General features: G+C 65.6%; 186 protein-coding genes and 3 pseudogenes (1 of these 189 running past the window's edge). 86 read left to right on the forward strand and 103 right to left on the reverse strand.

Features of this window, described 5'->3' with window-relative positions:
- Nucleotides 1-767: the beginning of a hemagglutinin repeat-containing protein gene (locus CAL22_RS11195; protein WP_244193841.1), read on the reverse strand. It extends 8146 nt beyond the left edge of the window; only the first 767 of its 8913 coding nucleotides appear in the window; the start codon lies at nt 765-767; its stop codon lies off the left edge, out of view.
- Nucleotides 768-1123: 356 nt separating this feature from the next.
- On the opposite strand from CAL22_RS11195, the gene CAL22_RS11200 reads away from it, so the two are divergent.
- Entirely contained in the window at nt 1124-2074 is a 951-nt protein-coding gene (locus CAL22_RS11200) for a DMT family transporter (protein WP_094813118.1), read from the forward strand.
- An 11-nt stretch (nt 2075-2085) separates the two neighbouring features.
- Here the strand turns inward: CAL22_RS11200 and CAL22_RS11205 are convergent, their stop codons facing one another.
- On the reverse strand, nt 2086-2766 hold the full coding sequence (locus CAL22_RS11205) for an ABC transporter ATP-binding protein (RefSeq protein WP_094813120.1): 681 nt from the start codon (nt 2764-2766) through the stop codon (nt 2086-2088).
- Here CAL22_RS11205 and CAL22_RS11210 point away from each other — a divergent pair.
- Nucleotides 2765-3424, forward strand: a complete 660-nt coding sequence (locus CAL22_RS11210) for an arylesterase (RefSeq protein ID WP_167383596.1) — start codon at nt 2765-2767, stop codon at nt 3422-3424. The genes CAL22_RS11205 and CAL22_RS11210 overlap by 2 nt on opposite strands.
- On the opposite strand, the gene CAL22_RS11215 is transcribed toward CAL22_RS11210, so the two are convergent.
- The gene (locus tag CAL22_RS11215; protein ID WP_094813122.1) at nt 3406-5361 is read right to left on the reverse strand and encodes a SurA N-terminal domain-containing protein; all 1956 of its coding nucleotides are present in this window, start codon (nt 5359-5361) and stop codon (nt 3406-3408) included. The genes CAL22_RS11210 and CAL22_RS11215 overlap by 19 nt on opposite strands.
- 273 nt (nt 5362-5634) lie before the next feature.
- Between CAL22_RS11215 and ugpQ the strand changes: the two genes are divergently transcribed.
- Together ugpQ and CAL22_RS11225 are read left to right on the forward strand one after the other, a co-directional pair.
- Nucleotides 5635-6384, forward strand: coding sequence for a glycerophosphodiester phosphodiesterase (gene ugpQ / locus CAL22_RS11220; RefSeq protein ID WP_094813124.1), 750 nt, complete (start codon nt 5635-5637; stop codon nt 6382-6384).
- Nucleotides 6385-6394: 10 nt separating this feature from the next.
- On the forward strand, nt 6395-7267 hold the full coding sequence (locus CAL22_RS11225; protein WP_094813126.1) for a 23S rRNA (adenine(2030)-N(6))-methyltransferase RlmJ: 873 nt from the start codon (nt 6395-6397) through the stop codon (nt 7265-7267).
- A gap of 10 nt (nt 7268-7277) precedes the next feature.
- Here the strand turns inward: CAL22_RS11225 and CAL22_RS11230 are convergent, their stop codons facing one another.
- The 3 genes from CAL22_RS11230 to CAL22_RS11240 all read right to left on the reverse strand — a co-directional run bounded on the left by CAL22_RS11230 (nt 7278) and on the right by CAL22_RS11240 (nt 9864).
- The gene (locus tag CAL22_RS11230; RefSeq protein ID WP_094813128.1) at nt 7278-8690 is read right to left on the reverse strand and encodes a dihydrolipoyl dehydrogenase; all 1413 of its coding nucleotides are present in this window, start codon (nt 8688-8690) and stop codon (nt 7278-7280) included.
- A gap of 108 nt (nt 8691-8798) precedes the next feature.
- Complete coding sequence (locus CAL22_RS11235) at nt 8799-9527, reverse strand: glutathione peroxidase (RefSeq protein ID WP_094813130.1); 729 nt, start codon at nt 9525-9527, stop codon at nt 8799-8801.
- A 136-nt stretch (nt 9528-9663) separates the two neighbouring features.
- Nucleotides 9664-9864, reverse strand: a complete 201-nt coding sequence (locus CAL22_RS11240; RefSeq protein WP_094813132.1) for a heavy-metal-associated domain-containing protein — start codon at nt 9862-9864, stop codon at nt 9664-9666.
- Between the two features lie 150 nt (nt 9865-10014).
- Between CAL22_RS11240 and CAL22_RS11245 the strand changes: the two genes are divergently transcribed.
- Complete coding sequence (locus tag CAL22_RS11245) at nt 10015-12288, forward strand: heavy metal translocating P-type ATPase (RefSeq protein WP_094813628.1); 2274 nt, start codon at nt 10015-10017, stop codon at nt 12286-12288.
- Nucleotides 12285-12680, forward strand: coding sequence for a Cu(I)-responsive transcriptional regulator (cueR, locus tag CAL22_RS11250; RefSeq protein ID WP_094813134.1), 396 nt, complete (start codon nt 12285-12287; stop codon nt 12678-12680). The genes CAL22_RS11245 and cueR overlap by 4 nt, the downstream gene beginning before the upstream one ends.
- Here cueR and rlmD read toward each other — a convergent pair.
- The 7 genes from rlmD to surE all read right to left on the reverse strand — a co-directional run bounded on the left by rlmD (nt 12677) and on the right by surE (nt 19157).
- Nucleotides 12677-14080 carry a 23S rRNA (uracil(1939)-C(5))-methyltransferase RlmD gene (gene rlmD, locus CAL22_RS11255; RefSeq protein WP_094813136.1) on the reverse strand — a complete coding sequence of 468 codons (1404 nt, stop codon included), beginning with the start codon at nt 14078-14080 and terminating at the stop codon, nt 12677-12679. The two genes, cueR and rlmD, sit on opposite strands and share 4 nt — an antisense overlap.
- 147 nt (nt 14081-14227) lie before the next feature.
- Nucleotides 14228-14980 carry a TorF family putative porin gene (locus CAL22_RS11260; RefSeq protein ID WP_094813630.1) on the reverse strand — a complete coding sequence of 251 codons (753 nt, stop codon included), beginning with the start codon at nt 14978-14980 and terminating at the stop codon, nt 14228-14230.
- A gap of 292 nt (nt 14981-15272) precedes the next feature.
- A complete protein-coding gene (locus tag CAL22_RS11265) occupies nt 15273-15839 on the reverse strand; it encodes a periplasmic heavy metal sensor (RefSeq protein WP_244193842.1) in 567 nt (188 codons plus the stop codon).
- Between the two features lie 117 nt (nt 15840-15956).
- Complete coding sequence (locus CAL22_RS11270) at nt 15957-16736, reverse strand: 3'-5' exonuclease (protein WP_094813138.1); 780 nt, start codon at nt 16734-16736, stop codon at nt 15957-15959.
- Nucleotides 16733-17599, reverse strand: coding sequence for a peptidoglycan DD-metalloendopeptidase family protein (locus tag CAL22_RS11275; RefSeq protein WP_094813140.1), 867 nt, complete (start codon nt 17597-17599; stop codon nt 16733-16735). Before CAL22_RS11275 ends, CAL22_RS11270 begins: the two co-directional genes overlap by 4 nt.
- A 17-nt stretch (nt 17600-17616) precedes the next feature.
- Nucleotides 17617-18414 (reverse strand): protein-L-isoaspartate(D-aspartate) O-methyltransferase, encoded by a 798-nt coding sequence (locus CAL22_RS11280; RefSeq protein WP_167383597.1) that lies wholly within the window; start codon nt 18412-18414, stop codon nt 17617-17619.
- On the reverse strand, nt 18399-19157 hold the full coding sequence (surE, locus tag CAL22_RS11285) for a 5'/3'-nucleotidase SurE (RefSeq protein WP_094813142.1): 759 nt from the start codon (nt 19155-19157) through the stop codon (nt 18399-18401). Before surE ends, CAL22_RS11280 begins: the two co-directional genes overlap by 16 nt.
- A gap of 163 nt (nt 19158-19320) precedes the next feature.
- Between surE and plsY the strand changes: the two genes are divergently transcribed.
- The gene (plsY, locus tag CAL22_RS11290; protein WP_094813144.1) at nt 19321-19959 is read left to right on the forward strand and encodes a glycerol-3-phosphate 1-O-acyltransferase PlsY; all 639 of its coding nucleotides are present in this window, start codon (nt 19321-19323) and stop codon (nt 19957-19959) included.
- Here the strand turns inward: plsY and CAL22_RS11295 are convergent.
- The 4 genes from CAL22_RS11295 to CAL22_RS11310 are packed head-to-tail and all read right to left on the reverse strand — an operon-like array spanning nt 19956 to nt 22943.
- A complete protein-coding gene (locus CAL22_RS11295) occupies nt 19956-20534 on the reverse strand; it encodes a DUF4286 family protein (RefSeq protein WP_094813146.1) in 579 nt (192 codons plus the stop codon). The two genes, plsY and CAL22_RS11295, sit on opposite strands and share 4 nt — an antisense overlap.
- 14 nt (nt 20535-20548) lie before the next feature.
- Nucleotides 20549-21082: a carboxymuconolactone decarboxylase family protein gene (locus CAL22_RS11300; protein ID WP_094813148.1), complete on the reverse strand. Its 534-nt coding sequence runs from the start codon at nt 21080-21082 to the stop codon at nt 20549-20551.
- 4 nt (nt 21083-21086) lie between these two features.
- Nucleotides 21087-22046: a Bug family tripartite tricarboxylate transporter substrate binding protein gene (locus CAL22_RS11305; RefSeq protein ID WP_094813150.1), complete on the reverse strand. Its 960-nt coding sequence runs from the start codon at nt 22044-22046 to the stop codon at nt 21087-21089.
- A 30-nt stretch (nt 22047-22076) separates the two neighbouring features.
- Nucleotides 22077-22943, reverse strand: a complete 867-nt coding sequence (locus tag CAL22_RS11310; protein WP_094813152.1) for an amidohydrolase family protein — start codon at nt 22941-22943, stop codon at nt 22077-22079.
- A 113-nt stretch (nt 22944-23056) separates the two neighbouring features.
- On the opposite strand from CAL22_RS11310, the gene CAL22_RS11315 reads away from it, so the two are divergent.
- Nucleotides 23057-23959 carry a LysR substrate-binding domain-containing protein gene (locus tag CAL22_RS11315; protein WP_094813154.1) on the forward strand — a complete coding sequence of 301 codons (903 nt, stop codon included), beginning with the start codon at nt 23057-23059 and terminating at the stop codon, nt 23957-23959.
- Nucleotide 23960: 1 nt separating this feature from the next.
- Here the strand turns inward: CAL22_RS11315 and tsaD are convergent, their stop codons facing one another.
- Nucleotides 23961-24998: a tRNA (adenosine(37)-N6)-threonylcarbamoyltransferase complex transferase subunit TsaD gene (tsaD, locus tag CAL22_RS11320; protein WP_094813156.1), complete on the reverse strand. Its 1038-nt coding sequence runs from the start codon at nt 24996-24998 to the stop codon at nt 23961-23963.
- A gap of 85 nt (nt 24999-25083) precedes the next feature.
- On the opposite strand from tsaD, the gene CAL22_RS11325 reads away from it, so the two are divergent.
- The 3 genes from CAL22_RS11325 (at nt 25084) to CAL22_RS11335 (ending at nt 28062) form a co-directional block, all read left to right on the forward strand.
- Complete coding sequence (locus CAL22_RS11325) at nt 25084-26376, forward strand: NCS2 family permease (protein WP_094813158.1); 1293 nt, start codon at nt 25084-25086, stop codon at nt 26374-26376.
- 177 nt (nt 26377-26553) lie between these two features.
- Nucleotides 26554-27570, forward strand: a complete 1017-nt coding sequence (locus CAL22_RS11330) for an LLM class flavin-dependent oxidoreductase (protein WP_094813160.1) — start codon at nt 26554-26556, stop codon at nt 27568-27570.
- A gap of 108 nt (nt 27571-27678) precedes the next feature.
- Nucleotides 27679-28062 (forward strand): thioredoxin family protein, encoded by a 384-nt coding sequence (locus CAL22_RS11335; protein WP_094813162.1) that lies wholly within the window; start codon nt 27679-27681, stop codon nt 28060-28062.
- Nucleotides 28063-28065: 3 nt separating this feature from the next.
- Here CAL22_RS11335 and CAL22_RS11340 read toward each other — a convergent pair whose 3' ends face one another.
- From CAL22_RS11340 to CAL22_RS11415, 16 genes are all read right to left on the reverse strand, one after another.
- Nucleotides 28066-28677, reverse strand: a complete 612-nt coding sequence (locus CAL22_RS11340; RefSeq protein ID WP_094813164.1) for an IMPACT family protein — start codon at nt 28675-28677, stop codon at nt 28066-28068.
- Nucleotides 28678-28700: 23 nt separating this feature from the next.
- Nucleotides 28701-29495, reverse strand: coding sequence for a transporter substrate-binding domain-containing protein (locus tag CAL22_RS11345; RefSeq protein WP_094813166.1), 795 nt, complete (start codon nt 29493-29495; stop codon nt 28701-28703).
- A gap of 4 nt (nt 29496-29499) precedes the next feature.
- Nucleotides 29500-30198 carry an ABC transporter permease gene (locus tag CAL22_RS11350; protein WP_432264301.1) on the reverse strand — a complete coding sequence of 233 codons (699 nt, stop codon included), beginning with the start codon at nt 30196-30198 and terminating at the stop codon, nt 29500-29502.
- A 65-nt stretch (nt 30199-30263) separates the two neighbouring features.
- A complete protein-coding gene (locus CAL22_RS11355) occupies nt 30264-31262 on the reverse strand; it encodes an ABC transporter substrate-binding protein (protein WP_094813170.1) in 999 nt (332 codons plus the stop codon).
- A gap of 51 nt (nt 31263-31313) precedes the next feature.
- Nucleotides 31314-32078, reverse strand: a complete 765-nt coding sequence (locus CAL22_RS11360; RefSeq protein WP_094813172.1) for an ABC transporter ATP-binding protein — start codon at nt 32076-32078, stop codon at nt 31314-31316.
- Nucleotides 32079-32250: 172 nt separating this feature from the next.
- The gene (locus CAL22_RS11365) at nt 32251-33855 is read right to left on the reverse strand and encodes an ABC-F family ATPase (protein ID WP_167383598.1); all 1605 of its coding nucleotides are present in this window, start codon (nt 33853-33855) and stop codon (nt 32251-32253) included.
- Between the two features lie 253 nt (nt 33856-34108).
- On the reverse strand, nt 34109-35104 hold the full coding sequence (locus CAL22_RS11370; RefSeq protein ID WP_094813176.1) for an LD-carboxypeptidase: 996 nt from the start codon (nt 35102-35104) through the stop codon (nt 34109-34111).
- Nucleotides 35101-35577 carry a tRNA adenosine(34) deaminase TadA gene (tadA, locus tag CAL22_RS11375; protein WP_094813178.1) on the reverse strand — a complete coding sequence of 159 codons (477 nt, stop codon included), beginning with the start codon at nt 35575-35577 and terminating at the stop codon, nt 35101-35103. Before tadA ends, CAL22_RS11370 begins: the two co-directional genes overlap by 4 nt.
- A gap of 4 nt (nt 35578-35581) precedes the next feature.
- Nucleotides 35582-36430, reverse strand: coding sequence for a haloacid dehalogenase-like hydrolase (locus CAL22_RS11380; RefSeq protein ID WP_094813180.1), 849 nt, complete (start codon nt 36428-36430; stop codon nt 35582-35584).
- A gap of 88 nt (nt 36431-36518) precedes the next feature.
- The gene (locus tag CAL22_RS11385; RefSeq protein WP_094813182.1) at nt 36519-37013 is read right to left on the reverse strand and encodes a hypothetical protein; all 495 of its coding nucleotides are present in this window, start codon (nt 37011-37013) and stop codon (nt 36519-36521) included.
- A gap of 139 nt (nt 37014-37152) precedes the next feature.
- Nucleotides 37153-37512 (reverse strand): monovalent cation/H(+) antiporter subunit G, encoded by a 360-nt coding sequence (mnhG, locus tag CAL22_RS11390; protein WP_094813184.1) that lies wholly within the window; start codon nt 37510-37512, stop codon nt 37153-37155.
- On the reverse strand, nt 37509-37790 hold the full coding sequence (locus CAL22_RS11395; protein WP_167383599.1) for a K+/H+ antiporter subunit F: 282 nt from the start codon (nt 37788-37790) through the stop codon (nt 37509-37511). The genes mnhG and CAL22_RS11395 overlap by 4 nt, the downstream gene beginning before the upstream one ends.
- Nucleotides 37790-38272, reverse strand: a complete 483-nt coding sequence (locus CAL22_RS11400) for a Na+/H+ antiporter subunit E (protein ID WP_094813186.1) — start codon at nt 38270-38272, stop codon at nt 37790-37792. Before CAL22_RS11400 ends, CAL22_RS11395 begins: the two co-directional genes overlap by 1 nt.
- Nucleotide 38273: 1 nt before the next feature.
- Nucleotides 38274-39902 (reverse strand): monovalent cation/H+ antiporter subunit D, encoded by a 1629-nt coding sequence (locus tag CAL22_RS11405; protein ID WP_094813188.1) that lies wholly within the window; start codon nt 39900-39902, stop codon nt 38274-38276.
- Nucleotides 39899-40243, reverse strand: a complete 345-nt coding sequence (locus CAL22_RS11410) for a Na+/H+ antiporter subunit C (RefSeq protein ID WP_005014186.1) — start codon at nt 40241-40243, stop codon at nt 39899-39901. Before CAL22_RS11410 ends, CAL22_RS11405 begins: the two co-directional genes overlap by 4 nt.
- Nucleotide 40244: 1 nt before the next feature.
- On the reverse strand, nt 40245-43208 hold the full coding sequence (locus tag CAL22_RS11415; protein WP_094813190.1) for a monovalent cation/H+ antiporter subunit A: 2964 nt from the start codon (nt 43206-43208) through the stop codon (nt 40245-40247).
- Nucleotides 43209-43651: 443 nt separating this feature from the next.
- On the opposite strand from CAL22_RS11415, the gene CAL22_RS11420 reads away from it, so the two are divergent.
- The gene (locus CAL22_RS11420; RefSeq protein WP_094813192.1) at nt 43652-44623 is read left to right on the forward strand and encodes a Bug family tripartite tricarboxylate transporter substrate binding protein; all 972 of its coding nucleotides are present in this window, start codon (nt 43652-43654) and stop codon (nt 44621-44623) included.
- Here CAL22_RS11420 and CAL22_RS11425 read toward each other — a convergent pair.
- Genes CAL22_RS11425 through CAL22_RS11435 form a run of 3 tightly spaced genes read right to left on the reverse strand, consistent with a single transcriptional unit; the run spans nt 44613 to nt 49716 of the window.
- Nucleotides 44613-47240 carry an AAA family ATPase gene (locus CAL22_RS11425; protein WP_094813194.1) on the reverse strand — a complete coding sequence of 876 codons (2628 nt, stop codon included), beginning with the start codon at nt 47238-47240 and terminating at the stop codon, nt 44613-44615. The two genes, CAL22_RS11420 and CAL22_RS11425, sit on opposite strands and share 11 nt — an antisense overlap.
- Nucleotides 47237-48364, reverse strand: coding sequence for a metallophosphoesterase family protein (locus CAL22_RS11430; protein ID WP_094813196.1), 1128 nt, complete (start codon nt 48362-48364; stop codon nt 47237-47239). The genes CAL22_RS11425 and CAL22_RS11430 overlap by 4 nt, the downstream gene beginning before the upstream one ends.
- A gap of 50 nt (nt 48365-48414) precedes the next feature.
- Complete coding sequence (locus tag CAL22_RS11435) at nt 48415-49716, reverse strand: D-amino acid dehydrogenase (RefSeq protein ID WP_094813198.1); 1302 nt, start codon at nt 49714-49716, stop codon at nt 48415-48417.
- A 138-nt stretch (nt 49717-49854) separates the two neighbouring features.
- On the opposite strand from CAL22_RS11435, the gene CAL22_RS11440 reads away from it, so the two are divergent.
- The 7 genes from CAL22_RS11440 to CAL22_RS11470 all read left to right on the forward strand — a co-directional run bounded on the left by CAL22_RS11440 (nt 49855) and on the right by CAL22_RS11470 (nt 56628).
- Nucleotides 49855-50322: a winged helix-turn-helix transcriptional regulator gene (locus CAL22_RS11440; protein ID WP_094813200.1), complete on the forward strand. Its 468-nt coding sequence runs from the start codon at nt 49855-49857 to the stop codon at nt 50320-50322.
- Nucleotides 50323-50392: 70 nt separating this feature from the next.
- A complete protein-coding gene (locus tag CAL22_RS11445; protein WP_094813202.1) occupies nt 50393-51043 on the forward strand; it encodes a DUF502 domain-containing protein in 651 nt (216 codons plus the stop codon).
- An 84-nt stretch (nt 51044-51127) separates the two neighbouring features.
- Entirely contained in the window at nt 51128-52267 is a 1140-nt protein-coding gene (locus CAL22_RS11450; protein WP_094813204.1) for a hypothetical protein, read from the forward strand.
- 17 nt (nt 52268-52284) lie between these two features.
- A complete protein-coding gene (locus CAL22_RS11455) occupies nt 52285-53586 on the forward strand; it encodes a UDP-N-acetylglucosamine 1-carboxyvinyltransferase (RefSeq protein ID WP_094813206.1) in 1302 nt (433 codons plus the stop codon).
- Between the two features lie 6 nt (nt 53587-53592).
- Entirely contained in the window at nt 53593-54138 is a 546-nt protein-coding gene (locus tag CAL22_RS11460; protein ID WP_094813208.1) for a nucleotidyltransferase family protein, read from the forward strand.
- 95 nt (nt 54139-54233) lie between these two features.
- Nucleotides 54234-55007, forward strand: a complete 774-nt coding sequence (locus CAL22_RS11465) for a DeoR/GlpR family DNA-binding transcription regulator (RefSeq protein ID WP_167383600.1) — start codon at nt 54234-54236, stop codon at nt 55005-55007.
- A gap of 16 nt (nt 55008-55023) precedes the next feature.
- Nucleotides 55024-56628: a glycerol-3-phosphate dehydrogenase/oxidase gene (locus CAL22_RS11470; protein WP_167383622.1), complete on the forward strand. Its 1605-nt coding sequence runs from the start codon at nt 55024-55026 to the stop codon at nt 56626-56628.
- A gap of 6 nt (nt 56629-56634) precedes the next feature.
- Here CAL22_RS11470 and CAL22_RS11475 read toward each other — a convergent pair whose 3' ends face one another.
- Both CAL22_RS11475 and CAL22_RS11480 read right to left on the reverse strand, forming a co-directional pair.
- Nucleotides 56635-57321, reverse strand: coding sequence for a type 1 glutamine amidotransferase domain-containing protein (locus CAL22_RS11475; protein WP_094813212.1), 687 nt, complete (start codon nt 57319-57321; stop codon nt 56635-56637).
- Nucleotides 57318-58358, reverse strand: coding sequence for an NADP-dependent oxidoreductase (locus CAL22_RS11480; protein ID WP_094813214.1), 1041 nt, complete (start codon nt 58356-58358; stop codon nt 57318-57320). Before CAL22_RS11480 ends, CAL22_RS11475 begins: the two co-directional genes overlap by 4 nt.
- 114 nt (nt 58359-58472) lie before the next feature.
- On the opposite strand from CAL22_RS11480, the gene CAL22_RS11485 reads away from it, so the two are divergent.
- The 8 genes from CAL22_RS11485 (at nt 58473) to CAL22_RS11520 (ending at nt 65526) form a co-directional block, all read left to right on the forward strand.
- Nucleotides 58473-59144: a TetR/AcrR family transcriptional regulator gene (locus tag CAL22_RS11485; RefSeq protein WP_094813216.1), complete on the forward strand. Its 672-nt coding sequence runs from the start codon at nt 58473-58475 to the stop codon at nt 59142-59144.
- Nucleotides 59141-60133: an HlyD family secretion protein gene (locus CAL22_RS11490; protein ID WP_094813218.1), complete on the forward strand. Its 993-nt coding sequence runs from the start codon at nt 59141-59143 to the stop codon at nt 60131-60133. Before CAL22_RS11485 ends, CAL22_RS11490 begins: the two co-directional genes overlap by 4 nt.
- The gene (locus CAL22_RS11495; RefSeq protein WP_094813220.1) at nt 60130-61068 is read left to right on the forward strand and encodes an ABC transporter ATP-binding protein; all 939 of its coding nucleotides are present in this window, start codon (nt 60130-60132) and stop codon (nt 61066-61068) included. The genes CAL22_RS11490 and CAL22_RS11495 overlap by 4 nt, the downstream gene beginning before the upstream one ends.
- Nucleotides 61065-62219, forward strand: a complete 1155-nt coding sequence (locus tag CAL22_RS11500; RefSeq protein WP_094813222.1) for an ABC transporter permease — start codon at nt 61065-61067, stop codon at nt 62217-62219. The genes CAL22_RS11495 and CAL22_RS11500 overlap by 4 nt, the downstream gene beginning before the upstream one ends.
- Nucleotides 62220-62222: 3 nt before the next feature.
- Nucleotides 62223-63677 (forward strand): efflux transporter outer membrane subunit, encoded by a 1455-nt coding sequence (locus CAL22_RS11505; protein WP_094813224.1) that lies wholly within the window; start codon nt 62223-62225, stop codon nt 63675-63677.
- Between the two features lie 30 nt (nt 63678-63707).
- A complete protein-coding gene (locus CAL22_RS11510; protein WP_094813226.1) occupies nt 63708-64190 on the forward strand; it encodes a YbaK/prolyl-tRNA synthetase associated domain-containing protein in 483 nt (160 codons plus the stop codon).
- 1 nt (nt 64191) lies between these two features.
- A complete protein-coding gene (locus CAL22_RS11515; RefSeq protein ID WP_143276962.1) occupies nt 64192-64965 on the forward strand; it encodes an NRDE family protein in 774 nt (257 codons plus the stop codon).
- A gap of 117 nt (nt 64966-65082) precedes the next feature.
- Nucleotides 65083-65526 carry a hypothetical protein gene (locus CAL22_RS11520; protein WP_094813228.1) on the forward strand — a complete coding sequence of 148 codons (444 nt, stop codon included), beginning with the start codon at nt 65083-65085 and terminating at the stop codon, nt 65524-65526.
- A 12-nt stretch (nt 65527-65538) separates the two neighbouring features.
- On the opposite strand, the gene CAL22_RS11525 is transcribed toward CAL22_RS11520, so the two are convergent.
- Nucleotides 65539-65916, reverse strand: a complete 378-nt coding sequence (locus CAL22_RS11525) for an MAPEG family protein (RefSeq protein ID WP_094813230.1) — start codon at nt 65914-65916, stop codon at nt 65539-65541.
- Between the two features lie 138 nt (nt 65917-66054).
- On the opposite strand from CAL22_RS11525, the gene CAL22_RS11530 reads away from it, so the two are divergent.
- On the forward strand, nt 66055-66870 hold the full coding sequence (locus CAL22_RS11530; RefSeq protein WP_094813232.1) for a CPBP family intramembrane glutamic endopeptidase: 816 nt from the start codon (nt 66055-66057) through the stop codon (nt 66868-66870).
- Here CAL22_RS11530 and arfB read toward each other — a convergent pair.
- Entirely contained in the window at nt 66867-67283 is a 417-nt protein-coding gene (gene arfB, locus CAL22_RS11535) for an alternative ribosome rescue aminoacyl-tRNA hydrolase ArfB (RefSeq protein WP_094813234.1), read from the reverse strand. The two genes, CAL22_RS11530 and arfB, sit on opposite strands and share 4 nt — an antisense overlap.
- Nucleotides 67284-67457: 174 nt before the next feature.
- Here arfB and queE point away from each other — a divergent pair, with 174 nt between their 5' ends.
- The 7 genes from queE to CAL22_RS11570 all read left to right on the forward strand — a co-directional run bounded on the left by queE (nt 67458) and on the right by CAL22_RS11570 (nt 73807).
- Nucleotides 67458-68090: a 7-carboxy-7-deazaguanine synthase gene (queE, locus tag CAL22_RS11540; RefSeq protein WP_094813236.1), complete on the forward strand. Its 633-nt coding sequence runs from the start codon at nt 67458-67460 to the stop codon at nt 68088-68090.
- 28 nt (nt 68091-68118) lie between these two features.
- Nucleotides 68119-68565 carry a 6-carboxytetrahydropterin synthase QueD gene (queD, locus tag CAL22_RS11545; RefSeq protein WP_094813238.1) on the forward strand — a complete coding sequence of 149 codons (447 nt, stop codon included), beginning with the start codon at nt 68119-68121 and terminating at the stop codon, nt 68563-68565.
- 126 nt (nt 68566-68691) lie between these two features.
- A complete protein-coding gene (locus tag CAL22_RS11550; protein WP_094813240.1) occupies nt 68692-69159 on the forward strand; it encodes a MarR family winged helix-turn-helix transcriptional regulator in 468 nt (155 codons plus the stop codon).
- On the forward strand, nt 69156-71207 hold the full coding sequence (locus CAL22_RS11555) for an FUSC family protein (protein ID WP_094813242.1): 2052 nt from the start codon (nt 69156-69158) through the stop codon (nt 71205-71207). The genes CAL22_RS11550 and CAL22_RS11555 overlap by 4 nt, the downstream gene beginning before the upstream one ends.
- A 6-nt stretch (nt 71208-71213) precedes the next feature.
- Entirely contained in the window at nt 71214-71426 is a 213-nt protein-coding gene (locus tag CAL22_RS11560) for a DUF1656 domain-containing protein (protein ID WP_094813244.1), read from the forward strand.
- Nucleotides 71427-71430: 4 nt separating this feature from the next.
- Nucleotides 71431-72327: an efflux RND transporter periplasmic adaptor subunit gene (locus CAL22_RS11565; RefSeq protein WP_094813246.1), complete on the forward strand. Its 897-nt coding sequence runs from the start codon at nt 71431-71433 to the stop codon at nt 72325-72327.
- A gap of 34 nt (nt 72328-72361) precedes the next feature.
- Complete coding sequence (locus tag CAL22_RS11570; RefSeq protein ID WP_094813248.1) at nt 72362-73807, forward strand: efflux transporter outer membrane subunit; 1446 nt, start codon at nt 72362-72364, stop codon at nt 73805-73807.
- Nucleotides 73808-73889: 82 nt separating this feature from the next.
- On the opposite strand, the gene ypfH is transcribed toward CAL22_RS11570, so the two are convergent.
- Both ypfH and CAL22_RS21435 read right to left on the reverse strand, forming a co-directional pair.
- A complete protein-coding gene (gene ypfH, locus CAL22_RS11575; protein ID WP_094813250.1) occupies nt 73890-74600 on the reverse strand; it encodes an esterase in 711 nt (236 codons plus the stop codon).
- Between the two features lie 56 nt (nt 74601-74656).
- The gene (locus CAL22_RS21435) at nt 74657-75703 is read right to left on the reverse strand and encodes a methyl-accepting chemotaxis protein (RefSeq protein WP_094813252.1); all 1047 of its coding nucleotides are present in this window, start codon (nt 75701-75703) and stop codon (nt 74657-74659) included.
- A 228-nt stretch (nt 75704-75931) separates the two neighbouring features.
- Here CAL22_RS21435 and imuA point away from each other — a divergent pair, with 228 nt between their 5' ends.
- The 3 genes from imuA to CAL22_RS11595 are packed head-to-tail and all read left to right on the forward strand — an operon-like array spanning nt 75932 to nt 81190.
- Nucleotides 75932-76639, forward strand: a complete 708-nt coding sequence (gene imuA, locus CAL22_RS11585; protein ID WP_094813254.1) for a translesion DNA synthesis-associated protein ImuA — start codon at nt 75932-75934, stop codon at nt 76637-76639.
- Nucleotides 76572-78023 (forward strand): Y-family DNA polymerase, encoded by a 1452-nt coding sequence (locus tag CAL22_RS11590; RefSeq protein WP_094813256.1) that lies wholly within the window; start codon nt 76572-76574, stop codon nt 78021-78023. The genes imuA and CAL22_RS11590 overlap by 68 nt, the downstream gene beginning before the upstream one ends.
- Nucleotides 78024-78031: 8 nt before the next feature.
- Nucleotides 78032-81190, forward strand: coding sequence for an error-prone DNA polymerase (locus CAL22_RS11595; RefSeq protein ID WP_094813258.1), 3159 nt, complete (start codon nt 78032-78034; stop codon nt 81188-81190).
- 17 nt (nt 81191-81207) lie between these two features.
- Here the strand turns inward: CAL22_RS11595 and CAL22_RS11600 are convergent, their stop codons facing one another.
- The 4 genes from CAL22_RS11600 to CAL22_RS11615 form a co-directional block, all read right to left on the reverse strand.
- On the reverse strand, nt 81208-81729 hold the full coding sequence (locus tag CAL22_RS11600; RefSeq protein WP_094813640.1) for a DNA-deoxyinosine glycosylase: 522 nt from the start codon (nt 81727-81729) through the stop codon (nt 81208-81210).
- Nucleotides 81719-82543, reverse strand: coding sequence for an ABC transporter permease (locus CAL22_RS11605; protein ID WP_094813260.1), 825 nt, complete (start codon nt 82541-82543; stop codon nt 81719-81721). Before CAL22_RS11605 ends, CAL22_RS11600 begins: the two co-directional genes overlap by 11 nt.
- A complete protein-coding gene (locus CAL22_RS11610; protein ID WP_094813262.1) occupies nt 82540-83175 on the reverse strand; it encodes an ABC transporter ATP-binding protein in 636 nt (211 codons plus the stop codon). The genes CAL22_RS11605 and CAL22_RS11610 overlap by 4 nt, the downstream gene beginning before the upstream one ends.
- A 70-nt stretch (nt 83176-83245) precedes the next feature.
- On the reverse strand, nt 83246-85102 hold the full coding sequence (locus CAL22_RS11615) for a phosphoenolpyruvate carboxykinase (GTP) (RefSeq protein WP_094813264.1): 1857 nt from the start codon (nt 85100-85102) through the stop codon (nt 83246-83248).
- A 299-nt stretch (nt 85103-85401) separates the two neighbouring features.
- On the opposite strand from CAL22_RS11615, the gene CAL22_RS11620 reads away from it, so the two are divergent.
- From CAL22_RS11620 to CAL22_RS11630, 3 genes are read left to right on the forward strand one after another with little or no spacing between them, the layout of a single operon-like run.
- Nucleotides 85402-86661: a Zn-dependent hydrolase gene (locus CAL22_RS11620; RefSeq protein ID WP_094813266.1), complete on the forward strand. Its 1260-nt coding sequence runs from the start codon at nt 85402-85404 to the stop codon at nt 86659-86661.
- Between the two features lie 4 nt (nt 86662-86665).
- Nucleotides 86666-87001: a thioredoxin family protein gene (locus CAL22_RS11625; RefSeq protein ID WP_094813268.1), complete on the forward strand. Its 336-nt coding sequence runs from the start codon at nt 86666-86668 to the stop codon at nt 86999-87001.
- A gap of 41 nt (nt 87002-87042) precedes the next feature.
- Nucleotides 87043-87927 carry a DMT family transporter gene (locus tag CAL22_RS11630; RefSeq protein WP_208621983.1) on the forward strand — a complete coding sequence of 295 codons (885 nt, stop codon included), beginning with the start codon at nt 87043-87045 and terminating at the stop codon, nt 87925-87927.
- Nucleotides 87928-87947: 20 nt separating this feature from the next.
- Here the strand turns inward: CAL22_RS11630 and CAL22_RS11635 are convergent.
- Nucleotides 87948-88646, reverse strand: a pseudogene (locus CAL22_RS11635) (GNAT family N-acetyltransferase); the annotation flags it as partial.
- 103 nt (nt 88647-88749) lie between these two features.
- Here CAL22_RS11635 and CAL22_RS11640 point away from each other — a divergent pair.
- Nucleotides 88750-90207, forward strand: a complete 1458-nt coding sequence (locus CAL22_RS11640) for a PLP-dependent aminotransferase family protein (RefSeq protein ID WP_094813274.1) — start codon at nt 88750-88752, stop codon at nt 90205-90207.
- On the opposite strand, the gene CAL22_RS11645 is transcribed toward CAL22_RS11640, so the two are convergent.
- Nucleotides 90204-90500, reverse strand: a complete 297-nt coding sequence (locus CAL22_RS11645) for a hypothetical protein (protein ID WP_094813276.1) — start codon at nt 90498-90500, stop codon at nt 90204-90206. The genes CAL22_RS11640 and CAL22_RS11645 overlap by 4 nt on opposite strands.
- A gap of 130 nt (nt 90501-90630) precedes the next feature.
- On the opposite strand from CAL22_RS11645, the gene gorA reads away from it, so the two are divergent.
- A complete protein-coding gene (gene gorA, locus CAL22_RS11650) occupies nt 90631-91989 on the forward strand; it encodes a glutathione-disulfide reductase (RefSeq protein ID WP_094813278.1) in 1359 nt (452 codons plus the stop codon).
- A 52-nt stretch (nt 91990-92041) separates the two neighbouring features.
- Here gorA and CAL22_RS11655 read toward each other — a convergent pair whose 3' ends face one another.
- Nucleotides 92042-92842, reverse strand: coding sequence for a DUF72 domain-containing protein (locus CAL22_RS11655; RefSeq protein WP_094813281.1), 801 nt, complete (start codon nt 92840-92842; stop codon nt 92042-92044).
- Nucleotides 92843-93012: 170 nt separating this feature from the next.
- On the opposite strand from CAL22_RS11655, the gene CAL22_RS11660 reads away from it, so the two are divergent.
- Nucleotides 93013-94131: a 3-deoxy-7-phosphoheptulonate synthase gene (locus tag CAL22_RS11660; RefSeq protein WP_094813282.1), complete on the forward strand. Its 1119-nt coding sequence runs from the start codon at nt 93013-93015 to the stop codon at nt 94129-94131.
- Nucleotides 94132-94203: 72 nt separating this feature from the next.
- A complete protein-coding gene (locus tag CAL22_RS11665) occupies nt 94204-94587 on the forward strand; it encodes an I78 family peptidase inhibitor (protein ID WP_094813284.1) in 384 nt (127 codons plus the stop codon).
- Between the two features lie 6 nt (nt 94588-94593).
- On the opposite strand, the gene CAL22_RS11670 is transcribed toward CAL22_RS11665, so the two are convergent.
- From CAL22_RS11670 to CAL22_RS11680, 3 genes are all read right to left on the reverse strand, one after another.
- Nucleotides 94594-95445 carry a hypothetical protein gene (locus tag CAL22_RS11670; RefSeq protein WP_094813286.1) on the reverse strand — a complete coding sequence of 284 codons (852 nt, stop codon included), beginning with the start codon at nt 95443-95445 and terminating at the stop codon, nt 94594-94596.
- Between the two features lie 20 nt (nt 95446-95465).
- Entirely contained in the window at nt 95466-96077 is a 612-nt protein-coding gene (locus tag CAL22_RS11675) for an LON peptidase substrate-binding domain-containing protein (RefSeq protein WP_094813288.1), read from the reverse strand.
- Nucleotides 96078-96307: 230 nt separating this feature from the next.
- Nucleotides 96308-97282 carry a GlxA family transcriptional regulator gene (locus CAL22_RS11680; RefSeq protein WP_208621962.1) on the reverse strand — a complete coding sequence of 325 codons (975 nt, stop codon included), beginning with the start codon at nt 97280-97282 and terminating at the stop codon, nt 96308-96310.
- A gap of 127 nt (nt 97283-97409) precedes the next feature.
- Between CAL22_RS11680 and CAL22_RS11685 the strand changes: the two genes are divergently transcribed.
- On the forward strand, nt 97410-97769 hold the full coding sequence (locus tag CAL22_RS11685; protein ID WP_094813644.1) for a DUF1428 domain-containing protein: 360 nt from the start codon (nt 97410-97412) through the stop codon (nt 97767-97769).
- Between the two features lie 53 nt (nt 97770-97822).
- On the opposite strand, the gene CAL22_RS11690 is transcribed toward CAL22_RS11685, so the two are convergent.
- Nucleotides 97823-98287, reverse strand: a complete 465-nt coding sequence (locus CAL22_RS11690; protein WP_094813290.1) for a GNAT family N-acetyltransferase — start codon at nt 98285-98287, stop codon at nt 97823-97825.
- Nucleotides 98288-98417: 130 nt separating this feature from the next.
- Here CAL22_RS11690 and CAL22_RS11695 point away from each other — a divergent pair, with 130 nt between their 5' ends.
- Both CAL22_RS11695 and CAL22_RS11700 read left to right on the forward strand, forming a co-directional pair.
- Nucleotides 98418-99578, forward strand: coding sequence for an MFS transporter (locus tag CAL22_RS11695; protein WP_094813292.1), 1161 nt, complete (start codon nt 98418-98420; stop codon nt 99576-99578).
- A gap of 108 nt (nt 99579-99686) precedes the next feature.
- A complete protein-coding gene (locus tag CAL22_RS11700; RefSeq protein ID WP_094813294.1) occupies nt 99687-100328 on the forward strand; it encodes a hypothetical protein in 642 nt (213 codons plus the stop codon).
- Between the two features lie 7 nt (nt 100329-100335).
- On the opposite strand, the gene CAL22_RS11705 is transcribed toward CAL22_RS11700, so the two are convergent.
- Nucleotides 100336-101259, reverse strand: a complete 924-nt coding sequence (locus CAL22_RS11705) for a ZIP family metal transporter (protein WP_094813296.1) — start codon at nt 101257-101259, stop codon at nt 100336-100338.
- 91 nt (nt 101260-101350) lie between these two features.
- Nucleotides 101351-102223, reverse strand: a complete 873-nt coding sequence (locus tag CAL22_RS11710; protein ID WP_094813298.1) for a phosphonopyruvate hydrolase — start codon at nt 102221-102223, stop codon at nt 101351-101353.
- A 179-nt stretch (nt 102224-102402) separates the two neighbouring features.
- Here CAL22_RS11710 and CAL22_RS11715 point away from each other — a divergent pair, with 179 nt between their 5' ends.
- The 3 genes from CAL22_RS11715 to CAL22_RS11725 are packed head-to-tail and all read left to right on the forward strand — an operon-like array spanning nt 102403 to nt 103715.
- On the forward strand, nt 102403-102582 hold the full coding sequence (locus CAL22_RS11715) for a DUF3008 family protein (RefSeq protein WP_094813300.1): 180 nt from the start codon (nt 102403-102405) through the stop codon (nt 102580-102582).
- A gap of 32 nt (nt 102583-102614) precedes the next feature.
- A complete protein-coding gene (locus tag CAL22_RS11720; protein WP_094813302.1) occupies nt 102615-103166 on the forward strand; it encodes a helix-turn-helix domain-containing protein in 552 nt (183 codons plus the stop codon).
- Between the two features lie 12 nt (nt 103167-103178).
- Nucleotides 103179-103715, forward strand: coding sequence for a GNAT family N-acetyltransferase (locus tag CAL22_RS11725; protein ID WP_094813304.1), 537 nt, complete (start codon nt 103179-103181; stop codon nt 103713-103715).
- Between the two features lie 6 nt (nt 103716-103721).
- Here CAL22_RS11725 and CAL22_RS11730 read toward each other — a convergent pair whose 3' ends face one another.
- Entirely contained in the window at nt 103722-104609 is an 888-nt protein-coding gene (locus tag CAL22_RS11730; RefSeq protein ID WP_094813306.1) for a LysR family transcriptional regulator, read from the reverse strand.
- Nucleotides 104610-104711: 102 nt separating this feature from the next.
- Here CAL22_RS11730 and CAL22_RS11735 point away from each other — a divergent pair, with 102 nt between their 5' ends.
- Nucleotides 104712-105914 carry an MFS transporter gene (locus CAL22_RS11735; RefSeq protein ID WP_094813308.1) on the forward strand — a complete coding sequence of 401 codons (1203 nt, stop codon included), beginning with the start codon at nt 104712-104714 and terminating at the stop codon, nt 105912-105914.
- Here CAL22_RS11735 and CAL22_RS11740 read toward each other — a convergent pair.
- The 5 genes from CAL22_RS11740 to CAL22_RS11760 form a co-directional block, all read right to left on the reverse strand.
- Nucleotides 105898-107133, reverse strand: coding sequence for a RhtX/FptX family siderophore transporter (locus tag CAL22_RS11740; RefSeq protein ID WP_094813310.1), 1236 nt, complete (start codon nt 107131-107133; stop codon nt 105898-105900). The genes CAL22_RS11735 and CAL22_RS11740 overlap by 17 nt on opposite strands.
- Nucleotides 107133-107543 (reverse strand): cupin domain-containing protein, encoded by a 411-nt coding sequence (locus CAL22_RS11745; RefSeq protein ID WP_094813312.1) that lies wholly within the window; start codon nt 107541-107543, stop codon nt 107133-107135. Before CAL22_RS11745 ends, CAL22_RS11740 begins: the two co-directional genes overlap by 1 nt.
- Before the next feature lie 4 nt (nt 107544-107547).
- Nucleotides 107548-109617, reverse strand: a complete 2070-nt coding sequence (locus tag CAL22_RS11750) for a TonB-dependent siderophore receptor (RefSeq protein WP_094813314.1) — start codon at nt 109615-109617, stop codon at nt 107548-107550.
- A 130-nt stretch (nt 109618-109747) separates the two neighbouring features.
- Complete coding sequence (locus CAL22_RS11755; protein ID WP_094813316.1) at nt 109748-110605, reverse strand: helix-turn-helix domain-containing protein; 858 nt, start codon at nt 110603-110605, stop codon at nt 109748-109750.
- Between the two features lie 23 nt (nt 110606-110628).
- Entirely contained in the window at nt 110629-111819 is a 1191-nt protein-coding gene (locus tag CAL22_RS11760; protein WP_094813318.1) for an MFS transporter, read from the reverse strand.
- 94 nt (nt 111820-111913) lie between these two features.
- Between CAL22_RS11760 and CAL22_RS11765 the strand changes: the two genes are divergently transcribed.
- Both CAL22_RS11765 and CAL22_RS11770 read left to right on the forward strand, forming a co-directional pair.
- The gene (locus CAL22_RS11765; RefSeq protein WP_094813320.1) at nt 111914-112744 is read left to right on the forward strand and encodes an AraC family transcriptional regulator; all 831 of its coding nucleotides are present in this window, start codon (nt 111914-111916) and stop codon (nt 112742-112744) included.
- A gap of 210 nt (nt 112745-112954) precedes the next feature.
- Nucleotides 112955-113566, forward strand: coding sequence for a superoxide dismutase (locus CAL22_RS11770; RefSeq protein ID WP_094813322.1), 612 nt, complete (start codon nt 112955-112957; stop codon nt 113564-113566).
- A 114-nt stretch (nt 113567-113680) separates the two neighbouring features.
- On the opposite strand, the gene CAL22_RS11775 is transcribed toward CAL22_RS11770, so the two are convergent.
- The 9 genes from CAL22_RS11775 to CAL22_RS11815 all read right to left on the reverse strand — a co-directional run bounded on the left by CAL22_RS11775 (nt 113681) and on the right by CAL22_RS11815 (nt 124078).
- Nucleotides 113681-114892, reverse strand: a complete 1212-nt coding sequence (locus CAL22_RS11775; RefSeq protein ID WP_094813324.1) for an MFS transporter — start codon at nt 114890-114892, stop codon at nt 113681-113683.
- Between the two features lie 230 nt (nt 114893-115122).
- Nucleotides 115123-116280 carry an iron-containing alcohol dehydrogenase gene (locus CAL22_RS11780; protein WP_094813326.1) on the reverse strand — a complete coding sequence of 386 codons (1158 nt, stop codon included), beginning with the start codon at nt 116278-116280 and terminating at the stop codon, nt 115123-115125.
- Between the two features lie 9 nt (nt 116281-116289).
- Complete coding sequence (locus tag CAL22_RS11785) at nt 116290-117732, reverse strand: aldehyde dehydrogenase family protein (protein ID WP_094813328.1); 1443 nt, start codon at nt 117730-117732, stop codon at nt 116290-116292.
- Nucleotides 117733-117767: 35 nt separating this feature from the next.
- On the reverse strand, nt 117768-118484 hold the full coding sequence (locus CAL22_RS11790; RefSeq protein WP_094813330.1) for an ABC transporter ATP-binding protein: 717 nt from the start codon (nt 118482-118484) through the stop codon (nt 117768-117770).
- Nucleotides 118484-120247, reverse strand: a complete 1764-nt coding sequence (locus tag CAL22_RS11795; RefSeq protein WP_094813332.1) for a branched-chain amino acid ABC transporter ATP-binding protein/permease — start codon at nt 120245-120247, stop codon at nt 118484-118486. Before CAL22_RS11795 ends, CAL22_RS11790 begins: the two co-directional genes overlap by 1 nt.
- Entirely contained in the window at nt 120244-121152 is a 909-nt protein-coding gene (locus CAL22_RS11800; protein ID WP_094813334.1) for a branched-chain amino acid ABC transporter permease, read from the reverse strand. Before CAL22_RS11800 ends, CAL22_RS11795 begins: the two co-directional genes overlap by 4 nt.
- A 10-nt stretch (nt 121153-121162) precedes the next feature.
- A complete protein-coding gene (locus CAL22_RS11805) occupies nt 121163-122344 on the reverse strand; it encodes an ABC transporter substrate-binding protein (protein WP_094813336.1) in 1182 nt (393 codons plus the stop codon).
- Nucleotides 122345-122402: 58 nt separating this feature from the next.
- On the reverse strand, nt 122403-122744 hold the full coding sequence (locus CAL22_RS11810; protein ID WP_094813338.1) for an AtuA-related protein: 342 nt from the start codon (nt 122742-122744) through the stop codon (nt 122403-122405).
- Nucleotides 122741-124078 (reverse strand): acyclic terpene utilization AtuA family protein, encoded by a 1338-nt coding sequence (locus CAL22_RS11815; protein ID WP_094813340.1) that lies wholly within the window; start codon nt 124076-124078, stop codon nt 122741-122743. The genes CAL22_RS11810 and CAL22_RS11815 overlap by 4 nt, the downstream gene beginning before the upstream one ends.
- Nucleotides 124079-124179: 101 nt before the next feature.
- On the opposite strand from CAL22_RS11815, the gene CAL22_RS11820 reads away from it, so the two are divergent.
- The 3 genes from CAL22_RS11820 (at nt 124180) to CAL22_RS11830 (ending at nt 127164) form a co-directional block, all read left to right on the forward strand.
- Nucleotides 124180-125082: a LysR family transcriptional regulator gene (locus CAL22_RS11820; RefSeq protein WP_094813342.1), complete on the forward strand. Its 903-nt coding sequence runs from the start codon at nt 124180-124182 to the stop codon at nt 125080-125082.
- 83 nt (nt 125083-125165) lie between these two features.
- Nucleotides 125166-126626: an AlkA N-terminal domain-containing protein gene (locus tag CAL22_RS11825; RefSeq protein WP_094813344.1), complete on the forward strand. Its 1461-nt coding sequence runs from the start codon at nt 125166-125168 to the stop codon at nt 126624-126626.
- 4 nt (nt 126627-126630) lie between these two features.
- Entirely contained in the window at nt 126631-127164 is a 534-nt protein-coding gene (locus tag CAL22_RS11830) for a methylated-DNA--[protein]-cysteine S-methyltransferase (RefSeq protein ID WP_094813346.1), read from the forward strand.
- A gap of 19 nt (nt 127165-127183) precedes the next feature.
- Here CAL22_RS11830 and CAL22_RS11835 read toward each other — a convergent pair whose 3' ends face one another.
- Nucleotides 127184-127774: a twin-arginine translocation pathway signal protein gene (locus CAL22_RS11835; RefSeq protein WP_094813348.1), complete on the reverse strand. Its 591-nt coding sequence runs from the start codon at nt 127772-127774 to the stop codon at nt 127184-127186.
- 445 nt (nt 127775-128219) lie between these two features.
- Between CAL22_RS11835 and CAL22_RS11840 the strand changes: the two genes are divergently transcribed.
- From CAL22_RS11840 to CAL22_RS11855, 4 genes are all read left to right on the forward strand, one after another.
- A complete protein-coding gene (locus CAL22_RS11840) occupies nt 128220-129206 on the forward strand; it encodes an AraC family transcriptional regulator (RefSeq protein WP_094813350.1) in 987 nt (328 codons plus the stop codon).
- Between the two features lie 141 nt (nt 129207-129347).
- Complete coding sequence (locus CAL22_RS11845; protein ID WP_094813352.1) at nt 129348-130172, forward strand: acid phosphatase; 825 nt, start codon at nt 129348-129350, stop codon at nt 130170-130172.
- 3 nt (nt 130173-130175) lie between these two features.
- Nucleotides 130176-130958, forward strand: a complete 783-nt coding sequence (locus CAL22_RS11850) for a hypothetical protein (RefSeq protein ID WP_094813354.1) — start codon at nt 130176-130178, stop codon at nt 130956-130958.
- Between the two features lie 75 nt (nt 130959-131033).
- Nucleotides 131034-131915 (forward strand): PhzF family phenazine biosynthesis protein, encoded by an 882-nt coding sequence (locus CAL22_RS11855; RefSeq protein ID WP_094813356.1) that lies wholly within the window; start codon nt 131034-131036, stop codon nt 131913-131915.
- Between the two features lie 31 nt (nt 131916-131946).
- On the opposite strand, the gene CAL22_RS11860 is transcribed toward CAL22_RS11855, so the two are convergent.
- From CAL22_RS11860 to CAL22_RS11915, 12 genes are all read right to left on the reverse strand, one after another.
- On the reverse strand, nt 131947-133086 hold the full coding sequence (locus CAL22_RS11860; RefSeq protein ID WP_208621964.1) for an NADH:flavin oxidoreductase/NADH oxidase: 1140 nt from the start codon (nt 133084-133086) through the stop codon (nt 131947-131949).
- A gap of 28 nt (nt 133087-133114) precedes the next feature.
- Nucleotides 133115-134206, reverse strand: coding sequence for an NADH:flavin oxidoreductase/NADH oxidase (locus tag CAL22_RS11865; RefSeq protein ID WP_094813358.1), 1092 nt, complete (start codon nt 134204-134206; stop codon nt 133115-133117).
- Between the two features lie 46 nt (nt 134207-134252).
- Nucleotides 134253-135302 (reverse strand): LacI family DNA-binding transcriptional regulator, encoded by a 1050-nt coding sequence (locus CAL22_RS11870; protein ID WP_094813360.1) that lies wholly within the window; start codon nt 135300-135302, stop codon nt 134253-134255.
- 61 nt (nt 135303-135363) lie between these two features.
- Nucleotides 135364-136203 carry an N-acyl homoserine lactonase family protein gene (locus CAL22_RS11875; RefSeq protein ID WP_094813362.1) on the reverse strand — a complete coding sequence of 280 codons (840 nt, stop codon included), beginning with the start codon at nt 136201-136203 and terminating at the stop codon, nt 135364-135366.
- Nucleotides 136200-136892, reverse strand: coding sequence for an ABC transporter ATP-binding protein (locus CAL22_RS11880; RefSeq protein ID WP_094813364.1), 693 nt, complete (start codon nt 136890-136892; stop codon nt 136200-136202). The genes CAL22_RS11875 and CAL22_RS11880 overlap by 4 nt, the downstream gene beginning before the upstream one ends.
- The gene (locus CAL22_RS11885) at nt 136885-137646 is read right to left on the reverse strand and encodes an ABC transporter ATP-binding protein (RefSeq protein WP_094813366.1); all 762 of its coding nucleotides are present in this window, start codon (nt 137644-137646) and stop codon (nt 136885-136887) included. The genes CAL22_RS11880 and CAL22_RS11885 overlap by 8 nt, the downstream gene beginning before the upstream one ends.
- Nucleotides 137643-138656 (reverse strand): branched-chain amino acid ABC transporter permease, encoded by a 1014-nt coding sequence (locus CAL22_RS11890; RefSeq protein WP_094813368.1) that lies wholly within the window; start codon nt 138654-138656, stop codon nt 137643-137645. The genes CAL22_RS11885 and CAL22_RS11890 overlap by 4 nt, the downstream gene beginning before the upstream one ends.
- A 4-nt stretch (nt 138657-138660) precedes the next feature.
- The gene (locus CAL22_RS11895) at nt 138661-139524 is read right to left on the reverse strand and encodes a branched-chain amino acid ABC transporter permease (protein ID WP_094813370.1); all 864 of its coding nucleotides are present in this window, start codon (nt 139522-139524) and stop codon (nt 138661-138663) included.
- Nucleotides 139525-139547: 23 nt separating this feature from the next.
- The gene (locus CAL22_RS11900; protein WP_208621966.1) at nt 139548-140717 is read right to left on the reverse strand and encodes an ABC transporter substrate-binding protein; all 1170 of its coding nucleotides are present in this window, start codon (nt 140715-140717) and stop codon (nt 139548-139550) included.
- A gap of 31 nt (nt 140718-140748) precedes the next feature.
- Nucleotides 140749-141912, reverse strand: a complete 1164-nt coding sequence (locus tag CAL22_RS11905) for an iron-containing alcohol dehydrogenase (RefSeq protein ID WP_244193845.1) — start codon at nt 141910-141912, stop codon at nt 140749-140751.
- Nucleotides 141913-142026: 114 nt separating this feature from the next.
- Entirely contained in the window at nt 142027-143475 is a 1449-nt protein-coding gene (locus CAL22_RS11910) for an aldehyde dehydrogenase family protein (protein WP_094813374.1), read from the reverse strand.
- Between the two features lie 227 nt (nt 143476-143702).
- A complete protein-coding gene (locus tag CAL22_RS11915) occupies nt 143703-144143 on the reverse strand; it encodes a winged helix-turn-helix transcriptional regulator (RefSeq protein WP_094813376.1) in 441 nt (146 codons plus the stop codon).
- Between CAL22_RS11915 and CAL22_RS11920 the strand changes: the two genes are divergently transcribed.
- Entirely contained in the window at nt 144142-144951 is an 810-nt protein-coding gene (locus CAL22_RS11920; protein ID WP_094813378.1) for an SDR family NAD(P)-dependent oxidoreductase, read from the forward strand. The two genes, CAL22_RS11915 and CAL22_RS11920, sit on opposite strands and share 2 nt — an antisense overlap.
- Nucleotides 144952-145107: 156 nt before the next feature.
- Nucleotides 145108-146004, forward strand: a complete 897-nt coding sequence (locus tag CAL22_RS11925; protein WP_094813380.1) for an oxidoreductase — start codon at nt 145108-145110, stop codon at nt 146002-146004.
- A gap of 275 nt (nt 146005-146279) precedes the next feature.
- Here CAL22_RS11925 and CAL22_RS11930 read toward each other — a convergent pair whose 3' ends face one another.
- The 7 genes and pseudogenes from CAL22_RS11930 to guaB all read right to left on the reverse strand — a co-directional run bounded on the left by CAL22_RS11930 (nt 146280) and on the right by guaB (nt 154091).
- Nucleotides 146280-147326 (reverse strand): RNA methyltransferase, encoded by a 1047-nt coding sequence (locus CAL22_RS11930; RefSeq protein ID WP_094813381.1) that lies wholly within the window; start codon nt 147324-147326, stop codon nt 146280-146282.
- A gap of 601 nt (nt 147327-147927) precedes the next feature.
- A complete protein-coding gene (locus CAL22_RS11935) occupies nt 147928-148869 on the reverse strand; it encodes a nucleotidyl transferase AbiEii/AbiGii toxin family protein (protein ID WP_094813383.1) in 942 nt (313 codons plus the stop codon).
- On the reverse strand, nt 148866-149603 hold the full coding sequence (locus CAL22_RS11940; protein ID WP_094813650.1) for a type IV toxin-antitoxin system AbiEi family antitoxin domain-containing protein: 738 nt from the start codon (nt 149601-149603) through the stop codon (nt 148866-148868). The genes CAL22_RS11935 and CAL22_RS11940 overlap by 4 nt, the downstream gene beginning before the upstream one ends.
- Nucleotides 149604-149733: 130 nt before the next feature.
- A pseudogene (locus tag CAL22_RS11945) lies at nt 149734-149901 on the reverse strand (DUF2274 domain-containing protein); the annotation flags it as partial.
- Nucleotides 149888-150217, reverse strand: a pseudogene (locus CAL22_RS21315) (S26 family signal peptidase); the annotation flags it as partial. The pseudogenes CAL22_RS11945 and CAL22_RS21315, both read right to left, overlap by 14 nt.
- Nucleotides 150218-150943: 726 nt before the next feature.
- Nucleotides 150944-152536, reverse strand: a complete 1593-nt coding sequence (guaA, locus tag CAL22_RS11960) for a glutamine-hydrolyzing GMP synthase (protein WP_094813387.1) — start codon at nt 152534-152536, stop codon at nt 150944-150946.
- A gap of 94 nt (nt 152537-152630) precedes the next feature.
- Complete coding sequence (gene guaB / locus CAL22_RS11965; protein WP_094813389.1) at nt 152631-154091, reverse strand: IMP dehydrogenase; 1461 nt, start codon at nt 154089-154091, stop codon at nt 152631-152633.
- A gap of 221 nt (nt 154092-154312) precedes the next feature.
- Between guaB and CAL22_RS11970 the strand changes: the two genes are divergently transcribed.
- The 15 genes from CAL22_RS11970 (at nt 154313) to CAL22_RS12040 (ending at nt 168230) form a co-directional block, all read left to right on the forward strand.
- Nucleotides 154313-154870, forward strand: coding sequence for a DUF2239 family protein (locus tag CAL22_RS11970; RefSeq protein WP_094813391.1), 558 nt, complete (start codon nt 154313-154315; stop codon nt 154868-154870).
- 146 nt (nt 154871-155016) lie between these two features.
- Complete coding sequence (locus tag CAL22_RS11975) at nt 155017-155601, forward strand: PadR family transcriptional regulator (RefSeq protein WP_094813393.1); 585 nt, start codon at nt 155017-155019, stop codon at nt 155599-155601.
- 33 nt (nt 155602-155634) lie between these two features.
- Entirely contained in the window at nt 155635-156438 is an 804-nt protein-coding gene (locus CAL22_RS11980; RefSeq protein ID WP_094813395.1) for a siderophore-interacting protein, read from the forward strand.
- A gap of 126 nt (nt 156439-156564) precedes the next feature.
- Nucleotides 156565-157530 carry a LysR family transcriptional regulator gene (locus CAL22_RS11985; RefSeq protein ID WP_094813397.1) on the forward strand — a complete coding sequence of 322 codons (966 nt, stop codon included), beginning with the start codon at nt 156565-156567 and terminating at the stop codon, nt 157528-157530.
- Nucleotides 157527-158984 carry an NAD(P)-binding domain-containing protein gene (locus CAL22_RS11990; protein WP_094813399.1) on the forward strand — a complete coding sequence of 486 codons (1458 nt, stop codon included), beginning with the start codon at nt 157527-157529 and terminating at the stop codon, nt 158982-158984. The genes CAL22_RS11985 and CAL22_RS11990 overlap by 4 nt, the downstream gene beginning before the upstream one ends.
- Entirely contained in the window at nt 158981-159955 is a 975-nt protein-coding gene (locus CAL22_RS11995) for an ABC transporter permease (protein WP_094813654.1), read from the forward strand. The genes CAL22_RS11990 and CAL22_RS11995 overlap by 4 nt, the downstream gene beginning before the upstream one ends.
- Nucleotides 159952-160857 (forward strand): ABC transporter permease, encoded by a 906-nt coding sequence (locus CAL22_RS12000; protein ID WP_094813401.1) that lies wholly within the window; start codon nt 159952-159954, stop codon nt 160855-160857. The genes CAL22_RS11995 and CAL22_RS12000 overlap by 4 nt, the downstream gene beginning before the upstream one ends.
- Entirely contained in the window at nt 160854-161852 is a 999-nt protein-coding gene (locus CAL22_RS12005; RefSeq protein WP_094813403.1) for an ABC transporter ATP-binding protein, read from the forward strand. Before CAL22_RS12000 ends, CAL22_RS12005 begins: the two co-directional genes overlap by 4 nt.
- A 5-nt stretch (nt 161853-161857) precedes the next feature.
- On the forward strand, nt 161858-162862 hold the full coding sequence (locus CAL22_RS12010; RefSeq protein ID WP_094813405.1) for an ABC transporter ATP-binding protein: 1005 nt from the start codon (nt 161858-161860) through the stop codon (nt 162860-162862).
- A gap of 30 nt (nt 162863-162892) precedes the next feature.
- Entirely contained in the window at nt 162893-164461 is a 1569-nt protein-coding gene (locus CAL22_RS12015; protein WP_094813407.1) for an ABC transporter substrate-binding protein, read from the forward strand.
- Nucleotides 164461-165768 carry an acyl-CoA thioester hydrolase/BAAT C-terminal domain-containing protein gene (locus tag CAL22_RS12020; RefSeq protein ID WP_094813409.1) on the forward strand — a complete coding sequence of 436 codons (1308 nt, stop codon included), beginning with the start codon at nt 164461-164463 and terminating at the stop codon, nt 165766-165768. The genes CAL22_RS12015 and CAL22_RS12020 overlap by 1 nt, the downstream gene beginning before the upstream one ends.
- Nucleotides 165765-166271 (forward strand): CMD domain protein, encoded by a 507-nt coding sequence (locus CAL22_RS12025; RefSeq protein WP_094813411.1) that lies wholly within the window; start codon nt 165765-165767, stop codon nt 166269-166271. Before CAL22_RS12020 ends, CAL22_RS12025 begins: the two co-directional genes overlap by 4 nt.
- Nucleotides 166268-166855 carry a peroxidase-related enzyme gene (locus tag CAL22_RS12030; RefSeq protein WP_094813413.1) on the forward strand — a complete coding sequence of 196 codons (588 nt, stop codon included), beginning with the start codon at nt 166268-166270 and terminating at the stop codon, nt 166853-166855. The genes CAL22_RS12025 and CAL22_RS12030 overlap by 4 nt, the downstream gene beginning before the upstream one ends.
- Before the next feature lie 87 nt (nt 166856-166942).
- Entirely contained in the window at nt 166943-167779 is an 837-nt protein-coding gene (locus CAL22_RS12035; protein WP_094813415.1) for a class I SAM-dependent methyltransferase, read from the forward strand.
- 10 nt (nt 167780-167789) lie between these two features.
- On the forward strand, nt 167790-168230 hold the full coding sequence (locus CAL22_RS12040; protein WP_244193846.1) for a lysozyme inhibitor LprI family protein: 441 nt from the start codon (nt 167790-167792) through the stop codon (nt 168228-168230).
- 8 nt (nt 168231-168238) lie between these two features.
- On the opposite strand, the gene CAL22_RS12045 is transcribed toward CAL22_RS12040, so the two are convergent.
- The 3 genes from CAL22_RS12045 to purL form a co-directional block, all read right to left on the reverse strand.
- Nucleotides 168239-168814: a DUF1415 domain-containing protein gene (locus tag CAL22_RS12045; protein WP_094813417.1), complete on the reverse strand. Its 576-nt coding sequence runs from the start codon at nt 168812-168814 to the stop codon at nt 168239-168241.
- 7 nt (nt 168815-168821) lie between these two features.
- Nucleotides 168822-170294 carry a M20 family metallopeptidase gene (locus CAL22_RS12050; protein WP_094813419.1) on the reverse strand — a complete coding sequence of 491 codons (1473 nt, stop codon included), beginning with the start codon at nt 170292-170294 and terminating at the stop codon, nt 168822-168824.
- A gap of 159 nt (nt 170295-170453) precedes the next feature.
- Nucleotides 170454-174503 (reverse strand): phosphoribosylformylglycinamidine synthase, encoded by a 4050-nt coding sequence (gene purL / locus CAL22_RS12055; protein ID WP_094813658.1) that lies wholly within the window; start codon nt 174501-174503, stop codon nt 170454-170456.
- Nucleotides 174504-174883: 380 nt separating this feature from the next.
- Between purL and CAL22_RS12060 the strand changes: the two genes are divergently transcribed.
- The 3 genes from CAL22_RS12060 to CAL22_RS12070 are packed head-to-tail and all read left to right on the forward strand — an operon-like array spanning nt 174884 to nt 177783.
- Nucleotides 174884-175417, forward strand: a complete 534-nt coding sequence (locus tag CAL22_RS12060) for a TRAP transporter small permease (protein WP_094813421.1) — start codon at nt 174884-174886, stop codon at nt 175415-175417.
- Nucleotides 175414-176712 carry a TRAP transporter large permease gene (locus CAL22_RS12065; protein WP_094813423.1) on the forward strand — a complete coding sequence of 433 codons (1299 nt, stop codon included), beginning with the start codon at nt 175414-175416 and terminating at the stop codon, nt 176710-176712. Before CAL22_RS12060 ends, CAL22_RS12065 begins: the two co-directional genes overlap by 4 nt.
- A 42-nt stretch (nt 176713-176754) precedes the next feature.
- The gene (locus CAL22_RS12070; RefSeq protein ID WP_094813425.1) at nt 176755-177783 is read left to right on the forward strand and encodes a DctP family TRAP transporter solute-binding subunit; all 1029 of its coding nucleotides are present in this window, start codon (nt 176755-176757) and stop codon (nt 177781-177783) included.
- 118 nt (nt 177784-177901) lie between these two features.
- On the opposite strand, the gene greB is transcribed toward CAL22_RS12070, so the two are convergent.
- The 8 genes from greB to CAL22_RS12110 form a co-directional block, all read right to left on the reverse strand.
- On the reverse strand, nt 177902-178462 hold the full coding sequence (gene greB, locus CAL22_RS12075) for a transcription elongation factor GreB (RefSeq protein WP_094813427.1): 561 nt from the start codon (nt 178460-178462) through the stop codon (nt 177902-177904).
- Between the two features lie 58 nt (nt 178463-178520).
- The gene (locus tag CAL22_RS12080; RefSeq protein ID WP_094813429.1) at nt 178521-179366 is read right to left on the reverse strand and encodes a 3',5'-nucleoside bisphosphate phosphatase; all 846 of its coding nucleotides are present in this window, start codon (nt 179364-179366) and stop codon (nt 178521-178523) included.
- Nucleotides 179367-179422: 56 nt separating this feature from the next.
- A complete protein-coding gene (locus tag CAL22_RS12085; RefSeq protein ID WP_094813431.1) occupies nt 179423-180292 on the reverse strand; it encodes an alpha/beta fold hydrolase in 870 nt (289 codons plus the stop codon).
- A gap of 86 nt (nt 180293-180378) precedes the next feature.
- Nucleotides 180379-181272, reverse strand: a complete 894-nt coding sequence (locus CAL22_RS12090) for a DMT family transporter (RefSeq protein WP_244193847.1) — start codon at nt 181270-181272, stop codon at nt 180379-180381.
- A 209-nt stretch (nt 181273-181481) separates the two neighbouring features.
- Nucleotides 181482-182723, reverse strand: a complete 1242-nt coding sequence (locus CAL22_RS12095; protein WP_094813435.1) for an O-antigen ligase family protein — start codon at nt 182721-182723, stop codon at nt 181482-181484.
- A 49-nt stretch (nt 182724-182772) separates the two neighbouring features.
- Nucleotides 182773-183768 carry a glycosyltransferase family 9 protein gene (locus CAL22_RS12100; RefSeq protein ID WP_094813437.1) on the reverse strand — a complete coding sequence of 332 codons (996 nt, stop codon included), beginning with the start codon at nt 183766-183768 and terminating at the stop codon, nt 182773-182775.
- Between the two features lie 454 nt (nt 183769-184222).
- The gene (locus CAL22_RS12105; RefSeq protein WP_348271680.1) at nt 184223-186559 is read right to left on the reverse strand and encodes a DNA internalization-related competence protein ComEC/Rec2; all 2337 of its coding nucleotides are present in this window, start codon (nt 186557-186559) and stop codon (nt 184223-184225) included.
- A gap of 306 nt (nt 186560-186865) precedes the next feature.
- Complete coding sequence (locus CAL22_RS12110) at nt 186866-187771, reverse strand: LysR family transcriptional regulator (protein WP_094813660.1); 906 nt, start codon at nt 187769-187771, stop codon at nt 186866-186868.
- A gap of 149 nt (nt 187772-187920) precedes the next feature.
- Between CAL22_RS12110 and CAL22_RS12115 the strand changes: the two genes are divergently transcribed.
- From CAL22_RS12115 to CAL22_RS12135, 5 genes are read left to right on the forward strand one after another with little or no spacing between them, the layout of a single operon-like run.
- The gene (locus tag CAL22_RS12115; RefSeq protein ID WP_143276964.1) at nt 187921-188877 is read left to right on the forward strand and encodes a tripartite tricarboxylate transporter substrate-binding protein; all 957 of its coding nucleotides are present in this window, start codon (nt 187921-187923) and stop codon (nt 188875-188877) included.
- Between the two features lie 18 nt (nt 188878-188895).
- Nucleotides 188896-189312, forward strand: a complete 417-nt coding sequence (locus tag CAL22_RS12120; protein ID WP_094813441.1) for a carboxymuconolactone decarboxylase family protein — start codon at nt 188896-188898, stop codon at nt 189310-189312.
- The gene (locus CAL22_RS12125; protein ID WP_094813443.1) at nt 189309-190235 is read left to right on the forward strand and encodes an NAD(P)-dependent oxidoreductase; all 927 of its coding nucleotides are present in this window, start codon (nt 189309-189311) and stop codon (nt 190233-190235) included. Before CAL22_RS12120 ends, CAL22_RS12125 begins: the two co-directional genes overlap by 4 nt.
- A 2-nt stretch (nt 190236-190237) precedes the next feature.
- The gene (locus CAL22_RS12130; RefSeq protein ID WP_244193848.1) at nt 190238-190564 is read left to right on the forward strand and encodes an EthD family reductase; all 327 of its coding nucleotides are present in this window, start codon (nt 190238-190240) and stop codon (nt 190562-190564) included.
- A gap of 2 nt (nt 190565-190566) precedes the next feature.
- A complete protein-coding gene (locus CAL22_RS12135; RefSeq protein ID WP_094813445.1) occupies nt 190567-191955 on the forward strand; it encodes an NAD-dependent succinate-semialdehyde dehydrogenase in 1389 nt (462 codons plus the stop codon).
- 282 nt (nt 191956-192237) lie between these two features.
- Here the strand turns inward: CAL22_RS12135 and CAL22_RS12140 are convergent.
- The coding region (locus CAL22_RS12140) for an autotransporter outer membrane beta-barrel domain-containing protein (protein ID WP_143276965.1) at nt 192238-193390 on the reverse strand (1153 nt) is incomplete at its 5' end.

A 193390-nucleotide genomic window follows, 5' to 3' on the forward strand; every position in this document is an offset into this window, starting at 1 on the left:
GTGCTGGTGCCAGCAATGGCCTTGATGTCGGGTTGCGCCGTGCCGGTGCCGCCGATGGGGCCGTCGATGCGTATGAGCTTGGCGATCAGATCGAAGGTTTGCAGGCCGTCGGTGTTGACCCCGCTTGCGCCGACGGTGAGATTGCCCTGGGTGACGCCCAGAGACACCACACCGTCGCGCACGGTGGGCACGCCGGTCGATAAGGTGAGGCTGTTGGTATTGATCGTGGCCAGTCCATTGACGCTGAGGCCATTGGGGTTGGCGATGATGAGATTGGCCTTGCCGCCATAGACCTCCAGCGTGCCATTGAGGCTGCTGCGCCCGGCGCCCGTGACCTCCGACAGGATGGTCGAGGCGAGTTGGCCGGTCAGATTGGGGTTGCGCGTGACCTGGCCGGCGATCTGAGAGCGGCCATCCTGTTTGCTGTTGTTGAACACCGCGCCCGGCGCCACGGTGTTGAACTGCTGGAATTTGTTGTGCGACAGACCGCGGGCATCGGGCGCGGCGATGTTGATGACCGGCACGCCATTGGCCGCGTTGTGTGACGTTGTGGTGCTGCCCGCCGCCGGCGTGACCTGAGCGGCGGCCTGCCCCGGCAAACCAAAGGCCAGGAACAAGGCCGACGACAGCAGACTCAGCCGGTAGGCGTCGGCCGGGCCGGTGCGTGCACGCACGCCTTTGCGGCGGCCAGCGGTCTTGATTTCGGAAACCGGGACATACATGCCCAGGACTTTGCTGAATACCAAGCGATAGAGAGAGGCGTTCACGGTGTATCTCTGCCAGCGATTGCTGTCCGCCATGCGCGTACCGGCGCCCGATGACGCTGGGCCGCTTGCGGACCAGGAACAAAAGATTAAGCAGATGATGCAGAGTGACTACGCGGCACAACACCTCATAGAGTCCTACTTGTGTGTAGGAGATTTCTTGTTCGTTGCAAGACTGTCGCACCGCCTCGCTACAACATAGGACCAATCCTTAGCTCACGGCCGGCCTATGAACACATCGACTAGGACCAATTAACCTACCGCGACGCCAAGCCGGCGGACGCGGAAAATCCTCACGCCGAAGGGCGTATGATGATCGCGTTTTCATGCCCGAAAACCCGTGGTTTCAGGAGAATCTCATGCAACAGGCCCGCGCCGGCCTGGGCTCGCCAACCGGCCTGCCGACCCCCCAGACGTCAAGCGGCCGTCCGCTGGTCGGGGTGTTATTGCTCATCCTCTCGTTATGGACGCTGTCCTGTCTGGACGCCAGCGGCAAGTGGGTGATGGTGGCCGGCGTGCCGCTGCTGATGCTGTGCTGGGTGCGTTACGTCGTGCATTTGGTCGTGGTGACGGCGTTGGTGGTGCCGCGCCGCGGCAGGCGCATCCTGCGCGCCAAACGGCCCCGGGACCAAGTGCTGCGCGGCGCGGCCATGTTTGGCGCCACCCTGATGTTTTTCACGACATTGCGCTATCTGCATCAGGCCGAGGCCACCGCGATCAACTTCCTGGCGCCCATGATCGTGCTATCGGTGGCGCCGTGGGTGCTGCGCGAGCCGCCCCGCCTGTCGCGCTGGGTGGCCTGCGGGGTGGCTTTTGTCGGCGTGCTGATCGTCATCCGGCCGGGTGGCGGCCTGGACCCCGTCGGGGTGATGTTCGGGCTGCTCACCGCGTTCTGCTTTGCGGCGCAGTTCATCCTCACGCGCCGCGTGGCCAGTGATGACGCCTACACCTCGCTCATCTGGAGCGGCCTGGTCGGCACGGTCTGCCTGACGGCGGCGCTGCCCTTCATCCTGCCGGCGGCCCTGCCGGTGCTGGCGCAACTGAGCCCGTTGAACTGGCTGATATTAATCTCGACGGGGCTCTCGGGCGCACTGGGGCATTTGCTGCAGATCGCGGCGTATCGCAACGCCTCGGCATCGACGCTGGCGCCTTTTGTCTATATGCAGATCGTCAGCGCGACCACCATGGGCTGGCTGCTGTGGGGACATTTTCCGGACCCGCTGACCTGGCTGGGCATCGCCATCATTTGTGGCAGCGGCATCGTGATCGGCATGCTGGAATGGCGCCGGGCCGCCCGGGCCCGGCGGTAGGCCGACAAGCGTCAGGCCGACAAACGCCCGGCAGCCAGCACCAACTGGCGATCGCAACGCGCCGCCAGGTCGGGATCGTGGGTCACCAACAGCAGCGTGGCGCCCTGCTCGCGTTGCAAGTCGAACATCAGGTCGATGACGGTCTGACCCGTCGCCGCATCCAGGCTGCCAGTCGGCTCGTCGGCAAACAGTAAAGCCGGACGCACGACGAAGGCCCGCGCCAGGGAGACGCGCTGCTGCTCGCCGCCGGACAGGGTGCGCGGGTAGTGATGCAGGCGCGCGCCCAGGCCCACGCGTTGCAGCATGGATTCGGCAGCCTTGCGGGTCGGCCCGCCGGCCTGGCCGGCCAGCTCCAGCGGCAACATGACGTTCTCCAGCGCGGTGAGATTGGGCAGCAACTGAAATGACTGAAAAACAAAACCCAGGTGCTGCGCCCGCAAGCGGGCCCGGCCATCCTCATCGAGTGCAAAGAGATCCTGCCCGGCAAGATGGACGCGGCCCGCGGAGGGAACATCCAGGCCTGCCAAGAGTCCGAGCAAGGTGGACTTACCCGATCCCGAGCTGCCCGTAATCGCCACGGCCTCGCCGGCGCGGACCGTAAAATCAAGATCAGCCAGTATGGTGAGTTCGCCCGTGGCGTCGGCCACGCGTTTGCCCAGACCAATCACCTCTATCGCGTTCCTGTTATCCATGCGCTCAATATTCCGTGTTTTGTCCGTCTCGCTCGTGCTGGCCGCCGTGCCGGCGGCAGGGGCCCAGACCGCCGCGCCCGCGGGCACCTCCCAGACCGTGCTGGTGGTGGGCGACAGCCTGGCCGCCGAATATGGCCTGACGCGCGGCTCCGGGTGGGTGCCGCTCATGGCCCGTCGCGTGTCTGAACGATACCCGAATTACGCGGTGGTCAACGCCAGCATCAGTGGCGATACCACCAGCGGCGGCAAGGCGCGCCTGCCTGCCCTGCTCAAACGCCATGCACCGGCCGTGGTGGTGCTGGAACTGGGCTCGAACGACGCGTTGCGCGGACTGGCCCTGACCATGACCGAGAGCAACCTGACCGCGATGACGCAAGCGGCCAAGGAGGCCGGCGCCAAGGTGCTGATCGTCGGCATGCAGATCCCGCCCAATTACGGCCGTGACTACACCGAGCGTTTTGCCCGCGTGTTCCAGACCGTGGCGCAGAAAGAAAAAACCGCCCTGGTGCCCTTTTTGATGGACGGCATGGCGACCAACCGCGATCTGTTTCAGGCCGATGGGATACACCCCAATGAAAAGGCCCAGCCGACGCTATTGGATAACGTCTGGCCGGGCCTGGAGCCGCTGCTGCGCGCGGATCAGCCTTCGGCCGGCTGATCGCCCTTGATGATGGGGGCCGCCGACGGCAGGATTTGCACCTTGTACGCCTCGCGCAGCATCTTGAGCACGGCCTGATCTTCGGCTTCGCCCCAGGCGCCGTTCAACTGGCGCGCGAGCATGGAGACGGCCTGCTCATCGGGCTGGCCGGCCTCGACCTTGTCCAGGCGAGCCACGACATAATCGCTGCCCGACGCCACGCCGGCGTAGCCCGGCAGCTTGGCGGCATCCATGCGCATGACGGCATCGACCAGATTGCGCGGCAGATTGCCCGGGTCTTGGCGCGAGATCGTCACCGGAGCGGCAAAGCCTTCGGTCTGGTCTTGGGCCTGCAGCGTCTTGAGGGCCTGCTCGCCCGCCTCGCGGGCGGCCTGGGCCGAATGCTCGTCGAGCAGGCGGGCACGGATGCTGTCCTTGACCTTATCCAGCGGCGGGATCTGCGACGGCTCGACCACGGCGACACGCAATGCCAACAGCGTATCGGGCGCGAGTTCGATAACGCCGGTGTTCTGCTTTTCGCGCAGGACATCGGCGGCAAAGAGCGCCTGACGCACGCGCGGGTTTTCGAGCAGCGCAGAATCCGGGCTGGCCGCCGCCGAGCCGGCGCCCGCGTGGTCGGCGGGCAGCAGGCCCGCACGCGTAATACCCGTTGCCGTGCGCAGTTTCAGCCCCAGGGCGTCGGCCGCCGGTTGCAGGCTGTCGCGCTGGTCATATACCGCACCTTGCAGCTTGGTGGCCATTTCGGCAAAGCGCGCAGAAGCCATTTGCTTGCGAATCTCAGCGGCAATCTGCGTCTTGACCTCTGCCAAGGGCTTGACCTGCGCCGGTTTGATATCCGTGACCTTCAGCACGTGAAAGCCAAAGGGGCTTTCGATCACGCCGGACACGGCATCCTTGGCCATGCCGCCAATGGCTTGCTGCAAGCTGGGCGGCACGGAATTCGCGGCGATCCAGCCCAGATCGCCACCTTGCGCGGCCGAGCCTGCATCCTGGGAGTCTTTCTTGGCCAGTTCAGCAAAGCCGGCCGGGTTGGCGGCAGCCTGACGGGCGATGTCTTCGGCCTTGGCCCGCGCGGCCTTGCGCGCGTCAGCCGAATCGCTGGCGGCGGAATTGATCAGAATGTGGCTGGCACGGCGCTGCTCAGGCGTGCCGAAGCGGCCTTTGTTCTGCTCGTAGTAGCTGGCGATGTCCTCATCCTTGACTTCGACGCCTTGCGTGGCGGCGGCTTCGTCCAGGACCAGGTACTGCGCCTGCACCTGCTCAGGCACGCGCAGCGATTCTTTATTGGCCTCGTACCAGGCCTGGATGTCCTGCGGCGTGACCGTCACTTTGGAGCGGTAATCGGCCGCGGCAAAGCTGCGCAGTTGAATGGTGCGCTTTTGCGTGAGCGCCTGTTCGATATCCTGCACCACGATCTGGGGCACGTGCGCCGACAGACCGACGGGCTCGAGCACGCGGGCCACGGCGAGGTCGCGGCGCAGACCGTTTTCGAAGGACGTGGGCGACAAGCCCTGGGCGGCAAGCACCTGGCGATAACGTTCGGGCGAGAAGCGGCCGTCGTCCTGGACTTGCGGAATGGCAGCGATGGTATTGCGCAGCGTTTCGTCCGACACCGAGAAGCGGTTATCGAGCGCGACCTGGGCCAGCAGACGCTGATCGATCAACTGATTGAGCAGTTGCTCGCGCATGGCGGGCGTATCGAGCACGGCCGGATCGAATTGCGTACCCAGGCGCTGGCGGAACTGCTCCAGCTGATTGCGGTGGGCGGCGTCGAACTCCGACTGTTTGATTCCCTGCCCCGCGACGGTAGCCAGTTCAGGTTCGCCGTTGACGAAACTGGTGTAGCCCTGCACGCCTACCAATGCGAAAGACGGCACGATCAGAAGCAGCAGGATCAACTGCATCCAACGCCGATGGGTGCGAATAAATTCAAACATGTATTTCCTGTTGCCAGATTGGCGCGGCCCCGTGCCAAGCCAAAACGCATAAAAAAAGGCGAAAACGATTCGCCCGGACGCTCGCCCGGACCCCGCAGCGGTGATTAGCGAAACCGTGCCGGGCCAGCCGCCGGAGTTTACCACCTCCGCAGCCCCTGCCCACCCCCTCCTTCACCAAGCCCCGTCCCCCGTTAGGGAGTATGCTTGCAAGCCGTGAAACCCCGCGTTTTACCCGATGTTTCCGACGCGTATTTCTTGCTTGAGGTCTTGCACATGACGCCCCCCCTGCCGGCCTGGCCCTATTCTCCTTATATCGCCCACCGCGGCGGCGGTCATCTGGCCCCCGAAAACACCCTGGCCGCCATGCATGTCGGCGCGGCCCACGGGTTTACGATGTTCGAGTTCGACGTCAAACTGAGCCGCGACAATGTCGCCATTCTGATGCACGACGACGACGTCGACCGCACCACGGACGGCCACGGGCCGGCCAAGGACAAATCCTACACAGAGCTTTCCCTGCTGGACGCCGGCAGTTGGCACTCGGCGGCGTTTGCCGGCGAACCAGTGGCCAGCTTCGCGGCGGTGGCGCGCTACACCCGCGCCAATGGCATCGCCTGCAACGTCGAGATCAAGCCCTGCCCCGGCCGCGAAGCCGAGACCGGCGCCGAAGTCGCCCGTCTTTGCGACGAGTACTGGCGCGGCGCCGCGGTGCCGCCGCTGTTGTCGTCGTTCGAGGAACCGGCCCTGGCCGAGGCTCAACGGGTCGCGCCGCATTTGCCGCGCGCGCTGCTGGTCGAGAAGGTGCCGGCCGATTGGCGTGAGCGCCTGGCGCGCTATGGCTGCGTGGCGCTGAACATCAACCAGAAAGACGCCACTGCGGCACTGATCGACGCGGTGCACGCGGCCGGCTACCGGATTGCCGCCTGGACGGTGAACGACCCGGCCCGCGCGTGCGAGTTGCTGGCCTGGGGCATGGACGCCATTTTTACCGACAAACTGGCCGATATCCGGCCGGCGGCGTAAAAGGGTCGTCGTGTTCAGCTATCGCCACGCCTTTCATGCCGGCAACCATGCCGACGTGCTCAAGCACGCCGTTCTCATTCACACGCTGGATTACTTCAATCGTAAAGACGCTCCCTACTGGGTGGTCGATACCCATGCCGGGGCGGGCCTATACGCCCTGGACAGCGATTGGGCCAGCAAGAACGCCGAGTTCGCCGACGGTATCGGACGCCTGTGGGATCGCCAGGACCTGCCCGAGATCCTGGCCGCCTACGTCGAGCAGGTCCGGGCGTACAACCCGTCAGGCGCGCTGCGCCATTACCCGGGCTCGCCCTGGCTGACGATGGACGCCTTGCGCGACCGCGACCGCCTGCGCCTGTTCGAAATGCACCCGACAGAGTCGGGCATTCTGGTCAATAACCTGGAGCAGCGAGACCGCGTGTCGTTGCGCCAGACCACGGTCTATTCCACCGATGGTTTCGAGGGCGTCAAGGCGCTGTTGCCCCCGCCCACCCGGCGAGGGATGGTGCTCATCGACCCCTCCTACGAAGACAAGCAGGATTACCGCCGCACGCTCACGGCCGTCAAGGAAGGGGTCAAGCGTTTTGCCACCGGTACCTACGCCGTGTGGTATCCGCTGGTGCAACGCCGCGAGGCCGGTGAGATGGCGCGCTTGCTCGAACGCCTGCCCGTCAAGAGTTGGCTGCACGCCACCCTGACCGTCAAGCGCCCGGCCAGCGATGGCTTCGGGCTGCACGGCAGCGGGATGTTTATCGTCAACCCGCCCTGGACCCTGGAGGCTGCCCTCAAGGACGCCATGCCCTACCTGGCGCGCGAACTGGCCCAGGACGACCGCACCGGATTCACGCTGCAATACGTGGAAAATCCGGGCAAGTTCGCCTGAGCCAGGCCGTTCAGGCCGCGCGCCGCGCGCCGGCCTGAACCCGCCGCGCCTGGGCATCGCGCAAGGCAGTGCGCAGGCCCTCTTCCACCACGGGATGGTAGAAAGGCATCTCCAGCATCTGGTCGATCGTCAGTTGCTGTTGCACGGCCCAGGCCAGGAGATGGCCGATATGCTCGGCGCTGGGCCCGATCATTTCGGCGCCGAGGAAGCGCCCCGACCCGATCTCGGCATACACATGCAGCAGGCCGCGGTTTTTGAGCATGACGCGCGAACGACCCTGATCGCCAAAGTCCACCTCACCCGTGACGAACTGCCCACTCGGCAGACGGGCGTGGGGGGTGCCCACGAGGGCGATCTGCGGGTCGGAGAACACCACGCCCAGCGAGGCGCGGCGCAGGCCTGGTTGCAGGTCGGGGTAGCGCGCCGCGTTCTCGCCGGCGATCCGGCCCTCATCGGCGGCTTCGTGCAACAGCGGCGCATCGGCGTTGGCGTCGCCCGCGATGAAGATGGCCGAATCGCCCGCCCGCATGGTCTGACGATCGAATGCCGGTACGCCGCGCGCGTCGAGTTCGAGCGTCGTGTTTTCCAGACCCAGTTTGTCGACGTTGGGCCGGCGGCCCGTGGCCACCAGGGCATACGCGAAGCGCTCGCGGCGCTCCGTATTGTCCAGCGCGATATAGCGGATCTCGACCTCATCGCCAACACGCTTGGTTTCCAGCACGCGCGCGTCGGGATCAAGGTAGAACTCGTCCTGGAAGATGCGGCGCGCGGCCTGGCGCACGGCGGGATCGCTGATCCCGCCCAGGCTGCCGCTCACGCCGAACACGCGCACTTTCACGCCCAGACGCGCCAGGGCCTGGCCCAGCTCCAAGCCGATCACGCCGGGCCCGAACACCGCCACGCTGGCGGGCAGCGTATCCCAGGCAAAGACGTCGTCGTTGACGACCAGCCGGTCACCCAGGTCCAGGAAGGGGCCCGGGATGGCCGGTCGCGAGCCCGTGGCGATGACCACACTGCCGGCGTGCACCTCGGTATGGTCATCCACGCGCAGCACGGTGTTGCTCACAAAGCGCGCATAGCCGTGCAGTTTGTCCTCGGCGGGAAGGTTTTCCACGCCTTGCAGCACAAAACCCACGAAACGGTCCCGTTCGCGTTTGACCCGGTCCATGACGGCAGTGCCGTCCACGCTGACCGTACCGGCCACGTGCACGCCGAAGGGCTCGGTGTGGCGGGCGGCGTGCGCCGCTTCGGCCGCGGCAATCAGCAACTTGGAGGGCATGCAACCCACGCGGGCGCAGGTCGTGCCATAAGGCCCGCCTTCGATGATGACGGCGCGTTTGCCGGCGGCGCGGGCCGCGCGATAGGCCGCCAGGCCGGCGGTGCCGGCGCCGACGACCGCGATGTCGGTATGCAGGGTTTTCATGTCTTTCCTTTGATCTGCAAGCGCACGTGCCCGCCGGCCACCGCGCAGGGCGGCCGGCGGGCACGTCGCAAGGGAGGGTAAAACACGGGGCCGCAGCCCCGCCGACGATCAGCGGAAGTGGGTCTTCAGATCGTCCAGACCACCAATGAGCTTGCCATTGATAAAGACCTGCGGGGCGGTGCCGCGGCCCGACACGGCGCCGATCACACGGCCGCGCACTTTGTGCTCGAGCGGGATCTCGATCGGGTCATAGCCCTTGGACTCGAGCAAGGCTTTAGCTTCGACGCAGAAGGGGCAACCGGGCTTGGAGAACACTACCACCTGATCCGGCTTCTTGGCCGAGGGAGCCAGGTAGGCCAGCATGGTGTCGGCATCCGACACCTCGAACGGGTCGCCGTCTTTTTCCGGCTCGATGAACATCTTCTTGACCACGCCGTCTTCGACCAGCATGGAATAGCGCCAGCTGCGCTTGCCAAAGCCCAGGTCGCTCTTGTCGACCAGCATGCCCATGCCTTCGGTGAATTGCCCATTGCCATCCGGCAAGAGGGTGATGTTGGCGGATTCCTGATCCTTGGCCCATTCGTTCATCACGAACGTATCGTTGACCGACACGCAGACGATCTCGTCGACGCCGTTGTCACGGAAGGTCTGGGCCAGCTCGTTGTAACGCGGCAAGTGGGTCGACGAACACGTGGGCGTGAACGCACCCGGCAGGGAGAACACCACGACGGTGCGATTCTTGAAGAGGTCATCGGTCGTGACCTTTTTCCAGGTGTTGTCGGCACGGACCGGGAAAGTCACATTGGGGACGCGTTGGCCTTCACGATTTTGCAGCATGTAGTTCTCCTGAGGTGTTGGGTAGGTGGTGACTGAGCACCACCGAAGGCTCCACTTTAAATATTTACTATCGATAAATCCAATTCAATTATTTAAATTGATCGATAGAAATTCCCAATCACCCAGGAGAGAACAATTATTGCTTCTTGGGATCATAGCCGGCTTGCCGGATTGCCGCTTCGGCTGCCGACGCGCTGTCTGCCGGGCTGACCGTGACGCGGTGCGCAGGCAGGTCGATCTCCACCTGGGCGCCAGGCACGGCACTCTGGACGGCCTGGGTGATGGTCTTGACGCAGTGGCCGCAAGTCATATCGGGGACGATGAAAGCAACACTCATATTCGACTCCTGTGGAAATGGCGGATTGCCATCATGAGACGCAGCATAAAGCTTCCCACTATGGGAAGGTCAAGCGTAAAATAGCGATTGACCTTCCCACCATGGGAAGGACCAGACTGGCGTCAACGCAGACTAATGGAATCGCCCATCATGACTTCATCCACGCTTGCTTCTGGCCATGTCGAACTCGCCATTGAGGGCATGAGCTGCGCGTCCTGCGTCAAGCGGGTCCAGAATGCGCTGGCGGCCGTGCCTGGCGTGACCCAGGCCAATGTCAATCTCGCCACCGAGACCGCTCAGGTCGAGCTTCAGGACGCGGATCCGCAAGCCCTGGTCGCCGCCGTGGCCCGGGTGGGCTATGAGGCGCGGCCCCTGACTGCCGATGACCACCATGCCGAGGCGCTGGCCGACCAGCGCGCCGCCGAAGCCCGCCAGTTAAAGCGCGCCTTTTGCTGGTCCCTCGCCTTGACGCTGCCCGTATTCATTCTGGAAATGGGCTCGCATCTGTTCGGCCCCATGCATCGCTGGGTGATGCACACCATAGGGCAGCAAACGAGCTGGATGCTGCAGTTCGTGCTCACCACCCTGGTGCTGCTCGGCCCAGGCCGGGCATTTTTCACCAAAGGGTTCGCGGCCCTGGCCCGGCGCGCGCCTGAGATGAATTCGCTGGTGGCGCTGGGATCGGGCGCGGCCTGGGCCTATTCGGTGGTCGCCCTTTTCGCGCCCCACTGGCTGCCCGAGGCGGCGCGCAACGTGTACTTCGAGGCCGCCGCCGTCATCGTCACCCTCATCCTGCTGGGCCGCATGCTCGAAGCACGCGCCAAGGGCAAGACCGGCGCGGCCATCCAACGCCTGATCGGACTGCAACCGCGTACCGCGCGTGTCCTGCGCGATGGCCAGACCGTCGACATCCCCATCGAAAGCGTGCGCACAGGCGATGTCGTTATGGTGCGTCCGGGCGAAAAAATCCCGGTCGACGGCGAGATCATCGAAGGCCACTCGTATGTGGATGAGTCGATGCTGACGGGCGAACCCTTGCCGGTGGAAAAGCAGGCGGGCGCCAAGGCCACCGGCGGCACGCTCAACACCTCGGGCAGCTTCAATCTGCGCGTCACGCACACCGGTGCGGACACCGTACTGGCCCGCATCATTCGCATGGTGGAAAACGCCCAGGGCGCCCGTCTGCCCATCCAGGCCCTGGTTGATCAAGTCACAGGCTGGTTCGTGCCGGCCGTCATGGCGGCGGCCACCCTCACCTTCCTGGCCTGGCTGATCTGGGGTCCCACGCCCGTCCTGAGCCATGCCCTGGTGGCCGCCGTGGCGGTCCTCATCATCGCCTGCCCCTGCGCCATGGGCTTGGCCACGCCGACGTCCATCATGGTCGGCACCGGCCGCGCCGCCGAACTGGGCGTGTTGTTTCGCCAGGGCGATGCGCTGCAGAGCCTGCGCGAGGTGCGGCTGGTGGCCTTCGACAAGACCGGCACACTGACGCTGGGCAAGCCCACGCTCACCGACATCCAGACCGCTGACGGCATGGAGCGTTCTACCGTGCTGGCCTGGCTGGCCGCGGTGCAAACCCATTCCGAGCACCCCATTGCCCACGCCATCGTCACCGCCGCGCAAGCGCAGGGCCTGAGCCTGCCGGCCGCCGACGGTTTTGAAGCCATCACCGGTGCGGGTGTGCGCGCCAACGTGCAAGGCCATGTCATTGTCTCCGGCGCGGCGCGGCTCATGCAGGCCGAAGGCGTGGATGTCTCGGGCTTTGGCGAACTGGCGCGCCAGTGGGGCGAGGCTGGCAAGACGCCCATTTATGTGGCCGCCGATGGCAAAGCCGTGGCCATGATGGGGATTGCGGATCCGATCAAACCCTCGGCCCGCCCCGCACTGGACGCCCTGCATCGGCTCGGGGTGCGCACCGCCATGATTACGGGCGACAACCCGCACACTGCCGCGGCCGTGGCGCGCGAGTTGGGTATCGACGAGGTCCATGCCGAAGTCCTGCCCGATGGCAAAGTGCAGGCTCTGGAAGCGTTGCGGACCGCGCACGGCAAGGTGGCTTTCGTGGGTGACGGCATCAACGATGCCCCGGCGCTGGCAGCCGCCGACGTCGGCATCGCCATTGGCAGCGGCACCGACGTGGCCATCGAGGCCGCGTCCGTCGTGCTGATGGCGGACGATTTGCGCGGCGTGCCCAACGCGGTGGCGATCAGCCAAGCCACCATGCGCAACATCCGCCAGAACCTGTTTTGGGCGTTTGCTTACAACGCTGCGCTCATTCCGGTGGCCGCCGGTGCGCTCTACCCGGCATTCGGTGTTTTGCTCTCGCCGATTTTCGCCGCAGGCGCCATGGCCTTGTCCAGCGTCTTCGTGCTGGGCAATGCCCTGCGACTCAAAACCTTACGTCCTATGGGAGACCAGGCATGAATATCGGCCAAGCTGCCGCGGCAACCGGCATTTCCGCCAAGATGATCCGCTATTACGAAAGCATAGGCCTGATCAATCCGGCCGCGCGCAACGAGGCGGGCTACCGGCGTTATGGCCCGGAGGACCTGCACACGCTGCGTTTTATCCGGCGCGCGCGCAATCTGGGGTTTTCCGTCGAACAGATGCATGAGTTGCTGGCGTTGTGGCGCGACCGCAGCCGCGCCAGCGCCGACGTCAAACGCATCGCCCTGCAACACGTGGCCGAGCTCGAACGCAAAGTCGCCGAGCTCAAGGAAATGGCCAATACGCTCAAGCATCTGGCGCGCCACTGCCATGGCGATGACAGGCCAGACTGTCCCATCATCGCCGACCTGAGCCTGACCAAGACTTAGGCGGCTTCGCTCTGCGCAGCAGCCAAAAGCGCGAGCTCGGCTTTCACGCGCGCCTGCTCCTGCGCCTGCAGCACTTGCTCTGCGGGCAAGGACTCGAACACCGCGATGGACTCGACGTGCCCGGTGTGCGGGAACATATTGATCACTCCGGCGGCCTTGAGCACATAGCCGCCTTCGTGAACCATGATGGACGCGTCGCGCGCCAGCGTACCCGGGTTACAGGAGACGTAGACGATGCGGCAGGGGCGCTCGGCAGGCGCGAGCAGCGCCAGCGCCTGCGCCACGGCTTGCGCGCCTTCGCGCGGCGGATCGATCAGCATGCGGTCGAAATAGCCCAGCCCGCGCAACCAGGAGACATCCACCTCGAAGAGATTGAGCGTGGCGAAACTCGTGGTGGCGGACAAACCATGCCGCAGCGCGGCCTCCATGGCGCGGTCGGTCAAGGCCTTGCTGCCTTCCACCCCGACCGCCTCGCGCCCCTGGGTCGCCAGCGGCAACGTGAAATTGCCCAGCCCGCAAAACAGATCGGCCACGCGGTCGGTCGGCTGGACATCCAGCAGGGTCAGGGCACGCGAAACCATGGCGCGGTTAATCGCGTGATTGACCTGCGTGAAGTCGGTCGGCCGGTAAGGCATGCGCAAGCCGAACTCGGGCATGGTGTACGCCAGCGCGTCCGCATGCGCGGGATCCAGGGCGTGCACGGTATCCGGGCCCTTGGGTTGCAGCCACCATTGCACCTCATGCCGCTGCGCGAATTCGCGCAGAATGGCGATGTCGTGATCGTTGAGCGGTTCGAGGTGACGCAGAACCAGCGCCGTGACGCCGTCACCCAGGGCGACTTCGATCTGCGGCATGCGGTCGGGATGCGACATCGAGGCGATCATCGCGCGCAGCGGCAGCAACAACGCGCTCACATGGGGCGGCAGGACGTGGCACTCACGCATGTCGGCGACGTAGCTGCTTTTGCGCTCATGAAATCCCACCAGCACACCGCCCTTTTTGGCCACCACACGCACCGACAGGCGGGCGCGATAGCGATAGCCCCAGGTGGGGCCATGCAGCGGCGGCAACACGCGTTGCGGCCGCAACTTGCCGACATGCCAGAACGTGTCTTCCAGCGCGCGCTGCTTGATGGCGACCTGAGAGGTGGGCTCCAGGTGCTGCATGACACAGCCGCCACAGACGCCGAAATGCGGGCAGCGCGGCTGCACCCGTTGCGCCGACGGTTTGAGCACCGTCTCGACGCGGGCGATTTCATAAGAGGGTTTTTTGCGCACGGTGGCGGCGCGCACGCGCTCGCCGGGCAACGCCCCCTCCACGAAGACCACTTTGCCATCGCGGCGGGCAATGCCCCGGGCTTCAAGGTCCAGGGACTCGATATTCAGAACTTCGTCGACCATCTCGCAAGCGTCCAGATTCTAAGGCAGCCGAGCATTGTAATAGAGAGGGCTTTTTCACTCCTACGGGCGCCGGTCAAAGCGCAAGCCCCGGATAGCAAAACGGGGCAGCCCCTCGCCGGAGCCGCCCCGTCCTTGACCCGCAAGCAATCAGAAAGTGCGTGCCACCGAAAACACGGCGCCAAGACGGCCCGAGGGGTGGCCATACTTGGTGGGCAGCCAGTTGTCCTTGCTGGCACCCACCGCGGCCAGGCCGAACACCCAGCCCTTGACGTCCTTGGTCACACCGACCTTGTAGTCCACATAATGGCCTAGCGAGTCGCCATTCATATTGACCTGGTTTTTGAGCTTTTGGTAGCCGAGGTGGCCCACCAGACCCCAACCATCGCCCAGATCGAAGTTGGCGGTGCCATCCAGGTACCACGTGCCTTTGCTGTCGGGCGTGCTGAAGAAGTCGCTGGGGGTGTAGGAATACTTCAACGAGTAGTTGCCATAGCTCACGCCCACATAAAGATCGGTGTTGTTGTAGTTACCGCCCTTGGGCGAACTGGAGCCCGGGTAGTAATAGTGCAAGGCCCCGACGTCCAGCCCCCAGCCGTTGCCGATGTCGCCTTTCCAGCCACCGTAGAAGTCCATCTCCAGGTTGCCGTCGGTGAACACGAAATTGGAAACGTTGGAGTTCCAGTTACCCAGGTAGAAGCCCGAGCTGTGGGTCAAATCGAAACCGACCTGAGCGGCGGGGCGAAAATCCGTCTGCGAATAGCCGCGGAAACGGTAGTCGCTGACAATGGCAGCATTTCCGCTCAGGGCAAAGCCTGCGCCCAGATCAGTGGGCTCGGCCAGAGCGGGAAAAGTGGTGAGAGCACTGATCGCCAAAGGCAGGGAAAGCAAGGTCTTCTTCATCATTCCTGGATCCTGATCGATTGAGGTGGGGCAGACGCCAGCGGCTAAACGTCCGTCCTGCCGACCGTGTGGTCTGACCGGCGCATCCTCACAGAAGCATTTTCCGTGCCAGGTTTTTGAAAGCCCCCTGCCCTATATCCGCCCCCCGGACGCGCACCACCACAGTGCACAACATAAATGGGGACGACATCCTGGCCTTGTCATGGTGAAAGCCGTCCGCGCACGCCCCAAAATGGAGCGCCCAAAGAAAAACCCGGCCATATGGCCGGGTGGATCAGGCTAGCGGGAAGGCTTATTGAGCGGCCGGCGCGGGTTGGGCCGGGCGGCCCGGGCGATGCTCGCCACGCTTGCCGTGATGTTCCTTCATCTTGGCGACGCGCTCTTTGACGATCTGCGTGACCTGCGTACGCTGAGCATCGTTCAGGCTATCCCATACCGCCAGCCACTGCGTGCGCAGCGCGGCTTCCTGGCCTTCGAACTGGGCGCGGCGCTTGTCGCCTTCCGCGGCCAGGGCATGGGGATCCAGTTTGCCGGCGTTGAGCTGAGCCTCGAGCAGTTCGTGCGGAGCGGGGCCCGATTGGCGGCGCGCCTCCATGGCTTGACGCGACGCGTCACGGGCTTTGTCGAACAGCGCCTGTTGCTTGGCATCGAGCTTGAGGGACTCGACCTGGGCCTTGGACAGCGGGCCCAGACCCGGAATCCACATGCCGTCGCGATCCATCATGGGGCCGCGCGGTTGCCCGGCTGCCGGCGGAGGCGGCGGCGCATCGGGGGCAGCGATCGCGGGCGTAACGGCCACTCCGGCGGCAATCGCCATGGCGAGGCTGGCAAGCGAAGTACGAATAGCGGATCGGGACATGTTTGAACTCCTGAATTGAAAGAAGGCAGGGTCATTGTGCGAGCCACTGGATTTCATTCAGGTTTCATGCGCGGCTGACTATGTTTCAGTCGATTGCTTGCCGGCAAACCGGCGCCGTCAGGCCGCGTCCCAGGCGGCCAGGTACTCTTTCCAGTGCGGGGCTTCGCTGGCGGCCAGCGTCTCGCGCACCAGAGCGATCTCGGCATCGTAGGCGGCATGGTCCAGCTCGCCACGCAGGAAGCGAAAGCGGCAATAGACCAGCCAGGTATTGACGACGTCGGTTTCGCAGTAGGCTCGCACGGCATCGGCCTGGCCTTGATTCCAGGCCTCCCAGACTTTGCTGCCATCCATGCCGAGCTTGCCGGGAAAGCCGCAAAGCTTGGCCAGCTCGTCGAGCGGGGCGTTGGCGCGGCCGTTGTACTTGGCCAGCACGTCCATGAGATCGAGGTGACGGGTGTGATAGCGGCTCAGGTAGTTGTTGTACTTGAAGTCGCGATCCTCGTCGCCCCAATCCCAGTAGCGGGGTGCGGGCACCCCATGGATGAGGCTGCGGTAATGCAGCACGGGAAGATCAAAGCCCGAACCATTCCAGCTGACGAGCTTGGGCGTGTAACGCTCGATGGTCTTGAAAAAGCCGGCCAGCAGCGCGGCTTCGGGATCATCGGGCTGGCCCAGCGTCTTGACCCGAAAGCCCTGGTCATCGCGAAAGACACAGCCGACCACCGCCACACGCTGCAGATGCAACGGCAGAAAATCATGGCCAACGGCTTCGCGGCGCGCCGCGAAAGCGCGCTCGGCGACGTCGAGATCGCTGACATCGGCGCCCCAACCATGCAGCCGGCGCAAGCCGGCGACATCAGGCAGGGTTTCGAGGTCGAAAACCAGGGTGGGTGTCATCGGGCAGGCAGATACTGCATGGGATCGACGGGCGTGCCCTGGCGCCGGATTTCGAAATGCAGCTTGGGCGCATTGGTGTCGGTTTGGCCCAACTCGGCGATTTTGGCGCCGCGCTTGACGTCCTGACCGGTCTTGACCAGCAGCGCGCGATTGTGCGCATAGGCGGTGATGAAGCCGTTCTGGTGATTGATGATGATCAGATTCCCCAGACCCCGCACACCATTGCCGCTGTACATGACCTTGCCATCGGCGGCGGCCACGACCGGATCACCTGGGTTGCCGGCGATGTCGATGCCCTTGCTGTTGGCGTTGAAGGCCTGCTGGATCTGCCCGGAGGAGGGCCAACCCCAGTTGATCACCCCGGCATCCGCGGCACGCGCCACCGGCTTGGTTTCGACCGGCGTGGGCGGCGGCGTGACGGGCGTGGCCGGCGTGGTGCCGCCGGAGTCGGTGCCCGTCGTGCCGGCGTCCGGCCCATCGAGCGGCTTGGCCGGAATCTTGCCGCCGGTAATCGGCTGCGGCTGCGCATTGCTGCTGCCGCCTGAAAGCTTGAGCACCTGCCCCACGTGGATCTGGTTGGGATCGGACAGATTGTTCAGGCGCTTGATGGTCTCGATGTCGGCGTTGTTGGCGCGCGCGATCTTGAACAAGGTGTCGCCTGGCTTGACGACGTAGCTGCCCGGCGTGACCGTGGCGCTCGAAGCCGGCTGATTGGTGAGGTCGACCACCGGGGCGCGCGTGCTCTTGCCGGCGCAACCCGCCAGGGCGATCAGACCCAGAACGCCAGCCCAACGCACGGGGCGGCGCATAATCATCTTATTCATGGAAAAAGTCCCGGTCAGTGACAACTGCCCGTTGAGCATACGAATCTCCTGTTTGCTCAAGATTGTATTCCTGGCTTTAAGGGAACGAACCGCACTGCCTCAAGCTCCGTGCGTTTCCAGCTTGCGGTGCCGGTTCGTTCGATGAGTACCAGCCGCTGACTGGTCGAGCCCTCGGGCGCGATCAATCGGCCGCCTGGCGCCAATTGGTTCAATAACGCCTGGGGAATGGCCAGGCCGGCGGCAGCCACAACAATAGCATCGAATGGCGCCACACCCGCAACGCCTTGCATGCCATCGCCATAGATCAGCCGCACACGTGTGGTGAGCTTTAACGCGCGCAGATTGGTGCGCGCCAATTCGTACAAGCCGCGGATGCGCTCGACGGCATGAACTTCGCGCACGAACTGCGCCAGCACGGCGGATTGATAACCGCAGCCCGCACCGACTTCCAGCACGCGCGTCGGCGTGCGCCCTTCGCAGACCGCGGCAATCATGCGCGCCACCACCCAGGGCTGAGAAATGGTCTGGGAGTGCCCGATGGGTAAGGCCGCGTCTTCGTAGGCGCGGCTGGCCAACGCCTCGTCGACGAACATGTGGCGCGGCACGACAGCCATCGCGTCAAGCACGCGGTCGTCGCTGATTCCCTGCTGGCGCAGGCGCTGCACCATGGCTTGACGCAAGCGGTCGGAATTCAGGCCCAGATTGGCGGGCCCGGCGGCCGGTTTGAGCGGTTGCGGGCGCTGCAGCGTGGCCGCCGAGATCCGGGTGTTGCTGTTGGCCGGGGTGTAGCCGGGCGCCAGGCCCTGGCGCGAATACCCGCCAGCGCCGTCCTTGGGGCCTACAGGCTTGCGCATAGGGGGCTCGCCCATTGGCCGACCAGATCGAGCTGGGCGTGTTGTGTCAGGTCCAGCCGCAGCGGCGTCAATGACACCGCCCCTTCGGCAATGGCGTGAAAGTCCGTGCCCGGGGTGGCGTCGGCAGCCAGGCCCACCGGCCCGATCCAATACACCGTATCGCCGTAAGGCGTGGTGGTGCGCACCACGGGTTCCGAAGGGTGGCGTTTGCCCAGCCGGGTGACGCGCAGGCCGCGCATGTCTTCGTAGGGCCGGCTGGGGATGTTGACATTGATCAGCACGGGAGCGGCCAGCGGCTCGGCGATCTGACGCTCGACCACGCGGCGCGCGGCGCGGGCGGCCGACTCGATATGCGCCCACCCCTTTTCCACCAGCGAGAAGGCGATGGCGGGTATGCCGAAGAGATAACCTTCGCTGGCCGCGGCCACGGTGCCCGAGTAGAGGGTGTCGTCGCCCATATTGGCGCCGTTATTGATGCCGGAGACGACCAGATCGGGCCGCGCGTCCATCAGGCCCGTCAGGGCGACGTGCACGCAATCGGAAGGCGTGCCATTAACATAGATGAAGCCGTTGGCGGCGGTGCGCACCGTCAGCGGACGGTTCAGTGTGAGCGAATTGGAGGCGCCGCTATGATTGGTTTCCGGGGCGACCACCGTCAGCTCGCCCAGGCCTGAGAGCGCGTCGACCAGCGCTTCCAGTCCGGGAGCGTTATAGCCATCGTCATTGGAAACCAGAATACGCATCACATCTCCGCAAGGCGGCCAACGGCCGACAGGTTGCGATTGTACAGTTAGAGCGATGACAATCGGCGCAAGACCGGGTGGACAGCCGTGGCCGGCGGGGTAGAATCGCCACCCACAACATTCGCGGCGCCCTGGCGCCGCCCATCAAAGGGATAGATACGCCATGGTTCTGACCGAGCCCACGCCGTTGTTTGCCGTACTTCTCATCGTGCTGGCCTATCTGATCGGCTCCATCCCTTTCGCGGTGGTCGTCAGCAAGCTGATGGGGCTGCAAGACCCGCGCAGCTACGGTTCCAAGAATCCGGGCGCCACCAACGTCCTGCGCACCGGCAACAAGCTTGCCGCCGCCCTGACCCTGCTGGGCGATGCGGCCAAAGGCTGGTTCGCCATCTGGCTGGCCGTCAAACTGGCCCCGGGTCTGTCACCCGTGGTGTACGCGCTGGTGATGCTGGCGGTGTTTCTGGGCCATCTCTATCCGGTGTTTCTGGGATTCAAGGGCGGCAAAGGCGTGGCCACGGCGCTGGGCGTGCTGTTCGCGGTCAGCCCCTGGCTGGCGCTGGCCACCGTGGCCACGTGGCTGATCGTGGCGGTGTTCTCGCGTTATTCGTCGCTGGCCGCGTTGGTCGCGGCCTTTTTCGCACCGGTGTATTACTTCTTCGGCGGTGGGATCGCCTGGACGATGAACGCCCCGACCGCCGTCGCACTGGTGGCCATCAGCGCCCTGCTCTTTTACCGCCACAGCGCCAATATCGACCGCTTGCTCAAGGGCAAGGAAAGCCGCATCGGCAGCAAGAAGGCCTAACCCGCCAGTTTGCGGAACATGGTGCGCCGGGTATTGCGAAAGGCCGGCCGCACCCGCGAGCTCCAGTCGCTGCCGCGCACCGCGAGCCAGGGTTCGCTGCCGAACGTCTCGGGCGTGACGAGCTCGTAAGCCGCATGGTAGCGGGGGCTGCCATCGTGGCAGCGCCAGCGGCGCGCCTGCACCGTGCCCGGCACCGACGCCAGACCGGGCAAATGTTCTTGCTCGTACCAGGCATTGAAATCGGCTTCCATCTCCGGCAGGACATCGGTCTCGACCACATAGTGCCAGCCGCTACCCTGCCCGTCCGAGCGCCCGGCCAGATCCGTGAGCAGGTCCAGCACGCGCGTCTGCGCGCCGGGATAGCGTTCGTCGACCAGGGCACGCATGGCCGCCAGGCCCTGCGGCGAGGCCGAACTGCAATAAACATAGGTGAATTCGGCCTGCGCATCGACGGCGACATGGATCTCCACGCGCGCCTGCGGGCAGGCGGCCAGCATATGGCCGCGCAGATCCTGCGCGGCGGCCTCATCGAGCGCCTGGCCCATGATGCGCAACAAAAGGGTTTGCATCGACATGTGTGTGCTCCCGATCAGTGGCCTACCCGCAGCGCGACCAGCAAGCGGGAAACCATGTTGTAGGCGGCCGCCGTGGCGGTCAGATCGAGCAGGCCCTGCTCGCTGAAGTGCGCGCGCAAGGGATCGAACACCGCATCGGGCACCTCGATATCGCGCGTCATGGCATCGGTATAGGCGAGCGCCTCGGCTTCGCCAGCCACCAGGCCCGGCACCGCCGCCGGCGCCGGATGGGCACGCAAGGCTTGCACGGTTTCCGGGCTCACCCCCGCGGCCAGCGCATGCGGGACATGGGCCTCGAACTCGTAGGGCGCGCGATTGAGGATGGCCACCCGCAGGATGACCAGCTCACGCAGCCGCGCCGGCAAGGAGTTGCGATTGCGCACCGCGCTGAGCATCGCCTCCCAGCCCTCGCAAATGGGCGCGCTATTGAGCAGCACCTGGTACAAGGGTGAAATTCGGCCGCGCGCAGCCTGAATGCGGGCCTCCAGCGGGGCCAGTTCGGCGCGGGACCCCGGCGCCACCGGCGCCAGGCGGGAAACTTCGCTCATATGATTACTCCGGTTTGATCTGTTTGCGCTCGATCAGCGAGGACCATTTCTGGCGGTCGGTCTGGATCAGGGCGGCAAAAGCCTCGGGCGTGGATGGCGCGGGCTCGGCGCCAAAGGCCTGCAGACGCTGGCGCGTGTTGCTGTCCTCCAGGGCGGTGCGCACGGCCTGGTTCAGTTTGGCCACGGTTTCGGGCGGGGTGGCGGCAGGCGCCAGCAGACCATACCAGTTGTTGGACTCGACCCCCGCGATGCCTTGCTCTGCCAGCGTGGGCACTTGCGGCAACAGCGGGTGGCGCGTGGGCGCGGCCACGCCCAGCGCCTTGAGTTTGCCACCCTGGATATGGCCGATCAGGCCCGGGACATCGCCAAAGAAGCCGGCGACCTGATTGCCCATCACGTCGTTGATGACGGGGGCCGCGCCCTTGTACGGCACATGCAGCACGTTGGCGTGGCTGGCATCGGAGAACATTTCGAGCGTCAGGTGCGGGATGCTGCCCACGCCGGAAGAGCCCACCGCCACGGATTGCGTGCCCGCCTTGGAGCGCTGCACGAAATCGGCCGCATCCTTGGCCGGATTGGCGGGATTGACCACAAAGACCGTCGCGTTGTTGACGACCAGCGAGACCGGCGCGAAATCGTCCTTGGGGTTATAGGGCAGATCCTTGTACAGCGCCGGGCTGATGGCGACCGCCCCCACACTGGTCAGGAAGAGCACCGACCCGTCGGCCGGCGCCTTGGCCACGAAAGCCGCGCCGATGTTGCCATTGGCGCCCGCCTTGTTCTCGACGATGACCTGGCGGCCCAGCTCCTTGCCCAAGCGCTCGGCCAGCACGCGGCCGACCAGATCGACCGGGCCCCCCGGCGGAAACGCCACGATCAGACGCACGGGTTGTTCGGCATGCGCGGGCACCATGCCCAGCGTAGCGCACAGCGCCAGGGCGCAGGCGAGAAAAGACTTTTTCATATTTGTCTCCGTTATAGGAATGAAATCAGGTCAGGCGAATTCGTACAACTGGGCTGGGTTATCGACAAGAATCCGGTGCCGCAGGGCGGCGTCGGGCACGGCGAGAAACAATGCGTCGACCACCTCGCCGTCATCGGGCATGTCGCCGCGCACATTCGGGTGAGGCCAGTCGCTGCCCCAGAGCAGACGCTGCGGCATGGCGTCGGCCAGCGCGCGCATGAAAGGCAGACCATCATGGAAGGGCCGTTTGCCCTGGCTGATGCGATCGATGCCGGAAATCTTGACCCAGGCGGCCGGTTCGGCAGCCAGGCTCAGCAGGCCGCGAAAGGCGGGATCGTCCAGCCCGCGCGCCGCTTGCACACGCCCCATGTGATCCACCACATAAGGCAGCGGCAGCCGCTTGAGCAAGGGCAGCAGGCCCGGCAGGCTGGCGCCGTCGACATGCAGGCACAGGTGCCAGCCCAGGGGAGCGATGCGGTCAGCCAACGCCAGCACGGTCGCCGCGTCGGGCGGCGTCCCCAGGTGAGGGACGAAGTTCAGGCGCGCGCCTCGCACGCCTGCTGCATGCATGGCCAGGAGCTCGGCCTGCGGAATATCCGGCGCGATGACGGCCACCCCGCGATAGCGACCTTGCGATTGCGCCAGGGCGTCGAGCAAGGCTCGATGGTCGGCGCCATGGCATGCCGCCTGCACCACGACAGCGTGCTTCACGCCGATATGGCGGTGCAAGGCCGCCAGACGCTCAAAGGGCGCATCCGGGGGCGTATAGCTGCGGCCCTCGGCATAAGGGAAACGCTCCGGCGGCCCGAAGACGTGGCAATGCGTGTCCCAAGCTCCCGGCGGCAAGGCCTGGCTGGGACGACGGGGATGTTCGAGCGGGGGCAGGCAATCCGGCATGGTGGGCCCAAGTAGCAAAGCAGGCATATTGCGCGCCCCAAGACCGCCTAACAACGCTATATCGATGATTTCAGTTATGCTTTTTATCTATACCTATATCCCGCCCCTCTCTGATGGACCTCAAACAGATCGAATATTTCGTCAACGTGGCCGAACGGCGCAGTTTTTCGCGCGCGGCCGAGGCCCTGGACGTGGCCCAGCCGACCCTCAGCCGCCAGGTGCGATTGCTGGAACTGGAGCTCGAGCAGCATCTGCTGTATCGCAATGGCCGGGGCGTGGAGCCCACCGAGGCCGGCCTGCGGTTTCTGGGCCACGCGCGCGGCCTGCTGGCGCTGGCGGCGCGGGCGCGCGAGGATCTGCGCGGTCTGCGCGCTTCGCCCAGCGGCAAAGTGGTGGTGGGCTTGCCCCCGCGCATCGCACGCGTGCTCACCCCGCCGCTGGTGGCGGCCTTCCATCAGGCGTTTCCACAAGCCGCCATCACCGTGGCCGAAGGGCTGTCGGCGCAGATGCGCGAATGGCTGCTTTCGGGCCGGGTGGATCTCGCCCTGCTCTACGACCCCCCTGCCACGCCGCAATTGGCCACGGAGCTGTTGCTGCGCGAAGAGCTCGTGCTGGTGGCGCCGCGCCTGCGCCAGCCGCCACTGCCCGAGCACATGCCGTTGACGGCGCTAAGCGATATCCCATTGATTCTGCCCAGCCTGCCCAACGCCATCCGCACGCTCGTCGAAGGCGTGTGCCGCCGGCATGGCGTGAGGCTGAATGTGGTGACCGAGGTCGATGCCGTGCAGACCATCGTCGAACTGGCTTCGCAAGGCCAGGCTTGCGCGATCCTGCCGCGGTCGGCCGTCCTGGACGACGGCGCGCTGGCCGTCTGCCACATCGAATCCAGCCTCATACGTAATCAACTGGTGCTGGCCACGCCGCGGCAGCGTCCGGCCACCCGGCTGGCCGAAGCCACGGCCCGGCTGCTGCGCGGCATGGATCTGCAGGCCTTTCTCTATCGGCAGCAAGCCTAGGTCAGGCCGCCCGCAGTTCGTCCAGATCCCAGCGCGGACGCACGGTGAAGGCGTGGTCGCCTTCTTTCAGGTCGACCAGACCTGCCTTGACGCGCTCGGCCGCGGCAAAGGCGATCATGGCGCCGTTATCGGTGCATAGCTCCAGCGGCGGGAAATAGGCCGTGGCTTTCATGCGCGGCAAGACCTCACCCAAGCGCTGACGCAGCAGCTTGTTGGCGCCGACGCCGCCGGCCACCACCAGACGGCGCAAACCGGTTTCCTTGAGCGCGCGAATGGACTTGGCTGCCAGCACCTCGATGATGGCCGCTTGCGTGGCCGCAGCCAGATCGGCGCGGGTCTGCTCGTCCAGCGCGCCCTGTTGCGTGGCGGCTTTTACGCGGGTGAGGACAGCGGTCTTCAGGCCGCTGAAGCTGAAATCCAGATCGCCGCTATGCAGCATGGGGCGCGGCAGATCGAAGCGGGCGGCATCCCCCTGCTCGGCCAGACGCGATAGCGCCGGCCCGCCGGGATAGCCCAGGCCCATCAGCTTGGCCGATTTGTCGAACGCCTCGCCCGCCGCATCGTCCAGCGTCTCGCCCAGGAGGGTGTAGCGCCCTACCCCGTCGACCCGCATGAGCTGAGTATGGCCGCCGGAGACGAGCAAGGCGACGAAGGGGAAGTCTGGCCGCGGGTCCGCCAGCAAGGGCGAGAGCAGATGGCCTTCGAGGTGATGAATGGGGATGGCGGGCAAGCCCAGCGACCAGGCCAGCGATTGCGCCACGCTGGCGCCCACCAGCAATGCGCCTGCCAGACCCGGGCCAGCGGTATAGGCGACCGCGCCAATGTCGCTGCGCTGCAGACCGGCGCGCTCCAGCACCTCACGCGTGAGGGGGACAATCCGGCGGATGTGGTCGCGCGAAGCGAGTTCCGGCACCACGCCGCCATACTCCTGGTGCATGGCGATTTGCGAGTGCAAGGCGTGGGCCAGCAGGCCGCGCTGGGTGCAAACGGCGGCCACGCCCGTTTCATCACAGGAGCTTTCAAAACCGAGAATAATCATGGCCCTGGAGTTTACACGGTGCCAAAATACGCCATGCGCGGGGAGGCCGCGTTTTTCTCAAATCCGCACGCTACCGGGAATAATAATGCTGGAGAAGCTTTTCAAACTGCGCGAGCATGGCACATCGGCCAAGACCGAGCTCATCGCCGGGCTGACGACCTTCCTGACGATGTCGTACATCATTTTCGTCAACCCCGACATCCTGTCCTCGACCGGGATGGATCGCAACGCGGTTTTCGTGGCCACCTGCCTGGCCGCGGCGCTCGGTTCGCTGATCATGGCGCTGGTGGCCAACTGGCCCATCGGCATGGCGCCAGGCATGGGCCTGAATGCGTTTTTCGCTTTTACCGTGGTCAAGACCATGGGCTACACCTGGGAGCAGGCCCTCGGGGCGGTGTTCATCTCGGGCGTCATTTTCCTGATCCTGACCATTTCCGGCATCCGCGCCTGGTTGATACGCGGCATTCCGCACTCGCTGCGCAGCGCGATTGCTGCCGGTATCGGCCTGTTTCTGGCGATCATCGCGCTGTCGAGCGCGGGCATCGTCGTGCCGCACCCGGTCACCAAGGTCACGCTGGGCGACCTGCGCGGCCACGCCCCGCTGTTCGCCATCCTGGGTTTTTTCATCATTGCGGTGCTCGATGCGCTGCGTGTGCGCGGCGCCATCCTGATCGGCATTCTGGTCGTGACGGTGCTGTCCATGGCGCTGGGATACAACGAATTCCGGGGTGTGTTCTCGCCGCCGCCCAGCCTGGCGCCGACCTTTATGAAGCTCGATGTGATGGGCGCGCTGCATAGCGGCCTGGTGCATGTGATTCTGGTGTTCGTGCTGGTGGAAGTGTTCGACGCCACCGGAACGCTCATGGGGGTGGCCAAGCGCGCGGGCCTGGTGCCCGAAGACCGCCCCAATCGCCTGGGCCGCGCCCTGTTCGCCGACAGCACCGCCATCGTGGCCGGGTCGGTCCTGGGCACCAGCAGCACCACGGCGTTTGTCGAAAGCGCCTCGGGCGTGCAGGCTGGAGGCCGCACCGGCATGACGGCGTTGGTCGTGGCGCTGCTGTTTCTGGCCGCCCTGTTCATTTCGCCGCTGGCCAGCTCCGTGCCGGCTTACGCCACCGCCCCTGCCCTGCTGTATGTGGCCGGGCTGATGATGCGCGAGCTGGTCGATATCGATTGGGATGATGTCTCCGAGGCGACCCCGGCGGCGCTGACCGCGCTGATCATGCCGTTTACTTATTCCATCGCCAACGGCCTGGCTTTCGGTTTCATCAGCTATGTCGTGCTCAAGGCCTTTACCGGGCGGATTCGCAGCGTGCATCCCGCGACCTGGCTGGTCGCGGCGCTATTCGTGATCCGTTACGCCTTTTTCCCCGATTAAACGGCGCCCGCCCCGGGCGAGCGCCCCGGGGCCAATCGGGTCGATACCCTCAGGCTATCGACCCGCCCGATAGCAAGGTTGCTCGGACCTTTGCTTGAAAAGGCCGATACACTCCTCATATAGACATTTGAATATTCATAGCGGGCGCGCTGCCGGCATGAAGACGGAGTGATATCCATGAGTGCATTGGCCAACATCCCTTTTTCGGTTCTCGATCTCGCCCCTATCGTGCAAGGCTGTACGCCGGCGGATGCGTTCCGCAACACGGTGGATCTGGCGCAGCACGTCGAGCGCCTGGGTTATCGGCGCTTCTGGCTGGCCGAGCACCACAACATCACCGGGGTCGCCAGCAGCGCCACGGCCGTGCTCATCGGTCTGGTGGCCAGCCAGACGCGCACGCTGCGCGTGGGTTCGGGCGGCATCATGCTGCCCAATCATGCGCCGCTCATCATCGCCGAACAGTTCGGCACGCTGGAAAGCTTGTATCCAGGCCGTATCGATCTGGGCCTGGGCCGCGCGCCCGGCAGCGACGGCGCTACCCAGCAGGCGCTGCGGCGCGGGCCGCGCAGTGGCCTGGAGTTTCCCGAGCTGGTGCAGGAACTGCGGGCTTACCTGGCCCCGGAGCGGCCGGGCCAGGCCGTGCGCGCGATTCCCGGCGCCGGGCTGGACGTCCCGATCTGGCTGCTCGGTTCGAGCGACTTCTCGGCCCGCATGGCCGCCGAACTGGGCCTGCCCTTTTCATTCGCGGGCCATTTCTCGCCCGAAGGCATGGCGGCCATGCGCTTGTATCGGCATCTGTTCAAGCCCTCGGCCACGCTCGCCCGCCCTTATTCCATGATCGGTGTGCCGGTCGTGGCCGCGCCCACCGATGAGGAAGCCCGCTTCCTGTCGACCACGCAGCAATTGAAGTTTCTGTCGCTCATCCGCGGCAATCGCCTGCCGCTACAGCCCCCGGTCGACACCATGGATGGGCATTGGAACGAATGGGAGCGTGCCGCGGTGGAGCAGAAGCTGGGCGCGGCCATCGTGGGCGGGCCCGATACGGTCAAGCGCAAGCTGGAGGACATCGTGGCCCGCACCGAGGCCGACGAAGTCATGATTGTCTCGGATTTCTACCGCCATGAAGACCGGCTGCGCTCTTACGAAATTGTGGCTGGGCTGAAGCAAGGCGACGGCCTGGGCCGCGCCGCCTGACACAACCGGCCGGGCCGCGCGCGCGGACCCGCGCTTGAATCGCGATCACCAATCGCGCAAACTGGGTGAAACCCGCCCCCAACGCCGGCACCCGGCAAGGACTACGCCATGAGCATCGTCGAACTCACCAAAGATTCTTTCCAAGACGCCATCACGCCGGATGGCACCCTCATCATTGACTTCTGGGCGCCGTGGTGCGGCCCGTGCCGCGGCTTTGCCCCCGTGTTCGAGCAAGCCGCCGAGAAGCACACCGATGTCACCTTCGCCAAGGTCAACACGGATGTCGAACAGGAGCTGGCCGGCGCGCTGGGCATCCGCTCGATTCCGACGCTGATGGTGTTCCGTGAAAAAGTGCTGCTGTTCTCGCAACCGGGCGCCCTGAGCGCCGGCCAGCTCGAAGAGCTGCTGGGCAAGGTCAAGGAAGTGGACATGGCCCAAGTGCATCGCGACATCGCCGAAGCCCAGGAAAAAGCTGAAGGCGACGAAGCCTGAGCGTTAAGCCTGTGCAGCCGCCTCGGGCGGCTGCAGCACTTCCCAACCGGATTGGCCGCGCGTGATATTGGCCACCACGCGCGCCAGGCCATCCTGCGCCACGGCGGGCATTTCCAGCACAAACGCCACGCCCGCTGCGTCGTAATCTTCGGCCAGGATCTGCGCCCCCGCCGCCGCAAGCCGCGCGCGCAGCACGGGCTGCTCGGCAAAGCCGCAGCGGCACCGGACCTGAACGGTGGGGATGATGTCCAGATACTGCCCGGCCCGCAGGCAGTTCGCGGCGCAGCCGCCATAGGCCCGCACCAGGCCGCCCGCCCCCAATTTGACGCCGCCGAACCAACGCACCACGAGTACCGCCACGCGATCCAGACCCTGCCCGTCTATGGCTTGCAGAATGGGGCGGCCGGCCGTGCCGCCGGGCTCGCCATCATCGTTGTAGCGGTATTCATTGCCGATACGGTAGGCCCAGCAGTTGTGGGTGGCCTCGGCCACGCTGAACGCCGCGAAAAAGGCCATGGCTTCGGCCACGCTATCCACGGGGGTGGCGTGCGCGGCAAAGCGGCTTTTCTTGATGTCTTCCTGGAAGGAACAGGCGGCGGCGAGAGTCTGCGGCATACGCCGCGATTGTAGCGCCCGGCTCAGCCGTGGCAGTCGGGCACTTCCTGATCCAGATAGACGTCGAAGGCGACGTCCCGCGCCCATTTGGCGCTCATGGCGGCCCAGGCGCCGGTCGCCTGCCAACTGCGCATCTCATTCTGCAGCCAGCGCGTGTCCGGCGCGGCCGCAACCCAACCCAGTTCGGCGCGCGGACCGTCCGGCGGCAAGGTCGAGGAGAACTTGCGCCATTCCGGAAAGCGCATCAGCGCCGCCCACACCGCGTCATCGATCAAGGCAATGTCGCACTGGCCCTCGCGCACCGCCACCAAGGCGTCGGAAGGAGCGCGATAAGGCTGGACCTGCGCATGATGCGCCTGGGCCAGGGCCTGCGCCCGTTGATTGGTTTGCGCCATGCAGACACGCATGCCTTCGGTCTGCGACCACCGGCGCAGCGGCGTATCGCTGCGGATGACGGCCTTGGGCTGCAGCGTGACGCGGGCGCTGACCCAACCCTGCTCCGGCGCGTCGTTGTCGGCACGTTCGGCCAGAACCACATCGGCCTTGCCTTCGGCCAGCGCCGCCTGGGCCTGCGCGGCGGGCACCTGCACCAAGACCAGGGGCAAGCCGAGCCGCGCGGCCAAGCGCGCAGCCGCGGGTTGCGCCAAGCCTTCGGGCGTACGCACTTTGGCGCCGGCCACGGGCGCGGCGGCTAGCGCCGGTATGCCCACCCGCAGCTCACCGCGCGCATGCGCCTGCGCGAACACCGGCTCCGCCTGCGCGGCCGGGCCGCATAGCGCAGCGGCTATCCAGAGCGACGACAGCCAGGCGCGTTTCATCGCATCAGACGTACTGATAGCGCAGCAGCCGGTGCTTGAGGTTCTCGAGCACGAACTGATCGATCAGCGCGGCCAGCACGGCAATCACCAGGATGTTGGTCATGACACCGGTCATATCGGCGATCTCGCCGGAATACGCCAGCGAACGCCCCAGGCCCTTGCCAAAGCCGATCAGCATTTCCGCCGAAATCAGCGCCCGCCAGGCGTTGCCGAACGCCAGTTGCGCGCCGGTGATGAGCTCGGGCATGACGGCCGGCAGATAGACGCGCTTGACCAGGCCCCAGGGCGAGGCGCCCATGACGCGCGCCGCGGAGACATGGACACGCTGCACCGATTCGGTGGCGTTCATGACGCTGAGCGCAGCCGGGAAGAAGGCCGACAGGGCCACCACCACGATGATGGGCGTACTGCCAAAGCCCATGACGATGAGAAAGAGCGGCACCCAGGCAATCGAGGGAATCGACTGCAGGATGACGATGGCGCTGCGCAGGACCTCGCGGAAGAAATAGAGCAAGGCCGCCACCAGCCCAAAGCCGATGCCGGCCACCAGCGCCAGGCCGTAGCCCGCGCCCAGCCGCGCCAAGGTGCCGAGCAGCGCTTGATGAAAGCTGCTCTTGCCTAGCTCTTCGTACAGGCGCGCCAATACCGTGGGCACGCCGGGCATCAGGAAGTCCGGCAGCACCCAGGCTGCCGTCTGCCACATCAACAAGATAAAGGCCACGCCAAGTACCCCGGCCAGGTACTTGCGCGCGCCCGTCACACGGGAGCTCAAAGTTTGCGCGCCTCTTGCCAGGACAGATCGACAATCGACGAGACATCGTAAGGCTTGCCATCACGCGTCTTGAGCGAACCTTGGGCCTGCAGAATATCGGCGATCTCCTGCATGCGCTTGGTGTCCTTGTCGGTCAGGGCTGGCGTGAACACTTGCGTGCGGATGGCTTCGCTGATGACGGTCTCACGCGGCAGCTCGCCACGCGCCAGCGTCTTGAGCGTAGGCTCGGCGATGAAATAGGAAGCGATGAGCTTGGACGCTTCGTCGGGTTTTTTCTGCAGCAGGTCGATGGCGGCCTTCTGGGCATCGAGCGCCTTCCAGACGTCATCCTTGCGCTTGGCCAGGACCTCTCCCGAGGTGATGACGACCATGCACGGGAACGGCCAGGATTGGCCCACTTCATAGATCTGCTTGACCGGCGCGATCAGTTGCGCGATGCGGTCATAGGGTTCGAAGAGGAAAGCCGCATCCACGCGCTTGCCCACCAGCGATTGCACCGCCACGGCCGGGCTCACACCCATTACGTTGACGTCGCCGTCGGCGAGCTTGCCTTCCTTGAGCACGACTCCCTTAAGCACGACGTCCGCGGTGCTGCCTTCGGCCTGCGAAGCCAGCGTCTTGCCCTTCAGGCCAGCGATATCCTTGATGCCGCTGTCGTCACGGACCAACAGCGAGTGGTAGCCCTGCTGCGCGCCGCCCACGACCTTCAGGTCCGCGCCCTTGGAAGCCCAGGCCACGGCATTGGTAAAGCCGAGCACGCCGATGTCGAGCTGCCCGCCGACGATGGCTTTGATCAGGTCGGTACCCGACTTGAACTCGATCAGCTCCGAATCCAGGCCGGCCTTCTGATAGTAGCCACCTTCCTGAGCGACGATGGCCTGCGCATCATCCATGACGCGCAGATAGCCGACGCGGAACTTTTCGGCCGCCATGGCCGGTGCGGCTGCCAGAAGCGTGGCCGCCAACGGCAGGGCCAACCATTGCTTGAACTTCATCTAGGTCTCCAGTATTGCGAACAAGGGCGCGCGCCAGGCGGGCCCGATAATTTATGCAGCTAGCACCTGGGAGCCGTGGTCATGTCCCACGGCAATGCCCAGCAGGCTCAGGATTTCACGCTTCTCGCCGGCAAGCTCAGCCAGGTCGTGGGTCTTGGCGCGATGGGCGAGATTGAACTCGCGCAACACGCGCGCCGGGCGCGGCGAGAAAACGACGATGCGGTCGGCCAGGAACAGCGCTTCATCGACATCATGCGTGACCAGCAGCACGGTCGGCTTTTCTTCGCGGATCAACTGGCGCAGCACATCCTGCAGGCTGAGGCGGGTCAGCGCGTCCAGCGCACCGAAAGGTTCATCCATCAGCAAGGTCTGCGGCTGGGCGATAAAGGCGCGGGCCAGCGCGGCGCGCTGACGCATGCCGCCGGAGACTTGATGGGGATAGTAGTGCTCGAAACCGGTGAGCCCGACGCGAGCCAGCCAGGCGTGCGCGCCGTCGCGCGCCTGGCGCTTGGGTGTTTTCTGGAACTCCAGGGCCAAGGCGACATTGTCGAGCAGCGTCAGCCAGGGATAGAGGGCGTGCTCCTGGAAGACCAGCGTGCGGCTGGGGTGCGGGCCGCCGACGGGCTGCCCATCGGCCAGGACCCGTCCTTGCGTGGCGGTCTCCAGACCGGCGGCCAGATGCAGCAAGGTGGACTTGCCGCAGCCGGAGGGCCCCACCAGAGCGACCAGTTCCCCGGTCTTGAATTCGCTGCTGAAGCCATCGACGACGTGAAGGTCGCCGTATTGCTTGTGAACGTGGTCGAAAGTCAGATTCATGAGCGTCTCAGCCGCCGGACGGCGGGTTGCTTCACAATCTAACAATTAGCCATATGATCTCAAACTATATTTATCGAATGTTTTAAGCACTAAAAGTTATATAAAAAAAGGCTGCCCCCTCGGCAGCCTTTTGACTCGCGCGCTCCTGGTGCGGCAGCGCAGCCGTTTACCCTCAGGCCTCGATACCGCGCGACGCCAAATAGTCTTCGTAGCCGCCACGATAATCGACGATCTCGCCCGAAGGCAGGATTTCGATGATGCGAGTGGCCAGACCGGAGACGAATTCGCGGTCGTGCGAGACAAAGATCAGGGTGCCCTGGAACTTCTCGAGCGCGAATTGCAGCGACTCGATCGATTCCATATCCAGGTGGTTGGTCGGTTCGTCGAGCAACAGCACGTTGTGCCGGCCCAGCATCAGCCGACCGAAGGTCATGCGGTTTTTCTCGCCGCCGGACAAGACCTTGGGTGCCTTGGGCAGATCATCGCTGGAGAACAGCAACCGGCCCAGCGCCGAACGGATGGCCTGATCGTCGTCGCCGGGTTGGCGGTAGTCGGACATCCAATCGAACAGGTTGATGTCGGTCTGTTGAAATTGATCGGAGACGTCCTGCGCCATATAGCCCATGTCGGCGTTTTCCGACCACTTGACCGAGCCGGAATCCGGCGCCAGATCCGTGGCCAGCAAACGCAGCAGCGTGGTTTTACCGACGCCGTTGGCGCCGATGATGGCGATTTTTTCACCGGCTTCGACCATGGCCGAGAAGTCACGGATGACCGGCGCGTCGTAGCTCTTGGACAGGTGTTCGATCGTCACCGCCTGGCGGTGCATGACCTTGTTCTGCTCGAAACGGATATACGGGTTCTGGCGCGACGAGGGCTTGACCTCAACCTGATCGGCCTTGATGCGGTCGATCTGTTTCAGGCGCGAGGTGGCCTGGCGCGACTTGGACTTATTGGCCGCGAAGCGGCGTACAAAATCCTGCAATTCGGTGATGCGCTCTTTGGCCTTGGCATTGTTGGCCGTCAGGCGCTCACGCGCCTGCGTCGAGGCCAACATGTAGTCGTCGTAATTGCCCGGGTAGATGCGGATATCACCGTAGTCCACGTCCGCCATGTGCGTGCACACCTGGTTCAGGAAGTGCCGATCATGGCTGATGATGATCATGGTGCTCTGGTAGCTATTGAGCACATTTTCCAGCCAACGGATGGTGTTGATATCCAGGTTGTTGGTCGGTTCGTCGAGCAGCAGGACGTCAGGATTGGAAAACAGCGCCTGCGCCAGCAGGACGCGCAGCTTCCAGCCCGGTGCGACTTCGCGCATCTGCAGGTTGTGCTGATCGACCGCGATTTCCAGGCCCAGCAACAACTCGCCGGCACGCGCCTCGGCCGTGTAGCCATCGTACTCGGCGAACTTGGCCTCCAGGTCGGCCGCGCGCATGTAGTCGTCTTCCGTGGCGTCGGCATTGGCGTAGATGGCATCGCGCTCGGACATGGCGGCCCACATCTCGGTGTGGCCCATCATGACGACATCCAGCACCCGCATGTTTTCGAAGGCGAACTGATCCTGGCGCAGTTTGCCCAGGCGCACGCCCGGCTCAAGCGAGACATTACCGGCGGAGGACTCGAGGTCTCCGCCAATGATCTTCATGAAGGTGGACTTGCCCGAGCCGTTGGCCCCAATGAGGCCATAACGATTGCCCTCGCCGAACTTGACGCTGACGTTCTCGAAAAGCGGCTTGGGACCAAACTGGATGGTGAGATTGGCGGTAGAGATCACGGTGTCTGAATATGCTGATACTGGCCGCAAGCGCCCGACGGTACCGGCGCCTAGCTGCGCGCCGGGTAGGTGTGTGCGCCCGATAAGATCGGCGGCAAAAGGCCGCGAGCCGGCCCGGCATGCAAAGCGAAGCGCAAAAGCCCCAAGCTCGTTGCCGGTGGAGTAAACCTGACAGTGTACCAAGCCCGGCCGATTTTCGCCCTGATCTGCCCTGGCGAGGGGGCAACAGGGCGATCGGCCTGGCCGGCGCGGATCAGTGGTGGTGCTCGTCGATCACCAGATGCGCCAGGCCGCGTTCGGTGGCGATGCCGACCTTCTGCCCGATGGGCAGTGTGGCCTTGAGATTGCCATGGCCATAAGGCAGCCCCGTGATCACCGGCACCTTGACCTCGCGGCGCAGCCACTTGATCACTTCGGGCAGGTCGTAGCCCTGATCGTGCTCGGCCAGCTTGTACTCGGTAAAAGTGCCCAGCACGATGGCCTTCTGCTTTTGCAACACCCCCGCCTGGGCCAGCTGCGCCAGCATGCGCTCGATGCGGTAGGGATGTTCGGAAACGTCTTCAATAAACAGGATGCCGCCGCGTACTTTGGGGAAATAGGGGGTGCCCAACAAGGACACCAGGGTGGCCAGGTTGCCACCCCACAGCACGCCACGGGCATCGACCGCATCGGCATCGGAGGTCTCGAAGCTGAGAATCTCCAGCTCGCCACGCATGATTTCGCCGAACAAGGCCCGCGTCAATTCGTCGGTGCGCTTGCCGCCAAAGTCGCGCACGGCCGTCGCGCCCGTGTAGCTGATGGCCCCGGTCTGCGCCAGCAGGGCCAGGTTGAAAGCCGTGAAATCGCTCATCCCGACAAAGCGCTTGCCACTGTCGGCCATGGCTTTCCAGTCGATATGCGGCAGCAGGCGCGACAGGCCATAGCCGCCGCGCGTGGCCATGACGATGGGCTGCTTCTGCGCTGCGGCGCGCGCCAGACCCGCGAGACGCTGCTTGTCGGTGCCGGCAAAGCGTTGATGCGTGGCCAGCGCGGCGCGATCGACTACGGTCTTGAAGCCTTCGGCGGCCAGACGCTCGCGCGCCAGCTCCACGGTCTGCGGATCGCGCACCGCCGAGGAGGGCGAGATCAGATAGATGCCGCTGGAGCGTGCCGGTTGGTGCGCGCAGGACGGCCCGCAGGCATGGTCGTGGGCGTGCTCGTGGGCGTGACCTTCGGGGTGGCCAGGGCGGGTGTTGGAGGGTTTCTTCATGCGGATTTTTCCTTGAGACGGCGTTCACGAAAGAACGTGCGCAGCAGGTCTGCGCAAGGCGGTGCAAGCACGCCTCCGGTTACCGTGGTGTGATGGTTGAGCTGCGCGACCGCGCCCACGTCGAGCACGCTGCCGCAGGCGCCGGTCTTGGGGTCTTGCGCGCCATACACCACGCGGGCGAGCCGCGCGTGCAACATGGCGCCAATACACATGACACAGGGTTCGAGCGTGACATAGAGCGTCAGGCCAGGCAGGCGGTAATTACCCAGATGCGCGCCGGCGGCGCGCAAGGCGACGACTTCGGCGTGCGCGGTGGGATCGGCGTCCATGATGGTGCGGTTATAGCCCGTGCCGATGACCTCGCCCGCGCCATTGACCACAACCGCCCCGACCGGCACCTCGCCTGCCGCATAGGCCAGGCGGGCCTGATCCAGCGCCTGCTGCATAAAGACTTCGTCGGCGAACGCCGTCATGCCGTCAACCACCGTAGGCCCGTGATTTCAGCGAGACGCTGCCCGCCAGGCCGGTGAGCGCGGCTTCGAGCAATTGATACAGCTCGGCTTCCTCGTCGTAGCGGGCGAAGTTGAGGTTGGACACCCTGCCCTGCTCCACAAAGCCCCAGGCACGGCTGCGTTTGTCGCGATGGTTGGGATCCCAGACGCCGAAGGCATAGCCGCCAGCGCGCCGGATAAGAGAAAAGCACGGGATGTCGGTATAGCCGTCGCCGACGAACACCATCTGATCCAGTGGCACCCGCAGGCGGTCCTGCGGTACCTTGCGGTTGACCTCGAAGGGCCGATTACGGTACTCCGGCCCGACCAGTCCCTTCTGGATATGAAAAAGATAGCGTGTCTTGTCGGTGAAGCTGACGATACGGCGCGGGAAACTGATGCCGCCCGCATCGTCGTAGATGAATTCCGATGCCCAGATGTCGGTGAACTCGCCCGCGATCGGCGTGGCACGCACGATATCGCCGATACCGCTGGAGATGAGGTAGAACTCGAGCTGGATACGCGGATGGGCGCTGCGCACGGCTTGGCGCAGGCGTTCAAACAGCGTGGACACCCCTTTGTGCAGCGGCAGGCGCGCGCCCCATTGCTGCAGGCGCTCGCGCGTGATGGCCCCATGCTCCCCTTGGCGGGAGAGTTCGATCATCCGATAGAGATAGGCGGGCACCGGGTCCCAATCCGCTTGCGAGAGCAGCGGATCGACTGAGTCTTTCCAGAAGGCGGCGGTATCGACGCCGATGCTTTCCAGGAAACCGGTCGTGCTGTCCGGCGCCAGCGTGTCGTCGAAGTCGAATACCAGGGCGATGACGTCGGACATTCGGGGTAGCTCAAGTGAGAGAGCCCCCATTTTGCCTGAATGCGGCCCGAAACGCTGCGGGACGGCCCTGGCCGTCCCGCATTTTGCGTCAGCGCATCGGCACGACGGCCGGCTGCAGACCCGAGGGGGTACCGGCAGGCGGCAAGTTGCTTTGGGTGGTCGATCCGGGGGTGCCCGCGGGCACCGGGATGACGGTTTCGCGCAGCACGCCGCCGCCCGCCACGCTGCCGCGCGTGGTGGTATTGGCCGGATCCGTCATCTGCGTGATGCAGTCCTGGCGCTGCTGCGCGGGCAAGGAGTCACAGCGGCGCGTCCGGTTCTGCTCGTGGCTGGTCGAGCCCGTGCTCAGCCGATTGCGCTTGGCCTCGTCACGCGCGGCGCCCGCTTCACGCAGGCAGGTCTTGCGGTCTTCGGCGCTTTGGCCGGCGTTGCAGCGGGCCACTTCGCGCTTATAAACGGCATCGGGCGTATTGGCCTCGGCGGCCTGCGCAGGGCTGACGGCCCACAGCGCCGCGGTCAGCGCGAGCAGCGAGCCGGCGGCCATATGCTGAGACACACGGCGAAGGGTTTGAGCTTGTTTCATCGTCTTCTCCTGTTTGGGTTCTAGGCCGGGGATGCGCCCCGGCGGACCAAAGCTGACAGCTGTAACACCTCTACCTTACGCAAATCCGGCCCGTCGAGCTTGCGCGAAATGTTACAGACCTGTCCAAGCGTAATGCCGCTCAGGGCTCGCTGCTGGCGCTCGTGCGCGGCACGTTGGGCCCGACTTCGGCATCGCGGTTGCGATAGACCGCCGCGCGCATCAGCATCATGCCGGTGACCGGCGAGGTGAGCACGAGCAGGATGATGATGACCACCTCATGGAACACCGGGCGCGATGCCAGGTAAGAAAACACCAGGATGGAAGACAGCAGCACGCTGCAGGCACCCAGCGTGTTGGCCAGCGTGGGCGCGTGGATGCGCGCGTAGAAATGCCCGAAGCGCAGCAGACCCACGGCGCCGGTCAGCGCCAGCAGGCCGCCTGCGATCAGCAGCAGGCTGGCCGGCACGGCGATCCACCACGGAATATCGCCGCCTATCATGGTTCGATGACCTCCCCGCGCAGCAGGAATTTCGCCATGGCCGTCGAGCCGACGAAGCCGAAGAGCGCGATGAGCAGCGCAATATCGAAATAGACGCCCGTGCCTTCGCGAATGCCGAAGACCAGCATGATGAGCATGCCCTGAATGTAGACCGCATCCAGCCCCAGCACCCGGTCCTGGGCGGTCGGGCCGCGCAGAATGCGGATCACGGCGCAGCCCAGGCCCACCGCGAAGCAGGTCAAGGCGAAGGAAGCCGATAAATAAAGAATCAGGCCCATTATTCGAATACCTCCATCAATGTGCGCTCGTAGCGTCCCTTGACCAGGGCCACCCATTCTTCCTCGTTTTGCAAGTCCAGCACGTGCAGCGTCAGCTCATTGTCGTCGGAGATCTCCACCACGACCGTGCCCGGCGTATAGGTGAGGATGCAGACGAGCATGGCCAGGCCGTGCGGGTCGCGCATGGACAAAGGAATGCGCATGAAACCGGGCGACATATTGGAATGGGGCCGCCAGATGAGCTGCGTCACTGCCCAGTTCGAGCGGATGATATCCAGCAGCACACGACAGAACAGCCCGGGCAGGAGGTAGAAGCGGCGGGGCCGCGCTTGCAGCGGACGCAGCCGCGTCGACGCCCACCCCAGCCACAACGCCAGCGCCGCGCCCAGCGCCGCCTGCCCCCAGGACAGGGACTCGTTGAGCACCAGCCAGAGCAGGAAAATACCCAGCGGCAGCAACGATTTACCGATGATGTCGCGCATCTCAGTGGTCCTCCCCGATCACGCGCACGGGCTGCTTGGACAGGACGGCGTCAATATAGGCCGCCGGCGTGTCCAGCGATTGCGCGGCGGCATCAAGATAGGCCGACACCGGGCCGGCGCCCGCGGTCAGGGCCACGCACAAGAGGATGAGCACCGCCACGGGCCCGGCCTCTATGACCCGCAAACGCGGCGTGGTGCGCTCCTCTCCGCTCCAGAACACGCGGATCCCGGTACGGCCCAGCGCCATCAGACCGGCCAGGCCGGACAGCAGCACCCCGGCCACCAGCAGCCAGGCGTCCAGCGGCGGCGCCGACGTGTTGGCGGCCGACACCGCCGAGGACAGCAGCGAAAACTTGGCCACGAAGCCCGACAGCGGCGGCAGGCCGGTAACCAGCAGCGCGCAGGCCGTGAACGCCAGCCCCAGGAACGCCATGGCGGCCGGAATCGCCACCCCGACCACATCGTCCGAACGATTCGGCGCGGCCGGATCGTCGAGGTCGAAGCTGTCCATGGTGACGGCCAGCACGTTCGCGCCAAAGCTGCGGGTCCGTTCGATGAGTTCAATGAGCAGAAAGAAGGCGCCGGTGGCCAGCACCGAACTGATCAGGTAGAACAGCGCCGGCCCTGTCAGGGTGACGCCGGGCATGCCCAGGGCGGTGAGCAGCGTGCCGGCCGACAGAATCACGCAATAGCCGGCGATCTTCTCCATTTGCTGCGAGGCCATGATGCCGATGCCGCCAAAGCACAAGGTGGCCAGCCCGACGGCGAACATCCAGTCCAGGCTGAAGGCCGAGGGCGCCCCCGTGGGCAGCAGCAAAGAGCCGATGCGCAACAGCGAATAGATGCCCACCTTGGTCATGATGGAGAACATGGCGGCCACCGGCGCGCAGGCGGACCCGTAGCCGCTGACCAGCCAGAAGTTCAGGGGCCACGCCCCCGCCTTGACCAGAAAGGCCACGCCGAGGATCGCCGCTCCCGCCTCGAACAGACTGCGATCGGCACCGGCCAGCGTGCCGGCGCGCACAGCCAGATCGGCCATATTGAGCGTACCGGTCACGCCATAGATGAGCGCGATGCTGATGAGCAGCAGAAACGACGCCACCAGATTGACCGCGATGTACTGCAGCCCGGCCTTGACCCGCGTGGCGCCCGAGCCGTGCAGCAGCAGCCCGTACGAGGCGGCCAGCAGGACTTCGAAGAACACGAACAGGTTGAACAGATCGCCCGTCAGAAAGGCACCGTTCAGGCCCATGAGCAGAAACTGGAACAAAGAGTGGAAATGCACCCCTGCACGGTCCCAGCGCGCCAGCGAATAGATGAGCGTGGCCAGACCCAGCGTGGCCGTGAGCGTGAGCATGACGGCCGACAGGCGGTCGACCACCAGGACAATGCCAAACGGCGCCGGCCAATCGCCGGGCAGATACACCCCGATGCCATTGGGCCAGATATCGTGGGCGCCCGAAGCCAGAAACAGCAAGGCGATGGCGCTGGCTAATTGCAGCAGGGTCGATACCACCGCGATGAAGGCGCGCTCGCGGCGGCGGGTGTCGGCCAGCAGCAGCATGAGGGCGCCCGCCAGCAGCGGCACCACGATGGGGTAGATGGGAAGATGTTGCTGCCAATCGATCAAGATTCAGGCTCCCGGCCGTCAACGTGGTCGGTGCCCGTCAGCCCGCGCGAGGCCAGCAGCACCACAAGAAACAAGGCCGTCGTCGCAAAGCCGATGACGATGGCGGTCAGGACCAGCGCCTGCGGCAGCGGGTCCGCGTAGACGCTGGGGTCGGGCGGCACCAGCGGATCGACCACCGGCGGCCGTCCCACTGTCAGCCGGCCCATGCCGAAGATGAACAGGTTGACGGCGTAGGAGATGAGCGACAGGCCCATGATGACCTGGAAGGTCCGCGGCCGCAGCAGCAGCCACACGCCCGAACCCACCAGCACGCCAATCGCGATTGCGTAGATCCATTCCATATCAGGCTCCCTTGATCACGGTGACGGCTTCGGCTTCGGCTTCGGCCTCGGCATCGGCTTCTGCCTGCGCCTGCGCTTCCGCGGCGAGCTTGCGCTGCGCCCGCAAGGATTGGTGAGCCAGCGCCACCAGCACGAGGACGGTGGCCCCAACCACCAGCATGTACACGCCGAGGTCGAACAACAGCACGCTCGACAGATGGATCTTGCCGATGAGCGGCACGTGGATGTCCCAGGCCAGCGCCGACAGGAAGGGCCGCAGCGCCAGCCAGGCCGACATCGCGGCAGCGCCGGCGGCCAGCAAGCCCAGCCCGACCCAGTGCTGCGGATTGAGCCGGCTGCGCGACTCCACCCAGTACACGCCGCCCACCATGTATTGCAGAATGACCGAGGTCGCCATGACCAGGCCGCCTACAAAGCCGCCGCCAGGCAGATTGTGGCCGCGCAGCAGGAGGTAGACCGAAACCAGTACGGCGATGGGAAGCAACAGCCGCACCAGCACCGCCGGAATCCGCATCGCCCCTTGCGGCAAGGGTGACTTGACATCGGGGCTAGGCGGCACCACGCCCGTGGTCAGGCCATCCTGCTCGCGTTGCTGGCGCGGCATCTCGATGCTTTCCTGAGCTGGGCGGAAACGGCGCAGCAAGGCGTACACCGTCAGGGCGACGATGCCGAGCACCGTGATTTCGCCCAGGGTATCGAAACCGCGGAAGTCCACCAGGATCACGTTGACGACGTTCGTGCCGCCCCCTTCGGGCAGCGCTTCTTCGACAAAGAAGGAGGAAATGGTTTCGCCCAGCGGACGCGTCAGCATGGCATAGGCGATGGCGCTCATGGAGATCCCGGCCAGCGCGGCCAGCCCCAGGTCACGCGCACGGCGCAGCCGGGCTTTCACGTCCGGCCGCACATCCTCGCCCTCTCCCACGATGCGCCGCGGCAGCCAGCGCAGCCCCAGCAGCAGCAGCACCACCGTGACGACCTCGACCGCCAGTTGCGTCAGGGCCAGGTCGGGGGCGGAAAACCACACGAATGTCAGGCAGGTCACCAGCCCGGCGCCGCCGGACAGCGTCAGCGAGGCCAGGCGGTGATACTTGGCCTGGTAGGCCGCGCCCAACGCGCAGGCGCCGCCGGCCAGCCAAAGCAGCAGGAAGGTAGGATCGGCGGGTGTGCGCGGCCCCTGCCCATCGAGCCAGGACGTCAGGCGCAGCGGCAGCCAGGCCACCAGCAGCGTGACGATGATGATGATCAGCATCTGCACCTGCAGGCGCGGCGAAGAGATGCGCCGCAGCACCCAGCGCGCCACGACCGCGCAGCCCTCGAACAGGTACTCGAAAGTGCGCCGTCCATCGAGGCGGTAGATGAAGGGCACGCGTCCCGGGTGCGCTGCCTGCTGGGCGCGCAGGCCGAGGTAAAGCAGCACGCCGGCGGTCATGGCCACCAGGCTCATGACCAGTGGCAGATTGAAACCGTGCCAGACCGCCAGACTGAACTCGGGCATATCGGGCCCCAGGATGCTGTGCGCGGCGATATCGAGCACCGGCCCGACCGTCAGGCCCGGCGCGACCCCGATCACCAGACAGAGCAGCACCAGCAAGGCGCTGGGCAGCAGCATCCAGCGCGGCGGTTCATGCGGCGCGCGCGGCAGATCGGTGGCCGGCGGGCCGAAAAAGACCTGCAAAATGAAGCGCAGCGAGTAGGTCACGCTGAAAGCGCCGGCAATGGTGGCCATCAGCGGCAGGCCGTATTCCAGGAAGCGATCGCCGGTGATGAAGGTCGTTTCGGCGAAGAACATTTCCTTGGACAGAAAGCCGTTGAGCAAGGGCACGCCCGCCATGGAGGCGGCCGCGACCATGGCCATGGTCGCCGTCAAAGGCATGGCGGAATACAGGCCGCTCAGGCGGCTGATGTCGCGGGTGCCGGTTTCGTGATCGACGATGCCCGCGGCCATAAAGAGCGACGCTTTGAAGATGGCATGGTTGACCATATGGAACACCGCCGCCACCAGCGCCAGCGGGCTGTTCAGGCCGAGCAGCAAGGTGATCAGGCCCAGATGGCTGATCGTGGAATAGGCCAGCACCCCTTTCATGTCTTGCTGGAAGATGGCCGCATAGGCGCCCAGCACCAGCGTACACAGCCCGGCACCGCCGATGAGCCAGAACCACTCATCGGTGCCCGCCAGCAAAGGCCAGAACCGCGCCAGCAGAAAGACCCCGGCCTTGACCATGGTTGCCGAGTGCAGATAGGCCGACACCGGGGTGGGCGCGGCCATGGCGTTGGGCAGCCAGAATTGAAACGGAAACTGCGCGCTTTTGGTCAGCGCGCCCAGCGCCACCAGCGCCAGGGCGGCCGGATACCAGGGATCGGCGCGCACCAGGTCTCCCGAGCGCAGCACCACGTCCATGTCGTAACTGCCCACGATATGCCCGAGCAGCAGCACCCCGCCCAGCAAACAGAGCCCGCCCGCGCCGGTGACCGTCAGCGCCATGCGCGCGCCGCGCCGGGCATCGGCGCGATGATGCCAATAGGCAATCAGCATGAAGGACGCCAGGCTGGTCATTTCCCAGAACATGACCAATTGGATGAGGTTGCCCGACAGCACCACGCCCAGCATGGCGGCCATGAAAGCCTGGAAAAACGAGAAAAACCGCGGCACCGGGTCTTTCGGGGACATGTAGTAGCGCGCGTAAAGCACCACCAGCGTGGCCATGCCCGACACAATGAAGGAGAACAGCCAGGCGTAGCCGTCCATGCGCAAGGCAAACTGCAGCCCCAATGCCGGCGCCCAGGGTATCTGGACCCGTATCACCTCGCCTGCCGCGATCTGAGGATACAGGCTGGCCACCAGCACGGTGGTCGCCAGCGCGACCAGCCCGGCCAGCCAGGCTTCCGCATTGCGGGCGTTGGCCGGCAACAGGGCGGCGCACAAGCTGCCAGCAAACGGCAGAGCGAGAATGAGTATTAGCGACATGGCGCTCCGGGAGAGGTCCGGCCCGTCTCTTGCCATGAGCGCAAGACGAGCTTGAAGCCTGATAGGCGATCGGAATACGCCCTGACCGATCCATACTACCGCTCGCCGTCGTCCTGAGCAGACAACATATCCCACCACTGCGGCGAGCGCACTGGGGTCATTACGGAAGGGGGTTCTGGCAAAACGGCCAGGAGACTCAGACGAAAAATATCAGATTCTTGTAAGTTACGCACCAATAACAGCGTTTACCACGATGATCATTGCACAATAATCGTGCAATCGCCGTATTTTGTTGCGTCGCAACATATGCCTTGTGCGGGTAAATCCGGCTATCTCCTGGCGCGCTTTTTGTGTGGAATGCCGCGCCCGGCTCACAAAGCCGCTGGCGTGTAACAACATAGCGGAAGGGGCAACCACCCGCCGCGCTGAGGAGATAAAACACTATGAAAATCCGCAATCTGCTGTGCGTGGCGCTGGGCGCTGCCGCTTTCACCTCCCAGGCCATGGCGGACTACCCTGACCGGCCGATCCGCCTGATCGTGCCTTTTGCCGCCGGCGGCACCACGGATATCGTGGCGCGCGTGGTCGCCGAAAGCCTGGGCCGCGAGCTCGGCCAGCCGGTGGTGGTCGAGAACAAAGGCGGCGGCGGTGGCGCGATCGGCGCCGAGGCGCTGGCCCGCTCCTCCTCCGACGGCTACACCCTGGGCATGGCCACCGTGAGCACCATGACCACCAATCCGGCCACCAACCCCAAGACGCCGTACGACCCGCTCAAGGACTTCACGCCCATCATCAACCTGGTCAATGTGCCCAATGTGCTGACGGTCAACCCCAAGGTGCCGGCGCAGAACCTGCAGGAATTCGTCGCGCTGCTCAAGGCCAATCCGGGCAAGTACAGCTACGCCTCGGCCGGCACCGGCGGGATCTCCCACCTCGATGGCGAACTATTCAAGTCCCTGACGGGCACGCCTGACTTTATCCACGTGCCTTACCGTGGCTCGGGCCCGGGCCTGAACGACACCCTCGCCGGACAGGTCAGCGCGCAATTCGACAACCTGCCCTCCTCCATGCCGCACATCCAGTCGGGCAAACTGCGCGCGCTGGCCGTGGCCTCGACCAAGCGCGTTCCCGGCATGGACAATGTGCCGACCTTTGCCGAAGCGGGCATGCCCGCCATGAACAACATGGCCTGGTACGGCCTGGTGGCCCCGGCAGGCGTATCGCCCGCCGTGGTCAAGCGGATTCATGATGCCGCCGCCCGCGCGCTGCAAGACCCGCGCACGGCCCAACGCCTGATCGACGGCGGTTCGCAGATCGACGGCGGCACGCCCGAGGCCTACGCGGCGCTCATCAAGCGTGAGCTCGAATTGCGCCAGAAGATCGCGCGCGAGCAGAAGATCCAGCTCACCGAGTAAAAGCGTCGAGCTGGCGCACCGGCACGCCCATGTCCTGCCACGCTTCGGCGTGGCAGGTAAAGAGCAGGATCTGGTGGCGCAATGCCGCGTCGAAGAGCGCGCGCTTGACCTGCTCGCGCCGCCGGTCATCGGCATGCACCAGGGCATCGTCGAGCACGAGCAAGGTTGGCCGCCCGGCCTGTTGCAGCAAGTCGGCATAGGCCAGCCGCGCCAGCAGGCCGAGTTGTTCGCGCGTGCCAAAGCTCAAGGCCGCCAAGGCATCCTCCTGGCCGGTGCGCGTCAACGCCGCCGGCAGCAGATGTTCGTCCAGGCGCAACTGCGCGCCGGGAAACACCAAGCCCAGATAGTGTGACAGACGCTCGGAGAGCGGTTGCAGCAACCGGCGGGTTGCCGTCTCGCGCTGTTCGTCGAGCAGCCGCCACAAAAGATCCAGCGCCGCGGCCCGGCGCGCGTAATCGTCGCGCAGCCGGCCCGCCCGCTGCCATTCGGCCTCGGTAGCGGCCAGCCGCTCGCCCAGGCCCTGCGCCCCAGCCTGCTCCAGCTTGCCTTGCAGTTGCAGCAGACGCGCATGCCGCTCCTGTTGCGCCTGACGCGCCAGCTCGGCCGACCGCGCAAAGCGCTCGGCGTCCTGCCGGACCTGTTCGGGCCGGTGCTCGGCCAGGGCGGCCTCGGCTTGCGCCACCTGGCGCCGGCAATCCTGTTGGCGCTGTTCGGCCTGGGCAAATTGCGCCGCCCGCGCCGCGCGCCGCGCCGCCTGCGCTTCGGCCTCGAAGGCGGCCTGACGGATGTCGGCCTGCTCGCGCAACAGGCTGGCACGGCCCTGCGCCTGAATCAGCGCCGTTTCGGCCTGCCGCGCCTGCGCCACGGCCGCCTGCACGGCGGCCTGACCGCGCTGCACCGCATCGGCGGCGGCCGCCAGGCGCGGCTGCAGGTCCTGTTCGCCGGTGTCCGGCAAGACTTGCGCCTGCAGGCGGTCGCGCGCCGCCGCGGCTTCGGCCGACTCGGCAATCAGCGCCTGCACGCCCTGCGGCGCCTGTGCCGCCAACGCGCCACGCGCCTGCGCCAGTTCGCGCTCGAGCTGCTCGGCCAAAGCCAGGCGGGCTTCGCCTTGCGCCAGCGTCTCCAGGCCCAGGGACTGCAGCCCCTTGGCCAGGCGCGTCTGGGCCTCGGCAAGTTCGCGTTGCAAGGTGGGCAAGTCGCGCCCGCCCGGTTGAATGGATAAGGTGCCCACGCCGGGTAAAGCGAGCTCGGTGGCCTCCGACAGGAAGACTTCCCCCTGCCCCTGCAAGCGCTGGCCGCCCAATTCGAGCACGACGCCCGGCTGCAGCGCATGGCGGATGCGCGTGGCGGCCAGCTCCTGACGCAGGCGCAAAGCCTCGCACTCCTGCGCGCTTTTACGCAGCGCCGCCATGGCGCCGGCGTCGATCCGCGCGGCCTGCCACTGCTTCTGCAGACGCTCGGCCTGGCCCGTTGCCGCCTGAGCCGCCGCGAGCGCCGCGTCCAGACGTGCCTGTTCGTTGATCAGCCGGCGCAAGGCCTCGCGCATCTCGGTCTGGCGGCGCGCTTCCTGCAGGGCTTCGAATGTGGTGCGCGCCTGTTGCAAGGCGGCTTCGGCCTGTTCACGTCCGTGCGCGCTGCGCGCGGCCCCTTCACCGGCCTGCTCCGCGGCCTGGGCCGCGGCCGTCGCATCGGCGCGCAATTGCGCCAGCGTCTCGGCATCCTGCTGGTCGCGCGCGAGCTGCTCGCGCAATGCCTGCGCCAGACGCTGCGCCTCGGCGGCATCGCGCCGCAGCCGCTCGAGCGCCTCTTCTTCGCGCGCCAAGGCCTGCAGGCGGTCCCGCGCCTGCCCGGCCTGCTGCTCCAGCGCCAGCCAGGGCGCGGTCCGCTCATTGTGCTCGTACTCCTGGCGCCAGACGGCCAGACGATCGACGTCGGCATCGAGTTCGGCCCGCTCGCGCAGCAAGGCCTCGCGCGCCTCGCCCAACCGCAAATAAGCCTCCTCGGCGGCCTTGTAAGCGCCTTTGGGCTTGCCGCCGCGCGCATCCAGCAGCGCGGCGCGCGCCTCCTGGACCTGGGCATGGAACCGATCGCCATCCTGGCTGGCCAGCTCGCCGGTGATGTGCGTGAGCGCTTCGCGCACCTGGCCCGCCGCGTGCAGGGCCGGCTCGGCGAGATCCTGGCCGCTGCCCTGCGCGATCCACAACAGCCCCGGCACGCCCGCGTGTTCGGGCTTGCTTTGACCGCGGCCAGGGATCTCGAATCCCAGCAAGCGCGCCAGCGCCTGCTCTGCCTCGTCGCCTTCCAGGCGTTGATCGTCGACGAGCAACTCGCACCGGGCCCGGTGCAGAAACTGCTTGCTCAACACATATTGATGACCGGCGTGCTCGAACGCCACGGTCACCGAGGGCCGCGCGCCGCTCAGCCCATAAGGGGCCAGGTCCGCCACCTTGCTGGTGCCATAGCGCTCCAGGAAAGCCGCGCGCAAAGCCAAGGCGTAAGTGGATTTGCCGGCCTCATTGGGCCCGGCGATGACGTTGAGCCCGGGATCGAGATTGTCCAGCGCCACAGGCTCGCGGAACTTGCGGAACTCCTGCAAAGCGATGCGGTGCAGTTTCATGCCGCGCCTCCCTCACGCGCCAGACGCATCAGAATGCGCATGGCTTCACGCGCCACCTGGGCGGATTGAGGATCGGCCTGCGGTTCGGCCTGCAGGGCGCGCAACCGGGCGGCGACCGCGCTGACATAGCCTCCGCCGTCCAATGCCGCGAAATCGGCTTCGTCAGGCTCGAGCGTGAGCCCATCCTGGTCCAGACGCAGGGCGCGCAACCGCGCCTGCGCCTGACCGATAGCCTGTGACAGACGCTCCCATGCAGCCAGCGACAGGCTGCCGCGCAAGCTCAGCCGCAGGACGTCCTCGGCCTGCAAGGTTTGCAGGCGCGCAGCCAGAACCTCGGCATCCGACTCCAGCGTGAGGTCGACCTCCCAGGCTTGCCAGCGGAAACGGCCGACTTTGATCTGCTCGACCTCGGCCGTGCCGTCCTGCAGGCGCACCTGCAGCGCATATCCCGGCTCGTTGCCGCGAAAGCGATCCGGCTCGGGCGTGCCCGCATACCAGCAGCGGGCGTCGATGCGCAGACATCCATGCCAGTCCCCCAGGGCCAGATAATCCAGGCGCGCCCGCTCGGCCCGATCCGGCGCGATGGGGTTGGCGGCATCGGCAGAGGCCGGCAGACGTCCGGCGACGCTGCCATGCGCCAGGCCGACGCGCGGCAGATCCGCCGGCGTTTCCAGGCTGTCGAAGACCCGCGTGACATCGTCATAGGTGTGGCGCTGTGTCAACGGCGCGGCCAACACGGCCAGGCCGGGCAGCGCGACCACACCGGGCTGCAGCACGAGGTGGACATTGGCGGGAATGCAGCCGAGCTGCTGCGCGCGGGTCCAGACGCTTTCGGCCAGCGCGGCATCGTGGTTGCCAGGGATCATCACCCAGGGCCCGGCGTAGGCGGCCAAGGCCCCGAAAAGGCGCCGGATCGTGCGATCCGACACCGCCTGGGTATCGAACACATCGCCGGCCACCAGGACGGCGTCGACGGCTCGCTCTTGCGCCACGGCGGCCAGACGGGCCACGGTCTCCAGCCGCGCTTCAGCCAGCACGGCGGCGTCGTCATCGTCGAACTGGCCGTATTGCCGGCCTATCTGCCAATCGGCGGTATGCAGGAAGGAAATCGGGCGGGAGCTCATGCCCGGATTGTGGCACAAGCCCCCCGCCAGGAGCGGGCCGTGACGGCCGCTCAGGCCCGGCTTTGCCCCAGGCGCAGATCCCCACCGGCGCGCAGCTTGCCCTGGTAGCGCGAGATCGCCAGATCGTCGGCGCGAATGGCGGGCTGGCGGCCCATGACGATATCGGCCATGAGCTTGCCTGACCCGCAGGACATGGTCCAGCCCAGCGTGCCGTGACCGGTATTCAGGAACAGATTGTCGTGGCGGGTGGCGCCGACGATGGGCGTGCTGTCGGGGGTCATGGGCCGCAAGCCGGTCCAGAACTCCGCCGCCGGCACATCGCCGCAGCCGGGGAAGAGATCCTGAACCACCATTTCGAGCGTGGCGCGGCGCTGCGGTTTGAGGCGCAGGTCAAAGCCGGCGAGCTCGGCCATGCCGCCGACGCGGATACGCTGGTCAAAGCGCGTGATGGCGATCTTGTAGGTCTCATCCAGGACCGTGGACACCGGTGCGGCCGCGGCATCGGTCATCGGGATCGTGAGCGAGTAGCCCTTGACCGGGTAGACGGGCAGATCCAGTCCCAACGGCGCGAGGAAGTCGCGGGTGTAACTGCCAAAGGCGGCGACATAGGCATCAGCGCGCAGCAGTTCGCCCCCTACTCGCACGCCGCTGATGCGGCCCTGCTCGAGCGCCATGCCATCGACCGCCTGATTGAAGCGGAACTGCACGCCCAGGCCCGCGGCCAGATCGGCCAGCGCACGGGTGAATCGGCGGCAGTCGCCGGTTTCATCGTTGGGCAGGCGCAAGCCGCCGGCCAGTTTGCCCAACGACCGCGCCAACGCCGGCTCGGCGGAGGGCAGGCGGTTGCGGTCAAGCAGTTCGTAGGGCACGCCGACTTCCTCCAGCACGGCCATGTCGCGCCGGGCGGCTTCCATCTGTGCATCGGTGCGAAACAGTTGCAGCGTGCCTTGCGTGCGCTGCTCGTACTGAATGCCGGTGTCCTGGCGCAGTTCGCGCAGGCAGTCGCGGCTGTACTCGGCCAGGCGCAGCATGCGTTCCTTGTTGACGGCATAACGGCCGGCCGTGCAGTTGGCCAGCATGGCCGCCATCCAGCGCCATTGCCAGAAGCTGCCGTCGACCCGCAAGGCCAGGGGCGCATGCTTCTGGAACATCCATTTGAGCGCCTTGAGCGGGATGCCCGGCGCGGCCCAGGGGGTGGAATAGCCCGGCGAGACCTGGCCGGCATTGGCGTAACTGGTCTCGTCGGCCGGCCCGGGCTGGCGATCCAGCACGGTGACCTGGGCGCCCTGGCGCGCCAGGTAATAGGCGGTCGTCGTGCCGATGACGCCACTGCCCAGGACGATGATATGCATAGCGATCCCCGAGATTCTGCTATTGGTGAGTTGATCCGGGTAGTCTAGGACCGCATAGGCAGTGAAATTCACTGAAAATTTCAGTGATGTATTAGAATTTCACTAGCGACGTTGATTTTCATGCCACCGGGGAGTGGAATGCGCGAACTGGATCGCACCGATCGAAAAATCCTCGATATTCTGCAACGCAATGGGCGTATTTCCATCACCGAACTGGCCGAGCAGGTCAGCCTGTCGGCCACGCCCTGCTCGGAGCGCGTCAAACGCCTGGAGCGCGACGGCGTGATCGCCGGCTATCATGCGCGCCTGAATCCGGCCGCGCTGGGTAAAACCCTGCTGGTTTTCCTGGAAATCCGGTTATCGGCCAAATCGGGGGACGTCTTCGACAAGGTCAAGCGGGAGTTGATGTACGTGCCGGAGGTCATGGAGTGCCATCTCGTTTCAGGCGATTTCGACTATCTGGTCAAGGCCAGGCTGACCGAAATGGCCGAATATCGCCGGCTGCTGGGCGAGATCCTCAAGCGGCTGCCTGCCTCGGCCGAATCGCACAGTTATGTCGTGATGGAAGAGATCAAAGAATCGCTGTATTTGCCGGTGGACCGCTGAAGCGTTTTGCCGGGCCGGCTTCGAGTACCATTGGCGCCTGATTGGACACCCGCTGTCCGGAGTTGATCACATGTCCCGACGACTATATCGCTATTTCTTTCTCGGCCTGATCACGGTCTTGCCGATCGCGCTCACGCTGTATCTGCTGTTTATTTTCCTGGCCTGGACGGAAGCGATCGCGCTGACCTTCCTGCGCCCTTTCATCGGTAACTTCTATATCCCCGGCCTGGGGCTGTTTCTGGGCATCCTGGCGATTCTCGCCATCGGCTTTCTGGTCTCCAAGGAAAGAGTGCAGCGCTTCGTGCTGTTTCTGGAGATCCCCTTCACCAACGTGCCGGTGGTCAAGAGTATCTATTCCTCGCTCAAGAGCTTTGCCGATTATTTTTCGTCCAGCGCCAAGGCGACGTCCCAGCAGGTGGTCGTGCTGCGCATGCCAGGCAATCCGCTCGAGGTGGTGGGCCTGATCACCCGCCGCGGCACCGACGATCTGCCCGAGGGGTTTCTGCCCGGCGAACGCGTGGCGGTCTACCTGCCGATGGGTTATATGATCGGCGGCTACACCGTCTTCGTGCCCACGGAATGGGTGACCCCCATCAATATGTCGGTGGAGGAAGCCATGCGCTCCTCGCTGATCGCGTGGATGGCGCGTTCGGAGCCGGCCAGCCAGATGCCTCCCATGCCGCCCGCCCCGCCGGCGCCGCCCACGGACCGGCCGGCCTGATTTATGCTGTAGCGCACGCGCGGCCATCCGGGCCGCGCCGACCAGGCCGGTTACCGCCGGCGTTTGCCATCAGGTGCTTTACCCATGCAGCCCAGTACCGCCCCCTGCGCCGCCGACCCAGGCGGCATCCGTATCCTTTCCTCCGGCCCCGACAGCCTGGCTGCCGCCCGGCAGTTCCTGCAGGCACGCGGACTGGATGGCCATGCGCTGGCCGAAGCCGGCGCGGACGGCGCGGTGCTCATCCGTGCGCGGGCCGATTTCGCCGCACGCCATCTGCCCGACGGCGACACGACGGGCCTGGTCGCAAGCCTGGGCCTGGACCCCAGCCAGGACGCCGATCTCGAACAGGAAATCGTGCTGGCGATGTTGGCCTGCCCGGTCGCCTTCCCCTTCCCCGATGTGGCCGAACTCGAAGCGGCGGTGCGCATTCGCCGCAACATCGTGCGCGCGGCCACCCGCAGCGCGCTGGCGTTCGACACCGAGCAGGCCGAACGACCCGCCGGTTACTGGACCTACGATGAGTCCACCGGTTTCACCATCTTGCCGGGACGCTCGCTCATCGAAGGACTGACCCTGGCCACGCAACCCGAGGTCTCGGGCCAGACGTACGCCTTTTCGTGCTATCGCGCCACCGAGTACGTCACCGTGCTGGGCATCGCCCAGGAATTGCAGCGCAGCAACCCGGAGCTGCATGACCGCCTGCAACGCCAGTGGGAAACCCGGGCCGTGATGTCGGGGCGCTTCCATGATGCCTTTCTGCGCGAGTATGGTTCGCTGGACGCCCCGCTGCCGCCGAGGTTTTATGTCCCGGGCGACCGCCTGTGGTTCCGCAACCCGGATGCACACTCGTCCAATGTGGAAGGCTATGAGGGCTCATGGGTCTTCTATCTGGGTTCGGGGCTGTTCAATAATTTCTGGAAGCGCGACCAGCCCTATACGCTGACGCACAAATGCCTGGAGATATTCCATTGGCGTGATGGTGCGCGCCTGAATGCCGAGGGCAAGCTCTTTATCGACGAAGACATCGTCGAGGCGCGTGTGGCCCAGACCGAAGCGGATCCCGCCGCGCGTCAGGCCGTGCTCGAACGGATGCTGCGCATCCGCGATCCGCAAGGCGTTTACGCCGAGGGCGGCTGCATCGACGCCACCCGCGAATGCGCGCGCTGGGTGCTGCCCGGCCACGCCGACATCGCCCTGCCCGAATTTCCGCAGGCCCCGGCCTGACTTTCTGCCCGAATACCATGTCTCATTTGATCGTCCACGGCGGCACCGCACTGCGCGGCCAGATCGTCCCCTCCGCCAACAAAAACGCCGTCCTGCCGATTCTCTGCGCCACGCTGCTGACCGACCAGCCGCTGCGCCTGATCGGTGTGCCCGAGATCACCGACGTCAAGAAAATCCTCGACATCTTTCGCCAGTTGGGCAGCGACGTGAAGGTGGACTTCAGCACCGGCGTGCTGGACCTGCATCACCGTGACACGGCCTTCGACCCGGCGCACCATCATCTGCCCGAGGAAATGCGTTCTTCCATCATGCTGGTGCCGCCCTTGCTGGCGCGCTTTGGCGTGGCGCGCCTGGAGAACGACGTCAAGGGCTGCACGCTGGGCGTGCGCGAAATCGATCCGCACGTCGAGGTGTTCGAGCGTTTCGGCGCCCGCATCGAACGCGCACCGCACTCCCTGCTGGTGCGCGCGGGCAGCCGGATGGCAGCCAATGACCACTGGCTGGACTACGCCTCGGTGACCACCACCGAGAACTTCGCGCTATGCGCCGCAGCCGCGCAAGGGGTGTCGACACTGGTCAACGCAGCGTCCGAACCGCACGTGCAGGAATTCTGCCGGTTTCTGGAAATGCTGGGCGTGCCCATCAGCGGCATCGGCACCTCGCATCTGCGCATCGAAGGCGGCAAGGCCCTTGGCGGCGGCGAGTTCCGCTTCGACGAAGACTTCCACGAGATCGCAACCTTTCTGGCGCTGGGCGCCATTACCGGCGGCGCCATTACCGTCAAAAACTCCGCGCCCGAGCAGTTTCCGCTCATCGATCGCACCTTTGCCAAGTTCGGGGTCGACGTCGAGCACCGCGATGGCTGGTCCCAGGCGCATTGTGACGGCCCGCTGCAGGTGCGCCGCCCCTTCACCCAGAACATCCTGACCAAAGTCGAAGCCGCGCCCTGGCCCTATCTGCCCGTGGACCTGCTGCCGATTTTCATCGCCCTGGGCGTGCGCGCGCAGGGCAGCGCCATGTTCTGGAACAAGGTCTATGACGGCGCCATGGGGTGGTCGGGCGAACTGTCCAAGTTCGGCGCGCATGTGTTTCTTTCGGACCCGCACCGGCTCATCACCTTCGGCGGCCTGCCGCTGACCCCGGCCAAAGTCGAAAGCCCCTACATCATCCGCGTGGCCATCGCGCTGTTGATGGTCGCCGCCAGTATCGAGGGCCGCTCGGAAATCACCAACGCCTTGCCGATCCGGCGCGCCCATCCGAATTTTGTCGAAAACCTGCGTTCGGTCGGCGCCCGCGTGGAGTGGACCGAAGGCGATTGACCGGCCATGCGCCACCGCCTGAGCGAGCTGCTGTATGCCGATACGCGGCGCATGGCGGTGCTGCGCCAGGTGCGCGCGCTCTGCCTGCCCGATGCCTGGATAGGCGCGGGCTTTGTCCGCAATGCGGTCTGGGACGCCATGGCCGGGCGCGCACCGGCCCTGCCCGACGATATCGACGTCATCTGGTTTGACGCCAGGCGCGCGGCGGCGCTGCGCGACCGCGTGCTCGAGCAGCGGCTTGCCCGTGTGGCGCCCGCGCTGATGTGGTCGGTCAAAAACCAAAGCCGCATGCATAGCCGCAACCAGGACCTGCCCTACACCAGTTGCCGGCATGCCATCGGCCATTGGCCGGAAACCGCCACGGCCGTCGCCGTGCGCCTGGACGCCGACGACCGGCTGGCGCTGCTCGCCCCCCTGGGCCTGGACGATCTGTTTGCCAGCATTCTGCGCCCGACGCCCGGCTTGGCCAACGCCAGACGCGATGTTTTCCTGCGCCGGTTGCAGCAAAAGCGCTGGCTGGAACGCTGGCCTTTTCTGCGCCTGGCCGACTGAGGCCCGGATTGCACGGCCCTGGCGCCGCCAAGCGAACATAATTCGTGCGCGAATAGGATTATGTAGTTTCGCTTTTGTTGTTTTATGATGGCACGATGACACTCAACCCCCGCCAAAGCGCGCTGCTCGAGCGCGTCAGATCCCAAGGATCGGCCTCGATCGACGAGTTGGCGCGTGCCTTCGACGTGACCTTGCAGACGGTGCGCCGCGATGTGAATCTGCTGGCCGAAGCCGGCATGCTGTCGAGATTTCACGGCGGCGTGCGCAGCGAAGCCTCGACCATCGAGAACATCGCCTACCGCCAACGCCAGGGGCTGCATGCCGAGGGCAAGCGGCGCATCGCCGAGGCCGTGGCGCGCGCCGTACCCGACGGCTGCTCATTGCTCATCAACATCGGCACCACCACCGAGGCGATTGCCCGGGCGCTGCTGCGCCACCGGGGGCTGCGCGTCATCACCAACAACCTGCATGTGGCCGACATCCTGTCGGACAACCCGGACTGCGAAGTCATCGTCGCCGGCGGCGTCGTGCGCCCGCGCGACCGCGGCATCACGGGCGAAGCCACGATTGAATTCATCCGGCAGTTCAAGGTCGACATCGGCCTGATCGGGATTTCCGGCATCGAGGCCGACGGCACCTTGCGCGACTATGATTTCCGCGAAGTGCGGGTGGCTCGAACCATCATCGAACAGTCGCGCGAAGTCTGGCTGGCGGCCGACAGCAGTAAGTTCCAGCGCCAGGCCATGGTCGAGTTGGCCCCGATCGCCCGGATCAGCCGTTTCTTCACCGATGCCGAACCCCAGGCGCCGCTGTCGCAGGCGCTGCGCGACGCCGGCGTGCGCTGCCATATTGCGGGCGATGCGTCCTGACCCCTATACCACCATCATGAACCCCAGCCCCTCCCCTCTCATGCCCACGCGCGCCGACCTTCTCGCCCGCCTGGAATCCTCCGAACCCTGGGACGTCATCGTCATCGGCGGCGGCGCCACCGGCCTGGGCACGGCGGTGGACGCGGCCTCGCGCGGATTCCGCACCCTGCTGGTCGAAGGCGCGGACTTCGCCAAAGGCACCTCCAGCAAGGCGACCAAGCTGGTGCATGGCGGCGTGCGTTATCTGGCCCAGGGCAACGTCAGCCTGGTGCGCGAGGCCCTGCACGAGCGCGGCCTGCTGGCACGCAACGCACCGCACCTCGCCTGGCCGCTGGGCTTCGTGGTGCCGGCCTACTCCCTGCTGGACCAGCCCTTTTACGGCGTGGGCCTGAAGCTCTACGACATGTTGGCCGGCAAGCTCAACCTGGCGCCCAGCCGCTGGCTTTCGGCCCGCGAAACCCTGACCCACGCCAGCACCCTGGCGCCCGCCGTCAAAGGGCAGCGCCTGCGCGGCGGGGTGCTTTATTACGACGGCCAGTTCGATGACGCCCGGCTCGCCACGGCACTCATGCGGACGCTGTTCGACCTGGGCGGCACCTCCGTCAACTATGTGAAGGTCACGGGTTTGACCCGGGATGCGCAAGGGCGCATCGACGGCGTGCAGACGCAGGACAGCATCGACGGCGGCCACTATACGGTGCACGGCAAATGCGTGGTCAACGCCACGGGCGTGTGGGTCGATGCGGTGCGCCGCATGGATGATCCCGCCGCGCAGACCATGGTCGCGCCCAGCCAGGGTGTGCATTTGACGCTGCCGCGCGAATTCCTGCCCGGCGACGAGGCCATCCTCGTGCCCAAGACCGATGACGGCCGGGTGTTGTTCATGGTGCCGTGGAACGGCCACACCATCGTGGGCACCACCGACACCGCGCGCACCGATCTGCCCAGCGACCCGCGTCCTTTGCCGGGCGAAGTGGACTTCATCCTCGAGACGGCGGCCCGCTATCTGACCCGCAAGCCCACGCGCGCCGATGTCACCAGCGTATGGGCCGGACTGCGCCCGCTGGTCAAGGCCACCGGCGAAGCATCCACCAAGTCTCTGTCGCGCGAGCACACCATCCTGGTGTCCAAGGCCGGCCTGATCACGGTCACGGGCGGCAAATGGACCACCTATCGCAGAATGGCCCAGGACGTGGTGGACACCGCCATCAGCAAGCAGTTGCTGCCGCAGGCGATGTGCCGCAGCGCCGAATTGCGCCTGCACGGCGCGCCCGCGCCCGATGCGCCGCTGCCTGCCGCGCAAGGCACGCCCGACAGTTATTACGGCACCGATCTGCCCGCCCTGCGCGCCCTGCCCGGCGCGGATCGCATGCTCGTCAAGGCCAGCGGCCTGACCGAGGCGCATGTGCGTTTTGCGGCCCGGCACGAGCTGGCTCAGACGGTGGAGGATGTTTTGGCCCGGCGCAACCGCGCCCTGTTCCTGGATGCCGCGGCCGCGCAACTGGCCGCGCCGGAGGTGGCCCGTGTGCTGGCCGAGGAGCTTGGCCGCGACGCGGCCTGGCAAGGCCGCACGCTGGCGGATTTCGACGCCGTCGCGGCGACCTTCCGCCTGCCGGAGTAAGGCCGCTCAGCCGCGGGCCAGCGCCGCCAGCAGTGCCTGCGCGGCGCCGGCCGACGAGGCCGGGTTCTGCCCGGTGATCAGCAGCCCGTCGCGCACGACGTGTTCGGCAAACGGCTGCGACGCGGCGCGATAGTCGGCGCCCAAACGCTTGAGTTCGTCTTCCACCAGAAACGGCACGACCTCGGTCAACTGCACCGCCGCCTCTTCGGCGTTGCTAAAGCCGGTCACCTGGCGTGCAGCCACCAACGGCGCGCCGCTCGAGGTCTTGGCGTGGCGCAACACCCCCGGCGCATGGCATACCGCCGCCACCGGCCTGCCCGCCGCCAGCATGGCTTCGATCAGATCCAGCGAGTCACGATTTTCGGCCAGATCCCACAGCGGCCCATGCCCGCCCGGATAGAACAAGGCATCGAAGTCGGCCGCACTGACCTGCGCCAGCGGACGGGTCGATGCCAGTTGTGCGCGCGCGGCCGGATCCTGGGCAAAGCGCCGCGTGGCCTCGGTCTGGGCGTCGGGCGCCTCGCTCGAGGGATCCAACGGCGGCTGGCCGCCGGCCGGCGAGGCCAGCGTGACCTGCGCGTCGGCATCGCGAAAGACGTAGTACGGCGCGGCGAACTCCTCGAGCCAGAAGCCCGTCGGGCGGCCCGTGTCGCCGAGGCGATCGTGCGACGTCAGCACCATGAGTATCTTCATGCCTCATCTCCCACACGCACGATCCGCTTGCCGGCGTTTTCGCCACGCAGCAGGCCGATCAATCCGCGGCTGGCGGACTCCAGGCCGTCGATCACGTCTTCGCGGTATTTGACCTGACCCTGCTCCAGCCAGCGGCCCATGACCTGCCGGAACGCCGCAAAGCCATCCGGATAGTCCTGCATGATGATGAATCCTTGCAGACGGATGCGTTTGCGCAGCACCGTGCCCATGAGCGCGGGCAGGCGATCGGGGCCGGGCGGCAGATCGGTGGCGTTATAGGCTGAAATCAATCCGCACACCGGCACGCGCGCGCGCGGATTGAGCCGCGCCAGCACGGCGTCGAAAACCTTGCCGCCCACGTTTTCAAAGTAGACATCGATGCCATCCGGCGTGACTTCAGCCAACATGGCGGCCAGCTCGGGACTGCGATGGTCCAGGCAGGCATCGAAGCGCAATTGCTGGACCGCATAACGGCATTTCTCCACGCCGCCGGCAATGCCCACCACGCGGCATCCTTTCAAGCGCGCGATCTGGCCAACCACGGAGCCCACCGCCCCCGTCGCCGCGGCCACCACGACAGTTTCGCCAGGCTGAGGCTGCCCGATATCGAGCAAGCCCATGTAACCCGTATAGCCCGGCATGCCCAGCACGCCCAGCGAATAGGAAGGATTGCGCGGCGCGTGGCCCAGGCTCAGCAGCCCCTGACCATCCGACAGCGCCCAATCCTGCCAGCCGCTTTGCGCCAGCACCCACTCGCCCACCGCATAATCGGGATGCTGGCTGGCCGCCACGCGGCATACCGTGCCGCCCACCATGACCTCGTCCAGCCCCACCGGTTTGGCATATGAAGGCGCGTCACTCATGCGGCCGCGCATATACGGGTCGAGCGACAGATAGACCGTGCGCAACAACACTTGGCCGGGCCCCACCTGCGGAACGGCTTCCGTCACCAGGCGGAAGTCGCTCTCCAGCGGTTCTCCCGTGGGACGGCGCGCGAGCAGGATACGGCGATTGACGGAGGCGGATTGCTGGGCCATGCGCGAACTCCTTGATGGGGTTCATCCCTTTTACACCAGGGCTGCGGCGGCGCACAAAAATCCTGTCACAGCCCGCCTCTTTTAATTAATTTATTCATTAATTAAAATCACCGCATGCTGACTTCCCAGGCCCCACAGCCCCCTCGCCGCCCGGGGCGCCCGCCCCGTCCGGATGCCCATGCCACGCGGGCGCTGCTGCTCGATACCGCAACGGCCCAGTTCGCCCAACACGGCGTGGCCGCCACGACGATCGCGCGCATCGCGCAGGCAGCCGGGGTCACGCCGGCCATGGTGCACTATTACTTCCGCAACCGCGACGCCTTGCTCGACACCCTGGTGGCCGAACGCCTGGTGCCGCTCATCGAGTATGTGTGGTCACCGCCCGGCAAGGCGCGTTCGCCGCGCGACATGGTGCGCGCCATCGTGGCACGCCTGATGGAATGCGCCGCCCAGCGGCCCTGGCTGCCGCCCCTGTGGATGCGCGAGGTCGTCAATGAGGGGGGCGAGCTGCGCGAGCGCGTGCTCAGCCATCTACCGACCGATCGGCTGCGCGCCTTCGCGCAGGAGCTGGCGCAGGCGCAGGCCCGAGGCCAGGTCCATGCCGGTATCGATCCCCGGCTCGTTTTTCTGTCCATCCTAGGCACCACGCTCTTGCCCCTGGCCACGGCCGGGGTCTGGCGCCGTGTCTGGGATCAAGAGCAAGCGCTGGATACCGCCGCCATCTCCGCTCACGCCTGCGCCCTCATCGAGCACGGGCTTTTTCCCTCCACTCGCCGACGCCCATGACCCAGTCCCCCCTCCCGCCCCTGACCCGGTTGGCCCGCTTGGCCGGCGTTGCGCTGGCCTGCGGCCTGATGGCCGCCTGCGGCCGCCAGACGCCGGCGCCCTTTCAGGGCTACGCCGAAGGCGATTTCGTCGCCGTGGCACCCACGCAGTCCGGCCGCCTGCTGAGCCTGGATGTCGAACGCGGCCAGCAAGTCGCGCAGGGCGGTCTGCTGTTCACCCTGGATCAGGATAAAGAAAACGCCGCCCGCGCCGAGGCCCAGGCGCGCCTGAGCGCCGCGCAGGCGCAACTGGCCGATACGGCCAGCGGCAAACGCCCGCCCGAAGTCGCCGTGGTGCGCTCTCAACTCGTGCGGGCGCAAGCCGAGCAAAGCCGCGCCGATGCACAATTGGCGCGCGACACCCGGCAGTATCAGGATGGCGGCATCTCCCGCCAGGAACTGGACAACAGCCGCGCCACGGCCAATGCCAATCGCGCCCAGGTGCGCGAGCTGCAGGCCCAATTGGAAGTCGCCGCGCTGCCCGCCCGCGATCAGCAGCGCCAGGCCCAACAAGCCGACGTGCAAGCGGCCGAGGCCACGCTGGCGCAGGCAGACTGGAGCCTGGCGCAGCGCCGGACGCAGTCCCCGGCCGCATCGCTGGTCTTCGACACCCTCTATCGCCCCGGCGAATGGGTCAATGCGGGCAGCCCGGTCGTGCGGCTGCTGCCCCCCGGCAACATCAAGCTGCGCTTTTTCGTACCGCAGGATCAAGTGGGACGCCTGCGCGTGGGCCAAGCGCTCAACGTCGCCTGCGACGGCTGCGGCGATCCGATTCCGGCGCGCATCAGTTATATCGCCACTCAGGCCGAGTACACCCCGCCGGTGATCTACAGCCGCGAAGTGCGCGGCAAGCTCGTATTCCTGGTCGAGGCACGCCCGGACGCGGCGCAGGCCACGCGCCTGCACCCCGGACAGCCGGTCGATGTGCGGCTGGACGAGACGGCGCCATGACGCAGCCGGATCCGGTCATCGATGTCCAGGGGCTGACCAAGCGCTTTGGCGACAAGCTCGTCGTCGATCAAGTATCGCTGCAGGTCGGCCGGGGCGAGATCTACGGTTTTCTCGGGCCCAACGGCAGCGGCAAAACCACCTGCATACGCATGATGTGCGGGCTGCTCACGCCCGATGCGGGCAGCGGCACATGCCTGGGTTACGACATTCTGCGCGACAGCAGCAGCATCAAACGTCATGTGGGCTATATGACGCAACGGTTTTCCTACTGGGAAGACCTCACCATTCGCGAGAACCTGGATTTCGTGGCGCGCATCTACGACATGCCGCAACGCCGCCAGGCCGTGGACCGTGCGCTGGAGCAACTGCGTCTGCAGGGGCGCGCCGATCAGCTTGCCGGCTCGCTGTCCGGCGGCTGGAAGCAGCGGCTGGCGCTGGCCGCCTGCCTGCTGCACGAGCCGCAATTGCTGCTGCTGGATGAGCCCACCGCCGGGGTTGACCCCACCGCCCGGCGCGATTTCTGGGAAGAACTGCACGCCCTGGCCGCGCAAGGCATCTCCGTACTGGTGAGCACGCATTACATGGACGAAGCCGAGCGGTGCCACAAGCTGGCCTATCTGGCCTACGGGCGCATGCTGGCCCAGGGTACGGCCGAGAGCATCACCGCCAGCCAGCACTTGCAGACCTGGGCCGTGCAAGGCGCCGATCTGGTTCCGCTGGGGCAGTGGCTGCGCGGGCAGCGCGGCGTGGCCCAGACCGTGGCGTTTGGCAATGCGCTGCACGTCAGCGGCGAGGTGGATGGCCCGCTGGAGGACACTTTGCGTCAGGCTGCACAAACGCGCGGCCTGACAATAGCGCGCGTGCCGACCAGCCTGGAAGACGTCTTCATTTACTTGATGAGCCGCGCCAGCGACAACTTCGGGAGTCAGCCATGAACGCGGCGAGCAGGCAGGGACGGTTGTTCTCCTGGACCCGCTGGTGGAGCATGGTGCTCAAGGAGTTTTTGCAGTTGCGCCGCGACCGCATCACTTTCGGCATGATCATCGTGTTGCCGCTGGTTCAACTGGCGCTGTTCGGCTATGCCATCAATACCGACCCCAAGCAACTGCCGACAGCCGTACTGGCCTCCGATCAAAGCGAATTTACCCGCAGCTATATCGCCGCCATGTCGGCCTCGGATTACTTCAAGATCGTCGAGACCCTGCCTGACGAGGCCAGCGCGCGCCAGGCCTTGGCGCGCGGCGAGGTGTTGTTCGTGGTTTCCATCCCGCCGGATTTCACCCGCAAGCTGCTGCGGGGAGAACGGCCCGCGCTCTTGATCGAGGCCGACGCCACCGACCCGCTGGCCACCGGCATGGCCATCGGCGCGGCAGCGCAACTGGCCGACAGCGTCACGCGCCACGACCTGACCGGCCCCTGGGCCCACCTGGCCGGCGGGCCGCCCGCCTTCGACGTGCAGGTGCATCGCCTCTATAACGAGGAACAGGTCTCGCAATACAACACCGTGCCCGGCCTGATCGGTATGGTGCTCACGCTCACCCTGGTGATGATTACCGGCCTGGCCATGACGCGCGAACGCGAGCGGGGCACGATGGAGAATCTGCTGGCCATGCCCGTCACGCCGCTGGAGGTGATGACGGGCAAGATCATGCCCTACATCGCCATCGGCCTGATTCAAGCCACGATCACCCTGGCTGCGGCCCGCTTTGTGTTCCACGTGCCCTTCGAGGGCAGCCTGCTGGCCGTCTACCTCACCACCCTGCTTTTCGTGGCGGCCAACCTCACGGTCGGCATCACCCTGTCATCGGTGGCGCAGAACCAATTGCAGGCCCTGCAACTGGCGATGTTCTACTTCCTGCCCAATCTGCTGCTCTCAGGCTTCATGTTTCCGTTCCTGGGCATGCCGGCCTGGGCGCAAGCCATCGGCAACGTGCTGCCGCTGACCTACTACAACCGGCTGATTCGCGGCATTCTGCTCAAAGGCAACGGCTGGATCGATCTGTGGCCCAGCATCTGGCCCTTGATCGTCTTCACCCTGGTGGTGATGGGCCTGGCCCTGCGCTTTTACCGCCGCACTCTGGACTGACCCATGCCTCATTACGCCAAGATCGCGACCCGACTGCCCTGGCTGTTGCTACTGCTGGCCGGGTGCGCCGTCGGCCCGGACTTTCAGCGCCCCGCGCCCGACGGCACGCCCCTGGCCGCGCCCGCCCAGGTGGGTCAGGGCAGCGAAATGCAACGCTTGCAGCCGGGCGCGGATGTGCCGGCACAATGGTGGCGGTTATTCGAATCGCCGGTGCTCGACGGCCTGGTGCGCCAAGCCTTGGCCGACAGCCCCACGCTGGCGCAGGCACGCGCCAAACTGACCCAGGCCCGCGAAGCGGCCAATGCCGAGGCAGGGTCGCGGCTATTGCCCGCCGTGGATGCCAAGCTGTCCGGCGTGCGCCAGCGGGTGGATCCTTCCTCGATGGGCATCGACATGCCCCAGCCCGACCCCTTCGCGCTCTACAACGCCTCTATCGCGGTGTCCTATACGCTGGACATCTGGGGCGCGGAGCGGCGCGCCGTCGAAGCGTCGCTTGCCGAGGCCGAACGCATGGCCTATGAATGGCAGGCGGCGCGCATGACGCTGGCCGCCAATGTCGTCACCACCGCCATCCGGCAGGCCGGGCAGCGCGAAGCGCTGCAGGCGGCCTCGGCCTTGGCCGAGGCGCAGCAGGCGCAATTGCAGATCGTGCGCAAGCGCCTGGACGCAGGCGCGGTGGCCGAACGGGAATGGCGCGCTCAGGCCGCGCTCGTGGCGCAGACCCAGGCCCAGTTACCGGCCTTGCGGCAGGAGCTGGCGCGCAGCACCCACCAGTTGGCGGTCTACCTGGGCCAGGATCCGGGCAACATGCCAGACACCGGCCTGACCCTGGCCAGCCTGAAGCTGCCGGCAGACATCCCGGTCAGCCTGCCCTCGGCGCTGGCGCGCCAGCGGCCCGACATCTTGGCCGCCGAAGCCGCGTGGCATCACGCCGCCGCCGAGGTGGGCGTGGCCACGGCCAACCTCTACCCGCGCCTGACGTTGACCGCCGGCTTTGGATCACAGCGCACGCACACCAACGATCTGAGCAACGGCATCAACATCTGGAACATCGGCCTGGGCCTGGCCCAACCGCTGTTCCGCGGCGGCGAACTGCGCGCCCGCAAGCGCGGCGCCCAAGCCGCCTATGAGGCCGCCGCGGCCGCTTATCGCGACACGGTGCTGCAGGGTTGGCAGCAGGTGGCCGACAGCCTGCGCGCCCTCGAGCATGACGCCGAGACGCTGACCCAGCAGCGCCAGGCCGAAGCGCAGACCGAAGCCGTCTATACCATCGCCAGCGGCCAATACCGTGTCGGCGGCATCAGCCAATTGAACTTGCTCGACGCGCAGCGCCAGCTGTTTGCCGCAAGGCGCGACCGCATACAGGCACAGACCGACCGCTACACCGATACCGCGGCGCTCATGCACGCCCTGGGCGGCGGGTGGTGGAACGAAGCGCCCCCCGAGCCCGGCGTATGATGAGGCCTGTTTCAGCCTTTGCACGCCGTCATGGACGTTTTTGAGCAACTGCAAGACCTGCTGACCCGGCATGGCGCGAGCTATCAACTGCTACGCCACCCGGCCGCGGGCAAGTCCGTCGAAGTCGCCGCGCTACGCGGCACCCAGGTCAGCCAGGGCGCCAAGGCGCTGGTCTGCCGCATCAAGTTAAGCTCCACGCAGCGCAAGCATGTGCTGGCGGTCTTCCCCGCCGATGCCCAGGCCGATCTGCAAGCCATTGCCCAGGTCACCGGCGGCAAAAAGGCCGCGCTCGCCTCGCAAGAACTGGCGCGCGAACTGACCGGTTGCGAGATCGGCGCCATCCCGCCGTTTTCGTTCAACCCCGAACTGCATCTGATCGTCGACCCCACGCTGCGCCAGCGCCACGAAGCAATCGTGTTCAATGCCGGGCGCCTGGATGCGTCCATTCTGCTGCGCACGGAAGATTATTTCCGCATCGCGCAGCCGGACATCGCCAGTTTCGTGCGCACTTGATATGTGCCTGGCCGTCATTGCCCTGAATCAGGTCGCCGGCATTCCGGTGCTCATCGCCGCCAACCGCGATGAGTTCCATGCCCGCCCCACCGCACCGGCGGCAGCCTGGCCTGGCGAGCCACGCGTTTATGCCGGACGCGACCTGCGAGCCGGCGGCACGTGGATGGGCACGGCCGACAACGGCCGTTACGCCGTCGTCACCAATTACCGCGAAGTCGGCCGGCAGATCGCCGAGGCGCCCTCGCGCGGCGCCCTGGTCGAGCGCTATCTGGCTGGCGGCATGGCCGCGCGCGATTATATTTTTGAGGTGGCGCGCCAGGGCGCGGCCTATAACGGCTTCAACCTCATCATCGGCGATGCGCAGGGCGCCTGGTATTACGGCAACCGGGATGCGGCCCCGCGCGCGCTGGACAACGGCATCCATGCCCTGTCCAACCATCTGCTGGACACCCCCTGGCCCAAACTGGTGCGTCTCAAATCCGCCGTGGCGCAGGTCCTTGCCCACGGCCCGCAACCGGACCTGCCCGCGCTATTCGCCGCCCTGGCGGACCGCACGGCGGCCGATGACGCCGCGCTGCCCCGGACCGGGCTGTCCCTGGCCCGCGAACGGCTCTTGAGCAGCCCCTTCATTGTCAGCCCCGACTATGGCACGCGGTGCTCCACCGTCATGCTATGGCGCGATAATGGGCAAGGCGAGTTGCATGAAAGGCGTTTCACGCCCGAGGCATGTCTGGCTGGCGAATCCGACCTGACATTCTCCCTGCGCGCGCCCTGACAGCACGGCAATCGAGCCGAACAGGCACTTGCCTGCCCGTGCGCGATCCCCTTCGGCGTGCAATCCGCACCGGGCATTCGGCCCGGCGGCGATTGCCTCATTTGAGGAGTACCCATCATGAAGCAACATGGCAAACAAGCATTGGCCGCGGCGCTGTTGACCGCCGGCCTGATGGCCGCCAGCGGCGCGGCGCTGGCTCAACCGTCGCCCGCCAATCTGCCGCAAGTCCAGCAGCAAGGCGACGTGCGGTTTCTGTCCGGGGGAATAGGCGAAGGCCAATCCGATGCCTTCAAGGCCGCGGCCAGCCAATACCGCCTGATGCTCACTTTTGCGCAACGCGCCGCCGGCGGCAGCGCGCAATACCTGGCCGACATCCCCGTCGAGATCAGCAATGCGCACCAACAGGTCGTCCTGAAAACCGTGGCGCAGGGCCCCTTCCTGCTAGCCAACCTGCCGGCGGGCAATTACACCGTCAAGGCCTCGTCCAATGGGCAGACCAAAACGCAGCAAGTCAACGTCGGCGCCTCGGGCACCGCGCGCGCGATTTTCGAATGGCAATGACGCCGGCCCGGCTCAGCGCGCGCCCGCAAACAGGATCAGGACATTGAGGATGAGCGCTGCCAGCCAGGCCAGCGAACGCAGGGTGCCGTGGCCGCCCACGTACAGGGCGAGATAGACCAGGCGCACCACGACCCAGGCGCCCATGAGCACCCCCAGGTGCTGCACGGGCGCCTGGTTGTAAAGCGCAAACAACACCGCGGCAAAGAAGAAAGGCAAGGCTTCGAAGCTATTGGCCTGAGCCGCGTTGGCGCGGCCCCGCCAACCCTGTTGCGCCTGCAGCCAGGGCCGCGGATCGCGATTATCGAACCCCCGCCCGCCAGCCTTGCTGGCGATCGCCGCCACCAGAGGCAGCAAGGCGGCGGCCAGCATCAACCAGGCAATGTGCGTCATGCGTCATCCTTTGCGCCGGCGCCATGCCGGCCAGTCCACACCTTACACCGCCGGCGCGGCCCGTGAAGGCTTTTTGCGTCGACACCGCCGGGGCTGGCGGCCTGCCTACAATGCCGGATTGCTCCGGACGACACCCGCATGACTGCCTGCCTGCCCTGGATTCTGATCTTTCCGGCCTATGCCCTGCTCTGGTGGCCGCCCGCCTACAAACCGGCAGCGGGGCTGATGCTGGCGGGCCTGGCGGGCGCGGCCTGGCAGCACTGGCTCGACCCGGCCGCGCTGCTTGCCTTTGGCCTGTTGCTGGTCAGCGCCGCGCTGCAGCACCGCCGCCGCAGCGCTTTGGCAGGCCACGCCCTGTTCATCCTGACCGCCTTGGCGCTGGCCCTGCATGCCCTGCCCGGCTTTCACAATCCCCTGGCCATCGACGCCGTGCTCAAGCCGGGCTCGGCGCCGCTGCGCATGTATCTCAATCTGGATAAGCCGCTGATCGCCTGGTGGGTGCTGCTCGTGATGGCGCCACCCCTGTTGCGTCAGGGCTGGCGGCCCAGCCTGCTCAGCGGCCTGAGCGCCGGCCTGGGTGCGGGCCTGGTGTGCCTGGGCACGGCCTGGATCTGCGGGGTCATCGAGTGGTCGCCCGGTTGGCCCGCCGCAGGCTGGCTGTGGTTGCTCAACAATGCCTTGCTGGTCACGCTGGCCGAGGAAGCGTTCTTCCGCGGGTATCTGCAGCGCCTTTTAAGCCGCCGCATGGGCGCCGCGGGCGCGTGCTGCGCCGCCGCGCTGCTGTTCGGTTTGGCGCATTACGCCGGCGGGCCCGCGCTGGTGGCACTGGCCACGGTCGCGGGGCTTTTCTATGGCTGGGCCTATCAGCGCGGCGGCCTGGCCGCCGCTGTCCTGGCGCATCTGTTGCTCAATACCGCCCACTTTCTCTTCTTCAGCTACCCGGCGCTGGCCTAGTCGTCGCCCACCCGGCTGCGCAGCCGCTTCACATCGCCTCGCTGCACCTTGCGCTGGACGCGGCGCCGCTGCGACGCCTTGGTCGGGCGCGTGGCCCGGCGCGTGGGATGCGTGAACAGCGCCTGGCGCAATAGCGCCAGCAGGCGCTCGACGGCATCGGCGCGATTCTTGTCCTGGCTGCGGTAAGCCTGCGCCTTGATCACCAACACGCCCTCCTTGGAAAGACGGCGGTCGGCCAGGCCCAGTATGGCCGCCTTGACGGGCTCGGGCAGCGACGAGGCGGGCACGTCAAAACGCAGATGCACCGCGCTGGAGACTTTGTTGACGTTCTGCCCGCCCGCGCCCTGGGCCCGGATCATGCCGAAATCCAGTTCGCGTTCGTCCAGGTAAAGAGAGTCCTGAATATGCAGCATCGATGTTGCGCCAGCCCGTTGAAAACAGAATTTAACCATGCCGGGACCGTCTGCCCTGGCCAGCCGCCGGCAGGGCGGGCCGCGACGCGGCGGCCTCGCCAAGCTGGCCGGGGCCACAAACGGTAAAATGGCGGTTTGCGTTTTCCCGGTTTGGGCGCTGGCCCCCGGATTCTCATGACTTACTCCGCCAAAGAAATCTTCAAGACGCTGCAGGGCGAAGGCGCCCAGGCCGGGCGAGCGGCGGTGTTTTGCCGTTTCTCGGGCTGCAATCTGTGGTCGGGTCGCGAGAGCGATCGCGCCACGGCCGCCTGTACTTTTTGCGATACCGATTTCGTCGGCACCAACGGCGAAGGCGGCGGCAAATTCCGCGATGCTCAGGCGCTGGCCGCCACACTGGCCCAGACCTGGGGGCCGCAGACGGCGGGCCGTTATGTCGTGTTTACCGGCGGCGAGCCATTGCTGCAGCTCGATGCGGCCCTGATCGACGCCGTCCATGCGCAAGGCTTTACCATCGCCATCGAAACCAATGGCACCCTGCCCGTGCCGGCCGGCGTGGACTGGATCTGCGTCAGTCCCAAGGGACGCGCGCCGGTCGTGCAAACGCGCGGACAGGAACTCAAGCTGGTGTTTCCGCAAGCCGATACGCCGCCCGAGGCCTTTGCCGATTTGGCGTTCGAACATTTTTTCCTGCAGCCCATGGACGGCCCGCAACGTCTGGCCAACACCGAAGCTGCGGTGCGTTATTGCATGGCCCACCCGCAATGGCGGCTGAGTGTGCAAACCCATAAATACATAGGCATTCCATGATTGTCCGATTCACGCGCGGGGGCCGCCCTTGATTTCCGTCACCCGCAGGCTGGAGTTCGATGCCGGCCACCGCATCCCCGATCACCGCAGCCAGTGCCGCAATCTGCACGGCCATCGTTACGTCCTGGAGTTGACCCTGACGGGCGACGTCGTGCAGACGCCCGGCCAATCCGATACCGGCATGGTGATGGATTTCTCTGACATCAAGCACATCGCCAAAACCCATGTGGTCGATGTCTGGGACCATGCTTTTCTGGTCTATGAGGGCGATACGGCCGTGCGCGATTTTCTGGCGACGCTGCCTGGCCACAAAACCGTCGTGCTGGACCGCATCCCGACGGCCGAAAACCTTGCCGCGGTCATCTTCGGCCTGCTCGCGCCGCATTATGACAACGCCTACGGCCACGCGCTGCGCCTGTCCCGGGTACGTTTGTTCGAGACGCCCAACTGCTGGGCCGACTGCGACGGCAAATAAGCTTCAAGCGCCCGCCGGGCGCTTTTTTCATGGCGGCGTCAGCTTTCCACCAATAGACGGAATCCATCAGAATTATTGCTATTTCCTATTTATTAGCTTCCTACTAAATAGGATACAATGTGATTCATGAATACGGATTCCCAACTCATGTCCATGACGGCCCACCTGATGGTGCTCTCGCGCGCTTATCGCAGCGCGGCGGACAAGGCGCTGGCCGACTTTGGCCTGTCGCAGGCCACCGCGTGGCCGGTCATCGTCACGGGCCGCATGGGTGATGGCGTGCGGCAAGGCGCGCTGGCCGAAGCCCTGGGCGTCGAAGGCCCCTCGCTGGTGCGCGTGCTCGATCATCTGGTGGCCGCCGGGCTGCTGGAACGCCGCGAAGACGCTCAGGACCGGCGCGCGAAAACCGTGCATCTGACACCGGCCGGCGAGGATCTGCGCGAACAGGTCGAAGGCGTGCTGGCACAGTTACGCCGCCAGATTTTCAAGGACGTGCCTCAGGCCGACCTCGACGTCTGCCTGCGCGTGTTCGAACAGCTCAAGACCGCCATGGGCCGGGAGTCGGCCGTGTCGCGGGAGGATTTCCCGCGATGAAACTGCCCAGCCTCGAAGAGGCTATGTTCTCGCTCAAATGTTTTGCCGGTGCGATGGCCGCGCTGTACCTGTCGTACAGCATCGGCCTGCCTCGCCCCTTCTGGGCCATGACGACTGCCTACGTCGTGTCGCAGCCCTGGTCGGGCGCGGTACGCTCCAAGGCCGTGTATCGGCTGGGCGGCACGTTCTTCGGTTCGGCCATGACGGTCTACACCGTGCCGCGCCTGGCCAACTACCCCGTGCTCATGACGCTTGCCATGGTGCTGTGGGTGGGATTTTGCCTCTATATCGCCGTGCTCGACCGCACGCCCCGGTCGTATCTGTTCATGCTGGCCGGCTACACCGCGGCCATGATCGGCTTTCCCAGCGTGACCGACCCGGCCACGGTGTTCGACACCGCGCTGGCCCGCGTTGAGGAGATCAGCCTGGGCATTATCTGCGCCACCCTGGCGCACAGCCTGGTTTTTCCGCGCGGCATCGCCCGCCCCCTGATGGGCAGGCTGGACGCCACCGTGCGCGATGCGCGCAGCTGGATACAGGAAGTCATCAAGCATGTGAGCGAACGCGACGAGAAGAAAGGCGCTCAGGACCGCCGCACGCTGGCCAATGACATTACCCAGCTGCGCCTGATGGCGACCCACGTCCCCTTTGATACGGGCAATATCCGCTGGACGGCCAATGCCCTGGCCTCCATGCAGGACCACATCATCGCCTTGACCCCGGCCGTTTCGGCCGTCGAGGACCGCCTGCAGGCGCTGGCTGCCGCCGGGCGCGAACTGCCCGCCCCCGTGAGCGCGGTCATGGACGAGATTTCAGCCTGGATGGACGACAGCGCCAATGCGCGCCGCGAACAGGCCGTCCACCTGCGCGCTGCGCTCACGCGCCTGGCGCCCGCCATCCAGGCGGACTCCGACTGGGACGACGCCCTGCTCACCAGTTTGTTGGTGCGCCTGCGCGAGCTGGTCGACACCTATGACGCCTGCCTGGCGCTGCGCCTGGATATCCGCGCCGGCCTCGAAGGCAAGCCCCGCACATCGGCGCGCCGCCTCACGCGCGGCCCGGCGCTGCACCGCGACCATGGGCTGGCACTGCTGTCGGCGCTGGCTGCCGGAGTGGCCATCTCGGTGTGCTGCCTGTTCTGGATCGGCACGGCCTGGAGCAATGGCGCCACGGCCGCGCTGATGGCCGCGATCTTCAGTTGCTTTTTTGCCGCGCAGGACAACCCCGTGCCCGGCATCATGCAGTTCCTGACTTATACGATTTACTCCATCCCGCTGTCGGCGCTGTACCTGCTGGGCATCATGCCAGCCGTGCATTCTTTCGAGATGCTGGCGCTGGCCCTGTTTCCGGTTGCGTTCGTCACCGGCGTCTTCCTGGCCCGGCCCACGTCGGTGGGCAAGGCCATGGCGGTGTTCTTCGGGCTGTCCGGCACCCTGGCGCTGCATGACACCAACACGGCCGACCTGGTGTCCTTTCTGGACACCACCCTGGCGCAGTGTATCGGCGTGGCGGTGGCGGCCATCATCGCGGCCATTTTCCGCACCGTCAGCGTCGAATGGAGCGCCCGCCGCCTGCAAAGCGCCAACTGGAAAGAACTCGCCACACTGGCCAGCGCGCAGCGCGTCATCGGCCGCCAGGCCTTCGCCGCCCGGCTGCTGGACCGCATCGGCCTGCTGCAACCCCGGCTGGCCATGACCCGGCGCCGCGACGACCAACTAGCCGATGACGCACTGAAAGATCTGCGCGTGGGCAAGGATATCGCCGAGCTGCAGCGCGCGCGGCGCCATCTGCCGGTGGCCGATGCCGCGATCCAGCCGGTGCTGCGCGGGCTGGCGGAGTGCTTCCGCGACCGCCTGGCCGGCCGCGTCGGCGAGCATCCCGACAGGTTGTTGACCTATATCGACCGCGCGCTGCAAAGCGTGTGCGCGACGCCCGACTCCGGTCAGGCCGCGCGCGAGCGGGCCGTTGTCGCGCTGGTTGGCATCCGGCGCGCGTTTTTCCCCGATGCCCAGGCTTACCGCCCCCTGATGACCGCTCAGGAGGGCTAGAAAAAAATGATAGGCGAATTCAATTTCTACGGTATTTATTTTCCCTGGCTGCTGGTGCTGGCTGTGCCGGCGCTATTGCTGAGCTGGGTATTGCGGCGCGTGCTCGGACGCCTGGGTTTTTACCGCCTGGTCTGGCATCCGGCCCTGTTCGATCTCGCGCTGGCCGTGGTGCTGCTGTATGGCGTCTACCTGATTTCCCCTTATTTCTTCCAGAGATAGCAGTATGAAACTCCCTAACTCGCTCCGTCCGGCCGCGCTTGGCAGATATGCCGTCACCGCGCTCGTCGTGCTCGCTGCGGTCTATGCCGGGTGGCAACTCTGGGTTCACTACGAAGTCGAACCCTGGACCCGCGACGGCCGCGTCAAGGCCTATGTCGTCCAGGTCGCTCCCGATGTGTCCGGCCTGGTGACTGCCGTGCCCGTGCACGACAACCAGGATGTCAAAGCCGGTGACACCCTGTTTGAGATCGATCGCGCCCGCTTCCAGCTCGCCCTGGATCAGGCCGAAGCCGCCGTGCGGGCCCAGCAGGTCGCCCGCGAGCAGGCCGCCCGCGACGTCAAGCGCAACCGCTCCCTGGGCCAGTTGGTCTCGGCCGAGACGCTGGAACAGAGCCAGACGCGCCTGCAGCAAAGCGAAGCCGCGCTGGCCCAGGCCGAGGTGCAACTAAACGTCGCGCGCCTGAACCTCGAACGCAGCCGCGTGCAGGCAGCCGTCGATGGCCGTGTCACCAACCTCGATCTGCGTGTGGGCTCCTACGCCAGCGCCGGGCGCGCCGTGATGGCCCTGGTCGACGCGCACTCTTTCTACGTGGAAGGCTATTTCGAAGAAACCAAGCTGCCCCACATCCGTGAAGGCGATCCGGTACTGGTGACCCTGATGGGCGAGTCGCGGCAGATCCATGGCCATGTCGAAAGCGTCGCCATGGGTATCGCCGACCGCGATCGCAGCACCAGCGCCAATCTGTTGCCCAACGTCAACCCCACCTTCAACTGGGTGCGGCTGGCACAGCGCATTCCGGTGCGCATCCGCATCGACGAGGTGCCGGATGGCGTGCGTCTGGTGGCCGGGCAGACCGCCACGGTTGCCATCGACACCGCGGCCATCGCCGCCAAACACTAAGCCGCTCCCAAGAACTCACCACCGAAGTCCCGCCATGAATATCCGTCCTCTCCTCCCGCTGACATTGGCGCTCGCGCTGGCGGGTTGCGGCGCCGTCGGCCCAGACTATCGCGTACCCGATGACGCGGTGGCCCAACGGCCTGCGGCGCAAGCGCCCTTTGCCGAGGCCGCGCCTTACCGGCAGCAAGCCCTGCCCGCGCACTGGTGGCGCCTGTATCAGGATCCCGTGCTGGATCGATTGATCGAGTCCGCGCTGTCGGCCAACACCGATCTGCGTGTGGCCGCCGCCAATCTCGAGCGTTCGCAGGCCATGACGCAGGAGGCCCGGGCGCAACAATCTCCCTCGGTGGGAGTGAACGCATCGCCCACCTTCGGCCACTCCTCCGGCGTGCAGCAATTGCAGCCCGATGTCCGTCCGCAGGACCGCTGGTCGTACTCGTCGGGCTTGAGCATTTCCTACCAGGTAGATCTGTTTGGCCAGATCCAGCGCGCCATCGAGGCCGCGCACGGCGATGAAGAGGCCGCCCAGGCGGCCTACGATGCCGCCCGCGTGACCGTGGTGGCCGAAACCGCGCGCGCCTACGCCGATCTGTGCTCGGCCGGCATGCAGCTGGCGTCGGCCAAGCACTCCGTGGATGTGCAGCGCCAGTCGGTGGACGCCGTGCAGCGCTTGCAGAACGCCGGCCGCGGCACGTCGCTGGACCTGTCGCGCGCGCGCGGGCAGCTCGAACAACTGCAGGCCAATCTGCCGCCATTCGCGGCCCAGCAACGCACGGCCTTCTATCGCCTGGCCGCCCTGACTGGCCGGGCGCCGACCGAAATGCCGCCGTCGCTGCTGCAGTGCGCCCAGCCGCCACGTCTGACGCAGACCATCCCGGTCGGTGACGGCGCGCAACTGCTGCGCCGCCGCCCCGACATCCGCCAGGCCGAACGTACGCTGGCGGCTGCCACCGCCCGCATCGGCGTGGCCACGGCCGACCTCTATCCCAAGATCTCATTGGGCCTGTCCGGTACTTCGGGCGGCCCGGCCGCGATCTTCGGCGACCGGGGCACGTTCAGTTGGGGTATCGGCCCGCTCATCACCTGGACGCTGCCCAATACGGGTGCGGTCCAAGCCCGTATCGCTGAATCCGAAGCATCGACCAAGGCCGCCTTGGCGCGCTTTGACGGCACCGTGCTCAACGCCTTGCGGGAAACCGAGAGCGCCCTCGTCACGTATGCGCGCCAGCTCGATCGCGACGCCGCGCTGGCCGCTGCCCGCGACCAGAGCGCCCTGGCCGCCAACCAGGCGCGGCAATTGTTCCAGCTGGGCAAGACCGACTACCTGACCGTGCTCGACGCCGAACGCACGCTGGCCAGCAATGAAAGCGCGCTGGCGGCATCGCAGGCCAGCCTCTCGACAGACCAGATCGCACTCTTTCTGGCGCTGGGCGGGGGTTGGGAATCGGATGATGCGGGCGCGTCCAAGCCGCAACCCTGAGAGCGGCCACAGGCGGCAAACAGGCGCCTGACCGCAAGCGATTGACGCCGGCGCGCCGCCCTATCGCAGGGCGGCCGGCGCCTCAGTGCACCGAGCTGCCTTCGGGCGGCGTCTGGTTCAGGCCGAGCGCGGCCTCCCAACTGCGCAAGGGCACGCAAGTCTGCAAACGCACGATGCCTTGCTGCACCAGCGCGGGGTGCAACTCGTGGCCGACGGAGCTGGCGATATCGATGGTGGCATCGCCGTGCAGCTCGGCCAGCCGCGCATGCGCCGCCTGGGCCAGCGCCACCGGCATGACCGGATCGGCCGCGCCGTGCAGGATATGAATGGTGGTGTATTGCGGCGGCGCCTTGGGCAACTGGGCGTAGCGGCCCGAAAACGCCAGCACGCGGCCGGCCAGCCCTTCATGGGCCTGCACGGCTTCCAGGGCCATGATGGCGCCTTGCGAAAACCCCGCCAGGGCGGTGTCCGATTGCAGCAGCCCCAGGCGCTGCTGCTGCTCCTGGATGTAGGCCACCAGCGGCGGCATCGCCGCCGCCACGCGCGCGGGCCGATTGTCCTCGGTGACGCCACGCACGGAAAACCATTGCCGCCCCACGCCGCCGCCATCAAAAGGCTCGGTGCCCGCCGGGATCAAGACGGCGGCTGTCGGAAACGCCTGGCGGATGGCCAGCGCCATGCTTTCCAGGCCGTCTGGAATGCCACCCACCCCGTGCAGCAGGATGAAGAGCTGCTTGGGCTCGATGCCCGCTTCGGGCAGCAGTTCGATGGCGGTATTGACGGTGGTCTTCATGATGTGAATCCGGAAAGGCTAGGGGTCAACCCCCATGATCGTCCATTCTAGCCCCCTTACTCGAACTCGCGGCGCGCACGCTGCGTGATGACGCCGTACCAGCCTAGCCCGGGGTAGGTTTCGTAACCGGGCGTCAATGCATAACCGACCATGCTGCGATCGGCGTTGTCATAAAAGCCGCGCGCCTGCCCATCATTGCGCAAGGGGCAACGCTCTTTGAGCAGGCCCTGCCCGTCCGAAGCCGCGATGACCCTGTCCTTGCTGTCGACCAGCATGCAGCGGGTGCGGCTCCACTCTTCTTCGCTCAGGCCGACCGAGCGCACGATGGCGTCGGCCTGCTGCGCCCAGTCAAAGAAGATGCCCAGCACGCCCAGGGGCTTGCCGTTGCGGTCGGCGCCGGCGCGCACTGCCGTGGCATAAGTGGCCACCTGGGCGTCGCCCAGCAGGCGCTCGCACTGAATGTCGAGCGCGGCGTAATCGCCTCCGCTGCCGGTGGCCATGCCGCGCCGGAACCACTCGGCGTGCGACACATCGGCCCCCATGACCTGCGGGTAGCGGCCGGGCCTGCCGCTGGCCACCACCCGCCCGCTGGCGTCGGCAACCCAGAGGTCGAGATAGACGGTATAGCTGTCCAGAATGACGCTGAGCCGTTCGCTGGCATGGCGCTCGCCCTGCCCCGAACTGAGCAGATCCACCAGCGATGAATCCGTGGCCCACCAGCGCACATCGCATGAGCGCTCGTAAAGATTGCGATCCATCGTCTCGATCATATTGGAGGCCAGATCGCTCAAGCGCCGGCCTTCATAACCGCGGATTTCCTGCAAGGTGTGCTCGCCGATGCGGATCAGATCGGCAATGGAGCCGGCCAGCTCCTGCTTCAGGGCATCGGCGATGCCGGTGATCTGCTCGGAGACGAATTGCACCTGATTGGCCACGACCGCGAAGCCGCGCCCCGCCTCGCCCGAGCGCGCCGCCTCGATGCGGGCATTGAGGGACAGGTATTTGGCCTGCTGGTTGATATCGACGATGCTGGATATTTTTTCGTTGGAGATTTTTTCCACGCGGCGCGAAAGCTCGACGATCTTCTCGGGAAGGTAAGCCATAGAGACGGCTCCTGGGCAGGTTGAGGGCAGCTGATACGTTCTGTAGCAAGCAGAAATCATGCCAAGCTCGGCGCCCCGCGGCGCGCCCCGGACGCCCTGCCTTGGACCGCTTTCCGGAGCGCATTGCCCCGTTTTGGGGCATCGGCGCAGCACCGATATGGTGCCAAATGGGTCACGGCTGTTCGGCTCGATTTACTGTATATTTATACAGTCATTGAAAGCACTGCCATGCCCTCGCCCGAACATATCCATCCCGCCCTCTGGCGGGCCACGCAGTTGGCCCGGGCCAGCGCACGCGTGGTGCCGACCGGCCACGGCGAGTTGTCCGCGCAACTGCCCGAAGGCGGCTGGCCCCTCGGCTGCCTGACCGAACTGCTCCTGCCGCATCCGGGCAGCGGCGAATTACGCCTTTTATCCGCGGCCATCACCGCCCGCGACGACACTCGTCCCGTCGCGCTGGTGCAACCGCCGTTCACACCGCATATCGCTGCCTGGCGGCAATGGCGGCTCGCGCCGGAGCGCTTGCTCTGGGTGGCGCCATCGCGGCCCGGCGATGCCTTGTGGGCCGCCGAACAAATCCTCAAGCACGCCAGTTGCACCGCCCTGCTTTGCTGGCTGCCCCAAGTCCGGCCCGAGTCCCTGCGGCGGCTGCACCTGGCCGCTCAGGCCAGTGACACCCTGTTTTTCGTGCTGCGTCCGGCCCGGGCCGCGCACAACGCCTCCCCCGCGCCGCTGCGGCTGGCCCTGGCGCCCGCGCCCAGCGGGCTGTCCATCCATATCCTCAAACGCCGCGGCCCGGTGTGCGAGACACCGATTTTTCTGCCCCTGGACGGCGCGCCCAACCGTCCGGCTCAAGTCTTTGCTCCTCATGCGACTCTGGATCGCCATCCATCTTCCTCATCTCTCTCTGGACAGCGCGCAAGCCCGGTGGCCTGAACCCGGCTACTGCTGCGCCATCCTCGAGCAGGAACGCATCGTCGCGCTCACGCCGGCGGCATGCCAGGCTGGGCTGGAGATCGGCATGCGGCGCGCCAGCGCCCTGGCCCTGGCCCCCGAAGCCGAGCTATTGCTGCGCGATCCGCAGGCCGAGACGCACCGCCTGCACGAAGCCGCGCTGGCATTGCTGCAATACACCCCGCAACTGGCCTTGCGCCTGCCCGACGCCCTGCTGCTGGATGTCGGCGCCAGCCTGCAACTGTTTGGCGGTCCCAGGGCGCTGGCGCAACGCATACGCGCCAGCCTGGCCGCCCTGGCCCTGCATGGCCGCTTGGGCATGGCGCCCACCGCCGAGGGCGCCTGGTTGCTGGCCCAAGGCGCCGCCGGTGGGGCCTTGCGGCTGGCCAGCCTGGCGCAACGGCTGGACAAGCTCCCCCTGGCGCTGCTGCCGCAAGCCCAACCTCAGGCGGCCTGGCTGCAAGGCCTGGGCTGCAACACGCTGAGCGATCTGCGCGCGCTGCCGCGCGGCGGCCTGCAGCGCCGCGCGGGGCCCGCCCTGCTGCAGGCACTGGATCGCGCCTATGGTCAGGCCGCCGAGGCCCACCGCTGGTTTGAGCCGCCGCCCGGTTTCGCCGCCCGCCTCGAACTCATGGATTACGTCGAACACAGCCCCGCGCTCATGGATGTGGCGGGCCGCCTGACCGAACAGCTCAGCGGCTGGCTGCATGCCTGCCGGCGTGCCGTGCGTGCCATCACGCTCACGCTCGAACACGAGCGCGGCCGCCGCGCCTGCCCGCCATCCATGCTGACGCTGTCCCTGGCCGAGCCGGTCTGGCACAGCCAGCATCTGCTCGGTTTGCTGCGTGAGCGCCTCGAACGTCTCGAACTGGCCGCGCCGGTCATCGCCGTGTCGCTGGCGGCCCATGAAACCGTCGAACCCGGCATGGCCAGCGCCACCCTGTTTCCCGAGCCTGGCGGCAATGCCGCCGACCACGCCCGCTTGCTCGACCTGCTGGCCGCGCGCCTGGGGCCGCAGGCCGTATTGCAGCCTGCGCCGCAGGCCGACCATCGGCCTGAAGTCGCCAACCATTGGCAACCCGCCCATCACCACACGCACGCGTCCGACAGCCAGCCGGCCGGCCCCCTGGACCGTCCCTTCTGGCTGGTCGAACCGGCGCGCGCCCTGGCCGAGCACGCGCACCGGCCGGTCTATCAGGGCCAGCCGTTGCGGCTGCTGCGCGGCCCCGAACGCATAGAAAGCGGCTGGTGGGACGCCACCCAGACTCAGCGGGATTACTTCGTGGCCGAAGACCAGGCCGGGGCCCGCTACTGGCTGTACCGCGAACATGGCCAGCACTGGTTTCTGCATGGACTGTACGCCTAGGACGCACCATGGCCACCGACCCCTTCGCCGCTGTCCTGCCCGCTTATGCCGAACTGGATTGCCTCTCGAATTTCAGCTTCCTGACGGGCGCCTCGCACCCCGAAGAACTGGTCGAGCGGGCCGCCAAGCTCGGGTATACGGCCTTGGCGCTGACCGACGAGTGCTCGCTGGCCGGCGTCGTGCGCGCCCATGTGCAAGCGGCCAAGCATCCTGATCTGCAGCTCATCATCGGCAGCCGCATGGCGCTGGACAATGGCAGCCACGCGCCCATCGAACTCGTGCTGCTGGCCCAGGACAAGGAAGGCTACGGCAATCTGGCCGAACTCATCACCCTGGGCCGCAGCCGCGCGGAGAAAGGCCGCTATTTGCTGCGCCCTGCCGATCTGGCCGCGCCGGCGGCGCACGGCCTTGCCGGCTGCCTGGCCATCCTCACCCCCGCCTATGGCCAGCCGCCCGCCGAAATGGCGGCCCAGGCGCAATGGCTGGGCCGCCATTTCCGGGGCCGGGCCTGGGTGGGCCTGTCGCAATTGCAACGCTCACGCGATGATCTGCACCGCGCCGCCGTGCAGCAGGCCGCGCAATCGGCCGGCCTGCCGCTGGTGGCCATCGGCCAGGTGCAGATGCATGTGCGCTCACGCAAACCCCTGCACGACACCCTGGCCGCGATCCGCAGCGGCCGCAGCGTGGCCCAGTGCGGCTATGACCTGACCACCAACGCCGAGCGCCATCTGCGTTCGCGGCTGCGCCTGGCGGGGCTTTTTCCGGCCGAGGCGCTGGCACAAACCCAGGTGATTGCGCAACGCTGCGATTTCTCGCTGGACGAAATCCGCTACGAGTATCCCGACGAAATCGTGCCTGCCGGCGAAACGCCCACGTCCTATCTGCGGCGGGCCGCCCACGCCGGCGCGGCCGAGCGTTTTCCGATGGGCATACCGGCCTCGGTCGGCACGCTGCTGGAGAAAGAGCTCGCGCTCATCGCCGAACTGCAATACGAAGCCTATTTCCTGACGGTGCACGACATCGTGCGCTTTGCGCGCGACCGCGGCATTCTGTGCCAGGGACGCGGCTCGGCGGCCAATTCGGCCGTCTGCTATTGCCTGGGCATCACCGCGGTGGACCCCAGCAACGGCAACGCGCTGTTCGAACGCTTCATCAGCAAAGAGCGCAATGAGCCGCCCGACATCGATGTGGATTTCGAGCACAACCGCCGCGAAGAAGTCATCCAGTACATCTATGGCAAATACGGCCGCGCGCGCGCGGCGCTGACCGCCGTGGTCATTTCGTACCGGCCCCGCAGTGTGCTGCGCGACACGGGCCGGGCGCTGGGCCTGGACCCGGCCATCATCGATGCGGTCGCACGCGCGCACCAATGGTGGGACGGCAAAAAGGAAATGCTGCGCACGCTCGGGCAATGCGGCCTGGATCCGGGCTCGCGTGTCGCGCGGCAATGGGCCATTCTGGCCGAGACACTGATGGGTTTTCCCCGCCATCTGTCGCAGCATCCCGGAGGATTTGTCATCTCACGCGGCAAGCTCTCACGCCTGGTGCCCATCGAAAACGCCGCCATGGAGGGCCGCAGCGTCGTGCAATGGGACAAGGACGATCTCGATGCCCTGAATCTGCTGAAGGTCGATGTGCTGGCCCTGGGCATGCTGTCCGTGCTGCGCCGGGCATTGGCCATGACAGGGCTGCGGCGGGGCCTGCCGCTGGCCTTGCATCAGATCCCGCAAGACGACACCCCTACCTACGACATGATCTGCCGCGCCGACACCGTGGGCACCTTTCAGATCGAATCGCGCGCGCAGATGAGCATGCTGCCCCGTCTTCGGCCACGCTGCTATTACGACCTGGTGGTGCAGGTCGCCATCGTGCGGCCAGGCCCCATCCAGGGCGGGATGGTTCATCCCTATCTGCGCCGCCGCCAAGGCAAGGAAGCCATCGTGTCGCCCGGCAAGGCCGTCGAAGAGGTGCTCAGGCGCACGATGGGCGTACCCATTTTCCAGGAGCAGGTCATGCAGATCGCCGTGGCCGCTGCCGGCTTCACGCCCGGCGAGGCCGATCAGCTACGCCGCTCCATGGCGGCATGGCGGCGCAAGGGCGGTGTGGACCGATTCCGCCTCAAGCTCATCAATGGCCTGGTGGCCAACCACTACAGCCCGGAGTTCGCCGAAGCGTTGTTTCGGCAGGTCGAAGGTTTTGGCGAGTATGGTTTCCCAGAAAGCCATGCCGCCAGCTTCGCGCAACTGGCCTATGCCAGCGCCTGGCTCAAATGCCACGAGCCCGAGGCATTTTTGGCCGCGCTGCTGAACTCCCAACCCATGGGTTTTTACGCGCCCGCGCAACTGGTGCAGGATGCGCGCCGGCATGGGGTGGTGGTGTTGCCGGTGGACATCACGCGAAGCGGCTGGGAGGCCGGCTTCGAAACACGGCCGGCGCAGCCCCGCCCGGCCGTGCGTCTGGGGCTGAATCAGGTCAAGGGCATCAAAGAGGCTGCCGCGCTGCGCATCGAGGCCGCCCGTGCCCAGCAGCCTTATACCGATGTCGCCGATCTCGGCCGGCGCGCCGCGCTCACCCGCCAGGAACTCGATGCCCTGGCCGCCGCCGATGCCTTGCACCCCCTGGCGGGCCACAGACGCCAGGCGCGCTGGCAGTCCGCGGTGGGCGTGCACCGCCGCGACCTGTTGCGCGATGCCCCGATTGAAGAAACCGAACGCCCCAGCCTGCCGGCGCCCAACGAGGGCCAGACAGTGGTGGCCGATTACGACAGCACCGGCCTGACTCTGCGCCGCCACCCCGTGGCCTTGCTGCGCGCCGAACTGACCGCACGCCGCTTCGAAACCGCCGAGAGACTCAACCTCTATCCGGACCGCCGGCTGGCGCGCGCCTGCGGCATCGTCACCGTGCGCCAGCGCCCCCAAACCGCCAATGGCACGATCTTCGTCACCATCGAGGACGAAACCGGGCCGGTCAATGTCGTGGTGCGCAATGAGCTCATCGAGCGCCAGCGCCGTGAACTCTTGGGCGCCGTTTTGTTGGGCGTCTACGGCACCTGGCAGAACATCGACGATGTGCGCAACCTGGTCGCGCAGCGGCTGGTCGATCTGTCGCCATTGTTGCGTCAGCTCGACGAAGACGGCCTGCAGACCCAAAGCCGCAACTTCCATTGATGCGGCGCCGGCCCGGCTCACGCCGGCGGCCGCAGCAACGCGCGCCAGGCTGCCAGCTTGGCGTCAAAGCTCAGCGCGGCATGCGCCGGGCTGGTCGAAGGCAAGGCCAGCACGCGCGGCTGCGCCCGGCCGGCCAGCGTGGGCACGACATGACGCTGATAGAGCTGCGCGGCTTTGGCGCCATTCAAACCGATGACCTCGATATGCGGATGCTGGTCGAAGAAACCGGCGAAGTCGTTGGCGACCACGCTGCCGCCCACAATGGCCGCATCCAGGCTGCCCGGGCGGACGCAGTCGGACAGCACATCCCAGAGGGCCACCCGCGCATCCTGCAGCGCCTGCAGCCTTGCGGCATAGCCAGCGGAAGAATCCACGCCGAACAAGGCCTGGGCGATGCGCCAGAAAGCATTGCGCGCGTGAGCGTAGTACTCGGCGCGCCCCAAGGAAACCGTGCCGGGCATGGTGCCCAGAATGAGGATGCGCGCATCGCTGCGCGCCACGGGCGCAAAGCCATGCACGCGGGCCGGATCAACGCCCATGCAGGCGGTCCAGACGCAGGCGGCCACGTGCGTCGGTCAGGCGGCGCAACGCCGACCAGGACACGCCCATCGCGGCCAGGCCACTGGCGCCGCACAGCAGAAACAGAATCAGGATCTGATACTTGACGGCCTCGACGGGGTCCATCCCCGCGATGATCTGCCCCGTCATGATGCCAGGCAGCGTGATGATGCCGGCGGCGGCCATCTGGTTGATCGCGGGCACCAGGCCGCGCCGCACCGATTCGCGCATGAGGGGCGCGAAGGCTTGCCGGGGCGTGGCGCCCAGCGCGATCCGCGCTTCGATCGCGCCCCGCTGCCGCCGCACCCCGCCCAGCATGCTGTCGAGCGCCAGGCTGCCGGCGTTCAGGACGCTGCCCAGCACAATGCCCACCAAGGCGATCAGGTAGCGCGGGTCATACCAGGGGTCGGGGCGCAAGGCCGTGCTCAGGATGAAGAGCGCCGTCACCGCCGTAGTGGTGATCACGGCCAGCGCGCCTATGCGCAGATTGCCCGCGGCGCTCAGCCGCTCGGCAGGCCTGGCCGCGACCTCGCGCGCGGCAAGCGCCATCATCACCAGGACCACACCGCTGGTCAGCCAGGGCGAGGCATAGGCAAAAACCACGCGCAATATGTGGCCGACCAGCAGCAATTGCACCACGGTGCGGATCGCCGCCCAGACGATGCTGCGCTCCATGCGCAGCCGCATGGTCAGGGAAATGACGGCGCTGAGCGCCACCAGCGATGCCGCGATGGCCAGATCGCTGGCCTGCAGCGTGAGCACCCCCTGCACCGTCGGTTGGGCCAGACTGTTCATTGCCGCTCCAGCCGGTGGTTGCGCACCAGATAGCACCGTGTGGCCAGCCGCCGTGCCTGCGCCGGGTTGTGGGTGACCATCAGGGCGGTCATGCCGGCGGCCAAGGTATGGCGGATGAGCGCTTCCACGCGGGCGGTGGCGCCTTCATCCAGGGAAGCCGTGGGCTCATCGAGCAGAATGACCGCAGGGCGATCGCGCAAGGCGCGCGCCAGGGCCAGGCGCTGACGCTCGCCGGTGGATAATTCAGTGATCTGCGCCTGCATGATGGCCGCGCGCAAGCCCAGTGCGTCGAACAGCCCGCTCAGGGCGGCGGCCTCGGCTGCCGCCCCGGTGAAATGCGCCGCCACGGCGTCGTCCCACCAACCCGCTTCGGCCTGGCAGTAGCGCACCTGACGGCGCCAGGCCGGGCCCGGCATGCTGCTGCGCGCCACGCCATCGAGCCAGATTTCACCCACCCCGGGATCGAGATCGGCGACCTGCCGCAACAACAGCGATTTGCCGGCGCCCGAGGCGCCCATGATGGCGACACACTCGCCCCGGGCCAGGTCCAGATCGGCAGGCACGAAGCCCGCCGCGGCCACGCCACGCAGGCAGAGATAACCGCCATCGGAAGGCGAAGCCGGAACGCTCATGAAACCACAACGCGGATGCGGGACATGAGCGGCATTATGCCGCCCTTGCCCCGCCACTAGCCAGCCGCGCTCAAGCCGCCAGGCGGCGCTCGATATCCGACTTGGTCTGCGACAACGCCGGCGGCAGGCCGCGAGCCAGTTGCGCGAACAACTCACCGTGCAGGCCCAGCTCTTCGTGCCAGGCCGCCCCGTCGACCGAGATCACCTGCTGGAACTGATCCGGCGTGAACTCCAGCCCCGTCCAGTCGATATCGCCGTAAGACGGCGAAATACCGAAGACCTGTTCCTGGCCTCCCGCCTCGCCGTCCAGACGGCCCAACATCCACTTGAGCACGCGCATGTTCTCACCGAAGCCCGGCCACACGAACTTGCCATCCGGGCCCTTGCGGAACCAGTTGACGCAATAGATGTGCGGCAGCTTGGCGCCGGCGTCGGACAGCCGTTGCCCCACACTGAGCCAATGGTTGAAATAGTCGGCCATGTTGTAGCCGCAGAACGGCAGCATGGCGAAAGGATCGCGCCGCACCACGCCCTGTTTGCCGGCCGCAGCGGCCGTCGTTTCCGAGCCCATCGTGGCCGCCATGTAGACGCCCTCGACCCAGTCACGCGCCTCGGTCACCAGCGGCACCGTGGTCGACCGGCGGCCGCCGAAAATGAAGGCGTCGATGGCCACCCCCTGCGGGTTCTCCCACTCGGGATCGATGGACGGGCATTGCGCGGCCGGCGCGGTGAAACGCGCATTGGGATGGGCGGCCTTGCGCCCGGTCTCGCGCGCAATCTCGGGCGTCCAGTCCTGGCCCTGCCAGTCGATCAGATGCGCCGGCGGCACATCGGTCATGCCTTCCCACCAGACGTCGCCGTCATCGGTCAGCGCCACGTTGGTGAAAATCACATTGGCCTTGAGCGTGGCCATGGCATTGAAGTTGGTCTTTTCGCTGGTGCCCGGGGCCACGCCGAAATACCCCGCCTCGGGATTGATGGCGCGCAGGCGGCCATCGGCGCCCGGTTTGATCCAGGCGATGTCGTCACCGATGGTGGTGACTTTCCAGCCATCCATCCCGGCCGGCGGAATCAGCATGGCGAAGTTGGTCTTGCCGCAGGCCGACGGAAAGGCCGCGGCCACGTGGTACTTGCGGCCCTTGGGCGTGGTCACGCCCAGGATCAGCATGTGCTCGGCCAGCCAGCCTTCGTCCCGGCCCATGGTCGAGGCGATGCGCAAGGCAAAGCATTTCTTGCCCAGCAGGGCATTGCCGCCATAACCGGATCCGAAGCTCCAGATCTCGCGCGTTTCAGGATAGTGAACGATGTATTTGACGGGATTGCACGGCCAGGCGACGTCGGCCTGGCCCGCGGCCAGCGGATGACCCACGCTGTGCACGCAAGGCACGAACTCGCCATCGGCGCCCAGCACGTCCCACACGGCACGGCCCATGCGGGTCATGATGCGCATGTTGACGGCCACATAAGGGCTGTCGGAGAGCTCCACCCCGATATGGGCGATGGGCGAACCCAGCGGCCCCATGGAAAACGGCACGACGTACAAGGTGCGGCCCCGCATGGCGCCTTCGAACAGGCCGTGCAAGGTGGCGCGCATCTCGGCCGGCGCAGCCCAGTTGTTGGTCGGGCCGGCATCCTCTTCGCGCGCCGAGCAGATGAACGTGCGGTCTTCAACGCGGGCCACATCCGACGGGTCGGAGCAGGCCAGATAAGAATTGGGGCGCTTCTCGGCATTCAGGCGGCGCATGGTGCCGGCCTGGACCATCTGCTCACACAGGCGGTCGTACTCTTCTTGCGAGCCATCACACCAGACCACGCGATCCGGTTGCGTCAGGGTCACCACGCTCTGCACCCAATCGATCAAGCGCGCGTGCTTGACATAGGCGGGAACGTTGAGCGGCGGCAGTTTGGCCTCGGCAGTTTGCGTCATACGGTAATTCTCCAGAATGGGGCGGAACATGCTGCGCGGCGCCGCTGCCGTCGCCGCGAAAAAACGTGGCCCGGCGGACCAGGTCCCCGGGCGATGGGGCCATCATACTTGGGAGTATGCGGCGCTACCAAGCAGCTTTGAAGGCCTTGTTGCTCGTCTTCGCACTCCATACCAGGGGTTTACCCCTATTCCCTCGCTCAGGCCGGTCGGGCCGGGCCGCGATCCGCCCCTGCGCGAAGGGCCGTGGCGGCTATGACATAATCGGCAGGCCCTTTTGGGCCCTGAATGCCTCCTTGCTTATGACGATCCCTGCCTTGCCTGCCCTTAACGCCGACCGCCTCTGGTCGCGCGTCGACACCCTTTCGCGCATGACCCTGCCCGGCCAGCCCTGGACGCGCCGCGCGTTCACGCCGCTGTTCGATCAGGCGCGCGCCTGGCTGCGGGCCGAATTCGAAGCCGCCGGCCTGACCTGCCGGATCGATGCCGCCGGCAATCTGGTGGGCCGCCTCGAAGGCCGCGATGCGGCGAAAAAGCCGCTGGTGACCGGCTCGCATTGCGACACCGTGCTCGAGGGCGGGCGCTTTGACGGCATCATCGGCGTGCTGGCTGGCATCGAGGTTGCCCATACGCTGAAAGACCATGGCCTGACGCTGGATCACCCCTTCGAAGTGATCGACTTCCTTTCCGAAGAACCCAGTGACTACGGTATTTCCTGTGTCGGCAGCCGCGCCATCAGCGGCCACCTGAGCGCCGAGATGCTGGCTGCGTGCAATCCCGAAGGCGAGACCCTGGCGCAAGGCATCCGCCGCGCGGGCGGCCGGCCGGAAGCACTGACCCGCGCCCTGCGCGGCCCAGGCGACACCGCGGCCTTCGTGGAGCTGCATATCGAGCAAGGGCCAGTCCTGGAGACACGCGGCCTGCCCATCGGCGTGGTCAGCAGTATTGTGGGCATCCGCCGCTCGCGCATCGTCGTTCAGGGCCAGCCCGACCACGCCGGCACCACACCCATGGATATCCGCCGCGACGCGCTGGTCGGCGCGGCGCGCATCATCGATGCCGCGCACCGCCGCGCCAGCGAACTGGCCGGCAACCCGCACTATGTGGTGGCCACCGTCGGCCGGCTCACGCTCACCCCCAACGCCGCCAACGCCGTGCCGGGCCGGGTCGAACTGACGCTGGAAGTTCGCAGCGACAGCAATGCCATCCTGGACCGCTTCACGCCCGACGTTCTGCAGGACGTCGCGGCCGGGCTGGCTGCCTTGCGCCTGACCCTGCAGGCCGAGCCGCTCTCCCGTGCCGAACCGACCGATTGCGCGCCTGTGGTCATGGAGGCCGTGCGTCGGGCCGCCGGCAGCCTGGGCTATGCCTGCATGACGCTGCCCAGCGGGGCGGGCCACGACGCCATGTATATGGCGCCTTCCGGTCCCATGGGGATGATTTTCATCCCCTGCCTGGGCGGCCGCAGCCATTGCCCCGAAGAATGGATCACGCCGGCGCAATTGCTCGACGGCACGCGCGTGCTCTATCAAACCCTGCTCGAACTCGACACACTCCCCTGATCCCATGGACCAGATCGATATCGACGACGGCACCGCCGACCGCCACCTGCTCGACGCTTCCGGCATCTCGCTGGTCGTTTTTCATAGCCTCAGCTGCGCGAACTGCCGCGTGGCGCGCGAGCGCCTGCCGGGGTTCGAGCTGCCCGCAGAACGCATTTTCTGGGTAGACGCCGGGCGCAATGGCGGCCTGGTCGAGCGCTACGAAGTCTTTCATCTGCCGGCCATTCATGTCGTGCGCGACGGCACCTACTATGGCCCGATCAGCGCGCAATTGGCCGATTGGGATCTGCGCCAGCAGATCGCCCAGGCGCTGGACAACCACCCGGCCGAGCTGCCGTGACGCCCACCCGCCGGCCGCTCGACGGCTTTGCCACCGGCACCATGCTGGCGCTCTGTCTGTGCTGGGCCACCCAGCAGATCGCCATCAAGGCGGTCGCCGCCGATATCGCGCCGCTTTTGCAGATCGGCCTGCGTTCGGCCTTCGCCGCCGTCGTGCTGGGCCTGGTGGTGCTGCGCACCCAAGGGGCCCGTTTCTGGCGTGACGGCAGCGTTCGCGCCGGATTGGGCGTGGGCGTGCTCTTTGCGCTGGAGTTCGTTTTCGTGGCGCTAGGTCTGCACTACACGACGGCCTCCCATATGGCCGTGTTTCTCTACACCTCGCCGATATTCGCCGCGCTGGGGCTGCATGCCTGGGTGCCGGGCGAGCGTCTCAAGCCGCTGCAATGGCTGGGTGTGGCGCTGGCTTTTGTCGGCATCGCCGTGGCGTTTCTGGGCAACCGCCCCGGCAGCGAGCAGGCGCCGAACGTGCTGCTGGGCGACTTGTTGGGCATTCTGGCCGGAGCGGCCTGGGGCATGACCACGGTCGGCATCCGCGCCAGCCGGCTCTCAGAGGCACCTGCCTCCAAGACCCTGTTCTACCAAATGGTATGTGCCGCGGTAGTGCTGCCTTTGCTGCACGGCCTGATGGGCGGGGCCGCGCCCACCTGGACCGCCCCCGCCCTTTACAGCCTGCTGTTCCAATGCGTGGTGGTCGCGCTTTTCAGTTACCTGGTGTGGTTCTGGCTGTTGCGCCGCTATCTGGCCACCCGCCTGTCGATGCTGTCTTTCCTCACCCCGCTGTTTGGCGTGGGGCTGGGCGTGGTCCTGCTCGATGAGCCGCTGGACGGCCATTTCGTCGCCGGCGCGGTGCTGGTGCTGGCGGGCATCCTGCTGGTGAGCGCCGCCGGTACGCTGCAAGCCTGGTGGCTGCGCCGCCAGGCCCGCTGAACGGCTCAGCCCGGCTCGCCGCGCAGGTCCTGCAGGCGGCGACGCTGGCGGCCCTGGGCGTCGAAATTTTCCGGCGCCAGCCAGCGCTCGAAGGCGGCCCGCCGCGACGGCCACTCCGAGTCGGTGACGGAAAACCAGGCGGTGTCGCGCGTGCGGCCCTTGTACACCACCGCCTGGCGGAATATCCCCTCAAACTGAAAGCCCAGGCGGGCGGCCGTCTGCTGCGACGGCGCATTCAGGTGGTCGCACTTCCACTCGTAACGCCGGTAGCCTAGCTCCTCGAACGCGCGCCGCATGAACAAAAATTGCGCCTCGGTGGAAATCGGCGTGCGCTTGAGCGCCGGCGAGAACGTCACGCTGCCGACTTCGATCACGCCATTGCCCGGATCGATACGCATATAGGCCAGCGTGCCGACGGCCCGGCCGCTGGCGCGATCGATGACGGCAAAATGCAGCGGATCCTCGCTACGCTCGGCCTGTTCGCAATAAGCGCGATAGCTCTGCTCCGAGTCAAACGGGCCGACGGTCAGGTAGGTCCAGTCACGGCCATCGGGCGCCGCGCTGTAGGCCGCGAACAGATCCGCCGCATGACGCCGGGCATCCAGCGGCTCCAGGCGGCAGAAGCGGCCTTCGAGGGCCGTGCGCGGCGGACGGGGCCGCGCGCTCCAGTCAGGCAAAGACTCGCCGACCGGTTGGTCGAAGGCATTGAGCAAGGCCATACAGATCTCCACGCAGCAAGGTTGGGAAGCCGTACTCTAGAACGATTCGTGGCATTATAGAAAGCACCAGCTAAAAGTATTTTCTTAGTGCCACCGGTTTGCCATGGAAGACACCCTCACCCGCCTCGTCCTGTTGGATGCGCCCTTGTCGCCGGGTGCCGTGCCCCTGCAGCGCCAACTGCTGCACCGCTTGAAAACGGCCATCCTGGAAGGACGCCTGGCCCCCGGCACCCGCCTGCCCGCCTCGCGCAGCCTGGCCGAAGCGCTGTCGATCTCGCGCAACACCGTCTCCATCGCCTATGAACATCTGGCTGCCGAAGGCTATGTGCAGGCCGATCGACAGGGCACGCGCGTGGCCACGCTCACGCGCCAGCGCCGGCCCGCCACGGCCGGCCAGTCCGCCGGCCCCGTGCGCGTGGCGCGCCGGCTGGAGCGTCTGGTGAGCACGCCGCGCGGCACCGGGCCTTACCTGGCCTTGCGGCCCGGCCAGCCCGCCCTGGCGCACTTTCCGGCCGCGGCCTGGCGCCGCGCGCTGGACCGCGCCATGCGCCATGGCGGCGGCGAGTCGCTGGCCTATGGCGAACCGGCCGGCGAACCCGGGCTGCGCGCCGCCATCGCGCGGTATCTGGGCGTGGCGCGGGGCGTGCATTGTCTGCCTGAGCAGGTGGTCATCACCGAGGGCACGCAGGAGGCGCTGGCGCTGAGCGTGCGCCTGCTGGCCGACCCGGGCGACATCGCCTGGGTGGAAGACCCGGGTTATCGCGGCGCGCGCACCGCGTTCTTTGCCGGCGACCTGGACGTGCGGCCCAAACCCGTGGATGCCGACGGCCTGCGCCTGAGCACGCAAGATTGGGCCGACGCGCCGCCACGCCTGATCTACCTGACGCCCTCGCACCAATATCCCACCGGCGGCGTGATGCCGGCGGCACGCCGCCTGGACCTGATTGCCCAGGCCCGGCAGCATCAGGCCTGGATCATCGAAGACGATTACGACAGTGAGTTCCGTCATCACGGCGAACCCATCGCGGCGATGCAGGGCATGGCGCCCCAGGCGCCCGTGCTCTATATCGGCAGCTTCAGCAAAACCATGTTCCCGTCGCTGCGTATCGGCTTCGTGGTCCTGCCCGAATGCCTGGTCGAGGCCACCCGCGTAGCCGTGGCCGAACTGCTGCGCGGCGGCCATCGCTATGAGCAACTGGCCCTGGCCGATTTCATCGAAAGCGGCGAGTTCAGCCGCCATCTGGGGCGCATGCGACGCCTGTACCGCGAACGTCAGCAGGCGCTGCGCGCCGCGCTCACCCGCAACCTGGATATCGAGCACACCGTAGAAGGCGGTCAGTGCGGTCTGCATCTGACGGTGCGCTTGCCCGCCGGCTATGACGACCGGCGCATCGCCAGCCTCGCCCCCGCGCACGGCATGCAGCCGCAGGCCCTGTCCAGCTTTGCGCTGGCCGCTTCAGACACCGGGCTGGTGCTGGGCTACGGCAACACCGCGGCCGATCTGTTCGATCCCTTGACGCGGCGCCTGGCCCGCCTGGCCGCTCAAGCCGGGCCCCGCTAACCGGTCAGGGCGCCCAATAGCAGCGCGCACAAGAGCAGCCAGAAAATACCGCTCAGGAAGGAGCGGCGCGCGAAAGCCTTGATCCCGGCCCAGAGCATCAGCAGGCCGATCAGCAATAACGCGAAATTCATGACATTCGGGCTCATGCCCAACGCCGCGGCCATGCCCGAGAAAAACTCGCCCAGCGCGCCGAAAAAGCCGCCGAACAACCAGCGCAGCGCCTCGGCCACCCATTTGATACCCTGCCCCAAGGCAGCGCCCGCACTGCCAAAAAACCCCGTTTCCGCTTGCATGACACCTCGACTGTCCCTTTTGCATGGTTATATCCCATTTGGACGGCGGGGCTTGATGCGGCCCGCCCCCGGAACGATGTTTAATAGCAGTCATCGTCGGTGGCAGCCGACCTCGCAATAAGGATTACTCATGGCTTTCGATTTCGACCTCTATGTCATCGGCGCGGGCTCGGGCGGCGTTCGGGCGGCACGGTTTGCCGCCGGGTTTGGCGCGCGCGTGGCGGTGGCGGAGAGCCGCTACCTGGGCGGCACCTGCGTCAACGTGGGGTGCGTGCCCAAGAAACTGCTCGTCTATGGCGCGCATTTCAGCGAAGAGTTCGAGCAGGCCAGCGGTTTTGGCTGGACGCCCGGCCACCCCGGGTTTGACTGGCACACCCTGATCCAGAACAAAAACCGCGAAATCGAACGCCTCAATGGCATTTACCGCAACCTGCTGGTCAATAGCGGCGTCACCCTGCACGAAGGGCACGCCCGCATCGTTGACCCGCACACGGTCGAAATCAACGGCCAGCGCCATAGCGCCGAACGCATCCTGATCGCCACCGGCGGCTGGCCCTTCGTGCCGGACATCCCCGGCAAGGAACTCGCCATCACGTCCAACGAGGCCTTCTTTCTGAAGAAACTGCCGCGCCGCGTGCTGGTGGTCGGCGGCGGCTATATCGCCGTCGAATTCGCATCCATCTTCAATGGTCTGGGCGCCGACACCACGCTGGCCTACCGGCGGGAGCTCTTTCTGCGCGGCTTCGACCAGAGCGTGCGCGAACATCTGCGCGACGAACTGCAGAAAAAAGGCATGACGCTGCGCTTTAACAGCGACATCGCCCGCATCGACAAGCTGCCCGACGGCACGCTGGCCGCGACCCTGCTCGACGGCACGGTGCTCGAAACCGATTGCGTGTTCTATGCGACCGGCCGCCGCGCCATGCTCGATAACCTGGGCCTGGAAAATACCGGCGTCAAACTCAACGAACAGGGTTATATCGAAGTCAATGACCTGTTCGAAACCAGCGAACCTTCGATTCTGGCGCTGGGCGATGTGATCGGCCGCGTGCCGCTCACGCCCGTGGCCCTGGCCGAAGGCATGGCCATCGCCCGCCGTCTCTTCCGCCCCGAAGAGTACCGCCCGGTGGACTACGACCTCATCCCCACCGCCGTGTTCAGCCTGCCCAATATCGGCACCGTCGGGCTGACCACCGAGCAAGCCCTCAAACGCGGGCACCGCGTCAAACGCTTCGAAAGCCGCTTCCGCCCCATGAAGCTCACGCTGACGGACGTGCAGGAGCGCACCCTGATGAAGCTGGTGGTCGATGCCGACACCGATCGGGTGCTGGGCTGCCACATGGTGGGTCCGGATGCCGGAGAGATCATGCAAGGGCTGGCCGTGGCCTTGAAAGCCGGCGCGACCAAACGCCTGTTCGACGAAACCATCGGCATCCACCCCACCGCCGCCGAAGAGTTCGTCACCATGCGCACGCCCGTGGCTGACTGAGGCGCCGCCCAGCCTGGCGCCTCGCCCGGGCCTGACCTCCCGGGCGCCGGCCTCAGGGCTGAGCGAGGCGGCGCAGAAACTCCCTGGCGCCGGCCGGGGCCAGGGCCTTGTGCCCGTTGATGAAAAACACATACACCTCGCGCGGCGCGCCTGTTCCGATGTCTGGCAGCCGGCGCGGCAAGTCCGGGCTGCGCCCCGCCGCCCACTGCCGTGCGCAGCGCGCCCACGCCGCGAGCACCGCCGGCGCATACCCATGGCGGAATCGCGGATCTGCCGCCATCAGGCGCACATAGATCAGATCGGCGCAGGTGCTGTCGGTGATGGACACGAATCGCGGGCTGTCGGTCAACACGGTGGCCACGCCGTGCGCGCGCGCCCGGCGCAGATAATCGTCGCAGTCGAAACTGGGATGCCGGGCGTCGAGCACATGGTGCAGGCGCTGCCCCTGCAGGCGCGCCGGCAAGAGACCGAAAAAGGCTTCGATGTCTGCCGGGTCATAGACTTTGCCCTCCGGCAGTTGCCACAACAAGGGCCCCAGGGCCGGGCCGAGACGGTCGATGCCGCTGTCCAGAAAGCGCCTGACCGAGTCACCGGCCTGGCTCAAGGCCTGGCGGTGAGTCGCGTAGCGCGGCGCCTTCAGGGCGAGTTTGAAGCCATCCGGCACCTGCGCGGCCCAGGCCGCGAAGGTCGAAGGCTTCTGGCTGCGGTAAAACGTCCCGTTGACCTCGATGGCGCTGAACTGCCGCGCGGCGAACGACAGCTCGCGCGCATGCGGCAGACCCGGCGGGTAAAACACCCCGTCGCGCCAGGGCGGATAGGTCCAACCGCCGATGCCGGCCCGGATGGCAGTCATGTGCGCTCCTTATCGATGCGCTCCATGGTAGCGGGCGGACGCCACAAGCATGTAAACGCCCGTAACACCCGACGCCAGGCCGGGGCGCGATGGGCCGCGCGCGGCGCCGGCGGCCGAGGTGCGATAATGGCCGTCTGACAAGGACCACCGCTTGCGCACGGAGAAACGCTTTGACCCGCATTGATGACGCCATGCATGACCGGGAAGCCGGCCAGGCCGACTCCACCCAGAACACGACCCGTAACGACGGCACGCGCATCGGCGCGGTGCGCCCGCTGATTTCCCCGGCCTTGCTGCTGGATGAGCTGCCCACCCCGGCGGCCGTCCAGGACCTGGTCGAGTCCAGCCGCAGTGACATCGCCGATGTGCTGCATGGCCGTGATGACCGCCTCATCGTCGTGGTGGGCCCCTGTTCCATTCATGATCATGACCAGGCCATGGCCTACGCCCGGCAGCTCAAAACGGCCGCCGATGCGCTCAAGGACGACCTGCTCATCGTCATGCGGGTGTATTTCGAGAAGCCGCGCACCACCGTCGGCTGGAAGGGTTTCATCAACGACCCGCGCCTGGATGGCAGCTTCCGCATCAACGAAGGCTTGCGCCGTGCGCGTTCGCTGCTGCTGGACATTTCCGGCCTGGGCCTGCCGATCGCCACCGAGTTTCTGGATTTGCTCAGCCCGCAGTTCATCGCCGATCTGATCGCCTGGGGCGCCATCGGGGCACGCACCACCGAGAGCCCCAGCCATCGCCAATTGGCTTCGGGCTTGAGCTGCCCGCTCGGCTTTAAAAATGGCACCGACGGTGGCGTACAGATCGCCGCCGACGCGATGGTGGCCGCCAGCGCCAGCCATGCTTTCATGGGCATGACCAAGATGGGCGTGGCCGCCATTTTCGAGACGCGCGGCAATATCGACACCCATGTCATCCTGCGCGGCGGCAAAAATGGCAGTAATTTCGATGCGGCCAGCGTGCAGGCCTGCTGCGACGTATTGCGCAAAGCCGGCCTGCGCGAGCAGGTCATGATCGATTGCTCGCACGCCAATTCGAACAAATCGCATGAGCGCCAGGTGGAAGTCGCGCGCGACATCGCCCAGCAGATCGCCGGCGGCGAGCAGCGCATCACCGGCTTGATGATAGAAAGCAATCTGCAGCCTGGCCGGCAGGACCTCAAACCCGGCGTGCCGCTGGCCCATGGCGTCTCCATCACCGATGCCTGCCTGGGCTGGACGCAGACCGTGCCGGTGCTGGATGACCTGGCCCGCGCCGTGCGCGAACGGCGCACCCGCTGAGGACAGCCGTGCCGGTTGGCGCGTACTCTACTATGATGGAAGTTTCGTCCGCTTCCCGTCCTAGGAGTACTAATGAACCGGAAACTGCTGACCCTCACCCTGGCCGCCAGCCTGGCCGCCCTGGCCGGCTGCGCCGCCCATCAAGGCGCCGCGCCCTCCTCTGAGACGAGCTCGTCCAGCTCGTCCAGCGCATCCAGCTCGACGTCGTCTTCCGTGCCGGAAAGCGCCACCGGCTCCATGCTGTCCAGCGGCAAGAGCTGCGATGCTCAGCCCACGCAAAACCTGGTCGGTCAGGCTTTCAGTGACTCGGCCAGCAGCAATGTGCTGTCGGGCAGCGGCTCGAGCACCGTACGCGTGCTCAAGCCCGGGCAGGTCATGACGCTGGAATACAACCCCAGCCGGGTCAACATCATCGTCGACGGCCAGGGCAAGATCAGCGCCATCCGCTGCGGCTGACCCCGCTCAGCCGGGCTCGCGGCGCGCCTCAGCCAGCGCCACCGTCAGGTGCATGACTTTTTTCTTCAGCGCGTCGCGCTCGTCGGTCAGGCGCTTGATGATCTCGCTCAGGCGCGCCACCTCGGCCGGATAGTCCTCGATCGCCGGGCTCTCCCACGGTGGCGGCGCATCGCTCCCCGTGGGGGCGGCGTCCTCCGCCGGTGTCTCGGCGGCCTTACGCAACTTGGCCTCATAGCGCGCCGCCTGCAATTCCATGCGCGCCTGGCGGGCGACTTCTCGCAGATTCTGCTTGCCGCCCTGGGCGGCCTGCTGCTGGCGCGTTTCGGGCAGGCTGGCCACGGCAGCGGCTGCATTGATGGAGATCTCCCCCGCGCGCACGGCCTTGACGATCTCGGGCACCGCGCGTTGCTCGATACGCTCGATCTGCGCCAGCGTATTGCTGCTGACCCGGGCTTCGCGCGCCAGCTCCTGGCGGCTGGGCACCGGGGCCTCGGGCGCGGTCTCGCCCGGTTCAGCGGGCTCGCGCGCCTGCAAGATCTGTTTTTTACGCAGAGCCAGGACTCCGCGCTGATAATCCGAAACACTGCGCCGGCCCAGATGGTTGTCTATCATCCACAGCCGCACATCGTCCATGGACTGAAACCGTTCGTTTTGCAGCGTGCGAAACTCGATGCCATGACGCTGGCAGATTTCAAAGCGGTTGTGCCCGTCGACCAGCACATTGCCCCAGAGCACGAGCGCATCGCGGCACCCCTCGGCCAGTATGCTGCGCTCCAGCGCGGTATATTCTTCGGCGGTGAGCGGGTCGATGTAGGCCCGCAGTTCTTCGTTGATCTCGATAGTCATGGCGCGAAGCATAACCGCTTGCGCCCCGGGCGCTAAAGCAGCCCGCGCGCGGCCAGCTCGCCGTTGACCTCGCGCAAGCGCGCCAGCGGATCGCGCAGCGCCAGCAGCCTGGCCTTGTCCGCGGCCGCCAGCGGCAGCAGCTCGCACCAGCGGTCGGCCACCCAAGCCGCCTCCTCCAGCCGGTAAGGCGCGGCCACCGGCATCTCGGCAGGGCCGTAGCCCTGCTGCTGCAGGCCGGCGATCAATCGGCCCAACGCGCTGACGGCCCCGCGCAAGGCGTCGGGCACGGCGACGACCGGATCAGCGGCGATGGCCTGGGTCTGGCCGGTCCACAAGCCATAACGGCCCCGCTCGCAGTCCGCGAGATCAAACCGCTCGCCGCCCCGGCAGCGCAACTCGTACAAGGCCGCCACGGGTTGCTGCCAGTGCTCGATCCGCGCCAGCGTCCCGACGGGCGCCAATACCTCGAGGCTATCCGGCTTGCGCACCTCTTGGCCGGCCAGCAGAATCACCACGCCAAAAGGCTGGCCGTCTTCCAGGCAGCGTTTGATCATGTCCAGATAACGGATCTCGAACACCCGCAGGTGCAGAACACCGTCAGGAAACAGGGCATTGCTCAGGGGAAACAGCGGTAGGCGGGCCATGCGGCTATCTTGGCACGAAACCTGCCTGCCGCGACAGACCCAGCCAGGATTGGTCGGAAAACGCAGGGCTTCACGCAAGCCCCGACATGAAATCGTACACATTGCTCAGGCAGCATGCGCCTGGCCTGGTCCTGGGTTCTCGCCGGTACCCACCGTCCATGGCTGGGCGCAACGTTGCCCGCCCCCGCAGCGCGGGCAGCCCTACCGGGCTTCACGCCCCAGGCATCCGCTCAACCGTAGCGATCGCGATAACTCAGTGGCGACATGCCGCAATGCTTGCTGAAGATGTCACGAAACGCCTTGGTATCGCTGTAGCCCACCTCGTACATCACTTCGGCCACACTCTTGCGCGTTTTCTCGAGCTGCTGCTTGGCGGCCTCGACGCGCACGCGTTGCTGATACTCCACCACGCTGTTGCCCGTGGCATGCCGGAAGCGCCGCTCCAGGGTCCGGCGGCCCACCGCATGGCGCACGGCCAGCCCCTCGACGGCCAGACGGGTGGCGTAATGCGTTTCGATATGTTCCTGTACGGCCAGCACCACCGCGTCGCCATGCGCTTTCTGGCCGGCAAAGACCATGAACGGCAATTGGCTTTGGCGGTCCCAATCGAGCTGAAACAGCTTGGCGCACCAGATCGCGATCTCGCGCCCGGCATGTCTTTCGATCAGATGCAGCACGAGGTGGGCCGCCGAGAACGCGCCGCCACTGGTGTAGAGCCCAGCCTCGGCCAGCACCACACGATCGCACACCCACGACACCTTGGGAAACAGCGCCGCATACGGATTTCGCATGGCCCAATGCACCACGGCGCGGCGGCCATCGAGCAAGCCCGCCGCCGCCGGCAAGGCCGCGCCCAGGCACAGATTGGCCAGTTCACCGCCGGCGCGGTAATGCGCGGCCAGCCAGCGGATGAGCGCGGTATTGGCCGTCAGGATCTGGCCCAGGCCGCGCGCATCGCTGACCATCAGCGGCGGCACGACCGCGATATCGACCGGACCGGCGCTGGCCAGGGTAGCGTCCACATGCACGCTGATGCGGCCGTCATCCAGCGTCATGGTGGGGTCGACGGCCAGCAGGCGTACTGAAAAGGCCGGCTCCTGGCCGTTGTCGCGCAAGCGCGCGTTGGCGGCCAGAAACCCCTGGCGCGCGGTCTCCAGCGAGGCGATATTGGCGCCGGCCGGCACCAGCAAGGCAATGCGTTTCATGGGGCAAGCATAGCGCGCCCGCCTGTCGTGATCCACCCGCCACAATGTCGCAAACCCCCTTGGCCGTGGCGGGCCCCGCGCCGCTACAGTGGACATGTCGCGCCTGCTGGCGCCCGAGGAGACAGTCATGCAAGCCTATGTGGACGGATATCTGCTGGCCATCCCCAGCGAAAAGCTAGAGCTTTACCGCAGCATGGCGGCCCACGCGGCCAAGATCTGGCGGGCGCATGGCGCCCTGGACTACCGCGAATGCGTCGGCGATGCCCTCGATCCGCAACACGGTATGCGCGACTTCCGCGACGTCGCGCAGGCCGGCGGCCAGGACACGGTGATATTCGCCTGGATCGTCTTCCCCAGCAAAAGTGAACGCGACCGCATCAACGCCGCCGTCATGGCCGACCCCCGGCTGATGGAGGTCTGCATCGAAGGCGTGTTCGATCCCAGGCGCACGGCGTGCGGGGGGTTCAGCACCCTGGTGCAGGCCTGATATCCCGGGCCGGCAACCATGCTGGCGTCGGCCCGCCCTGGCCCGGGAAAGGTTTAAGCCGGCGCTCGCTCCGCCGGCCGGCGGCGCATCAGGAACTCCTGGCCGCTGTCCTCGCAGATTTCGAACCCCAGCCGCTCATACAACCGCCGCGCAGGATTGCTCCGCAGCACCGACAAACGCACGGTTTCGCCGCCTCGATCGGCCCGTTCGAGTACGCCGCGCAGCAAGCGCGCGCCCAGGCCCTGCCCCTGACAGCGCGGCTCGACCTGAATCTGGTGCACATACCAGCCATGCTGATCACGGTGCACTTTGAGCAGCCCGACTGGCGCGCCCTGGACGAGCACGATGCGGGCGTCCTCCCAGTGATGACGGATGCGCCGCAGATGCGCGGCATCGTCGAAGTCGATGCCGTCTTGCCGCAAATGCGGCTCCATGGTGCGGCAACGCAAGGCCAGCAGAAAAGGCAGATCCGCCTCGACGGCGGGACGCAAAACGAAATCCGGCGCAACCGCAGACATGTGAACCCTGTATAAAAGCGCATCGCGCCCCGATGGTAGCGCCGCCGGCCTGCCCGCGCCAGCGACCGGCTTTGCAGTATGCTCTGACCCTGCCGCGCGCCTGGCCGCGGCGCCGCCGGAGTATGTTCAAGTGGGCCACCGACTGCGCTGGCTGCGCGCTTTCTATTTTCTGTACTACGGGCTGCAAGGCATCAGCATCCCGTTTCTGCCCTTATGGCTGGCCAACCAGGGGCTGGACAAGGACACGATCGGGCTCATCGTGGCCACCGCTTTTCTGCCCAAGATTCTCTCTGCTCCCGCCGTCGCGCATGCCGCCGATCTCAGCGGCAAACTCCGTCTGCTGATCACGCTGCCGCTGCTGGGCACCGCTTTGCTGTTTGCCTGCTACCCCTGGCAGCACTCACCGGGCTGGATGTTCTGGACCACGCTGGCGGTCAACCTGCTGCTGCCCGCGGTGCAGCCGGTGCTCGACCGCATCGCACTGGCCAGCAGCCGCGCCGGCCGCCCCCTCTACACGACGGTGCGGGTCTGGGGCTCGCTGGGTTTTGCCGCCCTGACGCTGGCCGGCGGCTACCTCATCGACCAGACCGGCCCGCTGACCATCATCGTCATGAGCGTGACCCTGGCGCTGGCCTGCGCACTCTGCCTGCGCGCCCTCGATGTCGGCGACGCGCCCCAGCGGCCCGCCCTTTCCGGGCCCCGCTGGCCCTTGATGCAGGTACTGCGCCAGCGGCCGGTCGTGCTGTGCATTCTGGCCGCCTCGCTCACCCAGGCCAGCAATGGCTTTCTGTACTCCTATGCCACCCTGTTCTGGACCGAGCACGGGCTATCCACCTCGGATATCGGCCTGCTGTGGACCGTCGGCGTCAGCGCCGAAGTGGTGTTCTTCTTTCTGGCCTTGCGCATCCTGCCCGTCGTCGGCCCGGAGCGCCTGATCTGGATCTCGGCGGCCATGACGGCCGTGCGCTGGATGGGGCTGGCCCTGTTTATCGACCTGCCCGTGCTGCTGGCTTTCCAGTTGCTGCAAGCCTTCACGCTGGGCGGCAACAACTCAGCCATCATGGCCTATATCTCGCGCCAGGTACCCGCGCATTGCCAGACCTCGGCCATCGCCCTCTACACCATGCTGTCCGGCGGCATTCTGATGTTTTTCAGCGTCAATGCCGCCCGCCTGGTCTATCCCCGGGTGCAATGGGGCGGTTTTGCCATGATGGCGGTATTCGCCCTGTGCGCGATTCCCATCGTGCTCTGGGCGGCGCGTCCCACCGCGGCACCAGGTGAAACCCCCTGAAATCCCGCTAATGTCTGGTCACATCCTGTACGAGCTGCCCGGGAGTAAATTAGCCATAGAGACGGCAGAACCGCCTTCGCGGCACATCCGGCCCTCAGGAGTCTTGTAATGAAATCGCGTTTGATGCGCCTGGCAGGCGCCACTGCCCTGGCAGCCACGATGGCGGCGGCCACCGCGCCCGCCCTGGCGGGCGGCCCCGGTTGGGGCGGCGGCTATTATGGCGGCCCCGGCGGCTACCATGGGGGCTATCGTGGAGGCCACTCCAGTGGCTGGTCGTCGGCCGACCGCTGGATCGTCGGCGGCGCCATCGGCCTGATCACGGCCGGCTTGCTGTTGTCGGCCAACTCGCAACCCAGCTATAGCTACGCGCCCACGGTGCAGATGGGCAGCAATGGCTACGCCTATATGTCACCGGGCTACGGCGTGGCGCTCACGCAAGCGCCCGTTTATGTTCCGCCGCCGGTCTATGTGCAGCCACCGGTGTACGCGCCGGCGCCCGTCTACGCGCCGCCGGTGTATGAACCGGCGGCCGCTCCGGCCATCGACCCGGCCGATCCGGCCTCGATCAACCTTGCGCCGGCCCCCGTGGCGCAGGCCAGCGCAGCCAGCGGCCATGCCGACTGCGCCCGATATGCCATGAACCAGAGCGGCTTCGACCCGGCCGGCGCCAGCCAATGGACCACCCAGATCATGGTGGACTCCTACAACCGCGCCTTGCAGACCTGCCGCGACCAGCATTGGGGCAGCTAGGCCGGCCTTAACCCAGCGCCGTGTCCAAAAACATCATCACCCCGAAACCTATCATCAAGCCGACAGTGGCAAAGGTCTCGTGGCCATTGCGGTGGGTTTCGGGGATGACTTCGTGCGATACGACGAAAATCATGGCGCCGGCCGCCAGGCCCATGCTGACCGGATAGGCCAGCGCATACCCGCTGGCCATGCCCACCCCGATCAGCGCGCCCAGGGGTTCCATCAAGCCTGAACCGATCGCGATCAACACGGCCTGCCGCCGCGTCAGGCCGATGGCCCGCAGCGCCACGGCCACGGCCAGGCCCTCGGGAATATCCTGAATGGCGATGGCCGACGTCAAGGGCAGCCCCACGCCCAGATCGCCATTGGACAGGCTGACCCCGACGGCCATGCCTTCGGGCAGGTTGTGCAGCACGATAGTCAGCACGAACAGCCATACGCCGTTGACGCGCGCGCTCTCGGGGCCGCGCAGCCCGCTTTGCGCGTGCATATGCGGCGTGAAGTAATCCAACCCCAGCATCAGCAGCACCCCCAGCGCCATGCCAAGCACCACCACGCCGGCCGCCGCCGGCCCGCTGCCGACCAGCGTCTGCGCCGCGTCCAGACCGGGCAGGATCAAGGAAAAGGCGCTGGCCGCGAGCATCATGCCGGCGGCAAAGCCCAGCATGCTGTCCTGCGCCCGGGGCGAAACCCGGCCAAACACCCCGGCAATCAGCGCACCCAGCGCCGTGGCGCAAAACCCCGCGAACCCTCCGGCCACCGCCAGCCCGACATGGCCGCGGTTACTGCCCGTGAAGGCCTCATAAATACTGCTGGCGCACAACCAGCCTACAACCAGGACACCCAGCATCAAGCCGCCGGTCACCAGGGGGTGGGACTGGGCCTGCGCGAGCCAGGCACTACGCAAACCGGCGGTCGTGGAACGGGGCATCGGCAATCTCTGACAACGGACGAGACGCAATCTTGCCAGACCTCGTCTGATATTGCTGCGTTTGCCGGCGAGATAGCTCGCGCCCCCGCCCTCAACGCAAGAAGCGCTGCTCCAGTTCGCGCATGCCGGCGTCGCCCTGCAACGCGATGATGTCATTGACGGCAGGCAGTTGCGCGTCGACGCCGGCAATGCCGCCGTCAGCGCGAATGCGGGCGAACACCTCGCGCATGGCGCCCACGGCGGCACGGATGGCGTGGTTGCCATAGATGACGATGCCCACTTTCTTCAGCGCCGCGATGTCGCTCTCGCGCAATTGCGGATAAGCCGTGGGCACCAGCACGAGCGGAGCGCTGCCATCCCAAGCCTGCACGAAGTCGAGAATCTCGTCGGGGGTTTTCTGTTTGGAATGGATGAGCACGGCATCGGCGCCGGCCTGGACGTAGGCGCGCGCGCGCCGCTGCGCTTCGGCCTGTCCCAGGCCGGCAATCAAGGCTTCGACGCGGGCGACGACCACGAGGTCGGGATCGCGCCGGGCCGCCACGGCCGCGGCAATTTTGCCCTGGAAGGTCTCGATGGCAAGCAGTTCCTGGCGACCTTGCTCGCGCAGACTGGTGTCCTTGGGAAAGTGCTTGTCTTCCATGACCACGGCCGATACGCCGGCAGCCTCGAACTGTGGCAGCACATAGGCGACGTTCACGGCATTGCCGAAACCGGTGTCGATATCGGCGATCACCGGCACGCTCACGCGCGCCGCGATGGCCCGCATCATCTCCACGTGCACCGACAACGACAGAATGCTGGCATCGGGCACGGCGTAACTGGCCGAAAGCTCGAAGCCGCTGCCCCATATCGCATCGAAGCCGGCCTGCTCGGCCAGCACGGCGGCCATGGGATTGTGGGCCGCCATGGCCGTCAGCAAACGGCCTTCCCGCAGTGCCTGGCGCAATACCTGGTGACGAGTCATGCAAGATCTCCGCATTGGACGCAGGCGGCCACTGTAAGCCTGGCCGTGCCGGGATGCAAACGCCGCCGTTGCATCCCGATACGCGGCGTCACGCCAGGGGCCGCATCAGCGGCGCTAGGATGGTTGTCAGGCCGTTGTGCTCGGCCTGCATGTTCGATGTCCCGATCAGGAGAACTGCCATGCCCGCGAAATCGAAAGCTCAGCAAATGGCCGCAGGCGCCGCCCTGGCGGCCAAACGGCACGAGGCACCCGTGAGCGCGCTCAAAGGCGCATCGCGCCAGATGTACGACACCATGACGCAAAAACAGCTCGAGGAATTCGCCCACACCAAGCAGCGGGGCAAACCCCGGCATACTTGACGAAATTCCATATTTGGGAAAAACTCTCAAATATGGAAAATTCTACGGAAGATCTCGATCACCAACTGGCGCAGCGCCTGAAGGCGCTGCGCACGGAACGGGGCTGGTCGCTCGATGAACTCGCCCGCCGCAGCCAGGTCAGCCGCGCCACCCTGTCGCGGCTCGAAAACGCCGAGGTCAGCCCTACCACCAGTGTGCTGGGCCGCCTGTGCGCGACGTTCGAACTCACCTTGTCGCGCCTGCTGCGCATGGCCGAGGAAGCGTTTCCCGCCCACGTTCCCCTGCCCCAGCAAGCCATCTGGCGCGACACGGGTTTTGTGCGCCGCTCGGTCTCGCCGCCGGCGCGCAATCTGGCCGGCGAAGTGCTGGCCTGCGAGCTGGCGCCCGGCACTTGCATCGACTACGACGCGCCACCGCGCCCCGGGCTCGAGCATCACCTGGTGTTGATGCAAGGCGACCTCGAGATGACGGTCGACGGGCGTCAACACCTCCTGGCGCCGGGCGATTGCCTGCGCTATCAATTGCACGGCGCCAGCCGCTTTCGCACCCATACGGGCGCGCATTACTTTCTCTTTCTCCTCTGAGCTCCCCCAACCATGACCACCCCCCAGACCTGGCGTATCCAAGCCCTGAGCGCCTCCGATGTCGATACCCATTTGCCGGCATTGGCCGACGTCCTGCAGGCCTGCGTGGCCAACGGCGCCAGCGTCAATTTTCTACTGCCTTACTCGCTGCCCGATGCCATGGCGTTCTGGCGCGACAAGGTCCGCCCCGGCGTGGACAGCGGCGGCCTGTATGTGCTGGCGGCGTGGCGCGGCGATGCGCTCGAGGGCACGGTGCAACTGGATCTGGACACCCCGCCCAACCAGCCTCATCGCGCCGAGGTACGTAAACTGCTGGTGCATCCGCGCGCGCGCCGCCTGGGCTTGGCCCGCGCGCTGATGCAGGAGGTCATGGCCGAGGCGGCGCGGCGCGAACGCCGTCTGCTGACGCTGGACACCGTCAGCGACAGCCCGGCTGAAGCCCTGTACCGCGGCCTGGGTTTCGATGTCGCCGGCCGCATTCCGGCTTACGCCATCGATCCGCACGGCCTGCGCGCCGAATCCACGACGCTGATGTACCGCCAGGCCTGACGACGGTTAACGCACGGCCTCGGCCAGATAATCGACAAACGATGCGATACGCGCCGAGATCGCCGTGTTGCGGTAGTACACCGCATTGATGGGCTGACGCTCATCCAGGGTGTGCCGGGCCAGAATCTGTTTGAGCCGGCCTTGCGCCCTGTCTTCCACCGACATGAAGTCCGACAGACAAACAATGCCCAGGCCTTGCAAGGCAAGATGGCGCAGCGTCTCGCCATTGGAGGCCCAGATCGTGGGGGTGATATAGCGCCGTTCGCCCTGCTCGTCGCGCAGCGGCCAGTAGTTCAGCGACTCCGGCTGGTTAAAGCCCAGCAGGCTGTGCCCGCTGGCCAGTTCGGCCGGATGGCGCGGCGTGCCGTGGCGGGCCAGGTATGCGGGGCTGGCCAGGATGCGCAGCCGGCCGCTGCCGATGGCGCGGCTGTGCAGCGTGGAGTCTTTGAGCCGGCCAATACGGATGGCCACGTCAGTGCGATGCTCCAGCAGGTCGATATAGCCTTCGCTACTGTTGAGCTCCAGCTCGACTTGCGGATAGCGCTCGCGATAACCCGGAATCAGCGGCACGATGACGTGCAGCATGAACGGCGTGGCCGCATCGACGCGCAACCGCCCCGAGGGCTGACCACGACGCACCGCCATGGCCTCTTCGGCGCCTTCGACCGACTCGACAATGGCACGCGCCTGCACCAGAAAGGCCCGGCCCTCTTCCGTCAGCTCGATACGGCGCGTCGTGCGATGCAGCAGCGTGGTTTGCAGCTTTTCTTCCAGGCGCCCCAGCGCACGGCTGGCGGCCGACACCGTCTGGCCCAGTTGTTGGCCCGCCGCCGTAAGGGAACCGCCATCGACGACGGCCAGAAACGCCTGAATCTCTTCCAGCGTGATTTTCATTGTTGATTTTTTATCAAAAGTCTTTCGCTTATAACCGTCTTTTTCCGCAAAAGTAAAGCAGGCACACTGCCGCCATCGTTTCATTCTCGCGGAAAAATCTTCATGAACTCCTCACAGCCGCCGGCGCAATCCGGCACCCAGGCGGCCTTGCCGCTACTGGCGCTGGCCGTCGGCGCCTTCGGCATCGGCACCACGGAATTCGGCCCCATGGGCCTGTTGCCCGTCATTGCCGATGGCGTAGGCGTATCGATTCCACGCGCCGGCATGCTGGTCAGCGCCTACGCCATCGGCGTGATGGTCGGCGCGCCCATCATGACGCTGGCCCTGGCCCGCTGGCCGCGCCGCCAGGCGCTGATCGCCTTGATGGCCATCTTCACCTTGGGCAATCTGCTGTCGGCGCTGGCCCCCGATTATCTGACCCTGCTATTGGCGCGCCTGGTCACCAGCCTGAATCATGGGGCGTTCTTCGGCCTGGGCTCGCTCGTGGCGGCCAGCCTCGTGCCGCGTCACCGCCAGGCCAGTGCGGTGGCCGCGATGTTCATGGGCCTGACGATTGCCAACATCGGCGGCGTGCCGGCGGCGACCTGGCTGGGGCAAACGCTGGGTTGGCGCTTGTCCTTCGCGGCCACCGCCGGTCTGGGTCTAGTCGCCATGCTGGGTCTGCGCCTTGCCCTGCCGGCGGGCCAGCGCGGCAGCCGGCTGAACATCAGCGCCGAGATCGCCGTCCTGACCCGGCCCGCCGTGCTGGCGGCTCTGGCCACCACGGTGCTGGGCGCGGGCGCGATGTTCACGCTTTACACCTATATCGCGCCCACTCTGGCCACCCTGACCGGCGCCTCGCCCGCCTTCATTACCGGGATGCTGGTGCTGATCGGCGTCGGGTTCTCGGTGGGCAATATCGCGGGCGGACGGCTGGCTGACCGCTCGCTCGATGGCAGCCTCGTGGTGTTTCTGACCTTGCTGATCGTGGTCATGCTGGCGTTCCCGTGGCTGGCGCAAACCCGCACCGGCGCGGCCCTGGCCTTGCTGGTCTGGGGGATTGCCACGTTTGCGGTAGTGCCTCCGCTGCAGATGCGCGTCATGCGGGCCGCGGCCGAAGCGCCCGGGCTCGCCTCTTCGGTCAATGTCGGGGCCTTCAACCTGGGCAATGCGTTGGGCGCGGCCGCCGGCGGCGCGGCCATTTCAGCCGGCCTGGGGTACGCCGCCGTCCCGATCGTCGGCGCGTTGATCGCCGCGGCCGGCCTGCTGCTGGTGCTCTCGCATATGCGGCGCACGCGCCGCGCGCTGCTCACTCAGGTTTGCTGACACGGGGCCGGCCCAGGCGGGCCGCATCGTCGCCGGGTGCGCCGAAGGCCGGCACGATGAGCAAAAGCACGAGCAGGGCAGCGCCTAGCCCCACGCCAAAGCCGCCCGCGTAGCCCAGATGAGCGGCCAGCCCTGTCATGCCGGCCGATGCCAGCACTTCTCCCAGATCCCGCGCGCTTTGCACCGCCGTCATGTCCGTACCGGCCTGCTCACCCTGGCGCGCAAAGCGCATCGCCAGCGTCATCAATGCCACTGAAGCGGCACCGGCACCGAATGACGCCAACGCCTGGGCGCCGAACGCCTCGACAGGCTGGGGCTGCCCGCCTGCCAGGGCTATCCAGCTCAAGGCCGCCAAGGCGCTGGCCGCCACGCCCAGGGCCAATGCCTTGCGCGGACCCAGCCGACCCGCCAGCCAAGCCCCACCGCCACAACCCAACAACAAGGTCACGCCGCCGCCCGCCATTCCGAGCCGCCCAATCGCCTCGGGTGCCCACCCGGCGTCGACCAGCATGAGCTTGGCCAAGCCATAGGGCGCGGCTGCGGCCATGGCCGACAGTGCAGCCGCCAGCACCAGCGGCCTGGCGCCCGGTCGCCTCAGAAAGCGCCGCAGCGCAGCGGATTCACGCCGGGCCAACGCCACCGGGGGCTCACGCCAAGTCGCCGTGAGCCACAGCCCGCAGGCCACCACCGCCGACAGGCACAGTACCGCGCCACGCTCGCCGGCATAGGCACCGAGCGCCAGGCATCCCGGCCCGCCGAGGAAAAATCCCACCATGGTGCCGCCAACCTGGATGGCGTTAGCGCGCGGCAGATCCTCACCCCGGCAATGCTCCGCTGTCAGGCCATCGGTGGCGATATCCTGTGTTGCACTGGCTAACGACGCCACGGCCATCAACAGCAGCCCCAGACCAACATCGCCCAAGCCCAGGCCCGCGAGGGCCAACAAGCAGACCAGCGCCAGCGACTGCATCGGCAGTATCCAGCTGCGTCGCCTGCCCCAGGCCCGGAACCAGCGGTTATCGACCTGCGAAGCCCAGAGAAACTTCAACACCCAGGGCAACCCCACCAAAGGCAACCAGGCCAGCACTTGCAGAGAGAGCCCGTCACGGCGCAGCAAGATCGGCAAAGCCTCCATCGCCAGGCCCAGGGGAATCCCTTGAGACAGATATAAAGCACCTATCATGACGAACAAACGTGAACGGGGCGACATAACAGCCATCAGAACTCCTGCTTGCGATACTCGCCGCCTTGGGCGGGAGTCATAAAAAAAATCCGGCTAGGGATGATTGGCTCTAACCTGTGCCACAGCCCACGGGGCATGAGTGCAGTTTTACCGGCGGGCAGATCCACTTGCCCGCCGCCCTGCGCCTCGTCACGCCAATGCACAATGACGTGCCCGGCCAAGACACACAGCAGCTCATCGCCTTCGGTATGGCGCTCCCATATGTCGCCGTGCACGCTGGCCGAATCGCGCGCCTCCTTCAGGCCGGCAAGCCAACCGACGCTCTGCGGCCGGCGGCGCGCGCAGCCCAGTGAGGCCACGCGGCCGTCGTGCGCGAAGAAAAAAAACTGGTCGAGACTGTCAAGAACCTGCGGAACCGGCAGCAAGGGCGGCGTGGCAGAAGACATGGCCTCAGTACTCGGCGCGCAGCGTCAGCATGGCGTTGCGCGGCTCGCCATAGCGGTTGTTCCAGCTCGTGCTCGACAGGCTTTGGTAATAGCGCCGGTCAAATAGATTGTTCAGATTGAGCGACGCGGTCAGATGCTTGTTCAGCCGCCAGCCCAGCCGCGCGTCGACCAGGGTGTAGCCGCCCTGCGCCAAGGTGGTGCCGCCCGACACCGTGGAAAAACCTGACTGCATGCGCAGGCCTGCCCCCAGCGACACGCGCCCCTCCCAGACTGTCGGCGTGTACTGGGTCCAAAGACGGAAGATGTGTTTGGGCGTAAAGCGTGCGAAGGGCTGGCCATCTGACACCGCATCCTCAAGGTACTTGCTCGTGTTGTAGGTATAGCCAGCGCTGAGCGTCCAGTTGGCACGGATGCGCCCGGTGGCTTCCAGCTCCACCCCACGGCTGCGTACTTTGCCGCCAGAAATGTAATAGCAGGCATTGCCGACGCAGGGCCATTGCGGATCCTGCTGCGCACGGTTTTTCTGATCAATCTGAAACAACGCCAACGACAGGCTCACGCCATCCAGATCGCCTTTAATACCCGCCTCGTAATTACTCCCGCGGATCGGGTTCAAGGGCTGGCCTTCGCGTGTGAGTTCGCTTTGCGGCTGGAAGACGTCGGTGTAGCTGGCGTACAAGGACCACCGGCGGTCGAGTTCAAAAACCAGGCCGCCATAGGGTGTGAACTCCGGATCGATGCGCTGCTGGGTGGTGGGGGCCGCCTGGTTCCACCAACTCATGCGCCCGCCGAGCACCAGCGTGAGCGGATCCGCCACCGAAAACCGGCTCATGGCATAGATGCCCTGTTGCTTGATACGGGTCTGACCGGGCGAGCGATAGGGTCCGGTAGCGGGCTCGGGTACGCTATGCGGGTCCCAGTCGAATACATCGACCGGCACATTCAGGGCAGGCGTGAACGACGCCGTGTATTGCTCGGTCGTCACGCGCTGCACGTTGCCGCCCACTACGAGCTCATGCTTGCGGCCAAACAGCTCCAGCGGTCCGGACAGATACGCATCCACACTGGTCTGGCTGTTGTCGAACTTGTATGCCCCGCCCATCAGGCGCGAGCCCAGCCCGCTCTGGCGATTGATCGCACCGTACGCGCCAGCGTATTTCAGATTGCTGTCCGCCTTCAGATAGTTCAGGCTGACTTTGCCCCGCCATCCGGCGCCGAACTGATGCTCCAGATCCGCGAACCAGCGTGTGGTGTCCCAATTGAAACGATCCCAATCCACGTCCAGATACGTCGACCTGGACAGACCGATGTCGCCACCATCGCTATAGCGCGGCACACCGGCCATGTTGGTCGTCGAACGGATGTGCTGGTACTGTACGCCGGCCGTCAACACGGTGGCTGCGCCAAGATCCACTTCCCCCACGCCATAAAACAGCGTTGACTGCTGGTCGGCCACATCATAGAAATAACCCCGGTCTTCGTGCGCCGCAACGAAGCGTCCACGCACATTGCCGCCTTCGTTCAAGGGTCCGCCGATATCCGCCTCGGCACGATAACGGTCCCAGGTGCCGGCTTGCACGCTGCCGTTGAACGCGAACTCGCGCTGCGGGCGCTTGCGCACCAGATTGACCGTGGCCGCCGGGTTACCCGAGCCATGCATCAAGCCATTGGCGCCGCGCAAAATCTCCACCCGCTCATAGACCGCCATGTCCTGCGGCGAAGCCGCGGTGTTGGCCATGAGCACCGGCACGCCGTCCTGCTCGAACGAATCGACCTTGAAACCGCGCGCATAGTAGGCGGTCGTGAGCAGTTGATAGGGCTGCACCGTGATACCGGTCGCGTGTTGCATGACCTCATCCAGCGTTTGCAGGTTCTGCTCGCGCATCTGTTCCTGGCCGATCACCGATACCGATTGAGGGATTTCACGCAGTGTCAGCGGCAGTTTTCCCAAGGTCACGGCTTCTGTGCTCTCGGCGCTGACGCTGACCGCAGACATTAGCGGGGCTTCCTGGGCTGCAGCGGGCAGGACCGACGTGATCGCCAACCATGCGCCCACCTGCCGCGCCCGAGGCATTGTCTTGTTGTTCAACACAGCTTTCCTCTTTCTATTAAATGAGAATAGTTCTCACCGAATTCTAGAAAGACGGGCGCCAAGGCATTGGCGATCTCGGAAGTTTTGCTGGCGATTGCGGAAGAAATTGGACTCAACGAGCCAGTGCGCTGGGCAATACCCCGTAGTGACGACAAAAAACCTTGGAGAAATGCGAGTCGGTGTAGCCGCAGGCATAGGCCACCTGGCTAACCGTCATAGCTCCTTCGGCCAGCAAAGCATGCGCCTGACGCATGCGGGCTTGACGCACAAAGGCGTAGACGCTGTAGCCAAACTGGCGCCGAAAACCGGTGGTGAGCTTGTTGACATTGATGCCGACCATCGCAGCCAGTGCAGGCAGGCTGGGCGGCTGATGCAGATGGGCCAGCAACTGCTCGCGCGCCTGATGCAGCCGCTCGCGATCGGCTGGCGACAGGCCGCTGACCGCGGGTGCTGGCAGCAATGCTGCCAGGGAAAGCGCCGCCAACTCGCCCGCCTTGGCCGACACATAGAGGTCGCGCAGTGCGTGAGGTACCGGGCAATCCAGCATTTGACGCGCCAATGCAAGCAGGGCCGGAGCGGCGGCCTGGTTGGTCTCTGCATAGCATTGCGCCCGCGCCCCCAAGCGATGTCCCAATTCGTCGGCGTCCAGACCGCAGCCGGCGACCAGCCCCTCCAGCGGCAGACGTAAAGACACAAAGCGCAGCCGTGCCTGGCTGCCGAACTCATGGTCCATAAAGCCCTGCTCGCGGCACAAGCTATGGTGCAGCACGGGGCCGCGCAGAGCCGTCAGAGGGCCGCCCGATACCTGATATCGCAGCTCGCCCTCGATCAACAGCACCAGCTTCCAGCCCGGTGACAGCGTTTCCTGCATGCGCTCGGCTCGCGCAAAGCTCAAGGAACCACCCGCGACCTGTAAAGCGGGCCTGGCGGCCGACATGGACCAATCCGGGGCTGTTGTACTCACGATCATCCACGCTCAATTGAGAGTGACTATTATTCTTGTTTTTGCGCCGAAGGCAAAACCGCCTCTCCCAACAGGCGCGCACGCCCCGCCAGCGCACCGAATAGAGCCATCGCCAGGCAAAGCACCACCCCGACATGCAAGGGCCACGTCCAGCCGTGCGACCAGGCATACGCCTTGCCCGCCAGCAAGGGCCCGCTGGCGGCCAGCAGGTAACCGAGACATTGCGCCATCCCCGACAGCGCGGCGGCGGTGGGGGCATTGGCCGCGCGCAAGCCCATGAACATCAAGGCCAGGATCAGGCCCGCCCCGGAGCCGGCGCCCAGGCAAACGGCCCACAGCGCGGCCAGCGCCGGCCAGCGCGCCAAACCGAACACGGCCAGGGCCATCAGCAAGCCGGCCCCGGCGGCCAGCAGCTTCTGATCCTTGCAGCGGGCCACCAGGGGCGCGAGCACCAGGCCGGGCAAGGCGCTGGCCAATTGCATGACGCCGTGCACGGAACCCGCCGCCGAGGCGGAATAGCCGGCCTCGGCCAGTACCGCCGGCAACCAGGCGACCGTGGCGTAGTACAGCGTCGAGTTCAGGCCCATGAACAGCGTGAGCTGCCAGGCCAGCGCGCTCCGCCAGACCGGCACGCTCAGGTGCGCGCCCGCTTGCACGCGGATCGCCGGCCCGGACAATTGCACACGCCAAGCCAGCATGGCGGCCACGGGTAGCACCAGCAGGGAGCCCAGCGCCCACTGCCACCCGCCGGCGCCGGCCAGGGGCACGGCGCTGGCCGAGGCCACCGCCGCCACCCCGCCCATGGCCAGGGCGCAGGCCGAGGTGACCAGCGCCACGCTGCCCGGAAAATCACGCTTGATGATGCTGGGCAGCAAGACGTTGCCCACTGCGATACCCATGCCGGCCAAGAGCGTGCCGGCGTAAAGCGCCGACAGAGCGCCAGCCGAGCGCAGCAGAATCCCGACGGCGATCACGGCCAGCGCGGCCAGCACGGTACGCTCCAGCCCCCGGGCCCGCGCAATGGCGGCCGCAAAGGGTGAAACCAGCCCGAACGCCAGCAAGGGCAAGGTCGTCAGCAGCCCCGCCTGCGCCGACGACAGGCTGAACTCGGTCTGCAGCCGGGATAGCACCGGCGCCACGGCGGTCACGGGCGCGCGCAGATTGGCGGCCACCAGCAAAAGGGCGGCTAACAGCCACAAGGTGCGAGATCGGTTCGACATTTAAGACTCTGAGCGGGAAAACCAGCAGCCTAACGTGGACCCTGCCCTCCTGGATTAAGCTATATAGCCAATAAATCGCTAAATTCGGCCAACCATGTTTACGGTTCCCGTTCGTACGGTACGGCTGGCGCATGCCTTGCGCGACGTCGATATGGACACGATACGCAGCCCGGCAGTGGGCATGCATGTCGAGGTCTCCGACATCCAGAGCGAGGTCGCCGTCCACCGGCATCGACAAGGCCAGCTCGTTCTGGCCTTGCGCGGCGCCGTGATCTGCGAGGTGGCCGACGCCTTGTGGATGGTGCCGCCGCATTGCGCCGTCTGGGTACCCGGCCTCATGCCCCACAGCATACGGGCCACGGCCAACGCCAGGCTGGCCTATCTGTTTGTGCAGCCCGGCGCGGCCGCCTTGCCCGCGCACTGTTGCACCTTGTCCATCACGCCTCTGGTACGCGAACTCGTGCTCGACATGGCCAACCAAGCCGCCGACTACGCCGCTAGCGGCCCGGAGCACCGTAAGGCCACCGTGCTGCTCGAAGAGCTGGCGCGTATGCCGATCGCCACCCTGCATCTGCCCGTGTCACAAGAACCGCGCATACGCCGCATCGCCCGCCGCCTGACCGAACACCCCGCTGACCGCCGCACCCTGGCGCAATGGGCCAGCTGGGTGGCCATGAGCGAACGCTCTCTGGCGCGCCTGGTGCAGACCGAAACCGGCTTGAGCTTCGGCCGCTGGCGCCAGCAGATCCATGTGATCGAGGCCTTGCGTCTGCTGGCCAGCGGCCGCAGCGTGCAGCAGGTCGCCGGTGCGCTGGGTTATGACTCGGTCACCGCTTTCATTACTATGTTCAAAAAATCCCTGGGCAAACCGCCGGCGCGCTACATTGCACAGATGAGTTCAGCCGGCGCGGAACATGACCACTGATCCTGTGCGCCAGCCTCGGGCATGGCGCCGGACGGCGAAGGGGGTCAAAAGCCCTGCCCCCGACAAGGACTTGCTTCGCCCTGGCTGTAAAAATACCTACCATTCGCCTCTGCTTCCAAGGATCTCGCACCATGTCCGCTCACCCTGCCCCCTCCTGTCCGGTGCGCCATGTCGGCGCCCCGAGTTTCCCCGGACAAGAAGGAGATCGAAATGGCTTATACCCTGCCTAGCCTGCCTTACGCTTACGATGCGCTCGAGCCGCACATCGACGCGCAGACCATGGAAATCCATTACACGCGGCATCACCAGACCTATATCAACAATCTGAACGCTGCCCTGCAGGCCAAGGATCTGCCCTTTCCTCCCATCGAGGAGCTGGTCGCCGGCATCGAAAAACTGCCGCAAGACGTCCGCGCCGCGGTACGCAACAACGGAGGCGGCCATGCCAATCACAGCCTGTTCTGGGAAGTGATGTCGCCCAAGGGCGGCGGCTTGCCGCAAGGCCGCCTGGCCGCGGCCATCGATGCCGATCTGGGGGGACTGGACAGCTTCAAGGAGCAGTTCACCAAGGCCGCGCTCACCCGCTTTGGCAGCGGCTGGGCCTGGTTGAGCGTGGGTCCGGACAAAAAGCTGGTGGTGCAAAGCAGCGCCAACCAGGACAGCCCCCTGATGGAAGGCAACACCCCCATCCTGGGCCTGGACGTGTGGGAACACGCGTACTACCTCAAGTATCAGAACCGCCGCCCGGACTACATCGCGGCTTTCTACGAGGTGGTCAACTGGCCTGAAGTCCAGCGCCGCTACGAAGCCGCCGTGGCGTAATGCCGGCCGGCACCGGGCCACGAGCCCGTGCCGGCACCGCAGCTCTCTGGCGCTGCCACGGCCCGCCAGAGAAGGCCGCGAGCAGGCGGCGGCCTGCCGCGACCGCCCCGGCGATCAGGCGCGCTTACGCATGTCGGCCAGGGCCCAGTAGTGCACCGCCAGCCCGGCCAGGGCCAGCAGCCCTCCCACCCACCCGGTGGACGACCATCCCAAGCCGGCATCGATACTCACCCCGCCCAGCCAGGCGCCCAGGGCATTGGCAACGTTGAAGGCCGAGTGATTCAGCGCCGCGGCCAGGGTCTGCGCATCGCCCGCGACATCCATCAGGCGTGTCTGCAATGTCGCCCCCAACGCCACCACGGTGCCGATCAACAACACATTGATCGAGCCCAGCACCGCACTGTGCGAGGTCAGGAAAAACGCCGTCAGCACGATCGCGGCCCAGATCAGCACATAACGGATGGTGAGTTCCATATTGCGATCGGCAAAGCGCGAGCCCAGCAGATTGCCGCTGACCATCCCCACACCGAACATCGCCAGCACCACCGGCACCCAGGCCTCGGGCATGTGCGCGACCTCGATCATGGTGGGTTTGATATAGCTGAAGACGGAGAAAATGCCGCCCGATCCGATAGCGCCTATGGCCAGCGTCAGGATGACCTGCTTGCGGCGCAAGGCATCCAGCTCGCGCAAGGGGCTGGCGGCCTTATTGCCCGGCGTGTAAGGCACCCAACGCCAGACCAGTAAGGCGGTCAGCAGGCCGATGGCTCCCACGATGGCGAACGCCGAGCGCCAACCCAGCCACTGCCCGATGGCCGCGGCCACGGGCACCCCCACCAGCGTGGCGATGGTCAGGCCTAGCAAGACCATCGCCACCGCCTGAGTCCGCCGGTACAAGGGCACCAGTCCGGCCGCCACCAGCGCGGCCACGCCGAAGTACGTGCCGTGCGGAAAACCGGTAAAAAAGCGCGCCAGCGCCATGGACGCAAAGCTGGGCGCGGCCGCGCTGACAAAATTTCCCAACGCAAAGGCCAGCATCAGGCCGATCAGAAAACTGCGCCGTGGCCATCGCGCGCCCAGCACGGCCAGCAACGGCGCACCGATCACCACCCCCAGCGCATAGATGCTGATCAGATGACCAGCCTGCGGAATGGAAATGCCGAGATCGCTGGCGGCATCTGGCAACAGGCCCATGATGACGAATTCGCCAGTGCCAATGCCAAAGCCGCCCACGCCCAGGGCAAACAGGGCGCGGCGGGTTTGTGCAGGGGAAAGTTCAGAAGACGGGACGGCAAGGTCATCGACGATGCCAGGGGAAGTGGTCATGGATACGGAGCTACTCAAAAACGGAAGACGGCCCGGCCCGATCGCGGGCAGGCCGCCATCATGTTAAGGCAAGGCGGCGTTTGACGCCCGCAGCCCCCCAGCGCGGCCGTCCCGTCGCTGCCAAGCTCCCCCCTTTCACCTCCCCTATGCCGGCAGCAAGACGCCGGTGGCAAGCCACGGGCGCGCGCGACGGGCCTTTGCGGCCTGCGCGCAACCCGCTCCGTGCCGTGTCAGAACGCGCGGCGAAACAAAGCGCGAAAGTCCGCTTCGGTCGTGTGGCGCGGATTCCAGCGGTTGTAGTCCGCCGCATAGCTGCGGCGCGCCAGTTCATCGAGCGAATCTTCCGTCACACCCGCATCGCGCAAGCGTTCCGGCACACCTAGATCCGTACACAATTCGCGTATCGCGTACACGGCCATACGCGCGGCTTCCAGTTGCGACACGCCACGGCAATCCACGCCAAGCAGAGCCGCCACGTCGGCATAACGCGCTGGATTGGCGATCAGGTTGAACTCGGCCACCGTGGGCAGGCACAAGGCATTGGCCAGACCGTGCGGGATATGAAACAACGCGCCCAGCGGCATCGCCATGCAATGGACATTTCCAAGCCCCGTGACGCCGAAGGACATGGCCGCCATCGAGGAGCCGCACAACATGTCCATGGCCGCCTGGGTATTGCGCCGATTGGCCACGAACTGACGCAAGCTGCCGATGATCAGCTTCATGGCGTGCAGATTGACGGCATCCGAGAAGGGATTGGCCAGCTTGGAAAGATAGGATTCGAAGGCATGCACGAAGGCGTCGATGCCCGCATGCGCGGCCACATGCGCCGGCATGGAGCTCACCGCCAGAGGGTCGAGCACCGCCACCTGGGCCGGGCTGAAGGCCGCATGGCGGATGGCCATCTTGACATTGCGCGCCGTGTCGGTGACCACGCAGGCGCCCGAGACCTCCGATCCCGTGCCGGCGGTCGTGGGCACGGCATACAGCGGCATGGGACGGGTACTGAACTTCTCGATGCCCTCATAGTCGGCGATCCTGCCGCCGTTGGTCATCAGGATGGCGACCGACTTGGCGACATCGATGGTGCTGCCGCCGCCGATGGCAATGATGGCCTGGGCTTCGTGGGCGCGGCACCGGTCGTGGGCGGCATGCACCGTGGTATCGCTGGGATCGGGCTCCACCTCGGCAAAGATCGCCAGCGCCAACTGCCGCTCACCCAGGCTGGCCGTGATGGCGCGTGTGATGTCGGCCTCGGCCAAGGCCGGGTCCACCACCAGAAACACGCGCTGCGCGCCGCCTGCGGCAACAATGGCGGGCAATTGCAGGTGGGCATCCACGCCGAAGACCAGACGGGTCGGGCAAGCAAAACTCGAGACTGTGTACATGGCGCTCACTTAGATTCGAATGCAGATATTCTTGACCTGGGTGTAGGACAGTAAAGCATCCAGGCCCTTCTCGCGACCGAACCCCGACTTGCGGTAGCCGCCAAAGGGCAATTCCACGCCGCCGCCGGCACCATAACAATTGATATACACCTGTCCGGCCTGCACGCGTTGCGCCAGACGGTGGGTCTGACCCACATCGCGCCCCCAGATGCCCGCCACCAGCCCGTACTCTGTGCCATTCGCGATGTCGACGGCTTCATCGAGATCATCGAAGGGCAGGAGCGTGAGCACCGGACCGAAAATCTCCTCCTGATGCACGCGCATCTGCGCGTGCGCGCCGTCGAGCAGCGTGGGCATCACGAAGTTGCCCGCGGCCAGATCGGCCCCGGCCACCGGCCGGCCGCCCACCACCACCTCGGCGCCTTCCTCGCGGCCGATCTCGATATACGCCTGCACCTTGCGCTGCTGGTCCCGGCTGACCAGCGCCCCGATGTCCGGATCGCTCAACCCGGGGCCAACCTGCAATTGCGCGGACAGCGCGCTCAGGTGCTCGCGCAGCGCGGCATGCGCGCCGCGTTGCACCAGAATGCGCGTGCCGGCCGAGCAGGTCTGGCCGGCATGCGGGAAGGCGGCCTTCAGCAGCAGGGGCGCTGCCGTCTCCAGGTCGGCGTCGGCCAACACGATATTGGGGGATTTGCCACCCAGTTCCAGCAGGACGGGGACGATGTTCTCGGCCGCCGCCTTCATCACACCCTTGCCCGTGGCGACCGAACCGGTGAACACCACCAGGCCCACGCCGGGATGCGAGGCCAATGCCGCCCCCGACTCCTGGCCCAACCCGGTGACCACGTTGAGCACGCCTGCGGGCAACCCTGCTTCATGGCAGATCCGGGTCAGCTCCAACACGCTCAGGCAGGCCAGCTCGGCCGGCTTCATCACCACGGTGTTGCCGGTGGCCAGCGCCGGCGCCAGGCCGCGCGCGGCGATCTGCAGCGGATAATTCCAGGGCACGATCTGCGCGGTCACGCCCAGCGGCTCGCGCACGGTGAAGTCGAAATACTCCGCCCCCAGGGGAATCGACGTCCCCAGCACTTTGTCGGCCACCCCGGCGTAATACTCGAAAAAGCGCGCCGCGGCCACCGCATCGGCGCGGGCCTGCTTGAGCGGTTTGCCCGTATCCTGGCTCTCGAGCCGGGCCAGCTGCTCCTGCTCCAGCGTAATGCGCCGGGCGATCTCCGCCAGCACCCGGGCGCGCTGCACGGGCGGGCAATCTGCCCAGGCGCGGAGCGCGCGGCGCGCGCTCTGCACGGCCGCATCGATTTCCCCGGCCTGACCGCGCGCGATCCGCGCCAGGGGCTGGCCGGTGGCAGGGTCCAGGACATCGAGCATCTCGCCCGATCGCGCCGGCCCCCACACGCCGTCGATAAAGCAACCATAGTGCGTCAGTGTCATGGCAAATCCTCGTTCATTGAAGTCAAGAAGCGGCCTCAGGCGGCAAACTCGCCGCCCAGATAGGCCTCGCGTATGCGTGGGTCGCGGCGCAACTCGCCGGCCGGGCCCTGCAGCGTCATCGTTCCGCCTTCGAGCACATAGGCCCGATCGGCGATGGCCAGCGCCTGGTTGGCCATCTGTTCGACCAGCAAAATCGTCGTGCCTGCCTCGCGCAGGCGTTTGAGCCCGCGAAAAATATCGGCTGTCACCAGCGGGGCCAATCCCAGCGAAGGCTCGTCCAGGATCAGCAGGCGCGGGTTGGACATCAGCGCCCGCGCGATGGCCAGCATCTGCTGCTCGCCCCCGCTGAGCGTGCCGGCGATCTGGTCACGCCTTTCGCGCAGCCGGGGGAACATCTCGAAGTAACCCTCGATCTGGCGCGCCACGCGGGGCTTGTCGCGGCGCAACAGGTAGCCTCCCAACAGCAGGTTTTCATGCACGGTCTGGTCGGTGAAGACCTGCCGCCCCTCGGGCGCCATCGCCAGGCCCGCCATCACCCGTTCTGGCGTGGACAGACCGCGCAGGTCGCGACCTGCGAAGCGCAGACCGCCCGCCGCCGGCACCAGCCCCATGACGCCGCGCAGCAGGCTGCTCTTGCCGGCGCCATTGGCGCCCAGCAATGCCACGATCTCGCCCTGCTCGATGTGCAAGGACACACCGCGCAATGCGCGCACCGGGCCATAGGCGATCGCCATCTCCTCGATATGCAGCATCAGTCCTCCACTCCCGTCTCGGTACCCAGATAGGCTTCGATCACACGCGGGTCGTGCTGAATCTGCCGGGGCGTGCCTTCGGCGATGACGACGCCGCGATCCAACACCACGATGTGATCCGAGATGTTCATCACCAGGCTCATGTCGTGCTCGACCATCAATACCGCCACACCCAAGCCCCCGATGCGGCGCACCAGTTGACCGAGTTCGCGCGTCTCCTGCGGATTCAGGCCGGCCGCCGGTTCGTCCAGCAACAACAGCGCCGGGCGGCTGGCCAAGGCGCGCGCCAGCTCCACGCGCCGCTGCAGGCCATAGGGCAGACTGCCGGCAATGGCGTAGGCATGCGCCGACAGCCCCGTGAACGCCAGGACCGCCATCGCCTCCTGGCGCGCCTGGCTTTCCGTCACGCCCTGCCCCAGGCGCGAATGCGCCCCGACCAGAACGTTATCCAGCACCGACATGGCCGCGAACAAGCGCAGATTCTGAAAGGTGCGCGCCACGCCGCCGGCCGACAGTTTGTGCGCGCCGGCATGCGTCATATCGCGGCCCTGCAGCAGCAAAGTGCCCGAGGTGGGCGGGATGACGCCCGTCAGGATATTGATCAGGGTGCTCTTGCCCGCCCCATTGGGCCCGATGAGCGCATGGATGCGGCGCGGCTCCAGCACCAGGTCGATGTCCTGGGCCGTCACCACGCCGCCGAAATTTTTGCAGATCCCCTTGAGCTGCAAGAGCGGCGCGCCCTCGTTCACTGCGCGGGCGGGCAGCTCCGCGACCTCGTGCACGGCCTGCGCCTGCGCGGCCGCAGGCACGCGCCAGCGGTCGAACAGCCCCACTAAGCCGCGCGGCATGAGGTAGAGGGCGAACAGCAGCATGGCGCCATAAACGAAATGCTGCGCGAAGGGCCATTGCGCCAGGAACACTTCGGCCAAGGTCAGCACGACCGCGCCGGCCAGCGGCCCGTAGATCGTGCCTGCGCCGCCCAGCAACACCAGCAACAGGATGAATACCGATAGATGGAAGGTGATGAAATCCGAGTTGAAGTACTGGTTCTGCTGCGCCACCAGCGCACCGGCCAGGCCGCACAGTGCGGCGGCCACGATGAAGGCCAGCGTCTTGTAGCGATAGACCGCGATACCGGAACAGGCTGCGGCAATCTCATCGAACTGCAGGGACAGCAATGCGCGGCCGAATCGCCCCTGCAAAGCGCGCCGCAACGCCAGATGCACCAACAGACTCAGGCCGAGCACCAGCCACACCCAGTGCCGCAGATCGAAGGGCGTGCCGGCCCATTCCAGCGGCGTAATACCGTAGATGCCTTGCGCCCCGCCAAAAACATCCGTCCACTCGGTGACGAGCTTCTCGACGACGATGCCAAAAGCCAGCGTCACCAGCGCAAGGCTGGGTCCCTTGACACGCAGCGAAGGCAAGGCGATCAACAACCCGACCAGGCCGGCCACCACGGGCGCGGCCAGCAAGGCCCAGGCCGGATGCCAGCCCCAACGCGTGGTCAACAAGGCCGCCGCATACGCGCCGGCCGCAAACAGGCCGGCCTGGCCGAGCGACTTCTGTCCAGCATAACCGGCCAGCACGTTCATGCCGGCCGCGCACAGATAGTAGACGCCACACATGAATAAGATGCGCAGGTAGAAGTCGTTATTCAATACCAGCGCCAGCACGGCCAGCAGGGCCGCAACCACGACCGCGCCGTGTTGCCGCAGCCGCGGCCTGGGCGCGGGCGGCGCCTGAGTGTGTGCAACGCTCATACTTTCTCCACCAGCGTCTTGCCGAACAGGCCGTTGGGAAAGGCAGCCAGCACCGCAATGACCACCACGAACACCACGATCTCGCGCCACTGCGCGCTCCACAACCCCGTGAACGACTCGGCCAGGCCGATCAGCATGCCGCCCAGCATGCAGCCGCGCAGATTGGTCAAGCCGCCCACGATGGCCGCCGAGAATCCCTTTAACGCGATCACCACCCCCATGAACAGGGACGCCGACACTATGGGGGCGATCAGCACACCGCTCAGCCCGGCCAAGGCCGAACTCACCACAAAGGTCAGCGCCATCACCCGGGTCACCCGGATGCCCATCAAGGCGGCGGCATCGCGATTCAGGGCCACGGCGCGCATGCTGCGTCCCAAGGACGTGCGATGCATGGCAACGTCCACTGCGCCAAGCAGGGCGAGCGCGAGCACCAGGACCACGATCTCCTGAGACCGGAACCCCACTCCTGCAACCCGGATGACCTCGTCGCCCAGCGGCGCGGCCACCATGCGTGCGCCCGGCCCCCAGAGCGACAAGGCGGCGCTTTGCATGATGATGCCAAAGCCGATCGTGCTCATGACCCACGACATGCCTGGCCGGCCGGCGAACGGCCGGATCGCCGCCAGGTAGAGGGGCAGACCCATGGCGCCCATCACCACCGTGGCGGCCAAGGCCGCCAGCACATAGGCCCATGGCGTAGTGGCCGGGTCGATGGCCAGCGCGCTGGCCACCAGACCGACCGCGGCCAGGCCCACGAAGGCGCCGACCGACACAAAATCGCCTTGCGCGAAATTCAGTGTGCGCGTGGTGGTGTAGGTCAAGCTGAATCCCAGGGCGATCAGGGCATAAATGCCGCCCATGGTCAGCCCGCCGATCAGGGCCTGGAGTATGGTCGTCGACATGCCCGAACCCTTACTTCTTGAAGTCGGCCGCGGTCATGCCGTCGAGCACCGGGTCCTTGAAATCCACGACGCTGCCGCCCTGCCAGCGCGACCAGTGATAGTCCTGCGCCTGCAAGCCCTCATGATTCTTGGCGGAGAACGGCTGCTGATACTGCTTCACCAGGCCGTCGACAGGCTGCTGCAGATTCTCCAGGGCCGCACGCACCGCTTCGCCGTCCAGGCTCTTGGCCTGCTCGGCGGCCGCCGCCCATACCAGCACCGTGTCATAAGCCTGGCTGGCGGCCCAGAACATCGAGGGGTTGGCCAGCTTGGGACCAATGCGCTCGAGCAAAGACTTGGCCGCCGGCGACTTGGCCTGGCTGGACGTGGTCAGAAATACCGGGCCTTCCATCAACTTATTGCCTGCGACCTGCGGAAATCCGCTGAAGGACGCCGCCCAGGTCGTCAGGACGCGGGGCATGTAGTCGATCTTTTCCATGCTGCGCACCAAATGGCCCAGGGGTGCGGCCTGCGCCCACACCACCAGCGTATCGACCCCGGCGGCCTTGGCCTTGCCCAGCTGCGAGGTCATATCCGTATCGCGCGCGTCGAACTTCTCGATCACCACCGGCTTGATGCCGTGCAGCGCGGCGATCTGCTCCATATCCTTCAGACCGGCCTGGCCGTAGCCCGTGGTCTCGACGAAGAAGCCGATTTTCTTGGCCTGCGGGCTCTTGGCCGCGTAAGCGATGAGCGCGGCGGCCTGATCGCGATCCACCATGGAGATGCGAAACAGATAGTTGGGGCTGTTGCCCGCCGGCTCGGTAATCGCCGTGCTCGAGGCGCTCGACACCAGCACCGGCATCTTCTTCTGATTGGCGATGTGCTTCCAGGCCAGCGCATTGCCGGAGTTGGTCGGCCCGAACACCACGGCCACTTTCTCGCGGTCGATCAGATCGGTCATGTTCTGGATGGATTTGGGCGGCTGGCCCAGATCATCACGCACCAGAAACTCCAGCTTGCGCCCCAGCACGCCGCCGCGCTTGTTGATGTCCTCGACGGCCGCGGCAATGCCCATCACGCCGATCTGGCCTGACTCGGCCGAGGGCGAGCCGGAAATATCGCCGTTGTAAGCGATCTTGATGTTCTGGGCTTGGGCCGAGCAAGCCACGACGGCGCTCGCCGCCAACAGCCAATGCTTGATGGTTCTCATATGTCTCCTCCGGTGGGTGGGTGAGCCGTACTTGGCGGCTTGTTGTGGGTACTACGTGTCAAACCGGCGCGGAGCCGGGCAGATCGATCTCCAGATCCAACAGATAGCCCGCCAGCGACTTGCCGTGCGAATCCAGATTGAGCGCGTCATTAACGCCCCCATCCAGGACCTCGTCGATGACGAAATTCATGGCCGCCAGTTGCGGCAACAGATAGCGGCGTACGGCGCCTGGCCCGCGGTGCGCGAACACGCGGCGCACGGCCTCCTCGGTCACCTGGGCCACCAGCGTGTCGTAATGACGCGGGTCAAAGGCAATGACGCTGATGTTGGAGCGATTGCCTTTGTCGCCGGTGCGGCCATGCGCGACCTCAAACAAATGGACCCGCTTGGCGGCCGTCATGCCAGCACCTCGTGGCTCGCGGTGATCAGACTGCGGTCGATATAGGCCGAGCGCGTCTCCAGGCGCCGGCGAACGGCGCTGCGCACCCCGCCGCCGCCCGCCGGGCCGCAGCAGTACAGGGCGTTGACCTCTCTGGCCAAGGTATCGGCCTGCGCGCGGTCGGCAAACTTGCCGGCCAGCCGCAGGCGCACATCGCGCGCACCGCTGTCAGCCAGGCCGCGCATCATGCACCCGCCATCGTCTGCCAGCAGGCTTTGCACGCCGATCAGATCCACCCGCAATGGCGTGTCCAGGCGGCGGCGGATCACGTCGGCGGCCAGCCTGGCGCGCGATTCGGCACGCGGGCCGCCATACGAAATTTCCGCCTCACCCAGCCAGCCGCCTTCATAGAACGCGCTCACTTTCAGTGTGTCCGGTCGCCGGTGGCCACGCACGCCGGCCAATGCCACGCGATTGGCCCCGAGGTCGGTGACGGTGGCGGCGCTGATATCGGCCGTCACGTCCGGGGTCAGGTAGGCCGCCGGATCATGCAGTTCATAAAGCAATTGTTCCGTGACCGTGCGGCGGTCGACGATCCCGCCCGTGTCGTCGGCCTTGCCAACGATGCAATGGCCGTCCGCCAGCACCTCGGCCACCGGGAATCCCAGATTCCACAACCCCGGCACGTCCTTGAAGCCCGGGTCGGCAAAATAGCCGCCGGTGACTTGCGAGCCACACTCCAGCAGGTGTCCTGCCATGGTGGCCGGACCGAGGCGGTCCCAGTCCGCCGGCGACCAGCCGTAATGCGCCATGGCGGGCCCGCACACGAGGGAAGGATCGGCCACGCGGCCGGTCACCACGATATCCGCGCCGTCGAGCAGGGCCGCCGCGATGGCCTCGCCGCCGAGATAGACATTGGCACTGACCAGGGCCGCGGGCCCGGCCAGGCCAGCCTGGCCGATCAGCGTCTGCGCATCTGCCCGCGCCAGCAAATCATCGCCGCGCACGATGGCCACGCGCGGGGCGCGCAGCCGCAGCGCCTTGGCCAGGCGCAGGATATGCCGCGCCGCGCCTTCCGGATTGGCCGCCCCGAAGTTGCTCACGATGGCGATGCGCTCGCGCAGGCACAGGTCCAGCACCGGGCGCAGCAAGGGCTCGAGCAGGGGCTCGTAGCCGGCCTGGGGGTCCTCGCGACGAGCCAATTGAGCCAGGGCCAGCGTGCGCTCGGCCAGCGTTTCCAGAATCAGGACACGGCGCCCTTGGCGCCGGGCCAGGGTGCGCACCACGGGCAAGGCCGCATCCAGGCGATCCCCCGAAAAACCTGCCCCACATCCGATCCAGAGCGGCGTCACCATGGTCTCTATCTAGTGTTGGAATGGCCGAATTGTGGGCGGCGACAACTCAGAAGTAAAATCGAAATTTCAAAACGATTAATCCAATAATCAAATTAATTGGCATGAACGTCTCCACCCGTCAGCTACGTGCCTTTGTCAGCGCCGCCGACCATCAGAATTTCACTCGGGCCGCGGCCGAGATCGGGCTGTCGCAACCCGCGTTCAGCGCCTTGATCAAATCGCTGGAAGAAGAGCTGGGCGCGCAGCTTTTCGTGCGCAACACGCGCAATATCGAACTCTCGCCCTTTGGCAAACTGTTCGAGTCGTTCGCACGGCGCTCGCTCAATGAAACCATCACGGCGCTGCAACACCTGCAGGATTACGCCGCGGGGCGCATCGGCACGGTCCAGGTCGCCGCCCTGCCCTCGGTCGCCGCGAGCTGGCTGCCTCCGGTGTTTCGGCAGTTCCGGGCTCAGTATCCTGGCGTGACGACCGTGCTGCGCGATGGCATGTCGCAGAACTGCGTGGAGTTGCTGGCCGCGGGCGAAATCGACTTCGCGATCGCCACCGTCGACCGGCATGCCGCCAAACTCGAACGCCAATTGCTGTGGCAGGATCAACTCCATCTGGTTTGCCCGCCCGATCATCCGCTGGCCAGGCAGCGCAAGCGCGTCACGCTCGAACAGATTGCGCGCTATCCCATCATCAACTTCGTCAGCCACAGCAGTGTGCGCCAGCACGTGGATGCGGCCTTTGGCCCTCACACCCTGAACACGGTGCTGGAAGTCGAACACCTGGCCACCGCCAGCGCCATGGTCGAAAGCGGCGTCGGCCTGACCATCGTGCCTTCGCTTACGCTCTACCAGTTCCGCCGGCCTTCGCTGGCGATTCTGCCGATTGAAGACAACAGCTTCAAACGCGAAGTCTTCATCCTCACGCGCAAGAACAAACTGCTCTCGCTGCCGGCCCGCGCCATGCGCGATATGGTGATCGCCCACGTGGCCGGCCTGCAGCGCGAGACATAAGGTCTGGCGGCGCTGCCGTGTCCGAAAATGGCGAGCAGCCCATCGCGGGCGGGTTTAGAGTAGCGGGCATGGACACGCCATCAATGCCTGAGGACGCCCGCCAGGCCTGCTACAACGCCCTGAAAGCCAAAGACACGCGCTTCGACGGGCGGTTCTTCGTGGCAGTCTCGTCAACCGGCATCTATTGCCGCCCGGTCTGCCCGGCCAGAGTCCCCAAGCTGGCGAACTGCCAATTCCACCCGACGGCGGCCGCGGCCGAACAGGCCGGCTACCGCCCCTGCCTGTTGTGCCGTCCGGAACTCGCTCCCGGTCTGGCGCGCATCGACGCATCGGCCTCGCTGGCGCGGCGCGCGGCGGCGCTCATGGACGACCATTGTGGCAGCGACACCGCGCTCGACGCCCTGGCCCGGCGCCTGGGCTGCAGCAGCCGCCACCTGCGCCGCGTGTTCATGGCCGAGTTTGGCGTCACGCCCGTCCAGTATCTGCAGACCCGCCGGCTCTTGTTGGCCAAGAACCTCCTTACCGACACCGGCCTGCCCGTGGTTGACGTGGCCATGGCGGCGGGCTTTGGCAGCCTCAGGCGTTTCAATGCGCTGTTCAAAACCCGTTATCGGCTCGCGCCCACGGGCTTGCGGCGGCGCAAGCGAGCCGAGCCCGCCGGGCAGATCCGCCTTCGTCAAAGCTACCGCCCGCCGTACCGATGGGAAGCCATCCTCGCCTTCCTGGCTTCCCGCGCCATCCCGGGCGTCGAACTCATCGACGGGGCGCGCTATGCACGCACCGTCGCGCTTGCCGGTCCCGACGGCCAACTGCATGCGGGTTGGATAAGCGTCAGCCATCTGCCTGCGAAACATGCCCTCGAGCTTCAGGCCTCGCTCTCCCTGCTGCCGGTGCTACCCCTCGTGCTGGCCCGCGTGCGTCATCTCTTTGACCTCGGCTGCGACCCGCATGCGGTGCACGAGGGGCTGCAGGACATGAATTCGCTTGCTGACGGCATTCAGAAGCTGGGCACGCGGCTACCTGGCAGCTTCGATCCCTTCGAGATGGCGGTGCGTGCCGTGCTGGGCCAACAGATCACCGTCGCTGCGGCCCGCACCCTGGCCAGCCGGATGGTCAGGCAGTTCGGCACGCCCGTGGCGACCGGTATCGCAGGCCTGAGTCATGTCTTCCCACCCCCCACGCGCCTGCTCGCGCTCGAAGGCGACATCGAAGCGCATCTGGGTCCGCTGGGCATTATCCGCACCCGAGCCCGCACCATCGGCGCGTTGGCGGCGGCGTTGGCCACGCAGGCGCTGGATTTCGGCCCTGGCGCCCAGCCCGAGGCCGAGGCGCAGAAACTGCTGGCACTGCCAGGCATCGGGCCCTGGACGGCGCAATACATCGCCATGCGCGCCATGGCCTGGCCGGATGCCTTCCTGCCCACGGATTACGGCGTCAAGAAAGCCCTCGCGCCGCGCACGCCGCGGCAAATGTCGGCGCTGGCGGAAAACTGGCGCCCCTGGCGCAGCTACGCCACCCTCAATCTCTGGAACGCCTTGCCCTGAAGCCATGATCTATTGCCACGACTACATCGCCCCCCTCGGCTCACTCCTGCTGGCCAGCGACGGCGATCGCCTCACCGGCCTGTGGATAGCCGGCCAGAAATATCACGGCGGCTCCGCAGCCATGACGCCCGCGCCCGACAGAGCCGAGTTCAGGCATGCCGCGCACTGGCTGGATGACTACTTTCGGGGCGCAAACCCGCCCCTGGCCGACCTGGCGCTGGCGCCCGCCGGTACGGCCTTCCAACAGCACGTCTGGAACATCCTGCTGGGCATTCCCTATGGGGCGACCATGACCTACGGCGACATCGCCCGCGAACTCGCCCGACAAAGCGGCAGGCCGGCCGTGGCCGCGCAGGCGGTGGGCGCCGCGGTGGGACGCAACCCGATCGCCATCATCATCCCCTGTCATCGCGTCGTGGGCAGCAATGGCAGCCTGACCGGCTACGCCGGCGGGCTGCAAAGAAAGCGGCAACTGCTCACGCTCGAGGGCGTGCCGACGGCCCATTTCTTCATCCCCAAGCAGTCCACCGCGCCTTGATGCTCAGGGCCGTCCGCCTTCAGGGCTTGCTCGGCGATATTTTGGACCCCTCCAGCCCCATGCCCGCCATCAGACCCTGACCGCCAAAGGGCACGGCGAATACGTCCTGCGTCAACGTGGTGGTGGACACACTGGAGGCAAACGACCGGTCCCATAGCACCACGCTCGGGCCGCTCCCCAACGCCCAGCCATCGCTCTTGTCCAGATACGCCAAAGATGTGTGGTTCATAAAGAACAGAGCGTACGAGAACATCTGCGCGCCGGCTTGCAGACCCAGCGACATGGCAGAAATATCGTAATAGCCCGCGACCTCCTTGCCTTTGAACAGCACCCCCTGACCGTGTTCGCCACCGATCAGAAACCCGGCCTTGTAGATCTTGGGAAACACCAGCACCGCCACGGCCTTTTCTCCCAGCTCCGCACTTCCCGGCGTACTGGCGTATAGATGCTGCAAGGCCTGACTGGCCTCATCCCGGATCTGCCTGGCGTCATCGGGCATCGCCACCGCAGCCGCAGGCCCCAGCGCCGCGAACGCCACCACGGCCGTCAACGAAAAGCGCGTCATTGCCTGGCGCACCCGCTCAAGGGCGATATGACTTGTCCTCAACATGAAACACCTCTGATCAGCTTAGTCTGCTGCGCCGTTCAGGGCAGCGCGCCGAAGTATTGAGATCGGCCCGGCGGGTGTCAAGAAAACGCCGCGCGGGATTGGCCAGAGGCCGGAAAAAACCACAACCACGACAAATTGACGCGCAAAGGCAAGCCCGGCGGCCCGCAAACCCCTAACCTCCTGCCGCCCTGGCGGCTTACACTAGCCGCGCAGATCCTGAGACTGAGCAGAAGCCCCGCCCATGACCAGAAGTCGGCCGGCGCGGCGATCTTGCGGCGCGATGGGGTCGCTCCCGCCGCATCGGCGTATCTCCCGGGTCACGGCCGGCCGGATAGGCGATTGCGGTTCGGCCGACGGATCTGCCGGCGCCGAAGCGGATGCCGGCGCGCAGGCCCCATGCTCCCGACCCAGCCCGACCCGCAGCTTTCACCGTCACTGCCCGACCATGTCCAGCGCCCAACCCTCCATCCTGCTCAGAAGCTTTCTGCAAATCGCGCCCTATCTGGCCAGCCGTGGCATCTCGCCGCTGGAGTTCTTTCAACGGGCGGGGATCTCGCCCAACATCTTCCAGACGCCCGACATCTGGCTGCCGCGCGCGCTGTGTTTTCGTATCGCCAATGAGATGGCGGCCATCGCACAAGACCCCTTTGGCGGCGCCCACGTGGGCCGGCTGATGGAGTTGCGCGCCCTGGGCCCCTGGGGCAAACACGTGCTGGCCGCCACCAACGTGGCCCAGGCCTGCGCCACGGCCGCCATGCGTTCGGCCCTGCTGCATCAGGGCGGCGAGATCCGCATCGTGACCGAAGGCCGCACGACCCGCCTCATCCACCGTTTTACGGCGCCGCTGGAGGAAGATCCCAGGCAGTTCACCCTGGGCACGCTGGCGGTTTTGCGCAAGGTGGCCCTGCTGGCAGGCGCGCCAGCGGCCGTGCGCGTGCACCTGAAAGCCTCCCGCTCCCGTGGCGACGAAGCCCTGGAGGAAAGCCTCGGACCCAACATCGAGACCGGCGCCGAGCACGACATGATCGAATTCGACCGTGACCTGCTGGATATCCCCTTGCGCGGCGTTCAGGACGACGCCCGCAAAGTCACCGAGGCCCTGAACTCCACCATCAGCACGGCCGGCCTGCTCATCGAACACATCGCTGACCAGGAAGAAATCAAACTCCAGGCCGTGGCCAAGCAGATCGGGCTTTCCGCCCGCACGCTGCAGCGGCGCCTCAAAAGCAACGGGGTCGATTTCGAAGCGTTGCGTGACGAGACACGCCGCAGCGAGGCGCTGCGGCTGCTGGGCCTGCGCCGCTACACCGCGACCGAAATCGCCTACATGGTGGGCTATAGCGACCCGGCCCATTTCACCCGCGCTTTCAAGCGCTGGACCGGCCAAGCCCCGTCGCGCTTTCTCGGCCTGGCCCGGGCTGAGCGGAACTGAGGGAGCTGACGCGGCTGCCCCGGGGCAGTTTGGCACCAAATGGCAAGCCCGGATGGCGCTTTTTTTGTAGCCTCTGCACGCGCGGTCCGGTGCGTGCTGTCTCCCCGCCCGCCGCCCTCCTCATCCGTCACATTCGCGACCATGCCATCACGCCTTAGATACACCCTGCTGATCTGCCTGAGCACCGGATTCGCCGCGCAAGCGCTAGCGGCCGACACGAACAGCGGCCTGCCTCCCGCGGTCAGCGACCCCCACTTCCAACTCGCGCCGGGCTACCTGAAGCAGGCGGATCTGCCCGACAGCCTCGTCTTGCTGGGACCGCCGCCGCAAACCGGCAGCCCCGCGCTGGCGCGTGACGAACAGGCCCGCCAGGCCACGCTGCCCCTACGCGGCACGGCGCGCTGGGAGCTGGCGCGACAGGATGCGGATTTGAGTTTCCCCCAGCCCGCCAAGAACTTCTCGTGCGCCATGGGCCTGCAGATCGACGCGAAAACGACGCCGCACATCTACACCCTGATGCAGCGCACGCTCACCGACGCCGGTCTGTCGACCTACGGCGTCAAGGACAAGTATCAACGCGTGCGGCCCTTTGTCGTCCACGACGAGGGCACCTGCCGGCCCGACCAGGAAGCCTTGCTGCGCAACGACGGCTCCTATCCTTCGGGCCACACGGCCGCCGGCTGGGCCTGGGCGCTCATCCTGGCCGAGATCCATCCCGAGCGCGCCAATACGCTCCTGAGCCGCGGCATGTCCTTTGGCCAAAGCCGCGTCATCTGCGATGCGCACTGGCAAAGCGATGTCGACGCCGGCCGCATCATGGGCGCTGCGACGGTAGCCCGCCTGCACGCCGACCCGGTGTTCCGCAAGGACCTCGAACTGGCGCGCAAGGAGGTCGTTGCCGCCATGGCCAAAGGCGCCCCCATGGAATGCAGCAGCGAAACCGCCGCCCTCTCCGAAAAGCCCTGAACCATGCGCCTTCGCCCCCTACTCTCGCTTCTGACCGCCATCCTGCTGCCGGGCGCCGCGCTTGCCGCCAACCCCGGCGCCGACAGCCCGGGCCCGTCTGCCCCCGGCGCCGACTCGGGCTGGACGTTCTCCTTCAGCCCTTACGCCTGGGCCTCCGGCATCAGCGGTACCTCCGGAAAGGCGCCGCTGCCCTATGCCGACGTCAAATCCAGCTTCAACGATATCTGGGACAACCTGGACATCGCCGTCATGGGTGCGTTTGACGCCAGAAAGGGCCGCTACAGCATTATCGGCGACCTGCTCTACGCCAAGACGTCGGTGACCGACCACAACGGCAATGGCATTCTGCGCAAAAACATCGACATCACGTCGGAGACCTTCTCCAGCATGGTAGGTGGCGGCTACAGCGTGCTGCAGGGCCCGCGGGGCAACCTCGACCTCGTGGCGGGCGCGCGGCTATGGTCGGTCAGCACCCGGTTGTCCATCGAAGGCGGATACCTCGACGGCCGGCGGGGACGCGGCAGCGCCACCTGGGTGGATGCCGTCGGCGGCCTGAAGGGCAGCTACCATCTCACCGACCGCACATACCTCACCGGCTGGGCGATGGTGGGCGGCGGCGAGGCCAGGCTGGATTGGGACCTCATGGCGGCGGTGGGCTATCAAGCCACCAAACAGGTGTCCGTCGCGCTGGGCTACCGCGCCCTGGGCGTGGACTACCGCCAGGGCGGCTTTGTCTACGACGTCGTGCAACGCGGCCCCATGCTGGGCATGACCTACCAATTCTGAGTAACGCAGGCCGGGCGCTGCGCGCGGCGCCCGGCCTGGCCGCATAATAGTGGCGGATTCTTTTTCCGGACCGCCATGCACACCGCTCCCACCCCGCCAGCCCGCCAAGACCTCGTACGAGGCTACCCCGTCGAACGCCTGGCCGCCTTCGCCTCGGGTGCGCAGGGCGGCAACCCCGCCGGCGTCGTCATCGCAGCGCAGCTTCCCGATGCCTCCACCATGCAGGCCATCGCGGCCGATATCGGCTACTCGGAGACGGCCTTTGCCGCGCCCGAAGGCGCCGTTTGGCGGGTTCGGTATTTCGCGCCGGAAATCGAAGTCCCCTTTTGCGGCCACGCGACCATCGCGCTGGGCGCAGCCCTGGCTGGCCGGCATGGCCAAGGCCGCTACGCCTTACAGATCAACCAGGGTCTGATCAGCGTCGAAAGCCACCCGCGCGACGGCCAACTCCAGGTCGCCCTGCAGTCTCCTGGGACCCGCAGCGGTCCAGCGCCTGAGGCCCTCGTATCCGCCGCCCTGCAACTCTTCGGTTATACCCCCGCCGACCTGGATCCGCGCCTGCCGCCCGCCCTGGCCGACGGCGGCGCGCATCATCTCATCCTCGCGCTGAACAGCCGCCAGCGCCTGGCGGCAATGCGCTATGACCAGGCCGCCGGCCGCGAACTGATGCTGGCCCAGGGCTTTGCCACCATCGCCCTCATCCACGCCGAGAACCCGCAACGCTTTCATGCCCGCAACCCCTTCGCCAGTGGCGGTGTCTACGAGGATCCGGCCACGGGCGCGGCCGCCGCCGCGCTGGGCGGCTATCTGCGCGATCAGCAGTGGCCGCACGGCGGCGCCATCGACATCCTCCAAGGCGAAGACATGGGCATGCCCTCCCATCTGCACGCACAGATCCCGCCCGAACCAGGAGCCAGCATCCGCGTGTCGGGCACGGTGCGGCCGCTGGGCGTGTAAAGCCTGCCGGCCCGCCTGGCCGCTGCCGGCTTCAGGAGGCTTCGAGTGCCTTTTTCCATTTGGACAACCACCAGCCATAGGGCTCCGGCCAGCGCGCAAATTCGGGATCCGCGCCGATCTCCTGGGCGTAGTGCTGCAGCCAGAAAGGGTTGAACAACAGCTGGCGGCCGATGGCCACCAGATCGGCTTTCCCCTCTCGCAACACCTGCTCGGCTTCGGCCCCATTGCGTATCATCCCCACCGCCATGGTGGGGACGTCCACCGTGCGACGGATCTCCTCGGCAAACGGCACTTGATAAAGCGGGCCGCGGGCAAGATTCGAGTTGGTCGCCCCGCGCAGCAAATTGCCCCCGGACGAACAATCGATCAGGTCAACACCAGCCTCTTTCAAGCGCCGCGCCAGAATCACGCTGTCGGCCATGGTCCAACCGCCCTCCACCCAATCCGTGGCGGAGATACGCGCGAAAATCGGCGTGTCCTGCGACAGGGCGGCCCGCATGTCTTGGGCGATTTCCAGCGGCAGCCGCATGCGATTCTCCAGCGACCCGCCGTAGGCGTCGGTGCGCCGATTGGCCAACGGTGTCAGAAAGCTCTGCAACAGATAACCGTGCGCCAAGTGCAGCTCGACGATGTCAAAGCCCGCCTTCTCCGCCAGCAGTGCCGTCTGCACGAACTCACGGCGCAACCGGGCGATGCGCTCCAGCGTCATGGCCTCGGGGGTCGGCCAGCCCTCGGAGAAGGCCAGATCCGCGGGGCCTTCGGGCTGCCAAAGCGCCTCGCCCCGCGCGATATCGGCCTCGGTGAGCGCGCCATTGCCCTGCCAGGCGCGCTGCGCGCTCGCCTTGCGGCCGCCGTGGTTGATCTGAATGGCCGCCTTGCTGCCAAAGCCATGGATCAGATCCGTCAGGCGCCGAAACGCCGGCACCTGTGCCTCGTCCCAGAGCCCAAGGCAGCCGTTGGAGATGCGGCCTCGACGACAGACGGCGGTCTGCTCGACCACGATCAGGCCCACGCCGCCCATGGCGAACTTGGCGTAGTGCGCAATATGAAAATCGTTCAAGGCGCCTTCGTCGGCGATGTACATGGCCATCGGCGACAGCGCCAGCCGATTGGGAAGGGTGACGCCGCGAAACGTGATCGGGCTGAGAAGCAAAGATTGGCTAGGCATCATGAACTCTCACGCAGGAAACAGCGCCTGATCAGCGCGGCAAATTACGCAAACTCGGGTGGCAACGCAGGTACGGATCCGCCACGCGCATCTCGCCTTTGAGCGTCAGGCCGGCATGCCAACTCCAGCGCGGATTGAACAGCATGCCGCGGCCAATCGCCACGAGGTCAGCCTGGTGCTCGGTCAGGACGCGGTTGGCGGTGGCGGGATCTGACAACATCCCCACGGCCATGACCGGTATGCCCGATTGCTCGCGCACCTGGGCCGCCGCCGGCGCCTGATAGGCCGGCCCCACCGCGATCTTCTGATCCGGAGAGATCCCGCCACTGGACACGGCGACGTAGTCGCAGCCCAGGGCCTTCAGGCGCTGGGCCAGAACCACGGACGAGGCCACATCCCAACCGCCATCGACCCAGTCGGTCACCGAGATGCGCACGCCCATGGGCTTATGCTGCGGCCAGGCCTGGCGCAGGCGGCGGAAGATCTCCAGCGGGTAACGCATCCGCCCTTCGAGGTCTCCGCCCCAGGCATCGCCGCGCGTGTTGCTCAAGGGAGACAGGAAAGTATTCAGGAAATAGCCGTGCGCGGCATGCAGTTCCACCAGATCGAAACCAGCCTGATCCGCACGCGCCAGCGCCGCCAGATAGCTTTGCGCAATACGCTCGAGTTCGGCGGCGTCAGGCACGATGGGCTGATCCCGCCCGGGATAAGGCGTGGGGCCTGCCCCCCAGAGCGGCCAGCCGCCTTCGGCCGCCGACAGGGCGGCGCCACCTTCCCAAGGCGGGGCCACCGAGGCCTTGCGTCCGGCATGCGCGAGCTGGATGCCCATGAAGCTGGATGTCGGCCGGCGCGCAAAGTCCACGATGCGGCGCAGCCCTGCCACCTGCGCGTCATCCCACAGCCCCAGGCAGGCGGGCGACACCCGGCCTTCCGGCACGACGGCCGTCGCCTCGACGATCACCAGCCCCGCGCCCGACAGCGACAGATTCCCGTAATGCACCAGGTGCCAATCCGTGGACTGGCCGTCGGCCGTGGCCGAGTACTGCGCCATAGGTGAGACGACGATACGATTCGGCAAGGTCAGCCCGCGCATGGCGTAGGGCTGAAACAGCAGGTCATTCATTTGTCTTCCTCTGCATCCTCTGATGCGTGTGATTCCTGGCGGTTCTTTACCAGACCGCCTTGCAGGATTGCCGCAATACCAACTCGGTCGGGATCTCTATCCGAACGGGTTTATCCGGCCGCGTGCGATTCTCGATCTGCTCCAGCAGATTGGCCGCCGCCATGCGGCCCAGGGCCAGGGCGTCGTAGCGCACGGCGGTGATCTGGGGCGACATTATCCGGGCGATATCGCTGTCATTGCCGCAGATCAGCGAGACATCGCCCGGAAACGTCTTGCCCAACAGCTGCAAGGCTTCCAGCACGCCGGGCAGCAGCCGCGCCCCCATGGATAGCAGCGCCGTGGGCGGATGTTTCAGATTCATCAGCCGCTGGGTCTGCGACAGCCCATAGTCGGCCGAGAACGAGTCCAGGCAGAACAAGGCCGGGTCGGGCTCCAGCCCGGCCGCCTTCAGCGCATCTTCCAGCGCGCGGACCCGGTCACGCGCCACGCGAGTGCCCCGCCCGCCCGTGATCAAGGCAATGCGCTTATGGCCCAGACCCAGCAAGTACTCCACGGCATGCCGGGTGCCGCGAAAATGGTCGGCCCCGATCGACACCGAATTCATGGGGATCTCGCGCTCCATCATGACGTGCGGGATATCCCAATTGGAGATTGCCGACAGGACGTCGCTGTTGTTCTCGTCCTGGATCGTCAAGATCATTCCATCGGCGCGGCGGCGCTTGAAGAAATCGATCAGGGCGATCTCACGCTCGGGAATCCCGTCACTGCTGGCAGTCACCAGCAAATAGCCCTTGGTGCTCAGGATCTCCTCCGCGCCCTTGGTCATGCTGGAATACAGGGAGTTACGGATGTCCGAGAAAATAAAGCCGACCATGCGTAGCGACGGGGTGCGCAGATTTTGCGCCGCGATATTCGGGCTCCACCCCAGTTCGTCGACGGCAGCCAGCACCTTCTGTGCAATATCCGCCCGCACGCCGGGCACGTTGTTGATGACCCGCGAAACGGATCCGATGGATACGCCGGCGCGCTCGGCCACCTCCTGAACCGTGACTCTCGTGGGGGTGGACGGCGATGCCGGCTTCTTGGTGCGCGCCATGTGAAAACTCCAATTCAGCGACTTGCTACATACCGAGCCGCGGCACCCTGTCGCAATGTCCTCATGCCTGGGCAGCTCGGGCCAGGGCCGGCTGAGAAATATCCCATACCCCTTCCACGCCGGCAACGGCCGGGAAACGCTGGCGCAGCTCCGGGTCATGCCCCGGAATCAGATGATCTGGCGTGGAAGCCAGCTTCTTGAGCAAGGCCAGGCCATTCATGTACTCCAGCACATTGACGACGACCGGATAGGGATTGGTCAGCAAACCATTGGCGTAAAAATGCATGGCGTCGGAGGCGAGAATCACCTGCCCACGCTCGGTGGCCACCTCGACGATCTGCAAACCCGGGGTATGCCCGCCCACAGGCCGGATCACGATCCCAGGCAGGATCTCTTCCACCTGTTCGGTAAAGGACACGCGACCGGCGTACAACGCGCGCAGCACGGTGCACACCTGGTCGATATCATAGGGGCGGCGCAGCGCATCGTGACACATCGCACAGCCCGTCGCATGCTGCATCTCTGTCTTGTGTACGTGGATCCGCGCGTTGGGAAACTTCTCCAGATTGCCGAGGTGATCCCAATGCATGTGCGTGACGATGACATCGGTCACCTGCTCGGCGGTGATCCCCAGACCCTTGAGCGCCTCGGTCGGGCAGCGCAGAAAATGGTGCCCTCGCCGGTCACAGGTCTGCTGGTCGCAGCCGCTGTCTATCAGCACCACCCTATCCTGGGAGATCGCCACCCAGACATAGAAATCCAGAGGCATGGGCACGTCATGGAAGTCCACCGCCGTCATGAAGTTATGCTGGGCCTTGCGATTGGCCGGACTGGAAGCGTAATGCACCGTCAGCAGGCGGTAGCGCACGTCGCCGCTTTGGTTCTCGTTGCTTGAACTCACAGATACTCCTCCTCAAGAGCTGATCCACGCAGCTCGTCTACCGTTCCCTGGCGCAGGATGTGACCCGTGCGCATGACGTACCCGCGCGTCGCCACCTTCAAGGCCGGCACGGCCATCTGCTCGGTCATCAGGACCGTCACGCCCTCGGCGCGAAAAGCCCGGATCGCGCGGCTGATCTGCTCGATCCACACCGGCGCCAGACCCAGAAAAGGCTCGTCCAGCAGCAACAACCTCGGCGAGGCGCTCATGGCACGCGCGATGGCCACCATCTGCTGCTGCCCGCCGCTCAGAAAACCGGCGTAATCATTGGCCCGTTCGCTGAGCATCGGAAAAAGATCGGCCAGCCTGTCATAGACGGCGGCCTGTTTGGCCCGGCCCAGGCGCGACGCGCCGGCCAGGACGTTGTCGCGCACCGTCATGGTCGGGAACACTCTGCGGCCCTCGGGCGAGTATCCCACCCCGTGGCCGGCACGCTCCGAAGGCGCCACGCGGCCCAGGTCCACGCCGTCGAGCAGGATGCTGCCGCCGCTGCAAGGCGCCATACCCACGATGGCGTTGATCAAACTGGACTTGCCCGCGCCGTTGGCGCCGACGAGGATGACGGTTTCGCCCTTGGGCACCGATACCGAGATACGATTAAGCGCGGTGATTCCACCATAGCGCACGGTGAGATTGCTGACTTCAAGCATGGGCCTGCTCCTGCTCGGTCGTGCCCAGATAGGCGGCGATCACATCCCGGCGCGCCAGCACCTCGGCGGGCGGGCCGTCGGCGATGAGTACCCCGCCGTCCAACACACACACACGCGGACAGAGCCGCTTGACCAGATTCATGTCGTGCTCGACCAGCAGCACGCAGCAACCCATCTCCTGCTGCGCCACGGCCACATAACGGTCGATGAAAAAGCGCTCCTCGGTTTCCAGGCCGGCAGCCGGCTCGTCGAGCAACAGAACGCGGGGATCGGTGGCCAGGGCCATGAGCAGGCCCAACATTTTCTGCATGCCGTAAGGCAGCGCATAGCTCACCGTCTCCATGCGTTCCTGCAGCCCGGCGGCGCGCAGCAGCGCCGAAAAATAGGGCGTATCCAGCGCCAGGCCCCGGCCGCTGAACAACTGGGCCCGTTCCAGGTTCTCGCGGATGGACGCCGATTTGAAGATCTTGGTCTGCTGAAACGACCTGACCAGCCCCAGGGCGCTGCGCGCATGAAAAAGCTTGCCGTCCATATCCTGCCCGGCATAGAGCACACGGCCGCTGGTCGGCGCGACCTGGCCGGACACCACATTGATCAGCGTGGTTTTACCCGCGCCGTTCGGGCCGATGACGCCCAGCACCTCGCCGGCGTTCAAACTCAGACTGACATTATTGAAGACACGATTGCCGCCGAACTGCTTGGATACGCCATCGACCTGCAAAATGGGGCCGGGCTGGGGGGATGCGGGATTCATACATACTCCTTCTTAGCCTGGCCCTTGGACTTGCCCGCCGCTTTGCGGCCAAACCAGCGGCTGCCGTACAACTGGATCAGACCGACCAGCCCGCCCTTGGCAAAGATCACGGCCAGCATCAACACGACGCCGAACAGGCCTTGCGAGATCTCGCCCTGCAGGCTGAACAGATCCGCTGCCCACACCAAAAACCCGGCGCCGAGCAGCGGCCCCAGAATGGAACTCTGCCCGCCCACGATGGCGTAAGCCACGTAGTTGACCGAGGACATCGCCGAGAACGAGGTCGGGTGCGCGGTCATGAGCATTTCCACCAAGGCGAACCCCGCCAGACCCGCAATGCCCGCCGCAAAACAAAAGCCGATGATTTTGTAGCGCGCAACGGGCAGGCCCACGCTTTGCGCCAGCACCTCGTCCTCGCGTATGGAATCGAACTGCGGCCGGAAATAGCATGTGATCGCGACCGTCAGCAAGGTAGCCAACAGCGCCAGGCCCGTGGCCAACAGCAAGACCGCATTATTGGACTCCACCGCGTGCGCGCCGCCGAATACCGTGACCGCCGGCAAGCCGGAGATGCCATTGGAGCCGCCCGTGAATCCGGGCGTCTCAAAGAGCACCAGGGGCATGATCTCGGCCAGCACAAACGTCACGAGCACGAAATACACCCCGCGCATGCGCAGCACGAGCAGGCCCAGGGGAATGGCCAGCAGAAACGGCAAGCCGAAGGCCGTGGCCGTCAGCGCGAACAGGTCCGTGACATCGTGGCGCGCGCTCAGAATGGCGGCGGCATAGCCGCCCACCGCCATGAAAGCCGGCACGGCGAAGAACATCAGATCCATGCGCAGCATGATGTAGACGCTGAGCGCCCCCATGGACGCAATCATGAAATGGGTCAGCACGGACACGGCGGCCGCATCGCTCAGCACAGCCGGCAGCACCAAGGCCGCGGCCATCACCAGCAAGGCCACGCCTTCGGGCTTTCCGATACGGTCTATCAATCGGTTTTTGCTCATGGCTTCAGGCCCGCCGCGTCGGTACACCCATGAGGCCGGTCGGCTTCACGAGCAAAACAATCAGAACAAGCACGAACAGCATCAATGCTCCCTTGGATCCCCCCAGATAGACCGCGGAGTACGCCTCGATCAAACCCACCAGAAAGGCGGCTATCGTCGCGCCGCTCAGGCTACCCAAGCCGCCCAGAATCACCACCAGAAAGGAGGCCGCCAGCACCGGATCGCCCACGTGCGGCGTCAGCGACAAGATGGGCGTGACCAGGGCACCGGTCATGCCGGCCAGGCCCGTGGCCAGCGCGAAGGCCAGCGGGAACATCAGCTTGGCGCGAATCCCCAGCGCCATCGCCACGGGCCGGTCTTCCGACAGCGCGCGCAGGCTGCGGCCAAAGTTCGTCCGGTACAACAGCCCGTAGGTCACGCCGATGGCCGCGAAACACACGCCGAACACGATCAGATTCGACAGCGGCAGATAGACGCCGCCAAAGTGCAGCACGTCGGTGACGGGGAAGGGAAAGAGCGGCGCGTCCGGACCGAAGACGACCACCACGGCCGTACAGATGACCAGATACAGCCCTAAGGTCAGGATCAGGGTCGCCAGATGGTTGTCGATCACCCGTTCGAGGAGCAAGAGTTCGAAAAGATAGCCCAGCGCCGCGGTGGCCAGCGCCGCGCACACGACTGCCAGCGGATAGGGCAATCCCCAGGACACACAAACGTATGCCGTATATCCGCCCAGCAGATAAAAGCCACCGTGTGCGAAGTTCACGACGCCCAGGATTCCGAATATCAATGTGAATCCTAGCGCCAGCAACGCGTACTGCGCGCCGAGCGCGAGCCCGATGAGGCCCGCTGAAATAAAGCTATCCACGATCTTGCCCCTCGTACGGCGTTTTAGTTGTCGACCGGAGCCTCAACCCGGATCACGGGCTGTTCCTTGCCGTCGCGAATCGTGCCCATGCCAAAGGGCAGAGACAGTTCTTGATTGATCTTGTACGTAGACTGGCCGATCCATTTGCCTGCGCCCAGGTTGGGGTCCACGACGTCGATCTTGCGCAGCGCCTCAGCCACCTTGTCCGCGTCGCGGTAGGTGCCCGCCTGCTGGATGGCCTGCACCAGCGCCCTGCCGCCCGCGACGAACAGATAGAAGAAGTTATTCTCCGGCGCATCGGCCTTGAGCAGCGTCTTATAGCTACCCTGCAGCTTGGTGACGTTCTCGTCGATGAAGACCGGCTCGAACCAATAGAAATCGCGCAGGACATCCATGCCGCCCGCCACGCGTGCGATTTCGGCCGTGCCGGGGCCGCCCAGGCGGCCGATCACGCCTTTGTAGCCTGCCTGGCGCAACTGCTTGACGAGAATGCCGGCATCGCCCGGCGGGGTCGACACCGTATCCACGGTATCCGGATTGCTGGCCATGATGCGCGTGACGATGGGCGCGAAATTGGTCGTGCCGCGCTGGTAGTACTCCAGCTTGGTGGGCACACCGTTTTTCTCATAGGCGGCCGCCACGACCTCGGCGACGTCGGTGCCGGCCTGGTCGTTCGGCGCGATGGTCAGCGCATTCTTGATGCCGAAGGTTTTCTTCGCGTGCTTGACCAGCGGATCGGCCCAGGCGGCCGGGCCCGGCCCGATATGGAACGTCAACGGCCATTTGGGGCCGATCGCATCGCGCGCATAACTGTCGCTCATCATGAGCATCTTGTTGCGCGTGGCGATGGGTTTCATGCCCGTGACTTCGGGCGAACCGATAGGCCCCAGAATGAACTTGACGCCCTGGCTGACAAAGTTGTTGGCCGCCGCGGCCGCGCCTTCGGCCGTGTACTTCGCGTCGATCGGCACGACTTTCAGTTGGCAAGTTTCATTGCCCACCTTCAAGCCGCCGGCGGCATTGACCTCGGCGGCCACGTAGTCGGCCGCTCCTTTGATGGCCAAGCCCCACTGCGTGGCCGCGCCGGACAGCGGGCCCGTGGCTCCCAGTTTGATTTCACAGTCGGCCGCGGCCAGAGCCGGGGCCGCCACCGCCGCGCATGCGGCAACAAAAGCAATCACATTCTTTTTCATGTTGTCTCCTCGGTGCTACTACGCAAAAAAATCAGAACGCCTCGGCAAAAAGCGCGCGGAAATCCGCCGTGCTCGTCGTGCGCGGATTCCAGCGGTTGTAATTGGCCTGGGTGCACAGTTCGGCCATCTCGTCGAACTTGTCTTCGGTCGCGCCGACATCGCGCAGCCGCGAAGGAATTCCCAGATCGCGGCACAAGGCCTCGATGGCCGCGACGGCGGCCAACGCGGCGTCCATTTCCGCCAGGCCGCGTACCGGCCGATCCATGGCCGCGGCCACCCGCGCGAACTTGCGCGGATTGGCGACCAGGTTGAAGCGCGCCACATGCGGCAGGCACACGGCATTGGACAGCCCGTGCGACAGATGCCAGTAGGCGCCCACGAAACGGGCCATGCAATGCACATTACCCAAGCCCGTCTGGCCGAAGGTAATGCCGGCCAGCGCCGAGCCGATGAGCATGTTCAGCCCGGCCTGCAGATTGTCCCGATTGGCCACAAACGGCCGGATATTGGCAGCCAGCAGCTCGATGGCCTCGATATTGATGGCGTCGGTCACCGGGTTGGACTGACGGGAAACATAGGATTCGAAGGCATGCACAAATGCGTCCATGCCCGAGTGCGCGGCCACGTGGGCCGGCAAAGTGCGCAAGGCCAGGGGATCCAGGATGGCAAAGCGCGCCGGATTCAGGGCCGCGTGGCGGATCGACATCTTCAGATTCTTGTCGGTATCCGTAATCACACATGAACCCGACACCTCCGAACCGGTGCCCGCCGTCGTGGGGATGGCGATGAGCGGCAGCGGCGGCGTGCTGAATTTCTCGATCCCTTCGTAATCGTGGATCCGCCCGCCATTGGTCGCGAGAATACCGACGGCTTTGGCCACGTCGATCGCGCTGCCCCCGCCGATGGCCAGCAAGGCCGTCGCCTGATGCTTCTGGCACTCGGCAAACGCCCGCTCCACCGTATTGGCGCTGGGATCGGGTTCGATATCGGAGTAATTGGCCAGCGCAATGCCCAAGCCATCCAGCAGCCGGCGGATATCGCCGTAGAACTCGCCCTTGAGCAGCGCGCCGTCGATGACCACGAACAAACGCTCACAGCCCTGCGCGCTGAGAATATCCGCCAGTTTGCGGTGCGAACCGATTCCCATATAGAGCCGGGTCGGGCAGAAGAACGTACTCATTTCGGATACAGCCATGGCGATTCCTTGCGGTAATGTCGCGACAGAGAGACTCAGAGGCGTGGCGCGCCGAACGAGGAGGCTCATGCGCGAGCGCGATGGCGCCTGCGCATGTCCTCGTTGCTGCCCGGCTCAGGGATTGAAGACGACCAGCCGTTCCTCGGTCATTTCACGAATGGCGTAGGCCGGCCCTTCCTTGCCGAATCCGCTGTCCTTCACGCCGCCAAACGGCATGACGTCAGCCCGGGCGCTGGAGGTCTCATTGATCTGCACCGTTCCGAAACGCAGCGTCTGTGCCGCGCGCAGCGCGCGATCGATATCCTGGGTAAAGACGCCGGCCGACAGCCCGTAGGGCGTGTTGTTCGCATCGCGCATGGCCGCCTCGAAATCCTCGAACGGACGTATGACCAACAAGGGCGCGAACGCCTCCTGGCACCAGACCTTGCCGCCATCCGGCGCCTGGGTCACGACCGCTGGCGTGATCACCGAACGCTGGCGCTGGCCGCCGCACAGGATCTTCGCGCCGCCTTGCTCGGCTTCCCGCAACCAGCTCTCGGCCCGGATGGCCGACGCCTCGCTGATCAACGGCCCCACCTTGGTGTCGGGGTCGCGCGGATCGCCTGCCCTGAGCGTGGCCGCAAAAGCCACCAGCCGCTCACTGGCCTGCGCGAGAATATCCTGGTGTACATACAGGCGTTGCACCGAGGTGCAGACCTGACCCGCCTTGCGCAGGCCCGCGTTGGCAATCTTGGGGATTGCCCGCTCCAGATCGGCGTCCGCGCACACGATGGTGCTGGCAATGCTGCCCAGCTCCATCTGCGTGCGGCGCAGCCCGGCGGCCTGCTGGATGATGCGGCCGACGCGCGTGCTGCCGGTAAAGGTGTAGAAGGCCACGTCCTGCTCCTCCAACAGCCAGCTCCCCACGCTATCGCCCTCGCCCTGCAACACCGCCAGAAACGCCGGCGGCATGCCTGCCTCCAGGAGCAGCTGGGCCAGCAAGGCGCCGGTCAGCGGCGTGAACGCGGAGGGTTTGAGCACGACGGAATTGCCCGCCGCATAGGCAGGCGCGACCTTATGCAGCACCGTATTCAGCGGCGCATTGAAGGGGGTGATCGCACAGACCACCCCTATGGGAAAGCGCTGCGTAAAACCCATGCGGCGATGCGCCCCGGGGCTCGCGCCAAACGGAATGACTTCGCCCACCAGGCGCAAGGCCTCGTCGGCCGACAAATCCAGGGTCACTGCGGCGCGATCGATTTCGCCGTTGGCGTCGACGATCGTAAAACCGGCTTCAGCCACCATCACATCGACGAAACGCTGCCGATAGGCCGGCATCAGCGCCGCCGCGCGGCGCAGCACCTGCGCGCGCTCGTATGGCGGCGGCGGGCCGCCGTCGACCGCGGCCTTGGCCACTCGCACCGCTTGCGCCACCTGGGCGCGCGTCGCCGCCGCCACCTGAGCGATGGGCCGCCCGCTGTACTTATCCTCGACCGTAAACAGCGGCCCGCCCTCCTGCCACTGGCCGTCGATCAATTGCCCGGTCGGCGGCAACGCCTCCACATGCAGCAACTCCGCACCCATTTGTCTCTTCCTAAATGAAACGTTATTTATAGTTATTCGCCGGTACTAATGGTATTTACCTAGTAGTAAATACAGTATCGATGAAATGATTCATGCGAAGAGTACAGGAAGATGACACCGGCGCGGTATACAGTTTTTATGAAGGGGGGTTCAAGTCCGGTGAAAGCCGCGCGATGATCCGGCCACTGCCCTGCCGGCAGCGTGCCCGATGCCACGCAGCGTTGTGGTTAACCCGATGACGCCGCTGCGCTCCCATGGCTTGCGGCAAACTGGCGGGCCGCCAGCAATACCGGCATCAGCGCCTCTCCCTTTGCGCTCAAGCGGTACTCCACACGCGGCGGCTTCAGCCCGAAATCGGCCCGCAAGATGAGTCCATCTGCCGCCAGCGCCCGCAACTGCTGCGTCAGCATCTTCTGCGAGATACCGGGGATATCCCGCAGCAACTGCGAGCTGCGCACCACGCCATCTGCATACAAGCGGAACAGAATAGGCAACTTCCATCGCCCGCTGATCAATCGCAACGTTTCGCCCACCAGCGCCACCGCGCCGTCCGGGCCCAGGCAATGCGACCGCTGCCCGTCGTCCCCAGGCACTTTTTGGTGCCTGCTTGCGGCGTGCGCAGGCGCTCCACTATCTTGCGAATCATCAGCAACAGCAGGAAGCACCATGGATCTGAAACTCAAAGGCAAGGTCGCTCTCGTGACCGGAAGCAGCAAAGGCATCGGCGCCGCCATCGCCGCCGGGCTTGCCCGCGAAGGCGCCACCGTCATCATTCACGGCCGCCAGGCCCCTGACGCGCAACGCGTCGCGCAGACCATTGTAGCGGCGGGCGGATGCGCCCATGCCGTTGCCGGCGACCTCACACGAGACGACGATGTCGCCCACCTGACCGCCCAGGCACGCAGCTTGGCCGGCGACATCAACATTCTCATCAATAATGCGGGCGGTTCGGGTCCGGGTGAAGACTGGACCAACGCCGCCCCGGCAACGTGGTCGGCCACGTATGACCGCAACGTGCTGTCCGCGTTGCGCGTCACCGCCCAATTGCTGCCCGCCATGCAGTCCCGCGCCTGGGGCCGCATCATTAACATCGCCAGCATGGCCGCCTTGATGCCGCCGGCCATCAACCCCGATTACGCCGCCGCCAAAGCCGCCATGCTGGCCATGACCGCCTCCCTGGCCAAAGCCGTCGCCGGGCACGGGATCACCGTCAACACCCTGTCCCCGGGCACCATCCACAGCGCCCGGCTGGAACAGCGATTTCGCGCAGCGGCGGCCAGCCATGGCCTTGATCCCCTGGCGCCCTGGAAACAGATCGAAGCCTGCGCCCTTCCCCACTTTGCGCACGTGCCCGTCGGCCGGGTCGGCACCTTGCAGGAAATCAGCGATGCCGTGTGTTTCCTGGCCAGCCCGCGCGCAGCCTATATCACCGGCTCCAACCTCCGCGTCGACGGCGGCATGCTCCCCACAGCCTGAGCAACCCATAGGCCAAAGGCAGAAGAAGGCGGCAAGGCCCGCCACGACGCGCTTGCCTGTCTCGCGTCACCACCGAGGTCATGGCCCCTGCCTTGCCGTCTGCTACATTGAATCGCCCCTCTCACCCTGACCTGGCGTCGACCGACGCATGATTCCATGAGTATCCAGCCCGCCACCCGTATCGCCATTGTCGGTCCAGGCGCCATCGGCACCACCGTGGCCGCCGCCTTGCACGAGATCGGCCGCACACCCCTGCTGTGCGGACGCACCGCGCGCGATCACCTGACACTTCTGGATGGTGACCGCATCATCGAGGTGCCCGGTCCCGTTCACACCCGCCCTGCCCCGGCCATACCCCCCTGCGACCTCATATTTCTGGCCGTCAAGGCCACGCAGACCGAAGCAGCCGCAGCCTGGCTCGCCGCACTTGCCGACGCGAACACCGTGATCTGTGTACTGCAAAATGGCATCGAACAGATCGCCACCCTCGCGCCGCTCAGCCCGTCAGCTCAACTGGTACCGGCCGTCGTGTGGTTCCCCGCTCAGAGCCAGCCCGATGGCGTCGTCCGCTTGCGTGGCAACGCACGCCTGAGCCTGCCCGACAGCGCGCCTGCCCGCCTCGTCGCCCGCACGCTTGAAGGCGCACAATGCGCCGTCGACCTCGCCCAGGATTTCCACGGCCTCGCCTGGCGCAAACTGATGCAAAACGCCGTCGGCGGCCTCATGGCCCTCGCCCAACGCCGTTGCGGCATGTTCGCCCGCCCCGACATCGCCGCACTGGCCAAAGCCTACCTCCAGGAGTGTCTGGCGGTGGCGCGTGCCGATGGCGCCCAACTCAGCGACGACGTCCCGCAAGACATCCTGCGCAACTTTCAAACCGCACCCGCGGACATGGGCACCTCCATCCTCGCTGACCGCCAGGCCAACCGGCCGCTTGAATGGGACATCCGCAATGGCGTCATCGCGCGCAAAGGCCGTGCGCACGGCGTCCCCACGCCCATCAGCGACATCCTCGTGCCCCTGCTGGCCGCAGCCAGCGACGGGCCGGGCTAAGGCAAGCCAACACCCCAAAGCCGCGCGGCGCGCCCTCGGCGGGCACCCTTGGCGACTGGCGGCGACCTTTGACATCCGCGCCTCGACCCGCCCAGGCAAACACGCCATCGGGCGAAGCCGATGGCGAGTTGGAAACGGGTCGTCATTATTCGGCGGGCAGCGGCCCCACCCGCCGCAATGCCTTGTCGGAAGTCATCGCAGCGATACGCCGCGCCTCACAAAGGGCCAGCAGAGCCAACTTGGCGGCTTGCCGCCCCGCCGCCAAGCCTGGCCTTTCAGGCCGTCAAGCGGCGCGGCCGCTTGAACTCCACCACCTGGCCAGCGCTCACCGCACGGGCGCGCAACTGGCCACAGCCCCCATCCACATCCTGGCCAGCACTATTGCGCACCTTGGCCAGCACGCCGCGGCTGTGCAGATAGCTGACGATCTCCCGGATGCGAGCAAAATCGGGGCGTTGATAATCATCGCCTTCCAGACTGTTGAACGGGATGACGTTGAGCAGGCCAAACTTGTTTTTCAACAGCCGAACGACTGCGTCGAGCTCATCATTGCCGTCGTTCACGCCCTTGAGCAGCGTCCACTGATACTGAATGGGGTAGCCCGTATCGCGAGCATATTGCTCGCCCAGTTCGACCAGCTCATCGGGCGCAATCCTGGGCGCACGCGGCAGCAAGTGCTCACGCAAATCCGCCTTGGTCGTATGCAGCGACAGCGCCAGAGCCGGTTTGATGGTCTGCTGCGGCAAAGCCTCGAACACCCGGCGGTCACCCACCGTCGAGAACACCAGATTCTTGTGGCCGATATTGCCCTGCGTACCCAACAAATGGATGGCCTCGAGCACATTATCGAGATTGTGGGCAGGCTCGCCCATACCCATGAAAACCACCTTTTTCACCGCCCGCTGACGGCGCGCCAGCACCACCTGGGCCAGGATCTCCATGCTGCTGATCTGCCTGATCAGCCCGCTCTTGCCGGTCATACAGAAACGGCAACCCACGGCACAGCCCACTTGCGTCGACACACAGAGCCCATCGCGCGGCAACAGCACGCTCTCCACCATCTGCCCATCCGCCAGCTCAACCAATAGCCGCGAACCGTCACTGCCGGCATGCTCCGAATGGATGCGAGCCAGCCCGTCGAGCTCCGCCGTCACCGCCGGCAAGGCCTGGCGCAAAGCAAGCGGCAGAAAATCGTCGGAATGCCGCCGCCGGGTGCCGGTATCGAGGGGCTGCCCGGCCAGCCAGACGCGCGTGACCCGGCCACGATGAACGGGCAAGGCATCCAGGCCAGCAAGGCGATGATCAAAGTCGGAATAACGCATGGGGAAGGAATTTTACCCTGCCACACCCTCGGTCCCCCGGCCGCACGGCGCCTCGAACGCTGGCGGCGCGATCCCTTGCCAGGAAGTGCGACAGATGCACAAGGCCAAAGCCGGCGTCTGAACGAGATGCGCGAGTCATCGACGCGCTCAATGCCAGGGTTAGCCGGCACGGCCGCCGCGGATTTGGCAAGTGCTATTCCCGACTGCGGCTCGACGGCTCCTGGTGGAATCAAAAGGCGGATTCATAGGGTGCGCGGCGACATGGGCTTAAACTCGCCTCGGCGCCACAAGAAGCGGCGATCAGAACGGCCTCGGCAGCCACGGGATCGAGCCACGGAGCCCAACTGCTGTTGGGCGCTGAATATCATGCGAGATGCGCTCGACGGCAGCCGACGGCTCAGAGCGCAGAACGTGAGCGACGAAGCCAATAGGGAATACCGCCATCGAGCGGTTCAATCGCTCTTATCGCAGCGAAGATCTTGATGCACCGAATCGCTTCCGCGTCGGTCCGCCTCATGAGCGCGTAGCAAGGCTGCGCCGCACACGCCTATTACTGACACATGAACTTTGCACGATCCTTGAAAAAACAGAATATGCACGCCTACCCTTCTCCGGCTGTCGGCGACGTGCCGGCGAAAAGTCGAGCGGCCAGCGTATCGGCCTGCTGGGCAAACTTCCTCGCATCGGTCTTCTCCAACTGCGCCAGGTTGTGTAGCTTCCAGCGGATGCCCGGCAGTTGTTCAAGGTGCGCAATAGCCAGCAGCGACCACTCCGGTCTACCAGCAACCAACGACAACAAGAAGCGTCGCTCATTGTCGTCCAAGCCCTCCTGGATTTCGCGCGCCATCCGTTCTCGCGCAGCGAGCAATGCATCGAGTGGCACCGGCTCGGTCGTCATGCCTTGAAAGTTGTGCGCGTAGTCGTGCCGGATGTCGCGCAGTGGTGGGAACAGCACTTCATGGATCGGCCGGTTGCTACTGGATAGATAAACCACGAAAGCGCGTCGGATACCGGGCGTGATGCCCTCGTGCGCAAAGAGTTGCATCACGTCGAACAGGTCGCGCGGGTGTTGCCGATCCAAGGCCGCTACCAGCTTGCCGCCGTATACGTCCTCCAGCGACACCACTGGAATCTCCAGGTCGGCCAGCAATCGGTCCCGCGCGGTCTGCGTGAGCGAAGCGCGGCGCACCGGCTGCACCGTACCGCGCATGACGAAGTTGACTTCCACCTTGACCTGGATCGCGCCGCGACGCACGAGGAGCTTCGTCTCCCCTGCCGCAGCCGCCGGCGCGTGCGTCTGGAACCCTCGCTTCCTCAACCGCTCGGCAGCCTGCCTGACAGCGTCGTTGATGCGCGCCAACGCCTCATCACGTGGTAGCGTGTGATCGGGAAAGACCAGATCGAGGTCCACCGACAGGCGCGGCATGTCGCGCACGAACAGATTGATCGCCGTACCGCCCTTCAGCGCGAAGGTGTCGTCCACAAACACCAGCGGCGCCACCTGCGTCAGCAGGCGCGCAGTATCGAGATAGATCTGATTCATGGCTTGAGTACCAGCAGGCCATCGGCCGATCGGGACACCCAGGGCCGGTCGCTGCCCGTTGGCAGCGTGGCCGGATCAAGCTTGGCAGCCCAGGGCAGCGAACTCTCGCGGCCGAGCTGCAGGCATAGCCGCACGGTCTTGACGCTCGAACAGCGTTGCAGCAATTCGCGCAGCACATCAACGCGCAGGTTGTAAGCGCTTTCGACGAGTTCGGCCGCTTCCCGCAAGGGCTGCCGAACACCGACTTCGCTCAACATCTCCAGCAATGCACGCTCCGGCGCCGACACCTGAGGCGCTCCGCTGCGCTTCTCGAACGGGCCGACGTGCAGCAAGGCGTCGGGATGCTCGTCGAACAAGCGCTTGCGGTGGTACTCGGCTGGAAAACGTTCGGTGAACCATTCCGGCAAATGCGCCGCCGTCCAGCCATACAGGTGCAGCACAGGCTGCTGCGACACGTACTGGCGCACACCGTACCAGTCCAGGGCCGACTTGCCGCCGACGTGCAAGCCCGCAACCTTGCGCTGCAACAGCAGCAGGCTGGGATGCAGAGCCAAAGTGTCGTTCGGACGACCATAGACACCGCGCGCCAGGCGTGTGAGCCATCCTGCGCGGACGTAGTGGACAGCCAAGTCTGCGGAAATGCCCAGCGCCGCCAAATCCTCAGAAATCAGCGGTGTTCCCGCTGCCAGCCGGGTATAAAGCGAATTTAGCTTACTTGAATTAGTCGTAGCCATACTACGATTTTTATAGCTTTTCCAAGCGAAAGTCAATTTGAAATAAACCTTCAAATCGTAGCCAAAATACGACAACATAAATCTATCCAAACTCTTAACCCTTATACGTAGCCCTGCGGGAACATGACCGAGTGGCATCGACCGACACGCCATGCACCTGCGCCTGCGCGTGCAGCGCGGCGTAGCGGTCGAAATCGGTTTTCAGGCTGGCCGGGCAGGACAAGGCCGGCTTAATGCCCTCGGTCTTGGGCAGCGGCCCCAGCCGCAGCTTCTTGATCGTGTGCTCAGCGGGTCGGATCAGTACCGAGCAGATTGTCGAGCAAGAGCGAAGACGTATCGGGCCGGATGATTCGGTTGCAGACGATATGAACGCGGTTCTGCGCGTGACTGACTGGGCGGAAAAGCCGGCTGTCGAACGACGCCGGATTGACCTCACTCAACAGGAACAGTTCATCCGACACAAGGCGGCAGCAACGCTGCAAGGAGGGCCGCGCTAGGCCCAGCCCATTGGCGGTCAGCACGGCGGGCTATGGCACACCGTCGATGCGTACCTGCCCGTAGACGATGCAAACGTGTCGCCGCGCGATCGCGCTCACAGGTTTGAACAGCGGCAAGGCCGGGCGACACGCCGGCGAACCGTCCTTCGTGACGTACAACTGACGAACCACCAGCGTCGAGGACGACACGCTTTCGTGCAATCCACAGCAGCAAGTCGGGCGTAGGCCCATATGCTCCGTCCATTACAGCTTTGCACTGCCTTCACCGCCAGCGCAACGCGCGTGCCTTGCGCATGTCCCGCCAATGTTGCCTCGCGGGTGCGTTCAGGAGGCACCCTGGCGAGGGCAGCAACCAACTTTTGGTAGGTCGTGCGAATAGCATCCAGCAATTCCTGTTTGTCTTGCGGCACTGCCACACCAAGCCCCTATAACGCTTCGGCGAACTTGCCGATGGAAAACGGCATTCTCGCGCTGTGACCGCCCTATGGCCAGTCGTGCCTGAAAGGTACTTGGCTGCCCCCACCCCGCCTGAACGAAGGAGGCGGCGTCGCGCTTGAGGATGCCCGACCGGGCGCGGCCACTGCCGTGACCGGATTTTTGACCACCGACCCCAAGGCGGAACGGCTTGGTGCCGGCACTGTTCGGACAGCCAAGTACCTTGGCCGAAACCAAGACGCTTGCTTCACGGAAGGGTAGTTCCAGCATCTCTGGCGATTGCCAGAAGTGAGAACGCGATGCGGCCTGAAGCTGCCCGACCGTGCAGCACCAAAACGAAAAAGCCCGCAATGAAGCGGGCTTATCGGCTGTTATGCCTTGCGTTGCTTGGCTAGGCCGGACGCGGGATCACTCCCACTCAATCGTCGCGGGCGGTTTGCTCGAGACGTCGTAGACCACGCGGTTGATGCCGCGCACTTCGTTGATGATACGGGAGGACACGCGTGCCAGCAGGGGGTGTGGCAGCGGTGCCCAGTCGGCGGTCATGAAGTCGAAGGTCTGGACGGCGCGCAGGGCGACGACGTACTCGTAGGTCCGGCCGTCACCCATGACGCCGACCGATTTGACCGGCAGGAAGACGGCGAAAGCCTGCGAGGTCAGTTCGTACCAGCTCAGGTCGCTGGCCGGGTCTTTGGTGTTGCGCAGTTCTTCGATGAAGATGGCATCGGCGCGGCGCAGGAGTTCGGCGTATTCGTGTTTGACTTCGCCGAGGATGCGCACGCCCAGGCCGGGGCCGGGGAAGGGATGGCGGTAGACCATCTGCGGCGGCAGGCCGAGGGCGACGCCAAGTTCGCGGACTTCGTCCTTGAAGAGTTCGCGCAGGGGCTCGAGCAGTTGCAGGTTGAGCGTATCCGGCAGGCCGCCGACGTTGTGGTGCGATTTGATCGCAGCCGCTTTGCCGGTTTTGGCGCCGGCCGATTCGATGACGTCGGGGTAGATGGTGCCCTGGGCCAGCCATTTGGCACCCTTGAGCTTGCCGGCTTCGACCTGGAAGACTTCGACGAATTCGCGGCCGATGATTTTGCGTTTGGCTTCGGGGTCGGCAACGCCGGCCAGTTTGCCCATGAACTGCTCGGTGGCATCGACGTGAATGATTTTCACGCCCATGTTCTCGGAGAAGGTCTGCATGACTTGCTGGCCTTCGTTCAGGCGCAGCAGGCCGTGGTCGACGAACACGCAGGTGAGTTTGTCGCCGATGGCACGGTGGATGAGCGCAGCCGCCACGGAAGAGTCCACGCCGCCGGACAGGCCGAGGATGACTTCATCGCTGCCGACCTGCTCGCGAATGCGTGCAACAGCCTCGGAGATGTAGTCGGGCATGTTCCAGTCGCCCTCGCAGCCGCAGATGTCGCGCACGAAGCGCGAGATCATGGCCTTGCCTTGCACCGTGTGGGTGACTTCGGGGTGGAATTGCACGGCGTAGTAGCCGCGCGCTTCGTCGGCCATGCCGGCGATGGGGCAAGACGGGGTCGACGCCATGAGGCTGAAGCCCGGCGGCAGTTCGGTGACTTTGTCGCCGTGGCTCATCCAGACTTTGAAGCGGTCTTGTCCGGCCTCATCCTGGAAGTCGGCCAGCCCGGCCAGCAGCTTGGTGCCGCCGTGCGCCGAGACTTCGGCGTAGCCGAACTCGCGGTGGTCGCTGAAGCTGACTTTGCCGCCGAGTTGCTGAGCCATGGCTTGCATGCCATAACAGATGCCCAGCACGGGCAGGCCCAGTTCGAAGACCGAAGCCGGCACGCGCATGGAGCCTTCTTCGTAGGCCGATGCGTGGCTGCCAGAGAGGATGATGCCCTTGAGCCCCTGGCTGGCCTGTTCGCGCACGAAGGCGTCGTCGACGTCGCCAGGATGGATTTCGGAATACACGCCGGCTTCGCGTACGCGGCGGGCGATCAATTGGGTGACTTGCGAACCGTAGTCCAGAATAAGGATGCGCTGATGCATGGTGACTCTGCCGGTTGGAAATAAAAGCGCACCGGCCAGAACGATTCAGGGTTCTGCCGGTGCGCGATGCATTACGGGATTGACGATCCGGGGATCAGTCGGCGCGATAGTTCGGCGCCTCCTTGGTGATCTGGACGTCGTGGACGTGCGACTCGCGCACACCCGCCGAGGTGATCTCGACGAATTGCGTTTTGGTACGCATATCGTCGATGGTGGCGCAGCCGCAATACCCCATGGAGGCGCGGATGCCGCCGACCAACTGATAAATAATGGCCAGCACGCTGCCCTTGTAAGGCACGCGGCCTTCGATGCCTTCGGGCACGAGCTTGTCGGCGTTGTTGGCCGGGTCCTGGAAGTAGCGGTCGGCCGAGCCGTCCGCCATCGCGCCCAGGCTGCCCATGCCACGATACGACTTGTACGAGCGGCCCTGGAAGAGCACGACTTCGCCAGGCGCTTCTTCGGTGCCGGCGAACATGCCGCCCATCATGCAGGAGAAGGCGCCGGCAGCCAGGGCCTTGGCGACGTCGCCCGAGTAGCGGATGCCGCCGTCGGCGATGAGGGGCACGCCCGTGCCTTCGAGTGCCTTGGCCACATCCGAAATGGCGGTGATCTGGGGCACGCCCACACCCGCCACGATACGGGTGGTGCAGATGGAGCCGGGGCCGATGCCGACCTTCACGCCATCGGCGCCCGCTTCAACCAAGGCCAGGGCCGCGGCCGCAGTGGCGATGTTGCCGCCGATGACTTCGACCTTGGGGAAATTCTGTTTGACCCAGCGCACGCGCTCGATCACACCGGAAGAATGACCGTGAGCGGTGTCGACGATGATGACGTCCACGCCGGCCGCCACGAGTTTCTCGACCCGCTCTTCGGTGCCGGCGCCCACGCCGACGGCCGCGCCCACGCGCAACTGGCCTTGGGCGTCCTTGCAGGCGAAGGGGTGCTCGGTGTTCTTGACGATGTCCTTGACCGTGGCCAGGCCGCGCAGCTCGAAACCGTCATTGACGATGAGCACGCGCTCCAGACGGTGCTTGTGCATCAGCGTCTGGGCTTCGTCCAGCGTGGCGCCTTCATGCATGGTGACCAGGCGGTCACGCGGGGTCATGACGTTGCGCAGCGGTTGATCCAGGCGGTCTTCGAAGCGCAGATCGCGGTTGGTGACGATGCCGACCAGCTTGCCGCCTTCGACCACGGGCAAGCCCGAGATGCCGTGTTGGCGCTGCAAGGCGATGGCGTCGCGGACTTTCATGTCCGGCGTGACGGTGACCGGGTCGATCACAATACCGAACTCATGCCGCTTGACGCGCGCGACCTCGCGGGCCTGCGCATCGGCGCTGAGGTTCTTGTGGATGATGCCGATGCCACCCTCTTGCGCCATGGCGATGGCCAGACGCGATTCAGTCACCGTGTCCATGGCGGCGGACACGAGCGGAATATTGATGGTGATGTTACGGGTAAGGCGGGTGCTGAGCGAAGTGTCGCGCGGCAACACTTCGGAATACGCAGGCACCAACAACACGTCGTCGAAGGTGAGCGCTTTTTGGACGAGACGCATGGGGAACTCCGGGCGCAAAGCAAGATTATACGCCGTTCAGCCACGGCGGCTAGGTGTTAGCCCTAGGTTTTTCCCGGTGTGTGGCGTGGACGTCAAGCGCCAGGCGTCGGATCCCGCATACCGTGCCTGTCGCCCTCGCACGACATTTATACCCGGGTGATATTGACAGTAAGCCGCGCGACTGGGCATACTGGCCTTGAGATTTCTACCCGGGTACATCCATGACGCAGCAATTCACCGCCTTTGATGGCACGCGCCGGGTCGCACAGGGAACCTTGACCGAAGTCGCCTTGGCCCTGCACGACCGACCTGCGGGTCAGGTGCTGGTTTTCGACAATCGCAATGGCCGCCAGACGGAGTTGGATCCCCGGCGGGTCGTGGCCGCACCGGCCTTGGCGCCGGTCACGCTGGCCGATCCCGCCCATGAGGGGGCCGAACTGGGCCGAGGGCGCGGCCGACCGCGCTTAGGTGTGGTAGCCAGAGAGGTGACGCTGCTGCCGCGTCATTGGGACTGGTTGGCCCGGCAGCCAGGCGGCGCCTCGGTGACCTTGCGCAAACTGGTCGAGGAGGCCCGCAAGCGCGATCAAGGCGTCAGCGACCGCCGCGAGCGTCAGGATGCGGCCTATCATTTTCTGCAGGCGGTGGCCGGCAACCTGCCCGCCTATGAAGAAGCCTTGCGCGCGCTCTATGCCGATGACCGTGCCGGGCTGGCCCACTGCATGCAGGACTGGCCCACGGACATCGTTGAGTACGCGCTCGCCTTGTACGACGGTAGCTAAAACGTCTCGCAGCCCCCCCGAACACGCCTTGCCGGCGTGTTTTTTTTTGCCTATGCCATTGACGCGGGGCGGCGCAATCTATATCTTATGATATATATCGTACGATATATCACCGATTTCATCCCTGCTTCATAGAGGAGGCCAGCATGCGCCACCCCCCTTCTTCACCGGGCAACGGCCGGGGCGGCCCGGGCGGAGCGGAGCTCACGCGCGGCCGCAAGGTCAGCGCCGAAGACCTGCAACTCATCCTGCTCGCCTTGCTAGAGCTCAACCCCAGCCATGGTTATGAGCTCATCAAAGCGGTGGGCGCGTTGAGCAATGCCTACTACACGCCCAGCCCTGGCATGGTCTATCCGGCACTGACCTATCTCGAAGAATTGGGGCACGTCACGGTAGAGCCGCAAGGCAGCAAAAAACGCTATCACCTGGCGCCGCAAGGCCTGGCATACCTGACGGCTCATCGCGCCCACGCCGAGCTGCTGCTCGAAAAACTGCGGCACATCGGCCGCAAAATGGAATGGATGCGTCAGGCCTGGAGCGCCGAGCCGCGCGAGACCGGGCCGCAGGGCGAGGATCTCGCCACCGGATGGTTGCCCGAATTCGTCGAAACCCGCCAGGCGCTGCGGCATGCACTGCTGCGCAAAAGCGGCGCCTCGCCCGCTGAACAACGCCGGGTAGCTGCCATTTTGCGGCGCGCCACCCAAGAGATCGAGAACACGCCCTGTTCCTGATTGACCCGCATTCGAATGACAAAGGAAGTTTCCATGACCAGCCCCCATCTGCGCGTCGAACGCGTGCGCCACACCCTGAAAATGCGCCAGCTCACCGTCAGCCGTGTCGAGCATCTGGCCGGCGGCCTGCTGGCGCGCATTACCTTCACGGGCGAAGACCTGCATGATTTTGTCTCCGCCTCCTTTGATGACCACGTCAAAGTGTTCTTCCCCGAACCCGGCCAGGCGCTCGCCTTGCCCGAGGTCGGTCCTGACGGCGTGCGCTTTGCGCCAGGGCAGCCGCGCCCCGCCGCGCGCGACTACACGCCGCGCCGCTTCGACCGCGACAGCGGCGAACTGGTGCTGGACTTTGTGCTGCATGGCGAAGGCCCCGCCGGAAGTTGGGCCGCCCAGGCGCAAGTGGGCCAGCAATTGGGCATCGGCGGGCCGCGCGGCTCCTTCGTGGTGCCGCTGGGCTTCGACTGGCATGTCCTGATCGGCGACGAAACCGCCCTGCCCGCCATCGCCCGCCGCCTCGAAGAGCTGCCAGACACCGCGCAAGCCCTGGTGCTGGTGGAAATCCCTTCCCTGGCCAATCAACTGCCCTTGCCTTCCAAAGCGCGCACGCAAGTGCGCTGGCTGGCGCGCGATGCGGGCGATCCCGGCCTGGCGCAAGCCGCCGCCGCATTGCAGTTGCCGCCCGGCGAAGGGTATGTGTGGGTCGCGGCCGAATCCGCCGTGGCCAAGGCCGTGCGCGCCAGTATGGTCGAGCGCCATGGCATCGACAAAAGCCGGATCCGTGCCGCCAGTTACTGGAAGCGCGGCGCGGCCGGCGTGCACGAATCGCACGACGACTGAGCATCGGTCTGCGCAGGCCTCGATACCCGGGTTATCACTAGCCCGGGTATTTGCTTATGCCCTTTAAGTATTTGTAGTGCGCATACTAGGCGCGCAAGAATTCGCTTAAAGCATAAAAGCAGGTTTATGGAATTACGCCAACTCGAGGCCTTTGCCGCTGTCATGAGCAGCGGCAGCATCACCGCTGCAGGCCGGCTGCTGGGCCGCTCTCAACCGTCCATCACCCGCTCCATTCAGGAGCTGGAGGCGGAGATCGGCTATGCCCTGTTCCTGCGCAGCGGCCCGCGCGTCACACCGACCGAGCAGGGTTTTCTGCTCTATGACGATGTGGCGCATGCGCTGTCGAGCCTGCGCCACATCCAGACCCGGGCGCACGACATTGCGCAGGGCAAACAGCAACCCCTGCGCCTGGCGGCCACATCGGCATTGGCGGCCGGGTTGTTGCCGCAAGCCATCGCGCGCGCCGAGGCCAGTCATGGCGTGCGCGCCATGCAGGTGCGCAGCGTCTCGCCAGAACAGGTGCTGCATGCGGTGTTGACCGGTTCGGCCCAACTCGGGCTGACCAGCTTGCCCCTGGAGCATCGCGGTCTCGATGTGCATTGGATCGGTCAGGCGGCCTGCGTGGTGGCCTTGCCCGAGACCGACCCGCTGGCGCGGCACAGCACGGTGCCGGTCGCCGCGCTGGCAGGACGCCGCTTTATTACCCTGGCCAATCCTTATCGGCTGCGCGGCCGTCTGGACCACGCGCTTTCCCAGGCGGCACCCGGTTTGATCGAAACGAATTCCTCCGTCAACGCGCTGGCTGCCGTGCGCGGCGGCCTGGGCGTGGCGATTCTTGAGCCGGTCTCGGCGCTGGGCCTGCCCGTGCAGGGCGTGGCCATCCGCGCCATCGACCAGGACATCCCTTTTTTCTTTGGCGTGGTCACGCCTCAGTCCACTCCCATCGCGCCTGCCGTCGCGGCCATGGCCGAGGTGCTGGCAGAGACCGCCGCCATGCTGCTGCCCGGCTTTGTCCGGCATGAGGCCAGCGCTCACGCCGGCCTGCTGCATAGCATCCACGGCAAAGACGATTTTTCGACGGACCCCTTATGAGTTTTTCTGTTGCCCACCCGCCCCTGGGGCTGACCGAGCTGGAGGCGCGGTTGCGCCAGGATCTGGCCTGGCTGGACCTGCCCGCCCGTCCCTGGGTGCCGGCCCGTCAGGCCGATGGCCAGCCCGTCCATGAAGCCATCATCATCGGCGCGGGGATGGCGGGTCTGGCCGCCTGTGCGGCCTTGAAGCAATTGGGCGTGCGCGCCCTTTGCCTGGACCGCTCGCCGCAAGGTTTCGAGGGCCCGTGGGCAACCACCGCGCGCATGCAGACGCTGCGCTCGCCCAAGCAGTTGACCGGACCCGCGCTGGGCTTGCCGGCGCTGACCTTCCGCGCCTGGTTCGAAGCCCAGCATGGCGCCACCGCGTGGGACGCCCTGGACAAGATTCCGCGCCTGCAGTGGATGGACTATCTGCGCTGGTACCGTCGCGTCCTCGATCTGGACGTGCGCAACGAACATCGCGTCACCGCGGTGCGGCCGCGCGCCGACGGCGTCGTGGAACTGGCGGTGGAAAGCCCGGCCGGCGCGCAACGGATGCTGGCGCGCCACCTCATCGTGGCTACCGGCCGCGATGGGCTCGGCGGCCCGGCGGTCCCCGCCTTCGCGCAGCGTTTGCCGCGCGCGTGCTGGGCGCACTCTTCCGACGCGATGGACTACGGCACGCTGGCAGGCAAACGCGTGGCGGTCATCGGAGCCGGCGCCTCGGCCATGGATAGCGCGGCCACCGCGCTGGAAGCCGGCGCGGCCTGTGTGGACCTGCTCATCCGCCGGGATGACATCCCCCGGGTCAACAAGGGCAAAGGCGCGGGCAATCCCGGGCTGACCCATGGCCATCTGACGCTGCCCGATGCGTGGAAATGGCGCTTTCGCCACTACATCAACAGCCAGCAGGTGCCGCCGCCGCGCGGCAGCACCCTGCGCGTGTCGCAACACGCCAATGCGCGATTCAACCTGGGTTGCCCCGTCATCGATGTGACGGCCGACGCGAGCGGCGTGCATCTGACCACGCCCAAAGGAATCTTCGACGCGGACTTCGTGATTTTCTCCACCGGCTTCAAGCTGGACTGGCAGGCCCGCCCCGAGTTCGCCGCCATCGCGCCGCACGTGCGCCTGTGGGGCGACCGCTATCAACCCGCCCCCGGCGATGCGGATCAAGAGCTGCAAGACTCACCCGATCTGGGCCCGGTCTTCGAGTTTCAGGAGAAGACGCCAGGCGCCTGCCCCGGGCTGACGCGCGTACATTGTTTTTGCTATCCGGCGGCCTTGTCGCATGGCAGCGTCTCGGGTGACATCCCCGCCGTCAGCGAGGGCGCGCGCCGCCTGGCTCAGGGCATCGCGGGCCAGTTCTACGCCGAGGATGTGGAACACCATTTCGCCAACATGCTGGCCTACGCCGAACCCGAGGTCTTCGGCGACGAATGGACGGTGGCGCCGCCCCCGGGGGCCCGCTCATGACGCTCTGGCTCTTACGCCGTCTGGCCCAGGCCGTCGTGGTGGTGCTGCTGATGACGCTCATCGTCTTTGTCGGCCTGCATGCCATCGGCAACCCCGTCGATATCCTGATCGGCCAGGATGTGGATCAGGTCGACCGCGCCCGCATCATCGCCGAACTGGGTCTGGACCAGCCGCTGTGGCGGCAGTATCTGGGGTTTCTGAACGGCGCGCTGCACGGCAACCTGGGCAATAGCTTTGTCTATAACATCCCGGCCGTGCAGCTGATTCTGCAACGCATGCCCGCCACGCTGGAACTGGCATTCGCCGCGTTGTTCCTGGCCGTGCTCGTCGGGGTGCCGCTGGGCCTGTACGCAGGCCTCTATCCCGACCACCCGCTGTCCAAGGCCATCATGACCGGCAGCATCGTCGGCTTTTCCTTGCCGACCTTCTGGGTCGGCTTGATGCTCATCATGGCCTTCAGTGTCTCGCTGGGCTGGCTGCCGGCCAGCGGCCGGGGCCAGACCGTGCAAGTCCTCGGCGCGCAATGGTCCTGGCTGACGGCCGACGGCCTGCGGCACCTTCTGTTGCCGGCGCTGAACCTGTCGCTGTTCAAGATGTCGCTGGTCATCCGCCTGACGCGGGCGGGCGTGCGGGAAGTCGTGCCGCAGGAGTTCGTCAAGTTCGCCCGCGCCAAGGGCTTGTCGCCGCTGCGCGTGGTGATCATGCACATCCTGCGCAACACCATGATCCCGCTGGTCACGGTATTGGGCCTGGAGCTGGGTTCGACCATTGCGTTTGCCGTGGTGACCGAAAGCATCTTCGCCTGGCCGGGCGCGGGCAAACTCATTCTGGACAGCATCAACGCGCTGGATCGCCCCGTCATCGTCTCCTACCTGGTGGTGGTGGTGTGCCTGTTCGTGATGCTCAATCTCATCGTGGATATTCTGTACAAGACGCTGGATCCGCGGGTGCGGCTGGAGGGTGCGCAATGAGCCAGACGCTCGCTCACGCCCTCAAGCGCGAATCGCCCTGGCGCCGCAACGCGGCCGAGTTCTTCGCTTCCAAGACCGCCGTGTTCGGGCTGGCCGTCACCGTGCTGCTTTTTCTGGCCGCGGCGCTGGCGCCCTGGATCACCCCGCAAAATCCTTACGACCTGCTGCAACTGGACGTGCTGGACGCCCGCCTGCCGCCCGGCTCGGCAAATGGCATGGATAGCTTCCACTATCTGTTGGGCACCGACGGCCAGGGACGCGATCTGTACTCGGCCATCCTGTATGGCTTGCGCATCAGCCTGATCGTGGGTGTGGGCTCGGCCCTCATTGCCGCTGTCATCGGCACGCTGCTGGGGCTGTTGGCGGCCTACGCCGGCGGCAAAACCGACGCCATCATCATGCGCCTGGTCGATCTGATCCTGTCGTTTCCCTCGATTCTGGTGGCCATGATGATCCTGGCTTACCTGGGCAAGGGGGTGGGCAATGTGGTGCTCACGCTGGTCATTCTGGAGTGGGCCTATTACGCCCGCACCGCGCGCGGCCAGGCCCTGGTGGAGCGCCGGCGCGAATATGTCGAGGCGGCGCGCTGCCTGGACATCCCCAACTGGCGCATCATGCTGCGCCACATCCTGCCCAATTGCCTGCCGCCGCTCATCGTCATCGGTACGCTACAAATCGCCCGCGCGATCACGCTCGAAGCCACGCTGAGCTTTCTCGGCTTGGGCGTGCCCGTCACCGAACCCTCGCTGGGGCTGTTGATCGCCAACGGCTTTCAGACCATGTTGTCGGGCCAGTACTGGATCAGCTTCTACCCTGGCATCGCGCTGCTGATCACCATTGTGGCGATCAATCTGGTGGGCGACCGCCTGCGCGATGTGCTCAACCCGAGGACGCACCGATGAGCGCCGCCACGCAATCCCTCGCGCCGGTCACGCTCGAAGTGCGCAATCTGCGCACGCAGTTTCAGACCCGCTCCGGCACGCTGCCGGCCGTCGACGACGTGTCTTTCCGGCTCGAGCGCGGCAAGATTCTCGGCCTGGTGGGCGAGTCAGGCTCGGGCAAGTCGGTTACCGGCTTTTCCATCATGGGACTGGTGGATCCGCCTGGCCGCGTGGTCGATGGCAGCATCCTCTTTCAGGGCCGGGATCTGACCCGACTGCGCCCGCGCGAACTGCGCCACCTGCAGGGCAATCGCATCGCGATGATCTTTCAGGATCCGATGATGACGCTCAACCCGGTGTTGCGCGTCGATGTCCAGATGATGGAGGCAGTGCGGGCCCACAGCCGGGTCAGCCGCGCCCAGGCGCGCGAGCGCGCCCGCGAGACCCTGGGCATGATGGGCATCCCCAGCCCGGAGGAACGGCTGCTGGCCTATCCGCACCAACTGTCCGGCGGCATGCGCCAGCGCGTGGCCATCGCCATCGCCATGCTGCATCGACCCGACCTCATCATCGCCGACGAACCCACCACGGCGCTGGACGTCACCATCCAGGCGCAAATCCTGTCCGAGGTGCAGAAACTCGCCCGTCAGCACGGCACCAGCCTGATCTGGATCACCCATGATCTGTCGGTGGTCGCCGGCCTGGCCGACGAAGTGGCCGTGATGTACGCCGGGCGCATCGTCGAGCATGGCCCGGTGGACGCGGTGCTCGACGCGCCCATGCACCCCTATACGGCAGGACTGATCAGCAGCCTGCCCAGCAACAATGTGCGCGGCCAGCGGCTGCGGCAGATTCCTGGCATGACCCCCAACCTGCTTGCCCTTCCCGAAGGCTGCGCCTTCGCTGCGCGCTGCGCGCGCGCCTCGGCGGCCTGTCATCAGCGCCCGCCGCTGTCCGCACCGCAGGCGCAGCGCCTGGTGCGTTGCTTTCATCCCCAACTGGGGGCTGCCGCATGAGCGCCATGGCCGATACCCCCTTGGTCGACCTGCGCGGCGTGAGCAAGCGCTTTGGCGAACGGCGCGAGACCCCGGTCTCGCGCGTCCTGCAGTCATTGGGCCTGAGCCAGCCGGCGGCAGTCACCCGCGCGGTCGATGATGTAGACCTGCTGGTGCGTCCCGGCGAGGTGGTGGGCCTGGTCGGCGAATCCGGCTGCGGCAAATCCACGCTGGGCCGCATTGCCGCTGGCCTGATGCCGCCCACCGAAGGCCAGGTACGCGTCAATGGCCGCCTGCCTGGCGAAATGAGCCCGCAGCAAGCGCAGCGCGCGCGCCTGAAAGTGCAGATGATTTTTCAGGATCCGTACGCCAGCCTGAATCCGCGTCTTCGGGTCGATGACATCGTGGGAGAAGCCGCTCGTATTCATGGCCTGGTCGATCGCGCCGGCTTTGACGACTACGTGAGCGAACAGTTACAGCGCGCCGGCCTGGATCCCGCCCTGCGCCAACGGTATCCGCATCAATTCTCCGGCGGACAGCGGCAGCGGATCGGCATTGCCCGCGCCCTGGCGGTCAAACCCGAAATGCTGGTCTGCGATGAGGCCGTGGCCGCGCTGGATGTTTCCATCCAGGCGCAGATCCTCAATCTGTTCATGGATCTGCGCGCCGAGCTCGACCTGACTTACCTTTTCATCAGCCACGATCTGGGCGTGGTCGAACATATCTCCGATCGCGTCGTCATCATGTATCTGGGCCGGGTGGTCGAATCCGCCCCGGTGGACGAGGTGTTTCGCCACGCCAATCACCCCTACACCCAGGCGCTGCTGGCGGAAATCCCGCGTCTGGACATGCGCCACAAAACCTTTACCGCCATCAAGGGTGAGATACCCAGCCCGCTGGCGCCGCCATCGGGCTGTCATTTCCATCCGCGCTGCCCTCACGTCATGCCGCGCTGCAAGACCGAAGCGCCGCAGCTCAAGGGTATCGCCATAAATCATCTGAGCGCCTGTCATCTCAATGACGGCAGCTAGCCTTCGACACTTTCATCAGGACTCCGCACCATGAAACGACTGATCTTGACCACTCTGGCAGCCGCCCTCGTCGGCGCTGCCGCTCCGGCGTCGGCCGAAACGCTGTCCATCGGTTTCGCCGATCCTTTGTCTTCGCTGGACCCGCAGCTGAACAATCACGCCGGCGACCGCTCCGTGGCGCTGCACTTCTGGGATCTGCTGGTCGAAAACAAATGGAACAAGCTGCAGCCTGGCCTGGCGCTGTCGTGGAAACCCCTGGACAGCACCACCTGGGAATTCAAACTGCGGCCCGACGTCAAATGGCAGGACGGCACGCCGTTTACGGCCGATGACCTGATCTACTCGTACACGCGTGCGCGCGCCGTGCCGGGCAGCGTGGCCACATACGCGGGCTATCTGCGCACGATCGAGTCCATGAGCGCGCCGGATCCGCTGACGTTCGTGGTCAAGACCAAGACGCCCAACCCCGATTTGCCGCTGAACCTGGCCTCGGTCCACGTGGTGAGCAAACACGTGGGCGAGAAGTCGACCACCGAGGACTACAACTCGGGCAAGGCCATGGTCGGCACCGGCCCCTACAAGTTTGTCTCCTACACTCCAGGAGACCGCGTCGTGATGGAGCGCAACGACGCCTACTGGGGCGGCAAGCAACCCTGGGACAAGATCAACTACCGTTACATCAACAACGCCGCCGCGCGCAGCGCCGCCTTGCTGGCCGGCGATGTGGACGTCATCGACAAGGTTTCGGTATCGGATCTCGACAAGCTCAAGCAGGCGCCGAACATCTCGGTCTATCCCTATGACGGCCTGCGCGTCATGCTGCTGCAACCGAATTTCAATCCGGCGCCCAGCCCCTACATCACCGACAACGCCGGCAAGCCGCTGGACAAAAATCCCTTGCTCGACGTGCGCGTGCGCCAGGCCATGAATCTGGCCATCAATCGCCCCGCCATCACCGATCGCATCCTGCAAGGGGCCGCCACCGAGGCCAATCAATGGATGCCCAAGGGCACCTTCGGCTACAACCCCGACATCAAGAACATTCCTTACGATGCCGCGCGGGCCAAGAAGCTGCTGGCCGAAGCCGGTTATCCCGATGGCTTCAAGCTGACGATGCACGTCCCCAACGACCGCTATCCGCAAGGCCCCGAAACGGCCCAGGCGGTGGCCCAGTTCTGGACCCGCATTGGCATCAAGACCCAGGTCGAAGTCGTGCCATGGGCCGTGTATTCGGGCCGCGCCAACAAGAACGAGTACGCGGTGAGCATGCTGGCCTGGGGCAATGGCACCGGCGAAGCCAGCTATGCCCTGGTGAACATTCTGGCGACCGTCTCGCCGCAAAAGGGCCTGGGCGCCTCCAACTGGGGCCACTACAGCAACCCCAAAGTGGACGCCGCGCTGGACGCCTCGACGTCGGAGTTCGACACCGCCAAGCGTGAAGCCATTCTGCGCGAATCGGCCACCCTCGTCGGCGACGATGTGGGCATCATCCCGCTCTATCACTACAAAAACATCTGGGCGGCACGCAAAGGGCTGAAGGTCGAACCCATGACCAGCGATCGCACCGCCGCGCAGATGGTCAGCAAGGACGCCAAGTAATGACGGCGCTCACCCTGTCTATCGAACCCGCCGACGCGCTCATCGATGTGCCCCGGCGCATCGTGGTGCGTGGCGCCCAGCCCGGCGCAGAGGTCAGCCTGAGCGCGACGACCTCGCGCGCCGGCGTGGCCTGGCGTGCCCAGGCCAGCTTCAGGGCCGACGCGCAAGGCACCGTGGATACCACTCGTGATGCCGCCACCGGCGGCAGCTATGAAGGGGTGTCGCCCATGGGGTTGATCTGGTCGCAAGTGCCCGAGGTGGCCGGGCGGCGCGAGACCTTCAATCAACCCGTCACCGATGCGCTGAACACCGAAGTCCAGGCCAGCAGCCAGGGCAGCAGCGCGACGGGCGGCTTCGTGCAGCGCCTGGCTGGTGCCGGCGTGACGCGGCGCGAGGTGCGTGCCGAGGGCCTGGTCGGGACGCTGTATCTCCCTGCTGGCGAAGGTCCGCATCCGGCCGTCATGATCCTGAACGGCTCGGGCGGCGGCATCAATGAGCCGCGCGCGGCGCTCTACGCTTCGCACGGCTATGCGGCCTTTGCCTTGGGCTACTTCAAGGCGCCGGGGCTGTCCGACTACATCTCCAACACGCCGCTGGAGTACTTCCAGCGCGGTTTGCAATGGTTGCGCCGCGAGGTCCGGCCCTTGCATGACTTCGTGGCCATCAGCGGCCAGTCCCGAGGCGGCGAACTGGTGCTCCTGCTGGGCGCCACCTTCCCCGAAGCGGTCTCCGCCGTCGTGGCCTATGTGCCAGGCGCGGTGGTGCACAGCGGCCAGAACGCCGCCGACCCCCAAGTCGGCCGCGAAGGCCCGACCTGGCTGCTGGATGGCAAGCCCCTGCCCCACGTTTGGGAGAACAACCGTACCGCCAGCTGGAAGCCGTTTGACGATGGCCCGGCGCCGCACCGGCACGAACGCGCCATCCTCACCGCGTTGCAGGATCCCGAGGCGGTCGCGCGCGCCCGGATCCCGGTCGAACGCATCCAGGGTCCGGTCATGATGCTCTCGGCCACCGACGACGGCTCCTGGCCCTCGTCGCTGTATTCGCGCATGGTGCGCGACCGGCTGGCCGAAACCGGCCACGCGCACGACGTGCGCTGGCTGGATTTCGAAAACGGCGGCCATTTGATCGTCTTCCCCTATGTGCCGACCACGCAGATGGTTTACGCGCACCCGGTCTCGGGCAAGATCAGCACCAGCGGCGGCAATCCGCGCGATAACGCGCGTGCGGACGAAGCCTCGTGGGCCGGCGTGCTGGCGTTTCTCCATGACGCCGTGGCCGCCAAAGCTCAAGGAGCCAAACAATGAGTACACAAGACCTCGTCGACCAGTTGGTCGGCCTTGCCGAGGGCGATGCGCTGCACGCCGTGCGCCACCAGCGCGAGAAAGTCGTGGCCGCCACCCAGGGCAGCCTGCAGGCCCTGTTCGACCCGGCGTTGCCGGGCCTGTCGCTGAGCGAGCGCCTGGCCGTCGCCGTGTACGCCTGCCGCCTCACCCCGGCGCCCGAGCTGGCGCAACACTACCTGCAGCGCCTTAAGGCCGAAGCCCCCGATGCCCCGTTCATCGCGGCGCTCGACCAGGGCCGCCCCGAGGCCGTCGACACGCCGCGGCTGGCTGCGATGCTCGCCTTCACGCGCAAGCTGATTGAGAACCCCGTCGAAGGCGACGAAGCCGCGCTTAAAACCCTGCCCGCGGCGGGCCTGTCCACTGCCGAGGTGGTGACGCTATCGCAACTGATCGCCTTTCTGTCGTATCAGGTGCGACTGGTGGCTGGCCTCAAAGCCATGAAATCGCTGGAGATCGCCGCATGACCCAAGCCATCAAAGCCCACGGCTTCACCAACGAAAGCCTGGAATGGAAGGCCTGGCTCGACACCGTCAACGTCGATCAGGCCACCCCGCAACAGATCGCCGTCCTCGAAGAAAGCCACCCCAAGGCCAAGACCTCCGACTACTACCTGTTTCTGATTCATCAGCCGGAAATCCTGCGCCAACGCTCGACGGCCTTCAACGCCATCATGTACGCCCCCGGCGGCTTGTCGCGCGCCGAGCGCGAGCTGGGCGCCACCGTGGTCTCGCGCATCAACGGCTGCGTGTACTGCGCGTCGGTGCATGCGCAGCGTTTCGAACAGCTCGCCAAGCGCAACGATGTGATCGCCCAGGTGTTCGACGATCCCCGCCAGGCCGGCACGACCGAGCGCGAGCGGGCCATCGCCGCGTTCTCGGTCAAGATCACCGAGCATCCTGCCGGGCTGCAGGCCGCCGACATCCAGGCGCTCAAGGACGTCGGCCTGTCCGAAGGAGAAATCCTGGATCTGGTGCATGCCGATGCGATTTTTGCCTGGGCCAACCGCCTGATGCTGAATCTGGGCGAGCCGGTTTTTCCGCAAGCCTGACGCCGGCCAGGAGGGGGGGGCGGGTCGCGGCTCGATGGTTTTCGGTAAACTGCGGGTTTGGTGGCCACGCCTCCCTCCGTTGTACCGATGTCCAAGACTTACGATATCCGTCCCGACCAGTCGGTCGAACTGCTCAAGGCGCTGCACATCCTGACCCGCGACGGCAAGATGAACCAGGACAGCCGGCGCAAGCTAAAGCAGGTCTACCACCTGTTCCAGTTCATCGAGCCCTTGCTGGCTGAGGTGAAGTCGCGTCGTGGCCGCGTCACGCTGGCCGACCACGGTGCTGGCAAGTCCTATCTGGGCTTCATCCTGTACGACCTGTACTTCAAGCAGTTGGCCGATGATTCGCATATCTACGGCATCGAAACGCGCGAAGCCCTGGTGCAAAGCTCGCAGGATCTGGCGCGCCGCGCCGGCTTCGAGGGCATGTCGTTTCTCAATCTGTCGGTGGCCGAATCCATCGTCTCGCCCCTGCTGCCGCCGACCATCGACGTGGTCACGGCACTGCATGCCTGCAATACGGCCACCGATGACGCCATCCGCTTCGCGCTGACCAAACGCGCCGACCACATCGTGCTGGTGCCCTGTTGCCAGGCGGAAGTGGCCGCGGCCCTGCGCCAGCACAAGGGCGCGGCCCTGGGCGATGCCATGGCCGAGCTCTGGCGCCATCCCTTGCATACGCGCGAGTTCGGCAGCCAGCTCACCAACGTCTTGCGCTGCCTGCAACTGGAGGCCCACGGCTACCAGGTCAGCGTCACCGAGCTGGTGGGCTGGGAGCACTCCATGAAAAACGAACTCATCATCGCGCAGCACAAGCCCGACCGTCCGCGCCGCAAGGCCGCTGAACGTCTCACCGAGATCCTGGATCGGGTGGGCCTGCCGCAGTTGCGCGAACGCTTCGCCCTTCCTGCCGACCTCTGATACCAACACCATGACCAAGCTGTTGCGTGCCGCCATGCCGCTGACCGCGGCCGCCCTCGCCTTGACGGCCTTGCCTGCCGGGGCCAATGACTGTGGAACCCCGCTGGCCGAACAGAGCTACCAGGCCCAGGTTTGCGCCCAGGCCGCGCTGGCCGAGCGCCAGGCCGCCATGTATACCCGCTATGAAGCCTTGCGCAAGCAACTGCCCGCAGACGAAGCCGAAAGCCTGGCCAGCGATCAGGCCAAATGGCTCAATTACATTGAAGCGGATTGCACGGTCTATGCCGATATGGCCGGGCGCGAAAACGACGCCTGGCGCCTGACCTGGGGCGAGATCGCGCTGGCTTCCTGCCGCGCCGACATGATCGCCGCGCGCGAGGAGAGGCTGGGCCAGTACCAGGCCCTCATCGCGCGCCGCAGCGCGCAACGCGCCTCCCTGCTCGCTCCCTGACCGCCCCGTCAGTGGCTGCGTTGAGCGGGCGCGTCGTCCATCAGGCGCTCCCAACCATCGTGGCCCAGCTCCCGCATGGTCTCGATATTCTTCTCGTAGATTTCGGCGGCATCCGGGAAGGCTTCCACCGCGCGATCGATGCTGTCTTCGCGCAGAAGATGCAAGATGGGATAAGGCGAACGGTTGGTGTAGTTCTCGATGTCGTCCGGATCGGTCTCGGCAAACTGAAACATGGGATGAAAGGTCGCGACCTGCAGGTCGCCCACCAGCCGCATGCGCTTTAGCAGCCGATCCGAGATCTCTTCGAAATCATTGAAGTCGTAGAAGTCGGGCAAGGCCTCGGGCAAGATCAACAACGTCGTGTCCACGCTCTCGGGGTCGGTCTCGGACAGCAACATGAGTTCGGCCTCGAGGTCCTGCAGCACGCCTTCGGCATCGGTGGCATCACTGACGGCATAACGCACCTGCCCCTTGACCTGCACCGCCTTGGCGAAGGGACAGAGATTCAGGCCGATCACGGCGCGGTCCACCCAGCGGCGAACCTCGTCGGCAACGGCCTGGGCCGCGGAAGATTGCAGAATCATGGAAACCTCAGGCCACGGGCATGGCGGCCATGGTCTGGGCCACGGCAGCGGTCAATTTCTTGCCGTAAGGCACGTGCAGGAATTCATTGGGGCCATGTGCGTTGGACTTGGGGCCCAGCACGCCGCACACCATAAACTGCGCCTTCGGAAAGCCCTTTTGCAACATGCTCATCAGCGGGATCGTGCCGCCCTGCCCGATGTAGCCGCAAGGCGCGCCGTAATAGTCCTGCGACGCCAGGTCCAGCGCCTGTGACAGCCACGCCGCCGAGGAAGGCGCATTCCAGCCCGTGGCTGCGCCCTCGTTGGCGTGAAAAATGACTTTGGCGTTATAGGGCGAGTCCGCCTCGAGCAGGGACTTGATTTCTTGCGAGGCCGCTACCGCGTCGATGAGCGGGGGCAGGCGCAGCGAAAGCTTGAAAGCCGTGCGTGGCCGCAGCACATTGCCCGCGCTGGACAGAGGCGGCAGACCTTCGGCGCCGGTCACCGACAGGGTCGGGCGCCAGGTGCGGTTGAGCAGCGCCTGTTCCGGGTCGGTGGTCATGGGCAGCACAAAGCCGGCCTCGGCCCCACAGCTCCAGGGGAAGCGGCGCCACACTTCGTCGCCCAGAATCTGCGCCGTCGCCTTGACCTGATCGATCCGGTCGGCGGGGATTTCGCAATGCAGGCTTTGCGGCAGCAGGCGGCCGGTGCCGCTATCTTCCAGGCGGTCGAGCAGGTGGCGCAGGATGCGGAAACTCGAGGGCACCACACCGCTGGAGTCGCCGGAATGGACGCCTTCGTCCAGAACCTGCACCTCCAGCGTGCCGGACACCATGCCGCGCAGGGAGGTCGTCATCCAGAGCTGGTCATAGTTGCCGGCGCCCGAGTCCAGACAGACCACGAGCGCCACACTGCCCAGGCGATCGCGCAGCGCGTCCACATAGGGCAGCAGGTCATAGCTGCCGGACTCCTCACAGGTCTCGACGATGCCCACGCAGCGCGGGCGCGGAATGCCCTGCTTGTCCAGCGCCATGATGGCCGTCAGCGAGGCGTAGACGGCATAACCATCGTCCGCGCCGCCCCGGCCATACAGCTTGCCGTCTTCGTACTTGGGGGTCCAGGGGCCCAGATCGGAGCGCCAGCCCGAGAACTCGGGCTGCTTGTCCAGGTGCCCGTAGAGCAGCACCGTGTCGCCGTTGTCTTTGCGTGTGGCGGGCACATCGAAAAAAATCACGGGCGTGCGGCCGGGCAGGCGCACCACCTCCAGCGTCATGCCGGCTACCTTTTGCGCCTCGACCCATTGCGCGGCGTCGCGCACCACGCGTTCGATGTAGGCGTTCTTTTCCCAGTCGGCGTCAAAAGCCGGGCTTTTGGCGGGAATGGCGATGTAATCGGTCAGCGCGGGGATGATTTCGGTATCCCACTTCTCATCGACGAAGGCCTGCAGGGCTTTCGGATCCAAAGTGGGAGGCAGGGCGTCGTCAGGGACACGGGCGTTCATGGGCGGTTCTCCTTCCAGGAGCAAGCGTAGCGCGAAAGCACTATTTTAAGCCGCAAACTCGTCCCCTGCTGCCGGTTCGCGGCAGACGGCGGGCGCAAGAAAAAACCGGGAAACGGCGGCAGGCCGTTTCCCGGTTCTTCGCAGCAGGCCAGGTGCTGATCAGCCCAGCCAGACCCGCGCATTGCGGAAAAAGCGCATCCACGGGGTGTAAGCGCCGCCGCTGTCCTTGTCGCCCCACTGCTGCGGCGCCCAGGACATCATGACGTTACGCGTCACGCGCTCGGGGTGCGGCATCAGCACGGTGAAGCGGCCATCGGCCGTGGTCACCGAGGTCAGGCCTTGCGGGCTGCCATTGGGATTGAAAGGATAGGCTTCGGTCGGCTTGCCGTGGTTGTCGATGTACCGTGCGGCGGCCAGCACGCGGCTGGCATCGCCCTGCTGCGAAAAGTCGGCATACCCTTCGCCATGCGCCACCGCCACCGGAATCCGCGCGCCTTCCATGCCTGCGAAGAAGATGGACGGCGAGGCCTGCACTTCGACCAGCGACAGCCGCGCTTCGTACTTCTCGGATTGGTTGCGCGTAAAACGCGGCCAGAACTCCGCGCCCGGGATCATGGGCGCCAGCGCGGCCATCATCTGGCAGCCATTGCACACACCCAGGGCAAAGGTATCCGGACGCGCAAAGTAAGCCGCGAACTGATCCGACAGCTTGCGATTGAAGCGGATGGTGCGCGCCCACCCTTCGCCAGCCCCCAACACGTCGCCGTAGCTGAAACCGCCCACGGCCACCAGACCTTGCATGCCGGCCAGATCGATACGGCCGGACAGCAGATCGGTCATGTGCACATCGACCGCCTCGAAACCCGAAGTATCGAAAGCCCAGGCCATTTCGACCTGGCTATTGCAGCCCTGCTCGCGCAAGATGGCCACGCGCGGACGCTTGCCGGTCGCGATGAACGGTGCGGCCACGTCGTCTTGCGGGTTGAACGCCACGCGCGGCGACAGGCCAGGATCGGTGGCGTCATTCCAGACGTCCAGTTCGGCCTGGGCGCAGGCCGGATTATCGCGGCGCGCCATGATGCGGTAGCTGACTTCGCTCCAGGCGCGGCCCAGCTCGGCGCGCGGCTGGCCCCAGATCTTCTTGCCGTCGCGGAAAAACTCGATCTCGTCGCCGCCGTTGAGCCCGCCAATGACATGCGAGTGCGCCGACAGACCCGCGCCGCGCAACACCTGCATGACCGCGTCGCGCTCCGAAGCAGGCACTTGAATCACCGCGCCAGCTTCCTCAGAGAACAGCGCCTTGAGCGTGAGCTCATCACGCTGCACGGCCACCTGCTCCGGGCGGATCTTGTAGTCGCCCCAATCGGCCGATTGCGGATCGAAAGTCAGCATATCGAGATTGATCGACACGCCGGTGCGCCCCGCAAACGCCATTTCGGTAAGGGTGGCGAACAGACCGCCGTCGGAACGGTCGTGATAGGCCAGGATCGTGCCCGCCTCGGCCAGCGTACGGATGGTCACGAAAAACGCCCGCAGATCCTGCGGCTGGTCGATATCCGGCACCGTCTCGCCGACCTGGTTATACACCTGCGCCAGGATGGAGCCCCCCATGCGGTGGCGCCCGCGGCCCAGGTCGATAAAGATCAGCACGCTGTCGCCCGCCTCGCCGCGCAATTGCGGCGTCAGGCTGGCGCGCACGTCGCCGACAGGCGAGAACGCCGTGACGATGAGCGAAACCGGGGCGACGACCTGACGCGCCTGGCCGTCCTCGTTCCAGGTCGTCTTCATGGACAGCGAGTCCTTGCCGACCGGGATGGACAAGCCCACGGCCTGGCACAGCTCGCTGACGGCGGATACGGTGTCGTACAGGGCGGCATCCTGCCCCGGCACACCGCAAGCGGCCATCCAGTTGGCCGACAGTTTGATGTCTTCCAGGCGCGCCACATCGGCCGAGGCCAGATTTGTCAGCGCTTCGGCCACCGCCATGCGGCCCGAGGCCGGCGCGTCCAGCATGGCCAGCGGCGTGCGCTCGCCCATGGACATCGCCTCACCGCGAAAGCCCTCGTAATCGGCCAGCGTCACGGCGGCATCGGCCACCGGAATCTGCCAGGGGCCGACCATCTGGTCGCGGCTGGACAAGCCGCCCACCGTGCGGTCACCGATGGTGATAAGGAAACTCTTGTTGGCCACCGTCGGATGGCGCAGCACGCGATAGGCGGCTTCGGTCAGATCGATGCCGGCCAGATCCAGCGGTGCCGACACCCCCGGCAGGCGCTGCACGTCGCGCGTCATGCGCGGCGGCTTGCCCAGGATGACGTCGATAGGCACATCCACCGGGCGGACTTCATCGGCGCCCTGCGCACGCACGGCATCCAGGCCCGGCAGGCCTTCGCCGTCGACCACGCGCAACTGGCGCTCTTCGGTGGCCACGCCCACGACCGCGAACGGGCAGCGCTCGCGCTGCGCGATGGCCTCAAAGCGCGCCAGATCCTGAGGCAGGATCGCCAGCACATAGCGTTCCTGCGACTCATTGCTCCAGATCTCGGCCGGCGACAGACCCGACTCTTCCACGGGCACGCGCTTCAGATCGAACGTGGCACCGCGCCCGGCATCATTGACCAGCTCGGGGAAGGCATTGGACAAACCGCCCGCGCCCACGTCATGAATCGCCAGGATGGGGTTGTCCGTGCCTTGCTGCCAGCACCGGTCGATGACTTCCTGAGCGCGGCGTTCCAGTTCGGGGTTGCCGCGCTGCACGCTGTCGAAATCCAGTTCGGCGGAATTGCTGCCCACGCTCATGCTCGAGGCCGCGCCGCCGCCCATCCCGATGCGGAAACCCGGGCCGCCCAATTGCACCAGCAAGGCGCCAGGCGGCAAAGGATCTTTATGGGTCAGCCCGGCGTCGATGCTGCCCAGGCCGCCCGCAATCATGATGGGCTTGTGGTAACCCCAGCGCGTGTCGCCCGCGGTCTGCTCGAAGCTGCGGAAATAGCCCAACAAATTGGGCCGGCCGAATTCGTTATTGAAGGCGGCGCCGCCAATAGGGCCGTCGATCATGATGGACAACGGCGTGGCGATGCGGTCCGGCAGACCATGGTGATCGGCCTCCCAGGGCTGCAGCGCATCATCGAAGCGCAGATGGGACACGGTAAAGCCCGTCAGGCCCGCCTTGGGCTTGGAACCGCGGCCGGTCGCGCCTTCATCGCGAATTTCGCCGCCCGCCCCGGTGGCCGCCCCCGGGAAGGGAGCAATCGCGGTGGGATGGTTGTGCGTCTCGACCTTCATGAGGGTGTGCATGACGGCATCACGGCGCACATAGCGCGCGGCATCGGCGCCTTCGCCTGCCACGCCAGGCACGCCGGCCTGGAAGCGCTGAGCCGGGCCGCCTTCCATGACGGCGGCGTTGTCCGAATAGGCCACGACCGTGCCTTGCGGCTGGGCTTTGTGCGTGGCGCGGATCATGCCAAACAGCGTGTTGGGCTGCGCCTGGCCATCGATGACCCAATCCGCGTTGAAAATCTTGTGCCGGCAGTGTTCGCTATTGGCCTGGGCGAACATCATCAACTCCACATCGGTGGGGTCGCGGTCCAGATCGCCGAAAGCCTTGGCGAGATACTCGATCTCGTCTTCGGACAGCGCCAGACCCAGGCTCTTGTTGGCCGCCTCGAGCGCCGCGCGGCCTTCTGCCTTGACGGCCACGGTGCGCATGGCTTTGCCGGCCAACGGCGTAAAGAGCGCCTGGCCATCGAAGTCGGCCTGCACGACCGTTTCCGTCATGCGGTCATGCAGGCAATCCGCCGCACGCGCCAGCATGTCGGCATCGAAAGATTTGCTGCCCAACAAACCCCGCTCGGGCGTCAGGGTGTAACGCACCCCGCGCTCGATGCGGCGCACGCTGTCCAGACCACAGTTGTGGGCAATGTCGGTGGCTTTGCTGGCCCAGGGCGAAATCGTGCCCAGACGGGGAATGACCAAAAGCGCCAGGCTCTTGGCCGCCGGCTCGCCGGCAACGGGCGTGCCGTAATCCAGCAGTTGAACAAGGTGAGTCTGCTGTTCGGCGGACAAGGCCTTGTCGGTTTGCACGAAATGTTCGTAGCGGGCGGATACGTCCGCCACCGGCAGACCGGCCTTTTTCAGTTGCGCGAGGAGCCGCTCACGGCGAAACGAGGACAGGACGGAGGAACCGGGCAGATGCTGGACAAGGGACACGATGCGGGCGCCGTAGGGAAGAAAGAGGATCAAAACATGATTTTACCTGCTCGGCGGGGGTAAACCCGGACCAAATCCCAAGTCAGCCCATTTAGGGCTTCCGAGCGTTGCGCCGCGCCTCGGTTACAAAATCATCCGCCCCCCGCGATGGCCCATGCTGCGCCGCAATGCCGCAAGCCAAAAGACGGCGCCCAAGGGGCCTGCCAGGTTGGTGAAATCCTGGATTCAGGCTCCCGTCAGCCTGATTTGCGGCGACGCAGCATGTTGTTCGCGGCCCGCACCGCGGGAAAACACGAAGACCTGCCTGGATATCCCGACGGTAGGATGCAGCCTCCCCTGTCCCTATCAGAGCTGTTCAACAGCCTTTTTTGCAGTTCGTGATGCAACGCCCCCAAGAAGAGCCACTCGAACCCATCATCCCTCCGGAAGTCGATCCCCCGGTCAAAGTGCCTCTGGCCATCGAAGATTGGCTGGCCGTGATTCTGCTGGCCGCCCTGGCCCTGATCACCTTCGGCAATGTCCTGGTCCGCTACCTGACCGATCAGTCATTCGCCTGGACCGAAGAAATCTCGGTGTTCCTGTTGATCGTGTTGACCATGGCCGGCGGCAGCCTGGCCTTTGTGCGCAATCATCACATCCGCATCGAGATCCTGGCCGACAACGGCTCGCCCAGGCGCCAACGTATTCTGGGCCTGATCTCCAACGCCTGTGTGCTGTTCTTCTTCGCGCTGCTGACGGTGCTGTCGACCCGCCTGGTGTACGACGAGTTTCGCTTCGAAGAAACCTCGCCCGCCATCGGCCTGCCGACCTGGTGGTACTCCATCTGGCTGCCCATCTTCTCGGCCGGCATCACCCTGCGCGTGCTGGGCTCGCTCATCCGGCTGGCGCGGCGGCGCCCGGAGGCCGGCCAATGATCGCCACGCTGCTGTTTGTGGTCTTCATCGGCCTGATGATCATCGGCGTACCGGTAGGCGTGGCCCTTGGCCTGGCCGGCACGCTGGCCATCGTGCTGTCCAACACCGATGTCACCTGGTTCGGCCTGCTGGCCGTGCCGCAGAATTTCTACGCCGGCCTGGCCAAGTATCCGCTGCTGGCCATCCCGATGTTCGTGCTGGTCGGCTCCATCTTCGACCGTTCGGGCGTGGCCAAGCGGCTGGTGGATTTCGCCATTTCCATTTTTGGCCGCGGCCCGGGCATGCTGCCCATGATCTCCATCTTCGTGGCGATGTTCCTGGGCGGCATCTCCGGCTCGGGGCCGGCCTGCGCGGCCGCCGTGGGCGCGGTCATGATCGCCGCCATGTCGCGCGCGGGTTATCCCAAGCCTTACTCCGCCGCCGTCGTGGCCGCCGGCGCGGCCACGGATATTCTCATCCCGCCTTCGGTCGCCTTCATCATTTACTCGGTTCTGGTGCCCGAGGCCTCGGTGCCGGCGCTCTTTGCCGCCGGCATGGTGCCCGGCATTCTGGCCGGCTTTGCGCTCATCGTCCCGGCTGTCTGGCTGGCGCGCAAGCACGGCATGGGCCAACTGGAAGCCAAACTGCCCCGTCCGCCCTTCTGGCAGAGCTTTCGTGACGCGCTCTGGGGCCTGGCCGCGCCCGTACTCATCCTGGGCGGAATGCGCCTGGGCTGGTTCACGCCCACCGAGGCGGCCGTGGTGGCCGTTTTCTATGGCCTGTTCGTCGGGATGTGCGTGCACCGCACGATCAAAATCCGCGACCTGTTCCCCATCCTGCGCGAAGCGGCCGAGTTATCCGCCGTCATCATGATGGTGGTCACCCTGGCGGGCATTTTCGCCTGGGCGTTGTCGACGCTAAGCGTCATCGACCCGATTACCCACGCCATCGTCAACTCCGGCCTGGGCGAGTACGGCGTGCTGGCTTTGCTGATCGTGCTGTTGATGACGGTGGGGATGTTCCTGGACGGCATCTCCATCTTCCTGATCTTCGTGCCGCTGTTGATGCCCATCGCCAACGCCTACGGCTGGGATCCCGTGTGGTTTGGCGTCATCCTCACCCTGAAGGTCGCGCTAGGCCAGTTCACCCCGCCGCTGGCCGTGAACCTCATGGTGTCCTGCCGGATTGCGCGCGTGCCCATGGAATCCACCGTGCCCTGGGTGATCTGGCTGCTGGCCGGCATGATGGTCGTACTCATTGCGGTGCTGGCCTATCCGCAACTGGCACTCTGGTTGCCGCATCGGCTGGGCTATTAGGCCTGGCCCCATAACAAAGCAAGCACAAACCGAGGAGACCCCATGAAACTATCCACCCTGTTGAGCGCGGCCGTGCTGGCTGCCACCACCCTGGCCCTGCCCCAGGCGCAGGCCCAGAACTACAAGCCGGAATACAAGCTCTCCATCGTGGTGGGCACCAGCTTTCCCTGGGGTCAGGGCGCGGAAATCTGGGCCAACCTGGTGCGCGAGCGCACCGACGGGCGCATCAATATCAAGGTCTACCCCGGCACCTCCCTCGTGCAGGGCGATCAGACGCGCGAGTTCACCGCCATCCGCCAAGGCGTGATCGACATGGCCGTGGGCTCGACCATCAATTGGTCACCGCAGGTCAAGCAGCTCAACCTGTTCTCGCTGCCCTTCCTGATGCCCGACTATGCCGCCATCGATGCGCTGGTGCAGGGAGAGGTGGGTAAGGAGATTTTCAAGTACATCGACAAGGCCGGCGTGGTGCCGCTGGCTTGGGGCGAGAACGGCTATCGCCAACTCTCGAACTCCAAGCATGTCATCAAGATGCCAGCCGACATGAAAGGCCTGAAACTGCGCGTCGTGGGCTCGCCGCTCTACATCGACACGTTCACCGCGCTGGGCGCCAATCCCACGCAGATGAGCTGGGCCGATGCGCAGCCGGCACTGGCCAGCGGCGCGGTCGATGGGCAGGAAAACCCTCTGTCGATTTATACCGGCTCCAAGCTCTACACTGTGGGCCAAAAGTACCTGACCCTCTGGAACTACGTGGCTGATCCGCTCATTTACGTGGTCAACCGCGACGTCTGGAATTCATGGAGCGAGAAAGACCGCGAGATCGTGCGCCAGGCCGCGCTGGACTCCGCCAAGCAAGAGATCGTCATTGCGCGCAAAGGCGTCACGCCGCAGGACCCCTCGCTGCTCAAGGAGATCGAAAGCCACGGCGTGACCATCACCACACTGGATGCCAGCCAGCACGCGGCCTTCGTGGACGCAACCAAGAGCGTCTATACCAAGTGGAAGAAACAGATCGGCGAGGATCTGGTCAATTTGGCTGAAAAGTCCATCGCCAACCGCAAGCAATAAGCAGCAGCCCAAGGGGAACGGTGGCTCCCGCCACCGACGCAAGGCAGGGGCGTCAATAATCCCTTCCAAACCACGGGCGCTGGCCACAAGCCAGCGCCCGTTTCTTTCGGTCGTCAGCTCAAGCTTGCAGGGGCGGATAACGGACCTCGAGAATGTCGAGTTCCTCCACCCCGCCAGGCGTGCGCAACACCACGGTGTCACCCTCGCGCGCCTTGATGAGCGCCCGCGCCACGGGCGAAATCCAGCTGATCTTGCCGGCCAGCGGCTCGGCCTCGTCCACGCCGACGATCCGCACGGTGTGCTCGGCGCCCGCTTTGTCGGCATAGACCACGGTCGCGCCGAAAAACACCTGATCGCGGTTAGGCTGCACGGAGGCGTCGACGACTTCGGCGATGTCCAGCCGTTTGGTCAGAAAGCGCATGCGCCGGTCAATCTCCCGCAAACGCTTTTTGCCGTAGAGATAATCGCCATTCTCGGAGCGGTCGCCGTTGGAGGCCGCCCAGGAGACAATCTGCACCACGCTGGGCCGCTCGACGGTCATCAAATGCGCCAACTCGTCGCGCAGCCGCGCATAGCCCTCTGGTGTCATGTAGTTGCGCATTCCGGCCGGCAACGCCTGCGCTTGGGGCAGATCGTCGTCATCGTCGCGGTCGGATTCTTTGACAAAAGCCTTGTTCATGGCAAACCAGTACGGATTCGGCGCCCGCAGGACGCCTGATCAAAATGCGAAAAGCGGCTCAGAGCCAGTCGTGCCAGACCGGCGTCAAGTCTTCCGGCAAGGCAGGCAGGCGTCCCAGATCGGCTTTGCTCTCGCGCACACTGTGGAAGTCCGAGCCGCGCGAGGCCAGAAAGCCATAGCGGCGCGCCACCCCGGCGTATTGCTCCGCCTCGTGCGCGGTGTGGCTGCCCGTCACGACCTCTATGCCCTCGCCGCCAAGCTGCAAGAACTCATCGAACAAGGCGGCAAACTGCAAAGGGGTGTATTTGTAGCGGCCCGGATGGGCGATCACCGCGCGCCCGCCCGCCCCGCGTATCCAACCCACGGCTTCGGCCAGGGTCGCCCACTGCATGGGCTCATGGCCAGGGCAATCGTCGCCCAGATACTTATTGAATACCGTCTGCACATCGGGGCAATAGCCCGCCTCGACCAGATAGCGCGCGAAATGGGTGCGGCTGATGAGCTCGGGATTGCCGGCAAAAGGCAAGGCCCCCTCATAAGCGCCCGGCATACCCAGGGCCGCGAGCCGCTCGCCAATGCGCCGCGCACGGCCGGCGCGCCCGGCGCGGGTATTGCGCAAACCTTCGACCAGGGCGCTGTTTTTATCGTCAAAACGCAGGCCCACGATATGCACGGTTTGGCCGGCCCAGGTCACGGAGATTTCCGCGCCCGTGAAATAACGCAGCCCGACCTCGGCCGCTGCGGCACGCGCCTCGTCGATGCCGCCCACTTCATCGTGATCGGTGAGCGCCCAGACATCGACGCCATTGGCGCGCGCACGGCGCGCCACCTCGGCGGGCGGCAACATGCCGTCAGAGACCGTGGAATGGCAGTGCAGATCGATATTCAGGCGGGCGCTATGCATGGGGCTATTGTAGGCGCAGCGTCATCCGCATGTAAGCACCCGCGCGCCCTGCCCTGTCAGCCCGCCAGCAGGAAATCGGCTACCGGCTGGATTTGATCGGCCGACATCAGGGTGGGCGCATGGCCCACCCCGGCAAAGACCACCTCCCGCGTGTGCAGGTTGCGCTGCCGCATCTCCTGGACCGTCGAGGCGCTGAGCAGATCCGACTCGGCGCCCCGCAAAACCAGAATCGGGCAATCCAGGCCCTCATACGCATGCCAGAGCAGGCGTTCGCCGGCCTCATACGCCTGCGGATTGGCCTGGGCCGCCAACGCCAGGGCGATATTCAAGTCATAACGCTTGATCCAATGGCTCCCGGCGCGCACATAACTGTGATCGGCCAGTTCGCGCCACTGCTCCTCGCTGTGCGGCCCGAAATTAGCGCAAGCCGCCTTGGTCGCCTCAACGGCCTGGTCAAAGGTGTTGAAAATCCCTGGCGCGCCGACGTTCTCGCATATCCGGTCCAGCGCCACACGCTGCAAGCGCGGGCCCACATCATTGAGGACCATGCGCTCGATGCTCAGCTCTTGCGATGCCGGCAGGCCCGCATGCGCTTGCGCCGCATGCGTTTGCCGCGCCAGGCTCAAGGCCCCGGCCAGACCCAGGCCGATCAAGCCGCCCATGGAGGTTCCCACCCAGGCCAGGCTTGCCGGCCGCAGGCGCGCCAGCAAAGTCATCATGTCCGACGCATACTGCGCAATCGTATAAAACATGGGATTGGTCAGCCAATCTGACTGCCCTCGCCCGACGACATCCGGACACACGACTCGGTAATGCCCCGAGAGGCGGCGCGCCAGATGGTCGAAGTCGCGCCCGTTGCGCGTCAGGCCATGCACGCAGAGCAGGACCCGCGCGTTGTCCGGATCACCCCACTCCCAATACGCCATGCGATGAAACCCAGCCGGGCTGACGCAGGTAACGGAGTCCAAACGCGGTTCTGACATGAAGGGCCTGTTTGCAAAGGGATTGTGCTTCATCTTACCCCCTGCGCGCGCGGCGCTGCCCAAAGACTGGTCAGCACGCCGCAAAGGATGCACAGGCCCGCGATCAGCAGCCCGGCATCCGGCCGCTCCCCTAGCAACAACTGCGAACTGAAAATGCCCACTACCGGCACGAACAGCAAGCCCAGGGAGGTCAGGCCGGAAGGCATCGCACGATTGACGGTGGTCAGCGCCCAATAAGCCACCGCGATGGCAAATACCCCGCCATAGACGAGCAGGGCCAGGTCCTGAGCGCTGACGACAAAACGTGGCGGCCCTTCGATGGCAAGCACCACGGGCAACAACAGCAACGTGGCCAAAAGCGCCTGCCAGAAGGTCAGCTCGAAAGGGGGAGTCACCCAGCGATGGGCGCGGATATAGACCATGCTGCCCGACCAGCACATGGCGCCCAGCAACAGCAAGCCATTGCCACGCCAGGCCCGCCCATCGGCCCAGTCGAAGTCCGCGGGCTGAAACAGCACCAACAGCCCCAGCAGCGCCATGGACGCGCCGAGCCATTGGGGCCAGGTGGGCCGCTCATGCAGCGTCAGCGCCGCCAGCGGCAGCACCCACAGCGGCGTGGTGTACGCCAACAGGACCGCGCGGCCCGCGCTCACCTGAGTCAGGCCGACACTTACCAAAGCGGAAAACGCCGTCATATGCAGCCCGCCGACCGCCAGGATCAACGGCCAGTCCCCGCGGCGCGGCCAGACTAGCCGCCCGCGCGCCAGGCACAATCCTCCCAACGCCAGCGTGCCCAGGGCCGATCGCAAGAGCACCACCCACAAAGGCGGCAGGTGTTCGAGCAGCATTTTGCCCAATGGCCAGTTCAGCCCCCAACAGAGAGCGATCAGCAAGAGCAGGGCAAAGGCGCGACGGCGGGTCATGAGGGACCGGGGGCAAGGGCGATGGCTCATTCTAGAAAGCCCGGCGCCGGCCCGGTCAGGCCAGCCATGCGCTTCGTCATAGAGCCAGTTGCCCGGCGCGACCGGCCCGCATCGGCAACCCGGCAGCGGGACGGCACAACACCGGGGATGTCCCGCGGATAGGCGCGCGCCCTGTGGCGGGGCCCGGCCCCATACCGCGAGCGCCAGCGCTAGCGGACCCGGATGGGATCCGGCGTCTTCTCGCGGGTCAGGGCGTACAGCACGACCAGCGTGATCGCGTAGATGGGGACGCTGCGCATATTGCGAAACATCATCTCCGTCACGCTGAACAGCGAATACCCCAGCGTGAAGAGCAGGCCGATGCGCGCGCCCACGCGCACCAGGGTGTCGGCGCTGCGCAAGCGCCTCCAGAAGACCGCTGCGGGGATGAAATAGAGCGCGCAAAAGCTCAGCAGCCCGATCAGGCCATAGCCCGCCAACGCCGCCAGAAAGTCATTATGCGGCTCGCCGTAGTCCGTCGCCACGCGCGCTGTCACGATGCCCTGCTGCTCGAAGCGGCCCAGCTCTTCGCGGAAGTTTGGCGCGCCCACGCCCACCAGCGGATGCTCCTTGAACATCAACCAGGACGCTTGCCACAACTGCATGCGGATTCCCGTCGACGTGTCGCGATCCTGCTGCTCGTAGCGCTGGAACTCCGACCAGAGCTCGCTCATCCGGCTGCTGCTGGAGTTCCAGGAGAACACCAGGCCGGCCAACATGAAAGCGGCCGCGCCGCCGACAAACGCCAACTTCATGCGCCGGCTCCAATGGCGGTTATCCAGCAGGATGACCAGCCCCAACACGGCAAACAGTATCCAGCTGCTGCGCGTCTCCGAGACCCACACGGCGTAAACCGACAGGGGCACGGCCAGCAGCTTGAGCGCCGCCTCCAGGCGCGGCCAAGGCGAGCACACCCAGGGCAGACACAGCGCGGAGGCAAAGCCGAAGAACAGCGTCAGGTCCGCAAAGGCCACCGCGTTGTATTTACCGCCAAACTCGGACACCGCCATGCGGCCCAGACCGGGCGACCAGACGATGGCGAGCAGCATGATAGAGCCCGCATAGGCACTGAAAATCAGTGACCACTGCACATTGCGCAACCATTCGCGGCGGGCGCGCAGCAGCATCCAGCCTATGGGCACGGCCAGGGCAAAGCGCAACAGTTTTTCGAACTCGGAAGAGCTCCAGACGTCATGGACGGCGTTGGTGATCAGCATCGCCGTCAGCGGCGAGAACAGCGCCACGGCCATGGGCGCCAGACTACGGAAATCGAAGGGCTCGCGCCGCGTCACGGCATTGACAGCCCAGGCGGTCAGGCCAAAAAAGGAGGTCACGTAGAGGATGGCCGGGCCGCCGTCGGCGCTGATCAGGGCCAAGGCGGGGACGAGCAGGGCCAACGCAGTGACCGCCATCAAAAAGCTTCTAGACAACACACCCTCACATGCTCACAAACTGACCAGTTCAAGCCTGGCGGAACGCGCTATCCGGTGACGACTGCCCCGAAGAGCCGGGCGTATTATTGCACTCCTGGACCAATCGTTTGAACGCCCGCATCACCTGCGAGGGCAGCAGCCACTGCCGCCACAGGCGATCGCGCCAGCGGCCGCCCGGAATATAGGACGGATACACAATGCGTGACGGTGCCCATGCGGGGCGCCAGGCCCGGGTGCGGGTGGGCCGGCCGGTCAGGGTCAAGGTGGGGATGCCGACATTCGAGGCCAAATGGCCAATTCCCGACTCGTTGCCGATGAACCAACCCGACTCATGAATGAAGCGCGCCACATCCAGCAAAGAGGGAGATTGCTGAATAGGCAGGCCCTGCGCTTCGAGGCAGCGCCAGTGCTCGCGCTCATGCGCGGCCAGGATGTAGTAAGGCTCGTAGCCCAAGCGCTGCAGGCGCCGGCCCAACTCAACGAAATGCGCCTGCGCCCAGCAGCGTTGCTCGCTGGTGGAACTGGGGTGAATCGCCACGCGCTTGGGATGCTGGCGATACTGCCAGTGCGCGGGCGGCTGCAAGCCGTTGGCCAGCGTACAGTGCGGCAGGCCGATCTCGTCACGGCAGAAATCGCGGATCTGCTCCAGCTTGACGAAGCCCCTACCCGTGATCACCACGTGCGCATCGTAATAAAAGTAGCCCTTGGCGTAGTCATGCAGGGGATAGGGCCAGCCGACATGCATCTGCACGGCACAGTCAAAATCCGCCAGCACTGCCTTGGCCTCGGTCTCATCCAGCGAAGGACGCACATCCAGACCGGCAAACGCCTCGCGCATGCCGTAGATGAAATCGCCAAACACCACCACCTCGCGGCCATTGCGCGCAAGGTTGTCGGCCATGGCCATCATCAATACGCTGTCGCCCAGACGCGGGGCCATCAACACGGCAATGCGCTTGGCCTGCCGGAGTTGCTCCAGATGAAGAGCTGCCTCATAGGCAGCGGTATCGGACCTTGGGGTCATGGTGTATCTATTCGTGCAAGAGGTTCAGAACGGGTTGCCCCCCGTTCGCGGCATTGGCGCCATCATCGATGCTCGAGGCTTGCACCTCAAGCTGCCTTGGAGACGATCTCAAACTCTGGGACGGGCACGAAGCCAACTCAAACCTCACAAAACGGTTGCCTTTTTAACACATGCCTATATCGCATTGCGCAATTTAAACCCGGGTTTTATTTGACGCTACAAAAACAGAACGATTTCCCGCCGGCGGGAGTCCCGCCGGCCTGCGGCGCGCTGGCCAATTGGGGTAGATCAGGCCTCTGTAACCCGCGCTTGGGCGCCAGCCAGATGCCAGATCGCCAAACGCAGGTCGCGCGTCGCCGGCTGCGCGGGCAGCACCTCGTCAACATCCCGCGTCATGGGAAGTCGGGCGCCGCCGCAGCCTCCGTGCACTCCCAGGCCCGGCCCAGCCTAAACATCATGGCGCCTGGGCCGCGGCAAACCCATCCCAGCGCACCTGCCGCCAGGCCGATACCCGCAATGTCTCGGCAGCCTCCACCACGATGGCGCCATCGCGGTCGGTGCGCCAGACCGTCGCGCCCGCGCGCTCCCAGCGCCTGACCGCGGCGGCGGCCGGATGACCAAAACGACTGAAGCGGCCAGCCTGAGCAATGACATGACGGGCCCGGGCAGCGGCCACCAGCGCGGGGCTGGACGAGGCGGCCGACCCGTGGTGCGGCGCCAGCACGACATCCACCGCAGGCAAGTCCGCCACCCAGGCCAACTCCTCCGCTGCGCCCACATCCCCCGGCAACAGGGCGCGATGGGTGCGGCCTTCGATTAACAAGACACAGCTGCGCGCATTGTTGCCTTTCGGCCAAAGCGCCCGCTGCGGCCCCGGATGCAGAAATCGCAGACGGACACCATCCATTTCCCAGGCCTGGCCCGCGCGGCATTCATGCTGCTGCCGCGGCAGCAGCACCCGCTCGGGCCGCATAGCGCCGTCGCGTTCACGCAAACGCCGCTCGCGCGCCAGCCAGGCGGGCAGCGCAAACGAAGACCATGACTGCGCCACCGGCAGGGCGGCCAACAGCGCGGGCATCCCTCCGGCGTGGTCCAGATCCGCGTGCGACACCACCAGATGATCCAGCGCACGGACACCGCGTGCACGCAAATAGGGCAGCACCACCCGCTCGCCGGCATCCCAGGAGCGGTAATGGCGCGGCCCGGTGTCATACACCAACACGTGATGCGCCGTCTCCAGCACCACTGCGGCGCCCTGCCCCACGTCCAAGGCGGTCAGCCGCCAATCCCCCGGCAGTGGCCGCTCGGGCCGCCACGTCAGCATCGGCAGCACACACAACCAGCCCACCCAGCGTGCCGGCCATCCCCAACCCTGCAATGCCCAGGCGACCCCGATCAGCGCCAGCAGCAACAGCCAGATCGGCGAGGCAGCCACGGGCAGCGTGGCCCAAGGCCAATCCGCCAACCACCGCAACGACGGCATCAGCACGGCAAGGCTACCGTGTGCCGTGGCTGCCAACAGCCCCGCCAGTTCCGCGCCCCAACGCCCCGGCCAGATCGCTCCCAGCCCCGCCAGCAAAGCCAGCGGCGTGACCAACAGACTGACCCAGGGGATTGCCACGGCGTTGGCCAGCGGCGACACCAAGGACACCTCTCCCACCCAGAACGCCAGCAGCGGCAACAGGCCCAGCGTCACGGCCATCTGGGTACGAAAAAAATCCACCACCACCGCCCGCGCACGCTCGGCCCAGCGGCCTTGCCGGGGCGTCAGCGCCACGCGCAGCAAGATCGCCACCGCCCCGAAAGACAGCCAGAACCCTGGCGTCGTAACCGCCCAGGGATCAAGCGCCACCACGGCCGTCGCGGCCAGCAGCAACACCACCGAGCGCCGCACCGGCAGGCGGACCTGCAACGCCCAGGCCACCACGGCCAACATGAAGAAGGTGCGCCGTGTCGGCACACTCCAGCCTGCCAGCAAACAATAGGCCAATGCCACAATCACCGCCGCCACGGCCGCGGCGCGCTGAGCCGCCCAGCGTTCAGCAAGCGGGTAGCCGCGCCAACGCAAACGCCGCCAGATCCCGCTCATCACACCGGCGGCCAGGCCCGAGAGCATCGTCACGTGCAAGCCGCTGATCGACACCAAATGGGTGATGCCTGTACGGTTGAAGACTTGCCAGTCTTCACGCCGCACCCCCTGCTGATCCCCCATGACCAGTGCGATGATGACCCCGGCATAGGGGCGCGGCCCCAACACTTCGGCCAGCCGCGACCGCAGATAGTGACGCGCGCGCTCCAGCAGGTAGCCGTGCGGCGGAGCGAGCAGGCGCGGCTGGCCGCGCACGGTTGCCGTGGCCCCCACCCCATCGGCGTACAGGCGCCGCTCGTAATGCGGGCCATGCGGATTGGCCGGCCCGTAGGGTCGGCGCAGCACCAAGGCCATGCGCCAACGTTGGCCCGGAATGAGCGCCGGTACCTGCCCGCCCGGCAGCGCCCGCCAGCTCACCCGAAGTTGCGACGGCACACCGGGCGGCCTGTCGTCGTCCAATTGCGCCGTGAACGTCCGACTGGCGGCGTCTCCCACCGCCAGACTAGCCACGGTCAGGGGCAAGACGAAGATCTGATTGTCATGCTCGGCCGGCAGCCCCCCCGCGCCCCAGGTCAGCGCGCGTCCCAGGGCCAGCCCTGCTGCCAGCAGCATCAACCCGCCCATCAAGGCTCGCTCACCGCCGAGCCACCGCCACATGACTGCACTCCCCAAAAAAAGGAGAGTCTGCACCGTGATGCTCACCGGCGGCCGCTGCGGTGTACGGCAATGTCACAGCGTAGTGTCATCAAGGCGGGAAGTACGCGACCGGGATGGCGCCCCAGGGGGCACTTGCCAACCACTGGATGAAAGCCCGGCCGTTTCCGCGCCGAGCGCACTACGCGGACCCAAGTCGGACCAAACAGAACACTGGTCAACGGCGATCGAGCCGAGCCATCGCGCTGGCTGGGGCACCTGCGCGGCCGATGAGGCTACCCCCAAATCACACGCCTTACTTGCTGCTGGGCTTCGGTTCGATCATCGTGCCGCACATCCTTGCTTCCCAGGCGCTCAAGGTTGGCTGCGGGTTTCTAAGAGCACCTCGATCAGATTGGCCGTGTGAGCGGGCAATTGCGGCAGAGTTTGAGTGCAGATGTGCAATTGCCTGTTTGCCCACCCATCTGTCAGGTGGATGATACGAATCTGCATATCCTTGGCGAACGACATGGCTGCGTCAAGAGGCATGAAACCGACCCCCAGCCTTGCCTCGACTAAACGCGACAGCACATAAAAACTCTTGACCTGAGTTCGCAGCCTTACAGGTTTCTCATACGACCTCGCCCCTCGCTCCAGAAGGCTCATTAATGCTGTATTGCTCTCCAGCCCAATGAGATCGTAATCGAGCAAGTCGCCCAAGCTGCATGCCTCGAAGCGCGCGTTGTGGTTGGAGTGAACGATGGCCACCAATTGGGAAGTTTTGTACGGAAGATAAGTGAGCCCGCCCTCCTCCGGCACCGTGGAAAATGTGACGGCAACATCGGCCAGCCCCAGTTGCACCGCGCCAACCGCTTCAAAGGAGTGCTTCTCTTCCAGTTGGAGACCGACCTCGGGATACAACTCACTATAGCGGCGAAGGTCATTAGGCAATTGCCTGCTCAGCGCGGACGCAACCGCGTGTATCCGCACGATGCCACGCACTCCCCGAGCGTGATCCTGCAGGTCGACATTCATCTGACCCACCTGGCGCAATAGGTGTCTTGCATGGAACACCATCGCTTCGCCTGCCGGCGTGGCAGCAACGCCCCGGGCTCCGCGAATCAAGAGCGGTGTTCCTATGCTTTCTTCCAGCAGCGCTAGTCTCCGACTGGCCGCCGACACCACCATGTTGGACATATCGGCGGCACGAGTAATGCTACCCGCCTCGACGGTATCGATGAACAAGACCAGCGTTCTCAGATCAGGAATCACGATAGGCATTTCTAGGATTATCCCCAAACAGGCGCCAACAGCTTTCTAATTTTTCGAAAAGCGCTTCGAGATTAACCGCGCCACACCAACTCGGACAATCGCATACTGGTCGCCAGAGCGGTAGCCATAACCGCCTAGATAAAACCAGGAGACCATATATGAGAACCGTCGCCCTAGCCGTTTTGCTTGCCGCCTCGACTGCCGCGACCGCCGCCTACCCAGAACGGCCAATCACGATGATCGTTCCCTTTGCAGCGGGCCAGTCAGCGGACATCTTCGCGCGCGCATTCGCCGCAGAACTGGGGAAAAAGCTCGGACAATCGATCGTGGTAGACAACAAGTCCGGGGCTGGCAGCAACCTTGGCATCGCCGCTGCAGCGCGCGCGAATGCAGATGGCTACACCCTCCTGATGGCGGGAAGCTCGATGGCTGTCAATCAGTCGCTCTACCCCAAGGATCGACTCGGCTATGAGCTTAAAAGGGATTTCACTCCCATCACCGGGATCTACACCGTACCGCTGATATTCGCCTCGAATCCTTCCTCAAAGATCGGTTCGCTTCAGCAGTATGCCGACAAAGCCAAGGCAGAGCCGGGAAAGCTGTCCTATGCCAGCGCTGGCGTAGGCGGCACCCAGCATCTGGCTGCGGCGATGCTCAATCGATCAATGCAAATCGATGTGCAACACGTTCCCTATCGTGGCAGCCCTGCCGCGCAAGCCGACGTTGTCGGTGGTCAGTTACCCATCATTGCCGACGCGGTTCCGGCGATTCTCCCCCTTATTCAGTCCAAGAAGCTAATACCGCTGGCGGTAACGACTTCCAAACGATTGGAGCAACTTCCAGACGTGCCCACCGTAGCCGAAGTGACCGGCCAGCCGTTCGAAGCGATCGGCTGGGGAATGCTGCTCACGCCAGCGGCAGTGCCCCAGGAAATCAAACTGAAGATCTCCCAGGCAAGCCAGGAAGTGCTGAACAGCCCCGGAATGGCGAAGTTCATGACAGAACGCGCCAGTGGGGTGCTGTCCCAGACTCCCGAGCAAGCGCAGCGCTTTCTTGATCAAGAAGTCGCAAAGTGGGCCGAGGCGGTGAATATCTCCGGTGCTACGCCGGAATAACTCAAGAGTAGGTGATACATGAGCCAATCGAAACGGCGGTACGACGAAACCGAAAAATTCAAGGCCGGCTTGCAGGTGCGCGAGGAGGTTCTTGGCAAAGAGAGAGTCAAACAAGCGCTTTGGGAAGCCGATGCATTCAATGCGCCCATGCAGCAGTTTGCCACCGAATTCTGCTGGGGAGCCGCTTGGTCCCGGACGGGGCTGACACGCAAGACACGCAGTCTACTGAACATCGGCATGCTGACCGCCCTGAATCGCCCCAAAGAACTCGAAACCCACGTACGAGGCGCGCTGGTCAATGGCTGCTCCGTAGAGGAAATCCAAGAGGCGCTCTTGCAAGCGGCCGTGTATGCCGGCGTTCCGGCGGGCATTGAAGGATTTCGGACTGCCACGCCGGTGATCTATGCGCACCTGAAAGAAAAGGCTGGGCAATGAACGAAACTCCTATCGGATTTATCGGCTTGGGAAGCATGGGAGCGCCGATCGCCAAGCGCCTCCTGGACGGAGGTTACGACCTCATTGTCTTCGACGTCTCCAAAGATAAGGTGGACGAGTACAAGGGACTAGGCGCTCAAGTGGCAACCAGCCCGAAAGACGTTGCGTCCCGCGCTGAAATCGTCATGGTCAGCTTGCCGACACCCGAGGTGGTCAAGCTGGTTGCGCTCGGTCAGGACGGGGTCATCAACGGAGATAAAGCTCGCATCTACGTCGACCTTTCCACGACTGGCCCAAAGGTGGCCCAAGAGGTCGGCGAGGCATTGGCAGCTCGCCGCATTGTCGCCATCGACTCCCCGGTCAGCGGCGGCGTCGGCGGTGCCATCGCCGGCACCCTTGCGCTGATGGTATCGGGCGAACCTGCCGCAGTGGAGCAGGTCATGCCGGTGCTCAAGGCATTTGGAAAGCCAGGCTTGGTAGGGACGGAAGTAGGCCAAGGCCATTGCCTCAAGCTGATCAACAACCTCATGTCAGCCACTCATCTTGCCATCACAGCTGAAGCAATGGTTCTGGGTGTTAAGGCAGGCCTGGATCCCGACGTGATGCTAGCGGTCATAAATACCGGCTCGGGACGCAACGCGGCTACCGAAGAGCGCTTTCCGAATCATGTGCTCAACCGGTCTTTCGACAATGGTTTTGCCAATGCGCTGATGCGCAAAGACGTGCGCCTTTGCCTGGACATGGCGGAGACATTGCAAGTGCCACTGTGGGTGGGCACGGCGGTGGACCGCCTATGGATGCAGACCGTGCTGCAGATCGGCGCGGACAAGAACAGCACCACTATCGTTCAGACACTGGAGCAATGGACGGGAGTGGAAGTTCGAGGCAAAGGTGCTCCCGCGAGGACCGCACAAAAGGCTTAGAGATGGCACACACACAATACATAAAACGCATCGGCTTGCTCAAGCGCCGCCCCGACATGACGATGGAGGCCTTCCACGCGCACTGGCTGGACGTGCATGCAGCGCTTTGCTTGAAGCTTCCTGGCTTGGAGAAATATGCCGTCAACTTCGTCGTCCGAGATGCCGACGACCCTCTTGGGTTCGACGGATTCAGCGAGCTATGGTTTAAAGACGAAGCAGCATTGCAGGCTGCGTTCGACAGCACCGAAGGGACATCACTGCTCGCCGACCTTCCGAATTTCATGAGCGAAATCAGGCCCCTGGTCGTGATTGAACACAGGAAGAAGTAAGCATGACCGCCCACGCGACACCCGCCGAAACACACTCGATCAACCCTGCCACCGGCGAGTTACTGGCTAAGTATCCCTACGTTACCGGCGAGGGTTTAGAGGCCGCGCTAACTCTCGCTCATGCCGGCTATCGTGCGTGGGCGCGTCATGAACCAGACGCCAGAGCCAAGTGCGTGGCCACCCTTGGACAACTGCTACGCAGAGATAAGCAATCCCTTGCACTGATGGCGACCAAGGAAATGGGCAAGCCCATCACGCAGGCCGTCGCTGAGATCGAGAAATGCGCGAACCTATGCGACTGGTATGCCGAGAACGGCCTCGCCATGCTTCGCGACCAACCAACCCTTATCGGCCCGGAGGCCTACGTATCCTATTTGCCGATTGGCTCGGTACTGGCCATCATGCCTTGGAACTTCCCCTATTGGCAGATTCTGAGGGGCGCAGTGCCGATTGTGCTGGCCGGCAATAGTTACATGCTCAAGCACGCTCCCAACGTCCAGGGTTGCGCTCTGGCATTGCTGGCCCTTTTCGCCCAGGCAGGGTTCCCCGATGGCGTTTTTTCCGTCATCAACGTGACCAATGACCTGGTTTCCAAGGCTATTGTGGATCGCAGAATTAACGCGGTCGCGGTTACCGGCAGTGTGCGCGCAGGTTCGGCGATCGCCGCTCAAGCTGGTGCTGCCTTAAAAAAGACATTGCTGGAGCTAGGAGGTTCTGATCCATTCGTCGTTCTTGCTGATGCGGATATCGACCGCGCCGTCGATGCCGCTGTGATAGGACGTTTCCAGAACTCCGGACAGATTTGCATTGCTGCCAAACGAATCATCCTTGAAACATCCATTGCGGCCGAGTTTACGGAGAAATTCGTTACCAAGGTTGCCGCACTCGAATTTGGTGATCCTCAGAATCCGGCCACCTACGTGGGCCCGATGGCAAGAGCCGACTTGCGCGATGAATTAGCGGACCAGGTTCTTAGGACAACTCAGCAAGGCGCAAAACTGCTTCTCGGCGGGAAGATTCCACAAGGCCCCGGCGCTTTCCATGAACCTACCGTGTTGACCAACGTCCAGCCCGGCATGGCCGCCTTCGTTGAGGAAACCTTTGGTCCCGTCGCAGCGCTGATTCACGCGAAGAACGAGGACGATGCTCTCAGGCTGGCCAACGACAGTGAATTTGGGCTTAGTGGGTCGCTCTGGACGCAAAGAAAAGAACTGGCCCGGAAGATGGCCCGGGGTCTCGAGACCGGCGGTGTATTCGTCAATGGTTTTTCGGTGTCCGATCCACGCATTCCGATAGGCGGCGTTAAGAACAGCGGATATGGTCGAGAGCTATCGCACTTCGGTGTGCATGAGTTTGTTAATGCACAAACCGTATGGTTTGATCGTACCTAGCGCGACGATGCCTAAGCGCCGTAGCTAGCAGTGCTCAATGCTGGCCTGGCCTGCAAGCAGGCGCTTTAGATCGCGGCCGCAGTCCCATCTGTTTATCCCAATCTGTTTATGGCGGGGTTGCCTTGGGCCGCGAGCCCAAGAACCCGAAAGCGTCAACAGGGTAAAGGCGAGCGCTGCGGCACAGTGCAAACGGCTTTTGTGCTGTGCCGCATCTCGCCCCGATGCCCTTACCTTGCGCCCGCCCTGCCCCTTACCAGCCCCCTTCAGCCTGGCTGCGTCTCGCTACCAGGTGTATTTCACACCGATGCGCCCGGCGTACTGGTGATAGTCCTGCGCGCCCCAACTGCCCGAGGCGCTGACCCAGCCCGTCCAGCCTTTGGTGAAGTCGGCATGCACGCCCACCTTCAATTCATACCTGTCCTTGGGATACAAATCCCCGACCGGCAACTGGCTGAACGAGATCGAGCTGTCCACGCTGCTATGCCACCAGTTCGCGGTCGCAAACGGCTGCACCTTACGGTTGTTGCCCAGGTCAAACGTCGTGTAGGTCCGCACGCCCAGCCGCGTGATCGTGCCGTTCGCATCAGCCCGGTCCACTCGCGTGCCGTTGTCTTCCTGGATGCTGTCCGTGCTGGAGTCGACGTAAATCACCTGCGCCTGCGGCTCCAGCTTCCAATCTCCCCGCAGCTGGAACGCATAACCGGCTTCCGCGGACACCGCCCAGGCCGACGCGTCGTAGTCGACGCGCGGCAGCTCGCTTCCCTGCACCCGGTTGTTGAACCAGCCGTACTGGAACCAGGTATCTACATAAGCGCCCAGCTTGGTCTCATCGTTCTGGAACCACGTGCCGTACAACCCCGTGCTATAGCCGTTGACGCGGCCCTTTGCCCGGTACGGATTGCCGTCGGCGCGGGCGGTGCTATCGGCCGTGCCCACGCCGAACATGACGCCCAGGTGCAGGCGGTCGCTGTCCGAGAAGAGCTTCCACTGTGCAAGATCCCCGCCGCCTTGCAACAGGAACAGGTCCGTGCTGACCTTGAAGTTGCCATCGCGGCTGTGGGTGCCCTCCCATTTGCCCACGGCGCGCATCCACACGGCCTTGCGCTTGCCGTCCTGATCGGCAAACGCTTGCGATTCGATGAACTGAGGTTCTCCCAACCGATCGTGCATGCTCTGAATGAACATCTCCCCTACCAGGCGCTGGTTGGCCAGGTAGGCCGCGACCTCCGGGCGATACAGAGGGTCGGGATCCGGCGTCGGCCCGGGAGGCGTGGGCGGCGTGGGCGGATCGGGCTCTTTCTCCGACCGCAAGTACCAGCTCTCGTCCGTGCTCGATCCGTCGGTTCCCCGGAAGAGCCGGTACTCATAAGGGCCCGCCACCACGCGGCCGGTCAAGGAAAACGCGGAGGCTTGGGTGGTAGCGCCGTTAATCGCG

Source organism: Bordetella genomosp. 12 (assembly GCF_002261355.1).
In the GTDB taxonomy this organism is placed as follows: domain Bacteria; phylum Pseudomonadota; class Gammaproteobacteria; order Burkholderiales; family Burkholderiaceae_B; genus Bordetella.

Excerpts from the sequence above, each read along its gene's own strand:
- CAL22_RS11200 (WP_094813118.1), top strand. The coding sequence starts at position 1,124 with ATGCAACAGGCCCGCGCCGGCCTGGGCTCGCCAACCGGCCTGCCGACC.
- CAL22_RS11210 (WP_167383596.1), top strand. The coding sequence starts at position 2,765 with ATGCGCTCAATATTCCGTGTTTTGTCCGTCTCGCTCGTGCTGGCCGCC.
- CAL22_RS11205 (WP_094813120.1), bottom strand. The coding sequence starts at position 2,766 with ATGGATAACAGGAACGCGATAGAGGTGATTGGTCTGGGCAAACGCGTG.
- CAL22_RS11215 (WP_094813122.1), bottom strand. The coding sequence starts at position 5,361 with ATGTTTGAATTTATTCGCACCCATCGGCGTTGGATGCAGTTGATCCTG.
- ugpQ (WP_094813124.1), top strand. The coding sequence starts at position 5,635 with ATGACGCCCCCCCTGCCGGCCTGGCCCTATTCTCCTTATATCGCCCAC.
- CAL22_RS11230 (WP_094813128.1), bottom strand. The coding sequence starts at position 8,690 with ATGAAAACCCTGCATACCGACATCGCGGTCGTCGGCGCCGGCACCGCC.
- CAL22_RS11235 (WP_094813130.1), bottom strand. The coding sequence starts at position 9,527 with ATGCTGCAAAATCGTGAAGGCCAACGCGTCCCCAATGTGACTTTCCCG.
- CAL22_RS11240 (WP_094813132.1), bottom strand. The coding sequence starts at position 9,864 with ATGAGTGTTGCTTTCATCGTCCCCGATATGACTTGCGGCCACTGCGTC.
- CAL22_RS11245 (WP_094813628.1), top strand. The coding sequence starts at position 10,015 with ATGACTTCATCCACGCTTGCTTCTGGCCATGTCGAACTCGCCATTGAG.
- cueR (WP_094813134.1), top strand. The coding sequence starts at position 12,285 with ATGAATATCGGCCAAGCTGCCGCGGCAACCGGCATTTCCGCCAAGATG.
- rlmD (WP_094813136.1), bottom strand. The coding sequence starts at position 14,080 with ATGGTCGACGAAGTTCTGAATATCGAGTCCCTGGACCTTGAAGCCCGG.
- CAL22_RS11260 (WP_094813630.1), bottom strand. The coding sequence starts at position 14,980 with ATGAAGAAGACCTTGCTTTCCCTGCCTTTGGCGATCAGTGCTCTCACC.
- CAL22_RS11265 (WP_244193842.1), bottom strand. The coding sequence starts at position 15,839 with ATGTCCCGATCCGCTATTCGTACTTCGCTTGCCAGCCTCGCCATGGCG.
- CAL22_RS11270 (WP_094813138.1), bottom strand. The coding sequence starts at position 16,736 with ATGACACCCACCCTGGTTTTCGACCTCGAAACCCTGCCTGATGTCGCC.
- CAL22_RS11275 (WP_094813140.1), bottom strand. The coding sequence starts at position 17,599 with ATGCTCAACGGGCAGTTGTCACTGACCGGGACTTTTTCCATGAATAAG.
- CAL22_RS11280 (WP_167383597.1), bottom strand. The coding sequence starts at position 18,414 with ATGCGCAAGCCTGTAGGCCCCAAGGACGGCGCTGGCGGGTATTCGCGC.
- surE (WP_094813142.1), bottom strand. The coding sequence starts at position 19,157 with ATGCGTATTCTGGTTTCCAATGACGATGGCTATAACGCTCCCGGACTG.
- plsY (WP_094813144.1), top strand. The coding sequence starts at position 19,321 with ATGGTTCTGACCGAGCCCACGCCGTTGTTTGCCGTACTTCTCATCGTG.
- CAL22_RS11295 (WP_094813146.1), bottom strand. The coding sequence starts at position 20,534 with ATGTCGATGCAAACCCTTTTGTTGCGCATCATGGGCCAGGCGCTCGAT.
- CAL22_RS11300 (WP_094813148.1), bottom strand. The coding sequence starts at position 21,082 with ATGAGCGAAGTTTCCCGCCTGGCGCCGGTGGCGCCGGGGTCCCGCGCC.
- CAL22_RS11305 (WP_094813150.1), bottom strand. The coding sequence starts at position 22,046 with ATGAAAAAGTCTTTTCTCGCCTGCGCCCTGGCGCTGTGCGCTACGCTG.
- CAL22_RS11310 (WP_094813152.1), bottom strand. The coding sequence starts at position 22,943 with ATGCCGGATTGCCTGCCCCCGCTCGAACATCCCCGTCGTCCCAGCCAG.
- CAL22_RS11315 (WP_094813154.1), top strand. The coding sequence starts at position 23,057 with ATGGACCTCAAACAGATCGAATATTTCGTCAACGTGGCCGAACGGCGC.
- tsaD (WP_094813156.1), bottom strand. The coding sequence starts at position 24,998 with ATGATTATTCTCGGTTTTGAAAGCTCCTGTGATGAAACGGGCGTGGCC.
- CAL22_RS11325 (WP_094813158.1), top strand. The coding sequence starts at position 25,084 with ATGCTGGAGAAGCTTTTCAAACTGCGCGAGCATGGCACATCGGCCAAG.
- CAL22_RS11330 (WP_094813160.1), top strand. The coding sequence starts at position 26,554 with ATGAGTGCATTGGCCAACATCCCTTTTTCGGTTCTCGATCTCGCCCCT.
- CAL22_RS11335 (WP_094813162.1), top strand. The coding sequence starts at position 27,679 with ATGAGCATCGTCGAACTCACCAAAGATTCTTTCCAAGACGCCATCACG.
- CAL22_RS11340 (WP_094813164.1), bottom strand. The coding sequence starts at position 28,677 with ATGCCGCAGACTCTCGCCGCCGCCTGTTCCTTCCAGGAAGACATCAAG.
- CAL22_RS11345 (WP_094813166.1), bottom strand. The coding sequence starts at position 29,495 with ATGAAACGCGCCTGGCTGTCGTCGCTCTGGATAGCCGCTGCGCTATGC.
- CAL22_RS11350 (WP_432264301.1), bottom strand. The coding sequence starts at position 30,198 with ATGTGGCAGACGGCAGCCTGGGTGCTGCCGGACTTCCTGATGCCCGGC.
- CAL22_RS11355 (WP_094813170.1), bottom strand. The coding sequence starts at position 31,262 with ATGAAGTTCAAGCAATGGTTGGCCCTGCCGTTGGCGGCCACGCTTCTG.
- CAL22_RS11360 (WP_094813172.1), bottom strand. The coding sequence starts at position 32,078 with ATGAATCTGACTTTCGACCACGTTCACAAGCAATACGGCGACCTTCAC.
- CAL22_RS11370 (WP_094813176.1), bottom strand. The coding sequence starts at position 35,104 with ATGAAGAAACCCTCCAACACCCGCCCTGGCCACCCCGAAGGTCACGCC.
- tadA (WP_094813178.1), bottom strand. The coding sequence starts at position 35,577 with ATGACGGCGTTCGCCGACGAAGTCTTTATGCAGCAGGCGCTGGATCAG.
- CAL22_RS11380 (WP_094813180.1), bottom strand. The coding sequence starts at position 36,430 with ATGTCCGACGTCATCGCCCTGGTATTCGACTTCGACGACACGCTGGCG.
- CAL22_RS11385 (WP_094813182.1), bottom strand. The coding sequence starts at position 37,013 with ATGAAACAAGCTCAAACCCTTCGCCGTGTGTCTCAGCATATGGCCGCC.
- mnhG (WP_094813184.1), bottom strand. The coding sequence starts at position 37,512 with ATGATAGGCGGCGATATTCCGTGGTGGATCGCCGTGCCGGCCAGCCTG.
- CAL22_RS11395 (WP_167383599.1), bottom strand. The coding sequence starts at position 37,790 with ATGGGCCTGATTCTTTATTTATCGGCTTCCTTCGCCTTGACCTGCTTC.
- CAL22_RS11400 (WP_094813186.1), bottom strand. The coding sequence starts at position 38,272 with ATGCGCGACATCATCGGTAAATCGTTGCTGCCGCTGGGTATTTTCCTG.
- CAL22_RS11410 (WP_005014186.1), bottom strand. The coding sequence starts at position 40,243 with ATGGAATGGATCTACGCAATCGCGATTGGCGTGCTGGTGGGTTCGGGC.
- CAL22_RS11415 (WP_094813190.1), bottom strand. The coding sequence starts at position 43,208 with ATGTCGCTAATACTCATTCTCGCTCTGCCGTTTGCTGGCAGCTTGTGC.
- CAL22_RS11420 (WP_094813192.1), top strand. The coding sequence starts at position 43,652 with ATGAAAATCCGCAATCTGCTGTGCGTGGCGCTGGGCGCTGCCGCTTTC.
- CAL22_RS11425 (WP_094813194.1), bottom strand. The coding sequence starts at position 47,240 with ATGAAACTGCACCGCATCGCTTTGCAGGAGTTCCGCAAGTTCCGCGAG.
- CAL22_RS11430 (WP_094813196.1), bottom strand. The coding sequence starts at position 48,364 with ATGAGCTCCCGCCCGATTTCCTTCCTGCATACCGCCGATTGGCAGATA.
- CAL22_RS11435 (WP_094813198.1), bottom strand. The coding sequence starts at position 49,716 with ATGCATATCATCGTCCTGGGCAGTGGCGTCATCGGCACGACGACCGCC.
- CAL22_RS11440 (WP_094813200.1), top strand. The coding sequence starts at position 49,855 with ATGCGCGAACTGGATCGCACCGATCGAAAAATCCTCGATATTCTGCAA.
- CAL22_RS11445 (WP_094813202.1), top strand. The coding sequence starts at position 50,393 with ATGTCCCGACGACTATATCGCTATTTCTTTCTCGGCCTGATCACGGTC.
- CAL22_RS11450 (WP_094813204.1), top strand. The coding sequence starts at position 51,128 with ATGCAGCCCAGTACCGCCCCCTGCGCCGCCGACCCAGGCGGCATCCGT.
- CAL22_RS11455 (WP_094813206.1), top strand. The coding sequence starts at position 52,285 with ATGTCTCATTTGATCGTCCACGGCGGCACCGCACTGCGCGGCCAGATC.
- CAL22_RS11460 (WP_094813208.1), top strand. The coding sequence starts at position 53,593 with ATGCGCCACCGCCTGAGCGAGCTGCTGTATGCCGATACGCGGCGCATG.
- CAL22_RS11465 (WP_167383600.1), top strand. The coding sequence starts at position 54,234 with ATGACACTCAACCCCCGCCAAAGCGCGCTGCTCGAGCGCGTCAGATCC.
- CAL22_RS11470 (WP_167383622.1), top strand. The coding sequence starts at position 55,024 with ATGAACCCCAGCCCCTCCCCTCTCATGCCCACGCGCGCCGACCTTCTC.
- CAL22_RS11475 (WP_094813212.1), bottom strand. The coding sequence starts at position 57,321 with ATGAAGATACTCATGGTGCTGACGTCGCACGATCGCCTCGGCGACACG.
- CAL22_RS11480 (WP_094813214.1), bottom strand. The coding sequence starts at position 58,358 with ATGGCCCAGCAATCCGCCTCCGTCAATCGCCGTATCCTGCTCGCGCGC.
- CAL22_RS11485 (WP_094813216.1), top strand. The coding sequence starts at position 58,473 with ATGCTGACTTCCCAGGCCCCACAGCCCCCTCGCCGCCCGGGGCGCCCG.
- CAL22_RS11490 (WP_094813218.1), top strand. The coding sequence starts at position 59,141 with ATGACCCAGTCCCCCCTCCCGCCCCTGACCCGGTTGGCCCGCTTGGCC.
- CAL22_RS11495 (WP_094813220.1), top strand. The coding sequence starts at position 60,130 with ATGACGCAGCCGGATCCGGTCATCGATGTCCAGGGGCTGACCAAGCGC.
- CAL22_RS11500 (WP_094813222.1), top strand. The coding sequence starts at position 61,065 with ATGAACGCGGCGAGCAGGCAGGGACGGTTGTTCTCCTGGACCCGCTGG.
- CAL22_RS11505 (WP_094813224.1), top strand. The coding sequence starts at position 62,223 with ATGCCTCATTACGCCAAGATCGCGACCCGACTGCCCTGGCTGTTGCTA.
- CAL22_RS11510 (WP_094813226.1), top strand. The coding sequence starts at position 63,708 with ATGGACGTTTTTGAGCAACTGCAAGACCTGCTGACCCGGCATGGCGCG.
- CAL22_RS11515 (WP_143276962.1), top strand. The coding sequence starts at position 64,192 with ATGTGCCTGGCCGTCATTGCCCTGAATCAGGTCGCCGGCATTCCGGTG.
- CAL22_RS11520 (WP_094813228.1), top strand. The coding sequence starts at position 65,083 with ATGAAGCAACATGGCAAACAAGCATTGGCCGCGGCGCTGTTGACCGCC.
- CAL22_RS11525 (WP_094813230.1), bottom strand. The coding sequence starts at position 65,916 with ATGACGCACATTGCCTGGTTGATGCTGGCCGCCGCCTTGCTGCCTCTG.
- CAL22_RS11530 (WP_094813232.1), top strand. The coding sequence starts at position 66,055 with ATGACTGCCTGCCTGCCCTGGATTCTGATCTTTCCGGCCTATGCCCTG.
- arfB (WP_094813234.1), bottom strand. The coding sequence starts at position 67,283 with ATGCTGCATATTCAGGACTCTCTTTACCTGGACGAACGCGAACTGGAT.
- queE (WP_094813236.1), top strand. The coding sequence starts at position 67,458 with ATGACTTACTCCGCCAAAGAAATCTTCAAGACGCTGCAGGGCGAAGGC.
- CAL22_RS11550 (WP_094813240.1), top strand. The coding sequence starts at position 68,692 with ATGAATACGGATTCCCAACTCATGTCCATGACGGCCCACCTGATGGTG.
- CAL22_RS11555 (WP_094813242.1), top strand. The coding sequence starts at position 69,156 with ATGAAACTGCCCAGCCTCGAAGAGGCTATGTTCTCGCTCAAATGTTTT.
- CAL22_RS11560 (WP_094813244.1), top strand. The coding sequence starts at position 71,214 with ATGATAGGCGAATTCAATTTCTACGGTATTTATTTTCCCTGGCTGCTG.
- CAL22_RS11565 (WP_094813246.1), top strand. The coding sequence starts at position 71,431 with ATGAAACTCCCTAACTCGCTCCGTCCGGCCGCGCTTGGCAGATATGCC.
- CAL22_RS11570 (WP_094813248.1), top strand. The coding sequence starts at position 72,362 with ATGAATATCCGTCCTCTCCTCCCGCTGACATTGGCGCTCGCGCTGGCG.
- ypfH (WP_094813250.1), bottom strand. The coding sequence starts at position 74,600 with ATGAAGACCACCGTCAATACCGCCATCGAACTGCTGCCCGAAGCGGGC.
- CAL22_RS21435 (WP_094813252.1), bottom strand. The coding sequence starts at position 75,703 with ATGGCTTACCTTCCCGAGAAGATCGTCGAGCTTTCGCGCCGCGTGGAA.
- imuA (WP_094813254.1), top strand. The coding sequence starts at position 75,932 with ATGCCCTCGCCCGAACATATCCATCCCGCCCTCTGGCGGGCCACGCAG.
- CAL22_RS11590 (WP_094813256.1), top strand. The coding sequence starts at position 76,572 with ATGCGACTCTGGATCGCCATCCATCTTCCTCATCTCTCTCTGGACAGC.
- CAL22_RS11595 (WP_094813258.1), top strand. The coding sequence starts at position 78,032 with ATGGCCACCGACCCCTTCGCCGCTGTCCTGCCCGCTTATGCCGAACTG.
- CAL22_RS11600 (WP_094813640.1), bottom strand. The coding sequence starts at position 81,729 with ATGGGCGTTGATCCGGCCCGCGTGCATGGCTTTGCGCCCGTGGCGCGC.
- CAL22_RS11605 (WP_094813260.1), bottom strand. The coding sequence starts at position 82,543 with ATGAACAGTCTGGCCCAACCGACGGTGCAGGGGGTGCTCACGCTGCAG.
- CAL22_RS11610 (WP_094813262.1), bottom strand. The coding sequence starts at position 83,175 with ATGAGCGTTCCGGCTTCGCCTTCCGATGGCGGTTATCTCTGCCTGCGT.
- CAL22_RS11615 (WP_094813264.1), bottom strand. The coding sequence starts at position 85,102 with ATGACGCAAACTGCCGAGGCCAAACTGCCGCCGCTCAACGTTCCCGCC.
- CAL22_RS11620 (WP_094813266.1), top strand. The coding sequence starts at position 85,402 with ATGACGATCCCTGCCTTGCCTGCCCTTAACGCCGACCGCCTCTGGTCG.
- CAL22_RS11625 (WP_094813268.1), top strand. The coding sequence starts at position 86,666 with ATGGACCAGATCGATATCGACGACGGCACCGCCGACCGCCACCTGCTC.
- CAL22_RS11630 (WP_208621983.1), top strand. The coding sequence starts at position 87,043 with ATGCTGGCGCTCTGTCTGTGCTGGGCCACCCAGCAGATCGCCATCAAG.
- CAL22_RS11640 (WP_094813274.1), top strand. The coding sequence starts at position 88,750 with ATGGAAGACACCCTCACCCGCCTCGTCCTGTTGGATGCGCCCTTGTCG.
- CAL22_RS11645 (WP_094813276.1), bottom strand. The coding sequence starts at position 90,500 with ATGCAAGCGGAAACGGGGTTTTTTGGCAGTGCGGGCGCTGCCTTGGGG.
- gorA (WP_094813278.1), top strand. The coding sequence starts at position 90,631 with ATGGCTTTCGATTTCGACCTCTATGTCATCGGCGCGGGCTCGGGCGGC.
- CAL22_RS11655 (WP_094813281.1), bottom strand. The coding sequence starts at position 92,842 with ATGACTGCCATCCGGGCCGGCATCGGCGGTTGGACCTATCCGCCCTGG.
- CAL22_RS11665 (WP_094813284.1), top strand. The coding sequence starts at position 94,204 with ATGAACCGGAAACTGCTGACCCTCACCCTGGCCGCCAGCCTGGCCGCC.
- CAL22_RS11670 (WP_094813286.1), bottom strand. The coding sequence starts at position 95,445 with ATGCTTCGCGCCATGACTATCGAGATCAACGAAGAACTGCGGGCCTAC.
- CAL22_RS11675 (WP_094813288.1), bottom strand. The coding sequence starts at position 96,077 with ATGGCCCGCCTACCGCTGTTTCCCCTGAGCAATGCCCTGTTTCCTGAC.
- CAL22_RS11680 (WP_208621962.1), bottom strand. The coding sequence starts at position 97,282 with ATGAAACGCATTGCCTTGCTGGTGCCGGCCGGCGCCAATATCGCCTCG.
- CAL22_RS11685 (WP_094813644.1), top strand. The coding sequence starts at position 97,410 with ATGCAAGCCTATGTGGACGGATATCTGCTGGCCATCCCCAGCGAAAAG.
- CAL22_RS11690 (WP_094813290.1), bottom strand. The coding sequence starts at position 98,287 with ATGTCTGCGGTTGCGCCGGATTTCGTTTTGCGTCCCGCCGTCGAGGCG.
- CAL22_RS11700 (WP_094813294.1), top strand. The coding sequence starts at position 99,687 with ATGAAATCGCGTTTGATGCGCCTGGCAGGCGCCACTGCCCTGGCAGCC.
- CAL22_RS11705 (WP_094813296.1), bottom strand. The coding sequence starts at position 101,259 with ATGCCCCGTTCCACGACCGCCGGTTTGCGTAGTGCCTGGCTCGCGCAG.
- CAL22_RS11710 (WP_094813298.1), bottom strand. The coding sequence starts at position 102,223 with ATGACTCGTCACCAGGTATTGCGCCAGGCACTGCGGGAAGGCCGTTTG.
- CAL22_RS11715 (WP_094813300.1), top strand. The coding sequence starts at position 102,403 with ATGCCCGCGAAATCGAAAGCTCAGCAAATGGCCGCAGGCGCCGCCCTG.
- CAL22_RS11720 (WP_094813302.1), top strand. The coding sequence starts at position 102,615 with ATGGAAAATTCTACGGAAGATCTCGATCACCAACTGGCGCAGCGCCTG.
- CAL22_RS11725 (WP_094813304.1), top strand. The coding sequence starts at position 103,179 with ATGACCACCCCCCAGACCTGGCGTATCCAAGCCCTGAGCGCCTCCGAT.
- CAL22_RS11730 (WP_094813306.1), bottom strand. The coding sequence starts at position 104,609 with ATGAAAATCACGCTGGAAGAGATTCAGGCGTTTCTGGCCGTCGTCGAT.
- CAL22_RS11735 (WP_094813308.1), top strand. The coding sequence starts at position 104,712 with ATGAACTCCTCACAGCCGCCGGCGCAATCCGGCACCCAGGCGGCCTTG.
- CAL22_RS11740 (WP_094813310.1), bottom strand. The coding sequence starts at position 107,133 with ATGGCTGTTATGTCGCCCCGTTCACGTTTGTTCGTCATGATAGGTGCT.
- CAL22_RS11745 (WP_094813312.1), bottom strand. The coding sequence starts at position 107,543 with ATGTCTTCTGCCACGCCGCCCTTGCTGCCGGTTCCGCAGGTTCTTGAC.
- CAL22_RS11750 (WP_094813314.1), bottom strand. The coding sequence starts at position 109,617 with ATGCCTCGGGCGCGGCAGGTGGGCGCATGGTTGGCGATCACGTCGGTC.
- CAL22_RS11755 (WP_094813316.1), bottom strand. The coding sequence starts at position 110,605 with ATGATCGTGAGTACAACAGCCCCGGATTGGTCCATGTCGGCCGCCAGG.
- CAL22_RS11760 (WP_094813318.1), bottom strand. The coding sequence starts at position 111,819 with ATGTCGAACCGATCTCGCACCTTGTGGCTGTTAGCCGCCCTTTTGCTG.
- CAL22_RS11765 (WP_094813320.1), top strand. The coding sequence starts at position 111,914 with ATGTTTACGGTTCCCGTTCGTACGGTACGGCTGGCGCATGCCTTGCGC.
- CAL22_RS11770 (WP_094813322.1), top strand. The coding sequence starts at position 112,955 with ATGGCTTATACCCTGCCTAGCCTGCCTTACGCTTACGATGCGCTCGAG.
- CAL22_RS11775 (WP_094813324.1), bottom strand. The coding sequence starts at position 114,892 with ATGACCACTTCCCCTGGCATCGTCGATGACCTTGCCGTCCCGTCTTCT.
- CAL22_RS11780 (WP_094813326.1), bottom strand. The coding sequence starts at position 116,280 with ATGTACACAGTCTCGAGTTTTGCTTGCCCGACCCGTCTGGTCTTCGGC.
- CAL22_RS11785 (WP_094813328.1), bottom strand. The coding sequence starts at position 117,732 with ATGACACTGACGCACTATGGTTGCTTTATCGACGGCGTGTGGGGGCCG.
- CAL22_RS11790 (WP_094813330.1), bottom strand. The coding sequence starts at position 118,484 with ATGCTGCATATCGAGGAGATGGCGATCGCCTATGGCCCGGTGCGCGCA.
- CAL22_RS11795 (WP_094813332.1), bottom strand. The coding sequence starts at position 120,247 with ATGAGCGTTGCACACACTCAGGCGCCGCCCGCGCCCAGGCCGCGGCTG.
- CAL22_RS11800 (WP_094813334.1), bottom strand. The coding sequence starts at position 121,152 with ATGTCGACGACCATACTCCAGGCCCTGATCGGCGGGCTGACCATGGGC.
- CAL22_RS11805 (WP_094813336.1), bottom strand. The coding sequence starts at position 122,344 with ATGAGAACCATCAAGCATTGGCTGTTGGCGGCGAGCGCCGTCGTGGCT.
- CAL22_RS11810 (WP_094813338.1), bottom strand. The coding sequence starts at position 122,744 with ATGACGGCCGCCAAGCGGGTCCATTTGTTTGAGGTCGCGCATGGCCGC.
- CAL22_RS11815 (WP_094813340.1), bottom strand. The coding sequence starts at position 124,078 with ATGGTGACGCCGCTCTGGATCGGATGTGGGGCAGGTTTTTCGGGGGAT.
- CAL22_RS11820 (WP_094813342.1), top strand. The coding sequence starts at position 124,180 with ATGAACGTCTCCACCCGTCAGCTACGTGCCTTTGTCAGCGCCGCCGAC.
- CAL22_RS11825 (WP_094813344.1), top strand. The coding sequence starts at position 125,166 with ATGCCTGAGGACGCCCGCCAGGCCTGCTACAACGCCCTGAAAGCCAAA.
- CAL22_RS11830 (WP_094813346.1), top strand. The coding sequence starts at position 126,631 with ATGATCTATTGCCACGACTACATCGCCCCCCTCGGCTCACTCCTGCTG.
- CAL22_RS11835 (WP_094813348.1), bottom strand. The coding sequence starts at position 127,774 with ATGTTGAGGACAAGTCATATCGCCCTTGAGCGGGTGCGCCAGGCAATG.
- CAL22_RS11840 (WP_094813350.1), top strand. The coding sequence starts at position 128,220 with ATGTCCAGCGCCCAACCCTCCATCCTGCTCAGAAGCTTTCTGCAAATC.
- CAL22_RS11845 (WP_094813352.1), top strand. The coding sequence starts at position 129,348 with ATGCCATCACGCCTTAGATACACCCTGCTGATCTGCCTGAGCACCGGA.
- CAL22_RS11850 (WP_094813354.1), top strand. The coding sequence starts at position 130,176 with ATGCGCCTTCGCCCCCTACTCTCGCTTCTGACCGCCATCCTGCTGCCG.
- CAL22_RS11855 (WP_094813356.1), top strand. The coding sequence starts at position 131,034 with ATGCACACCGCTCCCACCCCGCCAGCCCGCCAAGACCTCGTACGAGGC.
- CAL22_RS11860 (WP_208621964.1), bottom strand. The coding sequence starts at position 133,086 with ATGATGCCTAGCCAATCTTTGCTTCTCAGCCCGATCACGTTTCGCGGC.
- CAL22_RS11865 (WP_094813358.1), bottom strand. The coding sequence starts at position 134,206 with ATGAATGACCTGCTGTTTCAGCCCTACGCCATGCGCGGGCTGACCTTG.
- CAL22_RS11870 (WP_094813360.1), bottom strand. The coding sequence starts at position 135,302 with ATGGCGCGCACCAAGAAGCCGGCATCGCCGTCCACCCCCACGAGAGTC.
- CAL22_RS11880 (WP_094813364.1), bottom strand. The coding sequence starts at position 136,892 with ATGCTTGAAGTCAGCAATCTCACCGTGCGCTATGGTGGAATCACCGCG.
- CAL22_RS11885 (WP_094813366.1), bottom strand. The coding sequence starts at position 137,646 with ATGAATCCCGCATCCCCCCAGCCCGGCCCCATTTTGCAGGTCGATGGC.
- CAL22_RS11890 (WP_094813368.1), bottom strand. The coding sequence starts at position 138,656 with ATGAGCAAAAACCGATTGATAGACCGTATCGGAAAGCCCGAAGGCGTG.
- CAL22_RS11900 (WP_208621966.1), bottom strand. The coding sequence starts at position 140,717 with ATGAAAAAGAATGTGATTGCTTTTGTTGCCGCATGCGCGGCGGTGGCG.
- CAL22_RS11905 (WP_244193845.1), bottom strand. The coding sequence starts at position 141,912 with ATGGCTGTATCCGAAATGAGTACGTTCTTCTGCCCGACCCGGCTCTAT.
- CAL22_RS11910 (WP_094813374.1), bottom strand. The coding sequence starts at position 143,475 with ATGGGTGCGGAGTTGCTGCATGTGGAGGCGTTGCCGCCGACCGGGCAA.
- CAL22_RS11920 (WP_094813378.1), top strand. The coding sequence starts at position 144,142 with ATGGATCTGAAACTCAAAGGCAAGGTCGCTCTCGTGACCGGAAGCAGC.
- CAL22_RS11915 (WP_094813376.1), bottom strand. The coding sequence starts at position 144,143 with ATGGTGCTTCCTGCTGTTGCTGATGATTCGCAAGATAGTGGAGCGCCT.
- CAL22_RS11925 (WP_094813380.1), top strand. The coding sequence starts at position 145,108 with ATGAGTATCCAGCCCGCCACCCGTATCGCCATTGTCGGTCCAGGCGCC.
- CAL22_RS11930 (WP_094813381.1), bottom strand. The coding sequence starts at position 147,326 with ATGCGTTATTCCGACTTTGATCATCGCCTTGCTGGCCTGGATGCCTTG.
- CAL22_RS11935 (WP_094813383.1), bottom strand. The coding sequence starts at position 148,869 with ATGAATCAGATCTATCTCGATACTGCGCGCCTGCTGACGCAGGTGGCG.
- CAL22_RS11940 (WP_094813650.1), bottom strand. The coding sequence starts at position 149,603 with ATGGCTACGACTAATTCAAGTAAGCTAAATTCGCTTTATACCCGGCTG.
- guaA (WP_094813387.1), bottom strand. The coding sequence starts at position 152,536 with ATGCATCAGCGCATCCTTATTCTGGACTACGGTTCGCAAGTCACCCAA.
- guaB (WP_094813389.1), bottom strand. The coding sequence starts at position 154,091 with ATGCGTCTCGTCCAAAAAGCGCTCACCTTCGACGACGTGTTGTTGGTG.
- CAL22_RS11970 (WP_094813391.1), top strand. The coding sequence starts at position 154,313 with ATGACGCAGCAATTCACCGCCTTTGATGGCACGCGCCGGGTCGCACAG.
- CAL22_RS11975 (WP_094813393.1), top strand. The coding sequence starts at position 155,017 with ATGCGCCACCCCCCTTCTTCACCGGGCAACGGCCGGGGCGGCCCGGGC.
- CAL22_RS11980 (WP_094813395.1), top strand. The coding sequence starts at position 155,635 with ATGACCAGCCCCCATCTGCGCGTCGAACGCGTGCGCCACACCCTGAAA.
- CAL22_RS11985 (WP_094813397.1), top strand. The coding sequence starts at position 156,565 with ATGGAATTACGCCAACTCGAGGCCTTTGCCGCTGTCATGAGCAGCGGC.
- CAL22_RS11990 (WP_094813399.1), top strand. The coding sequence starts at position 157,527 with ATGAGTTTTTCTGTTGCCCACCCGCCCCTGGGGCTGACCGAGCTGGAG.
- CAL22_RS11995 (WP_094813654.1), top strand. The coding sequence starts at position 158,981 with ATGACGCTCTGGCTCTTACGCCGTCTGGCCCAGGCCGTCGTGGTGGTG.
- CAL22_RS12000 (WP_094813401.1), top strand. The coding sequence starts at position 159,952 with ATGAGCCAGACGCTCGCTCACGCCCTCAAGCGCGAATCGCCCTGGCGC.
- CAL22_RS12005 (WP_094813403.1), top strand. The coding sequence starts at position 160,854 with ATGAGCGCCGCCACGCAATCCCTCGCGCCGGTCACGCTCGAAGTGCGC.
- CAL22_RS12010 (WP_094813405.1), top strand. The coding sequence starts at position 161,858 with ATGGCCGATACCCCCTTGGTCGACCTGCGCGGCGTGAGCAAGCGCTTT.
- CAL22_RS12015 (WP_094813407.1), top strand. The coding sequence starts at position 162,893 with ATGAAACGACTGATCTTGACCACTCTGGCAGCCGCCCTCGTCGGCGCT.
- CAL22_RS12020 (WP_094813409.1), top strand. The coding sequence starts at position 164,461 with ATGACGGCGCTCACCCTGTCTATCGAACCCGCCGACGCGCTCATCGAT.
- CAL22_RS12025 (WP_094813411.1), top strand. The coding sequence starts at position 165,765 with ATGAGTACACAAGACCTCGTCGACCAGTTGGTCGGCCTTGCCGAGGGC.
- CAL22_RS12030 (WP_094813413.1), top strand. The coding sequence starts at position 166,268 with ATGACCCAAGCCATCAAAGCCCACGGCTTCACCAACGAAAGCCTGGAA.
- CAL22_RS12035 (WP_094813415.1), top strand. The coding sequence starts at position 166,943 with ATGTCCAAGACTTACGATATCCGTCCCGACCAGTCGGTCGAACTGCTC.
- CAL22_RS12040 (WP_244193846.1), top strand. The coding sequence starts at position 167,790 with ATGACCAAGCTGTTGCGTGCCGCCATGCCGCTGACCGCGGCCGCCCTC.
- CAL22_RS12045 (WP_094813417.1), bottom strand. The coding sequence starts at position 168,814 with ATGATTCTGCAATCTTCCGCGGCCCAGGCCGTTGCCGACGAGGTTCGC.
- CAL22_RS12050 (WP_094813419.1), bottom strand. The coding sequence starts at position 170,294 with ATGAACGCCCGTGTCCCTGACGACGCCCTGCCTCCCACTTTGGATCCG.
- CAL22_RS12060 (WP_094813421.1), top strand. The coding sequence starts at position 174,884 with ATGCAACGCCCCCAAGAAGAGCCACTCGAACCCATCATCCCTCCGGAA.
- CAL22_RS12065 (WP_094813423.1), top strand. The coding sequence starts at position 175,414 with ATGATCGCCACGCTGCTGTTTGTGGTCTTCATCGGCCTGATGATCATC.
- CAL22_RS12070 (WP_094813425.1), top strand. The coding sequence starts at position 176,755 with ATGAAACTATCCACCCTGTTGAGCGCGGCCGTGCTGGCTGCCACCACC.
- greB (WP_094813427.1), bottom strand. The coding sequence starts at position 178,462 with ATGAACAAGGCTTTTGTCAAAGAATCCGACCGCGACGATGACGACGAT.
- CAL22_RS12080 (WP_094813429.1), bottom strand. The coding sequence starts at position 179,366 with ATGCATAGCGCCCGCCTGAATATCGATCTGCACTGCCATTCCACGGTC.
- CAL22_RS12085 (WP_094813431.1), bottom strand. The coding sequence starts at position 180,292 with ATGGCGTATTGGGAGTGGGGTGATCCGGACAACGCGCGGGTCCTGCTC.
- CAL22_RS12090 (WP_244193847.1), bottom strand. The coding sequence starts at position 181,272 with ATGACCCGCCGTCGCGCCTTTGCCCTGCTCTTGCTGATCGCTCTCTGT.
- CAL22_RS12095 (WP_094813435.1), bottom strand. The coding sequence starts at position 182,723 with ATGGCGGTCACTGCGTTGGCCCTGCTCGTCCCCGCCTTGGCCCTGATC.
- CAL22_RS12100 (WP_094813437.1), bottom strand. The coding sequence starts at position 183,768 with ATGACCCCAAGGTCCGATACCGCTGCCTATGAGGCAGCTCTTCATCTG.
- CAL22_RS12110 (WP_094813660.1), bottom strand. The coding sequence starts at position 187,771 with ATGCCTATCGTGATTCCTGATCTGAGAACGCTGGTCTTGTTCATCGAT.
- CAL22_RS12115 (WP_143276964.1), top strand. The coding sequence starts at position 187,921 with ATGAGAACCGTCGCCCTAGCCGTTTTGCTTGCCGCCTCGACTGCCGCG.
- CAL22_RS12120 (WP_094813441.1), top strand. The coding sequence starts at position 188,896 with ATGAGCCAATCGAAACGGCGGTACGACGAAACCGAAAAATTCAAGGCC.
- CAL22_RS12125 (WP_094813443.1), top strand. The coding sequence starts at position 189,309 with ATGAACGAAACTCCTATCGGATTTATCGGCTTGGGAAGCATGGGAGCG.
- CAL22_RS12130 (WP_244193848.1), top strand. The coding sequence starts at position 190,238 with ATGGCACACACACAATACATAAAACGCATCGGCTTGCTCAAGCGCCGC.
- CAL22_RS12135 (WP_094813445.1), top strand. The coding sequence starts at position 190,567 with ATGACCGCCCACGCGACACCCGCCGAAACACACTCGATCAACCCTGCC.